At 67.6% G+C, this 226,745-nt stretch carries 211 protein-coding genes and 6 tRNA genes (2 of these 217 cut by a window edge); 86 read left to right on the top strand and 131 right to left on the bottom strand.

Going from position 1 to position 226,745, the window contains the following annotated elements:
- Window positions 1-474: the 3' end of an amidohydrolase family protein gene (locus tag V3391_RS05870; RefSeq protein WP_332077468.1), read on the top strand. It extends 951 nt beyond the left edge of the window; 474 of the gene's 1,425 nt are visible here — the last part of the coding sequence; the start codon falls outside the window, past its left edge; it ends in the stop codon at window positions 472-474.
- Window positions 475-534: 60 nt separating this feature from the next.
- Here the strand turns inward: V3391_RS05870 and V3391_RS05875 are convergent, their stop codons facing one another.
- The 6 genes from V3391_RS05875 to V3391_RS05900 all read right to left on the bottom strand — a co-directional run bounded on the left by V3391_RS05875 (window position 535) and on the right by V3391_RS05900 (window position 4,748).
- A complete protein-coding gene (locus tag V3391_RS05875) occupies window positions 535-1,302 on the bottom strand; it encodes a transporter (protein WP_332077469.1) in 768 nt (255 codons plus the stop codon).
- Window positions 1,299-2,006, bottom strand: a complete 708-nt coding sequence (locus V3391_RS05880) for a DUF2058 domain-containing protein (protein WP_332077470.1) — start codon at window positions 2,004-2,006, stop codon at window positions 1,299-1,301. Before V3391_RS05880 ends, V3391_RS05875 begins: the two co-directional genes overlap by 4 nt.
- An 11-nt stretch (window positions 2,007-2,017) precedes the next feature.
- Window positions 2,018-2,245 (bottom strand): SlyX family protein, encoded by a 228-nt coding sequence (locus tag V3391_RS05885; protein WP_310238660.1) that lies wholly within the window; start codon window positions 2,243-2,245, stop codon window positions 2,018-2,020.
- A gap of 52 nt (window positions 2,246-2,297) precedes the next feature.
- A complete protein-coding gene (gene bamJ / locus V3391_RS05890; RefSeq protein ID WP_332077471.1) occupies window positions 2,298-3,062 on the bottom strand; it encodes a BamJ family beta-barrel-assembly machinery protein in 765 nt (254 codons plus the stop codon).
- 89 nt (window positions 3,063-3,151) lie between these two features.
- Window positions 3,152-4,066 carry an FKBP-type peptidyl-prolyl cis-trans isomerase gene (locus V3391_RS05895; RefSeq protein WP_332077472.1) on the bottom strand — a complete coding sequence of 305 codons (915 nt, stop codon included), beginning with the start codon at window positions 4,064-4,066 and terminating at the stop codon, window positions 3,152-3,154.
- Between the two features lie 91 nt (window positions 4,067-4,157).
- Complete coding sequence (locus V3391_RS05900) at window positions 4,158-4,748, bottom strand: glutathione peroxidase (RefSeq protein WP_332077473.1); 591 nt, start codon at window positions 4,746-4,748, stop codon at window positions 4,158-4,160.
- A 131-nt stretch (window positions 4,749-4,879) separates the two neighbouring features.
- Between V3391_RS05900 and V3391_RS05905 the strand changes: the two genes are divergently transcribed.
- The 7 genes from V3391_RS05905 (at window position 4,880) to V3391_RS05935 (ending at window position 9,895) form a co-directional block, all read left to right on the top strand.
- Window positions 4,880-5,158, top strand: a complete 279-nt coding sequence (locus V3391_RS05905; RefSeq protein WP_332077474.1) for a hypothetical protein — start codon at window positions 4,880-4,882, stop codon at window positions 5,156-5,158.
- Window positions 5,159-5,162: 4 nt separating this feature from the next.
- Window positions 5,163-5,534 (top strand): GntR family transcriptional regulator, encoded by a 372-nt coding sequence (locus V3391_RS05910; RefSeq protein WP_310150180.1) that lies wholly within the window; start codon window positions 5,163-5,165, stop codon window positions 5,532-5,534.
- A complete protein-coding gene (locus tag V3391_RS05915; RefSeq protein WP_332077475.1) occupies window positions 5,531-6,406 on the top strand; it encodes an ABC transporter ATP-binding protein in 876 nt (291 codons plus the stop codon). The genes V3391_RS05910 and V3391_RS05915 overlap by 4 nt, the downstream gene beginning before the upstream one ends.
- A complete protein-coding gene (locus tag V3391_RS05920; RefSeq protein WP_332077476.1) occupies window positions 6,403-7,449 on the top strand; it encodes a hypothetical protein in 1,047 nt (348 codons plus the stop codon). The genes V3391_RS05915 and V3391_RS05920 overlap by 4 nt, the downstream gene beginning before the upstream one ends.
- Before the next feature lie 45 nt (window positions 7,450-7,494).
- Window positions 7,495-8,163: a hypothetical protein gene (locus V3391_RS05925; RefSeq protein WP_332077477.1), complete on the top strand. Its 669-nt coding sequence runs from the start codon at window positions 7,495-7,497 to the stop codon at window positions 8,161-8,163.
- 113 nt (window positions 8,164-8,276) lie between these two features.
- Window positions 8,277-9,131, top strand: coding sequence for a GIN domain-containing protein (locus tag V3391_RS05930; protein WP_332077478.1), 855 nt, complete (start codon window positions 8,277-8,279; stop codon window positions 9,129-9,131).
- Between the two features lie 32 nt (window positions 9,132-9,163).
- Entirely contained in the window at window positions 9,164-9,895 is a 732-nt protein-coding gene (locus V3391_RS05935) for a YggN family protein (protein WP_332077479.1), read from the top strand.
- A 79-nt stretch (window positions 9,896-9,974) separates the two neighbouring features.
- Here the strand turns inward: V3391_RS05935 and V3391_RS05940 are convergent, their stop codons facing one another.
- Window positions 9,975-11,390, bottom strand: a complete 1,416-nt coding sequence (locus tag V3391_RS05940) for a class II fumarate hydratase (RefSeq protein ID WP_332077480.1) — start codon at window positions 11,388-11,390, stop codon at window positions 9,975-9,977.
- A gap of 120 nt (window positions 11,391-11,510) precedes the next feature.
- Between V3391_RS05940 and purB the strand changes: the two genes are divergently transcribed.
- The 12 genes from purB (at window position 11,511) to V3391_RS06000 (ending at window position 24,841) form a co-directional block, all read left to right on the top strand.
- Window positions 11,511-12,893 carry an adenylosuccinate lyase gene (gene purB / locus V3391_RS05945; protein ID WP_332077481.1) on the top strand — a complete coding sequence of 461 codons (1,383 nt, stop codon included), beginning with the start codon at window positions 11,511-11,513 and terminating at the stop codon, window positions 12,891-12,893.
- A 76-nt stretch (window positions 12,894-12,969) separates the two neighbouring features.
- A complete protein-coding gene (locus V3391_RS05950; RefSeq protein ID WP_332077482.1) occupies window positions 12,970-13,500 on the top strand; it encodes a DUF3060 domain-containing protein in 531 nt (176 codons plus the stop codon).
- A 16-nt stretch (window positions 13,501-13,516) separates the two neighbouring features.
- Window positions 13,517-13,915 (top strand): VOC family protein, encoded by a 399-nt coding sequence (locus V3391_RS05955; protein ID WP_332077483.1) that lies wholly within the window; start codon window positions 13,517-13,519, stop codon window positions 13,913-13,915.
- Between the two features lie 245 nt (window positions 13,916-14,160).
- On the top strand, window positions 14,161-15,381 hold the full coding sequence (locus V3391_RS05960; RefSeq protein ID WP_332077484.1) for a cupin domain-containing protein: 1,221 nt from the start codon (window positions 14,161-14,163) through the stop codon (window positions 15,379-15,381).
- The gene (locus V3391_RS05965; RefSeq protein ID WP_332077485.1) at window positions 15,378-16,289 is read left to right on the top strand and encodes a GNAT family N-acetyltransferase; all 912 of its coding nucleotides are present in this window, start codon (window positions 15,378-15,380) and stop codon (window positions 16,287-16,289) included. The genes V3391_RS05960 and V3391_RS05965 overlap by 4 nt, the downstream gene beginning before the upstream one ends.
- A gap of 199 nt (window positions 16,290-16,488) precedes the next feature.
- Entirely contained in the window at window positions 16,489-19,329 is a 2,841-nt protein-coding gene (locus V3391_RS05970) for a 2-oxoglutarate dehydrogenase E1 component (RefSeq protein ID WP_332077486.1), read from the top strand.
- Window positions 19,330-19,386: 57 nt separating this feature from the next.
- Window positions 19,387-20,625 (top strand): dihydrolipoyllysine-residue succinyltransferase, encoded by a 1,239-nt coding sequence (gene sucB / locus V3391_RS05975; RefSeq protein WP_332077487.1) that lies wholly within the window; start codon window positions 19,387-19,389, stop codon window positions 20,623-20,625.
- Between the two features lie 119 nt (window positions 20,626-20,744).
- Window positions 20,745-22,181, top strand: coding sequence for a dihydrolipoyl dehydrogenase (lpdA, locus tag V3391_RS05980; protein WP_332077488.1), 1,437 nt, complete (start codon window positions 20,745-20,747; stop codon window positions 22,179-22,181).
- A 114-nt stretch (window positions 22,182-22,295) separates the two neighbouring features.
- On the top strand, window positions 22,296-22,889 hold the full coding sequence (locus tag V3391_RS05985; protein ID WP_332077489.1) for an LOG family protein: 594 nt from the start codon (window positions 22,296-22,298) through the stop codon (window positions 22,887-22,889).
- Window positions 22,890-23,084: 195 nt separating this feature from the next.
- Window positions 23,085-23,378: a GIY-YIG nuclease family protein gene (locus V3391_RS05990; protein ID WP_332077490.1), complete on the top strand. Its 294-nt coding sequence runs from the start codon at window positions 23,085-23,087 to the stop codon at window positions 23,376-23,378.
- Between the two features lie 19 nt (window positions 23,379-23,397).
- Window positions 23,398-24,390: an acrylyl-CoA reductase family protein gene (locus V3391_RS05995; RefSeq protein WP_332077491.1), complete on the top strand. Its 993-nt coding sequence runs from the start codon at window positions 23,398-23,400 to the stop codon at window positions 24,388-24,390.
- A gap of 67 nt (window positions 24,391-24,457) precedes the next feature.
- Window positions 24,458-24,841: a response regulator gene (locus V3391_RS06000; RefSeq protein ID WP_332077492.1), complete on the top strand. Its 384-nt coding sequence runs from the start codon at window positions 24,458-24,460 to the stop codon at window positions 24,839-24,841.
- A 93-nt stretch (window positions 24,842-24,934) separates the two neighbouring features.
- On the opposite strand, the gene V3391_RS06005 is transcribed toward V3391_RS06000, so the two are convergent.
- Together V3391_RS06005 and V3391_RS06010 are read right to left on the bottom strand one after the other, a co-directional pair.
- Window positions 24,935-25,840, bottom strand: a complete 906-nt coding sequence (locus tag V3391_RS06005) for a DnaJ C-terminal domain-containing protein (protein WP_332077493.1) — start codon at window positions 25,838-25,840, stop codon at window positions 24,935-24,937.
- Window positions 25,841-25,978: 138 nt separating this feature from the next.
- Entirely contained in the window at window positions 25,979-26,482 is a 504-nt protein-coding gene (locus V3391_RS06010) for an Hsp20/alpha crystallin family protein (RefSeq protein WP_425497202.1), read from the bottom strand.
- Window positions 26,483-26,620: 138 nt separating this feature from the next.
- On the opposite strand from V3391_RS06010, the gene V3391_RS06015 reads away from it, so the two are divergent.
- Entirely contained in the window at window positions 26,621-27,103 is a 483-nt protein-coding gene (locus V3391_RS06015) for a peroxiredoxin (protein WP_332077494.1), read from the top strand.
- Between the two features lie 136 nt (window positions 27,104-27,239).
- On the opposite strand, the gene pbpC is transcribed toward V3391_RS06015, so the two are convergent.
- From pbpC to V3391_RS06060, 9 genes are all read right to left on the bottom strand, one after another.
- Window positions 27,240-29,627, bottom strand: coding sequence for a penicillin-binding protein 1C (pbpC, locus tag V3391_RS06020; RefSeq protein WP_332077495.1), 2,388 nt, complete (start codon window positions 29,625-29,627; stop codon window positions 27,240-27,242).
- A 128-nt stretch (window positions 29,628-29,755) separates the two neighbouring features.
- Window positions 29,756-34,681, bottom strand: coding sequence for an alpha-2-macroglobulin family protein (locus tag V3391_RS06025; protein WP_332077496.1), 4,926 nt, complete (start codon window positions 34,679-34,681; stop codon window positions 29,756-29,758).
- A gap of 182 nt (window positions 34,682-34,863) precedes the next feature.
- On the bottom strand, window positions 34,864-37,575 hold the full coding sequence (gene gyrA, locus V3391_RS06030) for a DNA gyrase subunit A (RefSeq protein ID WP_332077497.1): 2,712 nt from the start codon (window positions 37,573-37,575) through the stop codon (window positions 34,864-34,866).
- 247 nt (window positions 37,576-37,822) lie between these two features.
- Window positions 37,823-38,884: an S-methyl-5-thioribose-1-phosphate isomerase gene (mtnA, locus tag V3391_RS06035; protein WP_332077498.1), complete on the bottom strand. Its 1,062-nt coding sequence runs from the start codon at window positions 38,882-38,884 to the stop codon at window positions 37,823-37,825.
- A 972-nt stretch (window positions 38,885-39,856) separates the two neighbouring features.
- Window positions 39,857-40,822 carry an EF-P lysine aminoacylase EpmA gene (gene epmA, locus V3391_RS06040; protein ID WP_332077722.1) on the bottom strand — a complete coding sequence of 322 codons (966 nt, stop codon included), beginning with the start codon at window positions 40,820-40,822 and terminating at the stop codon, window positions 39,857-39,859.
- Window positions 40,823-40,830: 8 nt separating this feature from the next.
- Window positions 40,831-43,335, bottom strand: coding sequence for an NAD-dependent DNA ligase LigA (gene ligA / locus V3391_RS06045; protein ID WP_332077499.1), 2,505 nt, complete (start codon window positions 43,333-43,335; stop codon window positions 40,831-40,833).
- Window positions 43,336-43,697: 362 nt separating this feature from the next.
- On the bottom strand, window positions 43,698-44,450 hold the full coding sequence (gene zipA / locus V3391_RS06050) for a cell division protein ZipA (protein ID WP_332077500.1): 753 nt from the start codon (window positions 44,448-44,450) through the stop codon (window positions 43,698-43,700).
- 111 nt (window positions 44,451-44,561) lie between these two features.
- A complete protein-coding gene (smc, locus tag V3391_RS06055) occupies window positions 44,562-48,074 on the bottom strand; it encodes a chromosome segregation protein SMC (RefSeq protein ID WP_332077501.1) in 3,513 nt (1,170 codons plus the stop codon).
- A 311-nt stretch (window positions 48,075-48,385) separates the two neighbouring features.
- Window positions 48,386-49,483, bottom strand: a complete 1,098-nt coding sequence (locus V3391_RS06060) for an ABC transporter ATP-binding protein (RefSeq protein WP_332077502.1) — start codon at window positions 49,481-49,483, stop codon at window positions 48,386-48,388.
- Between the two features lie 299 nt (window positions 49,484-49,782).
- On the opposite strand from V3391_RS06060, the gene zwf reads away from it, so the two are divergent.
- The 6 genes from zwf (at window position 49,783) to V3391_RS06090 (ending at window position 59,258) form a co-directional block, all read left to right on the top strand.
- The gene (gene zwf, locus V3391_RS06065; RefSeq protein WP_332077503.1) at window positions 49,783-51,204 is read left to right on the top strand and encodes a glucose-6-phosphate dehydrogenase; all 1,422 of its coding nucleotides are present in this window, start codon (window positions 49,783-49,785) and stop codon (window positions 51,202-51,204) included.
- Window positions 51,201-52,199: a glucokinase gene (gene glk / locus V3391_RS06070; protein WP_332077504.1), complete on the top strand. Its 999-nt coding sequence runs from the start codon at window positions 51,201-51,203 to the stop codon at window positions 52,197-52,199. Before zwf ends, glk begins: the two co-directional genes overlap by 4 nt.
- A complete protein-coding gene (gene pgl / locus V3391_RS06075) occupies window positions 52,196-52,948 on the top strand; it encodes a 6-phosphogluconolactonase (RefSeq protein WP_332077505.1) in 753 nt (250 codons plus the stop codon). Before glk ends, pgl begins: the two co-directional genes overlap by 4 nt.
- A gap of 106 nt (window positions 52,949-53,054) precedes the next feature.
- Complete coding sequence (edd, locus tag V3391_RS06080; protein WP_332077506.1) at window positions 53,055-54,971, top strand: phosphogluconate dehydratase; 1,917 nt, start codon at window positions 53,055-53,057, stop codon at window positions 54,969-54,971.
- A 23-nt stretch (window positions 54,972-54,994) separates the two neighbouring features.
- Window positions 54,995-55,645, top strand: coding sequence for a bifunctional 4-hydroxy-2-oxoglutarate aldolase/2-dehydro-3-deoxy-phosphogluconate aldolase (locus tag V3391_RS06085; RefSeq protein WP_425497217.1), 651 nt, complete (start codon window positions 54,995-54,997; stop codon window positions 55,643-55,645).
- A gap of 433 nt (window positions 55,646-56,078) precedes the next feature.
- A complete protein-coding gene (locus V3391_RS06090; protein ID WP_332077508.1) occupies window positions 56,079-59,258 on the top strand; it encodes a discoidin domain-containing protein in 3,180 nt (1,059 codons plus the stop codon).
- A 21-nt stretch (window positions 59,259-59,279) separates the two neighbouring features.
- Here V3391_RS06090 and V3391_RS06095 read toward each other — a convergent pair whose 3' ends face one another.
- The 9 genes from V3391_RS06095 to V3391_RS06135 all read right to left on the bottom strand — a co-directional run bounded on the left by V3391_RS06095 (window position 59,280) and on the right by V3391_RS06135 (window position 74,697).
- Window positions 59,280-61,469, bottom strand: a complete 2,190-nt coding sequence (locus tag V3391_RS06095; protein WP_332077723.1) for a beta-glucosidase family protein — start codon at window positions 61,467-61,469, stop codon at window positions 59,280-59,282.
- A 172-nt stretch (window positions 61,470-61,641) separates the two neighbouring features.
- A complete protein-coding gene (locus V3391_RS06100; RefSeq protein WP_332077509.1) occupies window positions 61,642-64,899 on the bottom strand; it encodes a discoidin domain-containing protein in 3,258 nt (1,085 codons plus the stop codon).
- Between the two features lie 221 nt (window positions 64,900-65,120).
- A complete protein-coding gene (locus tag V3391_RS06105) occupies window positions 65,121-65,972 on the bottom strand; it encodes a carbohydrate ABC transporter permease (RefSeq protein WP_332077510.1) in 852 nt (283 codons plus the stop codon).
- Window positions 65,969-66,847 carry a carbohydrate ABC transporter permease gene (locus V3391_RS06110; protein WP_332077511.1) on the bottom strand — a complete coding sequence of 293 codons (879 nt, stop codon included), beginning with the start codon at window positions 66,845-66,847 and terminating at the stop codon, window positions 65,969-65,971. The genes V3391_RS06105 and V3391_RS06110 overlap by 4 nt, the downstream gene beginning before the upstream one ends.
- A complete protein-coding gene (locus V3391_RS06115; protein WP_332077724.1) occupies window positions 66,837-68,171 on the bottom strand; it encodes a sugar ABC transporter substrate-binding protein in 1,335 nt (444 codons plus the stop codon). The genes V3391_RS06110 and V3391_RS06115 overlap by 11 nt, the downstream gene beginning before the upstream one ends.
- Before the next feature lie 40 nt (window positions 68,172-68,211).
- Window positions 68,212-69,876, bottom strand: a complete 1,665-nt coding sequence (locus V3391_RS06120) for a glucoamylase family protein (RefSeq protein WP_332077512.1) — start codon at window positions 69,874-69,876, stop codon at window positions 68,212-68,214.
- Window positions 69,877-69,961: 85 nt separating this feature from the next.
- Window positions 69,962-72,997 (bottom strand): TonB-dependent receptor, encoded by a 3,036-nt coding sequence (locus V3391_RS06125; protein ID WP_332077513.1) that lies wholly within the window; start codon window positions 72,995-72,997, stop codon window positions 69,962-69,964.
- A gap of 216 nt (window positions 72,998-73,213) precedes the next feature.
- On the bottom strand, window positions 73,214-74,254 hold the full coding sequence (locus V3391_RS06130; RefSeq protein WP_332077514.1) for a LacI family DNA-binding transcriptional regulator: 1,041 nt from the start codon (window positions 74,252-74,254) through the stop codon (window positions 73,214-73,216).
- A gap of 143 nt (window positions 74,255-74,397) precedes the next feature.
- Window positions 74,398-74,697, bottom strand: a complete 300-nt coding sequence (locus V3391_RS06135) for a YciI family protein (RefSeq protein ID WP_332077515.1) — start codon at window positions 74,695-74,697, stop codon at window positions 74,398-74,400.
- 392 nt (window positions 74,698-75,089) lie between these two features.
- Between V3391_RS06135 and V3391_RS06140 the strand changes: the two genes are divergently transcribed.
- The 5 genes from V3391_RS06140 (at window position 75,090) to V3391_RS06160 (ending at window position 80,327) form a co-directional block, all read left to right on the top strand.
- The gene (locus V3391_RS06140; RefSeq protein ID WP_332077516.1) at window positions 75,090-75,995 is read left to right on the top strand and encodes a segregation and condensation protein A; all 906 of its coding nucleotides are present in this window, start codon (window positions 75,090-75,092) and stop codon (window positions 75,993-75,995) included.
- A gap of 28 nt (window positions 75,996-76,023) precedes the next feature.
- Window positions 76,024-76,905, top strand: coding sequence for an SMC-Scp complex subunit ScpB (scpB, locus tag V3391_RS06145; protein ID WP_425497203.1), 882 nt, complete (start codon window positions 76,024-76,026; stop codon window positions 76,903-76,905).
- Entirely contained in the window at window positions 76,902-78,557 is a 1,656-nt protein-coding gene (locus tag V3391_RS06150; RefSeq protein WP_332077517.1) for a pseudouridine synthase, read from the top strand. Before scpB ends, V3391_RS06150 begins: the two co-directional genes overlap by 4 nt.
- 119 nt (window positions 78,558-78,676) lie before the next feature.
- Complete coding sequence (locus tag V3391_RS06155) at window positions 78,677-79,126, top strand: PaaI family thioesterase (RefSeq protein ID WP_332077518.1); 450 nt, start codon at window positions 78,677-78,679, stop codon at window positions 79,124-79,126.
- Window positions 79,127-79,184: 58 nt separating this feature from the next.
- Window positions 79,185-80,327, top strand: a complete 1,143-nt coding sequence (locus tag V3391_RS06160; protein ID WP_332077519.1) for an NAD(P)/FAD-dependent oxidoreductase — start codon at window positions 79,185-79,187, stop codon at window positions 80,325-80,327.
- 84 nt (window positions 80,328-80,411) lie between these two features.
- Here V3391_RS06160 and V3391_RS06165 read toward each other — a convergent pair whose 3' ends face one another.
- Together V3391_RS06165 and V3391_RS06170 are read right to left on the bottom strand one after the other, a co-directional pair.
- Window positions 80,412-81,545, bottom strand: a complete 1,134-nt coding sequence (locus tag V3391_RS06165) for a fatty acid desaturase family protein (RefSeq protein WP_332077520.1) — start codon at window positions 81,543-81,545, stop codon at window positions 80,412-80,414.
- A 65-nt stretch (window positions 81,546-81,610) separates the two neighbouring features.
- Window positions 81,611-82,717, bottom strand: coding sequence for a ferredoxin reductase (locus V3391_RS06170; RefSeq protein ID WP_332077521.1), 1,107 nt, complete (start codon window positions 82,715-82,717; stop codon window positions 81,611-81,613).
- 172 nt (window positions 82,718-82,889) lie between these two features.
- On the opposite strand from V3391_RS06170, the gene fabR reads away from it, so the two are divergent.
- Window positions 82,890-83,489: an HTH-type transcriptional repressor FabR gene (gene fabR, locus V3391_RS06175; protein WP_332077725.1), complete on the top strand. Its 600-nt coding sequence runs from the start codon at window positions 82,890-82,892 to the stop codon at window positions 83,487-83,489.
- Window positions 83,490-83,888: 399 nt separating this feature from the next.
- Here the strand turns inward: fabR and V3391_RS06180 are convergent, their stop codons facing one another.
- Complete coding sequence (locus V3391_RS06180; RefSeq protein WP_332077522.1) at window positions 83,889-84,686, bottom strand: amidohydrolase; 798 nt, start codon at window positions 84,684-84,686, stop codon at window positions 83,889-83,891.
- A 156-nt stretch (window positions 84,687-84,842) separates the two neighbouring features.
- Between V3391_RS06180 and V3391_RS06185 the strand changes: the two genes are divergently transcribed.
- Window positions 84,843-85,301: a hemerythrin domain-containing protein gene (locus V3391_RS06185; protein ID WP_332077523.1), complete on the top strand. Its 459-nt coding sequence runs from the start codon at window positions 84,843-84,845 to the stop codon at window positions 85,299-85,301.
- A 135-nt stretch (window positions 85,302-85,436) separates the two neighbouring features.
- Here the strand turns inward: V3391_RS06185 and V3391_RS06190 are convergent, their stop codons facing one another.
- The gene (locus V3391_RS06190) at window positions 85,437-87,233 is read right to left on the bottom strand and encodes a DUF885 domain-containing protein (RefSeq protein WP_425497204.1); all 1,797 of its coding nucleotides are present in this window, start codon (window positions 87,231-87,233) and stop codon (window positions 85,437-85,439) included.
- Between the two features lie 433 nt (window positions 87,234-87,666).
- Between V3391_RS06190 and V3391_RS06195 the strand changes: the two genes are divergently transcribed.
- From V3391_RS06195 to paoC, 4 genes are all read left to right on the top strand, one after another.
- Window positions 87,667-88,692 carry an XdhC family protein gene (locus V3391_RS06195; RefSeq protein ID WP_332077524.1) on the top strand — a complete coding sequence of 342 codons (1,026 nt, stop codon included), beginning with the start codon at window positions 87,667-87,669 and terminating at the stop codon, window positions 88,690-88,692.
- 186 nt (window positions 88,693-88,878) lie between these two features.
- On the top strand, window positions 88,879-89,526 hold the full coding sequence (gene paoA, locus V3391_RS06200) for an aldehyde dehydrogenase iron-sulfur subunit PaoA (protein WP_425497205.1): 648 nt from the start codon (window positions 88,879-88,881) through the stop codon (window positions 89,524-89,526).
- A complete protein-coding gene (locus V3391_RS06205; RefSeq protein WP_332077526.1) occupies window positions 89,523-90,482 on the top strand; it encodes an FAD binding domain-containing protein in 960 nt (319 codons plus the stop codon). The genes paoA and V3391_RS06205 overlap by 4 nt, the downstream gene beginning before the upstream one ends.
- Complete coding sequence (gene paoC, locus V3391_RS06210; protein WP_332077527.1) at window positions 90,479-92,680, top strand: aldehyde oxidoreductase molybdenum-binding subunit PaoC; 2,202 nt, start codon at window positions 90,479-90,481, stop codon at window positions 92,678-92,680. The genes V3391_RS06205 and paoC overlap by 4 nt, the downstream gene beginning before the upstream one ends.
- 229 nt (window positions 92,681-92,909) lie before the next feature.
- Here paoC and V3391_RS06215 read toward each other — a convergent pair whose 3' ends face one another.
- The 3 genes from V3391_RS06215 to V3391_RS06225 form a co-directional block, all read right to left on the bottom strand.
- A complete protein-coding gene (locus tag V3391_RS06215) occupies window positions 92,910-93,092 on the bottom strand; it encodes a hypothetical protein (RefSeq protein ID WP_332077528.1) in 183 nt (60 codons plus the stop codon).
- A 123-nt stretch (window positions 93,093-93,215) separates the two neighbouring features.
- Complete coding sequence (locus tag V3391_RS06220; protein ID WP_332077529.1) at window positions 93,216-93,521, bottom strand: UBP-type zinc finger domain-containing protein; 306 nt, start codon at window positions 93,519-93,521, stop codon at window positions 93,216-93,218.
- On the bottom strand, window positions 93,521-95,230 hold the full coding sequence (locus V3391_RS06225) for an FAD-dependent oxidoreductase (RefSeq protein WP_332077530.1): 1,710 nt from the start codon (window positions 95,228-95,230) through the stop codon (window positions 93,521-93,523). Before V3391_RS06225 ends, V3391_RS06220 begins: the two co-directional genes overlap by 1 nt.
- A gap of 105 nt (window positions 95,231-95,335) precedes the next feature.
- Between V3391_RS06225 and V3391_RS06230 the strand changes: the two genes are divergently transcribed.
- Window positions 95,336-97,222 carry a sensor domain-containing diguanylate cyclase gene (locus V3391_RS06230; RefSeq protein ID WP_332077531.1) on the top strand — a complete coding sequence of 629 codons (1,887 nt, stop codon included), beginning with the start codon at window positions 95,336-95,338 and terminating at the stop codon, window positions 97,220-97,222.
- Between the two features lie 28 nt (window positions 97,223-97,250).
- Here V3391_RS06230 and V3391_RS06235 read toward each other — a convergent pair whose 3' ends face one another.
- Window positions 97,251-98,177, bottom strand: a complete 927-nt coding sequence (locus V3391_RS06235; protein WP_332077532.1) for a LysR family transcriptional regulator — start codon at window positions 98,175-98,177, stop codon at window positions 97,251-97,253.
- A 117-nt stretch (window positions 98,178-98,294) separates the two neighbouring features.
- On the opposite strand from V3391_RS06235, the gene V3391_RS06240 reads away from it, so the two are divergent.
- Window positions 98,295-98,699 carry a RidA family protein gene (locus tag V3391_RS06240; protein ID WP_332077533.1) on the top strand — a complete coding sequence of 135 codons (405 nt, stop codon included), beginning with the start codon at window positions 98,295-98,297 and terminating at the stop codon, window positions 98,697-98,699.
- A gap of 166 nt (window positions 98,700-98,865) precedes the next feature.
- On the opposite strand, the gene V3391_RS06245 is transcribed toward V3391_RS06240, so the two are convergent.
- From V3391_RS06245 to V3391_RS06255, 3 genes are all read right to left on the bottom strand, one after another.
- Window positions 98,866-100,293, bottom strand: coding sequence for a PQQ-dependent sugar dehydrogenase (locus V3391_RS06245; protein ID WP_332077534.1), 1,428 nt, complete (start codon window positions 100,291-100,293; stop codon window positions 98,866-98,868).
- Window positions 100,290-100,730, bottom strand: a complete 441-nt coding sequence (locus V3391_RS06250; protein ID WP_332077535.1) for a DUF2231 domain-containing protein — start codon at window positions 100,728-100,730, stop codon at window positions 100,290-100,292. Before V3391_RS06250 ends, V3391_RS06245 begins: the two co-directional genes overlap by 4 nt.
- Before the next feature lie 428 nt (window positions 100,731-101,158).
- The gene (locus V3391_RS06255) at window positions 101,159-101,914 is read right to left on the bottom strand and encodes an SDR family oxidoreductase (protein ID WP_332077536.1); all 756 of its coding nucleotides are present in this window, start codon (window positions 101,912-101,914) and stop codon (window positions 101,159-101,161) included.
- A 141-nt stretch (window positions 101,915-102,055) separates the two neighbouring features.
- On the opposite strand from V3391_RS06255, the gene V3391_RS06260 reads away from it, so the two are divergent.
- Both V3391_RS06260 and V3391_RS06265 read left to right on the top strand, forming a co-directional pair.
- On the top strand, window positions 102,056-102,928 hold the full coding sequence (locus tag V3391_RS06260) for an AraC family transcriptional regulator (protein WP_332077537.1): 873 nt from the start codon (window positions 102,056-102,058) through the stop codon (window positions 102,926-102,928).
- 106 nt (window positions 102,929-103,034) lie between these two features.
- Window positions 103,035-103,847, top strand: a complete 813-nt coding sequence (locus tag V3391_RS06265; RefSeq protein ID WP_332077538.1) for a formate/nitrite transporter family protein — start codon at window positions 103,035-103,037, stop codon at window positions 103,845-103,847.
- A gap of 55 nt (window positions 103,848-103,902) precedes the next feature.
- On the opposite strand, the gene V3391_RS06270 is transcribed toward V3391_RS06265, so the two are convergent.
- The 14 genes from V3391_RS06270 to rlmE form a co-directional block, all read right to left on the bottom strand.
- Window positions 103,903-104,442: a hypothetical protein gene (locus tag V3391_RS06270; RefSeq protein WP_332077539.1), complete on the bottom strand. Its 540-nt coding sequence runs from the start codon at window positions 104,440-104,442 to the stop codon at window positions 103,903-103,905.
- A 282-nt stretch (window positions 104,443-104,724) separates the two neighbouring features.
- Window positions 104,725-106,017 carry an adenylosuccinate synthase gene (locus tag V3391_RS06275; protein WP_332077540.1) on the bottom strand — a complete coding sequence of 431 codons (1,293 nt, stop codon included), beginning with the start codon at window positions 106,015-106,017 and terminating at the stop codon, window positions 104,725-104,727.
- 784 nt (window positions 106,018-106,801) lie between these two features.
- Window positions 106,802-106,987: a DUF2065 domain-containing protein gene (locus V3391_RS06280; protein WP_425497206.1), complete on the bottom strand. Its 186-nt coding sequence runs from the start codon at window positions 106,985-106,987 to the stop codon at window positions 106,802-106,804.
- A gap of 13 nt (window positions 106,988-107,000) precedes the next feature.
- Entirely contained in the window at window positions 107,001-107,864 is an 864-nt protein-coding gene (gene hflC / locus V3391_RS06285; protein WP_332077541.1) for a protease modulator HflC, read from the bottom strand.
- Window positions 107,861-109,066: an FtsH protease activity modulator HflK gene (gene hflK / locus V3391_RS06290; RefSeq protein WP_332077542.1), complete on the bottom strand. Its 1,206-nt coding sequence runs from the start codon at window positions 109,064-109,066 to the stop codon at window positions 107,861-107,863. The genes hflC and hflK overlap by 4 nt, the downstream gene beginning before the upstream one ends.
- 188 nt (window positions 109,067-109,254) lie before the next feature.
- On the bottom strand, window positions 109,255-110,574 hold the full coding sequence (hflX, locus tag V3391_RS06295; RefSeq protein ID WP_332077543.1) for a ribosome rescue GTPase HflX: 1,320 nt from the start codon (window positions 110,572-110,574) through the stop codon (window positions 109,255-109,257).
- An 18-nt stretch (window positions 110,575-110,592) separates the two neighbouring features.
- Window positions 110,593-110,874, bottom strand: a complete 282-nt coding sequence (hfq, locus tag V3391_RS06300; protein WP_232138131.1) for an RNA chaperone Hfq — start codon at window positions 110,872-110,874, stop codon at window positions 110,593-110,595.
- Window positions 110,875-111,065: 191 nt separating this feature from the next.
- Complete coding sequence (gene miaA / locus V3391_RS06305) at window positions 111,066-112,043, bottom strand: tRNA (adenosine(37)-N6)-dimethylallyltransferase MiaA (protein ID WP_332077544.1); 978 nt, start codon at window positions 112,041-112,043, stop codon at window positions 111,066-111,068.
- Window positions 112,044-112,094: 51 nt separating this feature from the next.
- Entirely contained in the window at window positions 112,095-113,606 is a 1,512-nt protein-coding gene (gene putP / locus V3391_RS06310) for a sodium/proline symporter PutP (protein ID WP_332077545.1), read from the bottom strand.
- Between the two features lie 285 nt (window positions 113,607-113,891).
- On the bottom strand, window positions 113,892-114,791 hold the full coding sequence (gene folP / locus V3391_RS06315; RefSeq protein ID WP_332077546.1) for a dihydropteroate synthase: 900 nt from the start codon (window positions 114,789-114,791) through the stop codon (window positions 113,892-113,894).
- Window positions 114,791-114,991, bottom strand: coding sequence for a glycine zipper domain-containing protein (locus V3391_RS06320; protein WP_332077547.1), 201 nt, complete (start codon window positions 114,989-114,991; stop codon window positions 114,791-114,793). The genes folP and V3391_RS06320 overlap by 1 nt, the downstream gene beginning before the upstream one ends.
- Before the next feature lie 73 nt (window positions 114,992-115,064).
- The gene (locus V3391_RS06325) at window positions 115,065-115,277 is read right to left on the bottom strand and encodes a DUF4287 domain-containing protein (protein WP_332077548.1); all 213 of its coding nucleotides are present in this window, start codon (window positions 115,275-115,277) and stop codon (window positions 115,065-115,067) included.
- A 154-nt stretch (window positions 115,278-115,431) separates the two neighbouring features.
- A complete protein-coding gene (gene ftsH, locus V3391_RS06330) occupies window positions 115,432-117,357 on the bottom strand; it encodes an ATP-dependent zinc metalloprotease FtsH (RefSeq protein ID WP_332077549.1) in 1,926 nt (641 codons plus the stop codon).
- Between the two features lie 51 nt (window positions 117,358-117,408).
- On the bottom strand, window positions 117,409-118,041 hold the full coding sequence (gene rlmE, locus V3391_RS06335) for a 23S rRNA (uridine(2552)-2'-O)-methyltransferase RlmE (protein WP_332077550.1): 633 nt from the start codon (window positions 118,039-118,041) through the stop codon (window positions 117,409-117,411).
- Window positions 118,042-118,122: 81 nt separating this feature from the next.
- Between rlmE and yhbY the strand changes: the two genes are divergently transcribed.
- Window positions 118,123-118,428, top strand: coding sequence for a ribosome assembly RNA-binding protein YhbY (gene yhbY, locus V3391_RS06340; RefSeq protein ID WP_332077728.1), 306 nt, complete (start codon window positions 118,123-118,125; stop codon window positions 118,426-118,428).
- A gap of 18 nt (window positions 118,429-118,446) precedes the next feature.
- A complete protein-coding gene (locus tag V3391_RS06345; protein WP_332077551.1) occupies window positions 118,447-118,842 on the top strand; it encodes an Mth938-like domain-containing protein in 396 nt (131 codons plus the stop codon).
- A gap of 278 nt (window positions 118,843-119,120) precedes the next feature.
- Here V3391_RS06345 and V3391_RS06350 read toward each other — a convergent pair whose 3' ends face one another.
- From V3391_RS06350 to surE, 4 genes are read right to left on the bottom strand one after another with little or no spacing between them, the layout of a single operon-like run.
- Window positions 119,121-119,864 carry a peptidoglycan DD-metalloendopeptidase family protein gene (locus tag V3391_RS06350; protein ID WP_332077552.1) on the bottom strand — a complete coding sequence of 248 codons (744 nt, stop codon included), beginning with the start codon at window positions 119,862-119,864 and terminating at the stop codon, window positions 119,121-119,123.
- A complete protein-coding gene (locus V3391_RS06355; RefSeq protein ID WP_332077553.1) occupies window positions 119,861-120,445 on the bottom strand; it encodes a YqaA family protein in 585 nt (194 codons plus the stop codon). Before V3391_RS06355 ends, V3391_RS06350 begins: the two co-directional genes overlap by 4 nt.
- Window positions 120,445-121,140 (bottom strand): protein-L-isoaspartate(D-aspartate) O-methyltransferase, encoded by a 696-nt coding sequence (locus tag V3391_RS06360; protein WP_332077554.1) that lies wholly within the window; start codon window positions 121,138-121,140, stop codon window positions 120,445-120,447. Before V3391_RS06360 ends, V3391_RS06355 begins: the two co-directional genes overlap by 1 nt.
- Window positions 121,137-121,919, bottom strand: a complete 783-nt coding sequence (gene surE / locus V3391_RS06365) for a 5'/3'-nucleotidase SurE (protein ID WP_332077555.1) — start codon at window positions 121,917-121,919, stop codon at window positions 121,137-121,139. Before surE ends, V3391_RS06360 begins: the two co-directional genes overlap by 4 nt.
- 123 nt (window positions 121,920-122,042) lie before the next feature.
- Here surE and V3391_RS06370 point away from each other — a divergent pair, with 123 nt between their 5' ends.
- Window positions 122,043-122,615 carry a Smr/MutS family protein gene (locus V3391_RS06370; RefSeq protein ID WP_332077556.1) on the top strand — a complete coding sequence of 191 codons (573 nt, stop codon included), beginning with the start codon at window positions 122,043-122,045 and terminating at the stop codon, window positions 122,613-122,615.
- A gap of 101 nt (window positions 122,616-122,716) precedes the next feature.
- Window positions 122,717-122,983 carry a hypothetical protein gene (locus V3391_RS06375; RefSeq protein ID WP_332077557.1) on the top strand — a complete coding sequence of 89 codons (267 nt, stop codon included), beginning with the start codon at window positions 122,717-122,719 and terminating at the stop codon, window positions 122,981-122,983.
- Between the two features lie 125 nt (window positions 122,984-123,108).
- Here V3391_RS06375 and lon read toward each other — a convergent pair whose 3' ends face one another.
- The 7 genes from lon to V3391_RS06410 all read right to left on the bottom strand — a co-directional run bounded on the left by lon (window position 123,109) and on the right by V3391_RS06410 (window position 129,942).
- The gene (gene lon, locus V3391_RS06380; protein ID WP_332077558.1) at window positions 123,109-125,562 is read right to left on the bottom strand and encodes an endopeptidase La; all 2,454 of its coding nucleotides are present in this window, start codon (window positions 125,560-125,562) and stop codon (window positions 123,109-123,111) included.
- A 221-nt stretch (window positions 125,563-125,783) separates the two neighbouring features.
- Window positions 125,784-127,070, bottom strand: coding sequence for an ATP-dependent Clp protease ATP-binding subunit ClpX (gene clpX / locus V3391_RS06385; RefSeq protein WP_232150575.1), 1,287 nt, complete (start codon window positions 127,068-127,070; stop codon window positions 125,784-125,786).
- A 112-nt stretch (window positions 127,071-127,182) separates the two neighbouring features.
- Window positions 127,183-127,809, bottom strand: a complete 627-nt coding sequence (gene clpP, locus V3391_RS06390) for an ATP-dependent Clp endopeptidase proteolytic subunit ClpP (RefSeq protein WP_159678715.1) — start codon at window positions 127,807-127,809, stop codon at window positions 127,183-127,185.
- A gap of 59 nt (window positions 127,810-127,868) precedes the next feature.
- Window positions 127,869-129,176 (bottom strand): trigger factor, encoded by a 1,308-nt coding sequence (tig, locus tag V3391_RS06395; protein WP_332077559.1) that lies wholly within the window; start codon window positions 129,174-129,176, stop codon window positions 127,869-127,871.
- A gap of 296 nt (window positions 129,177-129,472) precedes the next feature.
- A tRNA-Leu gene (locus tag V3391_RS06400) sits at window positions 129,473-129,557 on the bottom strand.
- Window positions 129,558-129,715: 158 nt separating this feature from the next.
- Window positions 129,716-129,791 (bottom strand) — tRNA-Lys (locus V3391_RS06405).
- 74 nt (window positions 129,792-129,865) lie between these two features.
- Window positions 129,866-129,942 (bottom strand) — tRNA-His (locus tag V3391_RS06410).
- 415 nt (window positions 129,943-130,357) lie between these two features.
- Here V3391_RS06410 and V3391_RS06415 point away from each other — a divergent pair.
- The 7 genes from V3391_RS06415 (at window position 130,358) to V3391_RS06445 (ending at window position 135,084) form a co-directional block, all read left to right on the top strand.
- The gene (locus V3391_RS06415) at window positions 130,358-130,837 is read left to right on the top strand and encodes a LexA family protein (protein WP_332077560.1); all 480 of its coding nucleotides are present in this window, start codon (window positions 130,358-130,360) and stop codon (window positions 130,835-130,837) included.
- Entirely contained in the window at window positions 130,821-131,681 is an 861-nt protein-coding gene (gene cho, locus V3391_RS06420; protein ID WP_332077561.1) for an excinuclease Cho, read from the top strand. Before V3391_RS06415 ends, cho begins: the two co-directional genes overlap by 17 nt.
- A 2-nt stretch (window positions 131,682-131,683) precedes the next feature.
- Window positions 131,684-132,934 (top strand): Y-family DNA polymerase, encoded by a 1,251-nt coding sequence (locus V3391_RS06425; protein WP_332077562.1) that lies wholly within the window; start codon window positions 131,684-131,686, stop codon window positions 132,932-132,934.
- Between the two features lie 65 nt (window positions 132,935-132,999).
- Window positions 133,000-133,926: an SOS response-associated peptidase family protein gene (locus V3391_RS06430; protein ID WP_332077563.1), complete on the top strand. Its 927-nt coding sequence runs from the start codon at window positions 133,000-133,002 to the stop codon at window positions 133,924-133,926.
- On the top strand, window positions 133,923-134,522 hold the full coding sequence (locus V3391_RS06435) for a hypothetical protein (protein WP_332077564.1): 600 nt from the start codon (window positions 133,923-133,925) through the stop codon (window positions 134,520-134,522). Before V3391_RS06430 ends, V3391_RS06435 begins: the two co-directional genes overlap by 4 nt.
- 59 nt (window positions 134,523-134,581) lie before the next feature.
- Window positions 134,582-134,881 carry a hypothetical protein gene (locus V3391_RS06440; protein WP_332077565.1) on the top strand — a complete coding sequence of 100 codons (300 nt, stop codon included), beginning with the start codon at window positions 134,582-134,584 and terminating at the stop codon, window positions 134,879-134,881.
- Window positions 134,878-135,084, top strand: a complete 207-nt coding sequence (locus tag V3391_RS06445) for a hypothetical protein (protein WP_332077566.1) — start codon at window positions 134,878-134,880, stop codon at window positions 135,082-135,084. Before V3391_RS06440 ends, V3391_RS06445 begins: the two co-directional genes overlap by 4 nt.
- Window positions 135,085-135,109: 25 nt before the next feature.
- Here V3391_RS06445 and V3391_RS06450 read toward each other — a convergent pair whose 3' ends face one another.
- Window positions 135,110-135,355, bottom strand: coding sequence for a hypothetical protein (locus tag V3391_RS06450; protein WP_332077567.1), 246 nt, complete (start codon window positions 135,353-135,355; stop codon window positions 135,110-135,112).
- A 313-nt stretch (window positions 135,356-135,668) separates the two neighbouring features.
- Between V3391_RS06450 and V3391_RS06455 the strand changes: the two genes are divergently transcribed.
- Entirely contained in the window at window positions 135,669-135,929 is a 261-nt protein-coding gene (locus V3391_RS06455; protein WP_332077568.1) for a hypothetical protein, read from the top strand.
- Window positions 135,930-136,010: 81 nt separating this feature from the next.
- Here V3391_RS06455 and V3391_RS06460 read toward each other — a convergent pair whose 3' ends face one another.
- The 27 genes from V3391_RS06460 to V3391_RS06590 form a co-directional block, all read right to left on the bottom strand.
- The gene (locus V3391_RS06460) at window positions 136,011-137,261 is read right to left on the bottom strand and encodes an SPRY domain-containing protein (RefSeq protein ID WP_332077569.1); all 1,251 of its coding nucleotides are present in this window, start codon (window positions 137,259-137,261) and stop codon (window positions 136,011-136,013) included.
- On the bottom strand, window positions 137,261-137,488 hold the full coding sequence (locus V3391_RS06465) for a hypothetical protein (protein ID WP_332077570.1): 228 nt from the start codon (window positions 137,486-137,488) through the stop codon (window positions 137,261-137,263). The genes V3391_RS06460 and V3391_RS06465 overlap by 1 nt, the downstream gene beginning before the upstream one ends.
- A complete protein-coding gene (locus V3391_RS06470) occupies window positions 137,485-139,203 on the bottom strand; it encodes a hypothetical protein (protein ID WP_332077571.1) in 1,719 nt (572 codons plus the stop codon). Before V3391_RS06470 ends, V3391_RS06465 begins: the two co-directional genes overlap by 4 nt.
- Window positions 139,200-139,733, bottom strand: a complete 534-nt coding sequence (locus V3391_RS06475) for a hypothetical protein (RefSeq protein WP_332077572.1) — start codon at window positions 139,731-139,733, stop codon at window positions 139,200-139,202. Before V3391_RS06475 ends, V3391_RS06470 begins: the two co-directional genes overlap by 4 nt.
- A 4-nt stretch (window positions 139,734-139,737) precedes the next feature.
- The gene (locus tag V3391_RS06480) at window positions 139,738-143,277 is read right to left on the bottom strand and encodes a hypothetical protein (protein ID WP_332077573.1); all 3,540 of its coding nucleotides are present in this window, start codon (window positions 143,275-143,277) and stop codon (window positions 139,738-139,740) included.
- A gap of 4 nt (window positions 143,278-143,281) precedes the next feature.
- The gene (locus V3391_RS06485) at window positions 143,282-143,680 is read right to left on the bottom strand and encodes a hypothetical protein (protein WP_332077574.1); all 399 of its coding nucleotides are present in this window, start codon (window positions 143,678-143,680) and stop codon (window positions 143,282-143,284) included.
- Complete coding sequence (locus V3391_RS06490) at window positions 143,680-147,402, bottom strand: hypothetical protein (protein WP_332077575.1); 3,723 nt, start codon at window positions 147,400-147,402, stop codon at window positions 143,680-143,682. The genes V3391_RS06485 and V3391_RS06490 overlap by 1 nt, the downstream gene beginning before the upstream one ends.
- Before the next feature lie 27 nt (window positions 147,403-147,429).
- Complete coding sequence (locus tag V3391_RS06495; protein WP_332077576.1) at window positions 147,430-148,086, bottom strand: hypothetical protein; 657 nt, start codon at window positions 148,084-148,086, stop codon at window positions 147,430-147,432.
- Between the two features lie 3 nt (window positions 148,087-148,089).
- Entirely contained in the window at window positions 148,090-148,302 is a 213-nt protein-coding gene (locus tag V3391_RS06500) for a hypothetical protein (protein WP_332077577.1), read from the bottom strand.
- A 1-nt stretch (window position 148,303) separates the two neighbouring features.
- Window positions 148,304-149,092: a phage tail tube protein gene (locus tag V3391_RS06505; protein ID WP_332077578.1), complete on the bottom strand. Its 789-nt coding sequence runs from the start codon at window positions 149,090-149,092 to the stop codon at window positions 148,304-148,306.
- Between the two features lie 25 nt (window positions 149,093-149,117).
- Window positions 149,118-149,612, bottom strand: a complete 495-nt coding sequence (locus V3391_RS06510) for a hypothetical protein (protein ID WP_332077579.1) — start codon at window positions 149,610-149,612, stop codon at window positions 149,118-149,120.
- Window positions 149,599-149,934: a hypothetical protein gene (locus V3391_RS06515; RefSeq protein ID WP_332077580.1), complete on the bottom strand. Its 336-nt coding sequence runs from the start codon at window positions 149,932-149,934 to the stop codon at window positions 149,599-149,601. The genes V3391_RS06510 and V3391_RS06515 overlap by 14 nt, the downstream gene beginning before the upstream one ends.
- Before the next feature lie 46 nt (window positions 149,935-149,980).
- Window positions 149,981-151,009 (bottom strand): major capsid protein, encoded by a 1,029-nt coding sequence (locus V3391_RS06520; protein ID WP_332077581.1) that lies wholly within the window; start codon window positions 151,007-151,009, stop codon window positions 149,981-149,983.
- Window positions 151,010-151,091: 82 nt separating this feature from the next.
- On the bottom strand, window positions 151,092-151,514 hold the full coding sequence (locus tag V3391_RS06525) for a head decoration protein (RefSeq protein ID WP_332077582.1): 423 nt from the start codon (window positions 151,512-151,514) through the stop codon (window positions 151,092-151,094).
- A complete protein-coding gene (locus V3391_RS06530) occupies window positions 151,511-153,022 on the bottom strand; it encodes a S49 family peptidase (RefSeq protein ID WP_332077583.1) in 1,512 nt (503 codons plus the stop codon). Before V3391_RS06530 ends, V3391_RS06525 begins: the two co-directional genes overlap by 4 nt.
- Complete coding sequence (locus V3391_RS06535) at window positions 153,019-154,548, bottom strand: phage portal protein (RefSeq protein ID WP_332077584.1); 1,530 nt, start codon at window positions 154,546-154,548, stop codon at window positions 153,019-153,021. Before V3391_RS06535 ends, V3391_RS06530 begins: the two co-directional genes overlap by 4 nt.
- A complete protein-coding gene (locus V3391_RS06540; RefSeq protein WP_332077585.1) occupies window positions 154,548-154,763 on the bottom strand; it encodes a phage head-tail joining protein in 216 nt (71 codons plus the stop codon). Before V3391_RS06540 ends, V3391_RS06535 begins: the two co-directional genes overlap by 1 nt.
- Before the next feature lies 1 nt (window position 154,764).
- Window positions 154,765-156,867, bottom strand: a complete 2,103-nt coding sequence (locus V3391_RS06545) for a terminase gpA endonuclease subunit (protein WP_332077586.1) — start codon at window positions 156,865-156,867, stop codon at window positions 154,765-154,767.
- The gene (locus V3391_RS06550) at window positions 156,842-157,357 is read right to left on the bottom strand and encodes a DUF1441 family protein (protein WP_332077587.1); all 516 of its coding nucleotides are present in this window, start codon (window positions 157,355-157,357) and stop codon (window positions 156,842-156,844) included. Before V3391_RS06550 ends, V3391_RS06545 begins: the two co-directional genes overlap by 26 nt.
- A 165-nt stretch (window positions 157,358-157,522) precedes the next feature.
- Window positions 157,523-157,840, bottom strand: coding sequence for a hypothetical protein (locus V3391_RS06555; protein WP_332077588.1), 318 nt, complete (start codon window positions 157,838-157,840; stop codon window positions 157,523-157,525).
- Complete coding sequence (locus V3391_RS06560) at window positions 157,840-158,034, bottom strand: hypothetical protein (protein ID WP_332077589.1); 195 nt, start codon at window positions 158,032-158,034, stop codon at window positions 157,840-157,842. Before V3391_RS06560 ends, V3391_RS06555 begins: the two co-directional genes overlap by 1 nt.
- Complete coding sequence (locus tag V3391_RS06565) at window positions 158,031-158,231, bottom strand: hypothetical protein (RefSeq protein ID WP_332077590.1); 201 nt, start codon at window positions 158,229-158,231, stop codon at window positions 158,031-158,033. Before V3391_RS06565 ends, V3391_RS06560 begins: the two co-directional genes overlap by 4 nt.
- Complete coding sequence (locus tag V3391_RS06570) at window positions 158,228-158,644, bottom strand: hypothetical protein (RefSeq protein ID WP_332077591.1); 417 nt, start codon at window positions 158,642-158,644, stop codon at window positions 158,228-158,230. Before V3391_RS06570 ends, V3391_RS06565 begins: the two co-directional genes overlap by 4 nt.
- Window positions 158,626-159,132 carry a hypothetical protein gene (locus V3391_RS06575; protein ID WP_332077592.1) on the bottom strand — a complete coding sequence of 169 codons (507 nt, stop codon included), beginning with the start codon at window positions 159,130-159,132 and terminating at the stop codon, window positions 158,626-158,628. Before V3391_RS06575 ends, V3391_RS06570 begins: the two co-directional genes overlap by 19 nt.
- A complete protein-coding gene (locus V3391_RS06580) occupies window positions 159,116-159,547 on the bottom strand; it encodes a hypothetical protein (protein WP_332077593.1) in 432 nt (143 codons plus the stop codon). The genes V3391_RS06575 and V3391_RS06580 overlap by 17 nt, the downstream gene beginning before the upstream one ends.
- Window positions 159,544-160,065: an N-acetylmuramoyl-L-alanine amidase gene (locus tag V3391_RS06585; protein ID WP_332077594.1), complete on the bottom strand. Its 522-nt coding sequence runs from the start codon at window positions 160,063-160,065 to the stop codon at window positions 159,544-159,546. The genes V3391_RS06580 and V3391_RS06585 overlap by 4 nt, the downstream gene beginning before the upstream one ends.
- 81 nt (window positions 160,066-160,146) lie before the next feature.
- Window positions 160,147-160,223 (bottom strand) — tRNA-Met (locus V3391_RS06590).
- Window positions 160,224-160,474: 251 nt separating this feature from the next.
- On the opposite strand from V3391_RS06590, the gene V3391_RS06595 reads away from it, so the two are divergent.
- On the top strand, window positions 160,475-161,158 hold the full coding sequence (locus V3391_RS06595; protein ID WP_332077595.1) for a DUF4145 domain-containing protein: 684 nt from the start codon (window positions 160,475-160,477) through the stop codon (window positions 161,156-161,158).
- Here V3391_RS06595 and V3391_RS06600 read toward each other — a convergent pair.
- The 12 genes from V3391_RS06600 to V3391_RS06655 are packed head-to-tail and all read right to left on the bottom strand — an operon-like array spanning window position 161,155 to window position 169,962.
- Window positions 161,155-161,913 carry a hypothetical protein gene (locus V3391_RS06600; RefSeq protein ID WP_332077596.1) on the bottom strand — a complete coding sequence of 253 codons (759 nt, stop codon included), beginning with the start codon at window positions 161,911-161,913 and terminating at the stop codon, window positions 161,155-161,157. The genes V3391_RS06595 and V3391_RS06600 overlap by 4 nt on opposite strands.
- Window positions 161,910-163,637, bottom strand: coding sequence for a DEAD/DEAH box helicase (locus V3391_RS06605; RefSeq protein ID WP_332077597.1), 1,728 nt, complete (start codon window positions 163,635-163,637; stop codon window positions 161,910-161,912). Before V3391_RS06605 ends, V3391_RS06600 begins: the two co-directional genes overlap by 4 nt.
- Window positions 163,634-163,999 carry a hypothetical protein gene (locus V3391_RS06610; protein WP_332077598.1) on the bottom strand — a complete coding sequence of 122 codons (366 nt, stop codon included), beginning with the start codon at window positions 163,997-163,999 and terminating at the stop codon, window positions 163,634-163,636. The genes V3391_RS06605 and V3391_RS06610 overlap by 4 nt, the downstream gene beginning before the upstream one ends.
- The gene (locus tag V3391_RS06615; protein WP_332077599.1) at window positions 163,996-166,209 is read right to left on the bottom strand and encodes a DNA cytosine methyltransferase; all 2,214 of its coding nucleotides are present in this window, start codon (window positions 166,207-166,209) and stop codon (window positions 163,996-163,998) included. The genes V3391_RS06610 and V3391_RS06615 overlap by 4 nt, the downstream gene beginning before the upstream one ends.
- A complete protein-coding gene (locus V3391_RS06620; protein WP_332077600.1) occupies window positions 166,202-166,645 on the bottom strand; it encodes a hypothetical protein in 444 nt (147 codons plus the stop codon). Before V3391_RS06620 ends, V3391_RS06615 begins: the two co-directional genes overlap by 8 nt.
- Window positions 166,642-167,052, bottom strand: a complete 411-nt coding sequence (locus tag V3391_RS06625) for a DUF1064 domain-containing protein (protein ID WP_332077601.1) — start codon at window positions 167,050-167,052, stop codon at window positions 166,642-166,644. Before V3391_RS06625 ends, V3391_RS06620 begins: the two co-directional genes overlap by 4 nt.
- Window positions 167,049-167,585, bottom strand: a complete 537-nt coding sequence (locus tag V3391_RS06630) for a hypothetical protein (RefSeq protein WP_332077602.1) — start codon at window positions 167,583-167,585, stop codon at window positions 167,049-167,051. Before V3391_RS06630 ends, V3391_RS06625 begins: the two co-directional genes overlap by 4 nt.
- Entirely contained in the window at window positions 167,582-167,818 is a 237-nt protein-coding gene (locus tag V3391_RS06635) for a hypothetical protein (RefSeq protein ID WP_332077603.1), read from the bottom strand. Before V3391_RS06635 ends, V3391_RS06630 begins: the two co-directional genes overlap by 4 nt.
- On the bottom strand, window positions 167,815-168,711 hold the full coding sequence (locus V3391_RS06640; RefSeq protein WP_332077604.1) for a helix-turn-helix domain-containing protein: 897 nt from the start codon (window positions 168,709-168,711) through the stop codon (window positions 167,815-167,817). Before V3391_RS06640 ends, V3391_RS06635 begins: the two co-directional genes overlap by 4 nt.
- Window positions 168,708-168,992 (bottom strand): hypothetical protein, encoded by a 285-nt coding sequence (locus V3391_RS06645; protein WP_332077605.1) that lies wholly within the window; start codon window positions 168,990-168,992, stop codon window positions 168,708-168,710. Before V3391_RS06645 ends, V3391_RS06640 begins: the two co-directional genes overlap by 4 nt.
- Window positions 168,993-169,039: 47 nt before the next feature.
- Window positions 169,040-169,360 carry a hypothetical protein gene (locus V3391_RS06650; protein WP_332077606.1) on the bottom strand — a complete coding sequence of 107 codons (321 nt, stop codon included), beginning with the start codon at window positions 169,358-169,360 and terminating at the stop codon, window positions 169,040-169,042.
- Complete coding sequence (locus V3391_RS06655) at window positions 169,357-169,962, bottom strand: hypothetical protein (protein WP_332077607.1); 606 nt, start codon at window positions 169,960-169,962, stop codon at window positions 169,357-169,359. The genes V3391_RS06650 and V3391_RS06655 overlap by 4 nt, the downstream gene beginning before the upstream one ends.
- Window positions 169,963-170,167: 205 nt before the next feature.
- Between V3391_RS06655 and V3391_RS06660 the strand changes: the two genes are divergently transcribed.
- Together V3391_RS06660 and V3391_RS06665 are read left to right on the top strand one after the other, a co-directional pair.
- Window positions 170,168-170,512: a hypothetical protein gene (locus tag V3391_RS06660; protein ID WP_332077608.1), complete on the top strand. Its 345-nt coding sequence runs from the start codon at window positions 170,168-170,170 to the stop codon at window positions 170,510-170,512.
- A 98-nt stretch (window positions 170,513-170,610) separates the two neighbouring features.
- Window positions 170,611-171,030, top strand: a complete 420-nt coding sequence (locus V3391_RS06665; protein WP_332077609.1) for a hypothetical protein — start codon at window positions 170,611-170,613, stop codon at window positions 171,028-171,030.
- Between the two features lie 11 nt (window positions 171,031-171,041).
- Here V3391_RS06665 and V3391_RS06670 read toward each other — a convergent pair whose 3' ends face one another.
- Window positions 171,042-171,386, bottom strand: a complete 345-nt coding sequence (locus V3391_RS06670; RefSeq protein WP_332077610.1) for a transcriptional regulator — start codon at window positions 171,384-171,386, stop codon at window positions 171,042-171,044.
- 86 nt (window positions 171,387-171,472) lie between these two features.
- Between V3391_RS06670 and V3391_RS06675 the strand changes: the two genes are divergently transcribed.
- Together V3391_RS06675 and V3391_RS06680 are read left to right on the top strand one after the other, a co-directional pair.
- Entirely contained in the window at window positions 171,473-172,018 is a 546-nt protein-coding gene (locus tag V3391_RS06675) for a hypothetical protein (RefSeq protein WP_332077611.1), read from the top strand.
- Window positions 172,002-172,331 carry a hypothetical protein gene (locus V3391_RS06680; protein ID WP_332077612.1) on the top strand — a complete coding sequence of 110 codons (330 nt, stop codon included), beginning with the start codon at window positions 172,002-172,004 and terminating at the stop codon, window positions 172,329-172,331. Before V3391_RS06675 ends, V3391_RS06680 begins: the two co-directional genes overlap by 17 nt.
- On the opposite strand, the gene V3391_RS06685 is transcribed toward V3391_RS06680, so the two are convergent.
- Complete coding sequence (locus tag V3391_RS06685) at window positions 172,332-172,976, bottom strand: hypothetical protein (protein WP_332077613.1); 645 nt, start codon at window positions 172,974-172,976, stop codon at window positions 172,332-172,334. It abuts the gene before it with no gap.
- Window positions 172,973-173,488, bottom strand: coding sequence for a hypothetical protein (locus tag V3391_RS06690; protein WP_332077614.1), 516 nt, complete (start codon window positions 173,486-173,488; stop codon window positions 172,973-172,975). The genes V3391_RS06685 and V3391_RS06690 overlap by 4 nt, the downstream gene beginning before the upstream one ends.
- Before the next feature lie 197 nt (window positions 173,489-173,685).
- Here V3391_RS06690 and V3391_RS06695 point away from each other — a divergent pair, with 197 nt between their 5' ends.
- Genes V3391_RS06695 through V3391_RS06705 form a run of 3 tightly spaced genes read left to right on the top strand, consistent with a single transcriptional unit; the run spans window position 173,686 to window position 174,759 of the window.
- A complete protein-coding gene (locus V3391_RS06695; RefSeq protein WP_332077615.1) occupies window positions 173,686-174,186 on the top strand; it encodes a hypothetical protein in 501 nt (166 codons plus the stop codon).
- Window positions 174,183-174,566, top strand: a complete 384-nt coding sequence (locus V3391_RS06700) for a hypothetical protein (protein ID WP_332077616.1) — start codon at window positions 174,183-174,185, stop codon at window positions 174,564-174,566. Before V3391_RS06695 ends, V3391_RS06700 begins: the two co-directional genes overlap by 4 nt.
- Entirely contained in the window at window positions 174,559-174,759 is a 201-nt protein-coding gene (locus V3391_RS06705) for a hypothetical protein (protein ID WP_332077617.1), read from the top strand. Before V3391_RS06700 ends, V3391_RS06705 begins: the two co-directional genes overlap by 8 nt.
- 80 nt (window positions 174,760-174,839) lie before the next feature.
- Here V3391_RS06705 and V3391_RS06710 read toward each other — a convergent pair whose 3' ends face one another.
- Complete coding sequence (locus tag V3391_RS06710) at window positions 174,840-175,634, bottom strand: hypothetical protein (protein WP_332077618.1); 795 nt, start codon at window positions 175,632-175,634, stop codon at window positions 174,840-174,842.
- On the opposite strand from V3391_RS06710, the gene V3391_RS06715 reads away from it, so the two are divergent.
- The 5 genes from V3391_RS06715 to V3391_RS06735 are packed head-to-tail and all read left to right on the top strand — an operon-like array spanning window position 175,619 to window position 177,757.
- The gene (locus V3391_RS06715; RefSeq protein ID WP_332077619.1) at window positions 175,619-175,960 is read left to right on the top strand and encodes a hypothetical protein; all 342 of its coding nucleotides are present in this window, start codon (window positions 175,619-175,621) and stop codon (window positions 175,958-175,960) included. The two genes, V3391_RS06710 and V3391_RS06715, sit on opposite strands and share 16 nt — an antisense overlap.
- Window positions 175,957-176,199, top strand: a complete 243-nt coding sequence (locus V3391_RS06720) for a hypothetical protein (RefSeq protein ID WP_332077620.1) — start codon at window positions 175,957-175,959, stop codon at window positions 176,197-176,199. Before V3391_RS06715 ends, V3391_RS06720 begins: the two co-directional genes overlap by 4 nt.
- Window positions 176,196-176,693: a methyltransferase domain-containing protein gene (locus V3391_RS06725; RefSeq protein ID WP_332077621.1), complete on the top strand. Its 498-nt coding sequence runs from the start codon at window positions 176,196-176,198 to the stop codon at window positions 176,691-176,693. Before V3391_RS06720 ends, V3391_RS06725 begins: the two co-directional genes overlap by 4 nt.
- Entirely contained in the window at window positions 176,690-176,842 is a 153-nt protein-coding gene (locus V3391_RS06730; RefSeq protein ID WP_332077622.1) for a hypothetical protein, read from the top strand. Before V3391_RS06725 ends, V3391_RS06730 begins: the two co-directional genes overlap by 4 nt.
- 3 nt (window positions 176,843-176,845) lie before the next feature.
- Complete coding sequence (locus V3391_RS06735; protein WP_332077623.1) at window positions 176,846-177,757, top strand: recombination-associated protein RdgC; 912 nt, start codon at window positions 176,846-176,848, stop codon at window positions 177,755-177,757.
- 14 nt (window positions 177,758-177,771) lie between these two features.
- Here V3391_RS06735 and V3391_RS06740 read toward each other — a convergent pair whose 3' ends face one another.
- A complete protein-coding gene (locus tag V3391_RS06740) occupies window positions 177,772-178,374 on the bottom strand; it encodes a DUF6680 family protein (RefSeq protein WP_332077624.1) in 603 nt (200 codons plus the stop codon).
- Window positions 178,375-178,514: 140 nt separating this feature from the next.
- Here V3391_RS06740 and V3391_RS06745 point away from each other — a divergent pair, with 140 nt between their 5' ends.
- Complete coding sequence (locus V3391_RS06745; RefSeq protein WP_332077625.1) at window positions 178,515-179,072, top strand: hypothetical protein; 558 nt, start codon at window positions 178,515-178,517, stop codon at window positions 179,070-179,072.
- A 128-nt stretch (window positions 179,073-179,200) separates the two neighbouring features.
- On the opposite strand, the gene V3391_RS06750 is transcribed toward V3391_RS06745, so the two are convergent.
- A complete protein-coding gene (locus V3391_RS06750) occupies window positions 179,201-179,824 on the bottom strand; it encodes a hypothetical protein (protein WP_332077626.1) in 624 nt (207 codons plus the stop codon).
- Between the two features lie 106 nt (window positions 179,825-179,930).
- On the opposite strand from V3391_RS06750, the gene V3391_RS06755 reads away from it, so the two are divergent.
- The 5 genes from V3391_RS06755 (at window position 179,931) to V3391_RS06775 (ending at window position 183,137) form a co-directional block, all read left to right on the top strand.
- Window positions 179,931-180,182, top strand: a complete 252-nt coding sequence (locus V3391_RS06755; protein WP_332077627.1) for a hypothetical protein — start codon at window positions 179,931-179,933, stop codon at window positions 180,180-180,182.
- A complete protein-coding gene (locus V3391_RS06760; protein ID WP_332077628.1) occupies window positions 180,179-180,925 on the top strand; it encodes a phage antirepressor in 747 nt (248 codons plus the stop codon). Before V3391_RS06755 ends, V3391_RS06760 begins: the two co-directional genes overlap by 4 nt.
- Window positions 180,922-181,152 carry a hypothetical protein gene (locus V3391_RS06765; protein WP_332077629.1) on the top strand — a complete coding sequence of 77 codons (231 nt, stop codon included), beginning with the start codon at window positions 180,922-180,924 and terminating at the stop codon, window positions 181,150-181,152. The genes V3391_RS06760 and V3391_RS06765 overlap by 4 nt, the downstream gene beginning before the upstream one ends.
- An 82-nt stretch (window positions 181,153-181,234) precedes the next feature.
- A complete protein-coding gene (locus V3391_RS06770) occupies window positions 181,235-182,374 on the top strand; it encodes a site-specific integrase (protein ID WP_332077630.1) in 1,140 nt (379 codons plus the stop codon).
- Window positions 182,367-183,137, top strand: a complete 771-nt coding sequence (locus V3391_RS06775) for a hypothetical protein (protein ID WP_332077631.1) — start codon at window positions 182,367-182,369, stop codon at window positions 183,135-183,137. The genes V3391_RS06770 and V3391_RS06775 overlap by 8 nt, the downstream gene beginning before the upstream one ends.
- 132 nt (window positions 183,138-183,269) lie before the next feature.
- Here V3391_RS06775 and V3391_RS06780 read toward each other — a convergent pair whose 3' ends face one another.
- From V3391_RS06780 to V3391_RS06795, 4 genes are all read right to left on the bottom strand, one after another.
- Window positions 183,270-183,704 (bottom strand): hypothetical protein, encoded by a 435-nt coding sequence (locus V3391_RS06780; protein WP_332077632.1) that lies wholly within the window; start codon window positions 183,702-183,704, stop codon window positions 183,270-183,272.
- Entirely contained in the window at window positions 183,694-184,401 is a 708-nt protein-coding gene (locus V3391_RS06785) for a hypothetical protein (RefSeq protein ID WP_332077633.1), read from the bottom strand. The genes V3391_RS06780 and V3391_RS06785 overlap by 11 nt, the downstream gene beginning before the upstream one ends.
- Window positions 184,402-184,573: 172 nt before the next feature.
- Window positions 184,574-184,650, bottom strand: a tRNA-Arg gene (locus V3391_RS06790).
- Between the two features lie 35 nt (window positions 184,651-184,685).
- Window positions 184,686-184,762 (bottom strand) — tRNA-Pro (locus V3391_RS06795).
- A gap of 157 nt (window positions 184,763-184,919) precedes the next feature.
- On the opposite strand from V3391_RS06795, the gene V3391_RS06800 reads away from it, so the two are divergent.
- Window positions 184,920-185,681 carry a Bax inhibitor-1/YccA family protein gene (locus V3391_RS06800; RefSeq protein ID WP_332077634.1) on the top strand — a complete coding sequence of 254 codons (762 nt, stop codon included), beginning with the start codon at window positions 184,920-184,922 and terminating at the stop codon, window positions 185,679-185,681.
- Between the two features lie 73 nt (window positions 185,682-185,754).
- Here the strand turns inward: V3391_RS06800 and V3391_RS06805 are convergent, their stop codons facing one another.
- From V3391_RS06805 to grxC, 4 genes are all read right to left on the bottom strand, one after another.
- The gene (locus V3391_RS06805) at window positions 185,755-187,086 is read right to left on the bottom strand and encodes a Na+/H+ antiporter NhaC family protein (RefSeq protein WP_332077635.1); all 1,332 of its coding nucleotides are present in this window, start codon (window positions 187,084-187,086) and stop codon (window positions 185,755-185,757) included.
- Between the two features lie 168 nt (window positions 187,087-187,254).
- Complete coding sequence (locus V3391_RS06810) at window positions 187,255-188,262, bottom strand: isocitrate dehydrogenase (RefSeq protein ID WP_332077636.1); 1,008 nt, start codon at window positions 188,260-188,262, stop codon at window positions 187,255-187,257.
- Window positions 188,263-188,426: 164 nt separating this feature from the next.
- Complete coding sequence (locus V3391_RS06815; protein WP_332077637.1) at window positions 188,427-188,819, bottom strand: carboxymuconolactone decarboxylase family protein; 393 nt, start codon at window positions 188,817-188,819, stop codon at window positions 188,427-188,429.
- On the bottom strand, window positions 188,816-189,064 hold the full coding sequence (grxC, locus tag V3391_RS06820) for a glutaredoxin 3 (RefSeq protein WP_332077729.1): 249 nt from the start codon (window positions 189,062-189,064) through the stop codon (window positions 188,816-188,818). The genes V3391_RS06815 and grxC overlap by 4 nt, the downstream gene beginning before the upstream one ends.
- Before the next feature lie 213 nt (window positions 189,065-189,277).
- Here grxC and V3391_RS06825 point away from each other — a divergent pair, with 213 nt between their 5' ends.
- From V3391_RS06825 to V3391_RS06855, 7 genes are all read left to right on the top strand, one after another.
- On the top strand, window positions 189,278-190,951 hold the full coding sequence (locus tag V3391_RS06825) for a M48 family metalloprotease (RefSeq protein WP_332077638.1): 1,674 nt from the start codon (window positions 189,278-189,280) through the stop codon (window positions 190,949-190,951).
- A gap of 229 nt (window positions 190,952-191,180) precedes the next feature.
- Window positions 191,181-191,870 (top strand): phosphate regulon transcriptional regulator PhoB, encoded by a 690-nt coding sequence (phoB, locus tag V3391_RS06830; protein ID WP_232138165.1) that lies wholly within the window; start codon window positions 191,181-191,183, stop codon window positions 191,868-191,870.
- Between the two features lie 677 nt (window positions 191,871-192,547).
- The gene (phoR, locus tag V3391_RS06835; RefSeq protein ID WP_332077639.1) at window positions 192,548-193,876 is read left to right on the top strand and encodes a phosphate regulon sensor histidine kinase PhoR; all 1,329 of its coding nucleotides are present in this window, start codon (window positions 192,548-192,550) and stop codon (window positions 193,874-193,876) included.
- Entirely contained in the window at window positions 193,873-196,008 is a 2,136-nt protein-coding gene (gene ppk1 / locus V3391_RS06840; RefSeq protein ID WP_332077640.1) for a polyphosphate kinase 1, read from the top strand. The genes phoR and ppk1 overlap by 4 nt, the downstream gene beginning before the upstream one ends.
- An 80-nt stretch (window positions 196,009-196,088) precedes the next feature.
- Window positions 196,089-197,633 (top strand): exopolyphosphatase, encoded by a 1,545-nt coding sequence (ppx, locus tag V3391_RS06845; protein WP_332077641.1) that lies wholly within the window; start codon window positions 196,089-196,091, stop codon window positions 197,631-197,633.
- Between the two features lie 180 nt (window positions 197,634-197,813).
- Window positions 197,814-199,004 carry a glycosyltransferase family 4 protein gene (locus V3391_RS06850; protein WP_332077642.1) on the top strand — a complete coding sequence of 397 codons (1,191 nt, stop codon included), beginning with the start codon at window positions 197,814-197,816 and terminating at the stop codon, window positions 199,002-199,004.
- Window positions 198,985-199,521 (top strand): phosphatase PAP2 family protein, encoded by a 537-nt coding sequence (locus V3391_RS06855; RefSeq protein WP_332077643.1) that lies wholly within the window; start codon window positions 198,985-198,987, stop codon window positions 199,519-199,521. The genes V3391_RS06850 and V3391_RS06855 overlap by 20 nt, the downstream gene beginning before the upstream one ends.
- Window positions 199,522-200,081: 560 nt before the next feature.
- On the opposite strand, the gene V3391_RS06860 is transcribed toward V3391_RS06855, so the two are convergent.
- The 5 genes from V3391_RS06860 to creB all read right to left on the bottom strand — a co-directional run bounded on the left by V3391_RS06860 (window position 200,082) and on the right by creB (window position 205,241).
- A complete protein-coding gene (locus V3391_RS06860) occupies window positions 200,082-200,966 on the bottom strand; it encodes a carbon-nitrogen hydrolase family protein (RefSeq protein WP_332077644.1) in 885 nt (294 codons plus the stop codon).
- On the bottom strand, window positions 200,963-201,571 hold the full coding sequence (locus V3391_RS06865; RefSeq protein ID WP_332077645.1) for a GNAT family N-acetyltransferase: 609 nt from the start codon (window positions 201,569-201,571) through the stop codon (window positions 200,963-200,965). The genes V3391_RS06860 and V3391_RS06865 overlap by 4 nt, the downstream gene beginning before the upstream one ends.
- A gap of 99 nt (window positions 201,572-201,670) precedes the next feature.
- A complete protein-coding gene (gene creD, locus V3391_RS06870) occupies window positions 201,671-203,050 on the bottom strand; it encodes a cell envelope integrity protein CreD (protein WP_332077646.1) in 1,380 nt (459 codons plus the stop codon).
- Window positions 203,051-203,134: 84 nt separating this feature from the next.
- Window positions 203,135-204,562, bottom strand: coding sequence for a two-component system sensor histidine kinase CreC (gene creC, locus V3391_RS06875; RefSeq protein WP_332077647.1), 1,428 nt, complete (start codon window positions 204,560-204,562; stop codon window positions 203,135-203,137).
- Between the two features lies 1 nt (window position 204,563).
- Window positions 204,564-205,241, bottom strand: a complete 678-nt coding sequence (creB, locus tag V3391_RS06880) for a two-component system response regulator CreB (protein ID WP_332077648.1) — start codon at window positions 205,239-205,241, stop codon at window positions 204,564-204,566.
- 716 nt (window positions 205,242-205,957) lie between these two features.
- Between creB and V3391_RS06885 the strand changes: the two genes are divergently transcribed.
- The 3 genes from V3391_RS06885 (at window position 205,958) to mfd (ending at window position 211,189) form a co-directional block, all read left to right on the top strand.
- A complete protein-coding gene (locus tag V3391_RS06885) occupies window positions 205,958-206,815 on the top strand; it encodes a 23S rRNA (adenine(2030)-N(6))-methyltransferase RlmJ (protein ID WP_332077649.1) in 858 nt (285 codons plus the stop codon).
- Window positions 206,816-206,936: 121 nt separating this feature from the next.
- Window positions 206,937-207,512, top strand: coding sequence for a GNAT family N-acetyltransferase (locus V3391_RS06890; RefSeq protein ID WP_332077650.1), 576 nt, complete (start codon window positions 206,937-206,939; stop codon window positions 207,510-207,512).
- A gap of 155 nt (window positions 207,513-207,667) precedes the next feature.
- A complete protein-coding gene (gene mfd / locus V3391_RS06895; protein WP_332077651.1) occupies window positions 207,668-211,189 on the top strand; it encodes a transcription-repair coupling factor in 3,522 nt (1,173 codons plus the stop codon).
- A gap of 20 nt (window positions 211,190-211,209) precedes the next feature.
- Here mfd and V3391_RS06900 read toward each other — a convergent pair whose 3' ends face one another.
- Entirely contained in the window at window positions 211,210-212,553 is a 1,344-nt protein-coding gene (locus V3391_RS06900; protein ID WP_332077652.1) for an AcvB/VirJ family lysyl-phosphatidylglycerol hydrolase, read from the bottom strand.
- Window positions 212,550-215,129: a bifunctional lysylphosphatidylglycerol flippase/synthetase MprF gene (mprF, locus tag V3391_RS06905; protein ID WP_332077653.1), complete on the bottom strand. Its 2,580-nt coding sequence runs from the start codon at window positions 215,127-215,129 to the stop codon at window positions 212,550-212,552. The genes V3391_RS06900 and mprF overlap by 4 nt, the downstream gene beginning before the upstream one ends.
- A gap of 118 nt (window positions 215,130-215,247) precedes the next feature.
- Between mprF and V3391_RS06910 the strand changes: the two genes are divergently transcribed.
- The gene (locus V3391_RS06910; protein WP_332077654.1) at window positions 215,248-215,766 is read left to right on the top strand and encodes a GNAT family N-acetyltransferase; all 519 of its coding nucleotides are present in this window, start codon (window positions 215,248-215,250) and stop codon (window positions 215,764-215,766) included.
- 24 nt (window positions 215,767-215,790) lie between these two features.
- Here V3391_RS06910 and V3391_RS06915 read toward each other — a convergent pair whose 3' ends face one another.
- The 3 genes from V3391_RS06915 to V3391_RS06925 all read right to left on the bottom strand — a co-directional run bounded on the left by V3391_RS06915 (window position 215,791) and on the right by V3391_RS06925 (window position 222,239).
- Window positions 215,791-216,279: an NUDIX hydrolase gene (locus V3391_RS06915; RefSeq protein WP_332077655.1), complete on the bottom strand. Its 489-nt coding sequence runs from the start codon at window positions 216,277-216,279 to the stop codon at window positions 215,791-215,793.
- 208 nt (window positions 216,280-216,487) lie between these two features.
- Window positions 216,488-219,823: a hybrid sensor histidine kinase/response regulator gene (locus V3391_RS06920; protein ID WP_332077656.1), complete on the bottom strand. Its 3,336-nt coding sequence runs from the start codon at window positions 219,821-219,823 to the stop codon at window positions 216,488-216,490.
- Between the two features lie 157 nt (window positions 219,824-219,980).
- Entirely contained in the window at window positions 219,981-222,239 is a 2,259-nt protein-coding gene (locus V3391_RS06925; protein WP_332077657.1) for a TonB-dependent receptor, read from the bottom strand.
- A 169-nt stretch (window positions 222,240-222,408) separates the two neighbouring features.
- Here V3391_RS06925 and V3391_RS06930 point away from each other — a divergent pair, with 169 nt between their 5' ends.
- Complete coding sequence (locus V3391_RS06930; protein ID WP_332077658.1) at window positions 222,409-223,812, top strand: GntP family permease; 1,404 nt, start codon at window positions 222,409-222,411, stop codon at window positions 223,810-223,812.
- A gap of 9 nt (window positions 223,813-223,821) precedes the next feature.
- Here the strand turns inward: V3391_RS06930 and trxC are convergent, their stop codons facing one another.
- From trxC to dapD, 4 genes are all read right to left on the bottom strand, one after another.
- The gene (trxC, locus tag V3391_RS06935) at window positions 223,822-224,256 is read right to left on the bottom strand and encodes a thioredoxin TrxC (RefSeq protein WP_332077659.1); all 435 of its coding nucleotides are present in this window, start codon (window positions 224,254-224,256) and stop codon (window positions 223,822-223,824) included.
- A gap of 57 nt (window positions 224,257-224,313) precedes the next feature.
- On the bottom strand, window positions 224,314-225,450 hold the full coding sequence (gene dapE / locus V3391_RS06940) for a succinyl-diaminopimelate desuccinylase (protein WP_332077660.1): 1,137 nt from the start codon (window positions 225,448-225,450) through the stop codon (window positions 224,314-224,316).
- Window positions 225,451-225,584: 134 nt separating this feature from the next.
- Window positions 225,585-225,941 (bottom strand): arsenate reductase, encoded by a 357-nt coding sequence (locus tag V3391_RS06945; RefSeq protein WP_332077661.1) that lies wholly within the window; start codon window positions 225,939-225,941, stop codon window positions 225,585-225,587.
- Window positions 225,942-226,036: 95 nt separating this feature from the next.
- Window positions 226,037-226,745, bottom strand: the 3' portion of a protein-coding gene (gene dapD, locus V3391_RS06950) for a 2,3,4,5-tetrahydropyridine-2,6-dicarboxylate N-succinyltransferase (RefSeq protein WP_332077662.1). 125 nt of this gene lie beyond the right edge of the window; only the last 709 of its 834 coding nucleotides appear in the window; the start codon falls outside the window, past its right edge; it ends in the stop codon at window positions 226,037-226,039.

Genomic DNA, 226,745 nt, shown 5'->3' on the forward strand with positions numbered 1-226,745 from the left:
TTCCTGCGCAACGCCCTGCCCGCCTCGGTGCGCGCGCAATGGTCGGACGCGGCGTGGCGCGAAAAGAAACTCGCCGATCCGGCGACGCAGACCCACCGCGACGCGCTCGCGGTGAATCTCGCCAATCTGTCGACGCTGCGCGAGGCCGGCGTGCGTATCGGCTTCGGCACCGATGCCGGCGCACTGCCGCACCGCGTGCCGGGCTTCGCCGAGCATCGCGAACTGGAACTGATGGTCGACCAGGCCGGCTTCAGCCCCGAACAGGCCCTGGTCGTCGCCACGAGCGCGGCCGCGCAGCTGCTGCGCTTCGACGATCGCGGTCTGCTGCAGCCGGGCAAGCGCGCCGACTTCATCGTGCTGTCGGCCGATCCGCTGGCCGACATCCGCAATACGCGCAGTATCGAAGCGGTGTGGCAGGCCGGTCGCAAGGTCGCCGGCCCGATCGCCGACTACGACGCGCAGGCGCGGGACTGATCGACGCGCGAACGCGATCCGCGCTTCGGCGCGGGTCGCGATGTCGGCGCTGCGAGACGATCAGGGCAACAGGAAGGACACGCCGAAGCCGCCGGTCCAGTCGTCCTCGTCTTCGGCGAATCCGCGCAGCACCGACAGATCCAGCTGCACCGCAGGCGCGACGCGCCAGGTGATGCCGGTGCCTAGCGCGCGTGAGCGCTGCGCGCCCGTGCCGAGCCCGGCTTCCACGTACGCACCGACGGTGTCGGTCGACAGGAAGGTGTAACTCGGCGAGACCGTCCAGCCGGTGCCGTTCTCGTCGCGCGTGCCGTTGACGTAGAACGCGAGATCGCCGGTCGCGACGCTGACGCCGAGATCCTGCTGCGCACGCTCGGCGCGGATTTCGGACGCGCCGGTCAGCACGCCCTGCCGCGCGAGCACCGCCCACTGCGTGTCGTCGTTCGAACCCGGCAACACCCACTTGAGCGCAATGCTGCTGTCGCCACCGCCGTGCACGCGCTCGCGTGCATCGGCGCTGCGCGTGCGCTCCCACACCCGGCTGTCGCTGCCGATCTGCAGCTCGAGATCTTCGGCAAGGCCCACGCGCAACAGACTCGCGGCGGCGTAGCGTGTGGTGCGCACACCGTCGCTGTCGTCATGGCCGATGTCGGGCAAGCCCTGCTCCCAGGCGATCTGCCCGGGCGCCAGCACCGAGGGCGAAAACCCGATGCCGGGCCGGTCGAACTCGACCTCGGACGCGTCCTGCGCCTGCGCGGCCGCGCAGACCGACGCGAGCAGGCCGATCGCGCCAGCACGCATCGCGAGCCGCATGGACGCGGACGCGCTCACCAGACGAGATCGTCCGGCACCTGGTACATCGGATCGCTGTAGGGATCGTCCGCGGCGGGTGCATCCGGATCGATCCGCAGCGCGACGGACGGCGCGAAGATCGCACCGGCCTCTTCCAGCACCGCGGCGGTCACCAGCAGGTAGCGGCCGTTGAGCTGCACGACGCCGAGCTCGCCGGCGTTGAGCGCCTTGAGCTGGGCCTCGTCGACGTGGATGCGCTTGATCTTGCCGCCGTATTCGAAATGACGGGCGATCTCGGCCTCTTTGATGTTGAGCGACTTGTCGGCCAGGAACACCTCGAGCTTCGCGCGCGCCTCGCGGCGCAGTCGGGCCTCTTCCTGTTTGACGCGCTCGGCCTCGATGCGCTCGTCCTTCTCGCGCTGGGCACGGATGGCGAAGGCCTTGGCCAGATCGATGTCTTCGCGCGGCGGGCGCTTGCCCTGTGGCGCGCCGCGACGCTCACTGTTCGCGCGCGGCTTGCCGTCGCCGCGCGGTGCACCGCTGTTGCGGGCCTGCGGACGCGCGGTTGTGTCGCCACGCGTCGCGCCGGGCTTGCCATCGGCGTTGCGGCCGGCAGGCCGGGGGCCGCGCCGGTCGTCGGGCCGCGGACGACGCTCGTCGCGGCGGGAACTGGGCTTGGGCGCAGCCGGTGCCGGCGCCTTGAATCCGAGGCCGAGCAGCTGGTCGCGGAGGGAATCGGTCATCGCTGTCGACCTCAGTAATGCGGGGGTGGCGGCTCTTCCGACGCATCGGGGAACTGCACGGTGCGCGCCTGGCGCAGGTCGTCCATCATCCGGCGCAGCAGCCCGGTCTGGGCGCTCAGCTCGAGTCGCGCCTGGCTCAGCGCATCGTTGAGCTCGCCGATGGTCTGCTCCTGGAACGCGAGTCGCGTCTCCAGTTCGGTGACGCGCGATTCCAGCGCGTCGTGTCCGGTGTCGTTCATTGCATTCTCGATGGACCGGCGCGCCGCACGGGGCGGCGCACCGGCCAGGGTCTTACTTGACGATGTCCTGCAGCTCGACTTCGAACACCAGTGCCTGGTTCGGGCCGATCGGACCCGAGCCCATTTCGCCGTAACCCAGCGCCGCCGGAATCCACAGCTCGTACTTGCTGCCGACCGGCATCAGCTGCAGGCCTTCCTGCCAGCCCGGGACGACCTGGTTGAGCGCGAACTGCGCCGGCTCGCCGCGATCGATCGAGCTGTCGAAGGTCTCGCCGTTGAGCAGCGTGCCCTTGTAGTGCACGCGCACGGTGTCGTTCGGGCCCGGCTTGGGACCGGTGCCTTCGGTGATCACGCGGTACTGCAGGCCCGATGCGGTGGTCTGCACGCCTTCGCGCTTGCCGTTCTCGGCGAGGAACTTCTCGGCCTCGGCGGCGTTGGTCTTGGACTTGGCTTCCATCTCCGCGACCTGCTTGGCCTGCATGCGCTCACCGAACTTCTGCATGATGCCCATGGCCTGCTCGTCGCTGATCTCGATGGCCTTGTCGTCGAGCGTTTCGCTGATCGCACGCTGCAGCGTCTTGACGTCGATCTCGTCCTTGATCTGCTTGAGCTGCTCGCCCATCTGGTTGCCGATGATGTAGCTGATCTGCTCGCGCTCGCCCTTGAGGCCGGCGATCTCGCCGCCTTCGGCCGGCGTTTCGGCGGCCGCGCCTTCGGCCGGCTTGCCGGTTTCCTTGTCGATCGGCTTGCAGGCGATCATCGCCAGCGGCAGGACGGCGGCGAGGCCGACGATGGCGAGGCGCTTGGTGTTCTTCATGCGGTCAAAACTCCGGGATGAGGGATCTGGAACGGACGGCCGCTGACAGCGGACGGCGGGAGGTGAACGGTGAATCCAGGAACGGAAGATCAGAGGATGTCGATCAGTTCGACATCGAAGACGAGCGTCGAGTTCGCCGGAATGTTCGGCGGACTGCCGCGCACACCGTAGGCCAGCTCGCCGGGAATCCAGAAGCGGTACTTGCCGCCGATCGGCATCAGCTGCAGACCTTCGGTCCAGCCGGCGATGACCTGGTCGAGGCCGAACACGGCCGGTTCGCCGCGGCTGTAGGAGCTGTCGAACTCGGTGCCGTCGAGCAGCGTGCCGCGGTAGTGCACGCGCACGCGGTCGCCGGCGCGCGGACGCGGGCCCTGCCCCTGCTTCTCGACGCTGTACTGGATACCCGAGGCGGTCGCGAACACGCCGGCCTTGCCGCGGTTGGCGGTCATGAAGGCGATGCCGGCCTGGCGGTTGTCGTCGGCGGCGCGCGCGGTGCGCAGCTGGCCACGCGTGATCATCGCCTGGCGCGCCTGGGTGATCTCGTCGGCCGACAGCGTCGGCGGCTTGCCGTCGATCGTGTCGCGGACGCCGCGCATCAGCGGCGCGATGGCGATCTCGTCGCGCATCGCGGTCAGCGAACGCCCCACATCGGCGCCGATCATCTGGCCGACCTTGGCACGATCCACCGCGGGCGGTTCGCTGCCCGGCGGCAGGCCCGGCACCGGACGTCCGCTGCGCGAGGCGACGCGTTGCGCCAGCGCCTGGCCGATGCGCTGCGTCTCCGCCTGCTCGAGCGCGGGCGGCTTGCCGGCGAGCGCGGCTGCCACCGCGGTTTCGAACGCGGCCAGATCGAGATCGGGCGTCACCTGCGCGAGCTGGGCGGCCATGTCCATGCCGACCACGTAGCTGCTCCTGTCGCGATCGGTGCCTTCGGCGGCGACGGCCAGCGTAGCCACCGGTGCCAGCAGCAACGCAAGGGCCGCGGCACGCATCTGATTCAACATCCGCATGGTTCTCCTGCCCCGGATACGGGGCGATGCAGCCCGCTATTGTCGCGGGCGCGCGGCGGCGGAGCAATCAGGCCCGCCGGCGGCTTCAGCGGGCGGCCGGCCTCGGCGCGGCCAGCGCGCGCTCGATCGCGGCGAGGATCTGCGGATCATCCGGCTTGGTGCGACTGCCCCACTGGCCCAGCACCCGCCCATCGCGACCGACCAGATACTTGTGGAAATTCCACTGCGGCGCCTGGCCAGTCGCCTCCGCCAGCTGCTTGAACAGGGGTGTCGCGTCGGGACCGATCACGTGCACCTTCTGGAACATCGGGAACTTGACGCCATAGGTCAGCGTGCAGAACTCCTGGATCGCCGCCTCGTCCTCGAATTCCTGTTCCTTGAAGTCGCCCGACGGAAAGCCCAGCACCGCGAACCCGCGTGGGCGCAGGCGCGCATGCATGGATTCGAGCGCTTCGTACTGCGGGGTGAAGCCGCACTTGCTCGCGGTATTGACGATCAGCACCACGTCGCCGCCGTAGGCACGGCGCAGATCCACGGTCTCGCGGACCGCGAGCTGGCGGAACTGGTGATCGAGCACGCCACGCGGCGCCGCCGGGCCCTGCGCGAACACCGCGCCCGCCACCAGGGTCGCAACCACTGCCAGCGCCACGCGCCGGAACCATTGATTACCACGCATGTCGCGATCTCCTGGACGGCCGGTGAACCGTGCCATCAGTTGGGTAGAAATTTCGGAATGACGCGTTGACACCTGCTGCGGTGGTGTTATAGTCACCTACAACACCTACCCACTAGAGCAGGACGGTCCTCATGAACCGCAGGCTCCACACCCCGATCATCGCATGCACCGCTTCCGCTCTGGCGCTCTCGGCCGGCCTGCTGTTCGCCGGTCCGGCACTGTCGGCCGGCGAGCTCGTACCGCCGCCCGTCACCGTCGCGGTGGCCGCGAAGGCCCGCGCCCAGGCCGAGCGCACTGCGACGACGACCGACATCGAAGCGGAGACCCCGCGTCCCCGCACCCGCCGTGCACGCAGCGGCTTCGCCCTGCCGTACTTCTCGTTCGCGCGGGGCGCTGGTGGAAGGAGCTGAGGCCATGGCCAACATCGAATGGAGCGACGGCGCTCCCATCTACCGCCAGCTGAAGGAACGCGTCATCGCGATGATGCTCGACGGCGTCCTCAAGCCCGGCGACGCGCTGCCCTCGGTGCGCCAGGTGGCCGCCGACTATCAGCTCAACCCGATCACCGTGTCCCGCGCCTACCAGGAACTCGCCGACGAGGCGCTGGTGGAGAAGCGCCGCGGCCTGGGCATGTTCGTCACCGAGGAAGCCTCGAAGAAGCTGCGCAGCAGCGAACGCGAGCGGTTCCTGCACGACGAATGGCCGCAGGTGGTGGAACGGATCGAACGCCTGGGGCTGTCGACCCGGGACCTGCTGCAGTCCATCGGCAATGGAGCCAACGAATGAACGCCGTCATCGACACCCCGGTGATCACCGCGCGCAACCTCAGCAAGACCTACAAGGGCGCGCGTGCGCTCGACGGCACCAGTTTCCAGATTCCGGCCGGCCGCATCGTCGGCCTGATCGGCCCCAACGGCGCCGGCAAGACCACCGCGCTCAAGGCGCTGCTGGGCCTGATCCGCTTCGACGGCGAGATGTCGGTGCTGGGCCGCGACCCGCGCACCGAACGCGATGCGCTGATGAACGATGTCTGCTTCATCGCCGACGTCGCGGTGCTGCCGCGCTGGATGCGGGTGCGTGACGCGATCGATTTCGTCGAAGGCGTGCATCCCCGCTTCGACCGCGCCCGCTGCGAGCGCTTCCTCGCCAATACCAAGCTGAGCCCCAAGCAGCGTGTGCGCGAGATGTCCAAGGGCATGATCGTGCAGCTGCATCTGGCGCTGGTGATGGCGATCGACGCCAAGCTGCTGGTGCTCGACGAGCCGACGCTGGGCCTCGACATCCTCTACCGCAAGCAGTTCTACCAGCGCCTGCTGGAGGACTACTTCGACGAGCAGAAGACGATCATCGTCACCACGCACCAGGTCGAGGAGATCGAACACATCCTCACCGACGTGCTGTTCATCCAGAACGGCAGGATCGTGCTCGACGCGCCGATGGACGATGTGGGCGAGCGCTTCGTCGAAGTGCTGGTCAACGCCGAACACCTCGACGCCGCCCGCGCCCACCGCCCGATCGACGAACGCGCCCTGCCCTTCGGCAAGACCGTGATGCTGTTCGACAACGTGCCCGTGTCCACCCTGTCGACGTACGGCGAAACCCGCACCCCGGGCCTGGCCGACCTGTTCGTGGCCACGATGAAAGGAGCCTACGCATGAATGCCGCCGCCGAATCCGTGGACACCCCGGTGCCGTCCCGCACGTTCGCACCGACCCACCCCACCCACCGCTTCCGTCTGCTGCTGCGGCGCGAGTACTGGGAGCACCGGGGCGGCATCTTCTGGGCGCCGATGATCGCCGGTGGCGTATCGCTGCTGCTGTCGCTCGGCCTGCTGGTCGCCGGCATCGTGTTCGCCCACAAGGCGGTCGCGGAGGGCAACCTCGTCCAGCACAACGGCGTGACCATCAACGGTCTGGACCTGGGCACCCTGGCCCAGCAGCTGACCAGCGATGATCTCTACCAGCTGTCGGAAGGCATCACGATCACGCTGGCGCTGTCGGCCACCTGGCCGTTCCTGGTGATGATCTTCGTCGCGTTCTTCTACTGTCTCGGCGCGCTCTACGACGACCGCCGCGACCGCAGCGTGCTGTTCTGGAAGTCGCTGCCGGTGTCCGACACGGCGACCGTCCTGTCGAAGGTCGCGACGGTGACGCTGGTGATTCCCCTGTTCGCCACGCTGTTCGCGATCGTCATCATGTTCGCGTTCCTGATCGCCCTGAGCATCGCCGCAGCGGCGCACGGCGCCAATCCGTTCCCGCTGCTGTGGGGCAACGGCTCGGTGTTCATGCTCTCGGGGCAGTTCCTCGCGGCGATTCCGGTGTACGCGGCCTGGATGTTCCCGACCGTCGGCTGGCTGCTGCTGTGCTCGGCCTGGGCCAAGAGCAAGCCCTTCCTGTGGGCGCTGCTGATCCCGCTGGCCCTGGGCGTCGCGACGTCGATGACCGGCCTGCTGCAGCTGATCGGGCTGGAGCGCCACTGGCTCTGGGGCAACGTGATCTCGCGGATGCTGCTGGGCACCGTACCGGTGACGGGACGTGATCTGGCATACGCCCAGTCCGGTTCGGTGCAGGCCAGCGAAATGTTCTCGATCCCCGGCATGTACAGCAACTTCCTCGAGCCCTCGATGTGGGTCGGCCTCATCGCCGGTGCCGTGATGATCGCGATCGCCATCCGCCTGCGCCGCTGGCGCGAGGAAGGCTGAGCCACCCCGTTTCTCCTCGCCATCGCCTGATTCCGGAGATCACCCATGAAAGCTGCAGCCGTCACCGCATTCGCCCTTGCCCTGTGTCTGCCGCTGGCCGCCTGGTCGGCGCCGCCCGACACCCGCGGTGTGCGCGAGGAGATCCGCCGGGATCTGGAAGACGCCCGGCGCGACATCCGCACCGATCTCGCCAGGGCCCGCGCCGAACTCGAGACCGAGAATCTCGACGTGACCCACAGCCTGCAGGCCAATGGCGATGCCCGCCGCAACCGCAAGGCGAAGACGGAACCGGCGTTGCCGAAAGCCGAAATCACCCCGCAGGGCGACTTCCTGATCGAAGGCGAGGCCGTCGCCATCGATGCGGCGCAGCGCCGGCAGCTGCTCGGCTATCGCGGCATGGTCATCGAGGTCGCCAAAGCCGGTATCGACATCGGCGAGGTCACCGCACTGGCGGCCGTGGACTCCGTCGACCGAGGCGTGTTCTCGCTGATGGTCGGCGCGATGACCGGCGGCCTGGAGCGGCGCATCGAGCGGACCGTGCGCAATACCGTCGGGCCCGGCGTGCTGCTGATCTGCGACCGCATGCCCGCATTGCACGACGCGCAGCAACAGCTCGCAAGCGACCTGCCGGCGTTCCGGCCCTATGCGCGGCTGGAAGCCCGGGACGCGGACAGCTGCCGCAACGAAGTCCGGCGCGAGTTCGCCGGCCGCTGAGCCGATGCGGCAGCGCCACTCGCGCGATCGCATCGATTCAGGTTAGCGTCAGCCACCACGCACGCCGGCCTTGCACTGCCGCAGGCCGGTCACCTCGCCAGGGAGTTCACGACATGACGCCAGCCCGTACCGCTCGCCCGCTGCTCGCCACGCTCATCGCCGCATCGCTCGCATTGCCGTTCGCCGCGCAGGCCGAGGACAGCCCGCAGTGTCGACACAGCCAGCCGCGCGATCTGGCGCTGCAGCTCGATGGCGTGCGCACGGTGCGGTTCGAGATCGGCAACAGCAAGCTGCGCGTCGAAGGCGCCGCGCGTCCGGACGCGACGCTGCGCGGCCGCGCCTGCGCGTCGAGCGAAGCGATGCTGGCCTCGCTGGTACTCGAGCAGCAGCGCTCGGGCGACACCCTGATCGTCACCGCGCGCCGCACGTCGAATTCGACCGGCTGGATGGGCAACCAGTACGCCTACATGGACTTGTCCGGGCGGGTGCCGGCGAACGTGCTGGTACAGACCGTCGTCGGCTCCGGCGATGCCTGGGTGACCGGCGTGTCGGCCGCGAGCGCCGATGTCGGATCCGGCGACGCCGAACTGCGCCGCATCGAAGGCCGCGCGACCGCCAAGGTCGGCTCGGGCGACATCACCGTCGACGCGGCCGGCGAACTCAAGGTGCTGTCGATCGGTTCGGGCGATGTCGAAGCCCGCGGCATCCGCGGCGCGGTCGAAGTCGGCAGCGTCGGCTCGGGCGACTTCAAGCTCGAAGGCGCCGGCGGCAACGTCCGCATCGGCAGCCTCGGCTCGGGCGACATCGATCTGCGCGACGTGCAGGGCAGCGTGCACGTCGGCTCGATCGGCTCGGGCGATGTGGATGCGCGCGGCATCGGCGGCGATCTCGAAGTGGGTGCCAAGGGCAGCGGCGAGGTCTCGCACCGCGACGTGCGCGGCACCGTCAGCGTGCCGCGTAAACGTTGACCCTCTCACAGTTGCAGCTCCGGAGTCCGACCATGAAGACCCGCCCGTCCCGCGCCCTGCCCCTGGCCCTGCTGCTCGCCTGCGCGGGCATGCTGACCGCCTGCGGTCGTGATGATGCGCCCGCACCCGCGAGCGGCGACGGCAACACCGCGCCGGCCGATGAGGGCTTCGTCGCCCGCACCACCCGCCGCGCGCTGGAAACGGCGCGCAAGGATCTGGTCGAGCAGAACATCAGTGTCGGCGGCAGCGGTGGCGGCGGACTGAACGTCAATGGCTTCCGCTTCGGCGGCGACGACACGCGCACGTCCGGCCTGCCGAAGGCGGAGATCAGTCCGGCCGGCGACTTCCTGGTCGACGGCAAGACGGTCGAGGTCGACGCCGCGCAACGCGAACTGCTGCTGGCGCATCGCGCCAACATCATCGCGATCGCCGAGGCCGGCATCACGATCGGCATCCAGGGCGCCCAGCTCGGCGCCGAAGCCGCGAAGGGCGCGATCGCCAGCGCGCTGTCGGGCCAGTCCGCCGACTTCGAGAAGCGCATGGAAGCCGAGGGCGCGAAGATCGAAGCCGAAGCCGACAAGCTGTGCGACAACCTGCCGCCGCTGCTCGCGTCGCAGCAGGCACTCGCGGCCGCGTTGCCGGCCTTCCAGCCTTACGCGACGATGGATGCGACCGACGTCGAAGACTGCCGCAAGGACACCGTGGTCCATCGCGACAACGAAGCCGCGGAAGCGGATGCCGCAGCAGCGCCGGCGTCGAACTGACGCAGACACCCGGCGCTCGTTGCATGAAACGGAAAAGACCGGCCATTGGCCGGTCTTTTCCGTTGGAACACTCGAAGACTCAGCCGCCGCCGCTGGCGCCTTCGTGGATGCCGCCCTTGGTCAGTTCGGCGGGATCGAGCAGGAATTCGAGTTCGGCATCCGACAGACCGCTGTCCTCGCGGGCGATGTCGAGTACCGGGCGCTGTTCCTTGTAGGCGCGCTTGGCGATCGCCGCGGCCTTTTCGTAGCCGATGATCGGGTTGAGCGCGGTGACCAGGATCGGGTTGCGCGCGAGCGCGGCATCGACGTTCTCGCGGCGCACCTTGAGACCGGCGATCGCGTCGTCGGCCAGCAGGCGGGTGACATTCGACAGCAGCTGGATGGATTCGAGCAGATTCGCCGCGATCAGCGGCAGCGCCACGTTGAGCTGGAAGTTGCCGGTCTGCCCGGCGACCGTGATCGCGGCGTGGTGGCCGATGACCTGCGCGGCGACCATGACCGTGGCCTCGGGAATCACCGGATTGACCTTGCCCGGCATGATCGAACTGCCCGGCTGCAGCGCCGGCAGTTCGATCTCGCCGAGGCCGCCGAGCGGCCCGGAGTTCATCCAGCGCAGATCGTTGGCGATCTTGATCAGCGCAACCGCGAGTGCATTGAGCTGGCCCGACAGTTCGACGGCGTCGTCCTGTGTCGCGATGCCTTCGAACTTGTCCTGCGCCGAATCGAAACTCGTGCGGGTCAGCGTGGAAAGCGCCCGCGCGACCTTCTTGCCGAACTGCGGATGCGCGTTGATGCCGGTGCCGATCGCGGTGCCGCCGATCGGCAGGCGACGCAGGCGCTTGAGCGCATCGCTCAGGCGCGCTTCGGCGGATGCCAGTTGCGACGACCACGCGCCGAATTCCTGCGCGAACGTCAGCGGCATCGCATCCATCAGATGCGTGCGACCGGTCTTGACCACCTTGCCGAGCGAACGGCCGCGCTTGTCGATCGTGCGACGCAGGTGCTTGAGCGCCGGCAGCAGATCCTCGACCACGGCCAGCTGCGCGGAGACGCGGATCGCCGTCGGCACCACGTCGTTCGAGCTCTGGCCCAGATTGACGTGGTCGTTGGGATGCACCCTGCGCGTGGCGGTCGAGGCCAGCGTCGCGATGACCTCGTTGGCATTCATGTTCGACGAGGTGCCCGAGCCGGTCTGGTAGATGTCGACCGGAAAATGCGCGTCGTGCTTGCCATCGGCGACTTCGAGCGCCGCGGCGCGGATCGCCTTGCCGGACTTTTCCGGCAACAGACCCAGACCCGCATTGACCTCGGCGGCCGCGGCCTTGACCAGGCCCAGCGCACGGATGAAACCGCGCGGCATCGGCCGGCCGGAAATCGGGAAATTCTGCACGGCGCGCTGGGTCTGCGCGCCCCACAGGGCGTCAGCGGGGACCTGCAGCTCGCCCATGCTGTCGTGTTCGGTACGGAACGCATTCGCGTCGTGGGTCTTGCGCATCGATTCGGCTCCAGAGGGGGAATGACTCGGCTGGCACGGTCGCTGGCGTCGTGTCCGCAGGATACGCGAGGGCCGTACAGGCTAAAATGACGGCTTCGCCCGCTGCGCCCCACGCCTCCCATGTCCGACACCCAGAAGACCGAAGCCGCCCTGCTCGCCCTGTCGCCGCTCGACGGCCGCTACGCCACCAAGGTCGATGCACTGCGTCCGATCTTCTCGGAGTACGGGCTGATCCGCGCCCGCGTGCGGGTGGAGATCGAGTGGCTGCTGGCGCTGGGCGACGAGCCGGGCATCGCCGAACTGCCTGCGTTCGACGACGCGCAGCGCGCCCGCCTAAAGTCGCTGGCCGAGGACTTCTCGGTCAGTGATGCCGCGCGCGTCAAGGCGATCGAACGCACCACGAACCACGACGTCAAGGCGGTCGAGTACTTCGTCAAGGAGCAGCTCAAGGATGATGCCGCGCTGGCGCCCTCGCTCGAGTTCGTGCATTTCGCCTGCACCAGCGAGGACATCAACAATCTGTCCTACGCCCTGATGCTGGCCGAAGCGCGCCGGGACGTGCTGCTGCCGACGCTCGACACGCTGATCCAGACACTGCGCACGATGGCCCACGACCACGCCGCGCTGCCGCTGCTGTCGCGCACCCACGGCCAGACCGCATCGCCGTCGACCGTCGGCAAGGAACTGGCGAACGTCGTCGCCCGTCTGCAGCGCCAGAGCGAACAGCTGTGGGACGTCGCGCTGACCGGCAAGATCAACGGCGCGGTCGGCAACTACAACGCACACGTCGTCTCGTATCCGGATGTCGACTGGCCGGCGTTCTCGCAGCGCTTCGTCGAATCGCTGGGCATCGAGTTCAATCCCTACACCACCCAGATCGAGCCGCACGACTGCGTGGCCGAGATCAGCGACGTGCACAAGCGCATCAACACGATCGGCATCGATCTGTGCCGCGACATCTGGGGTTACATCTCGCTCGGTTACTTCAAGCAGGCCTTGAAGGAAGGCGAAGTCGGCAGCTCGACGATGCCGCACAAGGTCAACCCGATCGATTTCGAGAACGCCGAAGGCAACTTCGGCATCGCCAATGCGCTGTTCGAGCATTTCGCCGCCAAGCTGCCGATCAGCCGCTGGCAACGCGACCTGACCGATTCCACCGTGTTGCGCGCGCTGGGCACCGCATTCGGCCACACGTTGATCGCACTCGATGCGCTGCAACGTGGCCTGGGCAAGCTCAGCGTCAACCCCGAGCGCCTCGCCGCCGATCTCGACGCCTCGTGGGAGGTGCTGGCCGAAGCCGTACAGACGGTGATGCGCCGCCACGGCCTGCCCAACCCCTACGAGCAGCTCAAGGCACTGACCCGCGGCCAGGGCATCACCGCCGAGTCGATGCGCAGCTTCGTCGACGGGCTGGACCTGCCGGCCGAGGACATGGCGCGGCTGCGCGATCTGGTGCCGGGTGGCTACACCGGTCTGGCCGAGCAGCTCGCCCGCGGCATCTGACGTCCCGATTGCGCGACGCGGACTGAACATCCGCGTCGCTAGGCTCGCGGCGACTTCACTCGCCGACGGGACCGCCATGCGACATCTTCCGCTGCTGCTCTGCCTCACCGCCTTCTCGTTGACCGCCTGCGATCGACAGCCGTCACCGGCCGACGCATCGGCTGGCGCATCGCCGACGCAGGCCGCGTCGCAGGGTGCATCCGCAGCGGTGTCCGGCGTGCTGACCGATCCCGCCAGCGGGGCGCAGTGCAGCGGCCAGGACGTGGCGATCACCCGAGACGGCTTCGATCTCGTCTTGAACGGCGACTGCGGCGCCGTGGTCATCACGGCGTCCGATGGCGCGGTCAATGTCGAACATGCGACCTCTGTACGAGTGGAAGGCAGCCAGGTGACCGTGCTCAACAGTCACGTCGGCAACGTCGACGTCCGCGGCACCGACAACACCTTGAACCTGACCGAGGTCGACGCGCTGGAGATCTCCGGCGATCGCAATACGGTGCTCGCGCGGCGGATCGACCGGGTGACGTTCACCGGCGCCTCGAACGTCGTCAATCCCGACAACACGCCGGCGCTCGAGGATTCGGGAACCGGCAATCGTGTGATGTGACGCGGCGCGCCGGCCCATGCGCATCCTGCTCAATCTCGACGTCGACGATCTCGACCGCGCGCTGGCGTTCTACGTCGCCGCGTTCGGACTGATGCCCGGGCGGCGCTTCGGCGAACACGGCGTGGAGCTGATGGGCGCCGATGCGCCGCTGTACCTGCTGCGCAAGTCGGCAGGCAGCACCGGCGCAGGCAACGCACCGCGTGATTACGCACGGCACTGGATGCCGCTGCACCTCGATGTCGTCGTCGACGATCTCGATACGGCGTTGACCCGGGCGCTCGCCGCGGGCGCCGTGCAGGAAGGTGCCATCCGCGACGAGGCCTATGGGCGGATCGTGCAGCTGGCCGACCCGTTCGGACATGGGTGGTGTCTGCTGGCCTTCAGTCCGCGCGGGTATGACGCGATTGCGACATGACGCGATGGGATGCGAGATAGCTGGCTACGCTCTGGTCGTCATCCCGGCGAAGGCCGGGATCCAGTGACTTGTCCCTATCAACGCGCCGAAGTCACTGGATTCCGGCCTCCGCCGGAATGACGGGGATTCAGGCTTCTGACGAATCCAACCTCGTCAGGGAACCGGGATAGAGGTGCTTGAAGAAGCACTGCGCGTACCGCTGAACCCGTCGAGCCCGTCCCCGTTTTCGCGTAGGCTCCCCGCCCATGAGCAGAGCCCCCCTCCCCTTCGAAATCGATGCCCGCCGCTTCGCCGGCGACGGCCCGCTGGGCATGCCCGCCGAGCAGTTCCTGCGCAATTACTGGCAGAAGCGGCCCTTGCTGATCCGCAATGCGTTTCCGGACCTTGAAAGCCCGCTGCAGCCCGAGGATCTCGCCGGTCTGGCCTGCGAGGAGGTCGCGCTGTCGCGCCTGATCCGTCACGACCGGGCGCACGATGGCTGGCAGGTCGAAACCGGACCGTTCGACGAGGACCTGTTCCCCGGTCTCGGTGATCGCGACTGGACGCTGCTGGTGCAGGACGTCGACAAGTGGGACGCCGATGTCGCAGCGTTGCTGCCGCATTTTTCTTTCCTGCCGCGCTGGCGCATCGACGACATCATGGTCAGCTTCGCCGCGACCGGCGGTTCGGTCGGCGCGCACGTCGACCAGTACGACGTGTTCCTGCTGCAGGGCCAGGGCCACCGCCGCTGGCAGATCGACGCGTCCGACGCGATGGGCCGCGGCGTGCCGCCGCAGGCGTTCCGCGACGATGTCGAACTGCGGCTGCTGCGCGAGTTCACGCCGACCCACGAGTGGGTGCTCGGTCCCGGCGACATGCTGTATCTGCCGCCGATGGTGCCGCACCACGGTGTGGCCGAAGATCCCTGCCTGACGTTCTCGGTCGGCATGCGCGCGCCGTCGGTCAGCGAACTGATGGGCGACTACATCGACACGCTGGCCGCGGACGCCGACGAATCGATCCGCTATCACGACGAGACGCTGCAGCCGCCGGCCGATCAGAACGAGATCGATGCCGATGCGATGACGCGCGTCGTCGAAGCGCTCAACGTGATGCGCATGAAGGATCCCGATCGCCTCGGCGACTGGTTCGGCAGCTTCATCACCGGCTACCGCAACGCGCAGCAGGTCGTCGCCGGCGGCGCGGCCCCGCCGCGCATCGAACTCGAATGGTTGCTGTCGCAGGGCCAGGCGGTGCTGCACCGCAATCCCTTCAGCCGGATGGCCTGGCGTCGGGCCGGAGACGGCGCACGCCTGTTCGTATCGGGCACGGCGTGGCCGCTGCCGCTGCGCGATGCACGCACCCTGGCCGCGGAAGCGCAGATCGACGGCCGCGCGTACGCGGCGCTGTCGGGCGCGGGACGCGAGGCGGTGCTCGAGCTGCTGGCCGAGGGGCACTACACCCTGCTGGACGCGGATTCCGAATGAGCGCGGCGGCGCCGTTCCGGGTCGCCATCGTCACCGGTGCCGGTGACCTGACAGCGGCGCATGCGGTGCGCACCGCGGTCTTCGTCGACGAACAGGGCGTGCCCGCGGACCTCGAACGCGACGCGCTCGATGCCCTGAGCCGGCACGTCCTCGCGACCGCTGCCGATGGCACGCCGATCGGTGCCGGTCGCATCGCACCCGACGGCCGTATCGGCCGGCTCGCGGTGCGCAGCGACTGGCGCGGTCGCGGCGTCGGCGATGCGATGCTGCGTGCCCTGCTCGAGGCCGCACGCGAGGCCGGACTGCGCGAGACCTATCTGCATGCGCAACTGCAGGCGATGGCGCTGTACGCACGCGCCGGTTTCGTCGCCGAAGGCGCGCGCTACGAGGAAGCCGGCATCGCGCATCGCACGATGCGACGGGTCGCCGGTGCAGCCTTCCCGGTCGACGATCTCGCCGCGGCCGTCGATGCGACCGTCACCCTCGTGTCCGCCGCGCGCCGGTCGCTTTGGCTGCGCAGTCGCGATCTCGACCCCGGCCTTTACGACCATCCCGACGTGCTCGCCGCACTGCGTCGCTTCGCGACCGGTGGCCGCGGCGTGCAGATCCAGGTGCTGCTGCACGATCCCGCCAGCGTGCAGCGACGCGGCTCGGCGTTGCTGGCGTTGTCGCAGCGGCTGAGCAGTGCGTTCGCCTTCCGCGCGGTCGAGGATGCGGTGGATCGCGAGTACGCCGGGGCGTTTCTGGTCAACGATGCCGGCGGCTTCCACGTGCGCGCGCTCGGACATCGCGTCGACGGTGAAGCGGCGACCGATCTGCCCGGCCGCGCCCGTCAGCTGGCGCAACAGTTCGCGCCGGTGTGGGAACGTTCACGCGCCTGCAGCGAGTTCCGCGCACTGGGGATCTGAGGCGTTTGCGTCGTTTCGACGTCGTCCGGACGCGCCGCGGACGCTGCGTTGCGCGCGCGCCGGGGTGTCTCGATGGTGCATCGCGGCGAACGACGCGCGTATACTGTGCGGCGTCGTTTCGCGCCAGATCCCGCCTGTTTTCCGGAGATCGCTCCGGGTCCGGCCCTGCCCCCCTCCAAACGAGCCCGAATTCCCCGACGTGGACAGTCTCCTGAAGCAGTTTGCGCAGTCCTCCCAGTTCGGCGCCAATGCCGCCTTTATCGAAGACCTGTACGAGCAGTACCTCGTCGATCCCGACAGCGTCGGTTCGGACTGGAAGCGGTGGTTCGACGCTTTCAAGGGTCGTGAAGCCGGCGATGTTCCCCATTCCGCAGTGCTCTCGGCCGTGGCCGAAGCGGGCCGCAAGGCCGCCCGCGGCATCGTCGAGGCGACGCCCGGCGGCGCTGGCGACGAGCGCGAGCGCCACGTCGGCCGTCTGATCACGGCGTACCGTTCGCGCGGCCACCTCGGTGCGAAGCTCGATCCGCTGGATCTGGCGCCGCCGCTCAATCCGCCGGATCTGGGCCTGGCCTTCCATCAACTGACCGATGCCGACCTCGACGACGAGTTCAGCACCGGCGGCGTGGCCGGCCAGCCGCGGATGAAGCTGCGCGACCTGCTCGCGCTGCTCAAGACCACCTACTCCAGCCAGATCGGCGCGGAGTTCATGCACATCCCCGACTTCGAACAGCGCAGCTGGCTCTACCAGCGCCTGGAGAATGCCGGTGGCCGCTTCGCGCGCAGCGAAGCGGAGAAGAAGCGCATCCTCGAACGCCTGACCGCGGCCGAGGGTCTCGAGCGTTATCTGCACACCAAGTACGTCGGCCAGAAGCGCTTCTCGCTCGAAGGCGGCGACGCGCTGATTCCGCTGCTCGACAGCGTGATCCAGCGCGCCGGCAAGGAAGGCGTCAAGGACATCGTGATCGGCATGGCCCATCGCGGCCGTCTCAACGTGCTGGTCAACACGCTCGGCAAGAACCCGCGCAAGCTGTTCGACGAGTTCGAAGGCAAGTTCGACCACCACGACACCGATCGCGCCCACACCGGCGACGTGAAGTACCACATGGGCTTCTCGGCCGATCTGGCCACGCCCGGCGGTCCGGTGCATCTGGCGCTCGCGTTCAACCCGTCGCACCTGGAGATCGTCAACCCGGTGGTCGCCGGCAGCGTGCGTTCGCGCCAGCACCGCCGTCGCGACACCGAGCGCAAGCTCGTGCTGCCGGTGCTGCTGCACGGCGACGCGGCCTTCGCCGGCCAGGGCGTCAACATGGAGCTGTTCCAGATGTCGCAGGCCCGCGGTTTCGCGGTCGGCGGCACGGTGCACGTGGTCATCAACAACCAGGTCGGCTTCACCACCAGCGATCTGCAGGACGCGCGTTCCACGCTGTACTGCACCGACGTCGCCAAGATGGTCGGCGCGCCGATCCTGCACGTGAATGCCGACGATCCGGAAGCGGTCGTCTACTGCGCCGAGCTCGCCTACGACTTCCGTCAGCAGTTCGGCAAGGACGTGGTCATCGATCTCGTCTGCTACCGCCGTCACGGCCATAACGAGGCCGACGAGCCCGCAGCGACGCAGCCGCTGATGTACCAGGTCATCCGCAAGCACCAGACCCCGCGCGAGCTCTACACCGCGAAGCTGGTTGCCGAAGGCGTGATGGCCGAGGCCGACGCCAAGGCGATCGTCGACGGCTACCGCAACAAGCTCGACGCGGGTGAAGTCACGGTCGAGCTGGCCGACGCCAAGCCGAGCGACTACGAACTGACGATCGACTGGGATCCTTATCTCGCCGGCCGCCTGACCGACACGCTCGACACCACCGTCTCGGTCGACAAGCTGAAGGCACTGGCGACGCAGATCACCACGCTGCCCGAGTCCGTCACCCTGCAGGCGCGCGTCGCCAAGATCTACGACGACCGCCGCAAGATGGCCGCCGGCGAACAGCCGGGCGACTGGGGCTTCGCCGAGAACCTCGCCTACGCCACCCTGCTCGACGCCGGCCACCGCCTGCGCCTGGTGGGCCAGGACAGCGGCCGCGGCACGTTCTTCCACCGCCACGCGGTGCTGCACGACCAGAAGACCGGCGGCAACTACATGCCGCTGCGCGAACTGGTGCAGAACCCCGAAGACGCCACGATCATCGACTCGCTGCTCAGCGAGGAAGCGGTCATGGCGTTCGAGTACGGCTACGCGTCGTCGGAACCGGGCACGCTGTGCATCTGGGAAGGCCAGTTCGGCGACTTCGCCAACGGCGCCCAGGTGGTCATCGACCAGTTCCTGTCGTCGGGCGAAGCCAAGTGGGATCGCCTCTGCGGTCTGGCGCTGTTCCTGCCACACGGCTACGAAGGCCAGGGCCCCGAGCACAGCTCGGCGCGTCTGGAGCGCTTCCTGCAGCTGTGCGCGCTGGAGAACATGATGGTCTGCGTGCCGACCACGCCGGCGCAGGCCTTCCACATGATCCGTCGCCAGCTGTGCATGACCACGCGCAAGCCGCTGGTGGTGATGACGCCGAAGTCGCTGCTGCGCCACAAGCTGGCCGTGTCTTCGCTCGAGGAGCTGGCCAACGGCGAGTTCCAGCACCTGATCCCCGACACCGACGCCGACCCGAAGAAGGTCACGCGCGTGGTCGCATGTTCGGGCAAGGTCTATTACGACCTGCTGGAAGAGTCGCGCAAGCAGGGCCTCGACAACGTCGCACTGCTGCGCGTGGAGCAGCTGTATCCGTTCCCGCGCGAACTGCTGGCGGCCGAGCTCAAGCGCTTCCCGAAGGCCACTGAAGTCGTCTGGTGTCAGGAAGAACCGCAGAACCAGGGCGCCTGGTACCAGATCAAGCACCACCTCGAGTTCTGCTCGGGTGCCAAGCAGTCGGTGCATTACGCCGGTCGCGCGCGTTCGCCCTCGCCCGCCGTCGGTCATTTCAACGACCACGTCGCCGAGCAGACGCAGCTGATCGCCGATGCGCTGGTGAACGATCTCGCCGGCAAGGTCCTCGCCGAGTAATCCGGCGCGTACCCCGCTCACCCATTCCCCACATTCAACGCTTTTCCAGGAAGCCACATGGCCACTGAAATCAAAGTCCCGGTCCTGCCCGAATCCGTCTCCGACGCGACCATCGCCACCTGGCACAAGAAGGCCGGCGATGCGGTCAAGCGCGACGAGAACCTCGTCGACCTGGAGACCGACAAGGTCGTCCTCGAAGTCCCGTCGACCGTCGACGGCGTGCTGAAGGAAATCAAGTTCGAGGAAGGCGCGACGGTCAACAGCGCGCAGGTCATCGCGATCATCGAGGAAGGCGCCGCCGCGGAAGCGCCGGCCGCCGAATCGGGCGCCAAGGACAAGGAGGCGCCGGCCGCCGGTGCCGAGGAAGTGCAGCCGAAGTCGGAAGCCAAGAAGGCCGACGACAAGGCGCCGGCCTCGACCAAGCCGCAGACCTCGTCGGGCAAGAACGACGGCCTGCCGCCGGGCGCGCGCTTCACCGCCGAGACCAAGGGCATCGACGCCTCGCAGGTCGAAGGCACCGGCCGCCGCGGCGCGGTGACCAAGGAAGACCTGCTGAACTACGCATCGGGCAAGACTCCCGGCGTGTCCGGCGGCGCACGTCCGGAAGAGCGCGTGCCGATGACCCGCATCCGCAAGACCATCGCGGCGCGCCTGATGCAGTCGAAGGAATCGATCGCGATGCTGACCTCGTTCAACGAGGTCAACCTGGGCAAGGTGATGGCGCTGCGCAAGGAGCTGGGCGAACAGTTCCAGAAGGACCACGGCATCAAGCTCGGCTTCATGAGCTTCTTCGCCAAGGCCGCGGCCAATGCGCTGGCCAAGTATCCGGTGGTCAACGCCTCGGTCGACGGCAACGACATCATCTATCACGGCTACGCCGACATCTCGGTCGCCATTTCGACCGATCGCGGCCTGGTGACGCCGGTGCTGCGCAACGTCGAGCGCCAGGGCTTCGCCGAAATCGAGCAGGGCATCGCCGATTACGCCAAGAAGGCGCGCGACGGCAAGCTGGGCCTGGACGATTTGCAGGGCGGCACGTTCACGATCACCAACGGCGGCACCTTCGGTTCGCTGATGTCGACGCCGATCGTCAACCCGCCGCAGTCGGCGATCCTCGGCATGCACTCGATCAAGGAGCGCGCCATCGTCGAGAACGGCCAGGTGATCGCCGCGCCGATGATGTATCTGGCGCTGTCCTACGACCACCGCATCATCGACGGCAAGGACGCGGTGCTGTTCCTGGTCGACATCAAGAACCAGCTGGAGAACCCGCACCGCATGCTGCTCGGCATGTGATGCGCCGCGAGCCCCCTCCACGGAGGGGGTTCGCACTTGTGGCGCCCGCGCCGCACCCCCAAATTCGCCACATCGGCATCCTGCCCTCCACCGCAGGCATCGAAAGAAGGAATCCCCCCATGGCTGAACAATTCGACGTCGTCGTTATCGGTGCCGGCCCGGCCGGCTACCACGCCGCCATCCGCGCCGCGCAGCTCGGCAAGACCGTCGCCTGCATCGACGCCGCGCTGGGCAAGGACGGCAAGCCGGCCCTCGGCGGCACCTGCCTGCGCGTGGGCTGCATTCCGTCGAAGGCGCTGCTCGATTCCTCGCGCCAGTTCTGGAACATGGGCCACATCTTCGGCGACCATGGCATCAGCTTCAAAGACGCGAAGATCGACGTCGAAGCGATGATCGGTCGCAAGGACAAGATCGTGAAGCAGTTCACCGGCGGCATCGCGATGCTGTTCAAGGCGAACAAGGTCACGCCGTACTACGGCTTCGCCACGCTGCATGCGAACCGTCTGGTCAAGGTGAAACAGCACGACGGTTCGGAGATCGAGCTGACCGGCGCCAACGTCATCATCGCCGCGGGTTCGGATTCGATCGAACTGCCGTTCGCGAAGTTCGACGGCGACACCATCGTCGACAACGTCGGCGGTCTGGACTTCACCGAAGTGCCCAAGCGCCTGGCCGTCATCGGCGCCGGCGTGATCGGCCTGGAGCTTGGCAGCGTGTGGAAGCGCCTCGGCAGCGAGGTCACGATCCTCGAAGCCCTGCCCGACTTCCTGGCCGCGGCCGATGCCGAAGTCGGCAAGGTCGCGCTGAAGGAATTCAAGAAGCAGGGCCTGGACATCAAGCTCGGCGCGAAGGTCTCCAAGACCGAGATCACCGGCAAGGGCAAGAAGAAGGAAGTCGTCGTCAGCTACACCGACGGCAGCGGCGAGCAGACGCTCACCGTCGACAAGCTACTGGTCGCCGTGGGCCGCAAGGCCGCGAGCAAGGGCCTGCTGGCCGACGACAGCGGCGTGAAGCTGACCGATCGCGGCCAGATCGAAGTCGACGACCACTGCCACACCGGCGTCGACGGCGTGTGGGCGGTCGGTGACTGCGTGCGCGGCCCGATGCTGGCACACAAGGGCTTCGAGGAAGGCATCGCGGTCGCCGAGCTGATCGCCGGCCTGCCGGGCCACGTCAACTTCGACACGATTCCGTGGGTCATCTATACCGAGCCGGAACTGGCCTGGGTCGGCAAGACCGAGCAGCAGCTCAAGGCCGAAGGCATCCCGTACAAGGCCGGCAGCTTCCCGTTCGCCGCCAACGGCCGCGCGGTCGCGATGATCGAGGCCACGGGCTTCGTCAAGGTGCTCGCGCACGCTGAAACCGATCGCGTGCTCGGCATGCACCTCGTCGGCGCCAACGTCTCCGAGCTGGTCCACGAAGGCGTGCTGACGATGGAGTTCAGCGGCTCGGCCGACGACCTCGCCCGCATCTGCCACGCGCATCCGTCGCTGTCGGAAGTGGTACACGACGCGGCGATGGCGGTCGACAAGCGGTCGATCCACAAGGCGAACTGAGTGCCATCGCCTTGACACGGAAGGCTCCGCCCAGGCGGAGCCTTCCTGCTTTCCGGCCCGGCAAACCGTCTGTACGACACCGGGCGATCACCTCCGACTACAAGGACATCCCTGATGAAATCGATCTGCGTCTACTGCGGCTCCAACGCCGGCAGCAAGCCCGTCTATGCCGAACGCGCGATGGCGCTGGGCGACCGGCTCGCGAAAGACGGCCTGCGTCTGGTCTACGGCGGCGGCAACGTCGGCCTGATGGGCACCGTGGCCAATGCCGTGCTCGAAGCCGGCGGGCAAGTGACCGGCGTGATCCCGCAGCAGCTCGCCGATTGGGAAGTCGCGCACCGCGGCCTCACCGAACTCGAGATCGTCGATTCGATGCACGCCCGCAAGATGCGCATGTTCGAACTCTCCGACGGCTTCGTCGCCCTGCCCGGCGGCTTCGGCACGATGGAAGAGATCTTCGAGATGCTGACCTGGCGCCAGCTCGGCATCGGCAACAAGCCCTGCGCGTTTCTCGACATCGACGGCTTCTACGCCCCGCTGATCGGGATGATCGACCGCATGGTCGAAGAGCGCTTCCTGCACCCCGACCAGCGCGCCGACCTGTGGTACGGCAGCGACATCGACGAGATGCTGGCGTGGATGCGGGCGTACGAGCCGGCGCAGGCGAGCAAGTGGATCGACGAGAAGCGGCGCAGTGTTGTGAAGTGAGTTGTTTGCGGGCTGCCCGAGCAGACGCCCGTCACCTCAATTCCAAGTCGCTGGATCCCGGCATTCGCCGGGATGACGAGCGATAAATCTGACGCGCACATACTCCGTCGTTCCGGCGAATGCCGGGACCCAGCGACTGACCGCACTGCCACCCGCTGACTAGCATCGAATAACGATGTTCCGGGGAGCGAGCGCATGCAGGGACGGATTGCTTGCGTCTACATGCTGGCGAGCGACCGCAACGGCACGCTCTACATCGGAGTGACCTCGGACCTCATCCAGCGTGTCTGGCAACACAGAAACGGGTTGGCCGCCGGCTTCACCCGACGACACGGAATCCACATGCTCGTCTGGCACGAAGTCCACGAGACAATGGAATCCGCGATCGCACGCGAAAAGTCACTCACAGAGTGGAAGCGTGCCTGGAAACTCGCGCTGATCGAAGACACCAATCCATATTGGCACGACCTGTATCCTGACCTCATCTGACGCCACCGAGGTCTTGAGGATGCCCATCCCCGCCCGTTTCGACGCCTTCCGCATCCACAACGACGACGCCGGTTATCGCAGCGGCATCGAGCAGATCGCCATCGATGACCTCGCAGACGGCGAGATCGACATCGCGGTCGCGCATTCGTCGGTGAACTTCAAGGACGCGCTGGCGGGCACCGGCAAGGGCAAGATCCTGCGGCGCTTTCCGCTGGTCGGTGGCATCGACGTTGCCGGCCACGTCGTCGCCTCGCGCGACCCCGTGTTCAAGGAAGGCGATGCGGTGCTCGTCACCGGCAGCGGCCTGTCCGAGACGCGCGACGGCGGCTACACGCAGTACGCGCGTATCGAGGCCAAGTGGGCCGTGCCCCTGCCTGCCGGGTTGAGCCTGCGCGAGAGCATGATCCTCGGCACTGCCGGGTTCACCGCCGCGCTCGCGTTGCTGCGCATGCACGAGAACCGGCAGACGCCCGCGCTCGGCCCGCTCGCGGTGACCGGCGCGACCGGCGGCGTGGGGTCGCTCGCGGTCGACATCTTCAGCAGCGCGGGCTTCGAAGTGCACGCCGTCAGCGGCAAGGCCGAGCATGCGAATTATCTGAAAATGATCGGCGCATCCGAGGTGCTCGGACGCGATGCGCTGGGTACGACGCGACCTATGGAGTCCGCGCGTTTCGGTGGCGGACTCGACAACGTCGGCGGCCCGATGCTGGTCAGTCTGCTCGCGCAGACCGAACCTTACGGCAACGTCGCCAGCGCCGGTCTCGCGGCGAGCGCAGACCTCGGTGCGACCGTGATGCCCTTCATTATCCGCGGTGTTTCGCTGCTCGGCGTCGCATCGGCGGGTACCGCGCGCGATGTGCGCGACGCGGTCTGGCAGCATCTCGCCAGCGACTGGAAGCCGCGCCATCTCGATGCGATCTGCACGCGCGAAGTCGGCCTGTCGGAGCTGCCGGACGTGTTCGACACGATGCTCGACGGCGGGTCGTTCGGTCGGACGCTCGTCACGCTTTGATATCCGCTGCGCGCGCGAGCGCTGAATGCGCGGATAGAATCGCAGTCGTCATATCGAGGGGGAATCGATGGCACGCATTCTGATCGTGGACGACTCGCCGTCCCAGCTGATGGGCATCCGGCGCATCGTCGAAAAGCTCGGCCACGAGGCACTGACCGCGGAGGACGGCCAGGCCGGCGTCGACGCGGCCAAGCGCGAATTGCCGGACCTCATCCTGATGGATGTGGTGATGCCGAACCTCAACGGTTTCCAGGCCACGCGTTCGATCACGCGCGAGCCGACGACCGCACACATCCCGGTGATCCTGGTGACCACCAAGGACCAGGACACGGATCGCGTCTGGGGCATGCGCCAGGGCGCGAAGGCCTATCTCACCAAGCCCTTCAGCGAAGTCGAGCTGTCGGACGCGATCCTCAAGACGATCGGAGGCGGCGCCGCGCCGGCTGTCTGAGTCCGCGCTGATGCAGTCAGATCAGGATGATGCGGCCGGGTTGGCCGCTCTCGATGATCCGGTTCCTGCCCCTGCAGGCGGGGCATTCGCCGTCTACTTCTTCCCGACCGCAAACGAATCGCGCAGCGCCTCGTAGGCCGCGACCTGCTGCATGTCGTTCGCGACCGGCGCCTGGATCTCGAGTTCGACGATCTGGTCGCCATCCGGCGCGCCGCCGGCGCCCGGCAATCCACGACCGCGCAGACGCAGCTTGCGTCCGGCTTCCGAACTCGCCGGGATCTTCAGATCCACATGCCCGCCGAGCGTCGCCACACTGATCGTCGCGCCGAGCGCCGCATCCCAGGGCGCGATCGGCAGCGTGTGGATGATGTTGCGACCGTCGACTTCGAAATCCGGGTGCGCGGCGTATTCGATCTCCAGCAGCAGATCGCCGCCGTGCTGGCCCTGCCGCGGCAGACGCACGACCTGACCCGGCCGGATGCCGCGCGGAATCTTCACCTCGAAGGTCTTGCCCATCACCGGCACGCGCACGCTGTCGCCGCGGTAGATGGTCTCCAGTGTCACCGCCAGTCGCGCGCGCGTATCGCCGCGCGGCTGCGGGCCACCTCGACCGGGCTGCTGCGGACCGGCATAACCGCCCGCGCGCCGGCCGAACATCTGTTCGAAGAAATCGCTGAACCCGCCGCCCGCGCCACCGCCGGCGAAGATCTCGTCGAAATCCACGCCGCCGGGGCCACCACCGAATCCGCCCGGCGGCGGCTGCACGTCGTCGCCAGGCCGGTAGCCGCGCGCGCGCAGGCTGTCGTAGGCCTTGCGCTTCTCCGGGTCGCGCAGCGCCTCGTAGGCCTCGTTGACCGACTTGAAGGTGTCTTCGGCCCCCGGCTCCTTGCTGACGTCCGGGTGGTACTTGCGCGCGAGCCGGCGGTAGGCGGTCTTGATCTCCGCGTCGCCCGCGTTCGGCTCGACGCCGAGAATCTCGTAGTAATCCTTGAACTGCATCTGTTTTGCGTCCGGTGCGGGCGCATGCCCGTCAGGAATGGAACGCCACGATCGGCGACGGCCCGCAGGATACCTGCAGGCCGTCGCCGCGTCGTGGATACCGCAGCTGCAGATGACGCAGCCAAGGTCGATCGACCGTTACTGGCGCGTGCCCGCCTCCGGCGCGGCGCCGACCTGGATGCGGCGCGGCGTGGACTCGGCGCGCTTGGGAATGCTGATCTCGAGCACGCCGTGATGGCCGCTGGCGGTGATCGCATCGGCGTCGGCGCTGTCGGGCAGCGTGAAGCGACGATGGAAGCGACCGGTGTTGCGCTCGACGCGCGAGAACCGCACTTCATTGGCGTCGCCGTCGGTGGCGTCCTGGCTCGCAGGCGCACGTTCGCCCTTGAGGCTCAGCACGCCCTTGTCCATCCAGATCTCGACCTGCGCCGGATCGATGCCCGGCAGGTCGGCGAGGATCACGAACCGCGAGCGCTCCTCGCGGATGTCGACGCGCGGCGTCCACTCGCTGGTGACGACCGACGATGCATCGGCATCACCGTGGACGAATTGCTGCAGGAACTGGCGCATCTCGTCGTGCAGACGCGGCGAGGTGTCGCGGGCTAACGGACGGGCGACGGCGCGGAACGCTTCATGGCGCATGGAATGACTCCGGACTGGGGGCGGCACCGGTGGCCGCGATGTCCCCGATCTGGGTGCCGGCGCGGGGCTTTCAAGCATCGCCGCGGGCTCACGCCACGAGCGGCTAGACTTCCGTTCACCCTCCCCGGAACACCCCCCATGACCATCCAGATCGGCGACACGATTCCCGAAGTCGCGCTCAAGCACATCCACGACGGCGTCCGCGTCGTCGACACCCCGACGTTGTTCACCGGCAAGCAGGTCGTGCTGTTCGCGGTGCCTGGCGCGTTCACGCCAACCTGTTCGGAACATCACCTGCCCGGCTTCGTCGAGCACTTCGAGACTTTCCGCAAGCGCGGCATCGACGTGATCTGCATCGCCGTCAACGATCCCTTCGTGATGCAGGCCTGGGGCGATAGCGTCGGCGTGCCGGACGGTCTGCAGATGGTGTCCGACGGCAACGGCGATCTGGTCAAGGCGATGGGCCTGGAAATGGACGCCAGCGCCTACGGCATGGGCCTGCGCGCGAAGCGCTTCGCGCTGTATGCGGACGACGGCGTGGTGAAGCAGCTGTTCGTCGAAGCGCCGGGCGAGTTCAAGGTGTCGTCGGCGGAGCATGTGCTGGCGCACTTGGCTGTCTGACGCCAGACGTCGTCGCTCCAACGCAAGCTGGGGAGGGGTTCGCTTTCGGTTTCAACGTCGGAAACAGGAACAGACTGGATTCCAGCCTTCGCTGGGGTAACGGTCGATACGCCCGCGAGGCTTTTCGATCAGAGCCTCACTCCGCCACCCGGAACGCCACAGTCCGCCACGCCCCGTCATCCGCGAGCGCGGTCAGCGTATGCGCGCCCGGCGTGTCGAACTCGTGCCGCAGCCACTGCGTGCCGCGCGTTTCGCCGATCCAGCGGCCGTCGAGCAGCCACTGCACGCGACCTTCGCTGCCGAGTGCACGCAGCAGCAGGCGCACGCCATGGGTGCTGTTCGGTGGCCGCGCCAGCAGGGTGCCGGGCGTCAGGCCTTCGATGTGCAGCGCCTCGGACGCGTCGCGGCCGTCGGGCGCGCAGTCCGGCGACAGCGCGGGCGGTCTCGATGCCTGGCGCGCCGTTGCCGGCAACCACGGCGCCACGAGCGCCGGCCAGCGGGCGACCTCGGCGCTGCGTCGCACGTGCGTCGCGCTGCACTCGGCGGACAGGCGCAAGCCGCTGCTCGCATCGACATCGAAACGCACCACGCCCGCGCCCCAGCGACTCGCATCGCGCTCCGGCAGCGTCGGCGGCACGTTGCCGTCCAGCGTCCAGGCATCGCGGCGGCGCTGGCACAGCGCGGCGCTCTGCGTGTCCGCAGCGGTACCGAGCGGCCAGCAGATCTCGATTTCGCGCACGTTGCGCGGGGGCGGCGTGCGCACCGCGTCGGCGCGATCGCGCGGCAGGCTGTCGACGGTCTCGAACAGCAATGGCAGCGCGGTGACCGCGCCGTACTGGCCCGGCAGCGGCGTGCCGTCCGGTCGCCCGACCCACACGCCGACCGTGTAGCGATGCGTGCCGCCGATCGCCCAGGCGTCGCGGTAGCCGTAGCTGGTGCCTGTCTTCCACGACACGCGTGGACGGCTGCCGGTGTCGAAGGTCTCGATGCGCTCGCCGGGTCGCGGATTCGATTCGAGGATCTCGCGCACGATCCACGCCGCGCCCGGTGACATCAGCCGACGTTCGACCAGGGGCGCCTCGGGCGTCAGCCGCACGCGGCCGGCGATGCCGTCGCGATGCAAGGCGGCGTGCGCGCCGACCAACTGTTCCAGCGTCGCGCCCGTGCCGCCGAGGATCAGCGACAGGTTCGGCGCCGCGCCACGCGGAAAGCGCAGGGTCACCCCGGCGTTCTCCAGCCGCGCCGCGAAGCGCGCGGGCCCGACGCGATCGAGCAGATCGACGGCAGGCACGTTGAGCGACAGTCGCAATGCGTCGTCCGCCGCGACCGGTCCGTTGAACGCGGCGTCGAAGTTGCCGGGGCGGTAGCCGTCGAAGGACTGTGGCGCATCGCTCATCAGGCTGCCGGAATGGATCAGGCCGTCGTCGAGGGCCATGCCGTAGAGGAACGGTTTGAGCGTGGAGCCCGGGGAGCGCCACGCGCGCACCATGTCGACATGCCCGAGTCGCGCGCGCTCGCCGAACGCGACCGAACCGACATAGGCCTGCGCCTCCAGTGTTCGGTTGTCGACGACGAGCAGCGCGGCCGAGGTACGCTCGGGCAGTTGCGAAAAGTAACTCGAGACGCGCTGTTCCAGCACGCGCTGCAGACCGATGTCGATCGTCGACACGATGTGCGCTTGTCGCGGCGCGGCTTCGCGCAGGCGCTGCGCGAGCAAGGCGGCGTGCATCGGCTGACGCAGGCTGCGCGCGACGACCGCTTCAACCTTGGCATCGTCGACCTCGGCGCGCGACCACACACCCAGCGTCGCCATGCGCGCGAGCACCTTGTCGCGTGCAGCGCGTGCGGCCTCGGGTTCGCGATCCGGACGCAGCCGGCTCGGCGCCTGCGGCAGTACCGCGAGCAATGCGGCCTCGGCGTGCGAGAGCTGCGCGGCCGGCTTGCCGAGATAGGCCCAGCTCGCGGCTTCCACACCTTCGATCGTCCCGCCGAACGGCGCGCGGGTGAGATACAGCGCGAGGATCTCGTCCTTGGACAGATGCACTTCCAGCTGCACCGCGCGCAGCATCTGCACGAGCTTGCCGCCGACCGTGCGGCCACGCGGCACCGGATCGAGGATGCGCGCGACCTGCATCGTCAGCGTCGAACCGCCCGAGACGATGCGCCCGCCACGCATCCACTGGCCGCCCGCCCGCATGAGCGCCCAGGGATTGATGCCGGGATGCCGGCGGAACCAGCGGTCCTCGTAACCGAGCAACGCCTGCAGATACAGCGGCGACACCGTGTCCGGGGTGGCCGGATGCCGCCACACGCCGTCGGCATCGGCGAACGCGCGCAGTGGCGTGCCGTCGCGCGCGACCACGACGACGCTGGTATCGGCGCGTGTCGGCAGTTGCGGCGGGAATGCGAGATCGAGCAACAGCAGTATCAGCAGCACGGCAGCCGTGCCCCATCGCAGCCACGGCGCGACGCGCTGCCACACCTGCCCTGTCCGGCTGCGCCGGTTCACGCGTGGATCGGCCAAGACGCTGGATCCCGCCTACGCGGGGTTCCCGACCAACGGTTGTCTGGACACGAAGGCGGAGACGACCTGCATCTCCGCCGTCATCGACCCGGCCGACGCCGGCGCGCAGCGGTCATCGAACCCGCCGCTCAAGGCTGCACCACCGTGATCCGCGCGGGCACCGACGTCCCGACACCCCGCAACTGCGGCCGGTACATGTCCTCGACCAGCGGCGGCGGCGCGGTGTAGGTGCCGGGGCTGACGGCGCGCACGAGGTAGAACACGCGCGCGGTGCGGCCGCTGTCGAGCTTGAGCGCGGCGACGTAGCGGTCGTCGCGGTACTCCTCGTGCTGCACCGTCGCCGCGCTGCCGCGCTCGGTGATCTGGATGCCGTCGACGACGACGTCCGCCCCCTGCTTCGCATCGCCGAGGTTGAAGTTCTCGACTTCCAGGCCTGCCGGCAGCAGATCGGTCAGCAGTGCATCGGGCATGTCGCGGTCGGCGACGACCGAGACGGCGACGATCAGCGCCTCGCCTTCCTTCAGTGGTCCGGGCGTCCACGGCTTGCCGTCGGTGCCGTAGAGCCGGCGCTCCACTTTGATGACGCTGGCATCTGCGGCCGGCGCCTGACGCGGCACGCCGGCGACGTCGATGTTCGCGTACATCGGGGGTTCGCCCCGCGGGGTGAAGCGCACGCCGCGGCGCAGGCCGGCTTCGTCGTAGGCGCGGCCGACGATCGTCGCGGCCGCCACGGCCTCGTCGACATCGCCTTCGCGCAGCGTGCCGCCGACGCGCTTGCGCTGGTCGGACGACAACGCACGGCCGAGGCGCGCGAGTGCGATCTGCTCCTGCGTGCTGAGATACATCCAGCCGCGGTTGCGACGCACGTCGACCTCGCGGCCGATGTCGATCGCGCGCGCGTCGAACGCGGGCTTGGCGACGCCGCGTTCGTGGGTCAGGGCGATCATCAGCGAAGCATCGCGCAGTGGCGTGCCGTAGTCCCACAGATAGCCCGGACGGTCACCCTTGAAGTCGAACCCGGCCTGGATGGCCCGCTCACCGCGGGCCTTGTCGCCCTGCAGCGACAGCGCGAGGCCCAGGTGCACCAGGGGCAGGCCGCTGAGCGTGCGGCCGCGGTCGTTGTCGTAGAGCGCGCGCAGCGTACCCAGCGGCGCGCGGTTCACCCGTGCGAGCACGTAGCCGGCGTAGGCGCGATACGCGAAGCGCAGATGCTCGCGATGGTCCTGGCCGTAGAACTCGTTGCCGCCCGAGAGCAGATCCTCGCCGAGACGCTCCAGCGACTTCTGCAGCACCGCGTCGGGCACCGCGAAGCCGGCATCGCGCGCGTCGAGCAGGAACTCGACGATGTACGGGGTCAGCATCGGATTGACGTAGCCGTCGCTGCCCCACATCGAGAAGTGCCCGGTGCCGACCTGCATCGATGCGAGCCGTCCGAATGCGGCCTCGACGAACTGCCGGCGCTTGGCCGCGTCGACGCCCTGGATGCCGAGCATCGACACCGTGGCGTCGTCGAGCTGCAATGCTGCGTAGCCGCGGCTCGTGGTCTGCTCCGCGCAGCCGTAGGGATACGACAGCGCGCCGGTGATCGCGGCCGCGAACGGAATCGGCGGCAGTGCGCTGACGGTGAAACGCGCATTGACCGAGCCGGCCATCAATCCGTCCATCAGGCCGGTATCGAGCGTCACCGGGGTCGCGCCGTCGAGCACGCGGGTGCTGGATCGCAGCACCGCCGGCCAGGCCGGCCGCACCGGCAGGTCGTAACTGCGGTCGACGCGGACACCGGTGCCGTTCACGCGCACCCGCACCTTGGCGACGGTGTAGCCCTCCTGCGCGGTCAGCGGAAAGCTCAGCGTGGCCTTGCCGTCGACGCCCAGGTCCACCTTGCGGCTGCCCTCGCCGATCGCCAGTGGACCGACGCCGTCGACGCGCACATCGAAGCTGCCGGCACGTCCGCTGAAATTGCTCAGATCCAGTGTCACCGTGCTGGTGTCGCCCGGCGCCATGACCCGCGGCATGCTGGCCTCGGCGACCAACGGCGCGCGTACCACGGTTTCGACATCGCGGCTGCCGTAGCGGTCCGCCGACCACACCAGCGCGGACACCCGCAGCGTGCCGTTGAAATCCGGTAGTTGCAGCGGCACGCGCGCATTGCCGCGCGCATCGAGCTTCACCGGTCCTGCGAACAGATCGACCGTCTGCACGCGCGCGGTCGGACGCCGCGCCTGCGGCAACGCGGCGAGCGGCGCATCGCCGCCGAAGCGCAGGCGCGCGGTGCCGCCTTCGAAACTCTCGATCACGCGGCCGTAAAGATCATAGGCATCCACGCCGAACCGGCGCTGCGCGAAGAAGTGCGTCCACGCATCGGGCACCGGGAAACGGGTGATGTTGAGGATGCCGACATCGACCGCGGACACCGTGACCCAAGCCTCCTGGCCGGCCAGCTGCGGCGCGCTGACGGTGACCTGCATCGGGCCTTCGGGCCGGATCAGATCCGGCGCCTTCAGGCCGACGGCGACACGTCGCTCACGCCGTTCCATCGGCACGTGCGCCACGCCGACCGCGCGTGCCGGCGTGACCGTGCTGGTCGCGCTGCCGCCGCGGAACACCAGCGCGGTCACGTAGACATCGTGACGCTCCCAGTCCTCGGTGACCGGGATGTCGAAGGTGGTGCCCGGCTTGGCGTCGATTTCCTGCAGATAGAGCATGTGGTCGCTTTCGACCATCAGCAGACCCTTGCCCGGATGCGGCGGCGTCACCGTCACGCGCATCGTGTCGCCGGCGCGATAGCCGGCCTTGTCGAGCGCGACCTTGACCTTGTCGGGGCGTGCATCGAGGCCACGGTTGCCGTCGTCCCAGCTCCAGCCGGCGCGGAAGGGATAACGCGAGACCAGCTTCGTCGCCGGGTCCTCGACATCGATCCGGTACTCGCCCCACTCCACCGGAAAATCGAAGCGCATGGCATCGCTGCCGGCATCGAGCGTGCGCGTCTCCACCGTCTCGAAGCGACGGGTGAATTCGTAGCGCCAGCCGGCATCGTCGTTGCGCCAGTGGTAGTCGCGATGCTCGCGGACCAGCGAGACCTTGAGCCCGGCCTGTGGACGCGGCTTGCCGTCCGCGCCGACGCGCACCAGTTCGAAACGCGCATTGGTGTTGGGGTCCGCGCCGTCGTCGGGCTCGAACAGCGGACGCACGCCGACCAGCGCATCGGCCGGCCACAACACGCGTTTGAGCGTGCGGTTGACGCTACGGCCACCGGTCTCGTACAAGCTGCCGGACACGATCGCGGCGATCGGCGTGGTGGGCTTGGCTTCTTCCGGCAGCGGGATGTCCGCGGTCAGGCGCCCCTGCGCATCGAACGTGCCTTCGACGACGTCCTTGGCCTCGCGCGGCAGGTCGACGGTCGCATCACCGAACACGAAACCCGGCAGGCCTTCGACCGGCGAGCGCTCCACGGCGAGCGCCAGGCGCGCGGTGAACCGGTTGCCGCTCGCGGGCGCGCCGTAGAGATACGCGCCGGTCGCCTGCAGCTTCAGCGGCTCACCGGGACGCAGCACCGCTTGCGCGTCGAGATCGAGCTTCATGCGCTCGGGCAGGAATTCCTCGATGCGCAGCGTCATGCCCTGCACCGCGTCGCGCGCGGCGGGATCGGTGCGGAATTCGACGCGCCAGCTGCCGGTCGGCGCATCGACCGGAATCTCGCGCTCGAACCGGAAGTAGCCGCTCTCGCCTGGCTCGACGCGCGTCTCGAAGAAGGTCTTGCCGTCGGGCTGGCGCAGACGCGCGAATAGCGACTGCGAGCGTCCGTCCTTCGCCGCGACCGGTCGTCCGTCCTGGTCGCGCAGCAGTGCCGACACGCGCACGGTCTCACCCGGGCGATACAGATCACGACCCGACCAGGCGAACACGTCGAACCAGGCCTGCTCGCGGCCACTGACCGCGAACTCCGACAGGTCCAGCGCCGGCTGGTTGAACGGCAGCAGCGACACATCGCTGGCACGGCTCGCGACCAGCACATGGCCGGCGTCGAGCGTGTAGTCGAGCATCGCATTGCCCTTGGCATCGGTACTCGCGCGATAGATGGTCGCGCCCTTGGCGTCGAGGACCTTCAGCTCCGTGCTGCCGATCGGCGCGCCGTTCTGCAGCGATGCGGTGTGCACGAACAGCTTTTCGCCGTAGGCGCGCGCGTGCAGGCCGATGTCGCTCACGGTGAAGAACGCGGTTTCGTACTGGTCCTCGAACGCGCCCGCGCGCTTCATCACCGCGAAGTACAGGCCCGGCTGCTGCAGCTCGCGGATCTCCTGCAGCGGCAGATAGGTCAGCACGCGTTCGTTGCGCGCGCCGTCGATCGCGAATCGGTTGACGTAGACCGGCTTGGCCAGCTTCGACAGCGGTGTGTTCTCGCCCCAGCGGTTGTCGAGTTCCCAGCTGCCACGGCGGCCGCCGCGCTGGTACTGGGTCAGGAATGCGGGCAGTGATTCGTCATCGACGCGCAGGAATTCGACATCGACCTCGGCGACGTTGATCGAGACGATCGGCAGGCCGCGCGATTCCTTCGCCGGCAGCACGCTGCCCTGCGAGGCGAAACCGACGACGGGGTCGAGCTCGCCGGTGAACACCTTGCGCTCCACATCGGCGCCGAGCGTGTCGCCGCCGGCCGAGGCCAGCGTGCCCGACAGACGCACGGTGTAATCGCGGTTCGCCTCGACGTGCGGAAAACGCAAGGTCTTGCCGTCGTCGTCGAGCGTCCAGCTGCCCTCGCGGGCGGCGCCGTCGGCGAAGGTCACCAGCGCGTCGAAATCCTGGGTGCCGACCAGGGGTTCGGAGAACTCCAGCGCCAGCGCGAGCGACCCGTCGCGCTGGTCGGGAAAGGCACGTACCAGGCCGAAGCCTTCGATCGTCTCGCGGTCGGTCTGGATCGCCTCGCCACTGACGGCGGGCGTCTGGCCGGCCGTGTCGCGCTTGCAGGCCGTCAGGCCGAACGCGAGGAGCAGGACGGCGAGGCCTGCCAGCAGATGACGCGTGCGCAGCGACGCGCGTTCGGTTCCGAAGGACATCCGCTGTGCTCCGCTAGGCGTTGGTCGCGAGTATAGGCCGCGGCTGCGACCTTCCGGAGACAGTCGATTGGCGGATCGGGTCGCGATTCGGCGTGGCGCCGGGTCAGGGTTCGCAGGCGGCCCTGAAACGAAGAAGGGCCGGCAGTGCCGGCCCTTCTCCCTCACTCGAAACGCGTCGAACCTCAGGCGTCGGGCGACGCCGTCGGCGCATCGACCGCCGGCGTCTCGCCCGGCGGCAGCGCATCGATGTCGTCTTCGCTGCTGTCGACGATCGAGCCGTCCACACGCTCGATGCCCTGCAGACGCTCGTCCTTGGACACGCGCATCAGGGTCACGCCCTGCGTGTTGCGGCCGACGCGTGCGATCTCCGATGCGCGGGTGCGCACGAGCGTGCCGCCGTTGGAGATCAGCAGCACCTCGTCGTGGTTGTGCAGCAGCACCGCGCCGACCAGCGGACCGTTGCGCTCGGTCGTCTGGATGCCGATGACGCCCTGCGTGCCGCGTCCCTTGCGCGGGTATTCCGACAGCGGCGTGCGCTTGCCGTAGCCGTTCTCGGTCGCGGTGAGGATGTACGGGATGTCGTCGCCCGCACCCGTCTCGACTGCGGCTTCGCCGGCCGTCGCTTCGATCGTCGTGTCTTCGACGGTGTCCTCGGACTCGTCTTCGATGCCGCCCGCGCTTTCGGCGACGATCAGGCTCACCACCTGTTCGCCCTTGGTCAGGCGGATGCCGCGCACGCCACCGGCCGTGCGACCCATCGAACGCACGCGGTCCTCGCCGAAGCGCACCGTCTTGCCGTTCGATGCGAACAGCAGCACGTCCTTGTCGCCGTCGGTCAACGCGACGCCGATCAGCGCATCGCCCTCGTCGAGGCGGATCGCGATCTTGCCGCGCGCCAGACGATAGGCGAATTCGGTGAGCGGGGTCTTTTTGACCGTGCCCGCGCGCGTGGCGAAGAACACGTACTGGCTTTCGAGATACTCGCGCACCGGCACGACGGCCTGGACTTTCTCGTTCGCTTCCAGCGGAATCCAGTTGATGATCGGACGGCCGCGCGCGTTCGGGCCGGCGTCCGGCAGCTGATGCACGGGCAGCCAGAACACGCGGCCGGCGCTGGTGAAGGTCAGCAGCGTGTCGTGCGTGTTGACCAGCCACAGCTGCTCGATGAAATCCTCGTCCTTCGTCGCCGCCGCGTTGCGGCCGCGGCCACCACGCTTCTGCGCGCGATAGGCACTGACGGGCTGACGCTTCGCATAGCCGGAGTGCGACAGCGTGACCACGACGTCCTCGGGCGCGATGAGGTCGAGGATGTCGAGATCCTCTTCGCTGGCGCGGATTTCGCTGCGACGCGCGTCGCCGAACTCTTCCTTGACGTTGCGCAGCTCGGTGCGGATCACGTCCAGCAGCACATCGGGGTTCTCGAGGATCTCGATCAGGCCGCGGATCGTTTCCAGCAGCAGCTTGTATTCGTCGGTGAGACGATCCTGCTCCAGCCCGGTCAGGCGGTGCAGGCGCATCTCGAGGATCTGCTGGGCCTGGACGTCGGTCAGCTGGTAGTGACCGTCGATGAGACCGACGCCATCGGGCAGGTCTTCCGGACGCGAGGCCTCGGCGCCTGCCGCGCCGAGCAGCGCGCCGACCAGACCCGCTTCCCAGCGCCGGGCGAGCATCCGCTCCTTGGCGACCTGCGGATTCTCGGACGTCTTGATCAGCTCGATCATCTCGTCGATGTTCGCGAGCGCGACGGTCAGGCCTTCGAGGATGTGCGCGCGGTTGCGCGCCTTGCGCAGTTCGAAGATCGTCCGGCGCGTGACCACTTCGCGGCGGTGACGGACGAAGGCTTCGAGGATCTGCTTGAGGTTGAGCAGCTGCGGGCGGCCGTCGACCAGCGCCACCATGTTGATGCCGAACACCGACTCCATCTGCGTCTGCGAATAGAGGTTGTTGAGCACCACATCCGCGGAATCGCCGCGCTTGATCTCGATGTAGATGCGCATGCCGTCCTTGTCGGACTCGTCGCGCAGCTCGCTGATGCCTTCGAGCTTCTTTTCCTTCACCAGCTCGGCGATCTTCTCGATCAGCCGCGCCTTGTTGACCTGGTAGGGAATCTCGGTGACCGCGATCGCCTCGCGCCCGTTGTCCGCCACCTCGATGTCGGCACGCGCGCGCATGCGCACCCGGCCGCGACCGGTGCGATACGCCAGATGGATGCCGCCGACGCCGTTGATGATGCCCGCGGTCGGGAAATCGGGACCGGGGATGTATTCCATCAACCCGTCGATGTCGATCTCGGGGTTGTCGATCAACGCGACGAGCGCATCGATGACTTCGCCGAGATTGTGCGGCGGGATGTTGGTCGCCATGCCGACCGCGATACCGGCCGAGCCATTGACCAGCAGGTTCGGGAACCGGGTCGGCATGACCGTCGGCTCGCTTTCCTTCTCGTCGTAATTGGGCTGGAAATTGACCGTTTCCTTGTCGATGTCGGCCATCAGCTCGTGGCTGAGGCGCGCCATGCGCGACTCGGTGTAACGCATCGCCGCCGCGGAGTCGCCGTCGACCGAACCGAAGTTGCCCTGGCCGTCGACCAGCATGTAGCGCAGCGAGAACGGCTGGGCCATGCGCACCAGCGTGTCGTAGACCGACTGGTCGCCGTGCGGGTGGTACTTACCGATGACGTCACCGACGATACGCGCCGACTTGAAGTACGCCTTGTTGCTGTGCGCGCCGAGTTCGTGCATCGCGAACAGCACGCGACGGTGGACCGGCTTGAGGCCATCGCGGACGTCGGGGAGCGCGCGTCCCACGATCACGCTCATGGCGTAATCGAGGTAGCTGCGGCGCATCTCGTCTTCGAGGTTGACGGGGATGATTTCTTTCGCGGAATCGACCATCTAGAGGGTTTGCATCCTGTCTACGCGGTCCGGATTTCCGGCGCCGGGCACGAGGCCCCAGCGCGGCGCGTACCGGCCGCCGGCAACGCGATCAAAACGACAGGAAATCTTAGCACAGAAGCGGCCCTCGCAGGCCGCCTTTCCGACGCAAAAACAATCACTTATGTGGTTTCGCGCGCGGTATTTCCGGCGAATACCGCCCGGGCGGCGAACGACGCGCGCACGCACACGCCGCCTCGCGCCGGCATCAGGCCTTGAACAACGCCTGCATCGATGCGGTCGATGGCCGTTCGACGACGCCCTGCTCGGTCACGATCGCATCGATCAGCTCGCCCGGCGTCACGTCGAACACCGGATTCCAGGCCTGGATGCCTTCGGCCACGGTGCGCGTGCCGCCGATGCCGAACAGCTCGCCCGGATCACGCTGCTCGATCTCGATCAGATCGCCCGAGGCGGTGTCCATGTCGACCGTCGAAGACGGCGCGACGACCATGAACTTCACGCCGTGGTGGCGCGCGGCGATCGCGAGCTGGTAGGTGCCGATCTTGTTCGCGGTGTCGCCATTGGCGCAGATGCGGTCCGCACCGACGACGATCCACTGCACCGCGCCGGTCTTCATCAGATGCGCAGCCGCGGAATCGGCGATCAGGGTCGCGTCGATGCCGTCCTGCTGCAGCTCCCACACCGTCAGGCGCGCGCCCTGCAGCCACGGCCGCGTCTCGCCGGCGAACACCTTGCCGATGCGCCCCTGCGCCATGCCCGCGCGGATCACGCCCAGCGCCGTGCCGAAACCCGCGGTCGCCAGCGAACCGGTGTTGCAGTGGGTCATGACGCCACTGCCGGGCGCGATCAGCTCGGCGCCGAGCGCGCCCATGTGGCGGTTGGCCGCGAGGTCTTCTTCCGCAATCGCCTGCGCCTCACGCGCCAGCACCTCGCGCCAGTCGGCACCCGAGGTCGCCAGCACACGCCGCATCCGCGCCAGCGCCCACGCCAGATTCACCGCCGTCGGCCGCGCGGCATTGAGCCGCTGCAACGCCGGCTCGAGCTTCGCCAGCGCCGCCGTTCCGTCATCGGCCTCGAGATCACGCGCGCCCAGCACCGCACCCCATGCCGCCGCGATCCCGATCGCCGGCGCCCCGCGCACGGTCAGGTCGTGGATCGCCTGCGCGACCTCGTCACTGGTGGTGCAGGACACGTGCTCGACGACGAAGGGGAGCTTGCGCTGGTCGAGCAGATCGAGCGTGTCGCCGGTCCAGAGGATCGGGCGGATGTGGTCGTAGCGGTCGAAATCGAGGGGGGATGTGTTCATGGGGGCATTGTAAATCGGGGATGTTGGATTGCTGTTGGCGGAAGTGGGTGCCGAGTTCTCGCTGCGATCGCCGCTCTCCCGCCCTGCCCGCCCTGCCCGCCCTGCCCGCCCTGCCCGCCAGTACGGTCAGCAGAGAGTGCGACGAGTTAGCGAGACCCGTTATTCCCGCGAAAGCGGGAATCCATTTTGATGTTGGCGTCCGCTTTGGCATTGGCATTGGCATTGGCATTGGCAGAGGCACTGGCATTGGCATTGGCTTTGGCTGTGGCTTCCAGCTCTTGATCCGAATCGAGCCGTAAAGCGAGCCGAGCACCGGAGCCTGGCGTGGCCGTAGAGCAGCCCATGTTCGAGCGCAGCGAGTTTGGGCTGCGGAACCGTGAAGGTCCCAATGTGCCGCGTCAGGCGAGGAGCACAGGGCACCGATGCGGCTGTATCGCATCGGCTCGCGTCCGGCGAAGGGACCTTTTGGTTCCTTTTGGGTCCATCCAAAAGGGACTCGCGCGCGCAGCGGGCGAAAGCCGTGCACTTGCTCTCGCCTCTCAGCCTTGACGTTAGACTTTTCTATCGCCAAGCGATTGCTCGCAGAGCGAAGATCGAAGACAGGGCTTCCGCGCTGTCGCGCGGCTTACTTTTGTCTTGGCAAAAGTAAGCAAAACCGTCTTCGCCGGACGCGATCCGACACGGCTGCGCCGTGCCGGTTCCCTGCGCTTCTCGGACGACGGGGCACGCAGCCCAAACTCGCTGCGCTCAGACATGGGCTGCTCTTCGACCCCGCCGCCCTGCGATGCTCGGCTCGCTTTACGGCTCGATTCAAGTCAAAAGCTGAAAGCCAAGCCAATGCCAACGCCAACGCCAAAGCCAGGACTGAAACTCAGATCAAGATGGATACCCGCGTTACCAGACATGCGTCTGTTGAGAGCCGCGGGCATGACGACAATGAGTTCGGGTGAAGCACCGAAACCACGCGAGCGATCACGCTCGCGCAAAATCGAACGCGATCACATCGGCTATGCGCCCCGTCCAGAGCATCGCCATCATCAGGCGATCGACCCCCAAGGCCACGCCCGCGCAATCCGGAAATCCAACATCCAGCGCATCCAGCAGCGCCTCATCGATCGCGGGCAGTGCAGCATCGCGCGATCCGCGCACCGCATGATCCCGTTCGAAGCGCGCGCGTTGCTCCGCGCCGTCGGCCAGCTCGTGATAGCCGTTCGCGAGTTCGAGCGCGCCGAGATACAGCTCGAAACGCTCGGCCACCTGCACGCCGTCACGCTCGGCGACACGCGCGAGCATGCATTGCGACGCCGGGTAGTCGTGGACGACAAGAATCCGGTCTTCAGGATTCGCGGGCTGGATGCGATGCGTCATCAACAGGTCCAGCCAGTCGTCGCGGGTCAGGCCTTCGGGGTCGATCTGCACGTTGCCGAGCGCGGCCTGCAATTCGGCGTCGGCTGCGGTCATCGGATCGAGTCCGAGCGTGTCGAGATACAGCGCGCGATACGTGGTCTGCACCACCTCGGCGCGCCGGGCGACGATCTCCAGCGCGTCCTGCACCAGCGCGACGGTTTCGTCGGCGAGCTGGAACTGGTCCCAGCCGACGCGGTACCACTCGAGCATGGTGAACTCGGGATTGTGGCGACCACCTGCTTCGCCGTCGCGGAACACGCGGCCGAGTTCGTAGCAGTCTCCGAAACCGGCCGCGAGCAGACGCTTGAGCGGAAATTCCGGGGAAGTGCGCAACCAGCGCGTCCGCGGGCCGGCCGAGACGTGGCCGCCGAACTCGGTGCGGAAACTGGCGACATTGGGATCGGTATTGCCGGCCTGCGACAGCATCGGCGTCTCAACTTCGGGCACACCGCGTCCGGCGAAGAACGCACGCAGCGTCGCATTGAGGCGCGCGCGCAGGCGCAGGGTGTCGAAGCTGGCCGAGGGCTGCATCGATGCGCTCACGATTGCGATTCGAGAAATGCGAGCAGCGCCGCCTCGTCCCAGATCTCGATCCCGAGGTCCTGCGCCTTCGCCAGCTTCGAGCCCGCCGCTTCGCCGGCGACGACCAGCGAGGTCTTCTTCGACACGCTGCCGGCGATCTTCGCGCCCAGCGCTTCGAGTCGTTCGCCGGCCTCGTCGCGGGTCATGGCCTCGAGGCTGCCAGTCAGCACGACGGTCTTGCCATCGAGCGGGCCGCTGGTCTTCACTGCCTTGGCCGGCGCTGCATCGAGCAGACGCCGCATCGCGGCGTCACTCGCGCGCAGCGCGGCGAGTGCATCCGCGTCGGCCAGGAGCGCCGACAGGTTGTCCGCGCCTGCCGACGACAGGCCTGCGCCGGTCCAGCCGCTCGCGTTCGCACGCAGCAGCGCATCGAGCGTGCCGTAGGTGTCAGCGAGGCGCTCGGCGCTCTTGGCACCGAGCTTGTCGACGGGCAGCGTCGACAGCAGATGGGCGAGCCCCAGACGCTCGCGCAGGGCGGCCGATGGCGCGGTTTCGTCGGTGAACGTGATGCCGGCCGCGAGCAGCGCATCGACGACCTCGACGTTGCCGGGTTGTTCGAAGAACGTCGCGATCGAACGCGCAACCTCGCCGCCGATGTCGGGCAGCGCCTGCAGCAGCACGGCCGGCATCGTACGCACGAAGTCGAGCGTGCCCAGCCACTGCGCGAGCGACTTGGCCGTCGTCTCGCCCAGATGCGGAATGCCGAGCGCGAACAGGAAGCGCGGCAGCGTCGTCGTGCGACTGGCGTCGATGCCGGCAACGAGGTTCTCCGCCCACTTCGTCGCGAGCCTGCCGCCGGTCTCGACGGTCAGATGCGCGCGCAGGAACGCGGCGTCCTTCCACACCGGCGACTCCTGCGCGAGCACGGTTTCGCCCTCGGCATCCAGCGCGAGCGCGCCCTTGCTGTCGGCGATCGCCTGCGCGAGATCCGCCGCAGTCGCGGCATCGAGCGCGGTCTTCATCCGCACCAGGTCCTCGACCGTCAGCGCGAACAGATCGGCCGGCGAATGCACGAAACCGAACTCGACCAGCGCTTCGGCCTGCTTGTCGCCGAGGCCTTCGATGTCCATCGCGCGTCGCGACGCGAAATGGCGCACGGCCTCCTTGCGCTGCGCCGAGCACGTCAGGCCGCCGCTGCAGCGCCAGGCCGATGCGCCCTCCTCGCGCACGAGGTCCGAACCGCAGACCGGGCACGTGACCGGCATCGTCCATTCCACGGCGCCCGCCGGACGCCGATCCTCGATCACGCGCACGATCTCGGGAATCACATCGCCGGCGCGGCGCACGATCACCGTGTCGCCCTCGCGCACGTCGAGGCGGCGGATCTGGTCTTCGTTGTGCAGCGTCGCGTTCGTGACCGTCACACCGGCGACCTGCACCGGCTCCAGCCGCGCGACCGGCGTGATCGCACCGGTGCGACCGACCTGCACCTCGATCGCACGCAGCAGCGTCGACTGTTCCTGCGCCGGGAACTTGTGCGCCAGCGCCCAGCGCGGCGCGCGCGAGACGAAGCCCATCGTCGCCTGCTGGTCGTAGTCGTCGAGTTTGTAGACCACCCCGTCGATGTCGTACGGCAGCGTGTCGCGCGCGGCGCCGATGCGGCGAAAGTACGCGATCAGGCCGTCGAAACCGGTTGCGGTATCGGCTTCAGGCGCCACGGGAAAGCCGAAGTCGCGCAGCAGCGCGAGCGTCTCGGAATGCGTTTCCGGCAGTTCCAGTCCACGCACCTCACCGATCGAGTACGCGAAGAACGCCAGCGGCCGCCGGCGCGTGACTGCGGGATCGAGCTGACGCAGCGACCCGGCCGCGCCGTTGCGCGGGTTGGCCAGCAGCTTCTCGTTGTGGTCGAGCGCCTTCGCGTTCCAGGCCTCGAAGGCTTTGCGCGGCATGTAGATTTCGCCGCGGACTTCCAGCACGGCCGGTGGTGGCGTGCCGGTTTCGCGCAGCTTGAGCGGCACCGCGCGCACCTGGCGGAGGTTCGCGGTCACGTTCTCGCCGGTGCTGCCGTCGCCACGCGTGGCGCCCTGCACGAACACGCCGTCTTCGTAACGCAGGCTGATCGCGAGGCCGTCGAGCTTGGGCTCGACCGAGAACACCGGCGCTTCGACATTGAGCTTCTGCTCGATGCGACGCTCGAAATCTGCGACCTCGGCGTAGCGCGCACGATCGTCCGCGTCGTCGGCGACGCCCGCGGTCTCGAAGGCATTGGCCAGCGACAGCATCGGGATCGCGTGGGTGACTTCGGGAAACCCACCATCGGGACGCGCGCCGACGGTGCGGGTCGGCGAGTCGTCGCTGGCGAGCTCAGGATGCGCGGTTTCCAGCGCGTCGAGTTCGCGCAGAAGCGCGTCGTAATCGGCGTCCGGGATCGACGGATCGTCGAGCACGTAGTAGCGGTGATTGGCGTCTTCGATCAGCGCGCGCAGCTCGGCGACGCGCCCGGCGGGAGATGGCTTTGGCATGGGGGAATTGTAGGACGGCGGCGTTCCCGCGGGCGTCTGCCCTCACCCCAACCCCTCTCCCGGAGGGAGAGGGGCTACATCACGCGAACTTTGCGCTTTTCAGCCCCACTCCCTCCGGGAGAGGGGCTGGGGTGCGGGCAGCGCGATATCTGTGAATCACGCAGCTAATGCGTCTCATGCAATTCGCAGTTGCTGATCGCGCGGCAAAAGTGATCTGACGCAGTGTTCGACTTACGAAATCGAAAGCCCCGGCCCTCACCCGACGCGCTACGCGCATCGACCTCTCCCGGAGGGAGAGGTGTCAGATGAGGCGCACCTCACCCATCAGATGACGGATGCCGGAAATCGACATCGCACCGGACTCACCAGCGCGGGCTGCGGGTTACCGCGGGGACGTCGTGTTCGCGGTCCCAGCTGCGCAGTTCATCGCGCAGGCCGGCGATGCGCTGGCGGCCGAGGGCGTTGCGCTGTTCGTCGAGCAGTACGCCGTCGAGCAGTTCGGCCATGCGCTCGGCGGTGGGCAGCATCGCGTCCCAGGCGTCGAGGGCGCGGACCGGTGCCGGCAGGGTCAGGAAGAACGCGATCGCCGGGGTTTCGAGGCCCTGGATCTCGCTCATGTCGAAGCTGCCGGGGCTGCGGATGTTGGCGACGCTGAAGATCGGGCCGCGCTCGGGATGGCCGTCGACCAGCCGGTGGAACACGTTCATGTGGCCGTAGGTCAGGCCGGTCTTCTCGGCGGCGACCACGATGTCCGGGCCACGCAGCACATTGCCGGCGCGCGCGGCGATGTAGAGGGTCACGATCTTGTCGAAATCGTCGCTGGTGCGCTTGCCGAGCTCACTGTTCGGCGAGACAGCGCCGACGGTCTGGTCGAGCAGATCCATCTCGGCCTGCACGGCATCGGTGTCGCCTTCGGCACGTGGCACACCGGCTTCGCCCAGATCCTGCTCCAGCTGTGCGCCGAGCGTGGGCTCCAGGCGCTGCTCGCGGTCGTCGGTGCTGGCGACGCGACGACCCTGCCCGCTGCGCGGGCGGGTGCCGAAATACCACATGGCGCCCATCAGCAGCAGGCCTGCGACCAGGATTCCGATACGCATCATCCAGTCGTCGGTCATTCGCGGTGTTCTCCTTCGGGGTCGTTCATTATGCGCAGGCGCCGGGCCTGTCGGGCATGACGACCGCCGCCGGCCGGGCCGTGCGACGGTCGCGCCACATGATGACAGTCTCTAGGCGGCGCCTGCCAGTCGTGCGGCCTCGGCCAGATCGACCGACACCAGTCGGCTCACGCCGGGCTCGCGCATGGTCACGCCGCTGAGCTGGGACGCCGCTTCCATCGTCGCCTTGTTGTGGCTGACGAACAGGAACTGCACCTGCTCGCTCATCTCCTTGACCATCGCCGTGAAGCGGCCGACGTTGGCCTCGTCCAGCGGCGCATCCACCTCGTCGAGCAGGCAGAACGGCGCCGGATTGAGCTGGAAGATCGAGAACACCAGCGCGACCGCGGTCATCGCCTTCTCACCGCCGGACAGCAGCGAAATGTTGGACACGCGCTTGCCGGGCGGGCGCGCCATGATCGCCACGCCCGTGTCGAGCAGATCCTCGCCGGTCAGTTCCAGATACGCGTGGCCGCCACCGAACAGGCGCGGGTACAGCGCCTGCACGCCGGCATTGACCTTGTCGAAGGTGTCCTTGAAGCGACCGCGGGTCTCGCGGTCGATCTTGCGGATCGCCTCTTCCAGCGTGTCCAGTGCCGAATTGAGGTCAGCGTCCTGCGCGTCGAGGTATTCCTTGCGCTGCGCGGCTTCGGCGTGTTCGGCGATCGCGGCGAGATTCACCGGCTCCAGACGGCGCAGGCGCGCGTCGAAGTCGGTGACGATCTTCTCCCAGTCCTTCGCGTTCGCGGACTCCTCGAGACCATTCAACACCTCGTCGACGACGAATCCGCCCTCGACGACCTGCGCCGACAGCTGGTCGGCGGCGATCACCAGCGCCTGCTGGTCGAGCCGGCGCTGGCCGATGGCCTCGCGCTGGGTCAGCGCCTGCGCGTCGCGCTGCTGGCGGACCTGTTCGAAGGTACGCAGCTCGTTGTCCACGCCTTCCAGCGCGGACCGTGCCTCGGCCAGCGCGCGCTCGGTGCGCACGCGCTCTTCGAGCGCGACCTGGCGCTGCTGCTCCAGCGTGTCGACCGGCGAATCGCCCGTCGCCAGCTGCGCGGACAGTTCGCCTAGGCGATTGTCGATCTGGCCGCGCTGGCCGCCCATGCGCGCGAGCGCCTGGGTCAGCGAGGTGATCTGGGCGCGCTGCGATTCGATGGTCAGCGCGAGTGCGTGCGCGGTGTCGCGCGATTCGCGCGCGGCCGATCGCAGCTGGTCACGCGCCTCGACCAGTCCGCGGCGCTCGGCTTCGAGCGCGGCGCGGGCGGCTTCGAACTCGCCCATGCGCTCGACCGCATCTTCCAGCCGGCCACGCGCGTCGCGGGCCTGCTGGGCCGCGGTATCGAGGGTTTCGTGCAGCTGGGCGAGATCGGCGTCGATACGCTCGATGCGGTTGCGCGCGGCTTCCACCCGGCCCTGCTGGCTCTGGACCTGGCCGGCGAGTTCGGAGACGCCGCGATGCGCGACATACAGCGCACGCTGCGCTTCCTCACGCTGCTGCTCGACGCTGAGCAGCTGTTCGCGGCCCTGTGCGATGCGGGCTTCCAGCGTCTGTTCCTGCTCCTGCAGCGTGGCGATCGTCTCGCGCAGCGACTGGATCTCGCGTTCGCGCAGCAACGCGCCCTGCTTCGCCGCGCCCGAGCGCGACACACGCACCCAGCCGGCGCCGAGACGCTCGCCGCTGCGCGTGATCACCGAGTCGCCATCGCCCAGCCCCGCCTGCAGCGCGCGCGCCTCGGCCAGGGTTTCGGCCACATGCAGGCGCGCGAGCAGCCGGCGGATCGCGAGCGGGCCCTGCACTTTGGCCGCCAGCGACGTCGGCGTAAAGGCTTCATCGCCGGTGTCCGCCGATACCAGCGCCAGGCGGCTTTCGCCGAGTTCACCCAGCGCGTCGACCAGTTCGGCCGGCACGCCCTCGCCTTCGACCAGCACACCTTCGATCAGTTGACCGAGCGCGCTTTCGACCGCGAATTCCCAGCCCGATTCCACGCGCAGGCGCTCGCCGACGCGCGCCGAGGAATCGAGCCCGCGCTGGCGGAGCCATTCGACCGCCGCGCCCTGCTCCTGGCCGAGCGCCGCGTTCTGCAGGGTTTCCAGCGACGACAGGCGGCCGCGCGCTTCCTGCGCCTGCTTGCGCACGACGGAAAGTTCTTCCTGCGCACCGCGCTGGGCGTCCTGCAGGTCGACCGCCGCGGCCTTGCGCGTTTCCAGGTCGTCGCCGAGCGTGTCGAGCGCGGCCTTCTGTTCGTCGTGGCGGATCTGCAGGTCGGCGAAGGCTTCGCTCAGCGCGTCGAGATCCAGCCCCCCGCGTTCGGCCTGCAGCTGCTCGCGGCGGCGATCGGCTTCGAGCGACTGCTTGTCCAGATAGTCGACGCGGGTGCGCTCGACGTCACCTTCGCGCGCTGCCTCGCCCTGCTCGCGGTTGTGGGTTTCCCAGCGCGTCTGCCAGTCGGCGAGCGCGGTTTCGGCCTCGCGCAGCGTGTCCTGACGCACGGCGTCGTCGTCCTGCAGCTGCGCGAGCTGCGGTTCGGCATCGGCGATGCTTTCGTGCAGGGCGTCGAGCCGCAGCTGGTCCTGGTCGATGTGTTCACCAATCTCGGCCAGCTGTGCCTGCGCTTCGTCGCGGGCCTTGAGCAGGCGCGCCGACAGTTCGCGCTGGTGCTGGATCTGCTGTTCGACGCGGGCCAGCGCGCCGCTGACTTCGTAGCTTTCGGCCTGCGCGCGGTTGAGGCCTTCGCTCGCTTCGTGGCGACGCTCGCGACCGGTTTCCAGCTCGCGTTCGGCCTCGCGCTGCTCGGCGATGATCTGCTCGAGCCTGGTTTCTTCCTGGGCCAGTCCTTCGCGCAATGCGCGCAGACGCGAATCGAGCGTGCGCCATTCCAGCGCCTTCCACTGCGCGTCGCGGATCTTCCGCTCGGCCTGGATCGCGGTGTACTGCTCGGCCTGCTTGGCCTGCCGCGCCAGGTGCTGCAGCTGCTTGCCGACTTCCTCGCGCAGATCGCTGAGGCGATCGAGGTTCTCGCGGGTGTGGCGGATGCGGGTCTCGGTTTCCTTGCGCCGCTCCTTGTACTTGGAGATGCCGGCCGCTTCCTCGAGATAGACGCGCAGCTCTTCCGGCTTCGCGTCGATGATCTGGCTGATCATGCCCTGCTCGATGATCGAGTAGCTGCGTGGACCCAGACCGGTGCCGAGGAACAGATCGGTGATGTCGCGGCGGCGGCACTTGGTGCCGTTGAGGTAATAACCGCTCTGCCCGTCGCGGCTGACGGTGCGCTTGACCGAGATCTCGTTGAACGCGGCGAACTCGCCGGCGATCGTGTGATCGGAGTTGTCGAACACCAGTTCGACCATCGCCTGCGACACCGGCTTGCGCGCGGTGGACCCGGCGAAGATCACGTCGGTCAGCGAGTCGCCACGCAGGCGACTGGCCGAGGATTCGCCCATGACCCAGCGCACCGCGTCGATGATGTTCGACTTGCCGCAGCCGTTGGGCCCCACCACGCCGGTCATGTTGGTCGGCAGGTGCAGCGTGGTCGGATCGACGAAGGATTTGAAACCGGCGAGCTTGATCGTGGACAGGCGCATGCGGGCTTTGGTGGCCTCTTGGCGCCCGTCAGGGCGCGATGGATGACGGATAGCGTGTCATGCGATACGCGAAATTTCCATCGCAAGCGGTTGATTCCACAAGCACGGAGCGCCCCTCGCGCGCGCAAGCGGTCAGTATAGCGAGAGTTCCGGTGCGGTGAATTCCCAGCCCTTCTCCCTCTAGGAGAGGGTGCCCAAAGGGCAGATGCGGGTGCTTCAAGACCGTCCACCTGGGACGCCACCCCTCACCCGACGCGCTTCGCGCGTCGACCTTTCCCAGAGGGAGAGGTGTGGTTCCTGCGTCGCGAGGCTCAACCCACCTGCTGGATCAAGCGCTCGCCGGTCTCGACATCGAACGCATGCACGCGGCCGACAGGAATCGTCAGCGGCAAGGTTTCGCCCGGCACCGGCACGCGATCGGGCGGCAGGCGTGCGATCAGGGCGTGGCTGCCCAGGCGCAGGTTGACGAAGACTTCGCTGCCGACCGGCTCCACCACTTCGACCACGGGCGACAGCGATGCATCCGAATCGGTCGCAGGCAGCAGATGTTCGGGGCGGATGCCCAGATCGACCGTGCGGCCGTTCCAGTCGGCCGGAAACCCGGCATCGCCCAGCGCGAGCGTGATGCCCGCGCCCGCATCGAAGATCCAGCCATCCGCACCCTGCGCCAGCGCGCCGCGCAGCACGTTCATGGCCGGGCTGCCGAGGAAGGTCGCGACGAACAGGTTCGCCGGCCGTTCGTACAGCGCCATCGGCGTGTCGATCTGCTGGATGTGGCCGTCCTTCAGCACCACGATGCGCTGGCCCAGCGTCATCGCTTCGATCTGGTCGTGGGTGACGTAGATCATCGTCGTGCCGAGCTTGCGATGCAGCCGGGCGATCTCGACACGCATGCCGCTGCGCAGCTTGGCGTCGAGGTTGGACAGCGGCTCGTCGAGGAGGAACACCTGCGGCTGCCGCACCAGCGCGCGGCCCAGGGCAACGCGCTGGCGCTGGCCGCCCGAAAGCTGGCCGGGCTTGCGATCGAGCACCTTGTCGAGTTCGAGCACCTGCGCGGCTTCGTCCACGCGCGCGGCGATCTCGGTCTTCGACTGGCCGCGCAGCTTCAGGCCGAACGCGAGGTTCTCGGCCACGCTCATGTGCGGGTACAGCGCGTAGCTCTGGAACACCATCGCGATGTCGCGATCCTTCGGCGCCACGTCGTTGACCACGCGCTCACCGATGGTCAGCGTGCCGTCGCTGATCGCCTCCAGTCCCGCGACCATGCGCAGCAGCGTGGATTTGCCGCAGCCCGACGGGCCCACCAGCACCAGCAGCTCGCCATCGGCGACCTCGAAAGTCGCACCGGCCACACCGACGAAACCGTTGGGGTAGACCTTCCGTACCGCGTCGAACCGCACCTGTGCCATGCACGCTCCCGTGAGTCGCAAACCCGTCGTGGATCGCATCGTGCGGCTGCCTGCGTGAACCGCGCGCCGCGATGCAATTGCGCTATTCTGGCATGTAATCGTTTCCAATCCAGCCGGCGCACGTGTGGGAGGCACAGCCTGGTGCATCGAACGACAGATTCCATCCACGCGTACGCCGCCTCGTGCGCACCAGGTGACAGCGCTGGACACGCCGCGATGGCGTGGACGTTGCGATCTGCACGCCTCCGGCGACACACTCCGTGATTACCCATCCTGAACCCGAGACGGTCCCGGCGCCCATGCACGATTCCCTGCTGTTGTTCGGCGCCACCGGCGACCTGGCGCAACGCTATCTGTTTCCGTCCCTGCTGCACCTGCTGCGCGACCGGCTGCTGCCGGACGAATTCCGCGTAATCGCGATCGCGCGCAGCGAGCACGACGACGCGAGCTTCCGCGACTGGCTGCGCGAGCGCCTCGGTGACGACTACGACAGTTCGCTGGTCGACGAACTGCTGCGCCGCATCCAGTACGTGCCGGTGGACCTGGGCGATGCCGAGGCGATGGCGGCGTCGCTGTCGCGCTTTTCCGACCGTCCGGCGGTCAGCTATCTGTCGACGCCGCCGAACCTGTTCGCCTCCGCGTGCCGCGGGCTCAAGGCCGCCGGACTGCTGGAAGCGCCGTCGCGGCTGGTGCTCGAGAAGCCGATCGGCCATGACCTCGCCAGCGCGCAGGAAATCGACGCGACGCTGAAGTCCGCGCTCGACGAGTCGCGGATCTTCCGTATCGACCATTACCTGGGCAAGGCGCCGGTGCAGAACCTGCTCGCGCTGCGGCTGGGCAACACGCTGCTGGAAGCCACGTGGGAGCGGCGCTGGATCGAATCGGTCGACATCATCGTCGCTGAGACCGCCGGCGTGGACGGCCGCGAGGGCTACTACGCCGATTACGGCGCGCTGCGCGACATGGTGCAGAACCACATGCTGCAGTTGCTGGCGCTGATCGCGATGGAGCCGCCGGCCGCGATGGACACCGACAGCATCCGCGACGAGAAGCGCAAGGTGCTGCGCGCCCTGCGGCCGATGACCGCCGCCGATGCCGCCGCCGACAGCGTGCGTGGTCGCTACGGCCCGGGCGTCGTCGACGGCCAGGCCGTGCAGGGCTTCAAGCACGGCGGGCACGAGGACGTCGAAACCTTCGTCGGCCTGCGCGCGTGGATCGACAACTGGCGCTGGGCCGGCGTGCCGTTCCGCCTGGTCACCGGCAAGCGCATGCCCTCGCGCACGACCGAGGTCGTCGTGACCTTCAAGCCGGTCACGCACTGGCTGTTCGGGCCGGGCGAGCGCAAGCGCGCGCGCGCCAACCAGCTGCGCGTGCGCCTGCAGCCGGAGGAGACGATCGAACTCGGCCTGATGGGCAGCCTCGCCGCATCGGAGTGGGCCGCGAACGAACTGCAGCCGATGTCGCTGGACCTGGCGATGCTGCCGCCCAAGCGCCGTATCGCCTACGAACGCCTGATGATCGATGCGCTCAAGGGCGACCAGACGCTGTTCGTGCGCGACGACGAAGTCGAAGCCGCGTGGCGATGGATCGACAGCGTCAGCGCCGCGTGGCGCGAGGCCGGCACGCCGGTGCGCGACTACCCGGCCGGCAGCTGGGGCCCGGCCGAGGCGCAGCCGTTCCTGCCGCGCACGCTGACCACCCACAACGGACGCAAATCGTGACGACTGCGCTCGCCCTGCTCGCCGACATCGGCGGCACCAATGCGCGCTTCGCGCTGGCTGACACCGGCAGCCCGACGCCGCTGCAGCTCGACACGGTCAAGATCTTTCCGGTCGCCGACTTCCCGTCGCTGGCCGATGCGGCGCTGCATTACCTGCAGGAGATCGGCCACGACGGCAAGGGCGCATTGCCCCGCGCCGTGCTCGCGGTCGCCGGCCGCGTCGACGGCGACGATGCGCGCATCACCAACCATCCCTGGGTGATCTCGCGCACGCGCACGCAGCAGCGGCTCGGGATCGAAGACGTCGTACTGACCAATGATTTCGCCGCGCAGGCGATGGCGATTCCCTTGCTGCAGCCGGGCGATTTCAGCGCCATCGGCGGCGTGCCGTGGTCGGTGCCGAAGGATCCGGGCGGTCCGTGTACCTATGCGGTGATCGGTCCCGGCACGGGGCTGGGCGTGGGCGGCCTGGTGATTCGCGACGGCAGGCACTACCCGCTGGAAACCGAAGGCGGCCACGTCAGCTTTCCGCCGGGCACGCCGGAAGAAACCGCGATCCTCGAACGCCTGTCGGCGCAGTTCGGCCGCGTGTCCAACGAGCGCCTGATCTGCGGTCCCGGTCTGGTCAACATCCATCGCGCATTGAGCGAAATCGCAGGCGTCGATCCGGGTCCGATGCAGCCGGCGGACATCACCGCGCGTGCGAAGGACGGCGATGCCCGCTGCGCGCGCGCGGTCGACGTGTTCTGCGCGGTGTTCGGCGCGATCGCGGGTGACCTCGTGCTGACCCTCGGCGCCTGGGACGGCGTGTTCCTGACCGGCGGCCTGGTGCCGAAGATGCTCGATTCGATCCGTCATTCGGGTTTCCGCCAGCGCTTCGAACACAAGGGCCGCTTCTCGCCCAACATGGGCCGCGTGCCCAGCGTGGCGGTGCTGCATCCGCATGCCGGCCTGCTCGGCGCGGCCGCGATCGCATCGCGCAGGGCCGCCGCATGACGCCCACCGGCGCCCCGGCCTTTGGCATCGCCGGCGGAATCGGCGACGATGGGCGCATGCAGCTGCACGCCTACGAATCGGCGACCCAGTGGACCTGGGGCGCCGCGATTGCGATCTCGTCCGCGATTGCCCGCGATCTGGAGCTCAAGCCGCGTGCGCGCCTGCTGCTGTCCGGCGGCAAGACGCCCGGGCCGGTGTACGCAGCGCTTTCGAAGTCGCCGCTGGCGTGGGACCGCGTCGATGTCGCGCTGGTCGACGAGCGCTGGCTGCTGCCCGACGATCCCGACAGCAATGCGCGCCTGCTGCGCGAATCGCTGATCCAGAACAAGGCACAGAAGGCGCGCCTGGAAACCATCACCCGCGCCGGCCGTCCGTTCGACGAAGCCGTCGCCACCGCCAACCTGCATGCGCGCCAGCCCGCGGGCGTGGTCGTGCTGGGGATGGGCGACGACGGGCACACCGCGTCGTTGTTTCCCGGCATGGTCGATCTCGACTCGGCGCTCGCCTCCACGTCGCCGTATGTCGGCGTCGATGCCGGCGGCAGTCCCGGTGCGGGCAGCTGGCAGCGTCGGGTGAGCCTGACGCCGGCCGGGCTCGCACCCGCGCACACGCGCATCCTGCTGATCCGCGGCGAGAAGAAGCGCGCCCTGCTCGACCGCCTGCTGCAGAGCGACGACGCCACCGAGTTCCCCGCGCGCATCGCCTTCACCACGCCGGGCGCGAAGCTGCACGTCCACTGGTGCCCGTGACCCGCGCACCTGCGCGCATGCGCATGCCGTTCCACAGTTGCGCGCAGTGCGATCCGCGCGCCCCCGCCCGTCCCCCGGGCGCCCGTTCCTCTCATCGCCGCCGCCCATGAGCCTGCATCCCGTCGTCCAGTCCGTCACCGAACGCATCCGCAAGCGCAGCGCGCCGTCGCGGCAGGCGTATCTCGAAGGCATCGCGCGCATGCGCGACGAGGGGCCGCTGCGCGGCCACCTGAGTTGCGCCAACCTCGCGCACGGCTTCGCCGCCTGCGGGCCAGTCGACAAGTCGCGCCTGCGCAACGGGCCGACCGCGAACCTCGGCATCGTCACCGCCTACAACGACATGCTGTCGGCGCATCAGCCCTACGAGCCGTATCCGGAGTTCATCCGCCAGACCGCGCGTGCGCTGGGCCACACCGCCCAGGTCGCGGGCGGCGTGCCGGCGATGTGTGACGGCGTGACCCAGGGCCGCGCGGGCATGGAACTGTCGCTGTTCTCGCGCGACGTCATCGCCCAGGCCACCGCGATCGCGCTGTCGCACGACATGTTCGACAGCAGCGTGTATCTGGGCATCTGCGACAAGATCGTGCCCGGCCTGCTGATCGGCGCACTGGCCTACGGCCATCTGCCGGCAATCTTCATTCCCGGCGGGCCGATGACGCCCGGCGTACCGAACAAGACCAAGGCCGAAGTGCGCGAGCGCTACGCCGCCGGCGAGGCCACGCGCGAAGAACTACTGCAGGTCGAGTCCGATTCCTATCACGGCCCGGGCACCTGCACGTTCTACGGCACCGCGAATTCCAACCAGACCCTGCTCGAGGCGATGGGCGTGCAGTTGCCGAGCGCGGCTTTCATCAATCCGGGCACGCCGCTGCGCGAAGCCTTCACCCGCGAGGCGGTGGAACGCGCACTGTCGATCACCGCGCTCGGCGACGACTACCGCCCCTTGGGCCAGCTGATCGACGAACGCGCGATCGTCAACGCGGTCGCGATGCTGATGGCCACCGGCGGCTCGACCAACCACACCATCCACTGGATCGCGGTCGCGCGCGCGGCCGGCATCGTGCTGACCTGGGACGACATGGACCAGCTGTCGCAGGCCGTGCCGCTGCTGGCGCGCGTGTATCCGAACGGCGAAGCCGACGTGAACCGCTACCACGCGGCCGGTGGCAACGCCTACGTGTTCCGCGAACTGCTCGATGCCGGCCTGATGCACGGCGATCTGCCGACGATCGTCGACGGCGGCATGGCGCGCTACGGTCAGGAACCCAAGCTCGACGGCGAGCGCATCCGCTACGAGCCCGGCCCGACGGCCAGCGGCGACGACAGCGTGTTGCGCCCGGTGTCCGCTCCGTTCGAGGCCCACGGCGGCCTGCGTCTGCTGCGCGGCAACCTGGGCCGTTCGCTGATCAAGCTGTCGGCGGTGAAGCCGGAGTTCCGTACCATCGAAGCGCCGGCCGTCGTCGTCGACGCGCCGCAGGCCCTGAACCGCCTGCACGCCGCCGGCGCACTGCCGCGCGATTTCGTCGCCGTCGTCCGCTACCAGGGCCCGAAGGCCAACGGCATGCCCGAACTGCATTCGCTGGCGCCGCTGCTGGGCATGCTGCAGAACCAGGGCCGGCGCGTCGCGCTGGTCACCGACGGTCGCCTGTCGGGCGCGTCGGGCAAGATACCCGCCGCGATCCACATGACGCCCGAGGCCGCGCGCGGCGGACCGCTCGCGTTCGTGCGCGAAGGCGACATCATCCGTCTCGACGGCGAGGCCGGCACGCTCGAAGCGCTGGTCGATCCGGCCGAGTGGCAGGCCCGCACGGCCGCGCCGGATACCGCGCCCGCGCCCACCGACCACGGCCGCAATCTGTTCGGCTTCAACCGCGCGAACGTGTCACCCGCCGATCAGGGCGCGCTGTCGATTTCCTGCGGCCCGGCCACCACCGACGGCAGCGCGTGGCACTACGATGCCGAATACGACCTGGGCGCTGATGCAGCAGCGCTCGATGCGCCACACGATTCCAAGGACGCCTGACCACGATGCCCAACGTTTCCACCATGTCCGAGCGCCAGCAGCGCGCCGCCGAGTTCCTGCGCAAGGCCGGCGTGTTGCCGGTGATCACCGTGCACACCCTCGACGAGGCGCGCGCGATCGCCGATGCGCTGCTCGAAGGCGGCTTGAACACGCTCGAGCTCACCCTGCGCACGCCGGTCGCGATCGACGCGCTCGCCATGCTCAAGCGCGAGCGCCCGGACATCGTCATCGGCGCCGGCACCATCCTCAACGCCGACAACATCCGCGCGTCGATCGATGCTGGTGCGGATTTCCTGGTCACGCCCGGCACGCCGCCGCTGCTCGCCGATGCACTGGCCGAAGCCGACATTCCGGTCGTGCCCGGTGCCGCGACGCCGACCGAATTCATGGCCTTGCGCGAGCGCGGCTTCCGCAACTGCAAGCTGTTTCCGGCCAGCGCCGTCGGCGGCCTCGCGATGCTCAAGGGCCTCGCCGGTCCGCTGCACGACATGCGCTTTTGCCCGACCGGCGGCATTTCCGAATCCAACGCGGCCGAGTTCCTGTCGCAGCCGAACGTGCTGTGCATCGGCGGCTCGTGGATGCTCGACAAGGGCTGGCTGGAAGTCGGCGACTACGCCCGTGTCCGCGAGACCGCGGCCCGTGCGGCGCAGATCGTGCGGGATGTGCGGGGCTGAAGGATCCGGCGTTACGCGGACAGGCAGGCCTGACGACTCGTGCAATGAATCTGCGCCACGCCGATCGTCATCCGGCTCCGGATCGTCATCCCGGCGGCTGGCAACAGACGCATGTCTGGTCACGCCGGAGGCGCTTCTCAACAGCCGAATGGCTGGTCATCCAACGACGTCAGCTGCCCCCGAACACCATTTCGTGTTGCGCGGCTGACGCCGTAACCGGCTTGTCCTTTTAGCGGAAACGTTCACGCTCTGGGTGACCAGCCCTTCGGCTGTTGAGACGCATTTCCGGCATGCCGCCGGAACGACGGCTCGCAGACTTGCTGATGTCGAGCACGGTCTGAACCGGCGGGGAAGAAAACCCGCACCGCAACGCAGCATGTAACCGCTTCCAGCGAATGTTAGCGTCCGCTCTCCAGTCGCGGACCACACATGCATGGCAATCAGATCCCGGTGTCCTGAAGCGCGCGTCGGCCAAGTCCGGGATGGGCGGCGGGTCGCGCCGATCCTGCTCGGCGCCCTGCTCGCCTGGGCAACGGCCGCCGCCGCTGCGGCCCCTCTGCCGCCACGCAGTGACTGGACCGCCTCGGCCTCGTCGACGCAGGTCGACGCACTCGCGCCGCAGCACGCCATCGACGGCGACCCCAAGACGCGCTGGGGCGGTTCCTTCCTGCCCGGCCACTGGTTCCAGGTGGATCTGGGACGAGCGTCCGACGTCGGCGGTGTCGCAATCCTCTGGGACAGCGGATTCCCGGTGCGCTGGACGCTCGAGACCTCGCTCGACGGCACGCAGTGGGACATCGCCTACACCAGCACCGATTCGCGCGGCGACACCGACCTCATCGTGTTTCCCGCGCGCAGTGCGCGCTACGTGCGCATCGCGAGTCCGTCGAAATCATCCGACTGGGCGACGTCGATCTTCGAGTTCGAACCGCTCGCGGGCGATGCCGCACCGCAGCTCGACGGCCTGGCAGCCGGCGTCGACGGCGCCACGCTGTTCGCCACCGACGCGAAGCCGGGCCTCGTGGAAGGCGCAGGACCCACGCCCGGCACGCGGCAGCTCGATCTCGCACTGCCACGTGCAGACCAGATCGCCGGGCTCGAAATCTGGTGGAGTGGCCCGCGCAACGGCGCCACGCTCGAAGCGCGCGATGCCGATGGCCAGTGGCGCGTGCTGGCCGAAGATCCCGGCCGCGACGGCACGCGCTCGTGGCTCGCAGGCGACGCGCCGCTGTCGCCGACCGCCCTGCGCCTCGTCGTCGGCGAGGTCGACGGCCGCTCGCCCGCCATCGCACGCCTGCGCCTGCTCGGGCCGAAACAGCTGCTGACCCCGACCCGGCGCTACGAGATCGTCGCCTCGCGCGCGCACGGCGCGCTGTTTCCGTCCTCGCTGCACCAGCAACAGGTCTATTGGACGGCGCTGGGTATTCCCGCGGGCCGGCAGAAATCGCTGCTCGACGCCTACGGCAACCTCGAACCGTTCAAGGGCGGCCCGATGCTGCAGGCGGTCTGGCGCGGCAGTGACGGCAAGGCGCGTGTCGCCGACAACGATCCGCAGCGCCGCCACGCCCTGCGCGAGCGCTGGATGCCGATGCCCTCGGTCGAGTGGCAGGGCCAGCGCGATCTGACGATCCGCAACGAGGCCTTCGCGCTGGAACAGAACGGACAGCCGGTCACGCTGATGCGCTACCGCCTGCACAACCGCGGACGCCGGTCGATCGACGGCGCGCTGTCGCTGCTGGTGCGCCCGCTGCAGGTCAATCCGCCGTGGCAGCACGGCGGCTGGTCGCCGATCCGGCAGATCGCGATCGACGAGATCGCCGGCCACACGCGCGTGCGCGTCGACGGTCGCACCCTGCTGACCTCGATGACGCCCGTCGGCGCCGCCGGCGCCGCGCCCTTCGGCGCGCACGGCGACACCGAGATCACCTCCGCTGCCGCGCGCGGCACGCCACCCGACGCACGCGCGGCATCGGACGCATCCGGACTCGCCGCCGGCATGCTCTCGTATCCGGTGCGGATCGCGCCGGGCGCCACCCGGGACATCGTCATCGCGCTGCCACTGGGCACGACCGCACTCGATCCCGCAAAGGGCGAACTGACAGAACCCCCGGCGATCGATTTCGCCGCGCTCACCGGCGATGCCGCGACGCCCTCGGAGGCTTTCGATGCGCAGGCCGCGCGCATCGCCGCGGGCTGGACCGACCGCTTCGACACCTTCGACATCCGTCTGCCGGACCAGGACCTGGTCGACATGCTGCGCGCGCAGGGCGCGTACATGCTGATCAACCAGACCGGTCCGGCGATGCAGCCCGGACCGCGCAACTACAACCGCTCGTTCCTGCGCGATGGCGCCGCGACCGCCGCGGTGTTGCTGCGCATGGGCCAGCCGCAGATCGCGCGCGACTACCTGCGCTGGTACACCGACCACGCGCTCAATCCGAACGGCATGATCTCGCCGATCCTCAACGAGGACGGCAGCATCAATCGCGGTTTCGGGTCAGACATCGAGTACGACAGCCAGGGCCAGTACATCCAGCTCGTCGCCGATGTCGCGCGTCTCGACGGCGGTCCCGACACGGTGCGCGAGTACCTGCCGGCCGTGACCGCCGCGATGCGTTTCCTGCAGGAACTGCGCGAACGCACGCTCGTCGCCGGCTACATGGGCAGCCATTCGGCACCCGAACGCTTCCACGGCATCCTCGCGCCGTCGATCAGCCACGAAGGCTATTCCACGCCGACGCACAGCTACTGGGACGACTTCTACGGCATCAAGGGCTGGCACGACGGTGCCTGGCTCGCGGAGGCACTCGGCGATGCGGAGACCGCGGGCTGGGCGCGCGAACAGGGGCGTCTGCTGTCGGACTCGGTCGCCGCCTCGTTGCGCGCGACGATCGCGTGGAAAGGCATCGATTTCATTCCGTCCTCGGCGGATCTCGGCGACAGCGATCCCACCAGCGTGTCGATCGCACTCGATCCCACCGGCGCGCGCCACGTGCTGCCCGAGCGCGAACTGCGCACCACGTTCGACCGCTATCTCGCCAAGCAGTTTGGAGAGCGCAGCGGCCCGGATGCGTTGTGGGCCTACACGCCGTACGAGGTGCGCAACGTGCTGACCTTCGTGCATCTCGACCGCCCCGCCGATGCGCAGACCGTGCTGCAGGGCCTGCTCGCCGACCGCCGTCCACGCGCGTGGCAGATGTGGCCAGAGGTCGTGCACTCGCGTCCGCGCTATCCCGGCTACATCGGCGACATGCCGCATACGTGGATCGGCGCCGAATACGCGCGTACGCTCGTCGGCATGCTGCTGCACGAAGGCGACGACGGCCTGCATCTGTTGCCTGGCGCGCCCACGGCGTGGCTCGACGGCGACGGCCTGTCAGTGCGTGCGCTGCCGACCGCGTTCGGGCCGCTGACGATGGCGGCCAGGCAGTCCGGCGAGCAGCTCGACATCACCCTCGGCGATGGCCTCCGGGACGCGGTACCGGTGCAGGTGATCTGGCCGAACCGCACGCGCCCCACGTCGGTGCACGTCGATGGCCGCGCGGTGGACGACTTCGATGCGCGAGGCGTATGCCTGTCGAAGCCGTTCCGACGTCTCGAAGCGCGCTGGTAAACCAGCGCGCTCCACCTATCGTCAGTCCAGACGACGCGCCGGCAGCGTCAGCGCGGCGCGCGCGCCCGTATCGGCGGCCGACTGTCCGAGGACGACCGTGTAGTCGCCGGCGGCGATCCGCCAGCTGCGGTCGTCGGGGTGATAGTCCGCGAACAGGCGCGGCGCCAGCGCGACTTCGACCTCACGTGTTTCGCCCGGCTGCAGCTCGACGCGGTCCCAGCCGGCCAGGCGCATCGGCGTGGCGTGGCCCTGGGGCAGATGCACGTAGAGCTGCGGCACCGCGGCGCCTGCACGTTCGCCGGTGTTGCGCACGCTGAAGCGCGCGACGATGCGGTCGCCCTCCGCATGCAACTGCAGGTCGGATGTCGCGAACGTCGTGTACGACAGACCGTGGCCGAACGCGTAGCGCGGCGTCAGACCCTTGGCTGCGAACCAGCGATAGCCGACGTTGGCGCCTTCGATGTCGTAGTCGATCGTGTCCTCGGGCTTCTGCGCAGGCTTGAAGCCGAGCCCGGGAATCGTGGGCCGCGGCAGCTGCGAGACGTCGACCGGCCACGTCACCGGCAGATGCCCGGACGGATTCGCCGCGCCGGTCAGCAGGCGCGCGATCGCTTCGCCGCCGCGGATGCCGGGATACCAGGCCTGCAGCACACCGGGCACCGCATCGAGCCACGGCAGTTCGACCGGCCCATTGGTCTGCAGCACGACCACGCTGCGCGGATTGGCCGCGGCGACCGCAGCGATCAACGCGTCCTGCCCGTCGGGCAGACGCATGTCCGGCAGGTCGACCGATTCCGCGGCCCACTGCGTGGCGAACACGATGGCGACATCGGCTTCGCGTGCGAGCCGCGCGGCAGCCGCGCGGTCACGACCGTCGACGTAGTCGATGCGCGCATCCGGCAGCGCGTCGCGCAAGGCGAGCAGTGGCGACGACGGCTGGAACATCACCGGCCCCGGCCAGGTCGTCGGCGCGAGCCCGGTGACGGCGCTGGTGCCGCGCGACGTCCAGCCGACCATCGACGAACCGCCGCCGGCGATCACGCCCTTGTCGGCATGTCCGCCGATCACCGCGATACGGCGCACGCCGGGTGCGAGCGGCAGCACGCCGTTCTCGTTGCGCAACAGCACCGCGCCGGCCTCGGCCGTGCGCTGCGCGACATCGAAGCCGATCGCATCGAGCGCGTCGTCGACCGGCTGGCGCTGCGGCGGGTGTTCGAACGCACCGACGGCGATGAAGCTGCGCAGGATGCGGTGGACCATGTCGTCGAGCCGCGCCTGCGGCACCACACCGGCGCCGACCGCCATGCGCAGCGGCCCGTCGAAGTACACGGCCTTGTCGAACACCTCGCCTGCCGACTGCTGGTCGAGACCGGCGTTCGCCGCCTTCGATGCGCTGTGCACGCCGCCCCAGTCCGACATCACGTAACCGGGATAGCGCCAGTCGCGCTTGAGCACGTTGTTGAGCAGTTCCTCGTGCTCGCAGCCGTAGGTACCGTTGATGCGGTTGTAGCTGCACATCACCGAGCCGGGCTGGCCGATCTCGATCGCGACGTGGAACGCGAGCAGATCGGATTCGTGCATCGCCCGGTCGCCGATCTGCGCGCTGTGGAAATTGCGCGCGGTCTCCATGTCGTTGAGCGCGTAGTGCTTCATCGTCGACAGCACGTGCTGCGACTGCACGCCGCGGATCGATTCGCCGACCAGCGTGCCGGCGAGCAGCGGGTCTTCGCCCGCGTATTCGAAGTTGCGGCCGTTGCGCGGATCGCGCTGCAGATTGACGCTGCCGGCCAGCAGCACGTTAAAGCCCTGGCGCCAGGCTTCGCGACCCATGGTCTCGCCGCCCTTGAAGGCGATGTCGCGGCTCCAGGTCGACGCGGTCATCGGGCCCGAAGGCATCGCCGTCGCGTGATCACCCGCGCGCGCACCGCCGGGATTGGTCACGCCGAGGCCGGCATCGACCAGCCCCTGCGCCGGAATGCCCAGGCGCGGAATCGGCGCCACGTAACCGGCGGCGGTGAGCGCCTCTTCAGGCTTCTTCTCGCCGATCGCAAAGCGACTGCGGATCAGCGCGAACTTCTCGTCCTGGGTCATCGCCGCAACGAGCAACGCGGCGCGCGCATCCGGCGACTTGCCGACGTCCATCCACGGCTGCGCGCCGGTCGCGTCCTGCGCGAACGCAGGCGTGGCCACCAGCAGCGCGCACACCAGCATGCGCGTCGACATCTGGGTCTTCATCGAACTCCCCTCCCCTCGAATGTGGTGCAGGCGCGGCCCATGCGCGCGACAGGCCCTGTTGGGGCGACCCGTCGCGGCCATGGGCCGCGCCTGCCTATCAGTGACCCGCGGACGCGCGTTTCCGGGCGCGTCCACGGGGTGTCGCGTCTCAGCCCGCGCCCGCGATCCGCACTTTCGCGCCGGCCCGCGTGATGCGCAGTTCGTTGCCGTCCCACTGCGCCGCCTGGCCGTCGATCGTCGTCGCACCCGGCACGCTCTCGTAGGGCCACTGCAGCACCAGGCCGCCCTCCGGCAGCCCGCTGCCGGCCGCGATGTCGAGCAGCAGCGCATCGCCGTCGCGACGCAGCGAGTAGCCGACGGTGCCCTGCGGCGTCCGCATGCCACGCAGCGCGACGCCCTCGTTCAACCAGTCGGCCGGCACGCCGGCGGCGAGCACCAGGCTGTCGTCGACTTCGCGCACGTAGGCGAACATGTCCAGCGCGGAGCGCACGAAATCCGAGCCCACCCAGGCATGCGGCAGATCGCCGAGGAAGAACGGCTTGCGCGGCGTCGGCGTCACCACTTCGCCCCATTGGTTCCATGGCTGCGGCGCGCGATGGCCGAAGAACCACTCGCGCACTTCGGTCGCACGCTCGCGCCAGCCCAGACGCACGAAGGCAGCAACGTTGCGCCATTCGTAGGGTGTGTAATTCTCCCACTGTTCGCGGCCGTCGCGGCGGGCGGAGAACTTCTCCCAGTAACGCTCGAAGGTGTTGGTCAGCAGCGGCTCGGGCAGACGGCCCTGCTCGCCGCCGGGGGCGAGCGCGATCGTCGTGGAGGTCGCGTCGAAATCACCGAGTTCGGCGGCACCGGGCAGGAAGTCGATGCCGTGCTGCTCGGCGGCCTTGCGCAGCGAGGCATCCAGATCGACGCGGAACTCGTCGCGCGCGGCGGCCATGCGCTTGGCGTCGTCCGGCTTGTCCAGCGCCTCGGCGATCTCCACCGCGTCCTTGTAGCCGCGCAGCGCCCAGAAGTTGTCCCAGTACGAATGCATCGGCTTGGCCGAATAGCCTTCGTGGCTGATCGAGGCCGGCATCATCCCGTAGAAGGCCGCGTTGAGCTTGCGGTTCTCCTCGGTGCGCTCGCTGGCGCGCAGTTCTTCCATGTAGGCGTACGCGCCCAGCACGTGCGGCCACATCTTCTGTAGGAAGGCGTCGTCGCCGGTGTAGCGCCAGTACTCGGCGATGTTGAAGATCAGCTCGCCGTGGCTGTCGTTCTCCGGCACCGGATCACTGCCGCGATCGTCGACACAGCACGGCACCTTGCCATTGTCGAACTGGTACGGGGCATAGAACTCGACGTAGTCCTTGACGACTTCCGGACGGCCCATACGCAGCAGGCCTTCGGAGATCATCGCGCCGTCGCGGATCCAGCTGCGCGCGTACGAGCGCGTGCCCGGCTGCAGACGCGGCCCGATGCGCGAGATCAGCATGTGCGCCAGCGACGTGCGCAGCGTATCGGCGAGATCCTTGCCCGCTGCCGGCACGTCGAAGCCGACTTCATCGAGCTTGCCGTGCCACTCGCGCGCCATCGCGTCCTGCATCGACTGCGCGTTCCAGTTCGACGGCGCGCTCGCCATCTCGCCGGTCATCGGAATCAGTAGATCGAACTCGCGCGACTCGCCCGGCGCCAGACGCACGGTGTAGACCAGCGCACCGGACGCCATTTTCTGCGGATCGTCCACCGCGGTCGTCGTCGGCCAGGTGCCGGTCGCCAGATGCTCGACGTCCATGCCGGCGTCGAACGTCGTGGCGAACGCGGCCTGCGCCGGCTGCCGCGCGAACACGCGCGGCGTGCCGTCGACGCGCACGCCGTCGGTGGTGACGGCGAGCTGGCGCAGCGGGCTGACGCCGCCGGTGATGTTGAGGAACTGGGTCGGCGGATTGACCTGCATCGGCCGCACCGCGAGCGCGAGCTGGTAATCGCGCGCTTCGCCGCCCGGATTGCTGAGCCGGTAACGCGCGACCAGCTGCGAATCCTCCGGCGTGCCGCGGGCGAAACCGGTTACCCGCAGGCCCAGCGCATCGTGGGTCCAGTCCACGCTGGGAATCGGCAGGTAATCGTCCTGCAGGGTCTGCGCGATCTGCGCGTCGGCCCAGGTCACCAGTGTGTCGCCGACGCGCACGAAGGGTTCGATCGAGAAGCCGCCGGCCGCGACTTCGATCGCACCGTCCTCGCCGATCAGGCCCTGTTGCAGGCCGCCGTCGATGCCGAGGATCGTCCAGTAGGTCTGCTCGCCGCTGAAACCGCGCGGGAACTGGCCCCTGGGCCGGTCCTTGGCGACCGCTTCCAGCACGTCGTTGGGATGCTCGGACATCGCCAGCGGCTGCACGGCGACTTCGCGCAGGGCGAAACCGTCGGCCGGGCCGGCGCGCAGATCGAGGCCGATGTAGCGCGCCTCGGCTTCGGGCAGCGCCAGCCAGTCGACGTCGCCATTGCCTTCGGTCACTTCACGCACGGGCGTCCACTGCTCGCCATCGGCGGACAGCGACACGGCATAGCTCGACGCGTGACGCCCGGGCTGCCATTGCAGGCGCAGACCGCCGAACTCGCGCACCTTGCCGAGATCGAGCACCACGTTCTGCGGCGCCGCCGCGGTGGTCCATGCGCTTTCGGCATTGCCGTCGACGAGGTTGCCCACACCCTCGGGCGTCGTCGTCGACGCGGCGCTGGCGGTCAGCGGCGAGGTGTCGTCGGGCGGCAGCGTTTCGAACGTGAGCTGGTCGAAACAGACCGTGCCCTTGCCCCCGGCGTTGTTGTAGATCGTGAACTCGAGCTTCTCGGTCGCGCGCAGGGTCTTGTCCTGTTCCGGACCCCAGGCCTTGTCGATGTGGCGCTTGCGGTAGCGGATGTCGGTCCACTCGGTCGGGAAGTCGTACTTCGGCCGGTTGACCCACCACACGTTGTCGCCGCTGGCGTCGATGACCTTGAACTGCAGATCGTTGGCCGGCGATTCGCCGCGCATGCGGAACGCGAAGCGGTAGTTCTCCGGGTACGTCATCTTCAGATCGCGCTGGATGCCGACATGGCCGGACACGCCGTTGTAGTCGTAGTCCAGGCACAGCGCCTTGCCGCCATCGACGTCGACCTGGCGCAGCGTGCCGGTGACCTGGTTCGAGGTCACGACGGTCCACGTCGACGGATCGTCGAAGTCGTCGAGGATGCGGACGCCCTCGCCCGCCGCGGGCGCGGCAGTGTCGCCGGTCGGCGTCGGCGCGACGTTGCAGGCCGCGAGCGCGGCGGTCAGCGCGGCGATGCCGGCGACGCGTGCGATGCGGGAACGGTCGGACGACGCGATGGCGACGTCAGCCAGCGTCATGTCGGTGTCGGCAGGCGCGCGCGTGGCGCGGGTGTCGAGGTTCTTCATGCGGTGCGGTGGCTCCGTGGTTCGGACGGGTGTTGCGGATTGATCTGAAGCCGCGCTCGCGCGCGATGTCGCGGTACTGGAATCGCTTCACCACGCGATTCACACAAGAGGATTTCGCTGCCGTCCATGGCGAAACCGCACAGGCGCCGGATGGTCCGGCCATGCCATCCGTGGCATGGCGTTCGCAAGCCCGCGGACCTGTGGTCCGCAAGCGGGCTTGCTCACCCCTTCACGCTGCCGAGCAGCAGGCCCTGGATGTAGTAGCGCTGCAACGCGAGGAACAGCAGCAGCACCGGAATCACGGTGACCACGGCGCCGGCCATCATCATCTCGACGTCCTGGATGTGCTCGCGCGACAACGCGGCCAGCGCGACCGGCAGCGTGTAGTTGGTCTGGTCGGTCAGCACGATCAGCGGCCACATGAAGTCGTTCCACGCGGCCATGAAGGTGAAGATGGTCAGCGTGACCAGGACCGGCTTGAGCATCGGCAGCACGATCTGGAAGAAGATCCGCATCTCGCCGGCGCCGTCGATGCGCGCGGCTTCGAGCAGTTCGTCGGGAATCGAACGCGCGTACTGGCGCACCAGGAAGATGCCGAACACCGTTGCCAGCCCCGGAATGACGACGGCGCCGAAACTGTTGACCAGCCCCATGCCCTTCATCATCAGGAACAGCGGCAACATCGCCACCTGCGCAGGAATCACCAGCGCGGCGAGCAGGATCTGGAAGATCCGCTCGCGGCCCTTGAAGCGCAGCTTGGCGAAGGCGTAACCCGCCATGGTGTTGATCAGCAGCGCGCCGACCGTGATCGCCGCCGAGATCATCAGGCTGTTGGCGAAGTAGCGGCCCATGCCGGCGCGCGCGAACAGCTCGTGATAGTTGTCGAACGTAATGGCCGAGGGCAGCAGCGGCGGCGGAAACCCGCTCGCCTCGCCGGTCGGCATGAACGACACCGACAGCATCCACGCCAGTGGCGCGAGCGCGACGACCGCCAGCGCGATCAACGCGCCATTGACCGCCCAGGCCGACCAGCGCGTCGCGCCGACTTCGTGATACGCCGCGATCCGGCTCATACCAGCTCCCGCTTGCGCCCGAAGCGCAGCAGCAATGTGGTGACGCCGAGGATGATCAGGAACAGCAGGAACGCCACCGCCGATGCGCGGCCGAGGTTCCACCACATGAAGCCTTCCTCGTACATGAAGTACAGCACGCTGACCGTGCTCTGCAGCGGATCACCGCGCGTCATGACGTAGGGCTCGGCGAACAGCTGGAAATAACCGGACACGGTGATCACCGCGACCACCAGCAGCACCGGCCCGAGCATCGGCAGCGTGACGTGCACGAACTGCTTCCAGCGCGAGGCACCGTCGATGCGCGCGGCCTCGTACAGGTCTTCCGGAATCGCGGCCAGGCCGGCGATGAAGATCACCATGTTGTAGCCGAAGTTCTTCCACACGGCGAACAGGATGATCGTCGGCATCGCCCACGCGGGATCGCCCAGCCAGTCGACCGGCGCGACGCCGATGTGACCCAGCGCCCAGTTCACCAGGCCGTAGCTGGTGTGGAACAGATAGCGCCAGATCACCGCGACCGCGACCAGCGTGGTCACCACCGGTGCGAACAGCGCGGTGCGGAACAGACCCTTGAAGCGTGCGACTTTTGCGTTGAGCAGCAGCGCGGCGCCGAGCGAGACGCCGATCGACAGCGGCACGCCGACGACGACGAAATACGCGGTGTTGCCGAGTGATTTCCAGAACAGCGGCGTCTGCAGCAGATCGAAATAATTGCCCAGCGCGACGAAGCGCAGGTTCGACATGTCCGACAGTGCGTAGAGATCGAAGTCGGTCAGGCTCAGCAGCAGCGCCGACGCCACCGGAATGCCGAAGAAGATGCCGAGCACGATCAGCGCCGGGCCGGCGAAGATCCAGCCTGCGGTACTAGCGCGCATGGGCGGCACCCCGGTCAATGGTGGGCGACGCGCCGAGCGCACCGCCGGCCTTGCCTTCTTCCGCCTCGCGCTCACGCACCCAGCGACGCTTTTCGAGCAGCGTGTCCACGCGCGCGTCGAGCGCCTCCAGCGCCGCGTCCTGCGCCATGCCGCCGCGCACCACGCGTTCGCTCATCAGGCGCATTTCCTGCACGATCCGCTCCCACTCCAGCACCTTCGGCGTCGGCTCGACGCGTTCGAGCTGGTCGCGGAACGCCTGGGCGTACGGGTCTTCGCGCAGCTGCGGGAATTCCCAGGTGCTGCGGCGCGGCGGCAGATTGCCGATCATCGCGTGGAAACGCTGCTGGATCTCGGGGCGCGACAGGAATTCCATCAGCTGCCAGCTCGCGTCCTTGTTCGGCGAATCGCGGAACATCACCAGTGACGTGCCACCGGCGATGCCCGCACCCGGACCATCGGGACCGGGCAATGGCGCCGTGCCCCACTGGTCCTGCAGTTCGACCGGCAGGCGGGTGCGGAACTCGCGGATGTTCCACGGACCGGAGACATAAAAAGAAAAGAAGCCGCGACCGAATTCGTCCCAGACGTTGGAGATCTGGGTTTCCGACATGCGCGGCGCCCAGCCCTGTTCGAACATGTTGGTGTAGAAGCCCAGCGCGCGACTGAAACCGGGGCTGGTGAAGTTGCCGCGGCTGTCGTCGTCGCGCAGCAGCGGATCGCGCTGCTGCAGACCGAACGACAGCAACTGCTCGAACTCGTTGAGCGGCAGCATCACCGCGTAGCGATCCGGCCCGACGTGCGCCTTGACCGCCGCCATCGCGGTTTCCCACTCCTGCCACGTGCGCGGCAGGGTGTCGACACCGGCCGCGGCGAGGATGTCCTTGCGGTAGAAGATCAGGCGCGTGTCGACGTACCACGGCACGCCGAGCAGCGTGTCGTCGACGACGTTGGTGTGCCAGACACCGGGAAAGTAGTCGGATTCCTCGATGACGTCGGACGCGTCGACCCGCGACTGCAGCGGCTCCAGCGCACCGAGCACCGCGAATTCCGGCACCCAGGTGTTGCCGAGCTGACAGATGTCGGGCAAGGCATCGGCCGCAAATGCGGTCAGCAGTTTTTCGTGCGCGGAGGTCCAGGGAATCTGCTGGATCTCGACCCGGATGTCCGGATGCTCGCGTTCGAAATCGCGCACCAGTTCCGACACGACCTCAGCCTCGCGGCCCATCGCCCAGAAGCGGACGACGGTCTGTTCGTCGCGCCGCGCGCAGGCTGCGAGCAGCACCAGCGCGAGCAACAGACAGACGAGGCGCGCCGCCGCAGGGATGTGACGGGCGCCGAGATCGCATCGGAATGCGCGCAAGGGCTTACTCCGCCGGAACCGGATCGGAGGCGCGCGACGGCGCCGGGGCCGGCGTGCGGCCATCGCGGTCGGACGTCTGGTTCGCAGCGCGCGACTCGGCGATGCCCATCGAGCGTGCCATCGCCGCCTCGGCGTCCGGCGGACCGGAATCCTTGGGCTCGTCCTCACCGGCCAGCCAGCCGCCGGTGAAGCCCGCGCGCTCCAGACCGGCGCGGATGTACGGATTCTTCTTCATCACGTTCCAGACGAAGTCGTTCCGGTAGTTCGCGATCATCGCCAGGATCGGGCCCTGGTCGATCGCGATGTAGTCGCTCGCCACCCAGCCCTTGCCCGGCACGATGCGACCGGTCTTCAGCGGCACGCCTTCGTAGGTGAAGCTCGGGTTGAACGAATCGAGGAAGCCGTAGCTCGAGTACAGATAGTCACCGTAACGCCGGTGCATCTCTTCGGTTGCCGGAATCACGATCTCGGGCGCGAACGCGATCGAGGCGACCGCCGCCGTCGGCGCGATGGTGCCGTCGTCGAACGCCACGTCCAGGCCTGCGCCGCGTGCGCTGTAGTGCCGGAACTCGCGCTGCTCGCCGTTGAAATCCTGGTCGGTACGCTGCGGACCGTCGCTGGCGGTCAGACCCCAGACGTTCTCGCCGTAGTCCTTCCAGCCCATCGGATTGTCGATCGCGTACTGGCGCTGCGCATACGTCGCGCGGCGGCTGTTCTCGAAGTAGTCGATGCCGCGGCGCTGCATGTAGTCGTCGCGGATGCCGCGGAAATCCACCCACACGTGCGTGTACTGGTGACCGAAGTGCGGTGCGAAGCTCAGGTATTCCTGGCCGCGGAATACGCCCCACAGCTTGTCGTAGGTCCGCGTCCAGACTTCCCAGGCTTCCGGACCGACCGGATGCGTCGGCGAGCCGAGCGCGAGGATGTAGACCAGCATCGCCTCGTCGTAACCGGTCCAGTCGTGCTCGATGAAGCCGCTCTCGGGATACCAACCCATCGAGATCAGCGGCTTGCGCTGCTGCAGGAACGGCCAGCGCACGTTGCGGTACAGCTTGTCGGCCAGTTCGCGGATCTCGACCTCGCGCGGGTCGTCGCGGTCGTAATACGACTGCGCGAACAGCACACCCATCATCAGCAGGCCGGTATCGACGCTCGACAGCTCGACCCACGGCTCGAAGCGGTGGCCGTCCTGCATGTCGATGAAGTGATAGAAGAAGCCCTGGTGGCCCGCGGTGCCGGTGGCCTGCGGGCCCATCTTGACGCTGCTGAAGAACTTCAGCGTCGTCAGCGTGCGATCCACGGCCTGCGTGCGGCTCACCCAGCCACGCTCGATACCGATCGGATACGCGGTCAATGCATAGCCCACCGCGGCGACGCTCGAGAACGGACGCGACGGAAAGCGGTCCGGGGTCAGGCCGTTGACCTCGTTGGTCGTGTCCCAGAAATACTGGAACGTGCGGCGCTCGATGTCGGCGAACAGCGGCGGCAGTTCCGGCGGGCCCTTCACTTCTTCCACGGGCGCAGCCACCTCCGGCACCTGCTCGATGGGCCCCGGTTTCGGTGGCGGCACATCGGGTTCGGCAGGTGCCTGCTTGCCGCAGCCGGCCAGGAACAACGCGGCAAGCGCGACGAGCATCAGGAGTTGGAACGCACGGAGACGGGATTGCATCGTGAAGGAAACCTCGCGCTGAAATCGTTTACAGGGGCCAGTATAAAACTGCCGGTCGCCCGAAGGGGACCGGCAGCGGGGTTTTTTACCAGTCGATACCGAAGGACAGCTTGAACGTACGCGTTGGGAGCAGAATCTCATTGCCGCTGCGCGAACCGAAGTTCTCGTTGACAGTGAGCTGCGCGTCATTAGCGCCCCAGCCACCACGGTTCAAGTCGTACTGGTTCCAGTTGCGCCAATTGAACGCGTTGAGCACGTCGGCGCGCACCTTGAACGAGATATCGGTACCGGTGTCCCAACGCCGCTCAAGCGAGAAATCGAACTGCTTGAACCCGAACGTGCCGTCAGGTGTATAGGGATCGTAGAAGCAGTACGGATTGCCTCGTGCCGGATCGGCGATGCAGTTGGTTGCGTTGCGAGGCGTCGGGCTCGCGACGATCAGTTTGGCGCTGAACGTCGTCTCCCATGGAAGCTCGTAGATGCCCGAGAGCACGAGACGATGCCGGGCCAGACCGGTGGAACGATAGAAACGCTGGTCGACGCGCGAGCCGTCGAAATAGAACGACTCGCCGTTCGATGCGTCTGAACGGTTCTCTTCCGCATCGCTAAACGTGTAGGCCACATTGAATCCCCAGCCCGAATCTTCGGTGTAGGGCTTGTCGAACGACAGCAGCAGCGAGTTGAGGTTGTACTCAATGCCGTTGTCACCAAGGATCAGGTTGCCGTAACCGGGAATGGGCTGATCAAACGGCGCGCCGCCCCACGTCGCGTCGGGAGCGCCCGCAACACGATGGAAGCTGCCGTCCTCGTACCGGTTGCCGAGACGGAAGTAGATGCCGTCGCGACTGCGGATATGCGCGACGGTCGCCGAGGTGCTCCAGTTGTGGCCCATCACCTGCCACTGGCTGCGGATACCGAGACTGAACTGGTCGGAGTACGGCGTTTTCAGATCGTTGTTGAGTGCGTACACCTCGCCACCCGAGCGCGGGTTCGCAGCCGTATAGGCAGCGATGCCTTCCGGGGTCAACAGTGCTGGATCGAATGGCACACAGTTCGACGCGGTTGCCGAATCGCAGGGATGCAGCGGCGTGTCGAAGCGGATTTCGTAGCCGGTGAAGGCGCCACCGTAATATTCACGTGCCATCTGGTCGAAGATGTTGCGATCGTACGCGCGACCCGCACCACCGAAGAGTACGTGGGTCTCGTCACCGCTCAGATCGTATGAAAAGCCGAGTCGCGGCTGCCACGCATTCTTCTGGTTCTTTCGGTTCCGGCCGTTGCTGATGAAGTCCTCACGGTTGTAATCGGCGTTGTCAAGATTGCTCCAGCCGCGTATTGCCGCTGCGATGCCGGGGTCCATTACGTTGTCGGTGTAGCTGGGGTTGTCCTCGTAGTCCCAGCGCAGACCGAGATTGAGCGTCAGCCGATCGTTGACCTCCCAGTCGTCCTGGATATAGATGCCGAACTGCTTGTTGCTCGACTCCACGTTCGGATTGCGGCCCTCCAACGGTGCGGAGAACGTGATGCGATACGGCTGCGTCAGACCTTCGTTGACATCGTAGAAGTACTGCGGGAACGGGGGATTCTGCTGGAAGGCATTGAGGTCAACCTGTTTGTACTTCACACCCATCTTGACGGTGTGACCCTCCCATCCGAAGAAAGTCAGATCGTTCTGGAAACCGACGCCACGCTGGCCTTTGTCTTGGAAGGTCGGACCGCCGCCAACGTTGAGCACGCCCAGATCGAGGACGGCGGGGTTATTGGGGTCGATGATCGTGTAACGCAGTCCGGGCGCCGCCGTCACCGGCACCGGGTTGTAAGCAGCTTCTTCGAACGTGATGTGGGCATCGTTCAACCAGTCCGTACTGCTGAACTGATAGCGCAGATCCACGCGCGTCTCATCGTTGGTGAAATTGGTCGCAAACGACGGCGTGCTGATGTCGTTTCCGGGACTGATTGAATCCTCTTCCCGGTATCGCAGCGACAGTTCGATCAAATGCGCGTCGGCCAGCTGCAGGCTGAGCTTGCCGAAGTAGAGGTCCTGATTGAACGGGACGCTGTAGCCGCCGTAGAGGCCAGCGAGATCGGCCGGTAGCTGTGACGGGTCGAACACCGTCGGTGGCCGCGTGTCCTTCGGTACCACGAAGTCCTTGGCGTCATACGCAACGAAGAAGTGCAGACGATCACGGATGATCGGGCCACCGAGGGTGACACCGTACTGCTCTGTCACCTGCTTCTGCTGCACGCCATCCTGGATCTCGCGCGGCGTTCTTGCCGTCCACTCGTCCGCGGTGCGGTCCCAGAAGAAGCTACCGCTGAAGTCATTGGTACCCGACTTGGTGACGGCAGTCACCGCTGCGCTGCTGATCTGGTCGTACTCGGCCTTGTAATTCGAGGTAATGACCTTGTATTCGCCGATCGCAGACTGCGGGAACGGATTGCCGCGACTGTCGTCCTGACCAGTGATGCCGCCCGGCGTCACGTAGTTCTTCTGGCCTACGCCATCGATGAACACATTGATGTTGTTCGACCCCTGCGCACCGCTGCGCAGCTGGGACTCGGTCCCGTTGGGCGAATTGACGAACTGCATGCCCGGAACGGTGTCGGCAAAAGCCAGAAAGTTGCGCGAATTCTGCGGCAAGGATTCGATCTGCTTTTGCGACACGTAAGTCGCGATTTCAGACGTCTTGGTCTCAACCAATACGTCAGCGGTCACGGTCACCGCGTCCAGATCCGTGGCTTCCCCTGTCGGCGCCGCTTCGGCAACACCTCCCACGCCCAGGTTGAGCGTGGCGGTCTGGCCGATCGCGACAGTCACCGTCTGCGAAGTGCTCTGTCCGTTGGCTTCGACCTGCAGCCGGTACGTGCCTGGCGGAAGACCCGCAAGGTTGTAGCTGCCGTTCGCGCTCACGCCGACGCTCCGGCTCAGACCGGTGGCCGTGTTCACAGCCGTAATGCGTGCATCGGTTGCTGGCGTGGAGTCCACCATCACCTGGCCGCGGATCGTGGCGGACGTGGACTGGGCCAGCAGCGCGGGCGCCGCCATCGCCAGGCAACCGCCCAGCGCGATACTGAGAAGTGAGCGCGAGAAGGCGCGCGGCCGGGTGTCGCTGTGTGTCATGTCGTCGGTCTCAATCTTCAGGGGATGTTTGTACGGACGGCATTCCCGCCGTCCTGTGTGCCGCGAAGCGGCGGTGTCACCTCGAACGTCCGTCGGAAAGACCCACGACACATTCGCCGGCACGCGACGTCACGCGTGTGCCCCTGCACACACGGTGATGCGTCGGTATCGGACTTGATGTCATGCAACCCCTCCCAAGGCGCCGACGTCGACCGGTCATGACCGGTTCGACGGCTCTCCACTGGACGATGAGGCAGTGGCAGTGCCACTCGAATCACGGATCACGAGCGCGGGCTCGAGCAACGCGGTATGGACCGCGACCTCTGCATTCCCCGCATCCTCGATCTCCAGCAACGCCTTCAATGCGCGCGCGCCCAGTTCAGCGATGTCGACGCGCATCGTCGTGAGCGATGGGTGAACGTAGCGTGCAAGTGGAATATCGTCGAAGCCCACGACCGCGATGTCCGCAGGTGTGCGCACGCCACCGCGGCCGAGTGCATACAGACAGCCGATCGCCATCATGTCGTTCGCGGCGAACACCGCATCGGGTCGTGCATCGAGCGCGAGCAGCGCCTGCCCCGCACGATGTCCGGAGTCTTCGTCGAACTGGCCCGGCAGCTCCCAATGCGTGTACGTCTCGCCTGCGGCCGCCAGTGCATCGCGATAGCCGCGCTTGCGCTCGCGTGCGTCGTCGTTGTCTTCGGGTCCGTCGATGAAGGCGATGCGCGTGTAACCCGCGTCGACCAGATGCGCGACCATCGCCCGCGCGCCGCCGTAGTTGTCGATGCCGACCGACAGCTGCGGCCGGCCCTGCGCGGCATTGATCAGCACCATCGGCAGGCTGGCGTCGACGTTGCGTTCGAGAAAGTCGACGTCGTGCACGTAGGGCGACATCAGCAGCAGGCCGTCGACGCGGCCGCGCATCGCACGCAGGGCGGCGCCCTGCTCTTCCGGGTTGCCGTGATAGCTCGACACCAGCAGATGCTGACCGCGGGTGCGCGCCACCTGGTCGATACCGCGCATCAGTTCGGAGAAGAATTCGCCGTGGATGTCGGGCAGCACCACCCCGACGGTCTGGGTGCGCCGGCTGCTGAGGCTGCGCGCGGCGTGGTGCGGGCTGTAACGCAGTTCGGCGGCGACGGCCAGCACCCGCTCGCGCACTGCTTCGGCGACGTTCTGGTGGCCGTTGAGGGCGCGCGACACCGTCGCAACCGACACACTGGCGGCCTTGGCCACATCCTTGATCGTCACGCTCAAACCGCACCCTCCCGCTCTCGCGATGGGCCGGACTGTAAGCGTTTCCACAATGTCATGTAAACCGGATGTAACGAACAATCGATGCTGCACTGCACTATAAAAGCCGCGATCTGCAGCCTATTTCGTCGATCGTGCCGTGGCGATCAGGGCAGCACCGGGCGGAACGGCCGCACGTCGACGCGCACATAGACGCCGGCCTCCACGTACGGATCGGCGTCCGCCCAGGCCCGCGCATCGGCCAGTGACTCGAACTCGGCGATGACGATGCTGCCGCTGAAGCCCGCCGGGCCCGGATCCTCGGCATCGATCGCCGGGCACGGGCCCGCCAGCAGCAAGCGGCCCGCATCGCGCAGCGCGATCAGGCGTGCAAGGTGCGCCGGGCGTGCCGTGCCACGACGCGCGAGCACGTCCTCGCCGTCATAGCCTTCGATCGCGTACCACATGGGCGTCCCCTGTCCGTTCGTGAGGCGCGCAGTGTAGCGAGCGCGCCCGCTGGACAGGTCCGGCAGGCACCGCGTACTCTGTGCACCAGCATCCGGCCAGTTCGCCGCCCGTCACGTCTGCAGACGCTGCCGCACGCGGTCGCCCCACCGGCCCGGTCCAACGCCCTTCCGATCTCCGCGCCTGCCCTGCATGCAGACGCGCTTCGCGCTTGGCGACGACCGACCCAGACGAAGATGTTCCGCAGCACCGTTGTCCCCGCGCCGGCCCGAGCCGCGCAACCGACCGGATCCGCTTTCCCGCGGCCCGCCGAGCCGTCGCCCCGCCCTGCCAGCGATCCACTGCCCGTGATCCACTCTCCGCGCCCGAGCGCCCCGCTGCTGTTGCCTATCGAATGACACAGCCTGCATCCGACGCCAAGGCGTCCGCCAATGCCGCCCAGCCGCAGCAGCAGGAATTCCCGCTGGCGCTGGTGCATGGCCAGCCGGTGCTGCAGATTCCGCAGGATCTGTACATCCCGCCGGATGCGCTGGAAGTCATCCTCGACGCGTTCGAGGGCCCGCTCGACCTGTTGCTCTACCTGATCCGCCGCCAGAACCTCGACATCCTCGACATCCCGGTCGCCGACATCACCAGGCAGTACGTCGCCTACATCGGCGTGATGCAGGAGCTGCGGTTCGAACTCGCCGCCGAATATCTGGTGATGGCCGCGATCCTGGCCGAGATCAAATCGCGGATGCTGCTGCCGCGTCCGCCCGTCGAAGAAGGCGAGGAAGGCGACCCGCGCGCCGAGCTGGTGCGCCGGTTGCAGGAATACGAACGGTTCAAGCAGGCGGCCGAAGACATCGACCGGCTGCCGCGCCAGGATCGCGACACCGCGCCGGCGCAGGCCACGTTGCCCGAGCGCACGATCAACCGCGATCCGCCGCCGGTCGATCTGCGCGAGATGCTGCTGGCGCTGCACGACGTGCTCAAGCGCGCCGAGCTGTTCACCGGCCATGCGATCCGTCGCGACGCACTGAGCGTGCGCCAGCGCATGGGTGAAGTGCTGACCCGGCTCACCGGCGGTCATTTCCACCGTTTCGAGTCGCTGTTCGAACCCGAGGAAGGCCGGCTGGGCGTCGTGGTGACGTTCCTGTCGATCCTCGAACTCACCAAGGAACGCCTGCTCGACATCGTGCAGGAGGCGCCGCTGGCGCCGATCTACATCAAGTCGCTCGCCGATGCCGACGGCGCCGCGCCGCCGACGAACTTCTCCAGCGAGTTCGACGATGACGTCCCCGAACCCGCCCAGTCCTGACCACCGACCGGATTTCCATAATATCCCGATGGAACAGACCTTCATCAACCGCATCGTCGAAGCGGCCCTGCTCGCCTCGTCGCAGCCGCTGACCGTGGCGCAGCTGGAAACGCTGTTCACGCTCGACGAACCCGCGCCCGAGGGCAGCCTCAAGCAGGCGCTCGTCGATCTGCAGGCCGCCTGCGCCGATCGCGGCGTGGAGCTCGTGGAACTGGCCTCGGGCTGGCGCTACCAGGTGCGCGGCGACGTGCACGGTTGGGTCTCCCGGCTGTGGACCGAGCGCCAGACCAAGTACACGCGCGCCACGCTGGAAACCCTGGCGCTGATCGCCTATCGCCAGCCGATCACCCGCGGCGAGATCGAGCAGGTGCGCGGTGTGGCGACCAACAGCAACATCATCAAGGCGCTCGAAGAGCGCGAGTGGATCCGCGTCGTCGGCCATCGCGACATGCCCGGCCGTCCGGAACTGCTCGGCACGACCAAAGGCTTCCTCGATTACTTCGGCCTGCGTCGTCTCGACGACCTGCCGCCGCTGTCGGAACTCAAGGATTTCGCCGAGCTCGATCCGCAGATGCGCTTCGCCGGCACCGACGCCGCGGACCGCTCGGTCGGTGGCATCGCGTCCAACGACGACACCGTCGCTGACGACGCCGATCCCGACACCGACGACGCAGACAACATTACAGACGGCGCGGACGAAGGCAGTGATATCGCCGCCGACGACGACGTTCCGCACGACGTGCAGGACGCCGGAGCAGCACCCGGAGACGACGACGGCGACAGCGCCGGCGACGCCTCCGAAGACGACACCCAGACCCCGTCGGACAGTCCGTCCGACGACGACACCGCAACACCCAACGCACAAGACGCCCTCGCCGCAGACGGCGACAGCGACCGGAGCCATTCATGACGCAACAACGCAATACCGACAAACCCGCCCGTTCCCCGCTGTCGCTCAAGCGCGGCGAAGCCCCGGCTGCGGACGCCGCGCCGAAGCTCGAAGAACGCCTGCACAAGGTGCTGGCCCAGGCCGGCCTCGGCTCTCGCCGCGCGCTCGAGCAGCGCATCGCCGACGGTCTGGTCAAGGTCAACGGTGAAGTCGCCCAGACCGGCATGTCGATCAAGGGCAGCGACCGCATCGAGCTCGACGGCAAGGTGTTCGTCGCCAGTGCGCTGACCGAACCGGCGCGCGTGCTGATCTACAACAAGCCCGAAGGCGAAGTCACCACGCGCGAAGATCCCGAAGGTCGTCCGACGATCTTCGAGGCTCTGCCCGCGCTCAAGGGTGCGCGCTGGATCGCGATCGGCCGTCTCGACATCAACACCACCGGCCTGCTGCTGCTGACCACCGACGGTGAACTCGCGAACGCGATGATGCATCCGTCGTACGAAGTCGAGCGCGAGTACGTGTGCCGCGTGCGCGCGCCGGAAGGCGAAGAGACGGTGTCGGACAAGCTCGTCGATCGCCTCAAGCGCGGCGTCGCGCTGGAAGACGGCCCGGCCAAGTTCGACGAGATCGAACGCATCGGCGGCACCGATTCGCACGACTGGTTCCAGGTGCTGCTCAAGGAAGGCCGCAACCGCGAAGTGCGCCGCCTGTGGGAATCGCAGGGCTGCCAGGTCAGCCGCCTCAAGCGCGTGCGCTACGGCCAGGTCACGCTGCCGCAGCCGCTGCTGCGCGGCCAGTCGCAGGAACTGCCCGACGTGCAGGTCGAAGCGCTGCGCAAGGAACTCAAGCTCGAGGAAGGTCCGCCGCCGGCGTTGACGCTGCAGCCGGTCATCGGCCAGCGCAAGGCCGCCAAGTCGACCGTGCATCTGGGCAAGGGCGGTGCCGGCAAGGCCTACGTCAACGGCCAGAACAGTGGCGCCGACGAGGGCCGCGAACTGCGTCGCTTCGACCACGTGCGCGAAGACCGCGGCCGTGGCCGTGGGGGCCCGCGCAAACCGCACGGCGGCCTGACGGTCAGCGGCGACGCCGCGGCCAAGCAGTCGCAGAAGCCGTTCAAGCAGCGCGCCGACAAGGGCGCGCGCGCACTGCCCGAGGGCAATCCCGCCGCGTTCCGCACCTGGTACGTGCCGGACGGCGTGGAGACCGGCCCGACCGGTCACCGCAACGCCGACGGCCGCGGCCCGAAAAAGCCCTACGGCGGCCCGGGCGGCGCGAAGAAGCGCGGCCCCGGTGGTCCCGGCGGCGCAGGACAGGGCCCGCGCGGTGCGGGTGGTGGCGGTCCGCGTGGCGCAGGCGGCGGTGGCGGCGGACAGGGTCCGTGGGCCTCGCGTCCGGCCGGTGGCGGCGGTGGTCCGGGTCGCCCGCGTGCGCCTTACGGTCATCCCGACAGCGCGCCGAGCTTCCCGTCCGATCACGCCAATCCGGGCGGCTTCAATCCCAACGCCGGCCCGCGCGGTCCGCGTCCCGGCGGCGGCAACCGTGGCCCGAAGGGTCCGGGTGGCCCCGGCGCACGTGGCCCCGGTGGCCCCGGCGGTGGCAATCGTGGTCCGGGCGGACGTCCGCCTGGCGGCGGCAATCGTGGCCCACGCAGTGGTGGTGGCGGCGGTCGCTGATCGCCCGCACATCGTGATGTGTTGACGCACGGGGCCTTCGGCCCCGTGTTCGTTGGTGGCCTCTGGCTCCCGGTTTGCATCGCTGGCTAGACTCGACGCTTCTCCCGACGAGTCCGCGCATGACCATCACCGGCGACGCCATCAACGATCTGATCCGCGCGAACGCGCCGGCGGCGATGCACGCCCTGCTGCCGCCGCCCTGCCTGCTCGACATGGAAGGCGAATTTCTCGAGTACGAAGACGGCGTGCGGATGTCGCTGCGCTTTCAGGTGCTGCCGCGCTACCGCAATCCGATGGGCAACATGCAGGGCGGTTTCATCGTCGCAGCCCTCGACAACACGCTGGGGCCGTTCTCGTATCTGATCGCGCCGCCCAGCGTCACCGCGACGCTCAACACGCAGTACCTGCGACCGGTCACGCCGGAGACCACGCACATCGTCTGCGAGGCGCGCCTCGTCGCCCGCACGCGCAACGTGCTGCATCTCGCGGCCGAGGCGCGCAGCGAAGACGGCAAGGTGTTCGTACTGTGCCAGGCCACGCAGCAGATCCTGCCGCCGCGCAGCGCCTGAGACTTCATACCCGTTTCACCGCGCCACCATCGGCGCTCCATCCACGCGATCGAAACTGGTGTCCTGCTCGAAGCTGGAGACCGACGGTTTGGACGGAGACGCGCGATTCGATTTCGATGTCGTCGTGGTGGGCGCGAGTTTCGCGGGTGCCGCGTGTGCGCTCGCTGCGCGCGAAGCGGGCCTGCGGGTCTGCGTGCTCGAACGCAAGCACGATCCCGGCATCCGCCTGCACACGACCGGCATCATCGTCGCCGAAGCGTTCTCGCAGACGCGGCTCGGGCGCATGCCGCCCCCTCTCTTCCGACGTGTGCCGCGCGTGCGGCTGTATGCACCGAGCCTCGACAGCCTGCAGTTGCAGGCGGACGACTACGCGTTCCTGACCACCGACACGCCGAACGTCCTGCGCTGGCTGGCCATCGAGATGCGTGAGGCCGGCGTCGATCTGCGGCTGATGCAGTCCTTCACCGACGCGCAGCGCGACGGCATCGGCTGGCAGATCGCAGGACTCGGCAGCACGCGCTGGCTGATCGGCGCCGACGGTGCGAAATCACGCGTGGCCCAGCGCGCCGGCCTCGGTCTGGTCGATGCGTTTCTCTACGGCGTCGAACACGAATTCCACGGCGTCACGCTGGCGGAGCCCGATGCCCTGCACTGCTTCATCAGTCGCACGCTCGCGCCCGGCTACATCGGCTGGGCGGCGCAGTCGCCGACCGGCGTGCAGCTCGGACTCGCGTTCCGGCATCGCGCAGACCGGCATGGCGTACCGGACATCGACCGTTTCCGCGCGCACGTCGGCGAACGCCTGGGCCTGCCGTCGAGGCTGCAGCCCGACGCGACACGCGCCGGCCTGATTCCCTGCGGCGGCCCGGTGGAACGCCTTGCCGCACCCGGCGTGATCCTGACCGGTGACGCGGCCGGCATCGTGTCGCCGCTGACCGCCGGCGGCATCCATTCGGCGTGGGCGCACGGCGAGGCGATCGGCCGCGCGATCGCGCAGCACCGGCTCGGCGCCGACATCGCGCCGGAAGGGATCGCCGAAACTGCGGCGCCCCGCTTTCGCGTGAAACGCTGCCTGCGCTGGGCCTTCGATCATCTGCAGATGGACTGGCCGGTGAATCTGCTGCTGCATGCGCCGCTGCTGCGTCGCGCCGCCGAGCAGGTCTATTTCCATCGCCGCGGCAGGCGCCGCGCTTCCGCATGAATCCCGAATTGCACATGCGAAAACGCGCCCGCCGGAGCGGACGCGTTTCGAGTGCCGCACTTGCAGCGCCTCAGCGCCGCTCGCTCAGGCGGTCTGCAACTCGCGCGAGCCCGCCATGCGACGCGGCCGGCTCGGAAACGCATGCCGCAGGATGCGCCAGGACACTTCGCCGAACTGGCGCGGCAGCGAGCCGGTGTTGTACGGCTGACCGTAGCGCTGGCAGATCTCGCGCACCTCGACCGACAACGCGGCGTAGCGATGCGCCGGCACGTCGGGGAAGAAGTGGTGCTCGATCTGGTGACTCAGGTTGCCGGTCAGCAGGTTCATGACCTTGCCGCCGCCGATGTTCGACGAGCCACGCAGCTGACGCATGTACCAGTGGCCGCGCGACTCGTTGCGGATGCTGTCCTTCGGGAAGGTCTCGACGTCGGCCGTGAAGTGGCCGCAGAAGATCACCACGTAGGTCCACACGTTGCGGATGCCGTTGGCGACCAGGTTGCCCAGCAGCACCGGCAGGAAGAACGGACCGGCCAGCAGCGGGAAGATCAGGTAATCCTTCAGCAGCTGCCGCCCCATCTTGCGACCGACCGGCGCGAAATCGCGCGCCAGCTTGCCCTTGGGCATCTTGCCGGCGAAGAAGCGGCCGAGCTTGAGTTCCTGGATCGCCACGCCCCACTGGAAGTACAGCGCGAACACGACCGCGATCACCGGCTGCATCAGATAGAACGGGCGCCAGCGCTGTTCGGGGAAGATGCGCAGCAGGCCGTAACCGATGTCGTCGTCCATGCCGCGGACGTTGGTGTAGGTGTGGTGGCGGAAGTTGTGCGAATGGCGCCAGTTGTCACCGGTCGCGACGATGTCCCACTCGTACTTGTTGCTGTCGAGTTCGGGATCGTGCATCCAGTCGTACTGGCCGTGCATGACGTTGTGGCCGACTTCCATGTTCTCGAGGATCTTGGCCAGCGCCAGGAACACGACGCCGGCGATGCATGCCGGCCACAGCAGCCACGGCACGAACGCGCCGCCAATGGCACCGACGAACAGCAGGCCGCGGCCGAGCACGGCGCAGTAGCGCACCCAGCGCACGACGCGACGGATGTAGGTGGCGTCGACCTTGCCGACCTGGGCCATCGTGCGCGTGTGCAACGCATCGAGCTCGGCGCCGAAGGCATCGAGTTCCTGCGTGGAGAGACGGCGCGAGGCGGTGAGCTTGGACATGACGACTCCGGAATTCAGAAGCAGGGTCTTTCGAGACAGAGCGGAACGTTTCGACGCGGTGCGTTTCAGAGATCGAGCACGAGATCGGACACGGCGCTGCTGATGCACAGCTTCAGCGCGGCCGTCGCCTCGGTATTGGCGGCGCCGGTGCGCAGATCGCGCGTGGCGCCGGCCGACTTGCCGCAGGCGCAGGTATTGCAGATGCCCATGCGGCAACCGGATTTCGGCTTCAGCCCTTCGGCCTCCAGCGCCTGCAGCAGCGGCACGCCGCGCGGCAGTTGCAGCGCGCGACCGCTGCGCGCCAGACGCACTTCGACCATGCCGCTGTCGTCGGTCTGCGGACGCGGCGGCGGGGTGAACGCTTCGGTACGCAGCAACGGCACGCGATCTTCGACGAGTCCGGTGGCCGTGGCGACGAAGCCGCCCGGGCCGCAGGCGAACACCTGGCGCGTGGCGAGATCGGGCACCAGCGTGTCGAGCAATGCGGCGTCGATACGACCAGCCGCTTCATCGTCCGCGGTGGCGGCTTCGCGCGTCAGCACGAAACGCACCTCGAAACCGGCACGGCGCGCGGCGAGCGCGCGCAGTTCGTCCACGAAACACAGCTCGGCGCGCGTGCGCGCCCAGTAGACCAGCGTCAGCGGCACCGGCATGCCCTGCCCGGCCAGCTGGCGCACCAGCGCCATCAGCGGCGTGACACCGCTGCCGGCGGCCAGGAACAGCCAGTTGCCGTCGACCTGGGCCGGCAGCACGAGATCACCGAACGCCGGACCGATGTCGAACACGTCGCCGCGGCGCGCCGCGGCCAGCAGATGCCGGCTCATGCGGCCCTCGTCGACGCCCTTCACCGTGACCGTGATGCGGCCATCGGCGGCGACCGGCGCATCGAGGCTGTAGCTGCGGGTGATCCGCACGCCGTCGATGTCGGCGGTCAGGTTCACATGCTGCCCTGCCTGCGCGCCGGCCCAGTGCCGATTGGGCTTGAGCGTCAGCGTGACCGCATTCGACGCGGCCGGCGCATGCGCGACCACGCGGGCGAGCGGACGCTCCCAGCTCCAGGTCGGATGCAGGCGCTGCGCCCAGAAATCGAACACGGGCGGCACGACGAACGGCGTGGCGAGCCTGCGCAAGCGGCTGCGGCGGGACGGCTTCAGGGGCTGGACGGTCGACATGGGAGGCACTGTACACCCATCCGCACAGCCGTGTATACACTTGTACATTAATGGACACTGCTATGCTGATCGCCCAGTCTTCCGACGGCTCAACGTGACCGCCCGCACCCTTGCATCAGAAAGCGGCGACTCCGGCCAGAGCGCGTCGGAGAACCAGGCCGGCCGCAAACCGGTGATCGTCCGCGAGGACCTGATCAAGGCCGCCCTGCGCCTGACTGGCGCCCATCGCAGCGTCTCGACCCTGAGCCTGCGCGAAGTGGCGCGCGAGGCCGGTATCGCGCCGAACAGCTTCTATCGCCAGTTCCACGACATGGACGAACTGGCCGTCGCCCTGATCGAGCTGGCCGGCGAATCGCTGCGCAAGATCGTCGGCGACGCCCGCAAGCGCGCCGTCGCCGGCCGCAGCATCGTCCGCGGCTCGCTCGAAGCCTTCATGGAACGCCTGCGCGCCGACGACAAGCTGCTGCACGTGCTGCTGCGCGAAGGCACGGTCGGCTCGGACGCCTTCAAACGCGCGGTCGACCGCCAGCTGCAGTTCTTCGAAGTCGAACTGCGCGCGGATCTGGTCCGCATCGCCGCCGCCCAGGGCATCGTGTTCCACGAGCCGGGGCTGGTGGCGCGGGCGATCACCCGCCTAGTGTTCGCGATGGGTGGCACCGCGCTGGATTCTCCGCCCGAGCGCGACGAAGCGCTGGTGGACGAGCTGTCGCACATGATCCGCATGCTGCTGCGCGGCGCGCATGCGATGGGGAAGGTGAAGGGCGCGCGGTGAGGTTCGGACGTTGATCCGGCTTTGTGTAGGGAGACTCTAAAGCGCGCGATCAACTGTACGAATCAGCACCGTCGTCCCAGCAAAAGCTGGAAGCGCTTTTCAACAGCCGGATGGCTGGTCACCCATTCTGATTTTCCCGCCGTTCTCAGGCGCTCGGTCAATTCGAGCGTCGCCCCGGCGCAGGCCGGGGCCCAGTGACTTTCGCTCTCGAACACGACGAACTCATTCGACGGTCAAACCACACACAGAAAATCAAAATGGATCCCAGCGTGCGCTGGGATGACGGGCTCAAAGATTCGTAGCTGCACGCGCGAAGTCGCGGGGCCCCGGCCTTCGCCGGGGCGACAGGCTCTAAGTAATCCGTGATCGCTCAGAAGCAGCGGCGCGAGGCGCGGGCCCTCAAACAATCTCGAACCGGTCCGCATCCAGCATCGCCGGGAAGTGTTCCCGATGCGCCCGCAACTGCTCGGCCGACAAGGTCGTCGTCGACACCACTTCCTCGTCCGTCGATTCGCTCAGCGGCTGGCCGAGCATGTCCAGCACCGCGCTGTCGCCCGAATACGCCAGGCCGTTGCCGTCCGTGCCGACGCGATTGACGCCGACCACGTAGCAGAGATTCTCGATCGCCCGCGCGCGCAGCAGGGTTTTCCACGCGTACGCGCGCGCGGCAGGCCAGTTGGCGACGAACAGTTGCAGGTCGAAATCCAGTCCGTCCGGGCGTTCGACGTCGAAGCGGTTGCGGCAGAAGACCGGAAACCGCAGGTCGTAGCAGACCTGCGGATTGATCCGCCAGCCTTTCCACTCGACGGTCAACCGATCGCGACCGGCGGCGTAGCGCTTGTGTTCGTTCGCGTAGCGGAACAGATGGCGCTTGTCGTAGTGCGTCAACGCGCCGTCCGGCGTCGCCCAGAGCATGCGGTTGTAGACGCCGTCGCCATCGCGCAGCTGCACACTGCCGGTCACTGCCGCATCGAGTGCGACCGCCTGCGCGCGGATCCAGGCGACGGTCGGGCCGTCCATGTCTTCCGCGCGATCGATCGCGTCGTTGCTGAAGCCGCTGGTGAAGGTCTCGGGCAGGACGACCAGATCGGTCAGTCCATGCAGCGGCGCGATCAGATCGCCGTAGTACGCACGGTTGGCCGCCGGGTCGTGCCACACGGTGGCGCCCTGGACGGTGGACACGCGGAGGTTCTGCATGAGGCGATCCTTGAGCCGCGTCTGCGCGACCGATGTCCGATTCTCGGCGCTGCCGCGGACGCGCTCAAGCGCATGGGTGGAACGGCGCGTCAACGCCGGCTCCACCTGGTGCTGCATACCGTGGCCGCAGCCAGCCAGCCCACCACGGAGCCCGCCATGCCCGAGACCATCTACGACGCCCTGCGCGAAAGCCATGAACGCCAGCGCTCGCTGTGCCGCAAGCTGCTGCGCGCGCCGCCGCACAGTGAGCGCCGCGTCGAACTGTTCACCGATCTGCGGATCGAGCTGGCGGCCCATGCCGCTGCCGAAGAGCGCTTTCTCTACGCGCCGATCCTGATGCACGACGCTGGCCTGGACGCCTCGCGCCATGCCCTGCACGAGCATCACCAGATGGACGAACTGGTGGAGGATCTGCAGACGCACGACCATGCGGGCGCGGCCTGGATGGCGAAAGCGAAGCAGCTGTCGGAAAAGGTGCACCACCATCTGCGCGAGGAAGAGCGCAAGTTCTTCCAGGTGTCGGGCAAGCTGCTGACCGACACCCAGAAGACCCGCGCGGCGCAGCGCTACCGCCGCGACCACGCGCGCATGGAAAAGAAACTGCGCGAGGCGTAAGGCTCACGGAGTCCGCGCACCGTCGAGTCGCGCGCTCGCCTCTCGACCCTGCGCCGTGCGTGGCAGCTGCGACGCACGATGCGTAGCGCGGGAAATCGACGCGATCCAGTCCCTACGCAGGGAGTTGCCCTTCCGTCATTTCACTGCCCCGCCCGCCGCCTTCTGCTCGGCGATGAAACGCCGCACTTCCTCTTCCAGTACCGGCAACGGCACCGAGCCCAGATTGAGGATGGTGTCGTGGAAGGGCCGCTGGTCGAACGCCGGGCCGAGTTCGCGCTCGGCTTCGGCGCGCAGGTCGAGGATGGTCTTGTAGCCGATGTAGTACGACAGCGCCTGGCCCGGCCAGGAGATGTAGCGGTCGATCTCGGTCACCACGTCGTGGCGCGCGAGCGCGGTGTGGCTGGCCAGATACTCGATTGCCTGGTCGCGCGTCCAGCCGTATTCGTGCAGGCCCGTGTCGATGACCAGGCGCGCCGCGCGCCACATTTCGAACGTCAACCGGCCGAATTCCTCGTACGGCGTTTCGTAGATGCCCATGCGCGTGCCGAGCCATTCGGTGTACAGGCCCCAGCCTTCGCCATAGCCGGAGAAGTAGGTCTGCTGGCGGAAATCCGGACGTGCCGGTGCTTCAAGCGCGAGGGCGGCCTGGAAGCTGTGGCCGGGCGCGCATTCGTGCAGCACCAGCGCTGGCAGGTTGTACAGCGGACGCGACGGCAGGTCGTAGGTGTTGAAGAAACAGGCCTCCAGTCCGCCGCGGCCCGAGGTGTAGATCGGCGCGATGTCGTCGGCGACCGGCAGGATCGTGAAGCGGTAGCGCGGCAGCGTGCCGACCACGTACTGCAGCTGGCCGTCGATCTTCTTGGCGATCAGCGAGGCTTCGCCCAGCAGCTCGCGCGGCGTCTTCGCATAGAACTTCGGATCCGTCCGCAGGTACTCGATGAACGCCGGCAGGTCGCCCTCGAAGCCGGCGCGGCCCATGACCTCACGCATTTCCGCGCTGATGCGCTCGACCTCGGCGAGGCCGAAGTCGTGGATCTCGCGCGCGCTCATGTCGCGGGTGACGTACTCGCGGATCTGCGTCTGGTAGAACGCGCGGCCGTCGGGCAGATCGCTCGCGGCGATCGTCGTGCGCGTACGCGGCAGGTACTCGCCGCGAATGAAGGTCAGCAGCTTCGCGTAGGCCGGAATCGTCCGGTCCAGCACGACGCGCCGGCCTTCTTCGCGCAGCTGGGTGCGCACGGGCTCGGGAATCGTGTTGGGAATGCGGTCGAAGGTGACCAGCAATGGATTCGTCTCGCCGGTCAGGACATAGGAATCGAGCGTCTTGTCGCGTCCTTCGAGCGTCGCGCGCGGCACGCTCCAGCCCCGCGCCAGGCCGGCTTGCATGTTCGCGATCTGCTCGTCGAAATAGCGCGGCACGTCGGACAGGCGGCCGATGAACCGGCGCCAGTCGGCCTCGGTCTGGAACGGCTGACGCGGATTGATGCCGCCCCAGAAGAAGCTGTCGCTGTTGAACGGTGCCTCGTACGTACGCCAGCGAGCACTCGCTTCACTGGCTTCGATCGAGGTGCGGAACACGGCGGCGTTGATGCGCTCCTCGCGGCCCAGCTGGTCCAGCGGAATGGCGTCGAGCGCATCGAGTGCCGCCTTCCAGTAATCCGCACGGCGCGCCCAGGCCTCGGGCGTCACCGATGGCAACCGGTCACTGCCCTGCCAGCGCCCGTCCACCTTCTCGCGCACGAATTCCGCCTGACGCCATTCCCACTCGCGCGTGTAGAGATCGCGCAAGGCGGTCTCGGCAGCATTCGCCGGCGGCGCGAGTACCGGTGCTGGTGTGTCCTGCGCGAGCACCGGCGACGCGATACCTAAGGCGAGCGACAGGGACAGCACGAGGCGGGACAGCGTCATGTGGCGACGCGGGGCGAAGGACATCGGCAACTCCTGGAAGCGGTGGTGGTCGTATCGGCCCACATGAGAGACGCGGGCGATCCTGCAAGGATGCCGGGAATGGGTGTGGTGTGCATGCGCGGCGCTGTGCCGAGTGCGTCGGATGCGGTGGCTGTTTCGCGGAGAGCTGCCCTCACCCCGACCCCTCTCCCAAGGGGAGAGGGGCTCGACACTGGGCGCTCGTCGTCCGCCGCAAACGCCCTGATCGCATCAACAAAGCCCTTCTCCTTCCGGAAAAGGGGTTGAGAGGAGGGCAAACGCCGCGAATCACCCACACCGATCACCCACCCAGTCCACACGACACTCACGACCCACCCCACACTCTTTCACCGACCCGTCCGGACTCTTCAATGGCCAGCCCCAAGCCAGCCACGCACTCGCCTTTCGCACGCCACGCCACCGCGCACGGCGCCTGCTGATGGCGGTTGCCACATCCGCTGTCGCCGCGAATGCCGCGGAGTTGCGCGCTCCTGCGCCAGGCTTCGCCGAAGGCAATCCGAGCGCCGTGCTGCAGGCCGCATTCGATGCACTCTCTGCCGGTCGCGCGCCGGTGCTCGCGCTCGTCGTCGAAACCGAAGGCTCCACCTACGCCTCGACCGGCGCGCTCGCGCTGTTCGGTGAGGGCCCGCACGTCGGCTGGATCAGCGGCGGGTGTCTGGAGCCGGAGATCGAGCGCGTTGCGCTGCTGGCCGGGGATGCCGGCCGCCTCGAATGGCTGGAGATCGATACCACCGACGACGAGTCCCTGTTTTCCGGCAGCGCGGTCGGCTGCCGGGGCCGGCAGGTGCTGGCGCTGCTGCCACTCGCCGCGATGCCGGAGGTCAAGGAGGCGATCTCGGCCTGGCTCGCCGGCGGCCAGGCTCTGGAGATCAGACTCGAACGCGGTGGCCGCATCGCCTGTCGTCTCTATGGCCGCGCGTGGTCGTGGGAATTGCCGGTCGGCGAGGCGCCGCAATCCGCATCGAAGGACTGGACACTGACCCTGCAACGCGCCCCCGAGGCACTGATCCTGGGCGCCGGTCCGGAAACACCAATGCTGGTCCCGATGCTGCGATCGCTGGGCTGGCGCGTGATCGTCTCGGAGCGCCGCGCGCGTTGGCGCGATGCCGCGGGGCCGCATACGGATCTGCTGGACCTCCACCCCGACGATGCCATCGCCGCGCACCCGCATGCCGACGTCGCGCTGGTCATGCACCACGGCTTCGAGTCCGATCGCGACGCGCTGGCGGCACTGGCCGGCTCGCGCATTCCCTTCATTGGCCTGCTGGGACCGCAGCGCCGCCGCGATGATCTGTTCAAGCTGCTGTGCCCTGCAGAGCGTGAAGCGCTGGCCGATCGCCTGCATTCGCCGGTCGGCATTCCGCACTGCGGGCGCGGACCGGAAGCGATCGCCCTGAGCATCGCCACCCAGCTGCAGCAGTGGCGCGGCGCCCAAGCTCGCTGAATTCCACCGTGGGAGCGCGCTTGCGCGCGGATGTCTGTGCAATGGACCGCACGATCGCGCGCAAACGCGCTCCCACAGACATCGCCACCCGCATTCATTGACCACACCACAACATGCGGACCCGCATGCTCATCCTGCACAAGTCCGCGTGCCCCATCCAGCCAGCCTTTCGAGCCAGCCAGAGGAATGTCCATGTCTCCCCTCACCCGCCGGGAACTGTTGAAGGCCGGCGCCGCGTCGGCCGGCGCAGTCGCCATGCCCGCCGTCGCGCAGGCCGCCAATGCCGCCGCCACGCCTACGCCGTTGCGCCCGCCCGTCCGCCAGCGCGTCTCGCTGGAGGTCAATGGCGAAACCGTCGAGCGCGAGATCGACACGCGCATGACGCTGCTCGATTTCCTGCGTGAGGAACTCCACCTCACCGGCACCAAGAAAGGCTGCGATCACGGCCAGTGCGGCGCCTGCACGGCGATCGTGGACGGCCGCCGCATCAACACCTGCCTGAGCCTGGCGGTGATGAACGCCGGCGCGAAGGTCACGACCATCGAAGGCCTCGGGACGCCGGACAAGCTGCATCCGATGCAGGCCGCGTTCGTGAAGCACGATGGCTTCCAGTGTGGCTACTGCACGCCCGGCCAGATCTGCTCCGCGGTCGCGGTCCTCGGCGAAATCCGCGACGGTATTCCCAGCCACGTGACCGCCGACCTGACCGCCCGCCCGGCGATCAATGGCACCGAAATCCGCGAGCGCATGAGCGGCAATCTCTGCCGCTGCGGCGCCTACGCCAACATTCTCGACGCGATCGAAGATGTCGCCGGCACGGGAGCACGCGCATGAAGGCTTTCGGATTCGAACGCGCGGAATCGCCCGCGGCGGCGGCCACTGCGGCCGCACGCACGCCCGGCACGAAGTTCATCGGCGGTGGCACCAACCTGCTCGATCTGATGAAGCTGGAGATCGAAACGCCGGCGCATCTGGTCGACGTCAACGGGCTGTCGCTCGATACGATCGAAAAGAGCGACGACGGTGGCCTGCGCATCGGCGCCGGTGTGCGCAACACCGATCTTGCGGCGGACCGTCGCGTGCGCAAGGATTATCCCCTGCTGTCGCGCGCCCTGCTCGCCGGTGCGTCCGGCCAGCTGCGCAACCGCGCGACGACAGCTGGCAACCTGCTGCAGCGCACGCGTTGCCCCTACTTCTACGATACCGACCAGGCCTGCAACAAACGCCTGCCGGGCAGCGGCTGCGGCGCGATCGAAGGCTACAGCCGCCAACTCGCGGTGATCGGCGGCAGCAGGGACTGCATCGCCACGCATCCCAGCGACATGGCGGTCGCGATGCGCGCGCTCGATGCAGTCGTCGAAACCGTCAAGGCGGACGGCCAGACGCGTCGCATCCCGCTCGACGAGTTCTATCTCGCGCCGGGCAGTACGCCGCAACGCGAGACGGTGCTCGAAGCCGGCGAACTGATCACCGCCGTCGTGCTGCCGCCGCCGGTCGGCGGTCGCCAGATCTATCGCAAGGTCCGCGATCGCGCGTCGTACGCGTTCGCACTCGTCTCGGTCGCCGCTATCGTGCAGCGCGACGGCAGTGGTCGCGTGGTCGTCGGCGGTGTCGCACACAAACCCTGGCGCAGCGATGCGGCCGATGCCGAGCTGCCGCGTGGCGCCAAGGCCGTGGCGGCGCGTCTGTTCGAAGGCGCCGCGCCCACCGAAGACAACCGGTTCAAGCTGATCCTCGCCGAGCGCACCATCGCTGCGGCCCTGGCCGAAGCCCAGGAGGCCACGTCATGAAGTTCGACACACCTGCAGGCCAGAACCCGATCGACGCGATGCGCGTCGTCGGCCAGCCGCTCGATCGCATCGACGGTCCGCACAAGGTCACTGGTACCGCGCATTACGCCTACGAATGGCATGACGTCACCGAGCGCGCGGCCTATGGCCACGTCATCGGCGCGGGGATCGCAAAAGGCCGCATCGCCTCGATCGACACCAGCGCTGCCGAACGCGCGCCCGGCGTGCTTGCCGTCGTCACTGCGCAGAACGCGGGCAAGCTGGGCCAGGGCCGCATGAACACCGCGAAGTTGCTTGGCGGCCCGGAAATCCAGCATTACCACCAGGCCATCGCGCTGGTCGTTGCCGACACCTTCGAACAGGCGCGCGCCGCTGCATCGCTGGTGCGCGTGGTCTATACGCGCGGCCGCGGCCGTTTTTCGCTGGAAGCCGAGAAGGACAACGCGGTGAAGCCGCAGGGCGGCGACACGCCCGCCGATACCGTGGTCGGTGATTTCGACGCCGCATTCGCATCGGCAGAAGTCACGCTCGACGAGACCTACACCACGCCCGACCAGTCGCACGCGATGATGGAGCCGATGGCCTCGCTCGCCGAATGGGACGGCGACAAGCTCACGATCTGGACGTCCAACCAGATGATCGCCTGGGGCAAGGGCGAGGTCGCCCGTACGCTCGGCATCGCGCCGGACAAGGTGCGTCTGGTGTCGCCGTACATCGGCGGCGGCTTCGGCGGCAAGCTGTTCGTGCGCGCCGACGCGGTACTTGCCGCACTCGGCGCGAAGGCCGCCAAGCGTGCGGTCAAGGTCGCGCTGCATCGCCCGCTGATCGCCAACAACACCACCCACCGCCCCGCTACGCTGCAGCGCATCCGCATCGGTGCGAACAAGGATGGCCGCATCACCGCGATGGGCCATGAAAGCTGGTCCGGCGATCTGGAAGGCGGCGGTCCCGAGGTCGCGGTGCAGCAGACGCGGTTGCTCTACGCCGGCGAACACCGCATGAGCAAGATGCGCCTCGCGACGCTCGATCTGCCGGAAGGCAACGCGATGCGCGCGCCGGGCGAGACGCCGGGCATGATGGCGCTGGAAATCGCGATCGACGAGATCGCCGACAAGCTCGGCATGGATCCGGTCGAGTTCCGCATCCGCAACGACACCCAGGTCGATCCGGAAAAGCCCGAGCGTCCGTTCTCGCAGCGTCAGTTCGTCGAGTGCCTGCGCCAGGGCGCGGAGAAGTTCGGCTGGGATGCGCGCAAGGCACACGGCAGCGTGCGCGAAGGCCGCTGGCTGATCGGCATGGGCGTTGCTGCGGGCTTCCGCAACGCACCGGTGATGAAGTCCGGCGCCCGCGTGCGCCTCGATGGCGATGGCCGCGTCACCGTTGAAACCGACATGACCGACATCGGCACCGGGAGCTACACGATCATCGCGCAGACCGCGGCCGAAACGCTGGGCCTGCCGATCGGATCGATCGACGTGAAACTGGGCGATTCCGATTTTCCCGCGTCCGCCGGTTCCGGTGGCCAGTGGGGCGCAAACAGTGCGACGGCCGGTGTCTATGCGGCCTGCATGAAGCTGCGCGAGGTCGTGGCGACCAAGCTCGAGCTCGATCCCGCGACGGCGGAGTTCGCCGACGGCAAGGTCAGCGCCGGCGGCAAGTCGGTGTCACTCGCCGATGCCGCAGGCGACGGACAGATCGTCGTCGAGGACGCGATCGAGTTCGGCGATCTCGACAAGCAGAAGGTACTCAGCACCTTCGCCGCGCATTTCGCCGAGGTCGGCGTCGACGTGCACACCGGCGAGACGCGCGTGCGCCGCATGCTGTCGGTGGCCGCGGCCGGCCGCATCCTCAATCCGAAGCAGGCGCGCAGCCAGATGATCGGTGCGATGACGATGGGCGTCGGTGCGGCGCTGAGCGAGGAACTGGCCGTCGACACGACGATGGGCTTCTTCGTCAACCACGACCTCGCCGGTTACGAAGTGCCCGTGCATGCGGACATCCCGGTGCAGGAGGTCGTGTTCCTCGACGAAGCCGACGCCGACAGTTCGCCGATGAAGGCCAAGGGCGTGGGCGAGCTGGGGCTGTGCGGCGTGCCTGCGGCGATCGCCAACGCGATCCACAACGCGACCGGCGTGCGGGTGCGCGAGTACCCGATCACGCTGGAGAAGGTGATCGGCGGGTTGCCGGACATCGCCTGACGCGAGCTCTGCTCTGAAGCCTCTCTCCCTTTGGGAGAGGGGTTGGGGTGAGGGCGATGCTCGCGGCGAACACCTCTGCCCTCACCCGACGCGCTCCGCGCGTCGACCTCTCCGAGAGGGAGAGGTGCTCAGGTTCCTGCGAAGACCGAATCAGCAGCTTCGAAGAACGCAAGATCGGGAATCACGATGCGCGACGGGCACGCCCGGAGCACGCGCGTTCGCTCTGAACTCACGCGCCCGCCAATCCACCGCCCGCATGCCCCGGCAACGCATTCTCGTCGTGCGAATCCGGATCATCGAAGGCGTCGACTTCGCTGGCGATGCCCGTCTTGGGATTCGGCGTCGGATCGCGCGGGGGCGAGTCCGGATTCTGCGGGGCGTCGTGCTGCGACACGTCTTCCTGTGGCGTCATTCCCGTGTCCTCGTTGATGGCGAAAAGACCGTACGTGCGATCCCGTGAGAACGGAATGCGCGTCCGGGACCGGCCAAGACGCCGTAGCCGCACGCCACCCCCGGCGACGCAGGGCGCCCGCCCTCACACGTAGCGCGGAATCGGCCCTCGCTGTGGCGTCTGGTCCGGCAGCTCCACCTCCACGTCGTCCACGAAGCACCAGCCCCAGCCTTCGGGCGGGTCGTAGCCTTCGATGATCGGGTGGCCGGTCGCGTGGTGATGCGCGGTGGCATGCCGATGGGGCGAATCGTCGCAGCACCCGACATGGCCGCAGCTGCGGCACAGGCGCAGATGCACCCAGGGGCTGTCGATCGCAAGGCAGTCTTCGCAGCCGCGTGCGCTGGGCACGACGGTCGCGATGGTGTCGAGGTGGGTGCAGGTGTCGGCCATCAGGCGGTCGCCTTCTCTCGGGTGTCGGAACGTGCGGCCTCGTCGGCCGCGGCCAGGTACTGGTGGATCTGCGAGACCACGGCGGCGCCCTCGCCCACCGCCGCCGCCACACGCTTCACCGATCCCGCGCGCACGTCGCCGATTGCGAACACGCCGGGGCGATCGGTCTGCAGCGAAGTCGAGCGTCCGGGCCCCGCGCCATCGACGCCGGTGGTCACGAAGCCCGCATGGTCCAGTGCGATGCAATCGGTCAGCCAGCCGGTGTTGGGATCGGCGCCGACGAACAGGAACACATGACGCAGATCGCAGTGGTGGGTGTCGCCGGAATCGCGGTCGCGATAGGTCGCGCCGACCAGTCCGCGTTCGGCGTCGCCTTCCAGCGTGACCAGCTCGGTGCGCGTGTGCAGCACCACGTTCGGCAGTGCCTTGATGCGGTCGATCAGATAGCGCGACATCGAGGCTTCGAGCCCGGCGCCGCGGACGACGAGGTGCAGGGTCTTCACCTTCGGCGCGAGGAACACGACCGCCTGCCCGGCGGAATTGCCGCCGCCGATCAGCGCGACCTCCTCGCCTTCGCACAGCCGCGCTTCGACCGGCGAGGCCCAGTAGGACACGCCACCGCCTTCGAACAGCGACAGGTTCTCGATGTCAGGGCGCCGATAACGCGCGCCGGACGCGATGACCACGGTCCGTGCGCGCACGACTTCGCCCGAGGTCAGATGCAGCGCGTGCGGCGCCGGCCGGCTGCCCGTGTCCGGATCGCCGCCGCAGGCCAGCGTCGCGACTTCCAGCGGAATCGCGAGCTCGGCGCCGAATTTCAGCGCCTGGTTGTAGGCGCGCCCGGCGAGCGCCTGGCCGGAAATGCCGGTCGGAAAGCCGAGGTAGTTCTCGATCCGCGCCGATGCACCGGCCTGTCCGCCGATCGCGCGCTGGTCGAGCACGATCACCGACAGTCCTTCCGAGGCCGCATACACCGCAGCCGCGAGCCCGGCCGGGCCGGCGCCGACGATCGCGACGTCGTGCAGCGCGTCGGGATCGAGTTCCGGCGTCATCCCCAGGCACGTCGCGGCCTCCGCATTACCGGGACGTTTGAGCACCGTGCCGTTCGGGCAGATCATCAACGGCAGATCGCCGGGCTGGATGCCGAGCCGTTCGACGATCTCCCGACCCTCGTCACTGTCGGCATCGAACAGCGTGTTCGGATACCCGTTGCGGGTGAGGAAACTCTGCAGCGCGGTCAGATGCGCATCGCCCGGCAAGCCGACCAGTACCGATCCGGCGGCGTCGCCCTCGATCAACCCCACGCGGCGCAGGATCAGCGCCCGCATCACGATCTCCCCGAGTTCCGCCGCGCCCACCACCAGCGCGCGCAGATGCGCGGCATCGATCGGCACGGCCGTGCATCCGCACTCCGCCGCGTGCCCCGCCGCCAGCGACGCGCGTCCGGCGAGCTGGCTCACCTCACCGGTGAACTGGCCCGCGCCCTGCGTGGTGATGGGTTTCTCGTGCCCCAGTCCATCACGGCGCACGACATGGATTGCGCCTTCGAGCACCAGCCACACCGGCGCATCGCAGTCGCCCACGTCGAACAGCACTTCGCCGGCCACGCAGGTCCGCGGCGGGCCGCTGGCGAAGCGGCGCGCGGTCGCGATCTGGGCGGCATCCAGCACCGGGAACATCTGGTGACGACGATCGTCGGCAAGCGCCATGGGCGGGGTCCGGTAGACGTGTCCGCATCATGCGCCTGCGCTTCGCAGACGGATAGCGCAGTAGTCGGGCGCACCGACGCACTCTGAACGATCAGCCTGATCGCCGTGCCTGTCTCACCCGGCTCACCTGCAAAAGCGCATGCTGCCGACATCGGCGCCGGGCCGGCCTGTTCCGACCGCCCCCTCCCCATCTATCTCCTCCGCAGCGCACCTTGCCTGCGGCGTCGTGCTGCACAGCCTGGCGGAGCCGCCTCGCTCAACGTTCAGGCGCGCCTTTCGATGTCGTCACTTCTTCTCCCATCCGGTCGCCCACATGTGATCGTCGTCGGCGCGGTGCTGTGGACTGCACTCGCACTGCTGACCATCTGGTGCGCGCAGGCCTTCGTCATGGGCTCGCCGCCGGTGACCCTGTTCTGGCCGGCCTCCGGCATCGCGTTCGCCGCGGTCGCCGCACTGGGCTTGCGCTGGGCGCTGCTGGTGCCGGTTGCGCTTCTGATCGCACACGCGACGTTTGCACCGGTGCCCACCGGCTTCATCCCGTTTTCGGTGCTGAGCAATCTGGCGGGCGCTTTGGCGGGAGCGGCGTTCCTGCGCATCGCGGGCGCGTACAGCGCGGAGCGGGCCGCGAGTGTCTACGGCATCCTCGGCGGCGCACTGGCCATGGTGCTGGTCTCGGCAGCGATCGGCACGCTCGGCCTGGTCCGATCGGACATGGTGCCTGCCGCCGACGCGGCGGTCGCCTACATGAAGTGGATGTTGAGCAACCTGCTGGGGATCGCGTGCGTCGCGCCTCCTCTGCTTCTGGCGCTGCAGACGCGGCTGCGTGCCCTGGTGGATCTGCCCCTTCGGTCCGCGTATGCATCAGCCACGGAACACGGCCTGTGGCTGATTGTGTGCGGACTGGCGTACCTGTTCCTGCACTGGGTCGGTTCGCAGGCCAGCCATTATCCGCTCGGCATCACGGCCATTCCGCTGGCGCTGCTGGTATGGAGCGCGTTCCGCTTCAGTCGTCTTTGGACTGCAACATCGACCCTGATCGCGGTATCGGTCGTGACATCGCTGCTGGGGCTGGGGCTGGCCGCCTATCGGCCGCCCTCGACCGCACTCGATGCCCTGCTGCTGCTCGCGCTGCTCAATCTGTTCGCGATCCTGCCGCTGATGTTGATGGAGACCATCCATGTCCAACGGGTCGGTGTGATCCGCTCGGCCCGACAGATGGCCGAGGCCACGCGCATCCGCGAGGAAGAGCTGGAGTGCCTGGTCGCCGAGCGCACCCGCCAGCTCGACGCGGCCAATCGCCGGCTCGAGGCGATCAGCCAGACCGACACGCTCACGGGGCTGCGCAACCGGCGCTACGTCGCGCGCCAGCTGCCGCTTGATCTCGCGTTCTACGAACGCGAATCACAACTGCCGCAGGCGTCGCAGCAGGCGCTGTATTTCGCACTGGTGGACATCGATCACTTCAAGCGGATCAACGACAGTCTCGGACACCGGGCAGGTGACGAGGTCCTGCAGCAATTCGCCAACGTCCTCGCCGGTCTGATCCGCAGCGGCGACTATGCGGTGCGCTGGGGCGGCGAGGAGTTCCTGCTGGTCCTGCGGCCGATGCCGCCGGCGTCGGTGGCGCTGCTCGGTGGACGCATCTGCGCACAGGTTGCCGGACACGCCTTCGAAGTGACCGGACATCTCCCGCTGTCGCTCACGTGTTCGGTCGGGTTCTCGCAACGTGCGCCCTGGGACAGCACTACCGGATTGCCATGGAAGCAGACGATCGAAATCGCGGACGCCGCCCTGTACTGGGTCAAGCACAACGGACGCAACAACTGGGCTTTGCTGCAGCCCGCCGCCGACGTACCGGCCGGCCTTCTGGTGGACCGCATCAGGGACGATGCGCAGGCCGCGATCGATGAGGGTATCGCCCTGTTGCGTCACGGCGGTGGCGACCTTCGTCCGGACGCGGACGATACGACGTCGATCGCCCACGTCGTCTGAGCCGCTGCTGCCGGGACCAGTGGCGCGTCTATGCGCGTGGACGTTGCGACACCGGCGCATGCACGTCCATCAGCTCGACGATCCAGTCGATGAACACACGCAGTTTGGCGCTGACGTGCCGGTTCGGCGGAAACGCGACGTGCATCGGCATCGGATCGAGCGTCCAGTCCTCGAACAGCGTCACCAGTTCGCCGCTCGCCACGTGCGGGCCGGCCATGTACGCCGGCAGCCACAGCACGCCCATGCCGGCGAGCCCGGCTGCGAGATAGGCGTTGCCGTCGTCCAGCGCCACGACGTAACGCCCCTGCGCCTGCACACGCTCGTCGCCGCGACGCATCGCGTAGGGCAACGGCTTGCCGGTACGCGCCCACAGGAAGCCGATGATGCGGTGATGCGAATCCTCCAGCTCGCGCGGATGCGACGGCGCGCCCATGCGCTCGAGGTACGCGGGCGATGCATGCACGCCCAGTTGCAGATCACCCACGTGCCGCGCGACCAGCGACTGGTCGGTGATCGTGCCGCCACGCACCACGCAGTCCACGTTCTCGCCGATCAGGTCCACGCGCCGGTCGCTGACGCCGAGATCGAGCTGGATCTCGGGATAGCGCGCGTGGAACGCCGGCAGGGCCGGTGCCAGGATCATCCGCGCGAACGGACTGGGCACGTCGACCCGCAGACGTCCGCGTGGCGCGCTCGTCGCATTCGACAGGCTGGTCTCGGCATCGTCCATGTCGGCCAGCAGCCGCACCACACGTTCGTAGTACGCCGCGCCATCGGCGGTCACGTTGACCTGCCGCGTCGTGCGGTTGAGCAGCTTGACCCGAAGCCTCGCCTCCAACTGCTGCACCAGCTGCGTCACCGTGGTCCGGCTCATGTGCAGCGTGTCGGCCGCCTTGGTGAAGCTGCCCGCCTCCACCACGCGCGCGAACGCCTGCATCGCATCGAAACGGTCCATCGCCTGTCCAGCTGCGGAGATTGTCCGGATTCTACGAACAGTGCTGGCGCGCGCTGCGTGTTTATCGCGCCGAGCCGCGTCCGCAGACTGGGGGCATCGCACTCGCAGGAGAGTTCCATGACAACGCGTGACGCTGTTTTCCCCGCCGGCCGCCATGCCCTGTACGACAAGCACCGCTATTCACCGGCCATCCGCTCCGATGGGTTTCTGTTCGTCGCCGGCCAGGTCGGCAGCCGCGAAGACGGCTCGCCGGAGCCGGAGTTCGCGCAGCAGGTGCGCCGCGCGTTCGAGAATCTCAACGCCGTGCTCGCTGCCGCCGGCGCCACGTTCGACGACGTTGTCGACGTGACGTTCTTCATCGTCGATCCCGCGAACCGTTTCGAGCGCGCGTGGGAGATCGTGCCCGAGTACTGGGGACAGGCACCGTTTCCGACCGCGACGGTGGTGGGCGTGACCTGGCTGGCGGGCTTCGACTTCGAGATCAAGGTGATTGCGAAGTTGCCGGAGCGTGCTGCTGGCTGAGGGGCGTGAGGGTACGGAGGCCCGGCCCGGGTCGCCGTCACCCACGTCGTTCGTCCTGGCGAAGCCGGAAGACGGGCATGCGCAACGCGTCGTGCGCTCCGCGTCGCACGTCGCAACAACAAAGGGCCCTTCCGGGCCCTTTGTCATCCACCAGTGACGAATGCACTCAGCCCGCAGTCGGCGTCGCACCCGTCGGAGCCGGCGCGGCTGCAGGCGCCGGGGCAGCGTCCGGCGTCGCGGCCGGTTGTGCAGGCGCAGCAGGTGTACCCGGCGCGCCCCCCGTCGGGGTGATGCGCCAGATGGTGTTGGCCAGATCATCGGCCACCAGCAACGCGCCCCGCGGATCGACGGTCACGCCGACCGGGCGGCCACGCGCCTTGCCGTCTTCGCCGAGGAAGCCGGTGGCGAAATCGATCATCTCGCCCGACGGCTTGCCGTCGCGGAACGGGACGAACGAAACCTTGTAGCCCACCGGCGGATTGCGGTTCCAGCTGCCGTGCTGGCCGACGAACACGCCGTTGGCGAACTGTGCGCCCATCGTCGGCGTGGAGAACGCGACGCCGAGTGCGGCGACGTGCGAACCCAGCGCGAAGTCCGGCGCGATCGCCGAGGCGACCTTCTCCGGCTTCTGCGGCCGCACGCGTTCGTCGACGTTCTGGCCCCAGTAGCTGTAGGGCCAGCCGTAGAAACCGCCCGGCCGCACGCTGGTCAGATAGTCGGGCACCAGCTCGTCGCCGATCTCGTCGCGCTCGTTGACCACCGCCCACAGCTGGTCCATGCCCGGCTGCATCGCCAGCGCGGTCGGATTGCGCAGGCCGGTCGCGAACACGCGGTGGAAACCGGTCGCCGCTTCCACCTGCCAGACCATCGCGCGGTTCTCTTCGACGGCCAGACCGCGCTCGGTGATGTTGCTGTCCGAACCGATACCGACGAACAGGTAGCGGCCATCGGCACTGATCGTCAGCGACTTGGTCCAGTGGTGGTTGATCGCCGCCGGCAGTCTGGTGATCTCCTCCGGCGCACCGGCCGCGTTGACCGCGCCCGCCGTGTACGGGAAGCGCAGCAGGGCGTCCTGCGTGGCGACGTAGATCGAGTCGTTGCCGAACGCCAGGCCGTAAGGCGCGTCGAGATTGTCGGCGAACACCGAACGGTTCTCGTAGGTACCGTCACCATCGGCGTCGCGCAGCAGGGTCAGACGGTTGCCGCTGTCGACCTGCGTGTTGCCGCGGGCCTTGATCATGCCGGCGATGATGTCCTTCGGCGTAAGCTTCGGCGCGCGGCCGCCGCGGCCTTCCGCCACGAGGATGTCGCCGTTGGGCAGCACCAGCATCTGACGCGGGATCTGCAGGTTGTCGGCGATCGGCGCGATCTCGTAACCCTCGGGCACGGTCGGCAGCTGATCGCCCCACTCGGCCGGCAGCGAGATCTTCAGCGTCGGGAACAGACCGCGCTGCGGCTTCGGCAACTCCGGCGACGGGCCGACATAGGTCTCGTCCGGCGTACCGCCGCAGGCCACGAGCGCGAGTGCCAGCGCAGGCACCAGGGCACGCGTCAGAAATGCGGAGTTCGAGCGCTTCGAGTGAAGACGGTTCATGGCAGCACCTCCCGGCGACGCAAGGTGCCGCCGAGCGCGAACCACAGGCTCGCCCCGATCGACAGCACGCACAGCACCGACCACACCAGCGCCTGCGGCATCTTCTGCCAGGCGTCCATGGCGTGGATCAGCGAATTGAGAAAGCCGAGCACGCAGGTCAATGCCAGCAGGCCGACGTAGATGAAGCGGGTGCGCGTGCGCGCGGTCGGCGTGATCAGCGACACCAGTGCCCAGACCAGTGCGATGACCGCGAACACCATCGCGCCGACCAGCAGCCAGGACGCGAAGTTGGTCCACTGGATCTCGTAGGTCCGCGCATACGCGATGTCGGCGAACAAGGCGCCGAGGAAAAGAGGGAATGCACTGCTGACCAGCAGCAGGTGCAACGGGCTCAGCGGCCGGTACGGCTGCGTCACGACTACGGGGGGTGTCTGCATGGGAAGTCTCATCGTCGGCGGGGCCGCGTCACGCCAGGCGATCCGCGGTGCGCCGGAGACAGTCGTACATCCGGGCGCAAGGCGTAGTGAATGCGTCGGATTGGAGGGCGGGCGTTGGATTGCGCCGTGCAGATCCGGGTAGAGGCAACGCGTCAGTGTCTGGAGATCAATCCCTGCACGTTGATGAGCGCGCTGCGCTTTTCTTCGCTGCACCATCTGCAGGCGCCCGCACCCCTCTCCCGGGAGGGAGAGGGGCTCCCGACGACGTGCGCGCAACCAGGGTGCGGCACTTCGCAACACCGGACATCAACGAACAACCAGAGCGCAGCACCCCGCTTCTAGCCCCTCTCCCTCCGGGAGAGGGGTTGGGGTGAGGGCAGCCCCTCGCGCCCATGTCCGAAACAGGCACTGCAATAACTCAAAGCCCCTCAGATCGCCTGCCCGCCCGACACCTCGATCCGCTGCGCATTGACCCAGCGGTTCGCATCTCCGAGCAGCGCCGCGATCATCGGTCCGATGTCGTCCGCCACACCCACGCGGCCGAGCGCGGTGATGCTCGCCAGCTGCGCATTGATCTGCGCGTTGTCGCGCACCGCGCCGCCGCCGAAGTCCGTCTCGATCGCACCCGGCGCGACCGTGTTCACCGCGATGCCGCGCGCGCCGAACTCCTTGGCCATGTAGAGGCTCAACGTCTCCACCGCCGCCTTCGTCGCCGCATACGCCGCGTAACCCGGATACGCGAAGCGCGTGAGCCCGGTGGAGATGTTGACGATGCGCCCGCCGTCATGGATCAGCGGCAGCAGCACCTGGGTCAGGAAGAACACGCCCTTGAAGTGCACGTCCACCAGCCGGTCGAACTGGGCGACGGTGGTCTCGGCGATCGGCGCGGTGTCGCCGTGGCCGGCGTTGTTGACGAGGTGATCGAAGGTCTCGCGTTGCCAGGTCGCGTGCAGCGCGGTGCGCAGCTGCTCGACGAACGCGGGAAACGCCTCGACATCGCCGGTATCGAGCTGCAGCGCCGCGGCCTTGCGGCCCAGCGCTTCGATCTCGGCGACGACCGCCTGCGCTTCTTCGGCGTTGGTGCGGTAGGTCAACACGACATCGCCGCCACCGCGGGCGACGGCGAGCGCGGTGTTGCGGCCGAGGCCGCGGCTGGCGCCGGTGATCAGGGCAATCCGGGTCATGGGAACTCCTCTGGGACGATGGGAAAGTCGATGCACAGCGTGCGCCCGGCCCCGCCCGGCGCGTTGCCGGAATCTCCACGAAGCTTGCCCATTCCTGCCGCGCGCCACCCGCACGATGCGCGCGGACGCTACGATCCTGCCATGTCCACCTTGCCCGAAGCTGTCCGCCGCCACGCCGACGCCCACGCCGGCAGCGACGGGCTCGCGCCCTCGCCCATCCCCGGCCTGATGGCCGTGCGCGCGCTCGCGCCCAGCGACCTGATGCACGACGTGCACCGGCCGCTGCTGTGCCTGGTCCAGCAGGGCAGTAAACGCGTCACCTTCGGTACCCGCGCGTTCGAGTTCTCGGCCGGGCACTCGCTGCTGATCACCGCGGACATTCCCACCGTCAGCCAGATCACCCGCGCCAGTGCCGCGTCGCCGTACTACTCGCTGGTGCTGGCGCTCGACCCCGCGGTGATCGCCGATCTCGTCGCACAGATGGGACCGCCGCCGGCGGGCGATCCCGGTCCCGTGCGTGTGCATCCCACCGAACCCGAGGTGGCCGATGCCGCCCTGCGCCTGTTGCAGTTGCTCGAGCAGCCGGACGCCCTGCCCGTGCTGAAGGCCCAACGCATCCGCGAGTTGCACTACTGGCTGCTTGCCGGGCGCCACGGCCACGCGATCCGGCGCCTCGGCTGGCCCGACGGCCACGTGCAACGCATCGCCCGCGCGGTGACCGTGTTGCGGCGCGACTACAGCCGGCCGGTGCCCGTCGACCTGCTCGCCAGCGAAGCCGGCATGAGCGCGTCTGCGTTCCATCGCCACTTCAAATCGATCACCTCGCTGTCGCCGCTGCAGTTCCAGAAGCGCCTGCGCCTGATCGAAGCGCGTCGGCTGATGCAGTCGCAGGGCATGGCCGCGAGCAGCGCAGCCTACGCCGTGGGCTACGAGAGCGTGCCGCAGTTCACCCGCGAGTACGGCCGCATGTTCGGCCGGCCGCCCGTCGCGGATACACGCGCCGCAATCGCCTGACGCGACGCCGCACCTCACCGCATCACCCGTTCGAACGCGCGCCGTGGCCGCATGCTTCACCGCCGCCTGCGTATAGCTGGACGCTCTCCCGAACGGACGCGCCCACATGGCCGACACTTCACCCGCCATCGCCCCGCCCGAGGACATCGCCAGCGCGATTTCCGACACCTGCGTCGAAAAAGCCGCGTTGCCTGTCGGCAGGCTGTTCGGCCTCGGTGTGCTCGCCGGCGCCTACATCGGCTTCGGCAGTCTCATCGCCGTGCTCATCGGCGCGGGTGCTGGCGAGCTGCCTTACGGCCTGACCCAGATCGCCGTCGGCCTCGGCTTCGCCCTCGGCCTGATCCTCGTGCTGCTTGCGGGCGCGGAACTGTTTACCGGCAACACGCTGATGATCCTGCCGCTCGCGCAGCGCCGCATCGGTCCAGGCCATCTGCTGCGCGCCTGGAGTCTCGTGTGGCTCGCCAACCTCGTCGGCGCCCTGCTGCTGGTGCTGCTCGCCATCGGCGCCGGCCTGCATCTCGCAGGCGAAGGTGCATTCGCCGGTTCCGCGATCGAACTCGCGGCGGACAAGGCTTCGAAATCCGCCGGCAGCCTGGTCGCCAGCGGCATCCTCGCCAACATGCTGGTATGCCTCGCCGTCTGGATGGCTGCCGGCGCGAAATCCGCGGTCGACAAGATCGCCGTCATCGTGCCGCCCGTCGCCGCCTTCGTCGCACTGGGCCTGGAGCATTCGATCGCGAACATGTCGCTGCTGCCGCTGGGCCTGCTGGCGCAAGCGACGACGGGTGCCGAACTGCCGGCAGGCCTGTCGTGGGGCGCGGCCGGCGCCAACCTGGTGTGGTCGACGCTGGGGAACATCATCGGCGGCGGCGGAATCGGACTCGCGTACTGGGCGATCTATCTGTGCAAGACTGCGTAGAGATCGCGCGTGATCTGTGCGTTGCGCAACACGCCGGAACGCGCGGAATTCCAGGCTACGGCGAAGCGGACCCAGGCGAACCTAGCCGCAAGGAATCCAGAAACGCGGCGGCTTCGGGGGATTCATGGAGACGCGACCCGCCGTCGATCGACAGGGTCACCAGATCACGTCCGACCAGAACGTAGCGCACACGCGCCAAAGAGCCTTCTTTCCGCTTCAGGAATACAACGTCCAGTGCCGGATGACCCTCGATGCGCACGCTACTTTCATGCGTGATTTCACTCTGCGATTCCTGTGCGGCGCCCGCAGCGGCCGACTTGAGAATCAGCTGCGCTTCGCTTGTGCGCGGGATCGAAGGCAGCGAGACATACTCGATCGCGTAGCCGCCGCCCAGACGTTCGTCGTAGTACGCGCAGACATGCCGTTCGATCGCGCCAGCAGGCGTCTCGACCTTACCGGTTTCGCATTCCGGAACGCCGGAAAAGTGCGCGGCGTACGCGGTGCCTGGCACGTGGAAGCGGCCATCCGCCCAGGCGACCGAAACGCCTGATATCGCAAGAACAAGTGTCAGTGTGATGCGAAGGCTGGTGCGCATGCGATACGTCCTTGATGTGCAGAATGTGGATCACTGTCGATCAGACACGTGACGTGGAACCGAATGGATTCTATGCCCGCCATGCGTCTGTCCCGTTTGTCATCGGGACACTGGCGGGACGAAACCCGGCCCAGTGGCCGTACATTGCGCTCAACCCACCTGCATTAAGACCGCCTGGTCGTTGGGCCGTGGCGCGGCTTTCGCGCGCGCAGCGGTCTCCTGCAAAACAGAAACGGCCCGGGATCACCGGGCCGTCGCGCTGGAACAGGACGCCGCACGCAATCAGGCGAACGGATCCTGCAGCACCATCGTGTGCGCACGGTCCGGACCGGTGCTGACGATGCTGATCGGGCAGCCGGCCAGTTCTTCCAGCGCACGCAGGTAGGCGCGTGCGGCGGCGGGCAACTTGTCCCACTCGGTGATGCCGTGGGTGGTTTCTTCCCAGCCCGGGAACTCGAGGTAGACCGGCGTGCACTCGTCCCAGCCGGCGGCGTCGAGCGGCGCGTATTCGGTGCGCTTGCCGCGGTACTCGTACGCGATGCAGATCTTCAGCGTCTTCATGCCGTCGAGCACGTCGAGCTTGGTGATGCACAGGCCCGAGATGCCGTTGATGGCGACGGCGCGCTTGAGCGCGACGATGTCCATCCAGCCGCATCGGCGCGGACGGCCGGTGGAGGCGCCGTATTCCTGGCCGCGATCGCGGATGCCCTGGCCGATCTCGTCGTCGAGTTCGGTCGGGAACGGGCCGCCGCCGACGCGTGTGGCGTAGGCCTTGGCGATGCCGAGCACGTAATCGATCGCGTCCGCGCCCACGCCGGTGCCGGCCAGTGCGCCGCCGACGGTGGTGTTGGAGCTGGTGACGTAGGGATAGGTGCCGTGGTCGATGTCGAGCAGCGCACCCTGCGCGCCTTCGAACAGCACGCGCTTGCCCTGCTTGCGCAGGTCGTGAAGGATGCCGGCGACGTCGGACTTCATCGGCTCGACGTACTCGCCGAACGCCAGCGCCTCGTCGTAGGTCTTCTTGAAATCGACCGCGTCGACGCCGAGATATTTGGTCAGCACGAAGTTGTGATAGTCGAGCGCGGTGCGCAGGAGTTCTTCGAGCTGCTTGGGGTAATGCAGGTCGGCGACGCGGATGCCGCGACGCGCCACCTTGTCTTCGTACGCCGGACCGATGCCGCGGCCGGTGGTGCCGATGGCCTTGCCGCCGGCGGCCTTTTCGCGAGCCTGATCGAGGGCGATGTGGTACGGCATGATCAGCGGTGTGGCCGGGCTGATCTTCAGGCGCGAACGCACTTCGACGCCGGCGGCCTCGAGCTCGCCGATTTCCTTGATCAGCGCGGCCGGGCTCAGCACGACGCCGTTGCCGATCAGGCACAGCGCATCGTCGCGGAGGATGCCGGACGGAATGAGGTGGAGGACGGTCTTCTTGCCGCCGATCACCAGCGTATGGCCGGCGTTGTGGCCGCCCTGGAAGCGCACGACTGCGCCGATGTCCTGCGTGAGCAGGTCGACGATCTTGCCCTTGCCCTCGTCGCCCCACTGGGCGCCGATCACCACCACTGACTGACCCATCTTGATGACTCCTGTATCGCGTTGCGGCCATCGGGGCCGCAGGAAGGGACCGGCCGGCCGCGCGCGGTGATAGGCCGCTCCATCGGGGAGACGACCGCCGCACAGGGCCGGACACGGAAAAAGCCGGCAGTCCACTCATGCGAGATGGCCCGTCCGGCTTTTCCGCATTATCCGGATAACGGGTGGCAGGGGCCACCTGTTTCGTGAGGCGTGTTCATGGGGGATCGGGTGTTGTCGGGCGCGCCCAGGCTCTTACTCGACGCGCGTGGCGCGTCGGCCTCTCCCAGAGGGAGAGGCGCTGGGTCAATGCGTGCGTGGCGATCTCGATGGCCGGCTCGCGGTGATCGCGCATGAACTCGCGTGGCCCGCGCTTCTGAGCCCCTCTCCCCCTGGGAGAGGGGTTGGGGTGAGGGCTGACGCTCGCGGCAAAGCTTGATGCCGAACGCGCGTCAAACAAGGCAGCGACAGGCTTCGCCGCGCTTCGTCCATCCGCCGGCATGACTCGGGAGAAGGCCCCGGCCCTCACCCGACGCGCATGGCGCGTCGGCCTCTCCCGGAGGGAGAGGCGCTGGGTCAATGCGTGTGTGGCGATCTCGATGGCCGGTCAGCCATGCGCGACCTCAATAGCCGGCTCGTCGCGCTTGAGAGTGAGGCCATCAAGTCGCGCCTCTGAGTCCCTCTCCCGTTGGGAGCGGGGTTGGGGTGAGGGCAAGCTCGCGGAAACGCTTGAGGTTCGGTGATCCGCTTCTTCCAACCTCGATCGACAGACATCAATCCGCCTCGATCAACCCCGCACGAAATACAACGCGACCAGTCCCGCCGCCAGCACCCCTGCGCCGATACGACGCAGGGTGGAGATCGGCATCGTCAGCATCTGTTCGGCGTTGCGCTTCCAGAAGCCCGGGACGGCGAACAGGATCAGGCCTTCGAGGACGAACACCAGGCACATCGCCGCCCACAGATCCGACATCAGGCGCAGACCCTCAACGATCGCTGCGCATGTACTGCAGGAACGGGTCGTTGCGCTCGAGCACGATCACGCTGTCGCCCTTTTCGAACGCGGCGCGGTAGGCCTCTAGACTGCGCTGGAACGCATAGAACGCGGGGTCGCGGTTCGCCGCTTCGCCGTAGATGCGGGCCGCTTCGGCGTCGCCTTCACCGCGCAGGGTCTGCGCATCGCGTTCGGCTTCGGCGAGGATCACGGTCTGCTCGCGATCGGCTTGGCCGCGGATCGCGCGCGCGCGCTCCTCACCTTCGGCGCGCAGTCGCGTGGCCACTTCCTGGCGCTCGGCGCGCATGCGGTTGTAGACCTGCTGGATCACCTGGCTGTCGGTCGGCAGATCGATCTGCTTCAGACGGATGTCGATGATGCGCATGCCCAGCGACTTCGCGGCTTCGTTGATGCCCGGCAGCTGGCGCTCGACGAACTCCGAGCGGTTGCCCGAGACCAGCTCGGTCAGCGTGCTGGCGTTGATCTCGTTACGCAGCGAGTTCTTGATGATCGGCTCGAGGCGCAGGTTGGCATCGGCCTCGTTGCCGGACGTGGCGCGATAGAACGCCGCGACGTCGCTGATTGCGACGATGGCCACGAAGTCGACGCTGACGTCCTTGCGCTCGGAGGTCAGCGAACGCTCGGGCGAGAACGCACTGGCGTTGAAGCGGCGGTCGAACACGCGCGCCGATTCGATCAGCGGCACCTTGAAGTGCAGGCCCGGGCCGATGTCGGTCCGCGCGACGCGGCCGAGGTTGAGCACCAGGGCCACCTGACCTTCGCGGACCACGTACACCGAACCCATCAGGCCCAGCAGCACGACGATGATCAGCGGAATGACGAAGTTGAGTCTCATCGGGTGGCTCCTTCACGCGGCGGACGCGGCAGGCTGCGCGCAGGCGCCGCCGGGGTCGCGTTGCTGTTGCTGTTGCCGCTGTTGCGCGTGGCCTCGACGGCCGGCGACAGCACCTCGGGCGGAATCAGCGAGGGGGCGGCCTGCCCGCCTGCGCCCTGCCCGGCCATCGGCACGTAGATCAGCTGGCGGCCATCGCCGCCCACGACCACGCGGTTCTCGGCCAGCACGCTCTGCACGGTTTCCAGCCACAGACGCTTGCGGGTCACGTCCTGCGCGCCGGCGTAGGCATCGACCAGCAGCGAGAAGCGGGTCGCGTCACCGGTGGCGCGTGCGATCTCGGCGGTCTTGTAGCCTTCGGCCTGCGAGCGGACACGCTCGGATTCACCGCGCGCCTCGGGCACGATCTTCGCCGCATACGCGCCGGCTTCCTTGACCAGCTGCTCGTTCATCTGCTGCGCGCTGTTGACGGCGTCGAACGCGTCCTTGACCTCTTCCGGCGGACGCGCGTCCTGCAGGTTGAGTTCGTTGACGAACAGGCCGGTGCGGTAGCTGTCGAGAGACGCCTGCAGCGAGGTCTGGGCCGCGGTCGAGATCGGACCACGCGCATTGAGCGCGGCGTCGAGGTTCACGCGGCCGATCTGCTCGCGCACGGCGCTGAGCGCAGTCTGCTCGAGCATTTCGCGGGCGTTGCGGGTGCCGAACAGGTACTGCACGGCATCGCCAACACGGTACTGCACGTTGAACGACACGATGACGATGTTCTCGTCGCGGGTCAGCACCGGCACGGTGTTGCTGAAGGACTGCACCGTGGTCGCATCGACCTTGGTCACGCGCTCGACCGGCCACGGCAGCTTGAAGTTCGGACCCGGCTGCATGACGCGGGCGACCTGGCCGAAGCGGAGCACCACGCCGCGCTGGGTTTCACCCACCAGCACGAAGCAGTTGAGCAGCAGCACGACGACCACGACGACCGCGATCCAGCGCAGCGGATTGCTGCCTCCGAATCCACCGCCGAAGAGCCCGCGGAACTGATCGAGGATGCGGTCGAAACCACCGCCACCACCGCCACCACCACCGCGTCCGCCACGACCACCACCGCCGGTCCGGCGTGGCGGCCACGGATTGCGCTCGCCCTTGTCTCCGGACTCCTTGCGGTCCGGAGAATCGTTGTCCTTGTTGTTGCCGGGAATGTTCCAGGCCATGCCTGCTCCAGTTCTGGGCGCGCAGCCTGCGTCGGCGGCGGCGCGGGGGTCGCATAGTCTAACCGGCTCGCGCCTGTCGCAGGCCACGCACCGGAGGTCATGCCGGGATTCCCGTGGTCGCGGCCCTGATCGCGAGCGGGCGTCCGCTCGACGTCGCATCGCGGGCAGACACGCACCCACCGGACCTATCAGATGGTGTCGTCCTCGTCCGGAGGCAAGAGCGCGCGCAGCGGCTCGCCGTCGGCCTGCGACGCCAGACGCGCGGCGTCCGCATGAGCGAGGTCCACCTGGAGCAGCCAGCCGGACTCGTCGACGGTTTCCTCGCGCACGCCTTCCAGCGCATGCAGGCGGGCGTGCAGGCGGCCCGACTCGGGCGGCAGGCGCACCTCGCCAGTCACGCGACGGATGCCGAGCCGACGTGCGAGCGCCTGCGATAGCAGATCCAGTCCAAGGCCATCGCGCGCCGAAATCCAGACGCTCTCGCGCACGGCGTCATCGGCCAGCGCGTTCGGGTCCTGGTCGTAGCGCGGCGTCGCGCCTTCGATGCGGTCGATCTTGTTGAACACCAGCAGCTGCGGCAGATCGCCGGCGCCGATTTCGCCGAGCACCGCGTCGACCTGGGCGATGCGCTCGTTCCGCAGCGGATCGGCGGCATCGATGATGTGCAGCAGCAGATCGGCCTCGCGCGCCTCGCTCAGCGTGGAGCGGAACGCGGCGACGAGTTCGTGTGGCAGGTCGCGCACGAAACCGACGGTATCGGCCAGCACGATGCTGCCGCCGGACAGGTCGACGCGGCGCACGGTGGGATCGAGCGTGGCGAACAACTGGTCGGCCGCGTAGGCATCGGCGCCCGTCAGCGTGTTGAACAGCGTGGACTTGCCGGCATTCGTGTAGCCCACCAGCGCCACGCGCGGCAGCTCGCTGCGCACGCGCGCACGGCGCATCTGCGTGCGCTGCACTTCCACCTTGTCGAGGCGCGTCTGCAGCTGTTCGAGCCGCTTCTGCAACAGACGGCGGTCGGTTTCGAGCTGGGTTTCACCCGGTCCGCGCAGGCCGATCGAACCACCGCGCTGCCGTTCCAGATGGGTCCAGCCGCGGACCAGGCGCGTGGCCATGTGGCGCAGCTGCGCCAGCTCGACCTGCAGCTTGCCTTCGTGGCTGCGGGCGCGCTGGGCGAAGATGTCGAGGATCAGGCCGGTGCGGTCGACGACGCGACGCTCGAGGAATTTCTCGAGATTGCGTTCCTGGCCCGGCGTGAGCCGGTGGTTGACCAGCACCAGATCGGCGCCGGTCGCATCGGCTGCGGCCTTGACCTCGTCGAGCTTGCCGCTGCCGAACAGCGTGGCGGCATTGGGCTTGTCGATACGGGCCGGAATGACCGCGGCGACGCGGGCACCGGCCGAGCGGGCGAGTTCCGAAAATTCTTCCAGCGCGCCTTCGTCGGCCGGGCCATGCGAATGCGGCTGGATCAGCAGCGCGTTTTCACCCTTGCGGGAGCGTTCGAACAAGTGGGTTCACACCTCGGGTCAGTCGGTCGTTTCGGGCGTCTCGTCTTCGCCCTCGCCCTCACCGGACTGGACGAAACCGCCACCCGGCGCCACGCGCACGTTGCGGGCCGGCACCACGGTCGAGATCGCGTGCTTGTAGACCATCTGGCTCACGGTGTTGCGCAGCAGCACCACGAACTGGTCGAACGATTCGATCGTGCCCTGCAGTTTGATGCCATTGACGAGGTAAATCGAGACGGGCACGCGCTCGCGGCGCAGTGCGTTCAGGAAAGGATCCTGCAAGGATTGCCCCTTGGACATGGTGTTTCCCCAGCGTAGTTGTTGTTCTGATGACCTGTTGGCCGGGTCGCCACCCGCTCCCCGGATGACGACCGGCCGATGTTACACAACCGCGATGCCGTCCGTGCGGGATCGCGGGGGTCGAATGCTGTGCGGAATCCGGGATTCGTGACGCCGGTGGTCGCCTGCATACGTGCGCAGGCGTCCACGGCTCAACCCAGGAACGCGGCGACCTCCGCATCCAGCGCGGCACGCTGCGTCGCCGGATCGAACCAGCGCGCCCCGCCGCGCCCGCGCAACCAGGTGAACTGCCGCTTGGCCAGCTGGCGGGTGGCGGCAATCCCGCGTTCCCGGAAGTCCTCGGCCGTGCCCTGCCCGTCCAGAAATTCCCAGGCCTGGCGATAGCCGACGGCGCGGATCGCCGGCAGTTCCAGCGGCGTCGGGTGCGCCTGCAGCTGCGGCAATGCGCGCAGCGCACGCACCTCGTCGAGGAAGCCCGCGGCGAGCATCGCATCGAACCGGGTGGCGATGCGCGCATGCAGGGTGGCACGCTCGGGCGGGGCGATCGCGAGCGGCAGGACCTGCGCGGGAAACGGCGGCGATTCGGACGGCCGCTTCTGCCACTCGCTGATCGGCGTGCCGGTCAGGCGATGCACTTCGAGCGCACGCTGGATGCGCTGCGCATCGCCGGGCTTGATGCGCGCGGCGGCTTCCGGATCGAGCGTCGCCAGGCGCGCGTGCAGTGCGGGCCAACCGATTGCCTCGGCTTCGGCGGTGATCGCGGCCCGCGTCTCGGCGTCGGCCTCCGGCATCGGTGACAGCCCGTCGAGCAGGGCCGCGAAATACAGGCCGGTGCCGCCGGCGAGAATCGGCACGCGACCACGCGACAGGATGTCCTCGACCGCGGCGCGCGCGTCGGTCGCGAACTCGGCTGCGGAATACGTCTGCCAAGGGTCGCGCAGATCGAGCATGTGATGCGGCGCCCGTGCGCGTTCCGCGGCATCGGGCTTGGCCGCGCCGATCTGGAGCCCGCGATACACCAGCGCCGAATCGACACTGACGATCTCGCCGCCGAACCGCTGCGCCCAGTCGAGCGCGAGCGCGGTCTTGCCCGACGCGGTCGGCCCCATCAGGGCGATGGCACGGTGCTTCGGTGGGGTGCTGTCCATCACCTGGTGTCGCCTGCTCATGCCGGTGTCCCGGTCCGGACCGTCAGCCTGGGTGACGGTCCGGACACGGAATCAGTATCCCGTTTCCTTCAGCGACAGCCGCACCTGCGCGTGCGTGGCCTGCACATCCGCCGACGGCGCGCGCCCCAGCAGGCTGACGCCGACGATCGCGGCGGTCGCCGACAGGAAGCCCGGAATCATTTCGTACAACTCCGACCCCATGCGGTTGACCATGACCTCCTTCCAGAAGATCACCATCAGCGCGCCGGTCACCATGCCGGCGATCGCGCCGTTGCGGGTCATGCGCTTCCAGAACAGCGCCAGCAACAATACGGGGCCGAAGGCCGAGCCGAACCCGGCCCACGCATACGACACCAGGCCGAGCACGCGGCTGTCGGGATCGCGCGCCATCCAGATCGCGAGGATCGACACCGCGAGCACGCTCGCACGACCCACCCACACCAGTTCGCCCTGCGAGGCCTGCTTGCGGAAGAAACCGCGATACAGGTCTTCGGACAGTACGCTGGAGCACACCAGCAACTGGCTCGACAGCGTGCTCATCACCGCGGCGAGGATCGCGGCGAGGATGATGCCGGCCACCCACGGGTTGAACAGCAGTTCGACCAGGGTGATGAACACGCGTTCGGGATTCTCGAGGACCGGCGCGGCCAGCGACGCGTTGGTCTCGAAATAGGCAATGCCGAAGAAGCCGACCGACATCGCACCGACCATGCACAACAGCATCCAGCTCATGCCGATGCGGCGCGCGGTGGGAATCGTGTGCACGCTCTGCGCCGCCATGAAGCGCACGAGGATGTGCGGCTGGCCGAAATAGCCCAGCGCCCAGGCGAGCAGCGAGACGATGCCGATGAAGCCCAGATTGCCGCCGCGGAACCAGTCGAGCTGCAGCGGATCGTTGGCGCGGATCAGATCGATGCTGGCATCGAATCCGCCGGTATGCATGAAGACCAGAATCGGCGCGAGCAACAGCGCGAACAGCATCATCATGCCCTGCGCCACATCGGTCCAACTCACCGCGAGGAACCCGCCGACCAGCGTGTAGAGCACCGTGACCGACGCGCCGAGCCAGATCGCCTGGCCGTAGGTCAGGCCGAAGACGCTCTCGAACAGACGCGCGCCGGCCACGACACCCGACGCGCAGTAGATCGCGAAGAACACCAGGATCACCACCGCCGTGAACACGCGCAGGATGCGGCTGCGGTCGCCGAATCGGTTGGTGAGGAAGTCGGGCAACGTCAGCGCGTTGCCGGTGCGCTCGGTGTAGACGCGCAAGGGACCGGCGACGAAACGCCAGTTGAGATACGCGCCCAGCAACAGGCCGACGGCGATCCACGCTTCCGACACGCCGCTGAGAAAGATTGCGCCCGGCAGACCCATCATCAGCCAGCCGCTCATGTCCGACGCACCGGCCGAGAGCGCGGTCACGCCGGGGCCGAGGCTGCGCCCGCCGATGATGTAGTCGTCGAAACTCTTGGTCCGGCGCCAGGCCACGAATCCGATCACGACCATCACCGCCAGATAGACGAGGAACATCACGATGGTCGGCGTATTGGATCTGAGCACGGGGCCCCCTGGGTCTGGCGCGATACGGAAAAACGCCGCGAGAGACGGCCGCGGCGGTGCGACAGCCTAACGCAGACCGGCAGTCGCGGCTGCCGCGGGCACCGGTGTCGCCCGCTCCGGCACGTCACAACACCGCTGGAATCGCGTGCCCGCGCCGGTGGAAAGCGCGGGTACGCGCAGCGCATCGGGTGGCACGTGGACCCGAAGCCCCGACGGACATGCCGTCGGACCAGCGGGTCACGAGATGCAGGTGGGCGGCGTCGATCCCGCGCGCCGCAGATCCGCTCAGGCGTCGTCGGGCCAGCTGATCCCCTGCTTCGGCGTGGACGCGCGCGGTGTCGGCACCGCATCGACCGCGCCCCAGATCTTCAGCGCATCGACCGTTTCGGCGACATCGTGCACGCGCAGGATGCGGGCGCCGTTCTGCGCCGCGATGAGATGCGCGGCCACGGAACCGGCCACGCGATCGGCCGGCACATCGCGGCCGGTCAGCTCGCCGATGCTGCGCTTGCGCGACAGACCGGCGAGCACCGGCACGCCGAGTTCGACGAAACGCGCGAGCTGCGCCAGCAGCGTCATGTTGTGCACGGTGGTCTTGCCGAACCCGAAGCCCGGATCGACGACGATGTGCTTGCGCGCGATGCCGGCCATCTCGGCGGAGAAGATGCGCTCGGCGAGGAAACGATGCACCTCGCCCACGACGTCGTCGTAATCGGGCGCATCCTGCATGCCGTGCGGTTCGCCGAGCATGTGCATCAGCACGATCGGCACGCCGAGCGAGGCCGCCGCGTCGAGCGCGCCCTCACGGCGTAATCCGTAGACATCGTTGATCAGGCCCGCGCCCGCTGCGACCGCGGCGCGCATGACCTCCGGTTTGGACGTGTCGATGCTGATCGGCAGCGTCGTGCGCGCGATCAGCCCTTCGATCACCGGGATCACGCGTCGCAGTTCCTCTTCCACCGGCACCGCGTCCGCGCCGGGACGCGTGGATTCGCCGCCGATGTCGAGCACGTCGGCGCCCGCCTTCGCCAGCCGCAGACCGTGTGCGATCGCCGCGTCGGTGGTGTCGTGCGCGCCGCCGTCGGAGAACGAATCCGGCGTCACGTTGACGATACCCATCACGCGCGGACGGTCGAGCCGCAGCACGCGGCCGTTGCAGTCGAGCTTCGGCGCGGTGTCGAACATCAGCGTTCGTCCTTGCGGACGTTGTCTTCGATCGTCACCACGCGGCGGCTCATGCCGAACGCCACGCCCAGCGCGATCCCGATCGCGATACCCAGACCGAGATTGTCGAACGCCGAGCCGATCGCGACGCCGATCGCCACGCCGGCGCCGATTCCGACGGGCAACAGGGGATAGCGGGTTGTCGATTTCGGTTCGGACATCGTCGGCTCCAGGTGGCGATACGTCAGCGCAGACTCTGGCGATTCGTCACCGGCATCGCAAGCGCAAACGCCATCAGCCCTGCGCGCGCGCGCGATGGAACGCCACGAGCGCATTCGCGTGGCCGTGCCCGATGCCATAGGTGGTCTTGAGAAATGCAACCTGTTCCATGTGCTTGCGATCCGCCACGCCGTCGAGCTGTGCGAGCCAGTGCGCCACCGGCTTGCCGTATGTCTTCTCGATCGACGGGAAGTAGGACGCGGGACCTTTCACTGTGGCGTCTGTCATGGCGCAGTCCTCGAATGGGTGCGTGCGCGCGTTGCGAACCCGATCGATGGCGCGGGGTATCGCTGCACGCGATCCATCCTACGGCGAAGTTGCGCCGCCGGAAACGCAGAAGGCCGGGCTTGCGCCCGGCCTTCTGGAAACGTGTGCGACTCGATCAGGCCTGTTCGGCCGGACCCCCGATCGGCGGCTGCAACGGGCGGTTGCCGCCCTTGTCGCCACTGTCGTCGTTCTTGTTCGCGTTCGCCTTGCCCCAGCCCATCGGCGGCGGCGGATCGCGGCCTTCCATGATCGCGTCGATCTGCGGCACGTCGATGGTTTCGTATTCGAGCAGCAGCTTCGACATCGCGTGCAGCTTGTCGATGTTCGCCGTCAGCAGCTCGGTCGTGCGCTCGTAGGCCTTGTCGAGGATCGTGCGCACGACCTCGTCGATGCGCCGCGCGGTGTCGTCGGAGACCGACTTGTGCTGCGTGACCGAACGGCCCAGGAACACTTCGTCGTCCTCTTCGCCATAGGCGATCGGGCCGAGCTCGTCGGACAGGCCCCACTTGGTGACCATGTTGCGGGCCATCTTGGTCGCACGCTCGATGTCGTTCGACGCGCCGGTGGTGACCTTGTCGCCGCCGAAGATCAGTTCCTCGGCCACGCGACCGCCGTATAGCGAGCACAGCTGCGACTCGATCGCCACGCGGTTCATCGAGTAACGGTCGCCTTCGGGCAGATACATCGTGACGCCGAGGGCGCGACCACGCGGAATGATCGTGACCTTGTAGACCGGATCGTGCTCGGGCACGAGGCGGCCGACGATCGCATGGCCGGCCTCGTGATAGGCGGTCAGGGTCTTCTCGTCCTCGCTCATCGCCATCGAACGGCGCTCGGCGCCCATCAGGATCTTGTCGCGGGCGCGGTCGAAGTGGTCCATGCGGACCTCCTTGCCGTTCTCGCGCGCGGCGAACAGCGCCGCCTCATTGACCAGATTCGCCAGGTCCGCACCCGAGAAGCCGGGCGTACCACGGGCGACGACGAGCGGCTGCACGTCCTCGTCCAGCGGCACCTTGCGCATGTGCACTTTCAGGATCTGCTCGCGGCCCTTGACGTCCGGCAGGCCCACGACGACCTGGCGGTCGAAACGGCCCGGACGCAGCAGCGCGGGATCGAGCACGTCGGGACGGTTGGTCGCAGCGACGACGATCACGCCCTCGCCGCCCTCGAAGCCATCCATCTCGACCAGCAACTGGTTGAGCGTCTGCTCGCGTTCGTCATGTCCGCCGCCGAGACCGGCGCCGCGATGACGGCCGACCGCATCGATTTCGTCGATGAAGATGATGCACGGCGCCTGCTTCTTGGCCTGCTCGAACATGTCGCGCACGCGGCTCGCGCCGACACCGACGAACATCTCGACGAAGTCCGAGCCGGAGATCGAGAAGAACGGCACCTTGGCCTCGCCGGCGATCGCCTTGGCGAGCAGCGTCTTGCCGGTACCGGGGGGGCCGACCATCAGCACGCCGCGCGGAATCTTGCCGCCGAGCTTCTGGAAGCGCGAGGGATCGCGCAGGAACTCGACCAGCTCCGACACCTCTTCCTTTGCCTCGTCGCAACCGGCGACGTCGGCGAAGGTGACCTTGGTCTGCTCTTCGTTGAGCAGCTTCGCGCGGGACTTGCCGAAGGACATCGCGCCCTTGCCGCCGCCCTGCTGCATCTGCCGCATCATGAAGAACCAGAAGCCGATGATCAGCGCCACCGGCAGGAGCTGGATCAGGATGTAACCCAGCGAGATGCCGCTCGACGGCGGTGCCTGCTCGATCGCGACGTTGTGGTTCATCAGGTCGTCGATCATGCGATCGTCGCGGCGCGGGGCGATGACCGTGCCGCTCTGGCCGCCCTTGCTCTGGAACGTGATGGTGCGCTCATCCTCGGCGATCTTCACCGAGCCGATCTGGTCGCGACGGACCTGCTCCATGAACTGCGAGTACTGGACGTCCTGCCCGCCTGCGCCGGTTCTGGGGCTGAAGCTCTGGAAGATCACCATCAACACGACGGCGACGACCACCCAGAGCAGCAGATTCTTGACCAGATCGTTCATGTTTCGGGGTTCTCGTGAAGAGTGCGGTGGAGCGTTTGAATCGGGGTCATGCTACTTCATCGTCGCCAGCTTGCCCTGCGCCAGCGCATAGACTTCCGGCGAACGTTGCCGCGATGCAGCCGGCTTGCGGATCGACAGCTTGGTGTAGCGCCGCCGCAGATTGCGGACGTAATCGTCGAACTCGGTGCCCTGGAACAACTTGATCAGGAACGTGCCGCCGGTGCGCAGGTGGTTGTCCGCGAAATCCATCGCCAGTTCCGCCAGATGCATGGCGCGGGGCTGGTCGACGGCATCGATTCCACTCTTGTTGGGGGCCATGTCGGACAACACAAGGTCCACCTGTTGTCCGCCCAGCGTGGATTCAAGCGACGAGAGGACCGCATCCTCGCGAAAATCCCCGTGAAGGAACTCCACGCCGGCCAGCGTCGGCATGTCGAGGATGTCGAGCGCGATCACCCGCCCGGAGTCGCCCAGCGCCTGGCGCACCCACTGCGACCAGCCACCGGGCGCGGCGCCCAGATCGACCACGACCATGCCCGGCTTGAGCAGACGGTCGCGTTCGACCAGTTCCTCGAGCTTGTAGGCGGCGCGCGAACGCAGGCCGTCCTTCTGGGCCTTCTTCACGAAGGGATCGGAGAAATGTTCTTTCAGCCAGCGCTGGCTGCTTTTGCTGCGGGAGGCCATCAACGGCTCGAGTGCGGGACAGGTGCGTCCGGTGGCCATGATATCCTGCCGGTCGCTTTCATTTCCCCGATCGGTTCATCCATGAGTAATGCCCTGACCGCTGCCCAGACCCGTTTTCTGCGCGGCCAGGCCCATGGCATCAAGGCCATGTTGCAGGTAGGCGGCAAAGGCATCACCGATGCCCTGATCGCCGAAATCGATGCGGCGCTCGAGCATCACGAACTGATCAAGGTCAAGGTCGGCGCGTCCGATCGTGACGAACGCGACGCGATGATCGCCGACATCGCCGGACGCACCGACTCGGCCTTGGTGCAGCGCATCGGCCACGTGGCCATCCTGTACCGCCAGAGCAAGGACCGCCGCCAGATCGTCCTGCCGCGGTCCTGACCGCACGATCGGCGCGGCATGCAGCTCAATCTCGAATCGCCCGATTTCGATTACGTCCTGCGCGGCGCCGACGGGCGCCTGGCGCTGGTCAACGACCGCCGCCTGACCCGCAGCTTCATCGTCGCCCCGCGCAGCCTCGTCGAGGACTGGCCGGTGACGGACGTCGGCACGCTCGACCTCGATGCCCTTGCCCCAGTGCTGGCACTGGAGCCGGAAGTCGTCCTGCTCGGCACCGGTGAAACCCAGGGCTTTCCGCCGCCGGCAACGATGGCCGCGTGCCTGTCGCGCGGCATCGGCCTCGAAGCCATGACCAACGCTGCCGCGGCGCGCACCTTCAATGTGCTGGCCGGTGAGGGGCGTCGGGTGGTGGCGGCGTTCGTGCTGGCCGGCGCTGTGCCATCCGCAGACGCCTAAGCGTCTTCTGGCGCACGGCCTGCGTCCTGCGATGACTTGGCGACGGTCGCTCCCCGCTCTTCCGCACGCAGTTCTGATCGCGAGGCGCTGAAACAGCCGAGCAGAGCATCCGCCGTCGTCCAAGCGATGCTGGAAGCGCTTTTCAACAGCCGTACGGCTTCTCACCCATCTTGACGTCCGCGACTTCGCGGGCCGGCGAGAACCAGAATGGGCCCCAGCCTCCGCTGGGGCGACGGGTCGAAGACCTCTGTGGTCTGACCGTCAGCTCGCGCGATGGATCAACGCGCCGGCAGATACGTCAGCGGATCGACCGGCTTGCCGTTGTAGCGGATCTCGAAATGCAGCATGTCGCGGGCGGCGCCCGTGCGACCGAGTTCGGCGATCTGCTGGCCGGCGCGGACGCGCTCGCCTTCGTTGACCCTGCGGCTGCGGTTGTGGCCGTAGGCGGTGAGCCACTGTTCGTCGTGCTTGACGATGATCAGTTCACCGTAGCCGACCAGGCCTGCGCCCGAGTACACCACCACGCCGTCGGCGGCGGCTTTGACCGCCTGGCCGGAGGTGCCGGCGATGTCGACACCCTGCTTCGTCGGATCGTTGCCGACGTAGCGGCCGACGATCTGGCCGTCGGTCGGCCACTGCCAGCGGAACGGGCTGCGCACCGGCGCGGCGGCGGGCGCCTGGGGCGTGCTCTGCGTGGGTCGAACGGCCGGACGCTGCGCGGTCGCGCTGCCCGAACTCGCGGGGCGTGCCGGCGGCGCACTGCCGCTGCCGGGATACAGGCGTAGGCGCTGGCCGGGATAGATCGTGTACGGCGCACGGATGTTGTTCCACGTCGCCAGATCGAGTGCGCTGATGCCGTTGCTGGTCGCGAGCCGGTAGAGGGTGTCGCCACGTTGCACAGTGACCGACTGGCCGGGCCGGGGCGTCGAGGTCGGCGCGCTGCTGCCGCCCTCGCGGACCACCGTACTGGTGCCGCAGGCCGACAACAATCCCACTGCGAGCAACACCGCCAGCTTCCTCATCCACGCATCTCCAACCAGACCAGTCCAACGATCACCAGACCCACCATCAACCAGCCGAGCCATTCGATGTAGCGCTTGAGCATCGGCTCGAACTTCGGGCCGCCCCACGCCATCAGGCCGGCGACGAGGAAGAACCGTGCGCCGCGTCCGAGCAGCGAGCCGACGAGGAACGGTAGCAGGCCGACACCGAGCGAACCCGACGCGATCGTGAATACCTTGTACGGAATCGGGGTGAATGCCGCGATGAACACGAACAGCAGACCGTGTTCGACGAACAGCGCCTGGATGTTCTCGAACGCCGGCTGCCAGCCCATGCGCACGATCCACGGCCACACCAGGTCCAGCGCGAAATGACCGATGACGTAGCCCAGCAGGCCGCCGGCGACCGAGCCCAGCGTGCACAGCAGCGCATAGCGCCACCAGGACTTCGGCCTTGCCAGCGACATCGGCGCGAGCATGACATCCGGCGGAATCGGGAAGACGACCGATTCGGCGGCGCTCATCAGGGTGAGGTAACGCGGTGCGTGACGGTGGCGGGCCCACGCGAGCGTGGTGTCGTACATCCTTGCAAACAGCTGCATCAGTCCACGTATCCAGACAACAACGGTACGAACGCAACGGCGGCGACATCCTGCTGCTCGATCCGGCCGTCGGCCTGCTTGCGCAGGACCAGCAGACGTTGCGAACCCGGTGCGCCGACCGGTGCGACCAGCGTGCCGCCGGGGGCGAGCTGCTGAGTCAATGCTTCGACCAGCGCAGGGCCGGCCGCGGTGACGATGATGCCGTCGAACGGACCGTTCTCCGGCCAGCCGATGCGGCCGTCGTCGTGCTTGCTGCGCACATTGAGGCCCAGCGAGCGGAAACGCTTGCGCGCGATGCGCAGCAGTTCGCCGATGCGCTCGACGGTGTGCACCTCGATGCCGAGCGCGGCGAGGATCGTCGCCTGATAACCGGAGCCGGTGCCGACTTCGAGCACCCTGCCCGGCATGCCGTTCGCGAGCAGCGCTTCGGTCATGCGTGCGACCACCCAGGGCTGCGAAATCGTCTGCCCATGGCCGATCGGCAGCGCGGTGTCCTCGTAGGCGCGCGTGGCCAGCGCCTCGTCGACGAACAGATGTCGCGGCACGGTGCGGATCGCGTTGAGCACGCGCTCGTCGGAAATGCCGCCACCGGGATGCGCGCCATCGCGCAGACGTTCGATCAGGCGGTCGCGCACGCGTTGCGAGGTCATCCCGACGCCGACCGCTTCGGGCTGCAGGCGCATCCGCGCCGTCACGCCTGGGTCGCCTTGAGGTCCGCTTCGAGCCCGCCGACCCAGCTGGCGACGTGCTCGAGCGCCTGGTAGCGCGTGAGGTCGACATGGATCGGCGTGATCGCGATGTGCTGCGTGCGCACGGCGTGGAAATCGGTGCCGGGACCGGCGTCCTGCTCGGGACCGGCCGCGCCGATCCACCACCAGGTACGGCCGCGCGGATCGTCGATCGACGTGCACGGCTCGGCGCGGTGGCGATTGCCCAGGCGGGTGACCTCGAAACCGGCGAGGTCGTCCCACGGCACGTCCGGCACATTGACGTTGAGGATCGTGTCGGCGGGCAGCGGATCGGCCTTCAGACGCGCGACGATCTCGACGGCGGCGCGCGCGGCGGTCTCGTAATGCTTGCCGTCGTGGTTGCGCGTGACCAGCGACATCGCGACCGCGGGCAGACCGAGAAAGCGGCCTTCCATCGCGGCGGCGACCGTGCCGGAATAGATCACGTCGTCGCCGAGATTCGCGGTGTTGTTGATGCCCGAGACCACGATGTCGGGCTCGAGTTCCAACAGACCGGTGATCGCGACGTGCACGCAATCGGTCGGCGTGCCGTGCACGCGCCAGGTGCAGGCATCGACCTGCACGGTGCGCAGCGGCATGTCGAGCGTGAGCGAGTTGCTCGCGCCGGAACGATCGCGATCGGGTGCGACGACGAGCACCTCGTGGCCGGCATCACGCAGACCCTGGGCGAGAATCCGGATGCCGGGGGCGTCGACGCCGTCGTCGTTGCTGACCAGTACGCGCATGGATCGTTCTAGAGGCCCCGAGCCGTCGGACAAGGCGGCCATGATACCGGATGCATCTCCCCCACCCCAGTTCGGATGCCGCGGAAGACTGCATGCGGACACGCACGCCGCTACGCTAGCGGCATGCAACGAGGACGCCACCGCCCCGATCCGCCTGCAGCGCCGTCCGATGACGACGACGATGCCGCGCTCTTCCGCAGTGCAATCGGCCCGGTCCGCGAACTGCCGGCCGCGCCATTGCCGCCACAGGCGCCGAAACCGCGCCCGTCGACGCGCATGGCCGACCGCGACAATGCCGAAGCGCGCAGCGAGTTCAGGCAGCTGCTGGACGGCCCGCTGCTGGGCGGCGGCGACACGATGCAGTACCGGCGCGACGAGATCTCACCGCGCGTACTGAAGCTACTCGGACGCGGCGAATACGCCGCGCAGGAAGAACTCGACCTGCACCACAGCGATGCGCACCAGGCGAGCGCATTGCTGCGCCTGTTCCTGCGCGATGCGATCGATGCCGGCGTGGGCTGCGTGCGCGTGATCCACGGCAAGGGCCTGAACTCGTCGCCCGATGCGCCGATCCTCAAAAACCTCGTCGATCGCCTGCTGCGACAACGTGCCGACGTGCTCGCCTTCCACAGCGCGCCTGGTGGACAGGGCGGGGCTGGCGCGGTGCTGGTGTTACTGCGTCCGCGGCAGCGCTGAGCGCGTCACGCGTGGTCCCACGCGACACGTCCCGGCTGACAGTCACCGCGATCGCGCTGGGCGTCCTCGCCTGGCTAATCCCCGTTCTCGCCCAAGCGTGGATGTGGCTGCAATTTTCGCCCGGTGCGCCATCGCTGGGCCTGCTCTGGATGGTCGCGACGTTCGGCTCGCTGCTGCCTGCGTGCGCGCTGTCGATGCTCGGCGCCTGGCTGTGGCATCGTGCCGATCGCGCTGCACGCATGCGTCCGCGTGCGCGACGCATCGGCTTTGCGGTGATCGCGACGCCTGCCTGCATCGTCGCGGTGCTCGGCGTCCATGTCGTCGCGAGCATCGTGATGGAACGCCTGACGATTTCGCCTGGCGCGTGACGCCAGGCGCCTCGCGTCGATGACCTGCGCGCCGCGCAGACATGCGCACCGCCCAGCCCGGAAACGAGGAACGGCCGCCGCTGCATGCGCAGCGACGGCCGTCCGGTTTCAACAGGACGCGCGACTCAGTGCTTCACGCGCGTCCGCTTGGTGCCCTCCGCGCGCGGCACGACCTTGCGGGCGGTCTTGCGCTCGACCTTCTGGCCGGGCGGCGGCGGCAGCGGACGCTCCAACGCCAGATCCAGCACCTCGTCGATGTACTTCACCGGCATGATCTTCATACCGTCGGTGACGTTCTTCGGGATGTCGGCCAGATCCTTGCGGTTCTCCTCGGGGATGATCACGGTCTTGATGCCACCGCGCAGCGCGGCCAGCAGCTTCTCCTTGAGTCCACCGATCGCCGTGACGCGACCACGCAGCGTGATCTCGCCGGTCATCGCCACGTCCGCGCGGACCGGGATCTTCGTCAGCAGCGACACCAGCGTCGTCGCCATCGCGATACCCGCGCTCGGACCATCCTTCGGCGTCGCGCCATCGGGCACGTGCACATGGATGTCGTGCTTCTGCAGTACTTCAAGCTCGACGCCCAGACGCTCGGCGCGCGAACGCACGACCGACATCGCCGCAGACGCCGACTCCTTCATCACGTCGCCCAGCTGGCCGGTGAGGATGAGCTGGCCCTTGCCCGGCACCTGCGTCGCTTCGATCTGCAGCAGATCGCCGCCGACCTCCGTCCACGCCAGTCCGGTGACCAGACCGATCTCGTTGTCCTGCTCGGCGCGTCCGAAATCGAAGCGCTGCACGCCCAGGTACTTGTCGAGATTCTTCTCGGTAACCTTGATCGTCTTGATGCCCTTGGCCTTGCCCTTGCCTGTGGCGACCGGGCCGGCGAGCGCGATCTCCTTGACCACCTTGCGGCAGATCTTGGCGATCTCGCGCTCGAGATTGCGCACGCCCGATTCGCGGGTGTAGTAGCGCACGATGTCGCGCACCGCGCCCTCGGACACCGTCAGCTCCTCGGCCTTGAGCCCGTTCGCCTTCAGCTGCTTGGGCAGCAGATAACGCGTGGCGATGTTGAGCTTCTCGTCCTCGGTGTAACCCGGAATCCGGATCACTTCCATGCGATCGAGCAGCGGGCCGGGGATGTTGAGCGAGTTCGAGGTCGCGACGAACATCACTTCCGACAGATCGAGATCGACCTCGAGATAGTGGTCGTTGAACGTGTGGTTCTGCTCGGGATCGAGCACTTCCAGCAGCGCCGACGCCGGATCGCCGCGGAAATCGTTCGACATCTTGTCGATCTCGTCGAGCAGGAACAGCGGGTTCTTCGTCCCGACCTTGTTCATGCTCTGCACGATGCGGCCGGGCATCGAACCGACGTAGGTGCGGCGGTGACCGCGGATTTCGGCCTCGTCGCGCACGCCACCCAGCGCCATGCGGGTGAACTTGCGGTTCGTCGCCTTCGCGATCGACTGGCCGAGCGAGGTCTTGCCCACGCCGGGCGGACCGACGAGGCACAGGATCGCGCCCTTCATCTGCTTCACGCGCGTCTGCACCGCGAGGTACTCGAGGATGCGTTCCTTGACCTTTTCCAGGCCGTAGTGATCGGCGTCGAGCACGTCCTGCGCGGACTTCAGGTCCTTGCGCACCTTGCTGCGCTTCTTCCACGGCACGCCGAGCAGCCAGTCGAGATAGTTGCGCACGACCGACGCTTCGGCCGACATCGGCGGCATCTGCTTGAGCTTGTTGAACTCGGCCTTCGCCTTCGCCTCGACCGCCTTCGGCATCCCGGCCTCGGCGATCTTGCGCGCGATCTCGTCGATGTCGCTCGGCGCGTCGTCGATCTCGCCCAGCTCCTTCTGGATCGCCTTCATCTGTTCGTTGAGGTAGTACTCGCGCTGCGACTTCTCCATCTGCGACTTCACGCGGCCGCGGATGCGCTTCTCCATCTGCTGCACGTCGATCTCGCCGTCGACGAAGCCGACCAGCAGTTCCAGACGGTCGGCGGTGTCGGTCGCTTCGAGCAGGCGCTGCTTGTCGGCCAGACGCACGCCCAGATGCGCGGCGATGGTGTCGGCCAGGCGCGCGGAATCGTCGATGCCGGCCAGCGTCTGCAGCAGTTCCGGCGGCAGCTTGCGGTTCGTCTTGACGTACTGCTCGAACAGGCTCATCAGCGAACGCGCGATCGCCTCGACCTCGCGCGGTTCGCGCGATTCGAGCGGCGGGATCGCTACGCCACTGCCGGCCAGCGCGCCCTCGTTCTCGCGGATGTCGCGCAGCCTGACGCGCTCGGTACCTTCGACCAGCACCTTGATCGTGCCGTCGGGCAGCTTGAGCAGCTGCAGCACCGTCGCCAGCGTGCCGACCTCGTAGAGATCGGCGGCACCCGGATCGTCGGTTTCGGCGGACTTCTGCGCCACCAGCAGGATGCGCTTGTCGGCCTCCATCGCCAGATCGAGCGCACGGATCGACTTGTCGCGGCCGACGAACAGCGGGATGACCATGTGCGGGAACACCACGACGTCGCGCAGCGGCAGGACCGGCAGTTCGTGGGTTTCGGGAGTACTGCGTGGGGGCATCGTCGTTCCTCGGTGTGGCGCCGTCCGGCGGGACGGCCCTGGCGGCCGTGCGGTCGCCCTGCCCCCGTTTATGGGGCGCGCCCGTCCGGGATGCAAGCGCGTTTGAATCGCCACATACGAAAGCGCCGCGGACCCGGAGGCACGCGGCGCGTCGTGAAGCGGTCTGCGTCGGAAAACGCGGCCCGGATGCGTCGCCGGAACGTTTCGTTCCGGCGGTCGACTCAGTCGCCGGAGGCGACCTTCTGCTCGGTGGCCGGGGTCTCGTAGATCAGGTACGGCTCGGACTTGTGCTCGATGACCGACTCGTCCACGACCACCTTGCTGACGTTCTCCAGCGACGGCAGGTCGTACATCGTGTCGAGCAGCACCGATTCGACGATCGTGCGCAGTCCGCGCGCGCCGGTCTTGCGCTTGATCGCCTTCTTGGCGATCGCCGAGAGCGCGTCCTGACGGAACTCCAGTTCCACGCCTTCCATCTCGAACAGCTTCTTGAACTGCTTGCTGATCGCGTTCTTGGGCTCGGTCAGGATCTGGATCAGCGCGGCCTCGTCCAGTTCCTCGAGCGTCGCCACGACCGGCAGACGGCCGACGAACTCGGGAATCAGGCCGAACTTGATCAGATCTTCCGGCTCCACGTCCGCCAGCACCTTGCCGACTTCCGCCTTGCGCTCGGAGCTCTTGAGCTTGGCGCCGAAGCCGATGCCGCTGGCGTCGGTGCTGCGCGCCTGAATCACCTTGTCGAGGCCCGCGAACGCGCCGCCGACGATGAACAGGATGTTCTTGGTATCGACCTGCAGGAACTCCTGCTGCGGGTGCTTGCGACCGCCCTGCGGCGGCACGCTGGCGACCGTGCCTTCGATCAGCTTGAGCAGCGCCTGCTGCACGCCCTCGCCCGACACGTCACGCGTGATCGACGGGTTCTCGCTCTTGCGCGAAATCTTGTCGATCTCGTCGATGTAGACGATGCCCTGCTGCGCCTTCTCGGCGTCGTAATCGCACTTCTGCAGCAGCTTCTGGATGATGTTCTCGACGTCCTCGCCGACGTAACCGGCTTCGGTCAGCGTCGTGGCGTCGGCCATCGTGAACGGCACATTGAGCAGGCGCGCCAGCGTTTCGGCCAGCAGCGTCTTGCCCGAACCGGTCGGACCGATCAGCAGGATGTTGGACTTCGCGAGCTCGACTTCGTCGTTCTTGCTGCGACTTTCGATGCGCTTGTAGTGGTTGTAGACCGCCACCGCAAGCGTCTTCTTGGCCCGTCGCTGGCCGATGACGTACTGGTCGAGCACTTCGAGGATCTCGCGCGGCTTGGGCAGCGAGCTGCGGGCAGACTGCGCCTTCTCCTCGAGCTCCTCGCGGATGATGTCGTTGCACAGCTCAACACATTCATCGCAGATGAACACGCTGGGACCCGCAATCAGCTTGCGCACCTCATGCTGGCTCTTTCCACAGAAAGAGCAGTAGAGGATTTTGTTGCTGTCGCCGGAACGACCCTGACGGTCTTCGCTCATGCCTTGGCCAAATCTGTATTGCGGTTTCGTTTCGAGAATAGCACAGCGTCCGGCGCCTCCACCGGGAGGGCGCCGTCACACAGATGCATGATGAATCAAGCGTTTAGCAGCGTCAGGCGGCAGTGATCGAGTCGTCGGGACGACGCTCGAGCACCTGGTCGACCAGGCCGTACTCGCGCGCAGCCTGCGCGCTCTTGAAGTTGTCGCGCTCGGTGTCGCGGGCGATCGTCTCGAGCGGCTGGCCGGTGTGATGGGCCATGATCTCGTTCAGACGCTGCTTCATCGACAGGATTTCCTTGGCGTGGATGTCGATATCCGTCGCCTGGCCCTGGAAGCCGCCCAGTGGCTGGTGGATCATCACGCGCGAATTCGGCAGCGCATACCGCTTGCCCGCAGCGCCCGCCGACAGCAGTAGCGCACCCATGCTGGCCGCCTGGCCGATGCAGATCGTGCTGACGTCGGGCTTGATGAACTGCATGGTGTCGTAGATCGCCATGCCCGCGGTGACGATGCCGCCGGGCGAGTTGATGTACAGGTTGATGTCCTTCTCGGGGTTCTCCGCCTCGAGGAACAGCAACTGGGCGACGATCACGTTCGCCATGTGGTCGTCGATGCCGCCGACCAGGAAGATCACGCGCTCCTTCAACAGGCGCGAATAGATGTCGTACGCGCGCTCGCCGCGGCTGGTCTGCTCGACCACCATCGGCACCAGGTTGAGGGCTTTCGTCTCGATGCTCATCAATCAATTCCCGTCGGAGGAGCGTCCGGCCCACATGGACCGGACGGGGTGCGCGAGGTTCAGCCCTGCGGGCCGATCGCGTCCTGGAAGCTCAGCGCCTGCTCCGTGTGCTTGGCGCGCTCGGCGATCCAGTCGATCACCTGCTCTTCCATCACACGGTTCTGCAGACCCGACATCAGCTGGGGGTCGTTGCGGTACATCTCAATGACCTGCTGCGGTTCTTCGTAGGTCGAGGCGATCAGGCGCATCGTCTCGTTCACGCGCTTGGGGTCGAGCTTGAGCTGGTTGCGACGGGCGACTTCGCCCACCAGCAGGCCGACGAGCACGCGCTTGCGCGCCGGCTCGAGGAACTCGGTGTGCGCATCGTCGGCGACGTTCGGATTCTGGCCGTTGCGACGGGCCTGCTCGACGGTCTGGCGCAGCAGCGACTTGGCTTCGGACTCGACCAGCTTCGGCGGCAGTTCGACGTGCGCGAAGGCCGCGACCAGCTGCTCGCCGACTTCGCGGCGCAGACGGTTCATCAGCGCGCCCTTGAGCTCGCGCTCCAAGTTGCTGCGGATCTCGGTGCGGAACTGGGCCATCTCGCCGCTCTTGACCCCGAAGCTGCGGATGAAGACCTGGTCGACTTCCGGCAGCTGCTGCTCGGAGACCTGCTCGACCTTGACGTGCACGGTGGCCTGCTTGCCGGCCAGCTGCGGCACGCGCCAGTCGGCCGGGAAGCTGACCTCGATCGCCTTCTCGTCGCCCTTGGCCAGGCCGACCAGCGCGTCTTCGATTTCCGGGTACATCGCGCCCGAACCGAGCACGGTGACGCCACGCTCGGCACCTTCGGCCGGCAGACGCTCGTCGCCGATCTGCGACCAGGTCTCCACGTCGACCGCGTCGCCCTTCTGCGCGCCCCGCGTGACCGCGCTCCAGCTGCGACGCTGCAGGCGCAGGTTCTCGATCATGCGGTCGATGTCGTCTTCCGCCACTTCGGCGGTGTGGCGCACGACTTCCAGCTTCTCCAGCTCGATGTCGCCGAAGTCCGGCACGATCTCGAAGGTCGCGACGAAGGCCAGTTCGCCCTCGCCCGCCTCGCCTTCCGGCGCAATGCGCGGGGCACCGGCGATCTGCAGCGAATTCTCGCGCACGGCCTGGTCGAAGCCTTCGCGCAGCAGACGGTCGAGCTCCTCGGCGCGCACCTGCTCACCGAAGCGCTGCTCGACGACCTTGGCCGGCACCTTGCCCGGACGGAAACCCTTGAGACGGGTGGTCCGCGCGATCTCGCGCAGACGGCCACCGACCTGGGTATCCAGGCGTTCGGACGGCACGCGGAACGTCATCTTGCGTTCCAGGCTACCCAGCGATTCGACCGAAACTTGCATATCCACTCCTGCGCTTGCGGACGGGGCCGCATGACATCTGACTGTTGGGAATTGGTTCTGAACTCTGCCGGCCGCCCATTCCAGTGGGGCGGGCGACGGAACGGACTAGTTTGGCGGATTCGGGGCGTGGCCGCCACCGGTGCGGGCGCCAGGGCCCGACGCCGCGTGCGATGCCTCAGAGCCCGGCGTCGACCGGATGGCTCCCAAGGTACGCGCCTACTCCCCTGCAATTCGCGGAACGCGCGGCGCCACACGCCGCCTGCCAGGTCGCCCGCCTGGATCCACCGGGGACGAGATGGTGCGAAAGGGGGGACTCGAACCCCCACGCCTTGCGGCACTGGTACCTAAAACCAGGGCGTCTACCAATTCCGCCACTTTCGCTTCGTGCCCGCCGCTGGCAAGCCGCGGCATGTTAGTCCATCGCCCGGATGTTTTGGCAGCGTCCAGACCGGCGGACCAGCCTGAAAACCGCAGGCTCCCGTCCGCCTCGAAAGCATGAAACGAAAAACGCCCGGCAATGCCGGGCGTCTTCGTGGAACTGGTGGGCCGTCAAGGATTCGAACCTTGGACCTATTGATTAAGAGTCAACTGCTCTACCAACTGAGCTAACGGCCCGATGAAGCGGGCGCGCATTGTAAAAAACTTTGCGCGCTTGGGCAACACCTTTCGTGTGTCACCCGATGAAGCAATGGGGTGGAAGACGGGATTTGAACCCGCGACCCCCGGAATCACAATCCGGTGCTCTAACCAACTGAGCTACATCCACCACAGCAAAACATGTTTCGTACCCTGGGTCGTGGCGCGCCCGACAGGAATCGAACCTGTAACCCCCGACTTAGAAGGCCGGGTCAATCTAGCGCCATGTCAAACGGTTACGTCTCGGAATAGTCAGGTGGACCGTACCGAGGGCGCGCATTGTAGCGCGGTTTTCAAAAAAATTGTCAGGAGGTTTTTGAGATCAATCGAAGGTCTCCCAACGCTCTCGAACGAGTCGATGTTCAGCGCCTGATCGTGTCCACAAGCAGAGCGGTGCGACGCTTCTGGAGCCGCGGATAAGAAGCAAGCGAACTTCCGCGCAGCACATTCAGACGGGGCGCCGGCGATCGTGAGTAGTATTACTACTCATCGCAGCAATTGAGACCGGCGCCGGGCAACGTGCGCAGCGTCGCTGGAGCCTTCCAATGTTTACCCTGCTCGACCCGCCCGCCTCGTTTGCGGGCTACGCCGCCATCGATCCGCCCCTTGTGTCGCTGCCTCTCGGCGCCGCCACTGCGCGCCTCGGGTTCCCCTCGCCGGCCGAGGACTTTGAGGAAGACAGCCTCGATCTCAATCGCCTGCTGATCCGCAACGCACCGGCGACGTACATCTACCGCGCGAGCGGTCACTCCATGGCCCGCGCCGGGATCCTCGACGGCGACCTGCTGATCGTCGACCGCTCGGTCGAGCCGCGCACCGGCAGCCTCGTGATGGCCGTTTGGGAGGGCAATCAGCCCACCTGCAAGATTCTGCTGATCGCGGAGAACCATGTCGAGCTGCACTCCGCCAACCCGGAAGTGCCGCCGATCGTCATCGAAGAAGGCACCGAGGTGGAGCTCTTCTCGGTCGTCAGCATCGCGCGCCAAGTGAAGCGCGCCTCGGTGCCCCGTGCGTCCCGTTCGTGACCGCCGGCGGGAAGCCGCCGCCCTTTACGAGTACCCGGAGCACCTGCGCCCCGAGATCGACGCGCTGCCGCGCGCGCCCGGCGTTTACACCTTCCTCGGAAATGAGGGCGACGTGCTGCCGCTCTACATCGGGAAGTCAATCGACATCCGGGGCCGTGTGATGGACCACTTCCGCACACCGGAAGAAGCCCGGCTGTTGCGCCAGTCGAAGCGCATCAGCCACGTGCGCACCGCGGGCGACATCGGCGCGCAGCTGCTGGAAGCGCAGATGATCAAGACCCGCCACCCGCTCTACAACCGCAAGCTGAGGCGCACGACGCGACAGTTTTCGCTGGCGCTCCATCGCGGAAAGGTGACCGTGGTGAATTCCGCAGAGATCGATCCTGCGCGCGCGCCCACGCTATACGGCCTGCACTCCAGCCCGCGCGCGGCCATGACCGCGTTGCGACGCATCGCGGACGACAACCGGCTTTGCTACACGCTGCTAGGCATCGAGCGCGGCACGCCGGGCCGGCCGTGCTTCCGCGCGATGCTCAAGCAGTGCGCCGGCGCGTGCCATGGCGGAGAGAGCGTAGGCGGGCACGAGGAGCGGTTGCGGCTGGTGCTGGAGGACCGGCAGGTGGCGTCGTGGCCCTTCCACGGCGCGATCGCGCTGGAGGAACGTGGCACCGACATGCGGCAGTACCACGTGGTGCGTGACTGGCAGTACCTGGGCAGCGCGACCACGCTGACGGCTGCGCGGCGCATCCGCGGCGAGACCGGCCAGTTCGATCGCGATGCCTACCGCATCCTGCGCGCGCCGGTGCTGGATGGCGGTCACCGCATCGTGCCGCTGGCGGCCTGACAATGTTCGCGCTGGTCGACGGCAACAACTTCTACGCGAGCTGCGAGCGCATCTTCCAGCCGCGACTGCGCGGCGTGCCGCTGGTGGTGCTGTCGAACAACGACGGCTGCGCGATCGCGCGCACTGCGGAAGCCAAGGCGCTCGGCATCAAGATGGGACAGCCGGCGCACGAGCTGAAGCTGCTTGTGAAGCACCAGGGCCTGCAGATGCGCTCGGCCAACTTCGCGCTCTATGGCGACATCAGTGCGCGCGTCGTCGGCATCCTGCGCGACGAAGCGCCGCGGGTGGAGGTGTACAGCATCGACGAATCGTTTCTGGACATGACCGGAATCCGCGACCGCGAGGCGTTCGCGCATCGGCTCCGCAACAAGGTGCATCGCTGGACGGGCATTCCCAACTGCATCGGCATCGGCCCGACGAAGACGCTGGCCAAGGCCGCGAACAGGGCTGCGAAGTCCGGCGCGGGCGTCATCGACCTGAGCGATGAGACGCGACGCACCGAGGTGCTGGCGACCTTCCCAACGACCGAGCTGTGGGGCGTGGGTGGCCGCTGGGGCCTGCGATTGGCCAACATGGGCATCACCACCGCTGCGCAGCTACGCGACGCGCCGCCCGACACCATCCTCGGTGAGTTCGGCGTCACGCTGGCCCGCACGCAGCGCGAGCTGCAGGGGCATCCCTGTATCGAGCTGGAGGAGGTAGCGCCGGACAAGCAGCAGATCATGGTCAGCCGATCGTTCGCCGAGCGCGTCGAAGACCATGCGGCCGTCGGCCAGGCGCTCGCCACGTTTGCAGTGCGCGCTTGCGAGAAGCTGCGGCGCGATGGCTTGGTGACCGGCGCGGTCGGCATCTTCGCGCTGAGCGACCGGTTCCGCGCCGAGCTGCCGCAGCATGCGCCCAGTCGTTCGATCAACATGCCTTCGGCGACGGACGATTCCCGTCTGGTTGCCTCGGTGGTGGCGCAGCTGCTGCGCGGGATGCTCAAGCCCGGCATCGGCTACAAGAAGGCCGGCGTGACGCTGATGGACCTATCGAGGCCGGAGCAGCGCCAGGGTGATCTGTTCACGCCCGCAGTCGCTGGCAATGCCGCGCTGATGGCCACGCTCGACGGCATCAACCGCAAGTTCGGCCGGGGCGTCGCGGGCTTGGGCGCAACGGGCTGGAAGACGCGGCCCGACTGGGGCATGCGCCAGAACCTGCTGTCGCCGAACTACACCACGCGCGCCGCGGACCTGCCGTTACTGCATTGCTGATTTCATCACCTGCGACACCGCCCCCGCAGGCTTAGCCTGTTTGCCCACCCTTCCGGACTGGAACAATGTGCTATTCCGCCCAGGTGTATGCCGAATTCAAGGCATTCAAGCGCCACTTCCCCGGCGTGTTGATGGACGTCGACGCCTACGTGAAGACGTTCTGGTGGGATCGCGGCCTCAACCCGATGGCGAAGGCACCGCGGGCGCTGATCCGGGAACTGATGGAGATCGGCCCGCCCGAGCTGCAGGCCAACCTGCGCGCGGCGGATGCTGAGGCGATCGCGCAGCTGGAGCAGGAGATGTTCGCCCAGCGCAAGCGCGTGGCCGACGCCGAGCGGAAGCTCGAGACCAAGGTCACGAAGAAGGCGCAGGAGGACGTGCGCATCGGCACCAAGAAGGTCGACGCGGCGAAGGCGCGCATGGCCTCGCTGAAGCGCACGGAGTTCAAGGCGTCCGACGCGCGCGTCTTCCCGGGCATCTACTGCCCGGTGATGGTGTCGGAGGGCGGCCAGCGCGTGGTGAAGCCGATGCGCTACCAGTGCAGGCCAGCGGGCAAGCCGGCTTTCTACGACGTGAAGTATCCGGGCACGTACAACGCCCGACGCGACAACCTCGAGGGCTTCTGGGGCGGGCTGTTCGGATACAGCCATGGCGTCATGGTGGCCGAGCGCTTCTACGAGAACGTGGAGGTGGACGGTCGCAACCGCGTGCTTGAGTTCGTGCCGCGCACCGGTGAGCCGATGCTGATCGCCTGCCTGTGGTCGCACTGGACGGACCCGAAGGGCGTGGAGCCGGATCTGCTGTCGTTCGCCGCCATCACCGACGATCCGGAACCCGAGGTGGCGGCGGCTGGGCACGATCGAACGATCATCAACATCAAGCCCGAGCACCTCGACGCCTGGCTCAACCCGGAGCCGGGCAACCTCGCCGCGCTGTACGCGATCTTCGACGACAAGCGGCACCCCTACTACGAGCACCGGGAGGCGGCATGACGCCGGAAGAGATCTCAGATGTCGTGCGTCGTATGGACGACCATGCGATGCAGTTCGACAGGCAGAAGGGCACCTTTCGACAGTTCGCGAAGGAGCAGCGCGCCATATCCCAAGTGCTCACCGATTACGGCGACACAGGGCAGGCAAACTCGAAGCTGGCTTGGGATGCCTTCAATTTCGCGTGCGCCGGCGCGGACACAGACGGCCTTTATCTGCACGTTGAAGACCTGACGCTGGATCACACCCCAGCCGATCAGCAAGCCTTCTTGAAGATCGATCGGACCACGCACAAGCCGCTCGCCGAAATGACGGAAGTTGAGTTGCTGGCCTTTGGTCGTTTGCTCTCCAACGACCTCACCTCGTGGATCGAGACCTTCAACTACCGGGGTAAGACCTACCGCGAGTTCTGGGACCAGTACGCTGCAGAAGCTAGTCAGCTTGAGGCCCTTGCGCGGTTCGAGCGGGCACCAGCGCAAGTGCGCGAGATGGCGAGTGCGGTGCGTGAGATACCGCTGGACAAGCATTACGATCCAGCCCGGTTGATCCCCCCTCGCAGTCTGGACGACCCGATCTTTGATTTAGCGGCAGCTCGCTGAGCCTGTTCCCGGGCTAGCCGATCTCATGATCGGAGACGCGCACCGCGCAGACTCGAAACATGGATACGAACGCGCAGCAGCAGATTCGCAGAGCCGGCGACGAACTCGTCGCCTGGGTTGCCAACTACGATGCTCAAGGCCGCACTTACCGCCAGTTCTGGCGCGACTATAGCGTCGCGGCTGGCGCATTTGACGCCCTGACCCGCAGAGACGACTTGAGCGACGACGTGATGGATCTCGTCTGTACCGTGCGCGACTTTCCGATCTTGCTGGGGTTTGAGCCTGAAGCACTGGCCGAGCGGCCGAGCCTGGACGATCTGGTGATCGGGAAGCAGCGGTTTCCGGGAGCGCCGGCGTGACGGCTTCCACTCTCGATCGCCCCGAGCTGGAGGCATTGGTCGACGAGCTTCTGCATGCTGTTCTCGGCGCGCCGGAGGACGAACTGCAGCAGCCGTTCGACGCCGGGTGCCGCGCGCTCGCCGAGCTAACACTCCGCCCGGCTGACAGGGTCTGGGTAGATGCAGAGCTTCAACGGATTGGCGCGCACTTCGACCTGCGCTGACCGGCGCCAGCCGAGTTCCCGAGATTCAGGAGCCGGCGTCGAACAGATCAGATTGGTAGTCGAACCGAACCACCTGAGCGTCTTCTTCGAAGCACACGAGGATGCCCATGATGTGCAGCGGCGCATCGTCATGCCGCCGCACGCCCTGCGATCGGCGCATCTCGCGCTCCAATTCCACGCGCCGCGCACTGGGCACATAGACGCGCCGTGCGCTGTGCCCTTGCGAATGCAGGACGAGAATCTGTCCTTCAATCTCCGATAAGAGACCCATCCTGCCCTTCACCGCAATACCGACGGCCAGTCTGAATGCTGAACCTCATGATCGGAAGCGGCGGTGTGGAACAGATCGGACCATGAGGAGGAGAGCAGCGTGCGCTGGCCCGAGGGCCGGCGAGCGCGGAGGAACTGGGGAAGTACGGCCGCGGCGCGCGCACGTGCTGCGAGTCAACGTAGCACCGCGAGCGAACGGCAACTGTCGGCTCGGCCCGGAGCGGAGGGTCAGAAATTCCCGACGCCATATCGCGACCATGCGGGAAAGTTGCCCGTATACGATCAATCAAAAGCTGGCACACAGGAGAGTCGCCTTGAGCGAGCCAGCATCGACGGGGAATCCCGCGAGCGAGGTCGCACCGCGCCCACACGCGCATTTGATTGTTGCCGAACTGAAGACTCAGGTACGGCGTAGAACTGCCGCCGGCAGGCGCGATCTCGTCTGGAGCGTCAACGTAGGCCACATAGACGACGCGACGCTCGACGAGGCGATGGCCGCGATGGCGCGCATCGGCTGCCGCGGATCATGGGAGCGGGAGTTCGGCTTCGTTGCGCACTACACCCTGACTTGGTGACGCAAAATTGAAAACGCAGGCTGGCGTGCCGACTGGATTGAGCGAGACAGGAAGCCGTGCAAGCGAAATGCTCAACTTCAGTTAGCCTCCTATAGGAACGCAGCCGCCGTACGCCTGCGACATCGTCGCCGACGTCGCGCGCAAAGCGATGACGTGGGAGTCCCGGTACATGCTGGTGACGGGGTAGAAGTCGACGTCGGCAGGGAGGGTGAACGCTGCACCGAGTGGCGAACCGTTCTTCCAGAAGTGCAGCTCATCTCCAATCCGCGCCATGCCGATGACGTCGCCGCTTGACCAGTCTGGACCGTACGGCGTATTCGACCCGATGTGCGTTTTGACGCCAGTCTGCTGGTAATACGCGTAGCCGTCGACGGTGGCACCTGCGTAGTTGCTCAGCGATTCGGCGCGGCTGCTGACCCCGACCATGCAGAACGGCGACGGCTGCGCGCTCGCGATGTAGAACTCGCAGCACCGGCCCGGCAGCAGGGCGTGTGTGGCTCGCACGCTCTGGTAGTTGTCGACGCCGGAGCGCGTGGCCACAAGGTTTCCGCCCGACAGGATGATGCTCGGCGTCTTGTCGATCGGACTCCATGTCACGACCGGACTGCCGCCTGCCCTCTGCGTGGGCCATGGCGGAGTTCCAGGATCACTCGTGCGGGCGACGCCCTTGGAAATTCGCAGGCCCCGAACAGCGCCAGCGATCGAACTCAGGACACGGCCCATCGTCAGGCGCATGCCTGTGACGTTCGCAATCGGCGAGCCTGAGACGGCGACAGGACCAGCAACTAGGCTCGCGCCGACAAGCAGGCGGATGCCCTCCCCGACCGTGTGCGTCATCCGGATGCGGGTTTCAGCACCATTAGGCACTGAGCCGCCGGAGATGCGCACTGCGCCTGATCCGTTGAAGTAATAGAACATCAGCTGCCCGTCGGCGGCCGGGCCGAACGACCAGTAGTTCGTGTAGGTACCAGGCTCGGCACATGCGATCAGCTGCGGAACCAGCGAGCCATCGACGTAGCTCCACGTCGAGAGATTGGCCGGCGCAATCACCGCATCGATCGTAAAGTCGTGCGTCCACCAATCGAAGTAGGCGCCGAGATACGCGGTGTCAGCTCCATCGCTGCCACCACTGAGCAGCATCACATTGTGACCCGGGGAATCGTCGATCTGGAACGCGCCGCGTGGCGTCCACACGCGCCCCGTTGCGTCGATCGGGACGTGTGATCCATCCGCGCCCTTCGCGTTCAACAGCGCGAAGACGCTGTTCCAATCCGGGTCCCCCGCGCCAAGGGCACGTTTCCGCAAGCTGGCTGCGACGATGCCGGGAATCATCAGACCTCCAACTCGGCCGGGACGACCGCCGGCGCCACGCCGCGGATCTCGCCCGCGCGCACGAACGCGTGACCGCCGACTGCCACCCCCGTGCCGCGCACGACCAGCTGGCTGCCGTTCGGAAACTCAACCGTGGTCAACCCGCGTGCCGCGTCCATATCGACAACCACCGCCACCAGCAGTGGATCGCGCGCCACCGCGTCGCCGAATTCGTGCCAAAGGCTCATCGGTACTGCCGCTCCAGTGTCAGATGCTGCCGCACGCTGAAAGCCTCGCCCGTGCGCTGCGCGTCGATGCGCACGGCGCTGACCTGACCACGCCAGATGCCGTCGACCTCTTCGAACTCGAGCAGCGAGCCGACAGGCACCACACCCAGATCGGGCATGCCAGGCGGCGCCGGCGACGGGAAGAGAGGGATGGTCCGCTGCACCTCGCGCGCGCGACCGTCTGCAGCCAGCGCCTGGCGACCGCGCTCGCGCTGCGCATCTGCGTGCACGGCCAGAGGATCCACGATCATCGGCAGCTGGGTCGCGCCCGCAGTGCCGGCCCGGCGCACCAGCGCGCCGGTCGGTGCGTTCTGGGCATAGACGTAGACCGCCTCCGCATTCGTACCGCCGCGCCAGCTACTGCTGCCGTCGCCGATCGCAGCCGCCGGCAGAATTGCGTACGGCGCCGCGGCCGCCCACTCCCAAGGGCTGTGCCGATACTGCGGCTCCACCCGCACCTCGCGCGCCTGCGGGTCGGACCGGACCACCGCGCCGACGCTGGCCGCCAGCTGCGAGACCGCCTCGATGGGCGTCAGGTCCTGATAGCTCCACGTGCCACCGGGCACCAACCAGTCGACCGTATCCCACACGAGCGTCCAGCCGGGCGGCATCTCCTGCTCGGCCAGCTGAGACGCCGTACGCTGCTGCTGCTCGGTGTACGTGCGGGCCGCGGCGAACGGAGCGGCGAGCTGGGCGGTACGGCTGCGCCCGCGCAGCGTGTAGGTGCGGCTGCCGAAGCGCCGATTGTCGTCATAGCCTTCCACGACGAACGTCCACAGGAAGCCGTTGACCATGACCTCGATCTCGGGCTGGCTGCCATCGTCCGGATTGACCAGGTCGATAGCGGCCGGCGCGATCGGCGCCGAGAACGACCAGTCGAACGTGCCGGCTTCGGCAGTCATGCTGATCGACAGCAGCGGGAGCGGGGTGCGGTCCGGCAGACGGACGGCGGTCATGGTCGGCAGCATCACGTATACCGGCAGGTCTGGCACGAGGATTGTGCCGGGATCGATGGGAGGGGTCGGGGGCCAGACGATGATGGTGTCGGCCGTGCGCGCCTGCAGCGCGCTCCACGGCAACGCGAGCATCGCGCCGCGGGCCACGAGCGCACGCCACGTGGACGTGTTCTCGCGCGCGTGCGTCGCGAGTTCACCCCAACGAGCCGCTATGCCAATCGCATGCGGCCGAGGGTGCGCGTACGGCAGCGCCGCCTGGATCTGATGCGCATTGCGAATGTCGCCCCACGGCATCGTGTGCGCCGCCTGATAGGGCGTGCCGTGCAGATACGCAAACGCGCTTGAATGGTCGTGGTGCTCGGCGGTGTCGGCCCATCGCGCATCGCATGCGCCTTGCCGGGCCGCCTGCTGCCGGAGCATCAAGGCGACGAACGCATTCTTCGGACGGGCAGTCGCCCAGCTGAGACCAGCAGCCTGATCGTGCGCAGCGACACCGAGGATCGGCGCGGCCACTGCGCGCCCCTGCGCAATCGCTTTGCGCCAGCGCAGCCCGTCGCCGTTTCGGGCGCCAGGCGCCACCACGCCCGAGGAAGACTCTGTGGGCCGGTAAGCGAGCGGATTGCGGTACGGAAGGCCAAAACGGTAGCCCAGCCCCGCCAGATGCCCACGACGGTAGCCGTGCGCATTTCGGTAGGGGACACTGTTCCGGTAGAGGCTCATGCAGCCGCCTCAAGGGCGCCCGTCAGCCTGTAGTCGTTGGCGGCCAGTCGCTTGAGGGTCGCGACGCCATGCTGCGGCAACACCAGCGTGCCGCCATAGCTGGGCGTCACGACCGCGCCCCCGGCGCCGGACACTGTCGCTGCGCCGCCGCCGCGATTGTCGAAGTGGATCTCGAAATCTTCGGGCAGCGGCTCTTGCACGGTGATGGTCTTCGCGCCTGCAGCTGTCAGCACGCGGTACTGGCCAGCGTCGCTCGCGGCGCACGCGTAGCTGACCCCGGCATCCGGGACCACGTGCGCCGCTGCCGGGCCGGCCGAACTCGCCAGCGCCGCGATCATGCCGAGCACCGAGTCGGCCGCGGGCTCGTCGCCGAAGCCGATCAGCTGCTGCAGTGCATTGAGTACCGCGTGCGCGCGGTCGTGGACGGCATCGTGCTCGATCGTCGGATCGTTCTGCTTGTCGTTCGGGCCGATCGCCGGCAGCGGGTCGAACTCGGCAGGGAATGTGGTGTTGGTGGCCGGATCTGCCATCGGATCAGTCCTTGTCCCAGCGCGCCTGGATGCGCACGCGGTCGTCGGTATTGGTGGCAGGCCCGCTCAACACCGTGCGCGCCGCCCAGAGCGGACCACCGGCGGCGAAGGTGTTCCATCGAACCGTGTTGCCGACGCCCCACCCCGCTCCGAATCCGTCGGCGCGCAGGGTCAGGTACGGCTGGCCGGTCGCCGGATTGATCGGGGCGCAATCGGTGAAGATGTCGCCGCTGGCGATCAGGCCCAGCTTCTCGCCGACGACGTTGTAGGTCGTGGCGCTGGTGAACGTGAGACGCCAGCGCTCGGTGATGGTGTCGGCGTTCGTGAGATCGAGCGGGAACAGCGCGTCGTTGTATCGGGCGCCCGATGCCGGCGGGTCGCCGATGATCGAGTCCGACCACACGTTGGTCCAGGTCGCCTGCGTGAACAGCGAGCCGTAGCGCGCCTGCGCATCACCGAGGATCTGCGCGCTGCTCACCGTGGCGTTGTCGGCCACGTAGTCGTGCGTCAGCGCTTGGCCCAGCTGCACCTCGCCGGTGATCTGGGCGTCTAGACACAGCGCCATGTCCTCGACGACGTGGATCGCGACGAGCGGCTGCACGTAGCCCGCGAGATCAAGCGGGCTTGCCATCGTCAGCACGCCCGTGGCCGCGTCCAGGTTGTACTGGTCGCGACGCACGCCAAGGCCGGCCTGGTCGTAAATGGCCACGCTCGCCAGCTGGCCGCGCGGCAGTTGCACCTGCTGACCAGCAGCGAGGCCGCCGGGCAGCTGGTAGGGCTGGCTGTCCTGCACCACGAGCGTGTCGCCGCGGCGGACCACCGGCACGCGGCCGTCTGGCGGCAGGCGCACCGGGTTGATCTTGATGATCTCCGGATCCACCGGCACGGTGACCTGCACCACGCAGTTGAAGCGCACGGTGCTCGGGATCACCTCGGCGGGGCGCCAGATGTAGCCCTCGCTGTCGACGTCGGCCACGTTGTACCAGGACTGCGCCTTGTCCTCTGGCGTGAGCGTGCTGTCGAGCACGTAGCGCCCGAACGCCACCGAGAACGCGCCGCTGTTCGAATCGACCCAGCCGTGCATGTCCGCCGTGTCGATGTTCCCGTTGTTGTCGGCTGTCGCGAGGATCTGCTGGCCATCGGCCACGCGATTGGCGACCAGCGTGAACGTCCCGGGACGCAGGGGCGCGCCAGGCGTGCGGCCGTGGATGATGCCCATCGGCAGCGGCGCCACCTCGGTCAACAGCGTCCGAAGGGCGAGGCTGGGCGCGACACCACCTGCCCACGACGTCAGCGCGACGGTGCCCGCGGCGTAGTCGATCGTGCCGGCTGCGGTGCCGGCACCGGTCGTGTGCGACATCGAGTGGTACAGCGTGCCGCTGCGGTCGTAATAGGTGCGGCCCGCGAAGTCGAACAGCACGCCGCCGGGCACGATCGAGTTGCGCACCAGCGGCACCAGATCCAGCGCGAGCGCGCCGGCGCCGTGCGACTCCAGTGCGTTACCGACTGGCGCATCTGCGGCGGCATAGTCGACCGTGACCGCCGTCCCGTTGACCCAGTCCACGTAGATGAGCTGATTGGCGTACTGCTTCGCGGTCCGGACAGCGCGGGCGGTGGGGCCGAACACGCCGCTGTCGTCGGGCAGACGGCCCGGAAGACCGGGGGCGAAGGCTTCGCGCTCGAGCATCGCGACCCGCCCGGATACACCGCCCGGCAGGATGACGATGCCCTCCTCGTAGACGACCTGTGCGCCCAGCACCGCAGCGCCGGTGCTGTCGAGGATCGCGCCTGCGCCGTTGTCGCGCATGCGCCGGTGCGCCTTGCTCTGCCCGTAGCCGACCGTCTGCAGCTGCAGCGTGCCCGGGCGCACAGGGCTCGCCAGCGCGATGGTGATGCTGCCGCTGACCAGCGCGGGGGTGTGGGTCTCGACCGTCGACGACGCTTCCTGATACTCGACCTCGAACTCGGCGTTCGAGCTGGGCAGGACTGCCGGCCGGAGCAGGATCTCGCCGGCGGCATAGATGACTTCGCCTGTTGCAGCGCCCTGCAGCACCCCCGCACCGTTGTCCGTCGCGGTCCGCAGCGTCGCACCAGCCAGCCAGCGGACGGTCAGCGAGCCCGGTTCGATGGTCTGGCCATCCACGAGGATCTGGAACGCCGGCAGGCGCACGGCGACATCGCCCGTCCGCACCTCGAATTCACCGGTGGTGCCGAAGCTGTAGACCACGGCAGACCCGACGTCGGGCAAGGCGCCGAGCGTGACCGGCGCGCTGCCGGTCTGGAAGTTGACCAGGCCACTGCCTGTCCCCGCCTCGCCCACGATCTGACCGCTACCGTTGTCGGCCAGCTGATACCAGCGTCCGAGGGCGCGGTAGGCCACTGTGGTCGTGCCGGGCGATGGCAACGGGCGCAGCACGGGGGCGTAGACGTAGCCGCGATTCGCGATCGAGACGACCGACATCCACGTGTTCGATACCTTGCTCACGTGGGCCGCGGGCCGGTAGCTCAGCTCGAAGGGCCAGCCGGTGTTGTTGACCTCCGCACGGCCCTGCGCATAGTCGATCGTCCCCACGATTGCGCCAGTGGCCTCGTTGCGGAGGCGCCCGTCGCCGCGGTCGACGTAGTTTTGCGGACCCGCCCCGTACACCGAGCCCGGCAGCACCGGGGTCTCGAAAAAGTAGACGCCGCTGAAGTTCGCATTGCTGCGCCGGATCACCGGGCCGGAGGCCATCGCCACCAGCGACCCCTCGGGCCGCGCATCGACCACAGGTGCCTCTGTCGTCGCGGATGGCACGAGCTGCGCGAACACGGACTCCACGCGCACGCTCAACGACCCCGCGGGCGCGTCCCGCGCCAACCTCACGATGCCCTTGTAGCGCGCCGCATCACTGGCGATCGTTCGGCGCACCACCGAGCGGTTGGCGTCGACTGCGAAAAATCGGTTCGGCTGGCTGCCGAGGAACTCCTGCGTGAGCGGCTGGCTGATCTCGAGCGTGATGACGCGCGCTTGGAAGTCGCCGCGGTCGTCGGTGTAGGACTCGACCTGATGCTTGACGTCCTGCACGCGGATGAACTCGCGCTGCCCGGTCGCGTCGTTCTTCAGCGCATAGACCTGCCCGATCTCGGGCAGCGAGAGTTCCGGGCGTTGGTACACCAGCACCGTGCGCTGACCGACCAGCTGGCGGTCGTACGGAATCATGCGCGTGATCACCGACTCGTCCAGATAGCGCTCGACGTAGCTCTGCGCGTCGCTGCGCACGTCGCCCCAGCCCGGCGTGCGGAACAGCACTACCGAAACGCGCGGGTCCAGCGGCTCCTCCTGCACGATCACATGGAGGTCCGAGAACAGCGACGCGTCCTGCGTGTCCGCGATCGCGAAGAACTTGCGTAGCGACACCTCGCCGTTGACCCGGTCGATGCGGCTGATGTCGTCGAAAAGGTTGTTGACCTCCCCGTCGACGATCTCGGTGGCCGTCGCCAGCCCGCCGCCGTCCGGGTTGTCGGTCAGGCGCTGCGGGCGGAACAGGGTGATTTCATCGGCCATCGGGTCAGACCTGCATCAGTCGAAGGGTGAGGTGGTAGTAGTCGGCGGAGACGTGCGGCGCGATGTGGATCAGCGGCTCGGCTTCCACCGCGTTGTCGGCGTGCCGGAAGCGCACGTTGAAGGTGCGGCCGTCCTCCAGTTCCAGAAGGAGCGGCGCTTGCCGCGGCTCGCTGGCCAGCGCGTGGAGAGCGGCGACTGTGGCGCGCGTGGTGACCGCCCAGTGCCCTGCGCCGTCAGTTCCTGATTCGAGCGTGATAGGCCTGCCGGCGCGCTGCGCCGACTCTTCGATCCAGAGCGCGCCGTCGCTGGCCACCTCCACCTGGCTGGCTGTCGGCAGCCAGCGAAACTCGTCCTGCCATCGCATGTCGGCAGGCAGATCGATCGTTCCGAGACGGAGGGCCATCAGCCGCGCCTCCCAGTACTGCGCGAACGGCTGCGACCGAGACGCCGGAACAGATCCACGGCCGCGCGCTCCTGCGCGGCATCGACCTCCATGTCTATGGCCGGTCCGTCATCTGGCTGCAGCCGCACGATGACCGTCTTGACGTTGCTCTGCACGCGCGTGCCACCGCCCTCGCCGGCTTGTGCCTGCAGGGCGTCCACCTGCTCCTGCCGCTTGCGCTTCGCTTCGTCCTCGGCGGCGCGTTTCTCTTCGGCGATCTGCTTCTTCCGCTCTTCGAACGCCGCCTTCGACACAGCAAGGGCGCGTAGCTGCTCGTCCGTCACATAGCTATAGGTCTGCCGCAGCTGGTCGAGCTGTTGCATCTGGGGGTCGAGCGCATCGGTCTGCGCCTGGTAGCTGGCCGTCAGGTCCTGCACCGCGTCGTTCTGCTCGGAAATCAGACGGAGCACGCGATTCATGTTGTCGACCCACAGCCGCGGAGAGGCGGCGTAGCGGTTCTGCGCCATCAAAGCCTGTATGGCCGCAGCCGACATCGCCCCCAATGCGACGCCGGCCCGCTTCGCGCCCTCCTCGACCTTCCCCGTGCCCTGCCCCACGCGGTCGCCGGCAGCTGCTACGTCGTCCAAATTGCTTGCAGCGTCCGATGCTGCGCCGCTTGTTTCGTGCAGGGCGTCGGCAGCACGGCCAGCACCTCCGGCCACCGCATCGCCCGCACGCGTGCCGGCCGCCGCCATTTCTCCCAGGCCGTCGTTGACCCGGAAGATCTGCTCCATGACGCGGATCTCGTTCTCGACGCGCTGCCGCGTCGCGGCGTCGCTGTTCGCAGCGGCGGCGCGCATGGCTTCGGCGTAGCGCTGAGCGGCGGCGCGAACATCTTCGATGGCGGCCTCGCCGCGGCCGGCGGCTTGGCGGATCTGGTGGAACGCCTCTTTCGCGGCGTCGCGGGCGCGGTCCAGCTCGGCCTTGCTGGTGATGCCGAGGCGACGGAAGGAAGCGTTGAGCGGGTCGAGGGCGCCTTGGATCTCGCCGATGCGGGCGCGCAGCGCGACGAGCGAACGCTCCGTGCCTTCGAATCCGACCTTGCCCTGATCGCCGGCGGCTTTCATCACGTCGCCGAGAGCCTTGGCTTCGGCCTCGGTGCTGGCGAGATCGAGCGCGGCCTTGAACGCGGCTTCGATCTGGGCGCTGGTGGCGTTGGCTGATTCGGCGACGGTGGTGAAGGTGGCGATCGCATCGCGGCCGGCCACGGTGATGTCGACGCCCCACTGGCCGGACGCGACGCCGAGGCGCTGCAAGGCAGTCACCAGAACGGTGTCGATGACTGCCGCCGCGCCAGCTGGCGCTGTTTCGAATCCGGCGAACGCGGCCTGCGCAGCCTGCTGGAACTTCAGCAGCTCCTCGCCACTGACGCGCGCCAGCGCGGAGCCGAGCCCATCGGAGACGTTCTGCGCGGCGGCGCTACTGGCGCTTGCGATCTCGGCGAGCGCGACCGCCGTATCGGACAGGCCCTGCGGCGCATTGAAGTCCAGCTTGTCGACAAGGTCGCCGACCTGCCGTGTGGCTTCCTTCGCCGAGCGGGCGGCACCCAGCAATTCCGTTGCGATGGCACGGGCACCGGCGGAGATTCCGTTGTTGCGGATGACCTCGTCCAGCGCGCGCAAGGCGTCGGCGGTCGCCTTCCATTCCGCACTGGCCGCAGCAGTACGCTGCGCATCGCCGATCGCGCGCATCTCGCGCACCACGCCCTCTCTATACCGGACGGCTTCATTCAGCCGGTAGCGGTACGACATCAGCTCGTCGCGGGACATCTTCGCGAGCTGCTCGCCGTTGCGGAGCTGCTCGTCGGCGTTGCCTTTGTACAGCTCCTGCAGCTGACGGCCCAGACGGAGGCTCTCGGCCTGCAGGCTGCGCTGCTCGCGCTCCCAGCCCTCGGTGAGGCGCTTGGCGTCCTCCATGTCATCGATGGTGGCTTTCAGCTGCACCATCTGCTGGATGGCCCAGTCCGCGCCGAGAAGCAGAACACCGACGCGGATCTGCTGCGGAATGGCGCGCAGCCGATCGCCCAGCGTCAGCGCTGCCGCGCCCTCTGCCGCCGTTGCCGCAGTCAGCGCGCGTGTCGCCGCGAGGTTGGCCAGCTTGTTGTTGGTCAGCGTGACGTAGTGCCTGGCCAGAGCGACGAGTTTCAGGCCGACATACGCCTTGCCCAGCAGAATCACCTGTTCGGCATTTCGTGCGAACACGGACGCGGCAGCGCCTACCAGCTTCACCAGCGGCGCCAGCTGTAGCGCAGTGCTCTTAGCGGCGCTGGCCATCCGCACGATGCCGTCCGCGATCTGCTGGGCCCACCGGCCCAGCGTGCCGTCACGCTGCAGGCGCGCGGTGGTGTTGAGAAGGTCGCTCAGCTGGCTCTTGAAGTAGTCCAGAACACCGCGATCGGCGATGTCCTGCTGGAAATCCTTGAAGTTCTCGCTGACCGACTTCCACAGGCCCGCGATAGTCCCGACCTTCTGCGCCGCCGCCGCGCCGCCATAGGACTCGACCAGCAGATCCATGATGATGCGCTGGGCTTCGGCGGTACGGCCGGTGGCCTCCAACTGCGCGAGCAGCTGCTTCTGGCTTTCTTCGAGGACGAAGCCCTGGCGGCCCAGTGCCTGCATGGCCTTGGTCGGCTCTTGAAGCGAGCGGCCGACGATCTCGGCGCTCGACTCAAGGGACGTGCCCAAGAACGCGGCCTGATCGATAACGATCTGCATTGCGTCCGGGAACTCGCCCTTCAAGACATTCGTGTATGTCAGAAGCCGCGCTTCGGCCTTCGCGATGTCGCCGGCGCCGAAGTTGCTGACCTTCGAAAACGAGTCCGCAAGGCGCAACAGCTCTGCAGCGGTGAACTCGCTCTGTCGCTGAGTCGAGACCAGCGCCGCGTTGAGCATCGCAACGACCTGCTCGCCCTCGCTGCCCTCGGTGACGATGCTCTTCAATCCGCCGATCAGCGATCGCGCGGATAAGAACCCGAAGACGCCGGCGACCACTCCTCGCAGGCGACCAAACACGCCGCTGGCGCCATCGGCTTCCTTGGCAACGCTGGCCGTCTCATCGCGCGCGGCAGCCGCGCGGCCGCGGTATGCGTCCAGCGATTCGGCAGCAGCAGTGCCGGACCGGGCGAACTTGCGAAACTTGTCGTCGCCCTCCTCCATGCGATCGCGGAGCTGACGCTGCGCGGCAGACTGCTTCTCGACCACCTTCACCTGCTCGGCGACGGCGGTGGTGGTTCGGCCGATGTTGTTGCGCAGATCAGCCTGGGCTTGTGCGAAGTCGTTCGTGTTGACGCCGAGGCTCGCCAGCTCAGTGTCGGCACGCTCCAGCGCCTTCCACTGCTTCTCGACCGACGCCTCGAGGCGGTCAACTTCCTCTCGCGCGGCAGCCTGGGCGCGCTGCAGATCACGACTGGGCTTCTCAGTGTTCTGCAGCTCCAGCGTCAACTGGTAGGCGGATGCGCTGGCCTGGCTGAGCGCGGTCTCTGTGCGCTGCAGCTCTTCCGACAACTGCCCGTAGCGGGCGGACTTGGCGGCCGCTTCGTTGAGCTCGGCCAGGTTGTCGATCAAGCCTGAGGTTTCGCGCTGCGTCTCAACCGATACGTCGCCAACTCCGGCGAGGGCGTCGCGCAGCTGGTCCAGGCCTTCTCGCCCTTGGGTTTCCAGAACGAGGCGGATCGCCTCTTCCATCGTGGAACTACCGCGTGCGGCCATGGATCAGGCGCCCCGATTCAGGCGGAACTGACGTTTCAGTTCCAAGAAGTAGTAGGTGGTGAGATCGGACAGCGTCGCGTCGCGCACTTGGCGCGAGGGTTCGTGCCCGACTCCGGACAGCATTTCGAACGGGCTGGGTCCGCGGAGCATGCGCACTGGGCCGCGGCCGAAACGGCGCCCACGCGCGCGATCGAAGCTGCGCACACGGATCGCCTCGCGGCCCTTGATGGTCGCGATGAAGGCGCTGTCGTAGGTCTTGCGCTTGCCGCGCACGATCTCCGCCGATGCTCCGGCGACCAGGCGGCCGTTCTTGCGGCGCGCAGGGCCACGCCAGCGCCCGCCGAACTCGATGAGCCCCAGCTGCCGCGTGCTCGCCCAGATCGATATCAGTTCTTCCGAGTCGCGTCCCTTGCCGCGCACGCCCTCTTCAATCCGGAACCGGTCTGCCAGCGCGGAGGCGCGGACGTTGTAGATGGCGCGCACGTTGCGCTTCGCTGCCGGCTCCGCCCGGCGGAACAGGCCGGCGCGCGCTCGGATCACGGAGACGTCGTAGGCGTCGAGCAGATTGCCGGCGAGATCGGTGAGCCCATGCAGGTCACGCGCAGCTCGGCCGTTGAGATAGAACTTCAGCGCGCTGTTGCGGCGGCTGATACGCGCCATTGGTCAGTTCTCAACCAGCGCGCCGTAGCGGCGCAGCAGCTCGACTTCTGCCGGCGTCGCACGGTATGGGGTGTGCTCGGCATAGACGATGCCGCGATGACGATGCCCAGCACGGAGCGTGACCGCTCGGATCACATCGATGGGCGCCGCCACCAGCGCCGGCTGCAGGCCTGCAGCCGGTGCTTCGGGCGCCGTCGGTTGCCGACGGCGGGGCACGTCAGGTCCGCTCGCTGTAGACGCGGAACGTGTACGGCGCGGGTGCGCCGTCCGGCACGATCAGAAGGCCCGTGAGCGTGGGCGACAGCGGCTCGGCAGACAGCCAGTCGATGTCGTCGTCGACACCCAGACGCGCCTCGTAGACGGTCAGTTCGCCGTCTTCCTTGCTGATCCGATCTTCCATGTCGCCGGTGATGTAGAACGATTCCAGCGGCGTGGCGCCGCCCTGGATCAGCGTGCCGTCTACCGCGGCGTAGGTGTAGCTGATCGACAGTTCGTCGTCCTTGGCGATCGTGCCGGTGGCTTTCGGAATCACCTGGCCGCGGCGCAGGTCTGCCACATAGTCCGTGCCCGCCACCAATGCCACACCACCCTTCTCCACCGCGAGCGCGCTGATGTAGACGTGGGGCAGCTGGATCGGACGCGTGGCATTGGTCACCACGACCACCTCGTCGGTGACAGCGCCGGACGAGACTGCAGCGTCCACTGCCTCACCGCGCAGAACGCGCGCAAGGATGGCAGTCGGGAGCTCCTGCAGCTGGACGGACACGCTGGTGGCGCCCGGCAGCTGATCGCTGTGCAGCGGCTGGTTAAAGCGAGCGCCGCGGCGCTTGGAATTGATGACCACCTCGTCACCCGGCTCGTAGCCGAACTGGAGGAGGTTCGTTTCGATGGGCTGGTTGCCGAACGGGTCGGCCGGCTCCGGAATCACTGCGATCAGATCGCCGTTCGCAGCCATCCGCCACATGCGGATATCGCCGGCAAACTGCCGGACCTTGGGTCGTGCCATGGGTGTCTCTCCTGGGCGGGGTGTATCAGGCGGGGAATCGGTCGGTCACAGACGCGCGAGCGGTGACCTGTGCGATAACGAATGAGGCATTGGTCTCGGGATCGGTTTCACCGCCAAGGCGGGCACCGGTGATCTCGAGGGCGGCGAAGCCGGCCGGCATGTCGCCACTACGGCCGCTGGTTTTGAAGGTCAGCGCGCGCACGAGATCGGCTGCGCCGCAGTGCGCGGCCAGCTTCAAGTTGGTGTCGCTGTCGCGCGGGATGACGTACTCGATCAGGATCTCCATGTCGCTATTGGCATGGCCTTTCCCGGCCGTCGTCGGATCGAGGTTGCGAGCTTCGATGAAGGTGCATGGCGCATCGGCAGCGGCTTCACTCTCATCGAGCAAGCTGTCGTCGAGCACGATTTGGCCGAGGCCTAGATCGGTGTAGTAGCCGTTCTCCTGACTCACGCCGAGCAGCACGTCCCGCAGTGCCTCCAAGGCGAGCCACGTGACGGGAGCTCGGTCAGGTGCGGGCACGGGTCACCATCCAGCGGCTGATCGAGCCGTCGTTACTGATTGGCTTTGCGAGGTCATACAGACCATCGGCGAGTCGGACGGTGCCGCGCTGCTTCGGGTCGAAGCCAGGTTCGAGGATGAAGGCCACCTCTGTGCGGCCCGCCACGACCTGACGCATATCGCCGATCGTTTCGATGTCGCGATCGACGTATGCCCTGACCGGGCGCTGCACCGCGCCAGGCTCGCTGCTGGGTGCGAGGTACTGCACCTCGTCAGCGATACCGGCGCCACGCAGCGCGCCATGGATCGCCGCGTCCATTGCGGCGAGTGCGGGATTGGACATGGGAGCTCCGTAGACCGGGGCCGGCGGTACGCCGACCCCGGCGCGGTTACGCCGTCAGGCGGATGACGACGTCGGGGCGGGTGTTGAGGTTCAGCGCGTTGGACTGCGACTCGATGTCGATGCCCTTGCCGAAGCGCTGGACCTCCGACTTGGAGTAGTACGGCAGGCCGATCGTGTTGACGGTCTCGATGTAATCCGCCGGGGCGAAGCGCGTGATGAACATGTCCGGCACGCCCAAGGGGAACGCGATCGCCTCGCCCTCGGGGATGTAGCGGTCATCGCCCACGGCCGAGCTGACCTCCTCGAACGTCACGCCGCCGAACGTGAAGCCGCGGCGCAGGTCGTCACGCAGCGCGGCGCCTTCCTGCCAGCGGTCGAATGCCTTCTCGACCTTGGCGTGACCGGTGAGCTGGTCGAAGAATTCGGGGCTGCAGAAGACATGGATGCCGCTGTACGGCACGCCGCCGAGCTTCTTCTCGACCTTGCGCTTGATCTCCATCACCTTGTTGCGGACGTTCGTGCCCGTATTGCCCAGCGCCAGCGAAACCGACTCCTGGGTGATGCCGAACTCGCGGTAGATGTCGATCAGCACCGTCCCGTCGGCATCCATCACCTGGCCGCGAATGGCGCCCATGCGGTGGTACTCGATGGTGTAGTCGTTGTCGCGCTTGTGCACCGCCTGCAGCGCGCTGACCTTCTGCGTGACGGCGGTGATAGCGCTGCTCAGCTGGAGGTTCTCACCGGATTCCGGCGGCGCAGCGATCGAGAAGGCCCGTGCGTTCTGCACCTCGTCCGCCATCACCGTGGAGCGCTGCGGCAGGTGCGGGATGAGGAACGGCTTCGCCTTGCTGCCGTGCAGCGCCTTCGGCTGCGACGGCGCGCCGCGCGGCACGGCCGGCACCAGCGAAAGCTTGTGGTCCTGGATGCCCACCAGCACGAACGTCGTGGAGACGCCTGCCTCGGAGAACAGGCCCATGTCGCCGATGCGGGTCGGGGTGTCGGGGAGGTTGTTGATGTTGGCGGTCAGCGACTGCGTGCTGAGCGCGGCGGAATCGACCAGCTGCTGGAGATCCATGGTTCCTGTCCTCTGAAAAGCAGAAGCCCCGCAGGTGCGGGGCTATTGGGTGGTGAAGCGGTGGTGCGGAGTGTCGGCCGGGTCAGCCGCCACCGCCGCCGGACGGGGGTTCTGCTTCCGCCTCGGTCTGGTCGGTTTCGAGACCGGTCGGGCGCACGGTCCAGCGGACGCGGATGCCGATGGCATTGAGAGCGCTGGCAAATGCGGTCTTGATGACATCGGTATCGTCCTCGGCCCACTGCAGCAGCTCGCCGTGCACCTCGGCGTCGCTGTCGATGACGGTGGCCTTGACGTCAGAGCCAGCGTTGTCCGAGCCAGTGTCGACGCCGCCGTACAGCAGGCCGGCGACATCCTCACTGGAGGTCGCCACGTTGCCGGACGAGTCGAGGAACGTGCCCGGGCGCAGGTAGCCCTGGCCGGCGGGAAGGGTGAAAAGCGCGCGCGAACGCTCGCCATGGGCCTCGCTCAGGAGGAACTCTGCGGTGTTGCCGGTGGGCGTGATCATTTCTTCGATCCTCGGTTCTTACTGCGGTTTGCGTAGACGTGGTTGGGGTCGAGCCCCTGCTGCTGCTTCAGCGCGGCCGCGACGACCGCGGTGCTCTGTGTGGGCTGCGCGGTGACGAGCTCGTCGCCAACGCTGGCGGTGGCGCCGTCGAGCTGCGCCCTCGCCTGTTCGATCGTCGCGCCGGACTTGATGAGGTCCACCGCGAGCGATCGGGTGTGGGTGGCGCGGCACAGATCGGCGATGCCCTGGGCGCGTTCGACTTCGACCGCGACCGCCTCTGGCGTCTGGACGTAGTCCATCAGCGCGACGGTCAGATCGGGCGCCAGGCCGGCGGCCCTCACGGCCGTTGCGATCTGGCCGGCTGCGGCGTGCCTGGCTGCCTCAGCTTCTGCGGCAGTGGCGTCGGCTGCAGCGGCCGGAGTTGCGGGTTCTGCGGGTGCCGCGTTGGCGTCGCCATTGGCTTTCTCGTCTGCGGTGATCTCGGTCAGCGTTCCGGCTGCGAGTGCGGCGGCATGCGCTGCCGTGTCGGAGATCTCGCCGGCTTGCGCTGGGCGCGCCAAGGAACTCGCCGCGAGTTCGGCATCGCCGGCGTCGTCGCCTTCATCACCGGCCTGAGCCGGTGCATCGACGCCGGGCGCACCGAGATGGGCGATCAGGTCATCCCACGTGCCGAGGCGCGTAGCCATGCCGGCGGCGACGGCGCGCTCGCCGTAGAACACGCCGGCTTGGGTGGCGCGCACGGACTCTTCGTCCATCTCGCGGTATTGGGCGATGGACTTCACGAACAGGGCATAGGTGCGATCGACGTCTTCCTGCGCGCGTGCCTGAGCCTGTTCCGACATGGGGAAGTGGGGGTTGAAATCGATCTTCTGTTCGCCGGCATAGATCGGCGTCACCTTCAGGCCGATCTGCGCGTCGTTGCCGCTCCAGTCGTAATGGAACGCACAGACGCCGACCGAGCCGACGCCGCCGGTACGGCTGACCCAGATCTCATCGCACGCGGCGGCGAGGCCGTAGCCGGCGGAGTAGGCGTAATCGTCGACCAGCGCATGGATGGGCTTGCGGCCGCGCGCGGCGAAGATGCGATCAGACATGTCGAACAAGCCGGATGCCATGCCGCCTGGCGTTTCCAAACGGAACACGACAGCGCTGATGCCATCGTCCTCGATCAGTTCGTCGAAGGCATCGCGAATTGCCGTGTAGCTGACGGGGCCCGCGCCGCTGGCGCCGGGCATCGGCCGGTTGACCAGGCCGCCGGAGATGTTGATCACTCCGATCTGGCCAGCCGTCTCGGCCTCTGGTGCCGGGGTGGCCGACACACGATCGGTGGTCAGCTGGGTGTCGAGGCTGGTGACGTCGCCGGTGAGATAGGCATTCACCATCGCCTCGGCGGTAGCGCGGTCCGCGAGCAGCGGACGGTTGAGCACCGCGGTCGCCAGCGACGACACGACGGGAGCCGGCTTGGCACGGCCGAACAGGCGCGCGAGCACGCCGGGCGGATTCTTCATGGGGTCTCTCCGGATTCGGATGCGGTGTCGTCGGCAGGCGCCTTCTGCGCGCTGCCGGTGCGCGCGACGCGGCGCGGATCGGTGTCGAAGATGAAGCCGCGCGCGTCGGCGTCGGCGTTGTCCTGCTGGATCTGGTCGGCGACCTCGTCCGGATCCTCGCCCTTTCGCAGGATCGTCGCGGACTTGGATTCCAAACCGCCGCGGATGGCTTTGATGTCGGCGTCGACGTCCTGCACTGGATGGCTGTAGGGCCAGCCCTGCGGCACCCACAACGTCTCGCTGACGTCTTCGCGGATCTCGTCGTATCCCGGCACCGTCAACGCGCCGGCGAGCACCGCGCGATCGAAGTAGGCCTCGCGGATCGGCTGCAGGCAGCGCGGGATCAGCATCAGCCACTGCCGCATCTCGATGAAGCGGCGGAACTCGTTGAGGATCAGGCGCAGCGCGCGATCGCTGACGTTGCGCAAGTCGCCGGTCAGCACTTCGTAGGGCACGCCCCAGCGCGCGGCGATGGCCAGCAGGCCCGTGCGCAGGTAGTCGGGGTAGTTGTTACCGGCGTCCGGCGGCTTGGTCTGGTTGAACTTGCGGCCGGTGCCGCCGAGGTCGATGGTGGAGCCAGGCTCCATGGAAACGTCGAGCGCGCCCTCGTCCTCCGGTCGCAGCCCTGCCGGTGCCGTGCCGTCGCCGGTGAGCTGGTCCGCGAGCGGATCACGCGGCTCGCCGCTGGTGTCGGCGTCTTCGAAGAAGCCGACCAGCAGGTTGCCGATCTTCTGCCGCTCGAGCACTGCATCGTCCATGGTGTCGAGGTTGAACATGCGCACGAGCACCGAGGCCGAGCGCGGGATGCCGCGAATCTGGCCGGCGCGCAGTGGCTCGTAGACGTGGATCACCTCGTCCGCAGGCACACGCTTGAGCGTGGTGGCGTCAATGTCGGTGCCGGCGTGGTAGTCGCCGGGGTGGCGCGGGTACATCCAGTAGGCGACGCGACGGCCGATCAGGTCGAACTCGATGCCCGCGCGAATCTGGTTGCCGTTGCTGGCCGTGCCGTAGAAGTGCGGCGGGCACTGCTCCGCCTCGATCACCTGCAGCTGCAGCGGCACCGGCAGGCCGTCGCTGAGGCGGCGATTGCGCAGGCGCACGAAACATTCGCCGGCCTCCTCGCACTCGCGCCAGATCAGCGCCTGGATGCCGTCGAAGTTGAGCACGCCCTCGGCATCGCAGTGCTTGCTGAATCGCTTCCAGAGCTTGCGTTCGCGCGCCTGCCACGCTTTCGTGCCCCACAACGGCTTGGCCTGGATGCCAGTCCCGATGCCATTGGCGACGCTCTTGTCAGCCGCCGCGCCGGCCCACGGGTCGTTGCGCGCTGCGTTGCGCGCACGCGCGACGATCTCGCCGAGGCTGTAGAGCGTGACGACGTTCGGGCCGAGGCTGGCCGAGCGCATCATCTGCAGGCGCCGGCCGTTGCCGCCCGCCTTGTAGCCACCGCCGTGCGTGGTCTCGTTGGGCGGAGCGCCGTAGCCGACCATTAGAAGAATCCCTGGCCGGTCTGGGTCATGCGGATGATCCGGCGCGCACGGCGGGGCCGCTCGCCGGCTTCGATCTCGGCGAGGATCTCGCGACGCGCGGCGCGCAGCTCGCTGAGGTTCTGGTACTGCACGCGGCGTTCGCCGTACTGGACCGACAGCGTGCCGCTCTTGATCGCGGTCTCCAGCTGCTGCAGATCGGCGCGGGTGTATGCCATGTCATCGCCTCAGGTATCGGCTCGGCACCACGCGCGGTCGTCGTGACCGCACCGGTGCCGGCGCTGGCGGTGGAGGCTCGTCGCCCTTCACCACATCGGGGTTCGTGTCCCAGCCGGCCGCCCATGCAGGCGGGTTCGACCAGTTGATGGCCGGCGCCTTGATCCACAGCGCCAGCGTTTCGTTGTAGACCGCGAGGTCGAAGGCTTCGTTTCGGCGTTTGCCGAGGTTTTCCCAGCCCTTCGAGGTCCGGGTCTCGGCCGTCAGCTCTTCGTAGAAAGCGGTCGGCAGCCAGTCGCCGAAGCGGTAGTAGCCCGGACCAGGTTCCTCGCGCGCCACATTGGCCGCGACCTGATCTTTCATTCGGTCGACGTTGATCAGCAGCTGCGGCACATCGCCGCGGCTGCCGGAGTTTCGATCTTTGCGCTTGCTCGAATCCGGCTTCGTCTCTTTCCAGAGATAGTCGACCTTGCCGCCTCGGCCCTTCACCAGGCGGACGCGCCAGTGCAGGCCGCGCTCCTTCAGCGAACGCCAGAACTCCAGCGCGCGTGCCGCGTGCCCCTCGGCGCCGCCCCAGTCGATTCCGACCGCGCGCACCGGCATCGTGCGTCCGCTGCCGTCGTCGAGCGGGTAGCGACGCTGGATGACCTTGGGGACCAACCTCTCCCAATCTTCGAGGTACTTGGCCGGCTCCAGGCCGAGAAAGCCACCAGCCCCGTCCGGCCGCTCGGATGTGCGTAACGAGAAGCTGTCGACGATGCAGCGTTCCAGCGTGCCGCTCGCACCCGGGCCCCAGCCCATGACCTGGACCACGAACCGGTTCTTCTGACCGTCAACCGTAGCGGTGAGGAAGTGCACACCGGGCGGTACGCTGCCGGATGTCCATGTTTCCGCTCGGTCCTGCATCGCCGTCGGGTTGCTCTCCGACCGCGCCGCCATCGGCACGTAGTTCAGCGCCGCGTCGACGTTGTATGTCGTCTTCAGCGGCTTCTCTTCGCCGGTCTTGGCGTAGACCTTCAGCGCCTGCAGGTAACGCTCGATCAGCGATTCCCAGCTCTGGAACGCCGCGGCCACGCCGCCGAGGTAATAGCTCGTCGTGCGCGATTCGATGACGTCGCCATCGATCGTTCCATCTCGGTGGATCACCTGCCCCTCGCCGACCCAGTCGCCGCGCAGGTTCATCGCGTCCTTCCAGCGATCCTTCAGCCCGACGTGGCAGTGCGGGCAATAGACGATCGACAGGCGCCGCGACATGGTGAGCATGTCATCAACCTGGACGCGCTCCAGCAGCTCGCGCTCCAGCGGCAGTTTGAACAGCTCATAGCCGGGCGAGGCCTGGAAGTATTCGCCGCACTCCATGCACGGCCAATACCAGCGATGGCGGTCACCGCGGTTGTAGAGGGAGGCGATGCCGCCAGCCGGTGGCGCTTCGTGCGGTCGTTCCGCGCTCTGCCGCCACTGGCCGTCGACGTAATCGGTGGCCGGACTGGATTCCGCAACGACGATGCCGCCGGACATGAAAGTCTGGCAGCGCTTCATCGCGAGGCCGAACGCTTCGTCGATGCCGAGGTCGCCGGTGAAGTTGTCGACGTCCGTCATCAGGACGCGCTTCACATCCTTTCCCGACAGAACCGACAGCGATGGCCAGCCCAGACGGAGCGACATGCCTGACCGGAAGAACTTCATCAGCACGTTGTCGTCGTGCGCACGCGGGCTGAGTTGCTTCAGCAGCTCCGGGCTGCCGCGGATCCCTCGGCTGATGCGCGTCTTGCTGTAGTCCTCCGCCGCGTCCTTCGTGGACTGGATCACCATTACGTCAGCCGGGTCGCACGTGATCGTGTGCGCCAGGCAGCCTTCGATCAGCGCCAGTGTCTTGCCCGATCGCGCAGGCCCGACGAACACCACCGCCTCGTGCAGGCGACTCGATGTCGCGTTGAGCGGCTTCACCATGTAGGGCGTCGTCGACGCATCCCACGGGTTGCCGCTGCCGGTGCCGGCATTGACGCGCAACGCCCTGGCACCGTCCGACACCAGAATCCGGCGGGGTGGCCGGAGCATCATGGCGACGTCGTTGCGGATGCTACGCGCTGTCGCGTGCGTCGCCATCAGACTCGTCCGTCACCACTCTCTCGTACATCAGCTGCCGGATCCGATCGCAGCGCTCCTGCACCTTCACCACCTGTTCCGGCTTCAGCGCCAGCTTCCGCTCGAGGTCGTCGGGCAGCGTGTCGAGGAACTGCACGATCTGCTTCACCAGGTCGGCCATGTCCGCCTCGACCTCGACGGCCGGCACCAGCGTGCCCATGGTCATCTCGACCTTCAGCCGCTCGTTCTCGGACTGGAAGAAATCCTTGCGCTCCTTCGGCGGCAGGTCACGCGGATCGATGACGCCGCCATCGTTCGCGCCACCGCCGCCGGTACCGACCAAGGCGCTTGCGGCGTCAGCCAGCTGATACACCGGGCTGCCGTTACGTTCGCCCAGCGGCGGCACCCCGCTTTCCCGCAGCCGCTTGGACACGGTGGCGCGCGCCATTCCGAACTCTTGCGCCAGACGCGATACCGACCATCCCGCGCTGAACGTCCGCAGGTCACCCATAGCAGCCTCGATAGCCCTGTTTTTACGGGCTCAAGCGAGACCTGCTGCTGTCACCCATGTGCGCCGGAAAATCTGTCGAATACCGCGGCCCTTTCCCCCCGCGGTTGCCGCGGAGGCGCCCAGGGTCCCCGAAGGCCGACTTATCCACAGGTTGTGGATAACCTCTCATAGCTGTTCAGGTTCGCGCGGCGGTGCAACGATGACGCCAGATCGAACGAGCGACTGGATGAAGACCGCGCACGCGCGCCGGCTGGCTTCGCATGTCAGCAGTCGACTGGCCAGTTCGCTTACCACGGTTTCGCCCAATGCATCCCAGGCATTGGCATCGGCCGGGTCGGCATGCCAGCGCACGCCGGTATCACTGAGGCTGACGGTGCACGCCTGATAGCACAGCACGTCCGCATCGGCTGCCGGTGCATCGGGGCGCTTCTGGTTCGTGCATGCGCCGAGCATCACAGCGAGTGCAACGATGGCGATGCGCATCACGGATGCCCCACGGTGTTCATGGACTTGGCCAAGCTGCGCGCGTTCTGCTCGCAGCAGCAGCGGTACGGCGCGCCCTCGATGCCGGTCTGCCCGCCATAGATCTCGCGACCATCGGCGTCGGTACGCGCGACGCGCCAACAGCCCTCGCCGTCGTCGTACTGCGCGCGCCAGTCGCGATGCTCAGCGCTCACTGCGGGTCAGTTGGCACTTCGCGCAGCGTGAGCTCGCGGTTGTCCCAGATAGCCCCGACGTACTCCTGCCCCGCGTCCGTCAGCGTGCCGACGACCTTCGAGTCGGTGAAGCCGTCGGAACGGCTGTCGATAGCGACGACCTCGACCTTCACCTTGTGCGGGTTCTGTGCGAGCTGGATGCGGACTTGCGTGGTCATGGCGATCTCCGGTTTGAAGTTGTGCGCTCGGGCGACTCGCCGAGCATCGTGTTCACCGCATCCATCCGCTCTGCGCCTGGCGCGCAGGCCACACCGAGCGGCGCGCGGGCGACAGCGTTGCGGTAGTTGCGACCCGCAGTGCTCAACGTGGCGCGAGCCGCGGCGACGTCGGCACGCAGCTGATCACCCGCTGCACGCGCATCGGCCTGCAGCACGCCACTCAGCACCAAGCCGTCGCGCGCGGCGTCGAGATCTGCGCGCAGCGGCGCGGTGACCGCGGCGATGTGCTGGCGGTAGTTGCCATACAGCGATGCGGCCAGCGCGAGCGCGAGCAGCAGCACCCACTTCCACGCCAGCCAGAACGCGCTGAGGCGCGAGGTCACACTGCCGGCGATCACGGGGCCACCATCCATTCGGGACGACTTACCTCGTGCACCAGTCGCATCACATGCCGCTTGCTCAGGGCATCGCATGCGAATAGGCGATCCCACTGCGCGGTCATCAGCTCGACCGCAGCGCCGTCCCAGTCCTGGCGGCGCAGGCAATCCCACAGCGCGGACCAGTCGTTCAACTTTTCGGCGCCGAGCAGATCGGCGATCGCGTACAGGTACTTCAGCCGCGACTTGGCCTCCGGGTGTACGGCGACCAGTTCGAACACCCGACCGCGCAACGCCGCGACAGTGAGCTTCACATCTTCGGACAGCGCCACGCTCGCCGCGTACTCGGTGATCGGGCGCTTCTCGATCGGACGCCCGAAGCCGTGGCGGCGAATGCCCAGCGCGTCGACCTTTGGATACGGCTGCATCGAATGGATGCCGCGCAGCAGTTCCATCGCTTCCGCGTGCGCGATGGTCTCGATCTCCTGCAGCGCCTTGTCGTCGAGATCAACCACCGCTGTCATCACTTTTCAGACTCTCGGGCTGTGCGTTCGGACGCATGCGGTAGAACAGGCCTGACGCAATCGTCCAGACGACGTAGGCGCCGGTGCCGGCGAACAGGCCGTACTGGATTCCGATCGCGCTGGGGTAGCGGCAAATCACCATGAGCGACGCGATACCGAAACCGAGCAGACGTGTGACCCGCATGGTCCGGTGGGCCGGCCAGTGAGGCGGCAGGAAATGCGGCAGCCACGCCGGCGCGAACCCGCCGACGATCGACGCCATCAGCGTCGGCGCGAACAGCGGCAGCGCGCCCAGCACCTTCAGCTCCGCCCACACCCACTGGAAGAACGGAAGCGACTGGGAAGACAGCACGAGCGTCAGGATGGCCAGCAAGATCGCACCAGCACCGGCGCCGACCTTCTGCTGCGTGGTCATGCCTTCGCCGCCTGCGTCAGCACGGCCGCCACATCGCGCGCCGCGACCCACTTGCGCGCGTCGTACGCGGCGAGGTCGGCGGCGTTGGTGATGAAGAACAGCTCGACGATGATGCCGCCGGCCTGGACGAACGCCAGACGGTGATGCTGGCCTGCGTTCTCCGGCTTGGCGCCGCGATTCCGCAGACCGAGCGCCTGCGCGACTGCCTTGCAGATCTCGGCGCCGAGGGCCATGTCCTTGGGCGCGGACAGCGTCTCCACACCGGTGGCAGTGGCGGCAGCCGCAGCGTTGCAATGGAACTCCACGCCGAGCGGGTGACGCTTCGCGCGCACCACAGCCTCGCGCAGCGGCAGGTTCGTCGTGCCGTTGCCGTCCAGCTCGTGCGGCACGCCCGCGCGCTGCAGGTAGAACGCCACCATGTTGCGGAACTCGACCGCGATGTCAGCCTCACGACGGCCGAACGCAACGGCACCCGGGTCGGTGTTGCTGTGTCCGGCGGATACGAAGATCGAACGCATGGTCGGCCTCACGGCAATAGGTGCCCGCCACCGCTGCCAGCTGGGCGCGATGAGTTCTGATCTGGACGGGGTGGCGGGTGTTGGTAGCAGCGGCCCGATTCGAACGGGCGACCTGCGGTTTATGAGACCGCCGAGATGCCGGACTTCTCCACGCTGCTGTCGGGTCGGGGCGATCGGGAACACCCAATCCATACCCCGGAAACGACTGCGGCCCGCTGCGCCCGGTGGGGGCATAGCGAGCCACATTGGGCAATTGGACCCGGTTCTGGTTCCCGAGTCACCTGAGGTGCGACTGAGGTGCCCTCAGTCGTGACTGAGGGGGCGACTGAGGAGCGTCTCCTATGGTGAGATCCGCCGTTACGGCATACGATCGATCCACAAGTAATCCGTGGATCGAAGGAGACGATTCTTGAGCCAGAGCTGGACTTGCCCTTATTGCAATCGCGACACGACTATAACGAACAGCAATATCACTAGGGGAAACTGGAACTTCAACGATAACAATCGCGAGGGCCGCACTCTGATTCTGGTGGGGTCGGCGATTACGTGTCCAAATAAGCAATGCCGTGAATACACGATTGAATTCAGCCTTATAAAGATGGAGGCAGGTGGCGCGTGGGGAGACGAGCTAGACCACTGGAAACTTCGCCCAAGATCTTCGTCAAAACCATTTCCTGAGTACATCCCTCGACAGATTCTTGAGGACTATGAAGAGGCCTGCTTGATAAGAGACTTCAGCCCCAAAGCATCCGCGACGTTATCGAGGCGGTGCTTGCAAGGAATGATCCGTGATTTCTGGAAGATCTCAGATAAAACTCTCTTTCTCGAAATCAAGTCATTGGAAGCGCATATCGATCCTGTGACTTGGAGCGCTATCGACGCAGTCCGAAGCGTTGGAAACATCGGCGCGCATATGGAAAAGGACATCGACCTGATCGTCGATGTGGAGCCTGAGGAAGCACAACTTCTGATCGACCTGATAGAAATGTTATTAAAAGATTGGTACGTAGGTAGATTTGAGAAACAGGAAAGGATGAAGAATATTGTTGCTCTTGCGAAGCAAAAGACAGAACAAAGGAAGCCAGAGGCCTAACCCTTAAGCTCGGCGCCCCACAGCGCGCGCTGGAACGAGCGACGGGCGCCAGACAGCGCCTCCTGCAGCACCGAAACCGAGCACCGGTGGACGGCCAAGTACGTTGCCTTCCGCACCTTCGCAGCGCGCGCCAGGGTGGCTGTCGACGTCTGCTCGGCGTAGGGCTGCACCACTTTCACCGCCGCGTCCCGGATGATCCGCCGCAGGATCTCGGCGCCCGCCGTGCCCTTGCCCGTCTCCAGCGGTACCGGCCGCAGCGCTTGCACGGATCGACGCACCTCCGCTTCGGCCGCATCCACCACCCGCTCCATCGCCGGGCCACAGCACTGCTGCGTCGCTACCGCCTCGGCCACGGCTCGCTCCAATGGCGAGCGCATGAAGCCCAGCGCCGCGGCGACATCGTTCGTGCCCAGCGTTGGCCGGCTGCTGCGTCCCTCCACCGGCACCCGGTAGCTACTGACGCCTGTGAGCCGTGCCAGCAACTCCAGCGGGTCTCGCTCGCCGGCGACGTGCGGCGTCACTGCCTGAGGCGCCCGTCGCGCGGCGTCGCCCTCCTGCCGGATGGTTCTGCGAGAGCCGGCCAGCACCGGCGGCGATCTGTTCCATGCCTCGACGACAGCAGGCTGACCGCAGCCCGGCTCAAGCTTGGGACCGCTCGCGCCACACCGATCGCATACCACCTGCGTCGCGCGCACCGTCAGCTGCGCCTGCCCACAGGCCGCACACGGCTGCTGCTCGGAAACCACGGCCGTCACGCCGCCACCTGCTCTGCATCCAGCGCGCGCTGCCCCTGACTGCGCAAGAACTCCCGCGCTACGCGCTGCAATGCGTCCTCGCCAATGTCTGCGCGCTCGACCAGCGGGCCGCCCGGGTTCCTCACGCCTTCCGACTGCTGACGCTTCACCCCCAGAACGTCGATCACAATCGGATCGCTGCCGTCTTCGCTCTCCAGGTAATAGGCCATCACCGGATCTTGCTGCCCGTCGCGATCCACACGACCAAGGCATTGTTCGTGCACGCCAGGCGACCAGTCGAACTCGCCGAAGACCACCGTGCGGCACACGTGCTGCAGCCCGTCCACACCGGCACCGCTTCGCAGCGACATGATCAGGATCCGCGCATCGCCTTCGATGAACCGGCGCTTCGCTTCCGCCTTCTCTGGCAGTGACTCCGAGCCCGTGTACAACACCGGCTGCAGGTCCGCGAGGCGCTTCATCCAGATCCGGTACACCTCCCGGTGCCAGCCGAACAGCACCACCTTCTCGCCAGACTCCACCAGCATCCGCACGAACTCGGCCACATACGGCGCCTTCGCCACGCCAGTCGCCTGCCGCACCAGCGCATCGAACTCGCCGGCCGCCTGCATCTTCTGCCCGCGGTAGGCCTCGCCCTTCTGCAGCACGATCTTGGCCAGGGCCACCGCATCGCCGCCAAGCTGATCGACGACCGCGCTGTCCGACTCGACCAGGTGTGGCACCACCGTCACCGGCGGCAACTCGCGACCAACATCGCGGCGCGATCGGCGCAGCATCACCCCTTCGCGCCGAAGCCATGCGCCGAACTGGGCGGGGTCTCGCAGTCGCGGCTGGTCACCCGGCGCGGCAGAGCACCATTCGCGGATGAACTCGTCGCGCTCGCCGAGAGCGTCGGGCAGCAGGATCCGCACGACGTTGTAGAACTCGCCGCCGTAGTTGTAGATCGGCGTGGCCGACAACCCCATCCGCGGCGCGTTGCCGCTGGCCAGCGTGCGACACGCGCGGTAGATCTCGCTGTCATGCCGACGCAGCTGCTGGCACTCCTCGAACACCACGTAGCGGGCCAGTTCCACCAGCGTATCCGCCCAGCCGCGCAGCTTGTGATAGCTCACCACGATCACGTCGGGCAGGGATTCCCACAGGCCGGTGCGGCGCTGGCCCTTCTGGCGCACCAGCGGATAGGGCCGCCCCGCGCGAATGATGTGCACGCGCAGCGCCGGCGCGAACTCGGCGAGCTTCTCCGTCCAGTGTCCCGGCAGATGCGCCGGCACCACCACCACAGCAGGCAGGCGGGCCGGATTGGTCATCGGGCAGATCGCGCTGACCGTCTTGCCCACGCCGACGTCGTCGCCCAGCAGCAAGCCGCCGCGGATCTCGAGCATCGTCGCCGGCTCGCGCTGGTAGTCGCGGGGCGGCTTCGCCAGATCGAATGGCAGCAGGTCAGCGCGGCCGGCGATCAGATCGGCCAGGCGCTGCTCCTGATCGATGTGCCTGAGGGTCTGCTGTGCCATGTGCGCGGCGTCGGCGTCGGCGAGCACCATCGGGTATCGATCGAGGAACCAGCCGAGCTCGCGGCTGTTCTCCGGGGTGTCCGATAGGTCGATGACGCCGCCCGATTGCGGGATGCGCGGGAACATGCGGCGGATGCGGGCGCGCACATGGGGCTCGCACTCGATCTGCCAGCGGCCCTCGATGCGTGTGATGGTGCCGAAGGTCGTCGTCATAGGGGCCTCGGGAGGAATGCGATCGCGAACGGCTTGGCCGCGAGCTGGCGTGGCAGCTGGCCGCGTGCCCACGCCTTCGAGGCGGCGAGTACGGCACCGTCGATGTCGGGGTGCTCGAGATAGCGCTCGACTTGACGCCGCGCCGTGTCGACGGAGCCGGCGACCTTGATCTCCAGCGCCACGCGCGTCGCGGGTAGGTAGAAGTCCAGCCGGTCGCGCGGGCCGAGCGGGTACTCGCGCTCGAAATCGACGCGGGCATTGGTCAGCACCTCGGCGATGCAGTCGTGCAGCTCGATCTCGCTGGCGAACCGGTACCGAAACGAGCCGAGCAGCGTCCACACCCGCGGAACGGTCGGGGTCATGCCGCCCGCCTTGCCGGCTCTGCCGGATCGAGGTTCGCCGCGACGATCGCGCGCAGCGGCGGTGGGCTGACGCTGTTGCCCACCATGGCGACGCTGCGGCTGACCGACAGCGCGCGGCCGTCGGCTGTGCGGTCGATGATGTATTCGGCCGGGAAGCCCTGGGCGCGGAACAGCTCGTGGCGCTGGAGCATGCGCAGGCCGATGTCCACGATCACATACGGCGTGCCGCGGATGGTCACGGTCACCAGCGCGAGCCGGTCCTTCGTGCTGATGGTGCTGATCGGGTCTTCGAGATCGGGCACATTGGCGCCGGCGCCGTGGTACTTCATCAGGAAGGCGGCGACCTGCAGCGCCCCTGCTTCGTGCTCAGGGCTTAGCGACGCCTCCACCACCATGTGGTGCTGACCACCGGCCAGCACTGTTCGTAGCGGGAGGTCGATACGACCGCGACCGCCATTTGAGTTCGAAGTCGATGCGTGCTGCAGGTGCACGGCGCACAGACGCTGCTGGCTGCCCTTGGTCGAGATCGTCGATACCGGCTCAGTCGCAGCGCGTGGTCGCGACGTGTTGCTGTTCGGGCCGCCGGCGGCCTGCTCAAGGAATGCGGTCACGGCCGCGTGCTTCTGCCCGTCGACGAGCGTACCGACCGGCTTATCGAGCCCCGGCACGCGCGGCGCTTGCCCCGCGCGCTCTCCGTATCCAGTCTGGATCAGGGTCGCCGCCGCGATCGCGCAGTCCGCTTTGGCCGTCGTGGTGTAGCCGGGCGCAGCTACCGAGCGAGGTTCTGAGTCGCCTGCGCGACCGCCGACACCACACAGGACTGCCGACACCGCTGCATGCGAGCCACCCTTCGGCCAGGCGGTGACAGTGCCCAGCGGCTCGCCGCCTCCAGCCACGCCGTTTGCTGATGCGTTGGCGCATTGGACGACGATCGGCGAAACCGCCATCAGCTCACCGCGATTCGCTGCGGTGATGGTGGGGACAGGTTCGCTTGTGCTGTGCGCGCGGCGCTCGCCGCCATGCGTTGCGTGAACGATCAGCCCTGCGCTGACGTCCTGCGCCACACCGCATGCGTCTGCCCGATGAAGCTCTCCGCCCGCGCCATGTCGGCCTGGGCGCACACCGTCCCCCCGCCGTCGTCGACCATCAGGACATCGATGATCGTGCTTCCGTCCTTCGCCGGCTTGAATGGTGCCGACTCCAACAGAGGCAGGAACACGGCCGTGCCGATCTGCTTTTTCGCTCCCCATTGGGACATGGCGGATCTCCGGTGGACTGCCTTCAACGATATAGGGCTCGGCCGCATCCAGCACATACCGCTTGATCCCGCGCGCAATGCGCCGCAGCGTCGCGTCGGCCAGCGGCTTGTTGCGGGTGAAGATCGACGGACAGGTCAGCGACCAGTCGATGCAGTCTGCCGCGGTGACGTACGGCGTCGCGCGGTCGGGGCCGTGGCTGGCCTCGGGCCACGTGATCGGCTCGCCATCGCAGCGCGCGATCAGGAACAGGCGTTCCCGGCTGGTGCCGGCGCCGTAGTCGCAGGCCTTCAGGCGCTTCCACTCGACGGCGTAGCCCATCGCGCGCAGGGCGGCGACGAACTGGCGCCAGGTGCGGCCCTGCTGGCGCTTGTCCGGGATCAGGAACTGGTTGTCGATCGGCACGCGCTCACCCGGCGCGGCGACGCGGTGGATCATGCGGCCGGTCACCGCGTCCGGCACCATGTCCAGGGTGAGCACGCGCCCGGTCTTCGCATCGCGCTTCGCGACCAACGGACCCCACTTCAGGATCTGGTGCACGTTCTCGAGGCTGATGATGCGAGGGCGCACCGTGCCAGCCCACTTCAGCACCACCCACGACAGCGCGCGCGTGGCCCGGCTGCGCGGCTGACCGCCCTTCGCCTGGCTGAAGTGCGTGCAGTCCGGCGAGGCATGCAGCCAGCCGACAGCGCGACCGGCCACCTCGCGGCGCGGATCCGCTTCCCAGACGTCCTCGCACAGGTGTCGGGTGTACGGGTGATTCGCCGCGTGCATGCTGACCGCCCACGGGTTGTGGTTGATCGCGATGTCGACGGGCCGGTCCAGCGCCTGCTCGAGCGCCGTGCTGGCGCCACCGCCGCCGGCGAACAGGTCGACGGAGATCTCGCCGGCGCGCAGACGGGAGAGCGCCTTGATCGGCGGAAGATGGAACGCGTGCTGGCTACCGTCAGCCATGGATGAATCCCCCTGTGATGCGTGGCGCGAGCACAGCGCCGGTCTTGTGGACGGCGGGCCACTGCGGCTGCAGGGCGGGTGCCGGAATCAGATGCGGTGCGCGTTCCCGCGGCATGGGCGGGCGGTACTTGCCGAGGCGGGCCCGTTCGACGGCGCGAACAGGCGCGGCCGCAGGCTCGATCGATTCGACGGGCGGCGGCAGCGGCGCTGGCGCGGGGTTCTGCACGGCGATCAGCACGCGTCGATCTGCGCGGCCCGGCTTGCCGGTGACGGCGATCTCGTCTCGCTTCAGCAGCTCCGACACACAGCGGCGGATCTCGCGCGCGGCGTGCTCGTCATCCTTGGCCAGCGCCTGGATGATGGCGTGCACGGTGATCGGCGCGCAGACGCGCACAGCATCGTGGACCCGCTGGGTGGTCATCGGGCGCGCGCTCACTTCACGCACTCGATGGTGATGGGGTACAGCGCCTCGACCAGCTTTTTCTTGTCGCGGAACTGCGGCGTGATCACGCCTTTGACGTCGACATAGTGGTGCGTGCCGTCCGCTCGGAACTCGACGAAGTCGCACACGTACTTCACGCCGCCGGGCAGATGGATCGGCACCTGGCGCAGGAAGTAGCGGACCTCGCCGGCCTGCACCCGCAGCTTCAGCTTGCGGTAGTAGTTGGCCTCGGCCTTCGAGTCGAAGCGGATGCCGTCGACCTCGGTGGGAACGGCGTTGTACTTGGAGGTGCGCTTCTCGCGCGCAGCTGCGGCCGGCGGCGCCGGGCGGTACCCGTGCTGGCGATCGTGCAGCGCGCGCATGCCGCCGGGCATGTCCGAGGTGGTGCGGTACCGGGTCACAGGGCGCCCGCCTGCATGCCAGCCTTCTCCAGCAGCGCTCGCACCTCTTCCTGCACGCCGGCATGCAGGCGGATGGACTCGCGTTCGAATGCTTCGCGGCGCGCGCGCTGTGCAGCCTCGAACCGGGCCATCACCTCGCCGGCCTGCAGGATCGCGCTCATGCGAGGGTCGACCACGATACCGGCTTGGTCCGCGAGTTGGACTCCGTGGGTTTCTGGCGTGCTGGGGTCCGGCGGCAGCGGCAGTGGCGCGCGCTCCGCGCCGTCGGCGGCCACCCACTTGTTCACGTCCCGGCCCTGCGCGGAATCCCGCACCGTGTCGATGATGCGGACGGCCCCTGCCCTGCGCAGCGAGACCAGGATGCCGTTCGCCTCCACACCGGTCAGCTGCGCATAGCAGGCCTTCGGGTGCCCTTCCGAATGCGCGACCGACTCCATCGTCTCGGCCAGCTCGGCAGCGGTGACGGGCGCCGCGGTGCGGGTCATGCAGTAAACGGCCAGTTCCCGCCGGTACTCGCGGATTGCTTCGCTCATGATTTCCTCTGTAGGCGGGCCGCGCCCGAGAACGTTCGGATGCCTGTTCGCCGCGATGCCGCCGCAGCCTTCTCGCGGCCCGTGGCCACGCGCGCACCGATCACCCGCTCCAGATCCGCGATCGAGCCGATGCCTTGCTCACGCACCAGCGCGCGGTAGCTGCGGCAGGCGGGGAACGCGTCGCCGAACGCCTTCGCGGTGTCGAACGTCTGGCCTTCGAAGACGAAGCTCACGCCGCCACCGCCTGCGCATCCGCCGGCTTGCCGTGCTTCGCCCGTGCCGCGACGATCTGCTGCTCCAGCTCCGCGTCATCGATCGCGCCGAGGTTGTGCTGCTGCACGGCGTAGCCGATGGCCTGCTGCAGCTTCGTCTCGGTCGGCGCCAGCGGATGGCGGGCCGGTACCGGGGCAGGCGTGGTGGTGGACGGCGTGACGGCAACGACACCAGCGCGCGGCGTGATCTCGTCTTCCCAGCGTTCCTCGCCGAGGTACTTCACGGCGTCCAGCACGAAGCCATCGAGCCAACGGCCGTGTTCGGCCTTGCGGCGCTTGACGTCGGCGATGATCAGATCGGCCAGCACGTCGAGGTTCTTGGCGTTCCACTTCGCCTCGGCGCGCTTCCGACCTTCTCGCTTCGGGTACTCCGCCCAGAACTCGCTGAAGCGCGACGCGGAGCGTCGGGCAAGAGACTGGTGGTTACCTGACGGTTCTTGACGGTTCCGTGTCCCGTTTTTGGGACTGTTAGGCGGAAAAACGGTACTGTTTCCCGCCGTTTTCGGGACTGTTCCGTTTTCGGAACTGTTCCGGTTTTGGGACCGTTCCCCGACCGGCTGCAAAGCACCCTCGGAGAACAGGTCAGCGCCGCACAGCACGCGGTAGATGACGATCTGCTTCGTCGCGCCGCAGCGCTTGCCGGTGTCCTCGATCTGTCCCCATTCGATCAGCCGCTGCAGGTTGTTCAGCACCGTCTTGCGGTCCTGACTGGTGGCGCTGGCGAGGTATGCGACAGACGGGAACGCGATGCCGCTCTCGGCGCTCGCGCAGTTGGCCAGCGCGACGAGAACGAACTTCGCCGAGCTGTGCTTGATGGGCTGCTTGAGTGCCCAGGTGACGGCTTCGATGCTCAAAACGGCGACTCCGCCGGCTCGCTGACCGGCCCGTCGACGGCGAGTACCCAGATTGGCCCCCTGCCCTTCGGACTCTTGCTGCGTCCGGTCCAGGCGATCAGGCCCACGCCGCGAAGAGAATCGATCGCGCAGCGGACGTCGGCCTCGGGCACGCCGGTGCGCTCGGAGAGGTAGCTGGCGCCGGCGTAGCCTTCGCGCAGCGCGCTGCTGAGGTCTGCCATCGCGACCAGCACCAGCTTCTGGGCCGGGCTGTCGCACTGCTGGCGGAGTGCCCAAGACACCGCCGACGGCTTCGTTTTTTGGCCGGGCACGCGGTAGGGTCCAGGCATCACGGCGCGCGCCTCGAATGCACTGGCGCATTGCTCGGGCCGATCGCAGCGGTGCCTGGCGGATTCGGCGGAGGTTCTACGCCGAACCCGTCGGCCAGCGCTGTGCGCCAGCGATACGCCGTGGCAAGACTGCACTCCCAGCGCTGCATGAAGTCCTGCACCGCGGGAAACTGCCGTAGCGTCATCGCCCAGCTGACCACCCGCGCGGCATGGGCAAGCGTCATCGTCTCGCCGCGTAGTGGGCTCGAGCGTCGCTTCGCCTTCGGCATGCCTGCCAGCCAGCGGGGTTCCTGCGATTGCAGTGGATTCAGGGCGCTCATCGGTTGATGACCCGCACCGCAGGCACAGGCCGCGCGCTGTCCAGCTTCTCGCGCAGCGTTGCCTTGACCGAGACTGCCTCGCCCACCAGGTCCTCGAATTCCTTCAGCGCGCGCTCGACGCGCGGCAGGTTCGACGGGTCTTCCGGATTGAGCGCGATCAACTCCGCCATCGCCTGCATTGCCTGGCCGAACTCGACGGCGACGCGGCCGGTGCACAGCATCTGCGCCGCGGTGGAGTCTTCCGGCACGCGGGCGCCGATGAAGCCGTAGCGACGTGCCAGCGCGCGCATGCAGTCCATGCGGTACGGCTCCGGAAGCGCTTCGACCCACGCCTCTTCCAGATCGGCCGGCAGCTTCGTGGTGCCGTCGCGGAAGCGCTCGACCAGCTTGGCGTTACGCTGACCCGCTTTGACGAGGCTCTCGGCGTCGGTACCGACATGGAACTGCGTCGTGCGCTCGTGCGGCGCTACGAGATCCATGTATCGCTCGGCGACCTCGGCCGCGAATGACGCGTCCGTGTGGCGGCTGTTGCGGATGGCCTGCGTGGTGAAATCGAAGATGACGGCCGCACGCGTGGCGCGGTACTGACGTTCGTGCGTCATTTACGGGGTGCTCCCTCGGCCGCAGAGTCGTCGCCATGGACGCCCTGCCCCGGATCGATGGATTGGTTCTCACCGCACTGCGGTGCTACAGCGTCGATGCTGGAGCGGGTGCGGTTGTTGCCCTGTTCGTGGGCGCGAAAGGGGGTGCCGGCTCCGGTGTAGGCTCGGCGGTGCGAGCCGTCCTTACCCACCCGGAGACCGACATATGGGCGTGTACTTCCTGCATTACCGATGCGAGCCAGCAACGAAGACAGAAGACGTGCAAGGCGGCACCGCCGACACCTGCTGCCTTGCTGAGACAGCGGCTGATGCCGACACCATGTCTCAACGATTGATCCTTTCGCATCGCTGGATCGTGCAAGAGCTGCTTGCCTGCGTTGCGACCAGCGATGAGCTTCGCGACGGCTGGGATGAGCTAGAAGAAATGCTCCATGCGAAAGCGATTCAACGCGATCCACCTGCTGCTGTTCTGTTCTCTGTGTGGGGTCGGGAGCGCGAACAGCCAGAGCTTCGCCACCTGCCAATTCCGGACGAAGGAACTGCCCAATGAACGAGAAAACGCCCATCTCAGCGCCTACCCCAGTTCGTAGATTCGATCGCGACCGTCAGCGATCCATCCTCGAGCGAGCATCCGCCGAGTACCCGGACATGGTGGAATTTCCCGAGACCGGATCCGGCACCGCGACCACATGCCCAGTGATCGGAGAGCTGACTTACCTTCGAGAGCACGGGCTCATTGAGCTTCAAATGCCGCAATACCTCGACACCACTTACAGCGAGGCACACGTCCGTATCACTGCACGCGGGCTGGACTTTCTGGCCGATGACGGCGGCCTGGGTGCGATTCTCGGAACTGTCACCGTCAAGCTGCACTCCGAGACCATCCGCGACCTGCTCATCGCGCGCGTGGAGGACTCCGACGAGCCCGACACAGTCAAGGCCCGGTTGATCGACCAGCTGAAGGCGACGCCAGCGCAGGCGCTGGGTCAGCTCACCGAGCGCGCGCTGGACGCGGGGCTGCGCAACCTGCCCCACCTGGGCCAGCTGCTTCAAGGCTGGATGGGGTGACCTTGCAAGCATCACGGCATCTCCATGAGCGGCTCGACGCGATCGACGTCGGGGTCTATCTCCCCACCCTCGCCTTTCGGCTGCAGCACGGGAACGACGTGGCCGGTCACGCGGCCGGTGGCATCGCGCTGGAAGACCACGCCGGGCGCCAGCTCTTCGCAGGTCACCGTGTCGCCGCGCTCGGCGGTCGCCAGCTCAATCAGCCAGCAGTGCTCGGGCGGCAGCGGGCGGCGGAAGTTGAGCCACTGCCACACCATCCCCTGCGAGATGTTGAGGACGTTGGCGGTCGCGCGCTGGCCACCGATCATGTCGACGGCGCGCTGCAGGGGGCTGGGAGAGTCGTCGAGAGTCTTCATGGCTGGAAATACTAGCCATGCTAGTTGCTTCACGCAATAGCCATGCTCGTTGCCGCCCGACTTCACCGTCCGTAGCGTTGCTAGTCATGAGCCGAACCCGCCTGTTGACCGACCCGGACGAGGTCGCCGCGTCCGATGCGTTCAAGCGCGCGGCCGTCGCGTCGCGCAAGGCGCAGACCGTCATTGCTAACGAAATTGGCGACGGTGTCAGCCAGGGCACCGTATGGCAGTGGGCGAATCGTCGCCTTGCGATTCCCGCGGCGCGCGCTGTCGAAGCGGCGCGGGCCGTTGGTGCACGCCCCGAAGAGATCAGCGTCGCCTACCGCGCGCTGTCGAACGAGATGAGCGGAAAGACCCACGAGCAACACGCGTCATACCGGGCGTCGCAGAATCTGGGAATCCCGTTGTCCACCATCTCCGACGCGATGCTCGTGGTGAAAGCCTACGTCGAGGATCGGGGGCTGCCAGTCACGGCATGCAGCGACCCGCTGCTGATCAAAACCGCCATCGATCTCGTCAACGAGCTCGCGGTGCCCCTGTCTCTGACCAACGTGATCACTTTCAAGCGCCGCTTCACGGAGAAGCTCGAAGGGGGCAATGATGGATCAAGCGAGGTTGCAGCGACTGGTTGAGGCGTTCGGCGAGAAGGTCGACGCACTGTTGGCTCCAAACCCTCGGCCGGCACCGCCTGCCCTGCCCGGCCCGCTGGTGCTCGACAGCATCAGCCGTGACTCCATCACCCGCCGCGTGCGGGATCTCGAACGCATGTACCGCCTCACCTGGCTGATCAACCAAGAGGCATTTCACGTGCCAGGCATCGAGTGCTTGGAAGACGAAGAGCTGTCCGCCCTGCTCAAGATGATGGAGCAGGCGCGCGAGTGCGTGGTCGAGGGCATCTCGTTCGACGAAGCCGGCCTGGTGCGCAGCTGCGCGATGGAAGACTGATCAGGCTGCAGGGTCGATTTCGTCGATCTCGTAGTCGTCGTCAGACTCGTGTTGGCAGGCGAGAAAAAACAGGATCCGGAGAAATCTCAATTCGGACAGGTCGACCGCCTGAAGAACGGGGACGTCTTGCGCGTAACGCCATTCGACGAACGCATTGTTGAGCCGGTCCAGCAGCGCGGAAACGTCGACGTCATCCGGTCCAGGGGCTGCTTCGCGCGCCTCCGCGACCGATCCTTGAATGGCACCACGGGCGGCCTCTGGGAGCTTGTCGTACAGCGCACGCAGATGGTGCCCCCAAAGCGTCTCTCCGCCGAATAGAAGGCTGGCTGCCTTCAGGTAGAGCTCAAGGCAAAAGCAGGTGTTCGCGACATAGGCCGCGATCAAGGGTCTGCGCGTGTCGCCGTGGAGAATGGTTGCGCCGTGAATCGCAGTGCTGGCCGCATGAAACTCTAGCGCCTGATAGCGCACCTTCTTCCATTGCGGCCGCCTGTCATCGAACGGATTGATTCCCTTCTCAGCAAGCACTTCGAGCGCGCGCTGCGCGTCACCATCGAGGTCGCCAGTACCCTCGAAGTACCCGACCACCTTGCCATTGAACTTCAGTTCTCTGAGCGGAAATCGGCCGGGCCGAGAAGATTCGGTCACGCGGAGGAACACACCGCGCGAGCGATGCCCTCCGGCTCCGAATCCACCCAAGCCACCGGCTCACCCCTGGAGCCCGGCATCACCACCGCATGCGAGAAGCCGGTGTAACCGCCGAACCCGTTCTTACCGTTGACCTCCATGCAGATCGTGCCGTCTTGCAGCACGCGCGCGTCGCGGAACTGCGCGCTATCCGGATCCTTCAGTCGCTGACGCACGAGTTCCTGCGCCAGCATGACCTTCGCGCTGACCGGCGGCGTTGCGTCTGTGCCAGGCGCTTGCGCCTCTACGTGCCCTGCCGTTGAGGCGCGGCCTGGTGGGTCGGGCTTGTAGGGCGGTGGCGAAGTTTCCATAGGCGCGCGCTGCGTCGACAGCATCTCTTCTTCCTGCGCATCGACTGGCGCTCCGACAGCTTTCGCCTCGTCGTAGCCGCGGCGCCCCTCGTTCCAAGCGACAGCCCCGCCAATGACGACCACCGCGGCGGCCACGACCAACAACGGATGTATGCGCTTCATGCGGCCCCCTGAGGCTCAAAACGTCCTCCGAGCACTCTAGGCCACGCCCTAACGCAACTCCGAATAGCCAAGCTATTGCAATCCCCAAATAGCATGGCTAGTATTTGGCTTGTACCCGGATGGTCCGGGGACAACGGGACCGGCGGCCCCGCCCCCTTCGGGGCCGCCGGCTCCCTTCCAGCCTTCGGAGGGTGTCCATGTCCAACGCATCGCCCAGCGCGCGCAGCCAGCGCCGCCTCGCACTCATCGCCGCACCGGTCTTCGCCGCGCTCGCGGTCGCCATCGTCGCGTGCGCGCCGGGCGAGGCCGCCACGGTCACTGCCACCGTCGTCGATGAGGCGGGCGCCCCGGCCGAGCTGGTCATCACCGACCGCCGCACCTGCGCCGCGGTCGCCGTCTACGCCGTGCCCGATGCCGTCGGCTTCGACCAGGCCGCCGTCGCCGCGCGCGCCGTCTTCAACCGCTTCGACCAGATCGGCACCGTGCCGGACTGCGGCGTCACCCTGACCCGCGCCGTCGCCATGGGCATCGACACCGACCGCTGGCAGCGCGCGCTCGACGCCGTGGACGCGGTCGACGCCGGCACCTACGACATTCCCCTCGCCTGCGTCCGCGCCGCGCACGTCATGTCCGCCCAGGTGGCGGAGCAAGGCGACTGCGTGATCGGCGGCCTGGCGTTCGTGGAGGCGCGGCGATGAGCGCGGTTCTGCATATCGACGGCGAGCTACGCGGCACGCTCGACCTCGCGATCCAGATCGCCGACGCCGCCGTGCGCTCCGACATCGAGTGCTTCGCCGCGATCGCGAGCCGGGGCGAGTCACAGGCGCACACCGTCTACGACACCTCGCGCATCTGTGACTACAAGTCCGAGGGCGGCGCTACGGAGGCTGCCGACCTCGAGGTCATCCAGCGCGCGCTCCGCTACATCGAGCAGCGCCGCGCCCCCCTGCCCTTCGTCCTGTACCGCGACGCCGCGCAGCCGCACCTGGTCTGGTTCGAAGACCGCCCCGCGCCGGCGCCGATGACCGAGCAGCAGCGCATGGACAGCGAATACGCGCAGGCGGTCGACCGTGGCTGACCAGCACGCACCCGCCGCCACCGGCCACGGCGTGCTGCTGCTCGGCAATGCGGACCTCGTCTCCGACGCCGACACCGGCTACGGCAGGCCCGCGCCGCTGAGCCCACCCGAGGATGACCCGGGCCTCGCCCTCGACCACGCCGCCGCGCTGCGCGCCATCGCGCCGCCGGTCGCACCGGAGCCGCTGGCATGAGCGGAGTGCGTCAATACGACGGGCGTGCGATCGAGTTAGCGCCTGCTCGCTACGTCGCGGTCGGCTCGGTGGAGCGCGCTTTAACTCGACTTCTTCCTCATCTCTCTGACGGGCTCCCGTTCGGACTTCAATTCGCCGCAAATTCTGTCGAGATACTTGTCGAGCTCGACAGACTCCGAGACGTCGAAGTCAATCCTGCGCAGATTCACCTCTTCGATCATTTCGTGTTCACTGCGTCCGTCGAGCCACTCGCTGTAACGAATGACGTTACCCCTCACAACGGAAAGGATGCTCTGTGCGCTCGCGAGCTTGGAGCTAATGCTAGCCGTCAGGATGGCATTGTCACTCTCGCGAGTTGTGAAGTGCGAAACATCCTCGAGAAAAATAAGCCTTCCTCTCCGCACGTCTCCGACTGTCAACTCGGATCTGTTTTCGCCCAAGTTTGTAATCTCGAATGTCGCGCCGTAGAGCGACAGGATGCGTCGAAAGAGATCACTCCGCGCAGCATTTCGTTCACGTGCTTGCCGGTCGGCGGCCTCATTGAGCTCACGAACGCGGAGTTTGTGCGCAGCGCGCGAATACGTTACGGCGGATATGCCGATGACCCAGGTTCCGAAAGCAGCGATCCAATCTGCGCCACTTGCATTTGCGAAGGCCGCCCGAACAAGTTCGCCTTCATCAGAAAGCCCCCAGCCGGCCAGAGCGCCGAGGGTTACAAGACCCACCGACGTCCAACACAGCTCCCACGACGTTACCTCCAGCGGCCTCCGCTCAGCCATTTCCGTTGGCTCCCCCTGAAATTCCCCGCCGAGATCGTATCCCAGCGCCCTGCCGCGCGTCTCGCGCTCGGAGGTATCTGATGTCGCGTCCTTCAACCGACTACGGAATTCGCGTGCTGTCGCACGACGAGATCCGCGAAGCGTTTGGCACCCTCGCGCGCGCCGCAGACATCACCGGCGGCGACCTCCATACGCTGCTGTTCTACTTCCACAACCGCGAGCTCATCGACGGCGCAGCCAAGGTCGAGCGGCAGCCGGGCGAGTTCGCCACCGAGTTCTGCGAGGCCGCGAACGTCGAGCGCGCTGCAGCTGCCTATTCTGAGATGGCAAAGCCAACGATCACCGCTGTCGCCGATCAGGTAGGCGTGTGCCGCTCCGTCGCGCGACGCCTGCTGATGGCGGCCGGGAAGGTGGCGCCATGAACTCGGAGCTGCGCGACATCAGCGGACTGCTGAAGCCGAAGGCGGTGCTGCCGACGATCAAGCGCATCGGCGAGTACGTGTCGACGATGAAGGGCGCGGGCAAAGCACCAGTGCGCGTGACGATCTCGGCCAAGGACTACGACGCGATCATGCGCACGCTCAATGCGGCGCGCCAAGACCATGAGCCAACCATCGGCGGCCTGCTCTATCGCGACCTTCCCGTTGAGCGCGGCTCATGAGCCTGTCCGGTCACCAATCCCCGTGCGCCGGCACGACGACGTGGCTGACGCCGCCCGAGATCATCGAAGCCCTCGGCCGCTTCGATCTCGATCCGTGTGCAGCACCGGAGCCGCGCCCGTGGCCCACGGCTGATCAGCACATCGCACTGCCGGCGGATGGCCTCGCCGCGATCTGGGCGGGACGCGTCTGGCTGAATCCCCCGTTCGGTCGCGAGGCAACCGCGTGGCTTGCACGTCTAGCAGCACACGGCGACGGCATCGCGCTGATTCCTGCGCGCACCGAGACAGCGATGTTCTTCGATCTCGTGTGGCCGAAAGCGGACGCCGTGCTGTTCCTGCGCAGCCGACCGCATTTCCATCGGCCGGACGGCACTCGCGCGCCGTTCAACAGCGGTGCGCCGATCTGCCTAATCGCCTACGGCATCGCGAACGTCGCCGCCCTGCAGCGCAGCGGACTCGGCCATGTCGTCGCAGTCGGGCGGGCCGCCGCATGACCACCTGGACCACCACCATCCCCGGCCTCGAACCGGTGCGCACGATCGCGGATGACCGCGACGCCGCGCTGACCGACGCCCTCGACCACTACGGCCTCCACTTCGCGCCCGACGGCACGACGGTGGAGCCGGACGCCACGGAGGCCTGACCCATGTTCTTCCGCCACCTCACGCTGTTCCGCTTCCCAATCGCGCTCGACCTGTCCGAACTCGACACGCGCCTGGCCGAGTTCCCGCTGCGGCCAGTCGGCCCGCTGGAGCTGTCGTCGCACGGCTTCGTCTCGCCGCTGGGCCGCGATGCCGAAGCGATTACGCACCGCGGCCCCGATGAGCTGCAGGCCATCTGGCTCACCGTCGTCGGCGAGGAGCGGATCCTGCCCGGCCCGGTGGTCAACGAGCTGCTGTCGAAGCGCATCCAGGAATTCGATCAGAAACAGGGCCGCAGGCCCGGCGGCAAGATGCGCAAGCAGATGAAGGACGATCTGCTGCAGGAACTGATGCCGCGCGCGTTCGTGAAGCCGGTGCGCGTCGACGCCCTGATCGACCTGCGCAACGGCGTGATCGCGGTCAACACATCCAGCCGCAAGGCCGCCGAGCACGTGGTGTCGCAGGTGCGCGCCGCGCTGGGCAGCCTGCCCACCCTGCCGCTCAATGCCGAGGTGTCGCCGCGCGGCGTGATGACCGGCTGGATCGCCGGCGAGACCCTGCCCGACGGCCTGACGCTGGGCGAGGAATGCGAACTCAAGGACCCCAGCGACCAGGGCGCCACCGTGCGCGCCACGAAACAGGACATGGCCACCGAGGAGATCACCCGCCACCTCGAGGCCGGCAAGCAGGTCACGAAGCTGGCGCTCAACCTCGACGACCACGTGTCGTTCGTCCTCGGCGAAGACCTGACCATCCGCAAGTTCAAGCTGCTGGACGGCGCGCTCGATTCGCTGGAGCACACCGAGAACGACGACATGCGCGCCGAGCTCGACGCCCGCTTCGCGCTGATGGTCATGGAGTTCCGCCGCCTGTTCGCCGTGCTCGAGCGGGCGCTGACGCTGTCGAAGGCGGAGTGATGGCTATGGCTTTTTCAGGGAACTGCAGCGGTTTCCGACCGGTCGTCGGTGGAAGCGCGAGCAGGGTCTTGCTCTGTGGTCGCAGGATCATTGACGGCTACCCGTATAGCGGATTCGCCGCGGAGAACGGCCGCTGCCAGTTCTTTCATCTCCCAATTTTTCATCGCGTCGTCGAAGAATCCCTTCGGGTGGTAGACGCCCTTCTTCAGCTGCACGCGATCGAACTCAAGACCCCTCTCGACCGCCATCGCGGCCAGCAAGCTGACAAACAAATTTTCTCGAACTTCGAGCAGCGCTTCCCACCGCGCATGGTCATCAGGGTTCGGTTGACGCTGGTTGAGGTGGTCAAAGTATTCGCGCCACGCGTCGATGACGGCTTGGCACTTCGCGTTTCGAACAGGCCGACCAAGGACGCGCGTGCCGTAGTAAGCCAAGTCGATCATGTTGAGCGCTCGGACATGCTCTGCCTCCATCCGCGAAGCTCGAGAAGCCATCAAAGTGTGGAAAACATACTGCCGTCGGTCACCAACAGCGCGAATTCGCTCAATCCATTTCTGAGCTTGGACGGCCAGCACAGGCCCCATCAGGGTCGCAACAATAATGGCCCAGGTCTCCATTTTCCCTCCCTGAACATGGATAGGTTAAGGGGCGATCTTACATCGCACGAGCGCCCGCAAAACGGCTCCCAACTCGTCTTGGACTCTCGCAAGCGACTCCAGAAGAACTTGGCGCCCACTCGCGCCAACGGAGGTGCGTGATGCGCTGGCTCACCGAACCCATGTGGCGCCTGGTCGCGCTGATCCTCGCCCGTCCGCGCATCGCCGCCTGGCTGATCCAGCGCGCGAAGCGCACGCCCTACTTCCATATCGACGGCTACATGCAGCGCTGGTGGCTGTTCAACCCCTACCCGTCCGACCGCAGCATGTCCGACGCGGAGCGCGGCCGCGTCAAGCGCTTCAACTGGCTAGCGTCGGTGCGCATCCACCACATCCTCCGCGAGGACCGCGCCGCCCACCACCACGACCACCCGTGGAACGCGCGCACCATCATCCTGCGCGGGTACTACGAGGAAGTCCGCATCGAGCGCGGCCTGCACACGCTCGGCGAGTGGATGCCTGTCTCGACGCGGCGCGATCCCGGCGAAACCGCGGGCCTGCGCTTCGGCGAGTACCACCACATCCGGCGCGTCAGCCCGCTCGGCGCCTGGACGCTCTTCATCACCTGGCGGTACCGCGGCAGCTGGGGCTTCAACGTGGGCGGCGTGAAGGTGCCGCACCGCGAATACGCGAAGCGCTACCCGGAGCGCAGGGCATGACGATCCCCGCCTATCCCCTGAGCTGGCCCGCGGGCTGGAACGCGCCTGCACGCACAATGCAGCGCACTTGGCACATTCCGCTTAGGGCCGCGTTCGAGGCGCGCTCAACCTCAGCAAACGGTCGTCGCTTACTTTTTCAGGATTCTTTTCAGCGCGTCCCAAGCTCGTTGAAACACGGGCGCGGGGTGCTTTCGCCCGAAAGGCGAGTCGAGCTCAGCAAAGGCGGACCGAACGAGAGCCCTGAGTTCCACAATTTCCGGCAGGAAGTCGCGCACCTCATTAGCAAGCGCATCGCGCTCTGTCTGATCGTCGCTGTCGAAGTAATCGCGCAGCGCCATGTCGATCATCCACGAGGTGCGGGCAAATTCACGAGCGCGGAAAACCGCGGCAGCCAGCGGCACGCCCGAAGGTCCAAGCTCATGCAGCAGATTGACGCTCGCGCTGATCGAGGGCGGCACCTCCAGCGGATTGAGCCTCCCGTTCTCTTTGCTAATCGCCCTCTGAACAAGCACGAACTGACTCTTCTCGATCCTCCTCTCCAAGCCCGCGAGTCCAATCTTCCAGTCTCTCAATGGATGAATCAGTTCGAGCCGAAGCCAAGTGCTGCGAGCATCCTTGTCTGCTCTCGTTCGGACCGCCTCCATGCTCGTCGCGAGAAGTGCTGCGAAAACCGCGAGCATCGTTCCAACAGCCGCGATGCCGTTCCATGTAAGCCGGCATGTCTCAGCCGTCGAAAAGCAAACAGTCTCCATCCTGATTTTTCCTCGATAGCCGGCGCAGCTCAGCGTTTTAGCGCATGGGCATTATCTGCCGACGGCGGGTGGCGCGGAACCTTGAGAGACCCCCGAGCCCGCGGCCATGAGTGACAGTCCTGCAAACGACTACGCAATCGAGCGGGCGGTCGCGGAGCTGCTGCAGCTGCTGACCACCTGCCCCGGCGAAGAGCGCGAGGCCGCTCTGGTGGATCTTGCGCGGCGCGTTGGCCCGCGCCAGCTCGCCCGGCTGTTCGCACAGTTTATCGGCCTGGCCAACAGCGTGGCCGCGGACGAGCAGCGGCAGACGATCGGCGAAGAGCTCGCCGCGATCGCGCGGCCGGAGCCCGCGCCATGACGGGTCTGATGCCGTTCCGCTTCGAAGACAGCGCGATCCGCGTGGTCGAGATCGAGGGCCGCCCGTGGTTCGCTGGCCGCGACGTGGCCGGCGCGCTCGGCTATGCCGATCTCGGCGACGCCGTGCGCCGGCACTGCAAGGGGGCGGTGAAACGCCACCCCCTTCAGACGAGCGGCGGGTCGCAGGAGATCTCGCTCATCAGCGAGGCCGACGTCATGCGGCTCATCGTGCGCAGCAGACTGCCGGCGGCGGAGCGGTTCGAGCGGTGGGTATTCCAGGAAGTGTTGCCGCAGATCGCTCGCACCGGCCGCTACGGGCCGGCGGATCCGATGGCGGCGCTGCAGGACCCAGAGACATTGCGCGGGCTGCTGCTGACCTTTTCCCAGCGCGCGGCCAATGCCGAGCGCCTGGTCGCCGAGCAGGCGCCGAAGGTCGAGGGGTTCGAGCGCATCCCCGAGGCGCGCGGCGCGATGTGCCTGACCGATGCGGCCAAGGCGCTGCAGATCCGGCGGTGCGAGCTTATCGCGTGGATGCAGGAGCACGCGTGGATCCACAAGCGCGCCTGCACCAACTGGCTGCCGTACCAGCCCCGCATCGCCCAGGGCGTGCTGAAGCTCAAGGTCGTGCCGCGCACCGGCGTCGACGGCGTCGACCGACTCTTCGACCAGGTTCTGGTGACGCCCAAGGGCCTCACGCGCCTGGCGGAACTGCTCAACGCGCCAGCGAGGCTCGCGCACGGATGATCGGGCCCGTACTCCAGTTCGAAGACCTGCAGCGCATCTGCCAGCCAGATCCCGACAAGCCACCGCCGCGCCGCGGCACCGTCGAGGCCTGGGCCAAGCGCATCGGCCTGCCGATCACGTACGACAGCCGTGGGGGCGTGATCACCACCGTCGACGCCTTCAACCGCGCCCTGGGCATTGGGTCGCCGGCGGCGAACGATGGCATGCTCGGAGCGGAGGACCTGTAGGCACGCCATGGGAAGAGGACGCCCCCGCAAACACGACCCGTCGATCCCCGCGCACATCGACCAGACGCGGCTGCCCGCCGGCATGCTCTGGGACAAGTCGGGTACCGGCCGCTGGTACATGCGCGCCACCGACGTCGACGGGAAGGTGCGCGCGACCACGGTCGCCGGCCGGGACGCGCGGCTGTCGGAGCTGCACGCGATCGCCGAGGACCGTGCCGGCGGCACAGCGCGCGGCACGATCGCCTATCTGATCGAGCACTACCACGCGCACCGCGAATTCAAGGAACTGGCCGAGACCAGCCGGAAGCGCTACGGCGAGCACGCGGCCGGCATCAAGGCCTATCCGACGAAGCGCGGGCCCCTGGGCACGCTGAAGGTCGACAGCCTGACGCAGCCTTTTATCCGCGCACTAGTCGACCAGATTGCCGACGGTCGCCCCGCGGACAAGCGCGGCGCGGAACCGGTGCCGCCCTACCCGACCAAGGCGAACGCCTGGCTTCGCTACCTGCGCCGGCTGTTCTCGTTCGGCATCGAGCGTGGTCTGTGCCGCACCAACGCAGCGCGCGGCGTGCGGCAGGTCAAGGAAGTTCGCAACGCACGGATGCCCACGCCTGAAGCGTTCCGCAAGATCTACCACTACGCGAAGGCAGGCAGCGAGCTGCAGCCGCGGGAGAAAGGTCGACAGCCGCCATACCTGTGGGCCGCGATGGAGCTCGCCTTCCAGGCGCGCCTGCGCCGAATCGAGGTGATTACACTCCACGACGGACAGGTGACCGAGGTGCTGGCTGACGCCGGCAGCGAGGCGGTCGAATTGCTTGAGACTCGCCGGCGCAAAGGAAGTCGCGACAACCAGGTACGCATCGGCAGCCGGATGCGTGAGGCGATTGCCGCGCTGCAAGCGCACCGCGCCATCATTTGGGCCCGCAAGGGATTCGCGACGCCGATCCGCCCGGAACAGCGCGCGCTATTCGTCAGCGAAGACGGCACGCCGCTCACGCGCGACGGCTTCAAAAGCAGCTGGGGGAAGATGATGCGCGCCGCCTTGAAGGCCGGGATCATCGCGCCCGAAGACCGCTTCGCCATGCACGGCCTCAAGCACCGCGGCATCACCGACACCAAGGGCACCCGTGCGGATAAGAAGCATGCGAGCGGGCATGTCACTGACTCGATGGCCAGCTTGTACGATCACGACCTTCCAATGGTCGAGCCTGCAGATGACTAGAAAACCGGAAAATACAGGCGCAAGTAGTGCAGTGCTGGGTTGGAACTGGGCCACCCTGGTCACGATATTGATCGCTTACGGCTGCGCGCTTGGAGCGATCTTCATGCGCGGGTACTGGGGTGCCTTTGATATCGACCCTTTTCAGTACGGTGGAGCAGCTGAAACGGCTTGGGCAGGGTTCGCAGCGGTCGCAGTGTCAATGGCGTTGGTCGCATTCGGCGCGTGGATTGGGCACCTCATCGCTCATCGGATAGGAGATTGGCCAACTAGGGGCCGCCCCGCGCGCGCAAGCGTCATGGCGATTGGCGGTGGCGTGCTTGTCGCGTGCTGGGTCGCCGGCCAGTGGTGGGTTCTTTCAGCTTTAGGTGGGGTGCTTGTAGTCGGCTTCATGGTTACCGCCACAGCAGCACTACCCAGCACCTATCGAACACCAGATGCGGCGATTTGGGTAGGCGTGCTGCTGGTTTACCTACCGATGTCCGCCCACCTGACGTCTCAAAGCCGGGCCCAAGCCATGTCTGACGTCACGGCTGGACGCATCATCGACCCGGGTCGTAGCACCATCGGCGTTGAGCTGCGTGGCCCAGCGAAGCTGATTGGAAGGCTAGGAGGCGACGCAGTTATCCTCGAAGCAAACTCGAACTCTGTGATCTTTGTCCCGCAGACCGCGGAGCTGCGAATCGTCACAAAGCCGGCAGTAGATCCCGCGCGCATCATGAGTAATCGGCGGATCATTCAGGAGCGGGAAGTTGAGCACCGCTAACCTACTGCCTCGTCACGGGGCCGCATCGTTGGCAAAGGCACCAACCCAAGATCGGTCACCTTCCCATCTGGTAAGCGCAGTCAATCTGATCGGTGCCCGCACGAGTGAGGATTCGCCATGTCGTCACTCCACTCATGCGGCTTGACTGGACTCGGCCGCCTCTAGCTGTTTCACGATCACGCGGATCTGCTTCACTCGCGCAATCTGCATCTTGGCGTCGCTCTTGTTCACAGAGCGATTCAACCTGTAATCGGCGACCACGCGTGAAGCTCTACACGTGTTTAAGAGATCGCTCAATGTCGACGCTGTCGGCTTCAAACGTGTCCAGCTTCCACACACATCTGAGACGTCCCATTTACGCAGTCGTGCGCCAACTTCGTGGTGGGAGAGGTGGGAAGAACTCTCCTTGAATGAGTCCGATTCTGGCAATCGACACGCGATGCCAATGACGCTGTGAAAACCAGCGTAATAAGCGCGACCAATCGAGCAACGAAACTCGACCTCGCTCGACGCTGATTCGACAATTTGCTGAGCGAAATCTACAAGAACTTTGTCATCAATCGGCATCTTTGATCGCGTCCGTGTGCATCAATGCGAACGACAGGAGCCCTCGCTGTACCACCTCGAAGGACTGTTCGTTGATCTTCGTGAGAAGCTCCCATTCAATAGCAGCGATCTCGTCGTAATCGCCAGACACCGCCATCTCATAAAGAATGGTCGGCTGGTCTTTTTCCACGTCAACGCCCGTGACGCGGAACGCTCTAGCAAGGTCACAAATCTGCTTAAGTTCACGACGCGCGAACTGCACAGCATCAACGAAGTCCGTTGGCTGTATGCCATCTGGAATTTCATTGAAGCCAGGGCAGTCCAATGTCTCTTGCCTCATCCGGAGCAGCTCGACATCGAGATCCGCCGCGCTGGAAAACCAGCCGCCGCACGTTAACAGTTGCTGGATCACATGAACTGCGGCGGGCTGGCCTCGGTAGAACTGAGGGTGTGCGTCGAGGATTTCCTTGGCGCGATAGCAGTGCCCGCCCACAACGAGGGTCATCGCATAACGGACGATCGTTCCTGTCAGATCGTCGGTTGATGCTAGAGCTAGCGAATACAGGCGATCTGCCTCTTCGAGGTTTCCCTCAACGAGCGCAATATGCGCGCGTAGCTCGAGGGACTCGCAGTGGTTGGCCTTCGCCAAGCTCGCGGCGTCGCGTTTCAGCTTGGCTAGACGCAGCTGGCTAGGCGACGCGACATGGATGAGATCCAAGGCATCGTCTAGCGAGTCGTTAAAAATCGTAAGCGCTGTAGCCGCTTTAGTCATGAGCCAATGCCACTGTCGTACTCCGTTGCGACGGTGCTCCGCCTCATTCTAAACAGAACAAGTAGTCAGGAGATTAATCAGGAGACAGCAAGAAGCCTCCGCTAACGCATTGATTTTATGGCGCGCCCGACAGGAATCGAACCTGTAACCCCCGACTTAGAAGGTCGGTGCTCTATCCGGTTGAGCTACGGGCGCCAGTGCGTCGAATGATAAACGCGGCTGGTACCCGATGGTCGGGGTAGAGGGATTCGAACCCCCGACATCCTGCTCCCAAAGCAGGCGCGCTACCAGACTGCGCTATACCCCGCCGGAACAAGCGGTCGAACCTGACCCCGACACGGCCAGGGCCGTACGAAGGGCGCAATTGTACGACCGCCGCGCGTGCTGTCAATGCAGTGCAGCATACGGATGCACGTGTATCCTCCCTTCCGATCCGAATCCATGGACAGACAGGGGCGAAACTCATGCGCAGCGGCAATCCGGCACTGAAGGAATCCACCTTCCTCGATCTCGCCAGCGGCAGCGTCGTGTCACGCGACGGCGAGGCGATGACCCTCAACGGCACCGTCAACAAGACCGGCTTTCTGCTGCTGTTGACGATCCTCACCGCCGCGTTCGCGTGGTCGCAGGTCGAGTTCGGCGCCGACGGCCGTCCGCAGCCCGGCTTCGGCATCTACATGTGGGGCGGCCTGATCGGCGGCTTCATCCTCGCGATGGTCACCGTGTTCAAGAAGGAATGGGCGCCGGTCACCGCGCCGGCCTATGCGCTGGTGGAGGGCTTCTTCCTCGGCGCGATCTCGGCGATGTACAACTTCATGTACGAAGGCATCGTGCTGCAGGCGGTGATGCTGACCTTCGGCACGCTGTTCGCGCTGCTGGCCGCCTACCGCACCGGCCTGATCAAGGCGACCGAAAACTTCAAGCTCGGTGTCGTGGCCGCGACCGGCGGCATCGCGCTGGTGTATCTGGCGACGATCGTGCTCGGCTTCTTCGGCGTCTCGATTCCGCTGATCCACGAATCAGGCCTGGTCGGCATCGGCTTCAGCCTGTTTGTCATCGTGATTGCCGCGCTGAATCTGGTGCTGGACTTCGACTTCATCGAAACCGGCGTCGAACAGGGCGCACCGAAGTACATGGAGTGGTACGGCGCGTTCGGCCTGATGGTCACGCTGGTGTGGCTGTACATCGAGTTCCTGCGTCTGCTGTCGAAGCTACAGCAGCGCTGAGCCACCCCGCTCCACCACGAAGAAGGCGCCCGGATCGGGCGCCTTTTTTGTGGGCGATGTCTGCGCGCGGCGATCAGCTCCGCGTCGTCGGCGCCTCGACGGCGCCGGCGTCGCTGCGGCCGGGCCAGAGCATGAAACCGATGGTCACCACGGCGAGCAGCCAGCAGTAGTGCACGCTGCCGGCGAGCGCGAGCGGCGAGACCGAGGCGAGGGAAGCGGCCAGCAGGATCTGCGCGCCGTAAGGCAGCACGCCCTGCACGACGCAGGCGAAGATGTCGAGCACGCTGGCCGCGCGCCTGGGGCTGATGCCGTGCTTTTCGGCGATGTCGCGCGCGACGCTGCCGCTGACCAGAATCGCGACGGTATTGTTGGCGGTGAATACGTCGGCCGCGGTCGACAGGGCGGCGATACTGAACTCGCCCGAGCGCCTGGTGCGACGCCCGCGTGCGAATTTCGCGATCAGCTGCGCGAGCCAGTCGAGACCGCCGCTGGCCTTGGTCAACGCGCTCAGGCCGCCGATCAGCAGCGAAAGCAGCAGGATCTCGACCATGCCTTCGAAGCCGGTCCAGATGTCGCCCACGAACGGCACGACGCCGTAGTCGTCGGCGAAGACCAGACCGAAGCCGCCGGCCAGCACGATGCCCAGGCCCAGCACGATCAGAACGTCCACGCCCGCCAGCGCGAGCGCCAGCACGATCACGTAGGGCAGCATCAGCCACGCGGACGCGCTGCTCTCGGATTCGATCGGCGAGGCGCCGCCCAGCACGCCGAGCAGCACGACGGTGGCCAGCGCGGCCGGCGTCGCGATCTTGAAGTTCTCGCGGAACTTGTCGCGCATCTGCGCGCCCTGGGTGCGGGTGGCGGCGATCGTGGTGTCGGAGATCATCGACAGGTTGTCGCCGAACATCGCGCCGCCGATCACCGCGCCGACCACCAGCGCGCGATCCAGCCCGGAGGCTTCGGCGACGCCGAGTGCGATCGGCACGACGGCGGCGATCGTGCCCATCGACGTGCCGATCGCCAGCGAGATCAGCGCCGACAGCACGAACAGACCCGGCAGGATCAGCGGTGCGGGAATCGCCGACAGCCCGATCGACACCACGGCGTCGACTGCGCCGATCGCGCTCGACACATAGGCGAATGCGCCCGCCAGCAGGAAGATCAGGCACATCAGCACGATGTTGGGATCGCCCATGCCGCGCAGCAGGATGTCGCCGGCCTGCAGGCCGCGGCGGTGCGCGATCCAAGCGGCGAGCGCCAGCGCGGGCAGGATCGCGACCGGCGCGCGGAGCTGGTAGAACCCCATTGCCTCGCCCTGCGCGGTGAAGTACAGCCCGGCACCGAAGAACAGCGCGAGGAACAGCAGCAGCGGCGTCAGCGCGAGTGCGCTGGGACGGACGGTCATGCGGGTGGATTCCGGGAGGGGCAATGCGTGTGCGCATTGTGCGCAGGACGCGTCGCCCCGTCATGACGACCGACAGGATGGCCTGCAACGAAAAACGGGACGCCGAAGCGTCCCGTTCTTCGATCGCCGCGCCGCCACTGCACGGCGCGCGAGTGAGACAAGCGGCCTTTACAGGCGCGCCGCGATCGCCTTGGCGAACGCCATCGTGTTGCCGGTGCCGCCGAGGTCCGGCGTCACGCCGTCCTTGGCATCGAGCGTGGCGACGATCGCCTTGCGCAGGCGCTCGGCCTGCTCCGGCAGCGCCAGATGGTCGAGCATCTGCGCCGCGGCGAGCAGCAGCGCGCAGGGGTTGGCGACGCCCTTGCCGGCGATGTCCGGCGCCGAACCGTGCACGGCTTCGAAGATCGCCGCGTCGGTGCCGATGTTCGCGCCCGGGGCCAGACCCAGACCGCCGACGAGGCCGGCGCACAGGTCGGAAATGATGTCGCCGAACAGGTTCGTCGTCACGATGATGTCGAACTGCTCGGGACGCATCACCAGCTGCATGCAGGTGTTGTCGACGATCATCTCGTTGGCTTCGATGTCCGGATACTCGGCCGCCACTTCGCGCGCGACCTTCAGAAACAGGCCCGAAGTGCTCTTGAGGATGTTGGCCTTGTGGACGATCGTGACCTTCTTGCGACCGGTCTTGCGCGCCAGCTCGAACGCGTAGCGCACGATGCGGTCCGAACCCTTGCGGGTGATGCGCGTGATCGAGACCGCGGTCTCGCCGTCGGCCGAGGTTTCTTGGCCTTCGCTGATGTACGAGCCTTCGGTGTTCTCGCGGATCGTGATGAGGTTCACGCCATCGGCGAAACGCGAGCGCGTGTTCGGGAACGAGGTCGCCGGACGCACGTTGGCGTAGAGATCGAACTGGCGACGTAGTTCCACGTTGATCGAGCTGAAGCCGCCACCGACCGGCGTGGTCAGCGGGCTCTTGAGCGCGATCTTGTTGCGGCGGATCGATTCGAGCGTCGCGGCCGGCAGCAGTTCGCCGTGCTTCTCGAGCGCCATCAGGCCCGCGTCCGCGTCTTCATAGGTGAGGCCGAGCTGCATCGCGTCGAGCACGTGCAGCGTCGCGTCCATGATCTCCGGGCCGATGCCGTCGCCGCGGATGACCGTAATCGTGTGCGTCATGTGGGGTGGGATTCCGTGCGCAGGGACGACGCGCGATGCGCGGCGTCGGGTGAGGGGAAAACCCGCCCATTATGCCCGAGGCGCCCTACCCGACCCAAACGTGGGCAGATCGGCGCGCCACCGCGGCTTCCCGAACGCGCTTCCCGCGTGTCGCAGCGAAGCGCTCAGTCGTGCGCGTGCTCCGCCGGTGTGCCGGCTTCGCCCTGCTCCAAACGATCGAGGAAATCGACCGCGCGGCGCAGATGCGGAATCACGATGCTGCCGCCGACGACAAGCCCGACGGAGAAGGTTTCGAACAGCTCCTCGCGCGTCGCGCCGGCCTCCTTGCACTGCGCTACGTGATAGCTGATGCAGTCGTCGCAGCGCAGCACCATCGAGGCGACCAGGCCGAGCAGTTCCTTGGTCTTGAGATCGAGCGCGCCGGCCTGGTAGGTCTGCGTGTCGAGCGCGAAAAAGCGGCGCACGACCTGGTTGGGCTCGGCCAAGATGCGCTCGTTCATGCGCTTGCGGAACGCGCTGAACTCGGCGACGCGGTCGGTCTCGTTGTCACCGCTCATGCGCCTGCACCCTGGATCAGCGGCAGGAAGCCGCCCTTGCGGTGCAGCGCCATCATGTCGTCGTAGCCACCCACATGGGTGTCGCCGACGAAGATCTGCGGCACGCTGGTCCGGCGCGCAAGCGCCACCATGCGTTCGCGCTCGGCGACGTCCAGATCGATGCGCACCTCGCGCCAGTCCAGCCCCTGACTCTTGAGGAAGGTCTTGGCGGCGACGCAGAAGCCGCAGATCGCACTGGTGTACATCACGATCTCCGGCGCGGCGCCGGACGATGCGGTGGTGGGGGAATCGAGGGTCACGGCAGTCTCCGGAAACTTGTCGGGCGATTGTCGGTCAGATGGGGGTGCGGCGCCGTGTTTTCCATGCGGCGCCACGCACCGTCGCCTTAACATGGCATTCATGCCCTCCGCGCATGCCACCGGCATGCTGCACCTTCGCCGCCTGACCCGAACGAGCCGATGCGCCGAACCCAGACGCCCCACCGCCCTGCCCGCTTCGCCCTGCTGCCGCCGATCGCGGCGCTGGTACTGGCGACGGCCGCGGTGTGCGCGCCGGCGCAGGACACACGCCTGCCGGACATCGGTTCCTCCGCCGGCACCGTGCTCAGTCCGGCGAAGCAGTCCGAATACGGCCAGATGCTGCTGGCGCAGCTGCGCCACTACAACTACGTACTCGAGGATCCGCTGGTCGATGGCTGGCTGCGCACCACCGGCAACCGCCTCGCCTCGTCGAGCGACCAGCCGCAGCAGCCCTTCACGTTCTTCATGATGCGCGACCGCAGCATCAACGCATTCGCGACCCTCGGCGGCTACATCGGGATGAACGCCGGCCTGGTGCTGGCGGCCGAGACCGAGGACGAAGTGGCCGCGGTGCTCGCGCACGAAGTCGCGCACGTCACCCAGTCGCACGTCCTGCGCGGCGTCGAGCGCGCGCAACGCGACCAGGTGCCGATGCTGCTGGCGATGCTCGGCGCGATCGCGGTCGCCTCGCAGAGCGGCAGCAATTCGTCCGACGACGCGGCGATGGCGGTCATTGCCGGCGCGCAGGGTCTCGCGATCCAGCGGCAGATCGATTACACGCGTTCCAACGAGTCCGAAGCCGACCGGCTCGGTATCCGCACGCTGTCGCGCGCCGGTTACGACCCCGAAAGCATGGCTTCGATGTTCGAGCGCATGCAGGCGGTCTCGCGCACCAACCAGGGCGGCGATCGCGAACGTGTGCCCGATTACCTGCGCACGCACCCCGTCACCACCACGCGCATCAGCGAGGCGCGCGATCGCGCCGAGCGCATGGACCGCGACACCGTGCAGGTCACCACCTCGACACCCGAGGGCACGCGTACCGAACGCGTGCCGGTGAGCCCCGGCGCCGAGGCGCCTGCGCGCGGGTTCGGCAATCCGATGTTGCCGGTGGATCTGCGTCTGCCGGCGAATGCGCTGTCGGGCGTCGACGGCACGGCGTTCGGCTGGGCGCGCGAACGCCTGCGGGTGCTCAGCGCCAACACGCCCGCGCAGGCGGTGCGCGAGTACGAAGCCATGCGCCGCAACGGCACGCTGACCGATGCACAGCGTTATGGCCTGGCCGTCGCCCGGCAGCGGCTCAACGAACTCGATGCCGCAGGCAAGGCGTTCGGCGAATTGCTGGCCGAGTATCCGGGCGATGTCTGGCTGACGCTGGGCGTGGCCGAGACCGACGCCCGTGCCGGCCGGATCGCGGCCGCCGACCAGCGCTTCGAGACCCTGATCGACCGCATGCCGCGCCATCCGGCGGTGGTGCTGACCTATGCGGCTGCATTGGCCGAGCGGAATACGCCCGAAGCCGGGTTGCGCGCGCAGGCGATCCTGCGGCCGCTGCTGAATTCCTCCGGTGGCGACCCGGCCTTCCAGCGCGCCTTCGCCCGGGCCAGCGAGACCGCCGGCGATCCGGTCCGCGCCGGCGAGGCCTGGGCCGAAGCCGCGGTGCTCGGCGGCCGCCCGGAGCAGGCGCTGATCCAGCTCAATACGCTGAAGAAGCGCGAGGATCTGGACTATTACGCCCGCACCCGCATCGATGCGCGGATCGCGTCGATCACCCCGACGGTACTGGAGCTGCGGCGTCAGGGCATCCGGGACGAGGACCTGCGGCGGCGCTGAGTCGAGGGCTGTGGAGCGGCCGGATCGACTGATTCTTGTCCTGCCCCACCCTCGCGCGATGCGCGTCGACCACCGGATCAGGTCCGGGCAGGCTTTCTCCGGAGGGAGAGGTGCTGACGTGCTGCGACGACTCTTGACCGCGCCGCATGACACCGGGTCGCGCCTGTCGCCAAACCGTCACAAAACTGTCGTGTAATGGCGCCATCCCACCGGCGCTATGGACCGATCCATGCAGAAACGCATCCTCATCGTCGATGACGAACCGGCGATCCGCGACATGGTCGCCTTCGCCTTGCGCAAGGGCGAGTTCGAGCCGATGCACGCCGGCGACGCGCGCGAGGCACAGTCGGCGATCGTCGACCGCGTGCCGGACCTGATCCTGCTCGACTGGATGCTGCCCGGGACCAGCGGCCTGGAACTGGCGCGCCGCTGGCGCAAGGACGCCCTGACCCGCGACATACCGATCATCATGCTCACCGCCCGCGGCGAGGAGAACGACCGCGTCGGCGGCCTCGAAGCCGGCGTCGACGACTACGTCGTCAAGCCGTTCTCGGCCCGCGAGCTGCTGGCACGCATCCGCGCAGTCATGCGCCGCGCCCGCGACGACGACGAGGACGGCAGCGTCACCGTCGGCGCCCTGCGTATCGACGGCGCCGCGCACCGGGTCTTCGCCAGCGACGCGCCGGTGACGATCGGCCCGACCGAATACCGCCTGCTGCACTTCTTCATGACCCACCCCGAACGTGTCTACAGCCGCTCGCAACTGCTCGACCACGTCTGGGGCGGCAGCGTCTACGTCGAGGAGCGCACGGTCGACGTGCACATCCGCCGCCTGCGCAAGACGCTGGAGCCGAGTGCGCTCGATGGGATGGTGCAGACGGTGCGGGGATCGGGGTACCGGTTCTCGGCGTCGGTCTGACGCGACGCGCGCCGCGCCCTGCTTTTGATCTTCGCGACGCCGCACTGCGCATCGAACACCCGGAGGGCGGCGGGCATGGATGCCTGCCGTTTTCCGACCGAGCCACGATGGCGAGTCGGAAAATGCCGGAACGAACGACTGGCCGGGTTCGCTCCGTCGGGGCTGGCCCTTTTCTTTGGTTCCGTTTCTTTGACTCGCATCTTCGATACTCGCCCCTTCGGGGCCGGCTGCGCCGTTCGCACTGCGTGCGTGGGGCCAGCAGAAGAAATGAACCCGCTCGCCGCAAGGCGAGTGGAAGCGTTGGACTTTGATGTTCGCTTTTGACGGCAAAGCGATCCAGCGCGGGGCGGAGCAACATCAACGGCTTTCGTCCGCTGACGCGGCCGAGTTCATTTCTTTTGGTGGACGCCAAAAGAAACGGAACCAAAGAAAAGCGTCTCCCCGACACGTCCACAGCCCGCGGCTTGATGCGCACAGGGATTTTTCCGACTCGCCATCCTGGCTCGGTCGGAAAACGCCGCCCATCCATGGGCGGCGCCCTCCGGGTCAGCATTACGTGCGACGCGTTCTGTTTCATGACACAGCAACAGCAACAGCAACAGCAAAAACCAGAAGCACCCTCGACATCCTGATTTCTTACGCCAACCTGTCACCTGACATTGCCTAGACTCAACGACATGCCGCCCCGCATCCATGCTGCCTGGACCCGCACGCTGCTGCAGCTCGTGGCCGTGCTCGGCGTGGCGGCCGTGCTGGGCGCGCTGGCCGGCCATATCTGGATGGCGCTGGCGGTCGCGGCGCTCGGGGTGCTGGCCTGGCACTACTGGAAACTCTACGACCTGCTGACGCGGCTGACCTCGCGCAGCCGTGTGCCGCCGCCGGAGGGAGATGGCGTGTGGCAGGAGACGGATCGCATGCTGCACCGGGGACAACAGGACATGCGCGCGCGCAAGCGGCGGTTGATTGCGATGCTGCGCGCGTACCGCGCGGTGGCGGCGGCGTTGCCGGATGCAGTGGTGGTGGTCGATCGCAACAGCCAGCGCATCCAGTGGTTCAACCGTGCGGCGACCAGTCTGCTGGGCCTGCAGATGCCGCGCGACGTCGGCAAGCCGGTCGGCGACACGCTGCAGCCGCTGCCGGTCGCGCACTGGCTGGCGCAGGGGCGACGAGCGGAGCCGATGCTCGATGTGCCGTCGCCGCACTCCTCGGGCACACGCCTCGAACTGCGGCTGATCCCCTACTCCGACGATCTGTGGCTGCTGCTCGCCCGCGACGTCACCCGGATCATGAAGCTCGAACAGATGCGCCGGGACTTCGTGGCCAATGTGTCGCATGAACTGCGCACGCCGCTGACCGTGGTCCACGGCTATCTCGACATGCTCGATCCGGCCGAGCAGCCGGAATGGGCGCCGATGCTGGCCGAGATGCAGAACCAGTCGCAGCGCATGACCCAGCTGGTCGAGGATCTGCTCACGCTGTCGCGCCTCGAAGCGCAGGAGGGCGTCGGCGACGAGAGTGTGTCGATGGCCTCGATGCTGGCCACGCTGCGACGCGAGCTCGAAGTGCTGAGCCAAGGCCGGCACACGATCGCAGTCGAGGACACCTCGCCGACCGATCTCGTCGGCTCGACCCGCGAACTGCACAGCGCGTTTTCCAACCTTGTCAGCAATGCGGTGCGTTACACGCCGGCCGGTGGTCGCATCACGATCCGCTACGCACCGCTTGCGAACGGCGGCGTCGCGCTGTCGGTCGAGGACACCGGCTACGGCATTCCGGCCGCGCATCTGCCGCGCATCACCGAACGCTTCTATCGCGTGTCGACCAGCCGTTCGCGCGAATCGGGCGGCACCGGTCTCGGCCTCGCCATCGTCAAGCACGTGTTGCATCTGCACCAGGCGCGCCTCGAGATCGAGAGCGAAGTCGGCGCCGGCAGTCGCTTCGCCTGCCATTTCACCGCTGAGCGCGTCCGCGCTCGCGACACCCAGTATTTCGGAGCCACCGCATGAGTGCCACACGTCCCCGTGTGCAGAAAGCCGCGAAATCCGCCCGTGGGCCCGAGCCCGTCGACGCGTCGAGCGAACCGGTCGATCCACTGCGCGATCCGGCGCTGTATCTCAATCGCGAACTGTCGCAGCTGGACTTCAACTTCCGTGTGCTGGCGCAGGCGCAGGACGAGTCGGTGCCGCTGCTCGAGCGTCTGAAGTATCTGTGCATCGCCTGCACCAACCTTGACGAGTTCTTCGAGATCCGTGCCGCGACGATGCATCACGCGCAGGACTTCGGCGTGCCGCTGCCGCCCGACGGGCTGACCCCGGCAACCGTGCTCAAGCGCATCCACGAGCGCACCGCGCAGCTGGTCGAGGCGCAGTATTCGTGCTGGAACCAGGTGCTGCGCCCCGCGATGTCCGAGGCCGGCGTGCGCGTGCTGGGCCGCGAGCAGTGGACCGCGCGGCAGACGCGCTGGCTACGCGCCTACTTCCGTGACGAGGTGATGCCGGTGCTGTCGCCGCTGGGCCTCGATCCCGCGCATCCGTTCCCGAAGATCCTCAACAAGTCGCTCAACATCGTCGTCGTGCTCAAGGGCAAGGACGCGTTCGGCCGCGTGGGCAACCTCGCCATCGTGCGCGCGCCGCGCTCGCTGCCGCGCATCATCCAGCTGCCCGAGAGCATCTCCGGCGGCGAATACGACTTCGTGTTCCTGTCGTCGGTGCTGTCGGAGTTCGTGCACGAGCTGTTCCCCGGCATGGACGTCAAGGGCGCCTACCAGTTCCGCGTGACCCGCAATTCGGAACTGATCGTCGACGACGAGGAAGTCGAGAATCTCGCCCTCGCCCTGCGCGACGAACTCGCCGGCCGCGGCTATCTGCGGGCGATGCGGCTGGAGATCTCGGCCAAGTGTCCCAAGCCGATCGTGCGCACGCTGCTGCAGAATTTCGATCTGCCCGAGAACGCGGTCTACCGCATCGACGGCCCAGTGAACCTCAACCGCATCAGCCAGATCTTCGATCTGGTGCAGCGCCCCGACCTCAAGTTTCCAACCTTCCAGCAGCGGCTGCCCAAGGGCACCGACGCGATGTTCGAGCTCATCGCCGACGGCGACATCCTGCTGCACCACCCCTTCGATTCCTTCGTGCCGGTGCTGGAGCTGATCAAGCAGGCCGCCGAAGATCCGAACGTGCTGGCGATCAAGCAGACGCTGTACCGCACCGGCAAGGACTCGGGGATCGTCGAGCACCTGATCCAGGCCGCGCGCAACGGCAAGGACGTGACCGTCGTCGTCGAGCTGCGCGCGCGCTTCGACGAGGAAGCCAATCTCGGCCTCGCCGACCGGCTGCAGGAGGCCGGCGTGCAGGTGGTCTACGGCGTGGTCGGCTACAAGACCCACGCCAAGATGCTGCTCGTCGTGCGCCGCGAAGGCCGCAAGCTGCGCCGCTACGTGCATCTGGGCACCGGCAACTACCACGCCGGCACCGCGCGCGTGTACACCGACTTCGGTCTGCTGACGACCGATCCCGACATCGGCAACGACGTGCACCTGCTGTTCCAGCAGATGTCGGGCCTGGCGCCGGCGATCGGGCTCAAGCGTCTGCTGCAGTCGCCTTTCACCCTGCATGCCGGGGTCATCGCGCGCATCGAACGCGAAACCGCGCACGCGAAGGCCGGGCGTCCGGGGCGCATCGTCGCCAAGATGAACGCCCTCAACGAGCCGCAGGTCATGCGTGCGCTGTACGTCGCCTCTCAGGCCGGCGTGCAGATCGACCTGATCATCCGCGGCGCCTGCGCGCTGCGCCCCGGCGTGCCGGGCGTGTCGGACAACATCCGCGTCCGCTCGATCGTCGGTCGCTTCCTCGAGCATCACCGCGTGTACTGGTTCGCCAATGACGGCGAACCCGACCTGTTCTGCGCCAGCGCCGACTGGCTGGAACGCAATCTGCTGCGACGCGTGGAGACGGGCTTTCCGATTCTCGATCCGGAGATCGCGGTGCGCGTGCGCAGCGAGTCGCTCGACAACTACCTGGCCGACAACCTCAATGCCTGGGAACTGCGCGAGGACGGCACCTACGTGAAGATCGTACCGGACGGCGACACGATGCCGCATTCGGCGCAAGGCTGGCTGCTCGCACATCTGTGCGGCTGAGCGGGCGGCGCGGCATGCATTAACATGCCCGCTCCCCCAACGCCGTCGGTGCGACCTGCGCCGCGGCATCCAGGAATGCCATGACCGGTCATGACACGCTCGCGCTCGCCGAGGCACTGACGGTACCGCTCGAGGACGGCGAGATGCTCGCCGCGATCGACCTGGGCTCCAACAGTTTCCACATGGTCGTGGCCCGCTACACGCTGGGCCAGCTGCGCGTCGTCGACCGCCTGCGCGAAACCGTGCGCATGGCCGAGGGCCTCGATTCACGCGGCGGACTCAATGCCGACGTGCGCCAGCGTGCGCTGCAATGCCTGTCGCGTTTCGGCCAGCGCATCCGCGACATCCCGCCGCAGCGCGTGCGTGCGCTGGCCACCAACACCGTGCGCCGGCTGGCAGCGCCACAAGCCTTTCTGGTACCGGCGGAGACGGCGCTGGGTCATGCGATCGAAGTGATCTCGGGCCGCGAGGAAGCACGCCTGATCTATCTCGGCGTGTCGCACGCGCAGCCGCCCAAGCCCGGACAACGGCGCCTCGTCATCGACATCGGCGGCGGTTCGACCGAATGCATCATCGGCAGCGGCTTCGACGCGCTGGAGCGCGAAAGCCTGCAGATCGGCTGCGTCGCCAGCACGCGGCGGTTCTTTCCCGGCGGCAAGCTGTCGAAGAAGCGCTGGCGCGAGGCGCTGGCGGAAGTGGCCGCGGAATTCCAGCAGTTCGCCAGCACCTACCGCGCGCTCGGCTGGCAGGAAGTGGTCGGCGCCTCGGGCACCAACAAGGCCATCGGCGAGATCTGCGCGGCGATGAAACTGACCAAGGGCGCGGTGACCGCGCAGGCGTTGCCGATCGTGCGCGACACGCTGCTGCAGGCGGGCCACATCGATGCGATCAACCTGCCCGGGCTGTCCGATGATCGCCGGCCGATCATCGCCGGCGGCGTGCTGGTGCTCGAAGCGGCGTTCCAGGTGCTCGGCATCGAGCGCATGCAGGTCAGCAAGGCCGCGATGCGCGAAGGCGTGCTGCGCGACATGCTCGGCCGCGGCGGCAGCGACGATCCGCGCGAGAGCTCGATCGCCGCACTGGAGCAGCGCTACGGCATCGACCAGGCGCAGGCCACGCGCGTGGAAACGACGGCGCTGCGGCTGTTCGACCAGGTCGCGCGCAGCTGGAGCCTCGACGGCGACGATCTGCGCATGCTGGCCTGGGCCGCGCGCGTGCACGAGCTGGGCCTGGTGATCGCGCACAGCCAGTACCACGTGCACGGCGCCTACGTGCTCGAACATTCCGACATTGCCGGCTTCTCGCGCCAGGAACAGCAGTTCCTCGCGACGCTGGTGCGCTGCCAGCGTCGCAAGGTCGGTAAGTCCACGTTCGAGGCGCTGCCCGATCGTCTGCTGCAACAGGCGCGTCGCACCGCTGCCCTGCTCCGCATCGCGGTGCTGCTGCATCGCAGCCACGAGGCCGACGAGATTCCGCGCCTGCAGGCGACCGCCGACGGCCCGCTGCTGCGCCTGAGCCTGCCGCGCCAGTGGCTCGATGCGCGGCCGTTGCTGCGCACCGATCTCGAAGGCGAACCTGACGACATGGCGGCGCTCGGCATCACGCTGGCGCTCACGGCGGACTGATATCGCGCTGCCGACCTGTGGGAGCGCGCTCGCGCGCGATGCGGCGCCTCCGGCCGGGCCTGTCGCGCGCAAGCGCGCTCCCACGACTCCGGTCACGCTGTCACCGAAGCGTCAAACCCCGGTCATCGAAGCGGCATCGTCCGTCCGCAAGCTGCGCACAACCAGCGACCGGACCGAACGATGCGCTACGCGATCGTCACCGACACGTACCCGCCCGACATCAACGGCGTGGCCCTGACGCTGCAATCCTACGTCCGCGGCCTGCGCGCACGCGGACACGCGGTCGAGGTGATCCGCCCGGCTCGCGCCGGTGAACCACCGGGGGCCGATGCGCAGTCGCTGCGCATCCGTGGCCTGCGCGTACCGCGCTACCCGGGGCTGCGCCTCGCCCTGCCTGCCGGCCAACGCCTGCGCGCCCGCTGGCGCGCCGCGCGGCCCGATGCGATCTACGTCGCCACCGAAGGTCCGCTCGGATGGTCGGCGCTCAATGCCGCGCAGGCGCTGGACATTCCGGTCGTCACCGCATTGCACACCCGCTTCGACATCTACATGGGCGCGTACGGCGTGCCGTGGCTGCAGCCGGCGGCGCTGTCGTGGATGCGGCGGTTCCACGCCCGCGCCGACGCCACGCTCGTCGCCACGCAGGCACTCGCCGTCGAACTGCGCGACGCCGGCATCGGCCATCCGGTCGTGCTGTCGCGCGCGGTCGATTGCGCGCAGTTCGATCCGGCGCGGCGCGATCCGGACCTGCGCGCGCAATGGGGCGTCGATGAGAACGGCCTCGTCGCGATCCACGTCGGCCGCATCGCCGCCGAGAAGAATCTGGGTCTCGCAATGCGCGCGTTCCGCGCCCTGCAGGCCGAGCGCCCCGACGCGCGCATGGTGTTCGTCGGCGACGGCCCGGAGCGCAGCGCGTTGCAGGCCGCAAACCCCGATTTCATCTTCAGCGGCGCGCAGCGCGGTGATGAGCTCGGCCGGCACTTCGCAAGCGCCGATCTGTTCCTGTTCCCCAGCCGCAGCGAGACCTTCGGCAACGTGGTGCTCGAATCGATGGCCTGCGGTGTGCCGCAGGTCGCCTTCGACCATGGCGCGGCCACCGAACACCTGTGCGACGGCCTCCAGGGCGCGCGCATCCCAGGTGACGACGAAGACGCGTTCGTCGCCGCTGCGGTCGCGCTGGCGCAGAACACATCGACATGCCGCGCGATGGGACTCGCAGGTCGCGACGCCATGCGCCGGCTGACGCCTGCGCACGTCGCCGATGATCTCGACGCGCTGCTGTCGGGCCTGCGCGGCGGCACGCCCGACGCGCGCGCACCGCTTCCCGTTCCGACCGATGCCGAGGATGCCGATGCACGCGCCGCCGCGTAGCCGACTGCTCCACCACGACACTGGCTGGTGCCTGCGCGCCAATCGGGCCTGCACGCGGCTGTGGATCCGCCGCTACTTCTCCACCGTCAGCCGGCTCGGCGACGGCGTGTTCTGGTATCTGCTGATGGCCGCGCTGGTGATGATCGACGGCTTCGACGGCCTGATCGCCGCAACGCACATGGCCGCCACCGGCGCGGTCGCGCTGCTGCTCTACAAATCCCTCAAGCGCTGGACCAAGCGTCCCCGCCCCTTCGCCGCCGACGGCCGCATCCGCGCCTGGGTCGCCCCGCTCGACGAGTTCAGCTTTCCGTCCGGACACACGCTGCACGCGGTGTCGTTTTCGATCGTCGCGGTGGCGTGGTATCCGATGCTCGCCGGCGTGCTGGTGCCATTCGCGGCCAGTGTGGCGGTGTCGCGGGTGGTGCTCGGCCTGCACTATCCGAGTGATGTACTGGCGGCGACGGCGATTGGGAGCACATTGGGAACTGTTTCTTTGTGGTGTGCTGGGGTCATCTGATTTGGCGTCTGGTTTATCGGCTGTCGCTTCACCATGACGCAGGACGCTGCAGCAAAGCTTGCCGACCCGTAGGGCGTCGCCCATGGATGGGCGGCGTTTTCCGACCGAGGCAGGATGCCGAGTCGGAAAATCCCGGTGCGCTACGAACCGCGGGCTTCGGACGTGTCGGGAAGACGTTTTTCTTTGGTTCCGTTTCTTTTGGCGTCAACCAAAAGAAATGAACTCGGCCGCGACAGCGGGCGAAAGCCCTTGATCTACGCGTGTGCGTTTGCCTGCGGCGGGACTAGCAACGTCAAACGCTTCCACTCGCCTTGCGGCGAGCGGGTTCATTTCTTTTGCTGGCCCAAAAGAAACGGAACCAAAGAAAAGGGCCAGCCCCGACGAAGCTAACTCGGCGATTCACTCGTTCCGGCATTTTTCGACTCGCCATCCTGGCTCGGTCGAAAAACGCCGCACATCCATGTGCGGCGCCCTACGGGTGTTCAAGCCGCGGCGTCGACTGACCCAAGTTCGGAAGCAGGTCTCGCGCGCGGTTGGTGCTGGCGTGAGCGCTAGGCAGGCTAATCAAACGACGACAACACCGCTCTCGCCAACGCAGGCCGCGCCTGCCCCACCCAGTCGCGATCATTGTCGACCTGCGCGTCCAAACGCGCGGCCTCAAGCGCCTCCACATCGAGATCGGCGATCGCCCAGACATCCGCGTTGCCGGTCTCGACCAAGACCCCGTCTGCCGGAAATCCCGCATCCATCGGCGCGAACAGACCGGCGCTGCCGGTGTTGACGTCGAGGATCGGCGTCCAAGGCGCGTCGCCCGCCGTCACCGACTGCGCGACGAAGCAGCGGTTCTCGAGCGCTCTCGCGAGGCAGCCGACACGCACGCGGGTCGCGCCGGCGGCGGTATCGGTGCAGCTGGGCACCAACAGCAGGCGTGCACCGGCGTCCCACTGCGTGCGGGCCGGCAGCGGGAACTCGATGTCGTAGCAGATGGCGATGCCGGCGCGCACGTCGCCCAGATCGAAGACCTTCAGCGCGTCGCCGGGTTCGATCACACCGGTCTTCTTCTCGAAGCCGGTCAGCTGCAGCTTGTCCTGCCAGCCGTGTCCGCCGTCGGGCGAGAAGATGTCACTGCGGTTGCGGTAGCGGCCGCCGCCGATATCGACGAGGAAGGAGCCGGCGACGATATGCATGCCGGTATCGCGCGCCAGGCCGGCGAACAGGGTGAGCCAGTCGTCGCGATAGCGTTGCACTGCCGCCAGCGAGGCGATCGTGTCCACGCGCACGCGGTCGTCGAAGGTCGCGGCCAGTTCCAGCGCGAGGTATTCGGGCAGCACGGCGATCCGTGCGCCCTGCGCGGCGGCGTCGCCGAGCAGACGGCGCTGATGCGCGGCAAAGGCGTCGAAGTCCGGCGGCATGCCGATGGCGTAGCGAGCAGCGGCCACCCTCATGCGCTGGCCTCCAGCGGCCGGGTCCAGAACGTCATCGGATGCGCCACATCACCGACCTCGCGTTCGTCCCAGCGCAGCAGCATGGTCATGCCGGGCTGCCGCACGTAGCCGCGCTTGTGCCAAAACACCTCGTTGTCGTGGTGATCGGCGGGCCGACGCGGATCGTCCTCGGCGCGATCGACGGCGGCGAAGGCGGTCATGTCGAAGCCACCGAGAGCGCGCGCGTGGGCTTCGCGCAGATCGAAGAATCGATGCCCGATGCCGTGTCCACGCCATTGCGGCAGCAGCACCGACTCGCCGAAATAGAACACGCGGTCGACGGCGACGTCCTGATCGACGAACGGCGCCTGGAACTCGGCGGTGTCATCGGCCAGTGGCAGACCGGTCGACGCGCCGACGATCGTGTCGCCGTCGAAGGCCAGCGCGAACACGCTGCGCGGCGAGCGCGCATATGCGGCCAGATAGTCGCGTTCGTAGTCGGCATCGCCCGCGTAGAGATACGGCCAATCGTGGAAGACGGTCATGCGCAGCCGGGCGACTGCATCGAGCCAGGGCTGCATCGCAGCGCCCGACAGCGCGCGCACGGTGGGAACGGAAGACGTCATGCCCGGAGTCTGGCATGCATGCAGTGGGCGCTTCGTATGCAACGCGGAACGCAACGTGGCCGCAGGCATCCCTGCGGCCACGTGCGCACGACAGCGGGATCAGCGCGGCGGCAGAGGCGGCGGTGCGACCGTCGGCGTGGCGGCGACCTGGTACCAGTCGACCCGGCGCGTCACCAGCATGATCGCCGCGAGGATCGCGAACAGCAGGCCCGCACCCAGCACCAGTGCGTTGTCTTCCGACACCAGCAATCCGTACAGCGCGGCGTAGAGCAGGCCCAGCCCGGCCGCGAAGCCCAGACCGCGCACGCGGCTGCGCAGCACCGCGCTCAGGTACACGCCGATCAGGCCGATGCAGGCGCCACTCGCGGCGAGGTAGGCCCAGTCGAAGGCGATGTGTTCCGACAGGCCGAGCAGCAGCAGGAAGAAGATCGCCAGCGCCAAGCCGACCAGGCCGTACTGGATCGGGTGGATGCGCAGTCCCCGCAGCATTTCGAACATGAAGAACGCGGTGAAGGTCAGCAGCACGAACACGATGCCGTATTTGCTGGCGCGGTCGGCCCGGGTATAGGCATCCACCGGGTCGACCAGTGAAATGCCGAGCACGTCGACGCCGGCGTCGCCATGGCCGCGCAGCAGCGATGCGGTGCCGGACTCGGCCCGCGTGCCGTTGCGGTACTGCAGCTGCGCATCGCTGGCCAGCGAGGAGACCGCCCACTCGGCGTGGAAGCCGCTGCTGGAAACCTCACGGGTGCGCGGCAGGAATCGGCCGTTGAACTGCGGATGCGGCCACGGCGAATCCAACGCCACGCGGTTTTCATCGGCCAGCGGCACTACCGCCAGCGTCTCGGCGCCGGTCAGTTCGAAGTCCAGCACCGTGCGCAGCCGCAGCGGCGCGCCGGCGAGTGCGGGCCGCGTCAGCAGACCGTGCACACCGCTGCCGCCATCGCTGCCCGCGCCCTGGTGCAACACGATGCCGGCGCCGTCGACCCTCAAACGCGGCGTCCCGCGCAAACCCCGCACGTCGGCCACGGTGTAGCCGATCCAGGGCGTGCCGATCTTCCGCGGCGGCAATCCCTCGGCGTCTTCGGGAATCCGCACATCGAAATCCGCCGACAGCTGGCCGCCGAGTGCATACATGCGCACGTCGTGCAGGCCGAGCTGGCGCAGGTACGGCGACATGGTGCCGGTCATCTCCATGGTCTTCGGGAAGAACGTCCAGGCGCCGCTGCGGTCACGCCAGACGCGGCCGGTCGGCCGGCCCCGGTCATCGGTCTGCTCGACTTCCACGCGCTCGGTGTAGGGCACGACGAGCACCGGCGCGCTCAGCGTCTGGGCGCCCGCCTCGCTCGAGGCGATGCGCGCGACCGCGGCGGCGCGGTGCTGTTCGCGGTCCTGGATCACCACGCGGATCAGCACCAGCGGTATCAGGATCGCCAGGCTCAGCCCGGCGATGATCAGGATCTTCAGCATCAGTCGCATCGCGACGCTCCGTGTTGGGATGCGCGCAGGCTGCGCCGCCCACGTGTGGGCACGCGGGCGGCTGTGTGAAGCGGAGAAGAAGTCTCAGCCGGTGGCCGACAGCGGCAACTCGACGATCGCGCACGTGCCGCCGCCGTCGCGTTGCGCAAGCCGTACGGCGCCGCCATGCAGCGTCGCGACCTCGGCGGCGAACGCCAGTCCCAGTCCGCTGCTGCGGCTGCGTCCGTCTGGTCGTGGCAACGAGAAGAAGCGCTCGAACACACGCGGCAGCGCGTACGCCGGCACGCCGGGGCCGCGATCGGCGACGACGATCCGCAGCTGCGCGCCGTCGCGGCGTGCGGTAACGTCGACCACGCCGTCGGCCGGCGAGAAGTCGCAGGCGTTGTCGACGAGGTTCGACAGCAGTTGCCGCAGCAGGAAGGCGTCGCCGCGGGTGTGCAGGCCCAACGCGTCTCCGGTGTCCACCCGCAGCTGCACGCCGCGATCGGCGAAGGGCGCGACGGCGGCGTCGATCAGCGTGCGCACGTCGATGTCGGCCGGCTGCTCGATCCGCTGGCGATGCTCGACCGCGGCCAGCGCCAGCAGCTTGTCGATCATCTGCGCCATGCGCTCGCTCTGTTCGCGCACGCTGGTGGCGAAGCGCGCGCGGTCGGCATCGGGCAAGGGCGATTCGAGCAGCTCGGACGCGCCGCGCACGGCCGCCAGCGGCGCTTTGAGTTCGTGGGTCAGCGCATGCACGTAGCGCTCGACGTACTGCTTGCCCTCCAGGCGCTCGCGCATCGTTTCCAGCGCGCGGCCGAGATCGGCGAATTCGCCGGCCGAATCGGGCAGCGTGGCGCGCTCGCCGGCGGTCACCTTGTCGGCATACCGACGCAGACCGCCAAGCTGGCGTGACAGCCACCACGCCGCGAGCATGCCGACCGCCAGCGCTGTGCCAAGCAGCAGAAACCCCCAGCGCAGGATCGTGCGTTCGCTGCGGGCGATGAAGGGGGCGATCGCGCTGTTGGGCTTGGCGACCGTGAGCACGCCGACGACGCGGTTGCCGTCGCGGATCGGCGCGGCGACGTGCATCACCGACGTGCTGTCGTCGGCCGGGTCGGTCCGCGTGGAGCGCGCGCCGTACTGGCCACGCAGCGTCAGCAGCACGTCGTTCCAGCGCGAATAGTCGCGGCCCAGGTCGCGACCGGCGGAGTCGAACACCACGATGCCGTCAGCGTTCGTGACGTAGACGCGGTACTCCGCCTGCGTCTTGCGGAAGCCCCAGATGTTGCCGCCGATGTCGCGTTCGCGCAGCGCGCGGACGCGGGTGGCGAACCGACCGTCGTCGATGCGCCCGGCGAGAAAGTCATCGGTCGCCAGTTCTGCGAGCACATTGGCCGTGTCGGCCAGCGTGTCTTCCATCGCCTGGCGCACACCCGGCTTGATCTCCTGGGTGAAGACGCGCATCAGCAGGAACGCCGCCAGCGCGACGATCAGAAAGTAGCCCAGCAGGATGCGCAGCCCGATGCGCACCTCAGTCGAGATCCAGCGAATAGCCGATGCCGCGATGCGTGCGCAGCGGATCGGACCCGGGCGCGACCGCGCGCAATTTGCCGCGCACGGTCTTCACGTGGGTGTCGACGGTGCGGTCCCCGCTGTCGAGCGCATCGCCCCAGACCCGCTCCATCAACTGCATGCGCGACAGCACCGCGCCCGGCCGGGCCAGCAGCGCGGCCAGCAGGCCGTACTCGTAGCGCGTGAGGTCGAGCGCATGGCCGTGATAGCGGATGCGACGGCCTTCCGCGTCGTGCTCGAACGCACCACTGCGCGCCGCCTCGCCGCTCACCGTGTCGGGCGCGCGACGCAGGACCACCCGCACGCGCGCCACCAGCTCGCGCAGCGAAAAGGGTTTGGCGATGTAGTCGTCGGCGCCGAGATCGAAACCGAGGACGCGCTCCGATTCCGCCGCCTGCGCGGTCAGGAAGATCACCGGCAGCGGCGCGCGCCGGCGCAGTTCACCGCACAGCGCGAAGCCGCTGATGTCCGGCAGGCCGACATCGAGGATCGCCAGATCGAATGCGGTGTCGACGACGGCCGCCCGCGCCTGCTGCCCGTCGAGACAGTGGCGCACCGTGTGGCCGTCGGCCTGCAGCGCATAGACCACGGTCTCGGCGATCGCGATTTCGTCCTCGACCAGCAGAAGGCTAGCCATCAAGAAACCACCCTAGTGGAATTGCCACGTTGACTGCGCGTCAACACGCAAGCGAGAGTGCGGCCTCTGTGCCCAGCAGATGAAGACAGACAGAGACCGCAACAAAGTGAGACGTCGCCCTCACAACGTCATGCGCGGAACCGGCGTGCTGCGGAGCTCCCTGGAATTGCGATAGGTGCATTCGCAAGCTCCGCTGGTGTTCCAGCGCGTCAGAACATCCTGCGCATCTGCCTCGAACGTCTTCGTGCATTCCCCAAAGAGAGAGTCGCCTTCTTTTCAAGAGACGATTCGGGTTCCATCCCGATTTTCGAACGTCGCAGCAGGCGCTCCCCATTTCGCAACCACCTCAGGCAAGTTCGCGCCTATCCAAGATTGCATGGAATCGTTGAGCGTGCTGGGGCGCCATTTGGAAAGAAGACTACCTAGACGAATTCCATCGCAACTGCCGAGTGCTCGGTCGCTTTCGGCGACTGCCGCACCCGTAAACGCCACACCCAGAAGACCTGCCAGCGTCGAAATTGCCAGCCACTTCGCTTTCCTTCCGTTCTCCATCGCTGTCCCTCCCCTCGTGGATTCCCAGAAGACGGATGATCCTCACCTTGCTCGCAGCTTTGCAACTGGGAAGCTGGTTGTGAATAGAGCAGATGCGACTGCGAGTGAGAACCGGAACCTTCCCGCGGTTCGCATATCGGAGCACCGCGTCCGATACTGTTGCGATGAATTACCAGCACGCCTTCCATGCCGGCAACCACGCCGACGTCCTCAAGCATCTCGTGGTGCTCGCGATCTGCGATGCGCTGACGGCGAAGCCCGCGCCCTGCTTCGCGCTCGACACCCACGCGGGCGGTGGCGTCTATCGCCTGCGCGAGGAGCGTGCCCGGCGCACCGGCGAGGCCGACGACGGCATCAGCCTGTTGCTGGCGACCGCGCCGAAGCAGCCGCTGATCGCGCGTTATCTGGCAGCAGTCAATGCCTGCCGCGCCGAGCACGGCGCCGATGCTTATCCCGGTTCGCCTTGGCTGCTGGCGCATGCCTTGCGCGAGCAGGACCGCATCGCCTGCTTCGAGACCGAACCGGCGGCCGCGGGTGCGCTGCGCCGGGCCCTGGGCGCCGACCCGCGCGTCGCGATCCATTCGGGCGACGGCTACGCCGCGTTCAAATCGCTGCTGCCGCCGAAGATCGGCGACCAGCGGTTCAATCGCGGCCTGGTGCTGGTCGATCCGCCCTACGAGGCGCAGGCGGCGGAGTTCGAGATCGCCCTCAAGGCGATGCGCGAGGGTCTGACGCGCTGGCCGCAGGGCATCCAGATGCTGTGGTATCCGATCAAGCAACGCCGCACGCTAACGCCCTTCCTGCGCTCGGCCGCCAAGCTGCAGACAAAATCATCGCTGCTGGTCGAACTGCTGGTCCGCGCCGACGACTCGCCATTGCGCATGAACGGCAGCGGCCTGCTGATCCTCGATCCGCCGTGGCAGCTGGCGACCGCGCTCGCCCCCGCGCTCGACGCCCTGAAGGGCGCGATCGGCGAGGCCGGTGCCGACACCCGCCTGCACTGGCTACGCGAGCCGGCCTGAACGCTGCACGTCGACCTGTCGGATGAATGGGGAAACTTCGCGCAACCGGCGCGACCCCTTCACGGTTCGTGAATAGACGGTCCGGGTAAGGTCAGGCAAATCCGTTCACACACGACTTTCGATGACCGCACGCAACCGACTTCCCCCGTGGCACGAGGAGATCCGCCTCGCCAATGGTCGCCAGGTGCTGATCCGCCCCATCCGCCCTGCTGATGCAGAGCCGCTCCGTGCGTCGTTCGCGCTGCTCGAGCCCGATGAGGTCCGGCAGCGCTTCCTGTATGCGAAGGCGGAACTGTCGCCCGAAACCGCGAACCGCCTGACCCAGCCGAATCCGAAGTCGGAGTTCGTGCTGGTCGCCGCCGAGCCCTATACGCCCGGCGACGCGCTGGTGGGTGCGGTGGCCCGCGTGGCCGTGCTGCCCGGCACGCGCCAGGCCGAGTTCCACATCCTGGTCAGTCACTACGTGGCCGGCATGGGACTGGGCCGGCACATGCTCCGGCGCCTCGTGCGCTGGGCCAAGGGCAAGCGTCTGGAGCGCATCTTCGGCGACGTGCTGGAGGAGAACGAGCCGATGCTCGCCCTGGCCAAGTCGCTCAGCTTCCAACAGCAGGCCGTCGAGGCGCCGGGCATGGTCCGCGTGTCGCTCGAACTCAAGCGCCAGGTCGTCGACACCACACCGAACGTGCGCCTGGGCTGACCGCTTGCACCCCACCGCGCCGGTCTCCGGCGCGGTTTCGTCTCCACCGTCGCAGGTCCTGCGACGCGCTCGTCTAGACTTCACCCCCTGATTCGCGCCGGCCACGTGGCTTTCGGCGCTGCCGTTGTTTTGTGTTTCCGCCATCCGGATCTCCCATGCCGCACGCCGTCATCGCTTCGCCTCCCCTGCCCACCGCCGGTCATGCACGTGCCTGGTGGCGTGCGCCCGCCAGCCGCAGCGCGCTGGCGTGGGCAGTGCTGCAGGCGGCGCGGACGCATGACGGTCCGCTGCTGCTGGTCGCCCGCGACAACCACGGGGCGCAGCAGCTCGAGCACGACCTGCGCACGCTCGGCGGCGAGGATCACGAGCTGCCGGTGGTGCCGTTCCCGGACTGGGAAACCCTGCCCTACGACCGGTTCAGCCCGCATCCGGACATCGTCTCGCAGCGCCTCGCCGCCCTGCACCGCCTGCCCGCGCTGAAGCGCGGAATCGTCGTGGTGCCTGTGCAGACGCTGATGCAACGGCTCGCGCCGGTGCGGCACGTGTCCGGCGCCAGCTTCGATCTGGAGGTGGGCCAGACGCTCGATCTCGACGCCGAGAAGCGCCGGCTCGAGAGCGCCGGCTATGCGCACGTGCCGCAGGTCCATGATCCGGGCGATTTCGCCGTGCGCGGCGGCCTGCTCGACGTCTATCCGATGGGCGCCGACCAGCCGTATCGCATCGAGCTGTTCGACGACGCGATCGAAACCATCCGCGCCTTCGATCCCGAATCCCAGCGTTCGCTCGACAAGATCGCCGCGTTGCGCATGCTGCCCGGTCGCGAAGTGCCGCTGGACGAGGCCGCGACGGCGCGCGCGATGGACACGCTGCGCGAGCGCTTCGACATCGACACCCGCCGCAGCGGTCTGTACCAGGACCTCAAGGCCGGCGCCGCGCCGGCCGGCATCGAGTACTACCTGCCGCTGTTCTTCGAAGCGCCGCGCCGCGCACTGGCCGACAAGGGCGAAGCGCCGCTGTCGACGGCGACGCTGTTCGATTACCTGCCGGCGAACACGCTGCCGGTCATCGACAGCGGCGCCTCGCCGGCCAGCGACCATTTCTGGACCCAGCAGGTCCTGCACCGTTACGACCAGCTGCGGCACGACATCGAACGCCCGCTGCTGCCGCCGCCCGAGCTGTGGCTCACCCCGGACGCGCTGCGCGAGCGGCTCAACCAGGGCGCGCGCGTCGAAGTCTGCGATGCCGAACATCCGCGCCACGCGCAGGCGTCCGCGCTCGGCGACCAGCCCGCGCCCGACCTGCCGCTGGCCGCACGCGACCACACGCCGGCCGATGCGCTGGTGACCTTCCTCCGCAGCTATCCGGGCCGGGTGCTGATCGCCGCCGATTCGGCCGGTCGCCGCGAAGCACTGCTGGAAATCCTGCACGCGGGCAAGCTGCGACCTTCGGTGCTGCAGGACTTCCCGGGTTTCATCGCGGAGACGGACACCAGGTTCGCCGTCGCGATCGCGCCGCTCGACAACGGCTTCGCCCTCGATGCACCGCAACTGACGGTGCTCACCGAGCGCCAGCTGTTTCCCGAACGTGCCGCGCAGCCGCGTCGCCGCAAGCGGGCCGCGCGCGATCCGGACAGCATCATCCGCGATCTCGGCGAACTCAGCGAAGGCTCGCCGATCGTCCACGAGGATCACGGCGTCGGTCGCTATCGCGGGCTCGTCGTGCTCGAAGCCGGCGGTCAGCCGGGCGAATACCTCGACATCGAATACGCCAAGGGCGATCGCCTCTACGTGCCGGTGTCGCAGCTGCATCTGGTCAATCGCTACTCGGGCGCCTCGCCGGAAACCGCGCCGCTGCACTCGCTCGGCGGCGAAGCCTGGACCAAGGCGCGCAAGAAGGCCGCCGACAAGGTGCGCGACGTCGCTGCCGAACTGCTGGAAATCTGGGCCAAGCGCCAGGCGCGCGCCGGCCTGGCGCTGGAAGTCGACCGCACGATGTACGAGCCGTTCGCGGCCGCGTTCCCGTTCGAGGAAACGCCGGACCAGCACGCGGCGATCGAAGCGATGATCCGCGACCTCGGCTCCAGCCAGCCGATGGACCGCGTGGTCTGCGGCGACGTGGGGTTCGGCAAGACCGAAGTCGCCGTGCGCGCGGCGTTCGTCGCCGCCGCGGCCGGCAAGCAGGTCGCGGTGCTGGTGCCGACCACGCTCCTCGCCGAGCAGCACTACCGCACGATGGCCGACCGTTTCGCCGACTGGCCGATCCGTGTCGAGGTGCTGTCGCGCTTCAAGAGCACCAAAGAGATCAAGACCGAGATCGGCAAGATCACCGACGGCACGCTGGACGTCATCGTCGGCACGCACCGGCTGCTGCAGCCGGACGTGAAGTTCAAGGACCTGGGCCTGGTCATCGTCGACGAGGAACAGCGTTTCGGTGTGCGCCAGAAGGAAGCGCTGAAAGCACTGCGCGCCAACGTGCATCTGCTCACACTTACCGCCACGCCGATCCCGCGCACGCTCAACATGGCGATGGCCGGACTGCGCGATCTGTCGATCATCGCGACGCCGCCGGCGCATCGCCTCGCGGTGCAGACCTTCGTCGTGCCCTGGGACGACGCGCAGCTGCGCGAAGCCTTCCAGCGCGAACTCAGCCGCGGCGGCCAGGTGTATTTCCTGCACAACGACGTCGAGAGCATCGGCCGCATGCAGCGCGAGCTCGAAGAACTCGTGCCCGAGGCGCGCATCGGCATCGCCCACGGCCAGATGCCCGAGCGCGAGCTCGAAAAGGTGATGCTGGATTTCAACAAGCAGCGCTTCAACGTGCTGCTGTGCTCGACGATCATCGAGTCGGGCATCGACATCCCCAACGCCAACACCATCATCATCAACCGCGCCGACAAGTTCGGCCTTGCCCAGCTGCACCAGCTGCGTGGCCGCGTCGGTCGTTCGCATCACCGCGCGTACGCGTATCTGGTGATCCCCGACCAGCGTTCGATCAGCAGCGATGCGAAGAAGCGGCTGGAAGCGATCGCGTCGATGGACGAACTCGGCGCCGGCTTCACCCTGTCGACCCACGATCTGGAGATCCGCGGCGCCGGCGAGTTGCTGGGCGAGGGCCAGAGCGGGCAGATGGCCGAGGTCGGTTTCAGCCTCTATACCGAGCTGCTGGAGCGCGCGGTGCGCAGCATCAAGCAGGGCAAGCTGCCGGACGTCGACGACGTGGACGCGCGCGGCGCCGACATCGAGCTGCACGTGCCCGCGCTGATTCCCGACGATTACCTGCCCGACGTGCACACGCGCCTGATGCTCTACAAGCGCATCAGCAGTGCGCGCGACATCGACAAGCTGCGCGAGCTGCAGGTCGAGATGATCGACCGGTTCGGCCTGCTGCCCGACCCTGCCAAGCATCTGTTCCAGATTGCCGACCTCAAGCTGCAGGCCACCGCGCGCGGCCTGCGCAAGCTGGATCTCGGCGACACGGGCGGCCGCGTGCAGTTCGTCGAGAAGCCCAAGGTCGATCCGATGGCGGTGATCCGCCTGATCCAGGGACAGCCCAAGCACTACAAGATGGATGGGCCCGACAAACTGCGGATCACCCTGGACCTGCCGGACGCCGAGACCCGCATCCAGGCCGCGCGTGGACTTCTGATCGCGCTGGCGCCGTCGCAGGCGGCCAAGTGATGCACCGCCAGCGCTGATGCTCAGCGCGGTGCTTCGGCAGTGCTGGACAGGATCAGCTCGGCGAGCCGCGCGTAGTCGCCGCCGAAGTGGTGACCACCGGGCAGCGTGCGCACGGTGACGTGGCCCGGCGGCAACGTTGCGCAGGTCGCGTCCGTATCGCCCTCGCCTTCGATGCACAGCGTGTGCCCGGCCGACAGACGCAGCACTTCCGGCGCGATCTCCAGCGCATCGTCGTCGCCGGCCGACAGCCAGTTGCCGACGTGGAACTCGAACGACGCGCGCTTGCCCAGTCCCATCAGCACGGTGTGCGCAACGGTCGCGCGCGTGGACGCCGGCAGACGGTTGACCGCGAACGGCAGCACGTCCGCGCCCTGCGAATAGCCGATCAGCAGCACCTGCGGGCGCTGCCATCGCGCGGCGTATGCACGAACGACACGATCCAGATCGCGGGCGAGCCCGTTGGGGGTCCGCGCGGACCAGAAATAGCGCAGCGAATCGAATCCCACGACCGGAATGCCGCGCGCGGCGAGCGCGGCAGCGACTTCGGCGTCGAGGCCTGCCCATCCCCCGTCGCCGCTGAGCAGTACGGCGAACACCGGTTGCGCGGTGCCGGTTGCGGGCACCTCGACCAGCGGTAGATCACGCACGTCGGCTGGCGGGGGCGGCGGCTGCCTGCGCGCCGATGCGGTGGCGAACTCGCGCACCGCCGCTGCCAGTGGCGGCAGCGCATCGCCATGCGCACGCACCGCGGCGCCCTCGATGGTGCCGGCGAAGGCCTGCAATTCCGTCGACTGGCGCGCATCGCCCAGCGCCAGCCACGGCGTCGCCAACGTCGACACCGCCTGCAGCGCTACTGTCTTCGACACCGGCGTCGACGCCTTGAACAACGTGCCCGCCCCCTTGCACGGCGGCTTGCCGAGCGCGAGCTGGGGCAGCGCGCCACGCGTGATCGCGCCGGCGAACACACCGCGATCGGCCTGCGCGGCCATCGCGTAGACGATCGCAGCACCGTCGCCCTGCCCGACCAGCACCGGCGGCCGGTAGTCGGGCAGCCGGGCGTAGCCCTGCAGCCAGTGCGAGAGATTCTCGAGATCGCCGTCGGGAAACGCGCAAGGCCCCCCATCTCTGGCGAATGCGGCCTGCAGGCGCGCCACGTCGATCGCCGCGACCAGCGCACCCTCGCGTGCGAGCGCGGTCGCCGTGGCGGCATCGTCGTCGCTGCCGAGCAGCAGCACGGTGTGCGTGGCCGGCTGCGCCGGACGCGTCAGCGCGACGTCGTGAAAGAAACCGTGGCTCACGCGTTCCTGCGCGGCCGCGGGACACGTGCACAGCAGTGCGAGCACACAGATCCACAGCAGTCTCATTTCGACAGCACTCCACGATAGCCACCGGCGATCAGCGCCGCGGCGTCGGCCAGCACCAGCAACGGCGCCACGCCACCGGGCGTGGCGAGGTAGCGCGCATCCCATTGCGGATCGAACTTGTCCTTGAACGCGCGCAAGCCGCGGAAGTTGTAGAACTGCTCGCCGCGCGCGAACAGCAGCCGGCCCATGCGATGCCAGTTCGGTGCGAGTGCGTGCGCGGCCATGCCCGACAAGGGCGCCATGCCGAGGCCGAACCGCACGTAGCCCGCGTCGGCGAGATGCTGCAGCAGGCGCGCGAACAGGAAATCCATCGTGCCGGGCGGCGCATCGGGCAGATGCCGCATCAGATCGATGCTGGCCTCGGCTTCGCCATTTGAAGGATCGCCGGCGACCAGCAGGCTCGCGAACGCGACGATCCGTGCGCCATCGCGCACCACCGCGACCGGATTGCGCGCGATGTAATCGGGATCGAACGCGCCGATCGAAAAGCGTTTCTCGGCCGCGCGATGCTCGCCGAGCCAGGCATCGGACACCATGCGCAAAGCCGGCACCGCGACCGGCACGTCGGCGGCGTCGATGATCGCGAAGGTCAGTCCTTCGCGCTCGGCGCGGTTCACCGCGGTGCGCAGATTGCCTCGGCGTTTGCCCTGCAGCGAGAAGCCGGCCAGCGGCACACTCGCGTACTCGCCGAGCTTGAACAGTCGCAGACCGGCATCGAGATACAGCGGCAGCGCGTCCTGCCCGACCTGGTAGAAGCAGCCGCGCGCGCCGGCATCGCGTGCCAGTTCCAGAAAGCGCCAGACCAGTTCCGGCCAGGATCCGCGCGGGCCGACCGGATCGAACAGCGCGATCCACGAGCGGCCCTGCCGGCCGTACATCAGGAACGCATCGCCGGACTCCGAGAACAGCAGATGCTTGTCGCCGGTCAGCACCAGGCCCGCGTCGGCCTGGGACTGCATGCGCAGGATCGCCTGCGCCTGCGCGAGCTGCGCGGCATCCGGCAGCGGCGGCGCCGGCATGCCCGGCCGCACCAGCTGGCGCAGCGCCAGCACCAGCGCGACCACCGCGACCGCGACCATGGCGCGCAGCGAACGCGGCGCCTCGCCCGACACGGCGAACTGCCACCACAGCTGGTGACCGTAGGCGACGTCGCGATAGGCGAAGAACAGCAGCCCCGTCACCGCGATGCAGATCACCGCCATCGCCAGCAGCCAGCCGCCGGTGAACGGCACCGCCAGCAGCGATGCCCGCCGCTTGAACGAGCGCCGCGACGCGAGCAGCGCGACCAGCAGTGCCGACAGCACGACCGCTTCGGTCAACGCCAGCCCCTTGGGCAGCGCGAACAGCAACGCGAGCGCCACCAGCACCACGGCCGCCCACCACGCCGCATCGAGCCGGCGCAGCAGGGCGCGGGCGACGAACAGCAGCAGCACGCCGATGATCGAACTGAGGAAGTGCGCAGCCTCGACCAGCGGCAGCGGCAGCACCTGCAGGGTCTGCAACGCGCGGCCGGTCGCCGGCGTCGCGCCGGAGACCAGCAGCATCACCGCCGCGACCAGCGTGGCCGCAGCGAGGACGCGCGGCGCCAGGCCCGACAGGAAACGCCGCGCCGGCGTCGCCAGCTGTCCGGTCTCGTGGACGATCAGCACGCCCAGCGCGATCAGCAGCGGCAACACGTAGTAGACGAGCCGGTACAGCACCAGCGCGCCGGCCAGTTCGCCCGCCGGCACGCGGCTGCCGAGCGCGACCAGCATCACCGCCTCGAACACGCCCAGCCCGCCGGGCACGTGGCTGATGACGCCGATGACGACGGCCGCGGCATAGAACCCGAGGAAGGTCGCGAAGCCGACCGCGCCGTCGGGCAACAGCAGCCACAGCACCGCGGCCGCAGCGGTGATGTCGAGCACCGACAGCGCCAGCTGCGTCCACGCGAGTCGCGGCGACGGCAAGCGCACGCGACCGATGCGATCACGCACGTGACACAGCCCCAGCACCAGCAGTACGGATCCCATCGCTGCAGCGCCGCAGACCGCGACTACCCAGGCCGGCAGACGCAACAGCGGCGCGAGCGCGGCAGCGTCCCACCACAGACCGGCGCCGCCGACCGCGCAGGCGCCGAGCCCGAACACCAGCGCGTTGAAGACGATCGCGCGCGAGACGTCGGCAGGCTCCACGCCGGCCGCACCGTAGAGCCGCATCCGCACCGCGCCGCCGGTGAACACGCCCAGTCCGATGGTGTTGCTCAGCGCGTAGGCGACGAACGCGGTCTTGGCGATCGTGCGCGGCGGCACGCGGGCGCCGACGTAACGCAGCGAGCTGGCGTCGTACCCGACCAGCGCAGCGAAGCTGACGGCGGTCGCGAGCACCGCGAGGGCGATCCGCGTCCCGGGCGTGGCCTCGATCGCGGCGACGATGTCGTCGTAGCGCAGTTCGTGCCAGAAGCCGCGCAAGGCGAATACCAGCAGGGTGCCGATCGCCAGCACGCCGACGACGATCGCGATGCGGCGCAGGGCGTCGGCATGCGCGAGCACGCGGGCCGTCAGTGCCTGCAGCGAACGCCGGGACGACAACGCCATGCGACCCCCTCGCCAGCGCCCTCGCACGATTGCGGGGCGCGATGGCGGCGGAGCATACACCGGCGGCGCCTGGACGATGTCGCTGTCAGCCCGCTCCGCGGCCCACTAGACTGCTGCGATGCACACGCGCGCCAGCGACCTGACGATCCGCGACTGCGGTGCGGCCGATACCGCGGCCCGCGATGCCCTGATCACCCGCGCGTTTCTCGATGCGCCGCATGCCGATGGGACCGAGGCCGCGATTGCCGCGGCGCTGGATGCGCGTGGCATGGCGTCCGTCTCGCTGCTGGCCTCGCGGGCCGGGATGGTCGTCGGTTGCGTGCTGACGTCGCCGGTGGCCCTGTCCGACGGCACGAGCGGCTGGCACGGGCTCGGGCCGATCGCAGTCGAGCCGTCCCTGCAGCGCCAGGGCATCGGCGTCGCGTTGATGGACGCCGCACTGGCGCGTCTGCGCGCCGATGGCGCCGCCGGCTGCGTGGTGCTCGGTGATCCCGCCTACTACGGTCGCTTCGGCTTCGTCGCCAATCCGCGGCTCGCGCTGCCGGGCGTGCCGCCCGCGTACTTCCAGTGCCTGTCGTTCAGCCGCGCGGTGCCCGAGGCGATCGTGCGGTACGACGAGGCCTTCGGCCCGACCTGACGGCCGCGCGCGAGCGGATATCCCTCAGAGCCGCGAGAACGACCACGACTGCATGCGCCCGTCGCGGTACGGCATCACGCCGTGGAACGCGCGCGGGTCGGTATCGAACACCAGCGGCAGGAACTGGCGGTCGCCTTCCCACAGCGGCAACTCGAGGATGCGGTCGACGTCGACCCATTCCAGCGTGCCTTCCGGGTTCGAGGTCATCGGCGTGCCCGCGAACGCCTCGATGACGAACAGAAAGCCCAGCCAGTCCTCGCCATGCTTGCCGAAGCCGGGCCAGCTGATCGTCCCGCGCAGCGTCATCGCCTCGCAGGTGATGCCAGCCTCTTCCATGATCTCGCGACGCATGCCGGCGACGACGTCCTCGTCCGGCTCGACCTTGCCGCCGAGACCGTTGTACTTGCCCAGGTGATGGTCGCCGGGCCGCGCGTTGCGATGGATCATCAACACCTGGCGGCGGTCGGGCGAGAGCACGTAGCCGAGGGTGGCGACGATCGGGGTGTAGGGCATGGGAACGGCGTCGAAGCGTGCGGAAGCCGACGATTGTAACGAGGCGGCGATCGGATCCCGGTGGCCGTCATGGATCCTCAAGCTCGTCGTCCCAGCGCACGCCGGGACCCATCTTGCGTTTCCGTTCCCGGAAGACACAGCGAAAATGGATCCCGGCGTGCGCCGGGATGACGGCATCCATGTGCGATACGACTGGGCGGGAGATGCGTCAGCCGCGCATCGCGCGCATGCGATCGAGCACCGACTTCAACGCCAGCGGCCGTACCGGCTTGGGCAGCAGCGACAGGCCCGTGGCGAGCGCGTCGCTGCGGACCGCGCCGGTATCGTCGGCGCTGACGATCAGTGTCGGGCGCTCGCCGAAGCGCGCGGCGAGTCGCGTGTGCAGCGCAATGCCGGTGTCGCCGTCATCGAGGTGATAGTCGAACACCCACAGGTCGGCCGGCATCCGCGTGAGCGCGTGCGCGGCCGCATCGCCATCGGCGACCGCGTCCACGCTGCAGCCCCAGCCGCGCAGCAACGCGGCCAGTGCATCCAGCGCCGCGGGATCGTTGTCGACGACCAGCACGCGCGCGCCTGCGAGCCCCGCGCGGGTGGGTGGCGGCGCGGCACGATCGGCCTGTGCACCGGCCACCGCGATCGAGAACACCGTCCCATGCCCCGCGCGGCTGCGCAGCGCGATCGGCGCGTGCAGCAGATGCGCGATGCGGTCCGCGATCGCCAGGCCCAGGCCGAGCCCCTGCCCGGCGGCGCCCTCGCCGCGGCGGAATTCCTCGAAGATCACCGCCTGCTGCGCGTCCGCAATGCCGGGCCCGGTGTCGTGCACTTCGATGCGCACCTGTCCGCCGACGCGCCGCGCGCCGATCAGCACGCCGCCGCGCTGCGTGTAGCGCACCGCGTTGCCGAGAAAGTTCTGCAGCACGCGCCGCAGCAGCTGCGGGTCGCTGTCGACCCAGACGCGGCTGCGCACGTAGCGGAAGGTCAGCCCGCGCTCGGCCGCGAGCGCGGCGAATTCGGAGGCCAGCGGCTCCAGCACCTCGGTCAGCGGAAACGCACGCGGCTGCGGCACCAGGCCGCCGGCTTCCAGCCGCGACATGTCGAACAGGCCGGTCAGCAGATCGCTGGTCGAATCCAGCGCGCCGCGAATCTGCCGCAGGCGCGGCTCCACATCGCCCGGCAACTGCTGCGACAGCGCATCGGTGAACAGCTGCGCAGCATGCAGCGGCTGCATCAGATCGTGACCGACGGCGGTCAGGAAGCGGGTCTTGGCGAGGTTCGCGCGCTCGGCTTCGCGACGCGCCTGGTCGAGACTGTCGGTGCGCTCGGCGACGCGCTGCTCCAGCGTCTCGTTCGACAACCGCAGAGCGCGTTCCGTATGGCGGAATGCGGTGACATCGGTGAAGGTCGCGACGAAGCCGCCGCCGGGCATCGTATTGCCGCGGATCTCGATGACCTGTCCGCCCGCCAGCCGGCGCTCGGCGACATAGGGCGTGCCGGCGCGCATGTGCCGCAGGCGCTTGTCGACCTCGGCCTCGACATCCACCGCGCCGATCAGGCCACTGCCGACGTTGTGCCGCACCAGCGCCGCGACCTCGACGCCCACGCGCAGCAGCGATGCCGGATAGCCGAACAGTTCGGCGTAGCGCGCGTTCCAAGCGACCAGCCGCAGCTTGTCGTCGACGACGCTGATGCCCTGGGTCATGTTCTCCAGCGCCGCTTCGAGCACGCGCTGGTTGAAGCGCAGGTCCTGCGAGGCCTCGCCGACGATCGCCGCGACGGTATCGAAGTCCGGGCCCGCATCGCGCCGCGCGGCGTCGAGCAACAGGCGCGCGGATGCAGCGCCGAGCACGGCCGAGAGTTCGCGCTCCATCCGCGCCTGCACGCGACGTGGCACCGGGCCCTGCGCGGGCGCGTCCTGCAGCAGTTCGTCGACGCGCGCGCCCGACAGGAAGCGCCGGCCGGCGCTCGCGAGTGTCTGCCGGCTCGCTCCGGGACGCCGCCGCCGCGCAGCGGCGTCGTCGGGCGAACGGCGCAGCGACAGCAGCAGGGTCAGCGTCACCCCGACGAACAGGCTCGCACCGACGGCACGACCGAGCCGGCTCCAGCCGGTCAGCCCGAACAGGCCATCGGGCGACAGCCATGCGAGCGCGGCCGGCCAGGCCTGCAGCCAAGTCGGCGCATCGCCGGCGAGCATCGGCACCAGCATCACCCAGGCCCAGGCAGCGAATGCCGCGAGCACACCGACCAGGGCAGCGAACGGCGGCGTCTGCGGGCGCAGCACCGCGAAGCCGAGTGCGGGCACCAGCGTGGCCAGCGCCGAGAACGAGACCGCGCCGACATCGGCCAGCGCGTCGTTGCCGCTGACCATGCGGCTGTATATCCAGCCCAGCAGCATGATCGCGACGATCACCCCACGCCGCAGCATCAGCAGCGCACTGCGATGATCGTCGCCATCGCCACGCGACCACGCACCGCGCAGCAGGCCCGGCGCGAACCAGTGGTTGCCGATCATCAGGCTCAGGGTCAGCGTGCTGACGATGACCATGCCGGTCGCCGCGCTCAGGCCGCCGAGGAACACCACCAGCGCGAGTCCCTCCTGCCCCATCGCCAGCGGCAGCGCGAGCGCGTACATGTCCGACGACACCGAATCGCCGAGCAGTGCACTGCCCGCGCGCGCGAGCGGCAGCATCGGCAGTGCGATCAGCAGCAGGTACAGCGGGAAACGCCAGCGCGCCGCGCGCACGTGCGATTCGTCGCGGCACTCCACGACGCCGACATGGAACTGGTGCGGCATGATGAACATCGCCGCCGCGCCCAATAGCACCAGCGGCACGAAACCGCTGGCGCCACCGACCACCGGCGGCACGACCGCAGACGACGCGAGTGCAGGCAGTCCCCGCAGGCCGAACCAGACGAACAGGCCCAGCGCGAGCATCGCCGCGAGCTTGAACACCGATTCGAACGCCATCGCCAGAACGAGGCCGCGGTTGTGCCCCGCGGCGCTCGCGCGGCGGGTGCCGAACAGCATCGTGAACAGCGCCATCGCCAGCGCGACGTACAGCGCGCTGTCCTGCCACGGCGCCACCGCGCCGGCCTGTGCCTGCGGATGGCCGAGCAGCGTCGCGTAGCTCATCGCCACTGCTTTCAGCTGCAGCGCGATGTAGGGCACCAGACCCAGCGCGACGACCAGCGTGACCGTCGCCGCGAGCCAGGCATCGCGCCCGAGCCGCGAGGCGATCAGATCCGCCAGGGATGTCGCATTGCTGTCGCGCGCCAGTCGTACCAGCCGCAGCAGCACCGGCCACGCCAGCAGATGGAACAGGATCGCGCCGAGGAAGGTCGGGGGCAGCGGCCAGCTGTAACGCGCGGCCTGTGTGACCGTGCCGTAGAAGGTCCACGAGGTGCAATGCACCGCGAGCGACAGCACGTAGATGTGCCGCCAGCGCGCACCGAGCGCATCGGGATGCCGCTCGCCGTAGACCGCGGCGGCGAACATCGCGGCCAGCCACAGGCCGACCGCGGCGACGACGACGCCGACACTCAACATGCCGTGTTACTGATGCGCGTTGTCGATGCCGCAATCACGGCGTGGCGTCCCCTCGATTCGCCGGCGAGCATAGCGCAGCGCAAGCCGCGATCCAGACGCACGAAGACCGCCCGCAGGCGGCCTCCGCTTCCATCGATCACGTCGGAACCGCGACGCGTCAGAAGTTGTAGCGCACCGACACGTACCAGTTGCGCGGCCAGCCGTAGTACGCGGTCTGGATGTTGCCGACGCTGGCAAACTCTTGGCCCTCGACCTTGTAGGTCTTGTCGGTCAGGTTGCGCACGCCGGCGCGGACCTGCCACACGTACTGCGGCGAATCCCACACGCCGTAGGCGCCGACCAGGGTGTAGGCGTCCTGGCTGAGATTGGCGCGATTGTCGACCGACAGCCAGGTGTCGCTGCGGTACGACACGTCGCCGCCCACGCTGACCTGGCCGCCGTTGGCGAGCGGGAAGCCGTGCTGCAGGGCCACGCGCGCGGTCCACTCCGGCGAGAACGGCACGTGATCGTGGTTGACGTTCGGATCGAAGCCCGGGTACGCGGGGTCGAGACGGAAATCCTCGAACGACTTGTACTGCGCGTCGAGATAGCCGACCTGCGCACTCAACGTCGTGGTCTCGCCCAGCAGCGCGCTGCCTTCGAACTCGATGCCCTTGATCTCGAGCTCGGCGGCGTTGAGCACCGGGAACGTGCCGACGTCCTGCGACACGCGCGCCTGGAAATCCTTGTACTCGCTCCAGAACGCCGCGACGCTGCCGCGCAGGCGGTTGTCGGACGAACTGCCCTTCATGCCCGCTTCGTAGGTCCAGACGAATTCCGGATCGAAGTCCGGCGCCGCTGCATCGGCGCGCGAATTGGCGCGGCCGTTGAAGCCGCCCGATTTGAAGCCGCGGTTCGCCGACACGTAGCCCATCAGGTTGTCGGAGAACGCCTTCTGCAGGCTTACCGACGGCGTCCACGCGGTCCAGCTCTTCTTCGCGCAGAAGGCGACGGTCTCGTTGAGCGCGCTCAGCGGTGCGCCCCAGAACGTGCTGGTGCTGCGGTCGTAGTCCTTGGTGTCGCGCGTCCAGCGCAGGCCGGCGGCGAGCGTCCAGGTCGGCACGAACTCCCAGTTCGCGTGCGCGAACGCGGCGATGCTTTCGGTGCTCAGATCATCGGCGATCGTGCGCAGGAACGGCACGCGCGTACCGGCGAACGAGAAGAGATCGTCGGCGTAGGCCTCCTGGTAGGACGGCACGTCCTCCTTCATGTAGTACGCGCCGAACGTGGTCTGCAGGTTGCTGCCGTTGTCGTACTGCAGCTGGAATTCCTGGCTGAACTGGTTCTGGTCCAGCGCGACCAGCACGTCGCCGAGTTCGAATTCGGAGGCGTCGATGTCGATGAAGGAATGCGTCTCCAGCTCGCGGTACGAGGTGATGCTCTTGAACAGCAGCGCATCGCTCAGATCCCACTCGGCCGACAGCGACACGCCGGAGTGCTTCAGTTCCTGGCCCTGGTCGGGACGGAACGAGGTGCGCGCGGTGAAATCGAACTCCCCTGTCGGCGCCGGCAACAGCGTGACCGGGCCCAGCACGAGATCGGTGCGGCGCAGCGGCGCGGTGGGCTGGCCCAGCGACAGCGCGGCGTCCTGCTTCGTGTGGTCGATCGACAGCGTCGCGCGGAAGTCGTCGGTGGGCTGGAACGCGATCTTGGCACGCAGCGCGCGCGTGTCGTCGTCGTTGTAGTGCTTGCCGCTCACGCGGTCACGGATGAAGCCGTCGTGGTTGAGCCACGCGCCGGCGAAGCTCGCCGCGACGGTCTCGCTGAGCTTGCCGGAGACGTAGAAGCGACCTTCGGCACGGCCGTGGTCGCCGCCGGTCAGTTCGACCGCCCCGCCGCTGTCGTCGAAGGGATTCTTGGTGGTGACCTTGATCGCGCCGCCGGTCGAATTCTTGCCGTACAGCGTGCCCTGCGGGCCGCGCAGCACTTCGACCTGCTGCACATCGAACAGCGAGAACAGCGCGCCGTTGATGCGCGAGTAGTAGACGTCGTCGACGTACAGGCCCACGCCCGGATCGAAGGTCTGCAGTGCGTCGGGCTGGCCGATGCCGCGGATGAAGGCGTTGACGCTGTTGGCCGAACCGCGGCCCTGCACGATGTTGAGGTTGGGCACGGCGCCCTGCAGACCGTCGATGTTGTTCGCCTGCAGGTCTTTCAGCTGTTCCTCGCCGAAGGCGCTGACCGCGACCGGCACGTCCTGGATCGATTCGCTGCGGCGGCGCGCGGTGACGGTGATCGCATCGAGCGTCGTGGCGGAACTGCCGGTCTGCGTCTGCGGCGCCGGTTCGGCGGCCTGCTGCGCATGGACCGCAGGCACGGACAGGCCGAAACCGACGGCCAGACTCAGGGCGGTATGCCGGATGGTGTTGCGCTTCATTGTGTCCCCTCCCACGGGTCGCATGTGTGCGGCACGGTGCCGCCCGAACGCAAGACTAGGGAGTGACGGCGGCGCGCGGCATCGTACCTTCGGACAATGGCCGCCGGTGCGCGGCCACGCCGACACTGCGCCCCATCTGGCCCGCGGGCCGCGGGTGGTGTGGGGCGACATGGACTTTCTGATCGTACTGGGCGCGCTGGTGTTCCTGATGGTGGTCGCCTACCGCGGCTACAGCGTGATCCTGTTCGCGCCGATCGCCGCACTCGGCGCGGTGCTGCTGACCGACCCCACGCTGGTCGCGCCGATGTTCACCGGCCTCTTCATGGACAAGATGGTCGGCTTTCTGAAGCTGTATTTCCCGGTGTTCCTGCTCGGCGCGGTGTTCGGCAAGGTCATCGAGCTGTCGGGTTTCTCGAAATCGATCGTCGCCGCGACCATCCGGCTGTTCGGGCCGAAGCAGGCGATGCTGTCGATCGTCGTGGTCTGCGCGCTGCTGACCTACGGCGGCGTGTCGCTGTTCGTCGTGGTGTTCGCGGTGTACCCGTTCGCCTCCGAGCTGTTCCGCCAGAGCGACATTCCCAAGCGGCTGATCCCGGGCACGATCGCGCTCGGCGCCTTCACCTTCACCATGGATGCCCTGCCCGGCACGCCGCAGATCCAGAACATCATTCCGACCTCGTTCTTCGGCACCGACGCCTGGGCGGCGCCGGTGCTGGGCACGATCGGTGGCGTCTTCATTCTCGCCATCGGCATGACGTATCTGGAGTGGCGCCGCCGCGCCGCGCTGCGTGCCGGCGAAGGCTACGGCGACCCGGCGACCCTGCTCAACGAACCTGCGCCGTTCGCCGGCGGCACGCTCGCCAATCCCCTGATCGCGCTGCTGCCGCTGGTGCTGGTCGGCGTGAGCAACATCGTGTTCACCCGCTGGATTCCGACCTTCTACGGCGAGAGCCACAGTTTTCTGCCGAGCGTGATCGGCGATCCCGCGCCTGTCGTGCAGGAAGTGTCGCGGATCGCGGCGATCTGGGCCGTCCAGGGCGCGCTGCTGGTCGGCATCCTCACCGTGCTGGCGTTCGCGTGGAAGCCGGTGCTGACCAGCTTCGCCGAGGGCACCAAGACCGCGATCAACGGTGCGTTGCTGGCCTCGATGAACACCGCATCCGAGTACGGCTTCGGCGCCGTCATCGCCGCGCTCCCGGGTTTCCTGCTGGTGACACGCGGGCTCGGCACGATTTCCGACCCGCTGGTCAACGAAGCGGTCACCGTGACCGCGCTCGCCGGTATCACCGGTTCGGCCTCCGGCGGCATGGGCATCGCGCTCGCGGCGATGTCGGAGACCTTCATCGCCAATGCGAACGCGGCCGGCATTCCGATGGAAGTCCTGCACCGCGTCGCGTCGATGGCCTCCGGCGGCATGGACACGCTGCCGCATAACGGCGCGGTGATCACCCTGCTCGCGGTGACCGGCCTGACCCATCGCCAGGCCTACAAGGACATCTTCGCGATCACCCTGATCAAGACCCTCGCGGTGTTCGTGATCATCGGCCTGTTCTACGCGACCGGCTGGGTCTGAAGGCCCGCGTCAGCGTTGCTGGCGCGCGAACTGCAGGATCGCCTGCACGGGCAACGCGCCGGACTGGCGCGCGACTTCGCGGCCGCCGCCGAACAGCACCAGCGTCGGGATGCTGCGGATATGGAATCGGCCTCCGAGTACCGGTTCGGCCTCGGTATCGACCTTGGCCAGCACGATCCGCGGCGCGAGCTGCGCGGCTGCCTGCTCGAACGCAGGCGCCATCGACAGGCACGGCCCGCACCACGGCGCCCAGAAGTCGACCAGCAGCGGCAGATCCGACTGCAGTGCGTGCGCGTCGAACGTGCCCGCGGTCAAGGTGATCGGGTGTGCCGGCAGCAGGACGGCCTGGCACTTGCCGCAGGTCGGTGCCTCCGACAGCCGTGCATGCGGCACGCGGTTGCGGGTGTGGCACTGCGGACAGGCGACGATGGCGGAATCGGTCATGGTGTTTTTCATTCCTGCTCAGCGTGCATGCGCGCGCGTCGATACGCGGACAAGGCGTCAGTCCGTGTCGGGGAGCAGGCGCGCGATCAGCGCCTCGTAGAGATCGGGCAGCGCTTCGAGGTCGGCGACGCGGATGTGCTCGTCGACCTGATGAATGCTCGCGTTGACCGGCCCGATCTCGATGCACTGCGCGCCCAGTGGCGCGATGAAGCGCGCATCCGAGGTGCCGCCGCCGGTGCTTTCTTCGGGCGCTGCGCCGGCGAACGTCGTCAGCACCTCGCGCGCCGCCACGCGCAGCGGGCCTTCGGGCGTATAGAACGGTTCGCCGCTGCGATGCCAAGCCAGCGTGTAGTCGAGTGCATGGCGATCGAGCAACGCCGCGATCTCGGTTTCCAGCTTCGGCGCATCCCAGTGCGGCGTGTAGCGCAGGTTGAACTGCACGGTCGCGGTGCCGGGAATGACGTTCGTCGCACCGGTGCCGGCGGCGATGTTGCTGATCTGCAGGCTGGTCGGCGGAAAGGATTCGAAGCCCTCGTCCCAACGCCGCGCGACGAGTTCGGCCAGCGCCGGTGCCGCGTCATGGATCGGATTGCGCGCCTTGTCCGGATAGGCCACGTGCCCCTGCACGCCGCGCACCGTCAGCGTGGCCGACAGACTGCCGCGACGACCGACGCGCAGCAGATCGCCCAGCGTCGACGTCGACGACGGCTCGCCGGTGATGCACCAGTCGATGCGTGTGCCGCGCTCCTCGAACGTCCGCGCGACGCGGCGCACGCCATCGATCGCATCGCCTTCTTCGTCCGAGGTCAGCAGCAGCGCGAGCGTGCCGGTGTGCTCGGGATGCGCAGCGACGAAGCGCTCGGCCGCGACGACGAAGGCGGCGACGCCACTCTTCATGTCCGCTGCGCCCCGGCCGTACAGCACACCGTCGCGGATATCGGGCGCGAACGGATCGGACGTCCACGCCTCGACCGGCCCGCTCGGCACGACATCGGTGTGGCCCAGCAGCACCAGCACCGGCGCGCCCTGCCCGTGCGTGGCCCAGAGATTGTCGACCTCGCCATGGCGCATCGACTCGATCGCGAAGCCTGCGGCCTGCAGGCGCGCGGCGATCAGCGCCTGGCAGCCGGCATCGTCGGGCGTGACCGATTTGCGTGCGATCAGGTCACGGGTGAGATCGAGAACAGCTGACATGGGCGGACACACCTGAAGTCACGAGAAATCGGAACTGAGGAAGCGCGCTTGTACTCGCATCCCTTTTTGAGAGTGCGCGATGCGGCTCGACCAGGAACGCGTCATCGCGCGCAAGCGCGCTCCCACCAGGGTACTCAATCGATACCGAAGCGCTTCTTGAAGCCGTTGTCGCTGAAACCCTGACTGATCTCACCGTCATCCGTCACGACCAGCGGACGCCGGATCAGCTGCGGATACTCGCGCAGCAACAACTTCCACTCCGCATCACTGGCCGCGGCCTTGCGGTTGTCCGGCAGCTGCCGCCAGGTCGTCGAGGATTTGTTGACTATCGCCTCGAAGCCGCCGAGCTTGCCGGCCCATTCGACCAGCGTCTCCGGCGTCGGCTTGGCATCGCGGTAATCGACGAACGTGTGCGCGACGCCGAAGCAGTCGAGCCACTTCGTCGCCTTCTTGCAGGTGTCGCAGTTCTTGAGGCCGTAGACGGTGGTCATCGCAGCTCCAGTGCTTCTGTTCTAAGCCCCTCTCCCTCTGGGAGAGGGGCTGGGGCGAGGGCAACCTTTCGCGTGATGTTCCGCAAAGCGAGAACTCAGTCCGCCAGACCGCGCAGCAGATCATTGACGCTGGTCTTGCTGCGGGTCTTCTCGTCGACCTGCTTGACGATCACCGCGCAGTAGAGCGAATGCGAGCCATCCTGCGCCGGCAGCTGACCGGACACGACGACGCTGCCCGGCGGCACGTAGCCATAGCTGACTTCGCCGGTCGCGCGGTTGTAGATGCGGGTCGACTGGCCGAGGAACACGCCCATGCCGATGACGCTGTGGTGGCCGACGACGACGCCTTCGACGACTTCCGAACGCGCGCCGATGAAGCAGTGGTCTTCGATGATCGTGGGACTGGCCTGCAGCGGTTCGAGTACGCCGCCGATACCGGCGCCGCCCGACAGATGCACGTGCTTGCCGATCTGCGCGCAGGAGCCGACGGTCGCCCAGGTGTCGACCATCGTGCCTTCGCCGACGTAGGCGCCGATGTTGACGAAGCTCGGCATCAGCACGACATCGCGGCCGAAGTAGGTGCCGCGGCGCACGGCCGCACCCGGCACCACGCGCACGCCGGCGGCCTTGAACTTGGCTTCGTCATAGCCGGCAAATCGCGGCTCGACCTTGTCCCAGAACGGCGCCGGCTGCGCATCGACGACGGCCATGTCGTTGGTGCGGAAATACAGCAGCACCGCTTTTTTCAGCCACTCGTTGACCTGCCAGCCGCCGTTGCCATCGGGTTGGGCAACGCGTAGTTCG

The organism is Luteimonas flava, from assembly GCF_036584485.1.
Taxonomy (GTDB): Bacteria; Pseudomonadota; Gammaproteobacteria; order Xanthomonadales; family Xanthomonadaceae; genus Luteimonas; species Luteimonas flava.

What these genes read in the sequence shown, in the direction of transcription:
- V3391_RS06545 (WP_332077586.1), bottom strand. Translation starts at nt 156,867, where the DNA reads ATGGCGACGCACGCGACAGCGCGTAGCATCCGCAACGACGTCGCCATG.
- V3391_RS06465 (WP_332077570.1), bottom strand. Translation starts at nt 137,488, where the DNA reads ATGAGCCTTTGGCACGAATTCGGCGACGCGGTGGCGCGCGATCCACTG.
- V3391_RS06090 (WP_332077508.1), top strand. Translation starts at nt 56,079, where the DNA reads ATGGCAATCAGATCCCGGTGTCCTGAAGCGCGCGTCGGCCAAGTCCGG.
- V3391_RS06550 (WP_332077587.1), bottom strand. Translation starts at nt 157,357, where the DNA reads ATGGGTGACCTGCGGACGTTCAGCGCGGGATGGTCGGTATCGCGTCTG.
- V3391_RS06775 (WP_332077631.1), top strand. Translation starts at nt 182,367, where the DNA reads ATGACTAGAAAACCGGAAAATACAGGCGCAAGTAGTGCAGTGCTGGGT.
- V3391_RS06580 (WP_332077593.1), bottom strand. Translation starts at nt 159,547, where the DNA reads ATGACCACGCAGCAGAAGGTCGGCGCCGGTGCTGGTGCGATCTTGCTG.
- V3391_RS06165 (WP_332077520.1), bottom strand. Translation starts at nt 81,545, where the DNA reads ATGTCCAAGCTCACCGCCTCGCGCCGTCTCTCCACGCAGGAACTCGAT.
- V3391_RS06670 (WP_332077610.1), bottom strand. Translation starts at nt 171,386, where the DNA reads ATGAAGACTCTCGACGACTCTCCCAGCCCCCTGCAGCGCGCCGTCGAC.
- phoB (WP_232138165.1), top strand. Translation starts at nt 191,181, where the DNA reads ATGCAGAAACGCATCCTCATCGTCGATGACGAACCGGCGATCCGCGAC.
- V3391_RS06915 (WP_332077655.1), bottom strand. Translation starts at nt 216,279, where the DNA reads ATGCCCTACACCCCGATCGTCGCCACCCTCGGCTACGTGCTCTCGCCC.
- V3391_RS06005 (WP_332077493.1), bottom strand. Translation starts at nt 25,840, where the DNA reads ATGCAGTTCAAGGATTACTACGAGATTCTCGGCGTCGAGCCGAACGCG.
- surE (WP_332077555.1), bottom strand. Translation starts at nt 121,919, where the DNA reads ATGCGCGTACTGGTCAGCAACGACGACGGCGTCGACGCCCCCGGCATC.
- V3391_RS06925 (WP_332077657.1), bottom strand. Translation starts at nt 222,239, where the DNA reads ATGAAGCGCAACACCATCCGGCATACCGCCCTGAGTCTGGCCGTCGGT.
- V3391_RS06180 (WP_332077522.1), bottom strand. Translation starts at nt 84,686, where the DNA reads ATGCAGAACCTCCGCGTGTCCACCGTCCAGGGCGCCACCGTGTGGCAC.
- V3391_RS05960 (WP_332077484.1), top strand. Translation starts at nt 14,161, where the DNA reads ATGAGCAGAGCCCCCCTCCCCTTCGAAATCGATGCCCGCCGCTTCGCC.
- V3391_RS06890 (WP_332077650.1), top strand. Translation starts at nt 206,937, where the DNA reads ATGACCGCACGCAACCGACTTCCCCCGTGGCACGAGGAGATCCGCCTC.
- V3391_RS06475 (WP_332077572.1), bottom strand. Translation starts at nt 139,733, where the DNA reads ATGGCAGATCCGGCCACCAACACCACATTCCCTGCCGAGTTCGACCCG.
- ppx (WP_332077641.1), top strand. Translation starts at nt 196,089, where the DNA reads ATGACCGGTCATGACACGCTCGCGCTCGCCGAGGCACTGACGGTACCG.
- V3391_RS06805 (WP_332077635.1), bottom strand. Translation starts at nt 187,086, where the DNA reads ATGACCGTCCGTCCCAGCGCACTCGCGCTGACGCCGCTGCTGCTGTTC.
- V3391_RS06650 (WP_332077606.1), bottom strand. Translation starts at nt 169,360, where the DNA reads ATGAGCGCCCTGAATCCACTGCAATCGCAGGAACCCCGCTGGCTGGCA.
- V3391_RS06740 (WP_332077624.1), bottom strand. Translation starts at nt 178,374, where the DNA reads ATGGAGACCTGGGCCATTATTGTTGCGACCCTGATGGGGCCTGTGCTG.
- V3391_RS06110 (WP_332077511.1), bottom strand. Translation starts at nt 66,847, where the DNA reads ATGCGCGCTAGTACCGCAGGCTGGATCTTCGCCGGCCCGGCGCTGATC.
- V3391_RS06865 (WP_332077645.1), bottom strand. Translation starts at nt 201,571, where the DNA reads ATGACGTCTTCCGTTCCCACCGTGCGCGCGCTGTCGGGCGCTGCGATG.
- hflC (WP_332077541.1), bottom strand. Translation starts at nt 107,864, where the DNA reads ATGAGACTCAACTTCGTCATTCCGCTGATCATCGTCGTGCTGCTGGGC.
- V3391_RS06575 (WP_332077592.1), bottom strand. Translation starts at nt 159,132, where the DNA reads ATGACAGCGGTGGTTGATCTCGACGACAAGGCGCTGCAGGAGATCGAG.
- zipA (WP_332077500.1), bottom strand. Translation starts at nt 44,450, where the DNA reads ATGACCGACGACTGGATGATGCGTATCGGAATCCTGGTCGCAGGCCTG.
- V3391_RS06100 (WP_332077509.1), bottom strand. Translation starts at nt 64,899, where the DNA reads ATGAAGAACCTCGACACCCGCGCCACGCGCGCGCCTGCCGACACCGAC.
- V3391_RS06660 (WP_332077608.1), top strand. Translation starts at nt 170,168, where the DNA reads ATGGGCGTGTACTTCCTGCATTACCGATGCGAGCCAGCAACGAAGACA.
- smc (WP_332077501.1), bottom strand. Translation starts at nt 48,074, where the DNA reads ATGCGCCTGTCCACGATCAAGCTCGCCGGTTTCAAATCCTTCGTCGAT.
- V3391_RS06270 (WP_332077539.1), bottom strand. Translation starts at nt 104,442, where the DNA reads ATGCGCACCAGCCTTCGCATCACACTGACACTTGTTCTTGCGATATCA.
- V3391_RS06260 (WP_332077537.1), top strand. Translation starts at nt 102,056, where the DNA reads ATGTCCACCTTGCCCGAAGCTGTCCGCCGCCACGCCGACGCCCACGCC.
- grxC (WP_332077729.1), bottom strand. Translation starts at nt 189,064, where the DNA reads ATGTACACCAGTGCGATCTGCGGCTTCTGCGTCGCCGCCAAGACCTTC.
- V3391_RS06695 (WP_332077615.1), top strand. Translation starts at nt 173,686, where the DNA reads ATGTCCAACGCATCGCCCAGCGCGCGCAGCCAGCGCCGCCTCGCACTC.
- V3391_RS06885 (WP_332077649.1), top strand. Translation starts at nt 205,958, where the DNA reads ATGAATTACCAGCACGCCTTCCATGCCGGCAACCACGCCGACGTCCTC.
- V3391_RS06700 (WP_332077616.1), top strand. Translation starts at nt 174,183, where the DNA reads ATGAGCGCGGTTCTGCATATCGACGGCGAGCTACGCGGCACGCTCGAC.
- hfq (WP_232138131.1), bottom strand. Translation starts at nt 110,874, where the DNA reads ATGTCCAAGGGGCAATCCTTGCAGGATCCTTTCCTGAACGCACTGCGC.
- V3391_RS06355 (WP_332077553.1), bottom strand. Translation starts at nt 120,445, where the DNA reads ATGCAGCTGTTTGCAAGGATGTACGACACCACGCTCGCGTGGGCCCGC.
- V3391_RS06185 (WP_332077523.1), top strand. Translation starts at nt 84,843, where the DNA reads ATGCCCGAGACCATCTACGACGCCCTGCGCGAAAGCCATGAACGCCAG.
- V3391_RS06815 (WP_332077637.1), bottom strand. Translation starts at nt 188,819, where the DNA reads ATGAGCGGTGACAACGAGACCGACCGCGTCGCCGAGTTCAGCGCGTTC.
- V3391_RS06320 (WP_332077547.1), bottom strand. Translation starts at nt 114,991, where the DNA reads ATGTCCGAACCGAAATCGACAACCCGCTATCCCCTGTTGCCCGTCGGA.
- V3391_RS06930 (WP_332077658.1), top strand. Translation starts at nt 222,409, where the DNA reads ATGGACTTTCTGATCGTACTGGGCGCGCTGGTGTTCCTGATGGTGGTC.
- V3391_RS05885 (WP_310238660.1), bottom strand. Translation starts at nt 2,245, where the DNA reads ATGAACGACACCGGACACGACGCGCTGGAATCGCGCGTCACCGAACTG.
- V3391_RS06240 (WP_332077533.1), top strand. Translation starts at nt 98,295, where the DNA reads ATGACAACGCGTGACGCTGTTTTCCCCGCCGGCCGCCATGCCCTGTAC.
- rlmE (WP_332077550.1), bottom strand. Translation starts at nt 118,041, where the DNA reads ATGGCCTCCCGCAGCAAAAGCAGCCAGCGCTGGCTGAAAGAACATTTC.
- V3391_RS06530 (WP_332077583.1), bottom strand. Translation starts at nt 153,022, where the DNA reads ATGAAGAATCCGCCCGGCGTGCTCGCGCGCCTGTTCGGCCGTGCCAAG.
- lon (WP_332077558.1), bottom strand. Translation starts at nt 125,562, where the DNA reads ATGCCCCCACGCAGTACTCCCGAAACCCACGAACTGCCGGTCCTGCCG.
- pgl (WP_332077505.1), top strand. Translation starts at nt 52,196, where the DNA reads ATGACGCCCACCGGCGCCCCGGCCTTTGGCATCGCCGGCGGAATCGGC.
- clpP (WP_159678715.1), bottom strand. Translation starts at nt 127,809, where the DNA reads ATGAGCATCGAGACGAAAGCCCTCAACCTGGTGCCGATGGTGGTCGAG.
- V3391_RS05925 (WP_332077477.1), top strand. Translation starts at nt 7,495, where the DNA reads ATGAAAGCTGCAGCCGTCACCGCATTCGCCCTTGCCCTGTGTCTGCCG.
- ftsH (WP_332077549.1), bottom strand. Translation starts at nt 117,357, where the DNA reads ATGAACGATCTGGTCAAGAATCTGCTGCTCTGGGTGGTCGTCGCCGTC.
- V3391_RS06135 (WP_332077515.1), bottom strand. Translation starts at nt 74,697, where the DNA reads ATGTGGTACGCGATCGAAGGCTATGACGGCGAGGACGTGCTCGCGCGT.
- V3391_RS06010 (WP_425497202.1), bottom strand. Translation starts at nt 26,482, where the DNA reads ATGCGCCATGAAGCGTTCCGCGCCGTCGCCCGTCCGTTAGCCCGCGAC.
- edd (WP_332077506.1), top strand. Translation starts at nt 53,055, where the DNA reads ATGAGCCTGCATCCCGTCGTCCAGTCCGTCACCGAACGCATCCGCAAG.
- paoC (WP_332077527.1), top strand. Translation starts at nt 90,479, where the DNA reads ATGAAGTTCGACACACCTGCAGGCCAGAACCCGATCGACGCGATGCGC.
- V3391_RS06325 (WP_332077548.1), bottom strand. Translation starts at nt 115,277, where the DNA reads ATGACAGACGCCACAGTGAAAGGTCCCGCGTCCTACTTCCCGTCGATC.
- V3391_RS06610 (WP_332077598.1), bottom strand. Translation starts at nt 163,999, where the DNA reads ATGACCCCGACCGTTCCGCGGGTGTGGACGCTGCTCGGCTCGTTTCGG.
- V3391_RS06225 (WP_332077530.1), bottom strand. Translation starts at nt 95,230, where the DNA reads ATGGCGCTTGCCGACGATCGTCGTCACCAGATGTTCCCGGTGCTGGAT.
- V3391_RS05915 (WP_332077475.1), top strand. Translation starts at nt 5,531, where the DNA reads ATGAACGCCGTCATCGACACCCCGGTGATCACCGCGCGCAACCTCAGC.
- V3391_RS06615 (WP_332077599.1), bottom strand. Translation starts at nt 166,209, where the DNA reads ATGGCTGACGGTAGCCAGCACGCGTTCCATCTTCCGCCGATCAAGGCG.
- V3391_RS05880 (WP_332077470.1), bottom strand. Translation starts at nt 2,006, where the DNA reads ATGACCGATTCCCTCCGCGACCAGCTGCTCGGCCTCGGATTCAAGGCG.
- V3391_RS06245 (WP_332077534.1), bottom strand. Translation starts at nt 100,293, where the DNA reads ATGAACCGTCTTCACTCGAAGCGCTCGAACTCCGCATTTCTGACGCGT.
- V3391_RS06060 (WP_332077502.1), bottom strand. Translation starts at nt 49,483, where the DNA reads ATGGCACAGGTGCGGTTCGACGCGGTACGGAAGGTCTACCCCAACGGT.
- V3391_RS06910 (WP_332077654.1), top strand. Translation starts at nt 215,248, where the DNA reads ATGCACACGCGCGCCAGCGACCTGACGATCCGCGACTGCGGTGCGGCC.
- V3391_RS05905 (WP_332077474.1), top strand. Translation starts at nt 4,880, where the DNA reads ATGAACCGCAGGCTCCACACCCCGATCATCGCATGCACCGCTTCCGCT.
- scpB (WP_425497203.1), top strand. Translation starts at nt 76,024, where the DNA reads ATGGAACAGACCTTCATCAACCGCATCGTCGAAGCGGCCCTGCTCGCC.
- phoR (WP_332077639.1), top strand. Translation starts at nt 192,548, where the DNA reads ATGCCGCCCCGCATCCATGCTGCCTGGACCCGCACGCTGCTGCAGCTC.
- V3391_RS06215 (WP_332077528.1), bottom strand. Translation starts at nt 93,092, where the DNA reads ATGACGCCACAGGAAGACGTGTCGCAGCACGACGCCCCGCAGAATCCG.
- V3391_RS06265 (WP_332077538.1), top strand. Translation starts at nt 103,035, where the DNA reads ATGGCCGACACTTCACCCGCCATCGCCCCGCCCGAGGACATCGCCAGC.
- V3391_RS06720 (WP_332077620.1), top strand. Translation starts at nt 175,957, where the DNA reads ATGAACTCGGAGCTGCGCGACATCAGCGGACTGCTGAAGCCGAAGGCG.
- V3391_RS06025 (WP_332077496.1), bottom strand. Translation starts at nt 34,681, where the DNA reads ATGTCCTTCGGAACCGAACGCGCGTCGCTGCGCACGCGTCATCTGCTG.
- creB (WP_332077648.1), bottom strand. Translation starts at nt 205,241, where the DNA reads ATGGCTAGCCTTCTGCTGGTCGAGGACGAAATCGCGATCGCCGAGACC.
- V3391_RS06415 (WP_332077560.1), top strand. Translation starts at nt 130,358, where the DNA reads ATGTTTACCCTGCTCGACCCGCCCGCCTCGTTTGCGGGCTACGCCGCC.
- V3391_RS06495 (WP_332077576.1), bottom strand. Translation starts at nt 148,086, where the DNA reads ATGGCGCGTATCAGCCGCCGCAACAGCGCGCTGAAGTTCTATCTCAAC.
- tig (WP_332077559.1), bottom strand. Translation starts at nt 129,176, where the DNA reads ATGCAAGTTTCGGTCGAATCGCTGGGTAGCCTGGAACGCAAGATGACG.
- bamJ (WP_332077471.1), bottom strand. Translation starts at nt 3,062, where the DNA reads ATGAAGAACACCAAGCGCCTCGCCATCGTCGGCCTCGCCGCCGTCCTG.
- V3391_RS06755 (WP_332077627.1), top strand. Translation starts at nt 179,931, where the DNA reads ATGAGTGACAGTCCTGCAAACGACTACGCAATCGAGCGGGCGGTCGCG.
- V3391_RS06460 (WP_332077569.1), bottom strand. Translation starts at nt 137,261, where the DNA reads ATGATTCCCGGCATCGTCGCAGCCAGCTTGCGGAAACGTGCCCTTGGC.
- ppk1 (WP_332077640.1), top strand. Translation starts at nt 193,873, where the DNA reads ATGAGTGCCACACGTCCCCGTGTGCAGAAAGCCGCGAAATCCGCCCGT.
- V3391_RS06690 (WP_332077614.1), bottom strand. Translation starts at nt 173,488, where the DNA reads ATGAAGCGCATACATCCGTTGTTGGTCGTGGCCGCCGCGGTGGTCGTC.
- creD (WP_332077646.1), bottom strand. Translation starts at nt 203,050, where the DNA reads ATGCGACTGATGCTGAAGATCCTGATCATCGCCGGGCTGAGCCTGGCG.
- V3391_RS06860 (WP_332077644.1), bottom strand. Translation starts at nt 200,966, where the DNA reads ATGAGGGTGGCCGCTGCTCGCTACGCCATCGGCATGCCGCCGGACTTC.
- V3391_RS06350 (WP_332077552.1), bottom strand. Translation starts at nt 119,864, where the DNA reads ATGAGGAAGCTGGCGGTGTTGCTCGCAGTGGGATTGTTGTCGGCCTGC.
- V3391_RS06220 (WP_332077529.1), bottom strand. Translation starts at nt 93,521, where the DNA reads ATGGCCGACACCTGCACCCACCTCGACACCATCGCGACCGTCGTGCCC.
- V3391_RS06280 (WP_425497206.1), bottom strand. Translation starts at nt 106,987, where the DNA reads ATGTCGGATCTGTGGGCGGCGATGTGCCTGGTGTTCGTCCTCGAAGGC.
- V3391_RS06250 (WP_332077535.1), bottom strand. Translation starts at nt 100,730, where the DNA reads ATGCAGACACCCCCCGTAGTCGTGACGCAGCCGTACCGGCCGCTGAGC.
- V3391_RS06900 (WP_332077652.1), bottom strand. Translation starts at nt 212,553, where the DNA reads ATGAGACTGCTGTGGATCTGTGTGCTCGCACTGCTGTGCACGTGTCCC.
- V3391_RS06630 (WP_332077602.1), bottom strand. Translation starts at nt 167,585, where the DNA reads ATGAGCGAAGCAATCCGCGAGTACCGGCGGGAACTGGCCGTTTACTGC.
- V3391_RS06585 (WP_332077594.1), bottom strand. Translation starts at nt 160,065, where the DNA reads ATGCGTTCGATCTTCGTATCCGCCGGACACAGCAACACCGACCCGGGT.
- yhbY (WP_332077728.1), top strand. Translation starts at nt 118,123, where the DNA reads ATGAGTAATGCCCTGACCGCTGCCCAGACCCGTTTTCTGCGCGGCCAG.
- V3391_RS06765 (WP_332077629.1), top strand. Translation starts at nt 180,922, where the DNA reads ATGATCGGGCCCGTACTCCAGTTCGAAGACCTGCAGCGCATCTGCCAG.
- V3391_RS06435 (WP_332077564.1), top strand. Translation starts at nt 133,923, where the DNA reads ATGACGCCGGAAGAGATCTCAGATGTCGTGCGTCGTATGGACGACCAT.
- V3391_RS06565 (WP_332077590.1), bottom strand. Translation starts at nt 158,231, where the DNA reads ATGACCACGCAAGTCCGCATCCAGCTCGCACAGAACCCGCACAAGGTG.
- V3391_RS06275 (WP_332077540.1), bottom strand. Translation starts at nt 106,017, where the DNA reads ATGGGTCAGTCAGTGGTGGTGATCGGCGCCCAGTGGGGCGACGAGGGC.
- ligA (WP_332077499.1), bottom strand. Translation starts at nt 43,335, where the DNA reads ATGCCAAAGCCATCTCCCGCCGGGCGCGTCGCCGAGCTGCGCGCGCTG.
- V3391_RS06505 (WP_332077578.1), bottom strand. Translation starts at nt 149,092, where the DNA reads ATGGCACGACCCAAGGTCCGGCAGTTTGCCGGCGATATCCGCATGTGG.
- hflK (WP_332077542.1), bottom strand. Translation starts at nt 109,066, where the DNA reads ATGGCCTGGAACATTCCCGGCAACAACAAGGACAACGATTCTCCGGAC.
- lpdA (WP_332077488.1), top strand. Translation starts at nt 20,745, where the DNA reads ATGGCTGAACAATTCGACGTCGTCGTTATCGGTGCCGGCCCGGCCGGC.
- V3391_RS05935 (WP_332077479.1), top strand. Translation starts at nt 9,164, where the DNA reads ATGAAGACCCGCCCGTCCCGCGCCCTGCCCCTGGCCCTGCTGCTCGCC.
- V3391_RS06665 (WP_332077609.1), top strand. Translation starts at nt 170,611, where the DNA reads ATGGTGGAATTTCCCGAGACCGGATCCGGCACCGCGACCACATGCCCA.
- V3391_RS06780 (WP_332077632.1), bottom strand. Translation starts at nt 183,704, where the DNA reads ATGCCGATTGATGACAAAGTTCTTGTAGATTTCGCTCAGCAAATTGTC.
- paoA (WP_425497205.1), top strand. Translation starts at nt 88,879, where the DNA reads ATGTCCATGTCTCCCCTCACCCGCCGGGAACTGTTGAAGGCCGGCGCC.
- V3391_RS06490 (WP_332077575.1), bottom strand. Translation starts at nt 147,402, where the DNA reads ATGGAAGAGGCGATCCGCCTCGTTCTGGAAACCCAAGGGCGAGAAGGC.
- V3391_RS06470 (WP_332077571.1), bottom strand. Translation starts at nt 139,203, where the DNA reads ATGAGCCTCTACCGGAACAGTGTCCCCTACCGAAATGCGCACGGCTAC.
- V3391_RS06810 (WP_332077636.1), bottom strand. Translation starts at nt 188,262, where the DNA reads ATGACGCACACGATTACGGTCATCCGCGGCGACGGCATCGGCCCGGAG.
- miaA (WP_332077544.1), bottom strand. Translation starts at nt 112,043, where the DNA reads ATGAGCAGGCGACACCAGGTGATGGACAGCACCCCACCGAAGCACCGT.
- V3391_RS06370 (WP_332077556.1), top strand. Translation starts at nt 122,043, where the DNA reads ATGCAACGAGGACGCCACCGCCCCGATCCGCCTGCAGCGCCGTCCGAT.
- V3391_RS06800 (WP_332077634.1), top strand. Translation starts at nt 184,920, where the DNA reads ATGCGCAGCGGCAATCCGGCACTGAAGGAATCCACCTTCCTCGATCTC.
- V3391_RS06205 (WP_332077526.1), top strand. Translation starts at nt 89,523, where the DNA reads ATGAAGGCTTTCGGATTCGAACGCGCGGAATCGCCCGCGGCGGCGGCC.
- V3391_RS06655 (WP_332077607.1), bottom strand. Translation starts at nt 169,962, where the DNA reads ATGACGCACGAACGTCAGTACCGCGCCACGCGTGCGGCCGTCATCTTC.
- V3391_RS06730 (WP_332077622.1), top strand. Translation starts at nt 176,690, where the DNA reads ATGACCACCTGGACCACCACCATCCCCGGCCTCGAACCGGTGCGCACG.
- V3391_RS06715 (WP_332077619.1), top strand. Translation starts at nt 175,619, where the DNA reads ATGTCGCGTCCTTCAACCGACTACGGAATTCGCGTGCTGTCGCACGAC.
- V3391_RS06255 (WP_332077536.1), bottom strand. Translation starts at nt 101,914, where the DNA reads ATGACCCGGATTGCCCTGATCACCGGCGCCAGCCGCGGCCTCGGCCGC.
- zwf (WP_332077503.1), top strand. Translation starts at nt 49,783, where the DNA reads ATGCACGATTCCCTGCTGTTGTTCGGCGCCACCGGCGACCTGGCGCAA.
- sucB (WP_332077487.1), top strand. Translation starts at nt 19,387, where the DNA reads ATGGCCACTGAAATCAAAGTCCCGGTCCTGCCCGAATCCGTCTCCGAC.
- V3391_RS06000 (WP_332077492.1), top strand. Translation starts at nt 24,458, where the DNA reads ATGGCACGCATTCTGATCGTGGACGACTCGCCGTCCCAGCTGATGGGC.
- V3391_RS06480 (WP_332077573.1), bottom strand. Translation starts at nt 143,277, where the DNA reads ATGGCCGATGAAATCACCCTGTTCCGCCCGCAGCGCCTGACCGACAAC.
- mprF (WP_332077653.1), bottom strand. Translation starts at nt 215,129, where the DNA reads ATGGCGTTGTCGTCCCGGCGTTCGCTGCAGGCACTGACGGCCCGCGTG.
- V3391_RS06125 (WP_332077513.1), bottom strand. Translation starts at nt 72,997, where the DNA reads ATGACACACAGCGACACCCGGCCGCGCGCCTTCTCGCGCTCACTTCTC.
- V3391_RS05965 (WP_332077485.1), top strand. Translation starts at nt 15,378, where the DNA reads ATGAGCGCGGCGGCGCCGTTCCGGGTCGCCATCGTCACCGGTGCCGGT.
- V3391_RS06235 (WP_332077532.1), bottom strand. Translation starts at nt 98,177, where the DNA reads ATGGACCGTTTCGATGCGATGCAGGCGTTCGCGCGCGTGGTGGAGGCG.
- V3391_RS06345 (WP_332077551.1), top strand. Translation starts at nt 118,447, where the DNA reads ATGCAGCTCAATCTCGAATCGCCCGATTTCGATTACGTCCTGCGCGGC.
- V3391_RS06120 (WP_332077512.1), bottom strand. Translation starts at nt 69,876, where the DNA reads ATGCAATCCCGTCTCCGTGCGTTCCAACTCCTGATGCTCGTCGCGCTT.
- V3391_RS06450 (WP_332077567.1), bottom strand. Translation starts at nt 135,355, where the DNA reads ATGGGTCTCTTATCGGAGATTGAAGGACAGATTCTCGTCCTGCATTCG.
- V3391_RS06485 (WP_332077574.1), bottom strand. Translation starts at nt 143,680, where the DNA reads ATGGCCCTCCGTCTCGGAACGATCGATCTGCCTGCCGACATGCGATGG.
- V3391_RS05955 (WP_332077483.1), top strand. Translation starts at nt 13,517, where the DNA reads ATGCGCATCCTGCTCAATCTCGACGTCGACGATCTCGACCGCGCGCTG.
- V3391_RS06520 (WP_332077581.1), bottom strand. Translation starts at nt 151,009, where the DNA reads ATGGATCTCCAGCAGCTGGTCGATTCCGCCGCGCTCAGCACGCAGTCG.
- V3391_RS06570 (WP_332077591.1), bottom strand. Translation starts at nt 158,644, where the DNA reads ATGGATGGTGGCCCCGTGATCGCCGGCAGTGTGACCTCGCGCCTCAGC.
- clpX (WP_232150575.1), bottom strand. Translation starts at nt 127,070, where the DNA reads ATGAGCGAAGACCGTCAGGGTCGTTCCGGCGACAGCAACAAAATCCTC.
- V3391_RS06535 (WP_332077584.1), bottom strand. Translation starts at nt 154,548, where the DNA reads ATGGTCGGCTACGGCGCTCCGCCCAACGAGACCACGCACGGCGGTGGC.
- V3391_RS05985 (WP_332077489.1), top strand. Translation starts at nt 22,296, where the DNA reads ATGAAATCGATCTGCGTCTACTGCGGCTCCAACGCCGGCAGCAAGCCC.
- V3391_RS06190 (WP_425497204.1), bottom strand. Translation starts at nt 87,233, where the DNA reads ATGTCCTTCGCCCCGCGTCGCCACATGACGCTGTCCCGCCTCGTGCTG.
- V3391_RS06735 (WP_332077623.1), top strand. Translation starts at nt 176,846, where the DNA reads ATGTTCTTCCGCCACCTCACGCTGTTCCGCTTCCCAATCGCGCTCGAC.
- V3391_RS06945 (WP_332077661.1), bottom strand. Translation starts at nt 225,941, where the DNA reads ATGACCACCGTCTACGGCCTCAAGAACTGCGACACCTGCAAGAAGGCG.
- V3391_RS06750 (WP_332077626.1), bottom strand. Translation starts at nt 179,824, where the DNA reads ATGGAGACTGTTTGCTTTTCGACGGCTGAGACATGCCGGCTTACATGG.
- V3391_RS05910 (WP_310150180.1), top strand. Translation starts at nt 5,163, where the DNA reads ATGGCCAACATCGAATGGAGCGACGGCGCTCCCATCTACCGCCAGCTG.
- V3391_RS05920 (WP_332077476.1), top strand. Translation starts at nt 6,403, where the DNA reads ATGAATGCCGCCGCCGAATCCGTGGACACCCCGGTGCCGTCCCGCACG.
- dapE (WP_332077660.1), bottom strand. Translation starts at nt 225,450, where the DNA reads ATGTCAGCTGTTCTCGATCTCACCCGTGACCTGATCGCACGCAAATCG.
- V3391_RS06375 (WP_332077557.1), top strand. Translation starts at nt 122,717, where the DNA reads ATGTGGCTGCAATTTTCGCCCGGTGCGCCATCGCTGGGCCTGCTCTGG.
- V3391_RS06105 (WP_332077510.1), bottom strand. Translation starts at nt 65,972, where the DNA reads ATGAGCCGGATCGCGGCGTATCACGAAGTCGGCGCGACGCGCTGGTCG.
- V3391_RS06760 (WP_332077628.1), top strand. Translation starts at nt 180,179, where the DNA reads ATGACGGGTCTGATGCCGTTCCGCTTCGAAGACAGCGCGATCCGCGTG.
- trxC (WP_332077659.1), bottom strand. Translation starts at nt 224,256, where the DNA reads ATGACCGATTCCGCCATCGTCGCCTGTCCGCAGTGCCACACCCGCAAC.
- V3391_RS06825 (WP_332077638.1), top strand. Translation starts at nt 189,278, where the DNA reads ATGCGCCGAACCCAGACGCCCCACCGCCCTGCCCGCTTCGCCCTGCTG.
- mtnA (WP_332077498.1), bottom strand. Translation starts at nt 38,884, where the DNA reads ATGAACACATCCCCCCTCGATTTCGACCGCTACGACCACATCCGCCCG.
- gyrA (WP_332077497.1), bottom strand. Translation starts at nt 37,575, where the DNA reads ATGGTCGATTCCGCGAAAGAAATCATCCCCGTCAACCTCGAAGACGAG.
- epmA (WP_332077722.1), bottom strand. Translation starts at nt 40,822, where the DNA reads ATGCAGCCCTCGGCCAGCTTCGACACCCTGCGCCTGCGCGCGCGCCTC.
- V3391_RS06770 (WP_332077630.1), top strand. Translation starts at nt 181,235, where the DNA reads ATGCTCTGGGACAAGTCGGGTACCGGCCGCTGGTACATGCGCGCCACC.
- V3391_RS06140 (WP_332077516.1), top strand. Translation starts at nt 75,090, where the DNA reads ATGACACAGCCTGCATCCGACGCCAAGGCGTCCGCCAATGCCGCCCAG.
- V3391_RS06555 (WP_332077588.1), bottom strand. Translation starts at nt 157,840, where the DNA reads ATGCGCATCGCCATCGTTGCACTCGCTGTGATGCTCGGCGCATGCACG.
- V3391_RS05950 (WP_332077482.1), top strand. Translation starts at nt 12,970, where the DNA reads ATGCGACATCTTCCGCTGCTGCTCTGCCTCACCGCCTTCTCGTTGACC.
- V3391_RS06920 (WP_332077656.1), bottom strand. Translation starts at nt 219,823, where the DNA reads ATGTTGAGTGTCGGCGTCGTCGTCGCCGCGGTCGGCCTGTGGCTGGCC.
- V3391_RS06150 (WP_332077517.1), top strand. Translation starts at nt 76,902, where the DNA reads ATGACGCAACAACGCAATACCGACAAACCCGCCCGTTCCCCGCTGTCG.
- purB (WP_332077481.1), top strand. Translation starts at nt 11,511, where the DNA reads ATGTCCGACACCCAGAAGACCGAAGCCGCCCTGCTCGCCCTGTCGCCG.
- V3391_RS06440 (WP_332077565.1), top strand. Translation starts at nt 134,582, where the DNA reads ATGGATACGAACGCGCAGCAGCAGATTCGCAGAGCCGGCGACGAACTC.
- V3391_RS05895 (WP_332077472.1), bottom strand. Translation starts at nt 4,066, where the DNA reads ATGTTGAATCAGATGCGTGCCGCGGCCCTTGCGTTGCTGCTGGCACCG.
- V3391_RS06525 (WP_332077582.1), bottom strand. Translation starts at nt 151,514, where the DNA reads ATGATCACGCCCACCGGCAACACCGCAGAGTTCCTCCTGAGCGAGGCC.
- V3391_RS06095 (WP_332077723.1), bottom strand. Translation starts at nt 61,469, where the DNA reads ATGCTGGTGTGCGCGCTGCTGGTGGCCACGCCTGCGTTCGCGCAGGAC.
- V3391_RS06540 (WP_332077585.1), bottom strand. Translation starts at nt 154,763, where the DNA reads ATGGCATACACCCGCGCCGATCTGCAGCAGCTGGAGACCGCGATCAAG.
- V3391_RS06850 (WP_332077642.1), top strand. Translation starts at nt 197,814, where the DNA reads ATGCGCTACGCGATCGTCACCGACACGTACCCGCCCGACATCAACGGC.
- V3391_RS06745 (WP_332077625.1), top strand. Translation starts at nt 178,515, where the DNA reads ATGCGCTGGCTCACCGAACCCATGTGGCGCCTGGTCGCGCTGATCCTC.
- V3391_RS06675 (WP_332077611.1), top strand. Translation starts at nt 171,473, where the DNA reads ATGAGCCGAACCCGCCTGTTGACCGACCCGGACGAGGTCGCCGCGTCC.
- V3391_RS06725 (WP_332077621.1), top strand. Translation starts at nt 176,196, where the DNA reads ATGAGCCTGTCCGGTCACCAATCCCCGTGCGCCGGCACGACGACGTGG.
- V3391_RS05995 (WP_332077491.1), top strand. Translation starts at nt 23,398, where the DNA reads ATGCCCATCCCCGCCCGTTTCGACGCCTTCCGCATCCACAACGACGAC.
- V3391_RS06170 (WP_332077521.1), bottom strand. Translation starts at nt 82,717, where the DNA reads ATGTCGACCGTCCAGCCCCTGAAGCCGTCCCGCCGCAGCCGCTTGCGC.
- V3391_RS06515 (WP_332077580.1), bottom strand. Translation starts at nt 149,934, where the DNA reads ATGTCCAATCCCGCACTCGCCGCAATGGACGCGGCGATCCATGGCGCG.
- V3391_RS06605 (WP_332077597.1), bottom strand. Translation starts at nt 163,637, where the DNA reads ATGACGACGACCTTCGGCACCATCACACGCATCGAGGGCCGCTGGCAG.
- V3391_RS05990 (WP_332077490.1), top strand. Translation starts at nt 23,085, where the DNA reads ATGCAGGGACGGATTGCTTGCGTCTACATGCTGGCGAGCGACCGCAAC.
- V3391_RS06195 (WP_332077524.1), top strand. Translation starts at nt 87,667, where the DNA reads ATGGCGGTTGCCACATCCGCTGTCGCCGCGAATGCCGCGGAGTTGCGC.
- V3391_RS06855 (WP_332077643.1), top strand. Translation starts at nt 198,985, where the DNA reads ATGCACGCGCCGCCGCGTAGCCGACTGCTCCACCACGACACTGGCTGG.
- folP (WP_332077546.1), bottom strand. Translation starts at nt 114,791, where the DNA reads ATGTTCGACACCGCGCCGAAGCTCGACTGCAACGGCCGCGTGCTGCGG.
- V3391_RS06430 (WP_332077563.1), top strand. Translation starts at nt 133,000, where the DNA reads ATGTGCTATTCCGCCCAGGTGTATGCCGAATTCAAGGCATTCAAGCGC.
- mfd (WP_332077651.1), top strand. Translation starts at nt 207,668, where the DNA reads ATGCCGCACGCCGTCATCGCTTCGCCTCCCCTGCCCACCGCCGGTCAT.
- V3391_RS06085 (WP_425497217.1), top strand. Translation starts at nt 54,995, where the DNA reads ATGTCCGAGCGCCAGCAGCGCGCCGCCGAGTTCCTGCGCAAGGCCGGC.
- V3391_RS06015 (WP_332077494.1), top strand. Translation starts at nt 26,621, where the DNA reads ATGACCATCCAGATCGGCGACACGATTCCCGAAGTCGCGCTCAAGCAC.
- V3391_RS05900 (WP_332077473.1), bottom strand. Translation starts at nt 4,748, where the DNA reads ATGCGTGGTAATCAATGGTTCCGGCGCGTGGCGCTGGCAGTGGTTGCG.
- V3391_RS05940 (WP_332077480.1), bottom strand. Translation starts at nt 11,390, where the DNA reads ATGCGCAAGACCCACGACGCGAATGCGTTCCGTACCGAACACGACAGC.
- V3391_RS06425 (WP_332077562.1), top strand. Translation starts at nt 131,684, where the DNA reads ATGTTCGCGCTGGTCGACGGCAACAACTTCTACGCGAGCTGCGAGCGC.
- V3391_RS05930 (WP_332077478.1), top strand. Translation starts at nt 8,277, where the DNA reads ATGACGCCAGCCCGTACCGCTCGCCCGCTGCTCGCCACGCTCATCGCC.
- V3391_RS06155 (WP_332077518.1), top strand. Translation starts at nt 78,677, where the DNA reads ATGACCATCACCGGCGACGCCATCAACGATCTGATCCGCGCGAACGCG.